At 63.9% G+C, this 227,143-nt stretch carries 209 protein-coding genes and 3 tRNA genes; 85 read left to right on the top strand and 127 right to left on the bottom strand.

All coding sequences use genetic code 11. From position 1 onward, the window contains the following. The coding region (locus G452_RS17640; protein WP_022660530.1) for an integrase core domain-containing protein at positions 1-289 on the top strand (289 nt) is incomplete at its 5' end. Positions 290-764: 475 nt separating this feature from the next. Here the strand turns inward: G452_RS17640 and G452_RS0101715 are convergent. The 20 genes from G452_RS0101715 to G452_RS0101810 all read right to left on the bottom strand — a co-directional run bounded on the left by G452_RS0101715 (position 765) and on the right by G452_RS0101810 (position 25,535). Next, positions 765-4,439: a hypothetical protein gene (locus G452_RS0101715; RefSeq protein ID WP_022660531.1), complete on the bottom strand. Its 3,675-nt coding sequence runs from the start codon at positions 4,437-4,439 to the stop codon at positions 765-767. 123 nt (positions 4,440-4,562) lie between these two features. Next, positions 4,563-4,985, bottom strand: coding sequence for a cupredoxin domain-containing protein (locus G452_RS0101720; RefSeq protein ID WP_022660532.1), 423 nt, complete (start codon positions 4,983-4,985; stop codon positions 4,563-4,565). A gap of 390 nt (positions 4,986-5,375) precedes the next feature. Continuing rightward, complete coding sequence (locus G452_RS0101725) at positions 5,376-5,675, bottom strand: type II toxin-antitoxin system RelE/ParE family toxin (protein ID WP_022660533.1); 300 nt, start codon at positions 5,673-5,675, stop codon at positions 5,376-5,378. Beyond that, positions 5,668-5,925 carry a type II toxin-antitoxin system ParD family antitoxin gene (locus tag G452_RS0101730; RefSeq protein WP_022660534.1) on the bottom strand — a complete coding sequence of 86 codons (258 nt, stop codon included), beginning with the start codon at positions 5,923-5,925 and terminating at the stop codon, positions 5,668-5,670. Before G452_RS0101730 ends, G452_RS0101725 begins: the two co-directional genes overlap by 8 nt. Before the next feature lie 229 nt (positions 5,926-6,154). Next, a tRNA-Thr gene (locus tag G452_RS0101735) sits at positions 6,155-6,230 on the bottom strand. Between the two features lie 127 nt (positions 6,231-6,357). Then, on the bottom strand, positions 6,358-9,111 hold the full coding sequence (locus tag G452_RS20345) for a hybrid sensor histidine kinase/response regulator (RefSeq protein ID WP_022660535.1): 2,754 nt from the start codon (positions 9,109-9,111) through the stop codon (positions 6,358-6,360). 3 nt (positions 9,112-9,114) lie between these two features. Beyond that, entirely contained in the window at positions 9,115-10,185 is a 1,071-nt protein-coding gene (locus tag G452_RS0101745; protein WP_022660536.1) for an ABC transporter substrate-binding protein, read from the bottom strand. A gap of 169 nt (positions 10,186-10,354) precedes the next feature. Continuing rightward, positions 10,355-12,355 carry a response regulator gene (locus G452_RS0101750; protein WP_022660537.1) on the bottom strand — a complete coding sequence of 667 codons (2,001 nt, stop codon included), beginning with the start codon at positions 12,353-12,355 and terminating at the stop codon, positions 10,355-10,357. 107 nt (positions 12,356-12,462) lie between these two features. Continuing rightward, on the bottom strand, positions 12,463-12,816 hold the full coding sequence (gene divK, locus G452_RS0101755; protein WP_022660538.1) for a DVU0259 family response regulator domain-containing protein: 354 nt from the start codon (positions 12,814-12,816) through the stop codon (positions 12,463-12,465). A gap of 49 nt (positions 12,817-12,865) precedes the next feature. Continuing rightward, the gene (locus G452_RS0101760; protein ID WP_022660539.1) at positions 12,866-13,276 is read right to left on the bottom strand and encodes a response regulator; all 411 of its coding nucleotides are present in this window, start codon (positions 13,274-13,276) and stop codon (positions 12,866-12,868) included. 15 nt (positions 13,277-13,291) lie between these two features. Next, complete coding sequence (locus tag G452_RS0101765; protein ID WP_022660540.1) at positions 13,292-14,221, bottom strand: universal stress protein; 930 nt, start codon at positions 14,219-14,221, stop codon at positions 13,292-13,294. 1 nt (position 14,222) lies between these two features. Next, entirely contained in the window at positions 14,223-14,759 is a 537-nt protein-coding gene (locus G452_RS0101770; RefSeq protein ID WP_022660541.1) for a hypothetical protein, read from the bottom strand. A 64-nt stretch (positions 14,760-14,823) separates the two neighbouring features. After that, positions 14,824-16,224: a sulfate respiration complex iron-sulfur protein HmcF gene (hmcF, locus tag G452_RS0101775; RefSeq protein ID WP_022660542.1), complete on the bottom strand. Its 1,401-nt coding sequence runs from the start codon at positions 16,222-16,224 to the stop codon at positions 14,824-14,826. Positions 16,225-16,246: 22 nt separating this feature from the next. Next, the gene (gene hmcE, locus G452_RS0101780) at positions 16,247-16,924 is read right to left on the bottom strand and encodes a sulfate respiration complex protein HmcE (protein WP_022660543.1); all 678 of its coding nucleotides are present in this window, start codon (positions 16,922-16,924) and stop codon (positions 16,247-16,249) included. A 27-nt stretch (positions 16,925-16,951) separates the two neighbouring features. Further along, the gene (gene hmcD, locus G452_RS0101785; protein ID WP_022660544.1) at positions 16,952-17,101 is read right to left on the bottom strand and encodes a sulfate respiration complex protein HmcD; all 150 of its coding nucleotides are present in this window, start codon (positions 17,099-17,101) and stop codon (positions 16,952-16,954) included. A gap of 10 nt (positions 17,102-17,111) precedes the next feature. Continuing rightward, entirely contained in the window at positions 17,112-18,275 is a 1,164-nt protein-coding gene (gene hmcC / locus G452_RS0101790) for a sulfate respiration complex protein HmcC (protein WP_022660545.1), read from the bottom strand. Further along, positions 18,275-19,354: a sulfate respiration complex iron-sulfur protein HmcB gene (hmcB, locus tag G452_RS0101795; protein WP_022660546.1), complete on the bottom strand. Its 1,080-nt coding sequence runs from the start codon at positions 19,352-19,354 to the stop codon at positions 18,275-18,277. Before hmcB ends, hmcC begins: the two co-directional genes overlap by 1 nt. A gap of 37 nt (positions 19,355-19,391) precedes the next feature. Further along, entirely contained in the window at positions 19,392-21,077 is a 1,686-nt protein-coding gene (gene hmcA, locus G452_RS0101800) for a sulfate respiration complex hexadecaheme cytochrome HmcA (protein WP_027188926.1), read from the bottom strand. A 1,000-nt stretch (positions 21,078-22,077) separates the two neighbouring features. Further along, positions 22,078-23,214 (bottom strand): hybrid sensor histidine kinase/response regulator, encoded by a 1,137-nt coding sequence (locus G452_RS0101805; RefSeq protein ID WP_040368090.1) that lies wholly within the window; start codon positions 23,212-23,214, stop codon positions 22,078-22,080. A 2-nt stretch (positions 23,215-23,216) separates the two neighbouring features. Continuing rightward, entirely contained in the window at positions 23,217-25,535 is a 2,319-nt protein-coding gene (locus tag G452_RS0101810) for a PAS domain S-box protein (protein WP_022660549.1), read from the bottom strand. A 221-nt stretch (positions 25,536-25,756) separates the two neighbouring features. Between G452_RS0101810 and G452_RS0101820 the strand changes: the two genes are divergently transcribed. After that, on the top strand, positions 25,757-26,200 hold the full coding sequence (locus G452_RS0101820) for an RrF2 family transcriptional regulator (protein ID WP_022660551.1): 444 nt from the start codon (positions 25,757-25,759) through the stop codon (positions 26,198-26,200). Positions 26,201-26,292: 92 nt separating this feature from the next. Here G452_RS0101820 and G452_RS0101825 read toward each other — a convergent pair whose 3' ends face one another. Further along, on the bottom strand, positions 26,293-26,634 hold the full coding sequence (locus G452_RS0101825) for a hypothetical protein (protein ID WP_022660552.1): 342 nt from the start codon (positions 26,632-26,634) through the stop codon (positions 26,293-26,295). Between the two features lie 92 nt (positions 26,635-26,726). Continuing rightward, positions 26,727-28,706, bottom strand: coding sequence for a hydantoinase/oxoprolinase family protein (locus tag G452_RS0101830; protein WP_022660553.1), 1,980 nt, complete (start codon positions 28,704-28,706; stop codon positions 26,727-26,729). Positions 28,707-28,774: 68 nt separating this feature from the next. Here G452_RS0101830 and G452_RS17650 point away from each other — a divergent pair, with 68 nt between their 5' ends. The 9 genes from G452_RS17650 (at position 28,775) to G452_RS17655 (ending at position 39,169) form a co-directional block, all read left to right on the top strand. After that, entirely contained in the window at positions 28,775-29,137 is a 363-nt protein-coding gene (locus tag G452_RS17650; RefSeq protein WP_022660554.1) for a gamma-glutamylcyclotransferase family protein, read from the top strand. Between the two features lie 93 nt (positions 29,138-29,230). Beyond that, entirely contained in the window at positions 29,231-30,520 is a 1,290-nt protein-coding gene (locus G452_RS0101840; RefSeq protein WP_022660555.1) for a hypothetical protein, read from the top strand. A gap of 118 nt (positions 30,521-30,638) precedes the next feature. Next, positions 30,639-31,634, top strand: a complete 996-nt coding sequence (locus tag G452_RS0101845; RefSeq protein ID WP_040368055.1) for a tetratricopeptide repeat protein — start codon at positions 30,639-30,641, stop codon at positions 31,632-31,634. Positions 31,635-31,845: 211 nt separating this feature from the next. After that, positions 31,846-33,969, top strand: coding sequence for an acetate--CoA ligase family protein (locus G452_RS0101850; protein ID WP_022660557.1), 2,124 nt, complete (start codon positions 31,846-31,848; stop codon positions 33,967-33,969). Between the two features lie 45 nt (positions 33,970-34,014). Further along, the gene (locus G452_RS0101855; RefSeq protein WP_022660558.1) at positions 34,015-35,079 is read left to right on the top strand and encodes a phosphotransacetylase family protein; all 1,065 of its coding nucleotides are present in this window, start codon (positions 34,015-34,017) and stop codon (positions 35,077-35,079) included. Between the two features lie 363 nt (positions 35,080-35,442). Then, a complete protein-coding gene (gene tmcD, locus G452_RS0101860) occupies positions 35,443-36,696 on the top strand; it encodes an electron transfer complex subunit TmcD (protein WP_022660559.1) in 1,254 nt (417 codons plus the stop codon). Positions 36,697-36,711: 15 nt separating this feature from the next. Beyond that, the gene (gene tmcC / locus G452_RS0101865; RefSeq protein ID WP_022660560.1) at positions 36,712-37,374 is read left to right on the top strand and encodes a TmcC family electron transfer complex membrane anchor subunit; all 663 of its coding nucleotides are present in this window, start codon (positions 36,712-36,714) and stop codon (positions 37,372-37,374) included. 34 nt (positions 37,375-37,408) lie between these two features. Further along, complete coding sequence (tmcB, locus tag G452_RS0101870; protein WP_407636014.1) at positions 37,409-38,737, top strand: electron transfer complex ferredoxin TmcB; 1,329 nt, start codon at positions 37,409-37,411, stop codon at positions 38,735-38,737. Between the two features lie 12 nt (positions 38,738-38,749). Beyond that, positions 38,750-39,169, top strand: a complete 420-nt coding sequence (locus G452_RS17655) for a cytochrome c3 family protein (RefSeq protein ID WP_022660562.1) — start codon at positions 38,750-38,752, stop codon at positions 39,167-39,169. Between the two features lie 175 nt (positions 39,170-39,344). Here G452_RS17655 and G452_RS0101880 read toward each other — a convergent pair whose 3' ends face one another. From G452_RS0101880 to G452_RS0101960, 17 genes are all read right to left on the bottom strand, one after another. Then, positions 39,345-39,584, bottom strand: a complete 240-nt coding sequence (locus G452_RS0101880) for a GlsB/YeaQ/YmgE family stress response membrane protein (RefSeq protein ID WP_022660563.1) — start codon at positions 39,582-39,584, stop codon at positions 39,345-39,347. A 45-nt stretch (positions 39,585-39,629) separates the two neighbouring features. Continuing rightward, positions 39,630-41,003 carry an ATP-dependent protease ATPase subunit HslU gene (gene hslU, locus G452_RS0101885; protein ID WP_022660564.1) on the bottom strand — a complete coding sequence of 458 codons (1,374 nt, stop codon included), beginning with the start codon at positions 41,001-41,003 and terminating at the stop codon, positions 39,630-39,632. Next, complete coding sequence (gene hslV / locus G452_RS0101890; RefSeq protein ID WP_022660565.1) at positions 41,000-41,545, bottom strand: ATP-dependent protease subunit HslV; 546 nt, start codon at positions 41,543-41,545, stop codon at positions 41,000-41,002. The genes hslU and hslV overlap by 4 nt, the downstream gene beginning before the upstream one ends. A gap of 69 nt (positions 41,546-41,614) precedes the next feature. After that, the gene (locus G452_RS0101895; RefSeq protein ID WP_027188930.1) at positions 41,615-42,157 is read right to left on the bottom strand and encodes a macro domain-containing protein; all 543 of its coding nucleotides are present in this window, start codon (positions 42,155-42,157) and stop codon (positions 41,615-41,617) included. Positions 42,158-42,220: 63 nt separating this feature from the next. Further along, the gene (locus tag G452_RS0101900) at positions 42,221-42,730 is read right to left on the bottom strand and encodes a hypothetical protein (protein WP_022660567.1); all 510 of its coding nucleotides are present in this window, start codon (positions 42,728-42,730) and stop codon (positions 42,221-42,223) included. Positions 42,731-42,875: 145 nt separating this feature from the next. Continuing rightward, the gene (locus G452_RS17660; RefSeq protein ID WP_022660568.1) at positions 42,876-43,586 is read right to left on the bottom strand and encodes an outer membrane protein; all 711 of its coding nucleotides are present in this window, start codon (positions 43,584-43,586) and stop codon (positions 42,876-42,878) included. A gap of 129 nt (positions 43,587-43,715) precedes the next feature. Next, a complete protein-coding gene (locus G452_RS0101910; protein WP_022660569.1) occupies positions 43,716-45,536 on the bottom strand; it encodes a chloride channel protein in 1,821 nt (606 codons plus the stop codon). Further along, on the bottom strand, positions 45,533-46,549 hold the full coding sequence (locus G452_RS17665; RefSeq protein ID WP_022660570.1) for a bifunctional riboflavin kinase/FAD synthetase: 1,017 nt from the start codon (positions 46,547-46,549) through the stop codon (positions 45,533-45,535). The genes G452_RS0101910 and G452_RS17665 overlap by 4 nt, the downstream gene beginning before the upstream one ends. 63 nt (positions 46,550-46,612) lie before the next feature. Then, positions 46,613-48,049: a M48 family metallopeptidase gene (locus G452_RS0101920; protein ID WP_162141263.1), complete on the bottom strand. Its 1,437-nt coding sequence runs from the start codon at positions 48,047-48,049 to the stop codon at positions 46,613-46,615. 206 nt (positions 48,050-48,255) lie between these two features. Further along, complete coding sequence (gene rho, locus G452_RS0101925) at positions 48,256-49,536, bottom strand: transcription termination factor Rho (RefSeq protein ID WP_022660572.1); 1,281 nt, start codon at positions 49,534-49,536, stop codon at positions 48,256-48,258. Between the two features lie 310 nt (positions 49,537-49,846). Then, positions 49,847-50,371 carry a CarD family transcriptional regulator gene (locus tag G452_RS0101930; RefSeq protein WP_022660573.1) on the bottom strand — a complete coding sequence of 175 codons (525 nt, stop codon included), beginning with the start codon at positions 50,369-50,371 and terminating at the stop codon, positions 49,847-49,849. Between the two features lie 147 nt (positions 50,372-50,518). After that, the gene (gene pth, locus G452_RS0101935) at positions 50,519-51,166 is read right to left on the bottom strand and encodes an aminoacyl-tRNA hydrolase (protein WP_022660574.1); all 648 of its coding nucleotides are present in this window, start codon (positions 51,164-51,166) and stop codon (positions 50,519-50,521) included. Positions 51,167-51,262: 96 nt separating this feature from the next. Continuing rightward, positions 51,263-51,868, bottom strand: coding sequence for a 50S ribosomal protein L25 (locus tag G452_RS0101940; RefSeq protein WP_022660575.1), 606 nt, complete (start codon positions 51,866-51,868; stop codon positions 51,263-51,265). Between the two features lie 52 nt (positions 51,869-51,920). After that, a complete protein-coding gene (locus G452_RS0101945; protein WP_027188935.1) occupies positions 51,921-52,859 on the bottom strand; it encodes a ribose-phosphate diphosphokinase in 939 nt (312 codons plus the stop codon). Positions 52,860-52,891: 32 nt separating this feature from the next. Beyond that, positions 52,892-52,967 (bottom strand) — tRNA-Gln (locus G452_RS0101950). A 3-nt stretch (positions 52,968-52,970) separates the two neighbouring features. Beyond that, on the bottom strand, positions 52,971-53,831 hold the full coding sequence (gene ispE / locus G452_RS0101955; RefSeq protein WP_022660577.1) for a 4-(cytidine 5'-diphospho)-2-C-methyl-D-erythritol kinase: 861 nt from the start codon (positions 53,829-53,831) through the stop codon (positions 52,971-52,973). Positions 53,832-53,894: 63 nt separating this feature from the next. Further along, the gene (locus G452_RS0101960) at positions 53,895-55,346 is read right to left on the bottom strand and encodes a DegQ family serine endoprotease (protein WP_022660578.1); all 1,452 of its coding nucleotides are present in this window, start codon (positions 55,344-55,346) and stop codon (positions 53,895-53,897) included. 230 nt (positions 55,347-55,576) lie between these two features. Here G452_RS0101960 and G452_RS0101965 point away from each other — a divergent pair. Then, positions 55,577-55,653, top strand: a tRNA-Arg gene (locus G452_RS0101965). Positions 55,654-55,856: 203 nt separating this feature from the next. Here G452_RS0101965 and tdh read toward each other — a convergent pair. Then, positions 55,857-56,921, bottom strand: coding sequence for an L-threonine 3-dehydrogenase (gene tdh, locus G452_RS0101970; RefSeq protein WP_022660579.1), 1,065 nt, complete (start codon positions 56,919-56,921; stop codon positions 55,857-55,859). 29 nt (positions 56,922-56,950) lie between these two features. Continuing rightward, positions 56,951-58,141, bottom strand: coding sequence for a glycine C-acetyltransferase (locus tag G452_RS0101975; protein WP_022660580.1), 1,191 nt, complete (start codon positions 58,139-58,141; stop codon positions 56,951-56,953). 177 nt (positions 58,142-58,318) lie between these two features. On the opposite strand from G452_RS0101975, the gene G452_RS0101980 reads away from it, so the two are divergent. Together G452_RS0101980 and G452_RS0101985 are read left to right on the top strand one after the other, a co-directional pair. Beyond that, entirely contained in the window at positions 58,319-58,789 is a 471-nt protein-coding gene (locus G452_RS0101980; RefSeq protein ID WP_022660581.1) for an Lrp/AsnC family transcriptional regulator, read from the top strand. A 170-nt stretch (positions 58,790-58,959) separates the two neighbouring features. Further along, positions 58,960-60,879, top strand: a complete 1,920-nt coding sequence (locus G452_RS0101985) for a molybdopterin-dependent oxidoreductase (RefSeq protein ID WP_022660582.1) — start codon at positions 58,960-58,962, stop codon at positions 60,877-60,879. A gap of 88 nt (positions 60,880-60,967) precedes the next feature. Here the strand turns inward: G452_RS0101985 and G452_RS0101990 are convergent, their stop codons facing one another. From G452_RS0101990 to G452_RS0102000, 3 genes are all read right to left on the bottom strand, one after another. Beyond that, positions 60,968-62,209, bottom strand: a complete 1,242-nt coding sequence (locus G452_RS0101990) for an EAL domain-containing protein (protein ID WP_022660583.1) — start codon at positions 62,207-62,209, stop codon at positions 60,968-60,970. 84 nt (positions 62,210-62,293) lie between these two features. Next, a complete protein-coding gene (locus G452_RS0101995; RefSeq protein ID WP_022660584.1) occupies positions 62,294-62,629 on the bottom strand; it encodes a P-II family nitrogen regulator in 336 nt (111 codons plus the stop codon). Between the two features lie 40 nt (positions 62,630-62,669). Beyond that, positions 62,670-64,034 (bottom strand): ammonium transporter, encoded by a 1,365-nt coding sequence (locus tag G452_RS0102000; protein WP_022660585.1) that lies wholly within the window; start codon positions 64,032-64,034, stop codon positions 62,670-62,672. 1,270 nt (positions 64,035-65,304) lie between these two features. Here G452_RS0102000 and G452_RS0102005 point away from each other — a divergent pair. From G452_RS0102005 to trpA, 12 genes are all read left to right on the top strand, one after another. Next, on the top strand, positions 65,305-66,102 hold the full coding sequence (locus G452_RS0102005; RefSeq protein ID WP_022660586.1) for a 2-amino-3,7-dideoxy-D-threo-hept-6-ulosonate synthase: 798 nt from the start codon (positions 65,305-65,307) through the stop codon (positions 66,100-66,102). Positions 66,103-66,120: 18 nt separating this feature from the next. Continuing rightward, entirely contained in the window at positions 66,121-67,104 is a 984-nt protein-coding gene (locus G452_RS0102010) for a 3-dehydroquinate synthase II family protein (RefSeq protein ID WP_022660587.1), read from the top strand. Positions 67,105-67,106: 2 nt separating this feature from the next. Then, the gene (pheA, locus tag G452_RS17670) at positions 67,107-68,255 is read left to right on the top strand and encodes a prephenate dehydratase (protein ID WP_022660588.1); all 1,149 of its coding nucleotides are present in this window, start codon (positions 67,107-67,109) and stop codon (positions 68,253-68,255) included. 13 nt (positions 68,256-68,268) lie between these two features. Next, the gene (locus G452_RS0102020; RefSeq protein WP_022660589.1) at positions 68,269-69,630 is read left to right on the top strand and encodes a 3-phosphoshikimate 1-carboxyvinyltransferase; all 1,362 of its coding nucleotides are present in this window, start codon (positions 68,269-68,271) and stop codon (positions 69,628-69,630) included. A gap of 7 nt (positions 69,631-69,637) precedes the next feature. Continuing rightward, a complete protein-coding gene (locus G452_RS0102025; protein WP_022660590.1) occupies positions 69,638-70,402 on the top strand; it encodes a prephenate dehydrogenase in 765 nt (254 codons plus the stop codon). A gap of 135 nt (positions 70,403-70,537) precedes the next feature. Beyond that, complete coding sequence (locus G452_RS0102030; protein WP_022660591.1) at positions 70,538-71,965, top strand: anthranilate synthase component I family protein; 1,428 nt, start codon at positions 70,538-70,540, stop codon at positions 71,963-71,965. Beyond that, positions 71,946-72,533, top strand: a complete 588-nt coding sequence (locus G452_RS0102035; protein ID WP_027188939.1) for an anthranilate synthase component II — start codon at positions 71,946-71,948, stop codon at positions 72,531-72,533. Before G452_RS0102030 ends, G452_RS0102035 begins: the two co-directional genes overlap by 20 nt. Next, a complete protein-coding gene (gene trpD / locus G452_RS0102040) occupies positions 72,530-73,528 on the top strand; it encodes an anthranilate phosphoribosyltransferase (protein ID WP_027188940.1) in 999 nt (332 codons plus the stop codon). The genes G452_RS0102035 and trpD overlap by 4 nt, the downstream gene beginning before the upstream one ends. Next, positions 73,522-74,292, top strand: a complete 771-nt coding sequence (locus G452_RS0102045) for an indole-3-glycerol phosphate synthase TrpC (protein ID WP_022660592.1) — start codon at positions 73,522-73,524, stop codon at positions 74,290-74,292. The genes trpD and G452_RS0102045 overlap by 7 nt, the downstream gene beginning before the upstream one ends. Beyond that, on the top strand, positions 74,289-74,948 hold the full coding sequence (locus G452_RS17675; protein WP_022660593.1) for a phosphoribosylanthranilate isomerase: 660 nt from the start codon (positions 74,289-74,291) through the stop codon (positions 74,946-74,948). The genes G452_RS0102045 and G452_RS17675 overlap by 4 nt, the downstream gene beginning before the upstream one ends. 9 nt (positions 74,949-74,957) lie before the next feature. Beyond that, positions 74,958-76,121, top strand: a complete 1,164-nt coding sequence (gene trpB, locus G452_RS0102055) for a tryptophan synthase subunit beta (protein ID WP_022660594.1) — start codon at positions 74,958-74,960, stop codon at positions 76,119-76,121. After that, positions 76,118-76,885 (top strand): tryptophan synthase subunit alpha, encoded by a 768-nt coding sequence (gene trpA / locus G452_RS0102060; RefSeq protein WP_022660595.1) that lies wholly within the window; start codon positions 76,118-76,120, stop codon positions 76,883-76,885. Before trpB ends, trpA begins: the two co-directional genes overlap by 4 nt. 64 nt (positions 76,886-76,949) lie before the next feature. On the opposite strand, the gene G452_RS0102065 is transcribed toward trpA, so the two are convergent. From G452_RS0102065 to G452_RS0102075, 3 genes are all read right to left on the bottom strand, one after another. Then, positions 76,950-77,357 carry a bacteriohemerythrin gene (locus G452_RS0102065; protein WP_022660596.1) on the bottom strand — a complete coding sequence of 136 codons (408 nt, stop codon included), beginning with the start codon at positions 77,355-77,357 and terminating at the stop codon, positions 76,950-76,952. Positions 77,358-77,385: 28 nt separating this feature from the next. Continuing rightward, positions 77,386-80,409: an HD domain-containing phosphohydrolase gene (locus tag G452_RS17680; protein ID WP_022660597.1), complete on the bottom strand. Its 3,024-nt coding sequence runs from the start codon at positions 80,407-80,409 to the stop codon at positions 77,386-77,388. A gap of 234 nt (positions 80,410-80,643) precedes the next feature. Then, entirely contained in the window at positions 80,644-81,462 is an 819-nt protein-coding gene (locus G452_RS0102075) for a prepilin peptidase (protein ID WP_022660598.1), read from the bottom strand. A gap of 111 nt (positions 81,463-81,573) precedes the next feature. Between G452_RS0102075 and G452_RS0102080 the strand changes: the two genes are divergently transcribed. After that, a complete protein-coding gene (locus tag G452_RS0102080; protein WP_022660599.1) occupies positions 81,574-82,869 on the top strand; it encodes a phenylacetate--CoA ligase family protein in 1,296 nt (431 codons plus the stop codon). A gap of 64 nt (positions 82,870-82,933) precedes the next feature. Here the strand turns inward: G452_RS0102080 and G452_RS0102085 are convergent, their stop codons facing one another. From G452_RS0102085 to G452_RS0102095, 3 genes are all read right to left on the bottom strand, one after another. Continuing rightward, positions 82,934-83,362: a universal stress protein gene (locus tag G452_RS0102085; RefSeq protein WP_022660600.1), complete on the bottom strand. Its 429-nt coding sequence runs from the start codon at positions 83,360-83,362 to the stop codon at positions 82,934-82,936. A gap of 93 nt (positions 83,363-83,455) precedes the next feature. Further along, entirely contained in the window at positions 83,456-85,114 is a 1,659-nt protein-coding gene (locus G452_RS17685) for an ATP-binding protein (protein ID WP_040368060.1), read from the bottom strand. Beyond that, positions 85,111-86,334 carry an HDOD domain-containing protein gene (locus G452_RS0102095; protein WP_027188944.1) on the bottom strand — a complete coding sequence of 408 codons (1,224 nt, stop codon included), beginning with the start codon at positions 86,332-86,334 and terminating at the stop codon, positions 85,111-85,113. The genes G452_RS17685 and G452_RS0102095 overlap by 4 nt, the downstream gene beginning before the upstream one ends. Positions 86,335-86,516: 182 nt before the next feature. On the opposite strand from G452_RS0102095, the gene G452_RS0102100 reads away from it, so the two are divergent. After that, positions 86,517-86,783, top strand: coding sequence for a hypothetical protein (locus G452_RS0102100; protein ID WP_022660602.1), 267 nt, complete (start codon positions 86,517-86,519; stop codon positions 86,781-86,783). A gap of 453 nt (positions 86,784-87,236) precedes the next feature. Continuing rightward, positions 87,237-87,809, top strand: a complete 573-nt coding sequence (locus tag G452_RS0102105) for a hypothetical protein (RefSeq protein ID WP_022660603.1) — start codon at positions 87,237-87,239, stop codon at positions 87,807-87,809. A 118-nt stretch (positions 87,810-87,927) separates the two neighbouring features. On the opposite strand, the gene G452_RS20350 is transcribed toward G452_RS0102105, so the two are convergent. The 9 genes from G452_RS20350 to panC form a co-directional block, all read right to left on the bottom strand. After that, on the bottom strand, positions 87,928-90,456 hold the full coding sequence (locus G452_RS20350) for a PAS domain S-box protein (protein ID WP_022660604.1): 2,529 nt from the start codon (positions 90,454-90,456) through the stop codon (positions 87,928-87,930). Between the two features lie 67 nt (positions 90,457-90,523). After that, positions 90,524-90,973: a hypothetical protein gene (locus tag G452_RS0102115; RefSeq protein WP_022660605.1), complete on the bottom strand. Its 450-nt coding sequence runs from the start codon at positions 90,971-90,973 to the stop codon at positions 90,524-90,526. A gap of 15 nt (positions 90,974-90,988) precedes the next feature. Next, entirely contained in the window at positions 90,989-91,201 is a 213-nt protein-coding gene (locus tag G452_RS0102120) for a hypothetical protein (protein ID WP_022660606.1), read from the bottom strand. A 160-nt stretch (positions 91,202-91,361) separates the two neighbouring features. Beyond that, positions 91,362-91,862, bottom strand: coding sequence for a MarR family winged helix-turn-helix transcriptional regulator (locus G452_RS0102125; protein WP_022660607.1), 501 nt, complete (start codon positions 91,860-91,862; stop codon positions 91,362-91,364). Then, positions 91,859-94,978: an efflux RND transporter permease subunit gene (locus tag G452_RS0102130; RefSeq protein ID WP_022660608.1), complete on the bottom strand. Its 3,120-nt coding sequence runs from the start codon at positions 94,976-94,978 to the stop codon at positions 91,859-91,861. Before G452_RS0102130 ends, G452_RS0102125 begins: the two co-directional genes overlap by 4 nt. Positions 94,979-94,982: 4 nt before the next feature. Further along, positions 94,983-96,185, bottom strand: coding sequence for an efflux RND transporter periplasmic adaptor subunit (locus G452_RS0102135; protein WP_022660609.1), 1,203 nt, complete (start codon positions 96,183-96,185; stop codon positions 94,983-94,985). Positions 96,186-96,515: 330 nt separating this feature from the next. Next, positions 96,516-97,691, bottom strand: a complete 1,176-nt coding sequence (gene metK / locus G452_RS0102140) for a methionine adenosyltransferase (protein WP_022660610.1) — start codon at positions 97,689-97,691, stop codon at positions 96,516-96,518. A 25-nt stretch (positions 97,692-97,716) separates the two neighbouring features. Further along, positions 97,717-98,088 (bottom strand): aspartate 1-decarboxylase, encoded by a 372-nt coding sequence (gene panD / locus G452_RS0102145; RefSeq protein ID WP_022660611.1) that lies wholly within the window; start codon positions 98,086-98,088, stop codon positions 97,717-97,719. Positions 98,089-98,093: 5 nt separating this feature from the next. Continuing rightward, entirely contained in the window at positions 98,094-98,942 is an 849-nt protein-coding gene (panC, locus tag G452_RS0102150; protein WP_022660612.1) for a pantoate--beta-alanine ligase, read from the bottom strand. A 101-nt stretch (positions 98,943-99,043) separates the two neighbouring features. Between panC and G452_RS0102155 the strand changes: the two genes are divergently transcribed. Continuing rightward, on the top strand, positions 99,044-101,458 hold the full coding sequence (locus G452_RS0102155) for a GGDEF domain-containing protein (RefSeq protein ID WP_022660613.1): 2,415 nt from the start codon (positions 99,044-99,046) through the stop codon (positions 101,456-101,458). 106 nt (positions 101,459-101,564) lie between these two features. Beyond that, on the top strand, positions 101,565-102,587 hold the full coding sequence (locus tag G452_RS21330) for a hypothetical protein (protein WP_155887501.1): 1,023 nt from the start codon (positions 101,565-101,567) through the stop codon (positions 102,585-102,587). Between the two features lie 70 nt (positions 102,588-102,657). Here the strand turns inward: G452_RS21330 and G452_RS0102170 are convergent, their stop codons facing one another. The 5 genes from G452_RS0102170 to G452_RS0102190 all read right to left on the bottom strand — a co-directional run bounded on the left by G452_RS0102170 (position 102,658) and on the right by G452_RS0102190 (position 106,985). Next, positions 102,658-103,098 carry a DUF2442 domain-containing protein gene (locus G452_RS0102170; RefSeq protein ID WP_022660616.1) on the bottom strand — a complete coding sequence of 147 codons (441 nt, stop codon included), beginning with the start codon at positions 103,096-103,098 and terminating at the stop codon, positions 102,658-102,660. A 4-nt stretch (positions 103,099-103,102) separates the two neighbouring features. Beyond that, positions 103,103-103,336, bottom strand: coding sequence for a DUF4160 domain-containing protein (locus G452_RS0102175; RefSeq protein ID WP_022660617.1), 234 nt, complete (start codon positions 103,334-103,336; stop codon positions 103,103-103,105). A 105-nt stretch (positions 103,337-103,441) separates the two neighbouring features. After that, positions 103,442-105,076 (bottom strand): phosphoglucomutase (alpha-D-glucose-1,6-bisphosphate-dependent), encoded by a 1,635-nt coding sequence (gene pgm / locus G452_RS0102180; RefSeq protein ID WP_040368110.1) that lies wholly within the window; start codon positions 105,074-105,076, stop codon positions 103,442-103,444. 42 nt (positions 105,077-105,118) lie between these two features. Beyond that, the gene (locus G452_RS0102185; RefSeq protein ID WP_022660619.1) at positions 105,119-105,628 is read right to left on the bottom strand and encodes a Crp/Fnr family transcriptional regulator; all 510 of its coding nucleotides are present in this window, start codon (positions 105,626-105,628) and stop codon (positions 105,119-105,121) included. Positions 105,629-105,710: 82 nt separating this feature from the next. Next, positions 105,711-106,985 (bottom strand): M48 family metallopeptidase, encoded by a 1,275-nt coding sequence (locus G452_RS0102190; RefSeq protein ID WP_022660620.1) that lies wholly within the window; start codon positions 106,983-106,985, stop codon positions 105,711-105,713. On the opposite strand from G452_RS0102190, the gene G452_RS0102195 reads away from it, so the two are divergent. Continuing rightward, positions 106,984-107,772, top strand: coding sequence for a Mut7-C ubiquitin/RNAse domain-containing protein (locus tag G452_RS0102195; protein ID WP_235619577.1), 789 nt, complete (start codon positions 106,984-106,986; stop codon positions 107,770-107,772). The two genes, G452_RS0102190 and G452_RS0102195, sit on opposite strands and share 2 nt — an antisense overlap. Positions 107,773-107,849: 77 nt before the next feature. Beyond that, entirely contained in the window at positions 107,850-108,737 is an 888-nt protein-coding gene (locus tag G452_RS0102200; RefSeq protein ID WP_022660622.1) for a tetratricopeptide repeat protein, read from the top strand. A 111-nt stretch (positions 108,738-108,848) separates the two neighbouring features. Here G452_RS0102200 and rsgA read toward each other — a convergent pair whose 3' ends face one another. Continuing rightward, a complete protein-coding gene (gene rsgA, locus G452_RS0102205; RefSeq protein WP_022660623.1) occupies positions 108,849-109,958 on the bottom strand; it encodes a ribosome small subunit-dependent GTPase A in 1,110 nt (369 codons plus the stop codon). 166 nt (positions 109,959-110,124) lie between these two features. Continuing rightward, the gene (locus G452_RS0102210; RefSeq protein WP_022660624.1) at positions 110,125-110,736 is read right to left on the bottom strand and encodes an NHL repeat-containing protein; all 612 of its coding nucleotides are present in this window, start codon (positions 110,734-110,736) and stop codon (positions 110,125-110,127) included. 102 nt (positions 110,737-110,838) lie between these two features. Here G452_RS0102210 and G452_RS0102215 point away from each other — a divergent pair, with 102 nt between their 5' ends. The 3 genes from G452_RS0102215 (at position 110,839) to G452_RS0102225 (ending at position 113,647) form a co-directional block, all read left to right on the top strand. Then, a complete protein-coding gene (locus G452_RS0102215; protein ID WP_022660625.1) occupies positions 110,839-111,744 on the top strand; it encodes a LysR substrate-binding domain-containing protein in 906 nt (301 codons plus the stop codon). 386 nt (positions 111,745-112,130) lie between these two features. After that, on the top strand, positions 112,131-112,877 hold the full coding sequence (locus tag G452_RS0102220; protein ID WP_022660626.1) for a basic amino acid ABC transporter substrate-binding protein: 747 nt from the start codon (positions 112,131-112,133) through the stop codon (positions 112,875-112,877). A gap of 98 nt (positions 112,878-112,975) precedes the next feature. After that, positions 112,976-113,647: an amino acid ABC transporter permease gene (locus G452_RS0102225; RefSeq protein ID WP_022660627.1), complete on the top strand. Its 672-nt coding sequence runs from the start codon at positions 112,976-112,978 to the stop codon at positions 113,645-113,647. An 87-nt stretch (positions 113,648-113,734) separates the two neighbouring features. On the opposite strand, the gene G452_RS0102230 is transcribed toward G452_RS0102225, so the two are convergent. The 5 genes from G452_RS0102230 to malQ form a co-directional block, all read right to left on the bottom strand. After that, on the bottom strand, positions 113,735-114,154 hold the full coding sequence (locus G452_RS0102230; RefSeq protein ID WP_022660628.1) for a PPC domain-containing DNA-binding protein: 420 nt from the start codon (positions 114,152-114,154) through the stop codon (positions 113,735-113,737). A 290-nt stretch (positions 114,155-114,444) separates the two neighbouring features. Next, a complete protein-coding gene (gene groL, locus G452_RS0102235; RefSeq protein ID WP_022660629.1) occupies positions 114,445-116,088 on the bottom strand; it encodes a chaperonin GroEL in 1,644 nt (547 codons plus the stop codon). 48 nt (positions 116,089-116,136) lie between these two features. Then, the gene (gene groES / locus G452_RS0102240) at positions 116,137-116,424 is read right to left on the bottom strand and encodes a co-chaperone GroES (protein WP_022660630.1); all 288 of its coding nucleotides are present in this window, start codon (positions 116,422-116,424) and stop codon (positions 116,137-116,139) included. A gap of 165 nt (positions 116,425-116,589) precedes the next feature. Beyond that, positions 116,590-117,303: a peptide arginase family protein gene (locus G452_RS0102245; RefSeq protein WP_022660631.1), complete on the bottom strand. Its 714-nt coding sequence runs from the start codon at positions 117,301-117,303 to the stop codon at positions 116,590-116,592. Positions 117,304-117,319: 16 nt separating this feature from the next. After that, positions 117,320-118,879 carry a 4-alpha-glucanotransferase gene (gene malQ, locus G452_RS0102250; protein WP_022660632.1) on the bottom strand — a complete coding sequence of 520 codons (1,560 nt, stop codon included), beginning with the start codon at positions 118,877-118,879 and terminating at the stop codon, positions 117,320-117,322. A 311-nt stretch (positions 118,880-119,190) separates the two neighbouring features. Here malQ and G452_RS0102255 point away from each other — a divergent pair, with 311 nt between their 5' ends. Then, positions 119,191-121,017 (top strand): lysophospholipid acyltransferase family protein, encoded by a 1,827-nt coding sequence (locus tag G452_RS0102255; protein WP_235619578.1) that lies wholly within the window; start codon positions 119,191-119,193, stop codon positions 121,015-121,017. A 58-nt stretch (positions 121,018-121,075) separates the two neighbouring features. Here G452_RS0102255 and G452_RS17695 read toward each other — a convergent pair whose 3' ends face one another. Then, positions 121,076-121,657 (bottom strand): GDSL-type esterase/lipase family protein, encoded by a 582-nt coding sequence (locus tag G452_RS17695; protein WP_022660634.1) that lies wholly within the window; start codon positions 121,655-121,657, stop codon positions 121,076-121,078. 248 nt (positions 121,658-121,905) lie between these two features. Between G452_RS17695 and G452_RS0102265 the strand changes: the two genes are divergently transcribed. Both G452_RS0102265 and G452_RS0102270 read left to right on the top strand, forming a co-directional pair. Continuing rightward, positions 121,906-123,972, top strand: a complete 2,067-nt coding sequence (locus tag G452_RS0102265; protein ID WP_022660635.1) for a methyl-accepting chemotaxis protein — start codon at positions 121,906-121,908, stop codon at positions 123,970-123,972. A 144-nt stretch (positions 123,973-124,116) separates the two neighbouring features. Then, positions 124,117-125,367 (top strand): EAL and HDOD domain-containing protein, encoded by a 1,251-nt coding sequence (locus G452_RS0102270; RefSeq protein WP_081650432.1) that lies wholly within the window; start codon positions 124,117-124,119, stop codon positions 125,365-125,367. A gap of 9 nt (positions 125,368-125,376) precedes the next feature. Here G452_RS0102270 and G452_RS0102275 read toward each other — a convergent pair whose 3' ends face one another. Beyond that, the gene (locus G452_RS0102275) at positions 125,377-125,823 is read right to left on the bottom strand and encodes a pyridoxamine 5'-phosphate oxidase family protein (RefSeq protein ID WP_022660637.1); all 447 of its coding nucleotides are present in this window, start codon (positions 125,821-125,823) and stop codon (positions 125,377-125,379) included. A 76-nt stretch (positions 125,824-125,899) separates the two neighbouring features. Between G452_RS0102275 and G452_RS0102280 the strand changes: the two genes are divergently transcribed. Both G452_RS0102280 and G452_RS17700 read left to right on the top strand, forming a co-directional pair. Further along, positions 125,900-126,649 carry a TIGR04283 family arsenosugar biosynthesis glycosyltransferase gene (locus tag G452_RS0102280; protein ID WP_022660638.1) on the top strand — a complete coding sequence of 250 codons (750 nt, stop codon included), beginning with the start codon at positions 125,900-125,902 and terminating at the stop codon, positions 126,647-126,649. Further along, on the top strand, positions 126,646-127,317 hold the full coding sequence (locus tag G452_RS17700; RefSeq protein WP_022660639.1) for a TIGR04282 family arsenosugar biosynthesis glycosyltransferase: 672 nt from the start codon (positions 126,646-126,648) through the stop codon (positions 127,315-127,317). Before G452_RS0102280 ends, G452_RS17700 begins: the two co-directional genes overlap by 4 nt. On the opposite strand, the gene G452_RS0102290 is transcribed toward G452_RS17700, so the two are convergent. The 7 genes from G452_RS0102290 to rpmH all read right to left on the bottom strand — a co-directional run bounded on the left by G452_RS0102290 (position 127,311) and on the right by rpmH (position 132,860). Then, positions 127,311-127,625: a hypothetical protein gene (locus G452_RS0102290; RefSeq protein WP_022660640.1), complete on the bottom strand. Its 315-nt coding sequence runs from the start codon at positions 127,623-127,625 to the stop codon at positions 127,311-127,313. The two genes, G452_RS17700 and G452_RS0102290, sit on opposite strands and share 7 nt — an antisense overlap. Before the next feature lie 11 nt (positions 127,626-127,636). After that, positions 127,637-129,046, bottom strand: a complete 1,410-nt coding sequence (mnmE, locus tag G452_RS0102295; RefSeq protein ID WP_051141979.1) for a tRNA uridine-5-carboxymethylaminomethyl(34) synthesis GTPase MnmE — start codon at positions 129,044-129,046, stop codon at positions 127,637-127,639. 146 nt (positions 129,047-129,192) lie between these two features. Next, positions 129,193-130,449, bottom strand: coding sequence for a protein jag (locus G452_RS0102300; protein ID WP_022660642.1), 1,257 nt, complete (start codon positions 130,447-130,449; stop codon positions 129,193-129,195). Positions 130,450-130,471: 22 nt separating this feature from the next. Continuing rightward, positions 130,472-132,100 (bottom strand): membrane protein insertase YidC, encoded by a 1,629-nt coding sequence (yidC, locus tag G452_RS0102305; protein ID WP_022660643.1) that lies wholly within the window; start codon positions 132,098-132,100, stop codon positions 130,472-130,474. A 3-nt stretch (positions 132,101-132,103) separates the two neighbouring features. After that, complete coding sequence (gene yidD / locus G452_RS20985; protein ID WP_081650433.1) at positions 132,104-132,346, bottom strand: membrane protein insertion efficiency factor YidD; 243 nt, start codon at positions 132,344-132,346, stop codon at positions 132,104-132,106. Further along, positions 132,346-132,738: a ribonuclease P protein component gene (gene rnpA / locus G452_RS20990; RefSeq protein WP_081650434.1), complete on the bottom strand. Its 393-nt coding sequence runs from the start codon at positions 132,736-132,738 to the stop codon at positions 132,346-132,348. The genes yidD and rnpA overlap by 1 nt, the downstream gene beginning before the upstream one ends. Then, positions 132,726-132,860 carry a 50S ribosomal protein L34 gene (rpmH, locus tag G452_RS20995; RefSeq protein ID WP_081650435.1) on the bottom strand — a complete coding sequence of 45 codons (135 nt, stop codon included), beginning with the start codon at positions 132,858-132,860 and terminating at the stop codon, positions 132,726-132,728. The genes rnpA and rpmH overlap by 13 nt, the downstream gene beginning before the upstream one ends. A gap of 235 nt (positions 132,861-133,095) precedes the next feature. On the opposite strand from rpmH, the gene G452_RS0102315 reads away from it, so the two are divergent. From G452_RS0102315 to G452_RS0102330, 4 genes are read left to right on the top strand one after another with little or no spacing between them, the layout of a single operon-like run. Then, the gene (locus G452_RS0102315) at positions 133,096-133,749 is read left to right on the top strand and encodes a lactate utilization protein (RefSeq protein WP_022660645.1); all 654 of its coding nucleotides are present in this window, start codon (positions 133,096-133,098) and stop codon (positions 133,747-133,749) included. Position 133,750: 1 nt separating this feature from the next. Beyond that, entirely contained in the window at positions 133,751-134,488 is a 738-nt protein-coding gene (locus G452_RS0102320) for a class I SAM-dependent methyltransferase (protein ID WP_022660646.1), read from the top strand. A 12-nt stretch (positions 134,489-134,500) separates the two neighbouring features. Next, complete coding sequence (locus G452_RS0102325) at positions 134,501-135,097, top strand: NAD(P)H-dependent oxidoreductase (RefSeq protein ID WP_022660647.1); 597 nt, start codon at positions 134,501-134,503, stop codon at positions 135,095-135,097. Between the two features lie 5 nt (positions 135,098-135,102). Next, complete coding sequence (locus G452_RS0102330) at positions 135,103-135,855, top strand: UPF0280 family protein (RefSeq protein ID WP_022660648.1); 753 nt, start codon at positions 135,103-135,105, stop codon at positions 135,853-135,855. A 15-nt stretch (positions 135,856-135,870) separates the two neighbouring features. Here the strand turns inward: G452_RS0102330 and G452_RS0102335 are convergent, their stop codons facing one another. Then, the gene (locus G452_RS0102335) at positions 135,871-137,190 is read right to left on the bottom strand and encodes an HD domain-containing phosphohydrolase (RefSeq protein WP_022660649.1); all 1,320 of its coding nucleotides are present in this window, start codon (positions 137,188-137,190) and stop codon (positions 135,871-135,873) included. A gap of 675 nt (positions 137,191-137,865) precedes the next feature. On the opposite strand from G452_RS0102335, the gene G452_RS0102345 reads away from it, so the two are divergent. From G452_RS0102345 to G452_RS0102360, 4 genes are all read left to right on the top strand, one after another. Then, positions 137,866-138,810 (top strand): hydrogenase small subunit, encoded by a 945-nt coding sequence (locus G452_RS0102345; RefSeq protein WP_022660650.1) that lies wholly within the window; start codon positions 137,866-137,868, stop codon positions 138,808-138,810. Between the two features lie 62 nt (positions 138,811-138,872). Continuing rightward, positions 138,873-140,579: a nickel-dependent hydrogenase large subunit gene (locus G452_RS0102350; protein ID WP_022660651.1), complete on the top strand. Its 1,707-nt coding sequence runs from the start codon at positions 138,873-138,875 to the stop codon at positions 140,577-140,579. A 228-nt stretch (positions 140,580-140,807) separates the two neighbouring features. After that, positions 140,808-141,341 (top strand): HyaD/HybD family hydrogenase maturation endopeptidase, encoded by a 534-nt coding sequence (locus G452_RS0102355; RefSeq protein ID WP_022660652.1) that lies wholly within the window; start codon positions 140,808-140,810, stop codon positions 141,339-141,341. Then, complete coding sequence (locus tag G452_RS0102360; protein WP_022660653.1) at positions 141,319-141,576, top strand: HypC/HybG/HupF family hydrogenase formation chaperone; 258 nt, start codon at positions 141,319-141,321, stop codon at positions 141,574-141,576. The genes G452_RS0102355 and G452_RS0102360 overlap by 23 nt, the downstream gene beginning before the upstream one ends. 187 nt (positions 141,577-141,763) lie before the next feature. Here the strand turns inward: G452_RS0102360 and G452_RS17705 are convergent, their stop codons facing one another. Beyond that, positions 141,764-142,249 (bottom strand): hypothetical protein, encoded by a 486-nt coding sequence (locus G452_RS17705; protein WP_022660654.1) that lies wholly within the window; start codon positions 142,247-142,249, stop codon positions 141,764-141,766. A gap of 210 nt (positions 142,250-142,459) precedes the next feature. Between G452_RS17705 and G452_RS0102370 the strand changes: the two genes are divergently transcribed. After that, positions 142,460-143,539 (top strand): ADP-ribosylglycohydrolase family protein, encoded by a 1,080-nt coding sequence (locus tag G452_RS0102370; protein WP_022660655.1) that lies wholly within the window; start codon positions 142,460-142,462, stop codon positions 143,537-143,539. Between the two features lie 31 nt (positions 143,540-143,570). On the opposite strand, the gene G452_RS0102375 is transcribed toward G452_RS0102370, so the two are convergent. The 3 genes from G452_RS0102375 to icd are packed head-to-tail and all read right to left on the bottom strand — an operon-like array spanning position 143,571 to position 146,209. Continuing rightward, positions 143,571-144,359 carry an ABC transporter permease gene (locus tag G452_RS0102375; RefSeq protein ID WP_022660656.1) on the bottom strand — a complete coding sequence of 263 codons (789 nt, stop codon included), beginning with the start codon at positions 144,357-144,359 and terminating at the stop codon, positions 143,571-143,573. Beyond that, positions 144,356-145,018 (bottom strand): ABC transporter ATP-binding protein, encoded by a 663-nt coding sequence (locus G452_RS17710; RefSeq protein ID WP_022660657.1) that lies wholly within the window; start codon positions 145,016-145,018, stop codon positions 144,356-144,358. The genes G452_RS0102375 and G452_RS17710 overlap by 4 nt, the downstream gene beginning before the upstream one ends. Before the next feature lie 39 nt (positions 145,019-145,057). Further along, positions 145,058-146,209 carry an NADP-dependent isocitrate dehydrogenase gene (gene icd, locus G452_RS0102385; RefSeq protein ID WP_022660658.1) on the bottom strand — a complete coding sequence of 384 codons (1,152 nt, stop codon included), beginning with the start codon at positions 146,207-146,209 and terminating at the stop codon, positions 145,058-145,060. Positions 146,210-147,017: 808 nt separating this feature from the next. Here icd and G452_RS0102390 point away from each other — a divergent pair. Then, complete coding sequence (locus G452_RS0102390) at positions 147,018-148,361, top strand: TrpB-like pyridoxal phosphate-dependent enzyme (protein WP_022660659.1); 1,344 nt, start codon at positions 147,018-147,020, stop codon at positions 148,359-148,361. 169 nt (positions 148,362-148,530) lie between these two features. Here G452_RS0102390 and nagZ read toward each other — a convergent pair whose 3' ends face one another. Next, complete coding sequence (gene nagZ, locus G452_RS0102395; RefSeq protein ID WP_022660660.1) at positions 148,531-149,670, bottom strand: beta-N-acetylhexosaminidase; 1,140 nt, start codon at positions 149,668-149,670, stop codon at positions 148,531-148,533. 275 nt (positions 149,671-149,945) lie between these two features. Between nagZ and G452_RS17715 the strand changes: the two genes are divergently transcribed. Continuing rightward, entirely contained in the window at positions 149,946-150,821 is an 876-nt protein-coding gene (locus G452_RS17715; protein WP_022660661.1) for a rhomboid family intramembrane serine protease, read from the top strand. Between the two features lie 23 nt (positions 150,822-150,844). Here G452_RS17715 and G452_RS17720 read toward each other — a convergent pair whose 3' ends face one another. Together G452_RS17720 and G452_RS0102410 are read right to left on the bottom strand one after the other, a co-directional pair. Beyond that, a complete protein-coding gene (locus tag G452_RS17720; RefSeq protein WP_162141264.1) occupies positions 150,845-153,577 on the bottom strand; it encodes a sensor domain-containing protein in 2,733 nt (910 codons plus the stop codon). Positions 153,578-153,725: 148 nt separating this feature from the next. After that, positions 153,726-154,130, bottom strand: a complete 405-nt coding sequence (locus tag G452_RS0102410) for a hypothetical protein (RefSeq protein WP_022660663.1) — start codon at positions 154,128-154,130, stop codon at positions 153,726-153,728. Between the two features lie 104 nt (positions 154,131-154,234). On the opposite strand from G452_RS0102410, the gene G452_RS17725 reads away from it, so the two are divergent. Beyond that, positions 154,235-154,600, top strand: coding sequence for a hypothetical protein (locus tag G452_RS17725; RefSeq protein ID WP_022660664.1), 366 nt, complete (start codon positions 154,235-154,237; stop codon positions 154,598-154,600). Positions 154,601-154,762: 162 nt separating this feature from the next. Here G452_RS17725 and G452_RS0102420 read toward each other — a convergent pair whose 3' ends face one another. Then, positions 154,763-155,386, bottom strand: a complete 624-nt coding sequence (locus G452_RS0102420; RefSeq protein WP_022660665.1) for a D-sedoheptulose 7-phosphate isomerase — start codon at positions 155,384-155,386, stop codon at positions 154,763-154,765. A 263-nt stretch (positions 155,387-155,649) separates the two neighbouring features. Here G452_RS0102420 and G452_RS0102425 point away from each other — a divergent pair, with 263 nt between their 5' ends. The 6 genes from G452_RS0102425 (at position 155,650) to purU (ending at position 161,730) form a co-directional block, all read left to right on the top strand. Then, positions 155,650-156,834 (top strand): ABC transporter substrate-binding protein, encoded by a 1,185-nt coding sequence (locus G452_RS0102425; RefSeq protein WP_022660666.1) that lies wholly within the window; start codon positions 155,650-155,652, stop codon positions 156,832-156,834. A gap of 110 nt (positions 156,835-156,944) precedes the next feature. Then, complete coding sequence (locus G452_RS0102430) at positions 156,945-157,853, top strand: branched-chain amino acid ABC transporter permease (protein ID WP_022660667.1); 909 nt, start codon at positions 156,945-156,947, stop codon at positions 157,851-157,853. A 28-nt stretch (positions 157,854-157,881) separates the two neighbouring features. Further along, complete coding sequence (locus G452_RS0102435) at positions 157,882-158,913, top strand: branched-chain amino acid ABC transporter permease (protein ID WP_022660668.1); 1,032 nt, start codon at positions 157,882-157,884, stop codon at positions 158,911-158,913. 18 nt (positions 158,914-158,931) lie between these two features. After that, a complete protein-coding gene (locus tag G452_RS0102440) occupies positions 158,932-159,699 on the top strand; it encodes an ABC transporter ATP-binding protein (protein ID WP_022660669.1) in 768 nt (255 codons plus the stop codon). Next, positions 159,696-160,433: an ABC transporter ATP-binding protein gene (locus tag G452_RS0102445; RefSeq protein ID WP_022660670.1), complete on the top strand. Its 738-nt coding sequence runs from the start codon at positions 159,696-159,698 to the stop codon at positions 160,431-160,433. Before G452_RS0102440 ends, G452_RS0102445 begins: the two co-directional genes overlap by 4 nt. Positions 160,434-160,860: 427 nt before the next feature. Further along, positions 160,861-161,730: a formyltetrahydrofolate deformylase gene (gene purU / locus G452_RS0102450; RefSeq protein WP_022660671.1), complete on the top strand. Its 870-nt coding sequence runs from the start codon at positions 160,861-160,863 to the stop codon at positions 161,728-161,730. A gap of 84 nt (positions 161,731-161,814) precedes the next feature. Here purU and G452_RS17730 read toward each other — a convergent pair whose 3' ends face one another. Then, the gene (locus tag G452_RS17730) at positions 161,815-163,584 is read right to left on the bottom strand and encodes a hypothetical protein (RefSeq protein WP_022660672.1); all 1,770 of its coding nucleotides are present in this window, start codon (positions 163,582-163,584) and stop codon (positions 161,815-161,817) included. Positions 163,585-163,730: 146 nt separating this feature from the next. Here G452_RS17730 and G452_RS0102460 point away from each other — a divergent pair, with 146 nt between their 5' ends. Continuing rightward, positions 163,731-164,039 carry a zinc-ribbon domain-containing protein gene (locus G452_RS0102460; protein ID WP_022660673.1) on the top strand — a complete coding sequence of 103 codons (309 nt, stop codon included), beginning with the start codon at positions 163,731-163,733 and terminating at the stop codon, positions 164,037-164,039. A 49-nt stretch (positions 164,040-164,088) separates the two neighbouring features. Here the strand turns inward: G452_RS0102460 and G452_RS0102465 are convergent, their stop codons facing one another. Beyond that, complete coding sequence (locus G452_RS0102465) at positions 164,089-164,604, bottom strand: hypothetical protein (protein ID WP_022660674.1); 516 nt, start codon at positions 164,602-164,604, stop codon at positions 164,089-164,091. Beyond that, on the bottom strand, positions 164,601-164,807 hold the full coding sequence (locus tag G452_RS0102470) for a DNA-binding protein (RefSeq protein WP_235619579.1): 207 nt from the start codon (positions 164,805-164,807) through the stop codon (positions 164,601-164,603). The genes G452_RS0102465 and G452_RS0102470 overlap by 4 nt, the downstream gene beginning before the upstream one ends. A 708-nt stretch (positions 164,808-165,515) precedes the next feature. On the opposite strand from G452_RS0102470, the gene G452_RS0102480 reads away from it, so the two are divergent. After that, the gene (locus tag G452_RS0102480; protein ID WP_027189005.1) at positions 165,516-166,193 is read left to right on the top strand and encodes an anaerobic ribonucleoside-triphosphate reductase activating protein; all 678 of its coding nucleotides are present in this window, start codon (positions 165,516-165,518) and stop codon (positions 166,191-166,193) included. Next, entirely contained in the window at positions 166,141-168,198 is a 2,058-nt protein-coding gene (locus G452_RS0102485; protein ID WP_022660678.1) for a ribonucleoside triphosphate reductase, read from the top strand. Before G452_RS0102480 ends, G452_RS0102485 begins: the two co-directional genes overlap by 53 nt. A gap of 102 nt (positions 168,199-168,300) precedes the next feature. Here the strand turns inward: G452_RS0102485 and G452_RS20355 are convergent, their stop codons facing one another. From G452_RS20355 to G452_RS17740, 3 genes are all read right to left on the bottom strand, one after another. Next, positions 168,301-169,962 (bottom strand): methyl-accepting chemotaxis protein, encoded by a 1,662-nt coding sequence (locus G452_RS20355; RefSeq protein WP_081650438.1) that lies wholly within the window; start codon positions 169,960-169,962, stop codon positions 168,301-168,303. Positions 169,963-169,971: 9 nt separating this feature from the next. After that, positions 169,972-170,457, bottom strand: coding sequence for a cytochrome c family protein (locus tag G452_RS0102495; protein ID WP_022660680.1), 486 nt, complete (start codon positions 170,455-170,457; stop codon positions 169,972-169,974). 104 nt (positions 170,458-170,561) lie between these two features. Further along, positions 170,562-171,512 carry a chemotaxis protein gene (locus tag G452_RS17740; RefSeq protein ID WP_022660681.1) on the bottom strand — a complete coding sequence of 317 codons (951 nt, stop codon included), beginning with the start codon at positions 171,510-171,512 and terminating at the stop codon, positions 170,562-170,564. Between the two features lie 274 nt (positions 171,513-171,786). Here G452_RS17740 and G452_RS0102505 point away from each other — a divergent pair, with 274 nt between their 5' ends. From G452_RS0102505 to G452_RS0102515, 3 genes are read left to right on the top strand one after another with little or no spacing between them, the layout of a single operon-like run. Then, positions 171,787-172,038, top strand: coding sequence for a DUF1844 domain-containing protein (locus G452_RS0102505; protein ID WP_327077699.1), 252 nt, complete (start codon positions 171,787-171,789; stop codon positions 172,036-172,038). Positions 172,039-172,050: 12 nt separating this feature from the next. Next, positions 172,051-173,106, top strand: a complete 1,056-nt coding sequence (gene argC / locus G452_RS0102510) for an N-acetyl-gamma-glutamyl-phosphate reductase (protein ID WP_022660683.1) — start codon at positions 172,051-172,053, stop codon at positions 173,104-173,106. A 7-nt stretch (positions 173,107-173,113) separates the two neighbouring features. Then, entirely contained in the window at positions 173,114-173,974 is an 861-nt protein-coding gene (locus tag G452_RS0102515) for a CheR family methyltransferase (protein ID WP_022660684.1), read from the top strand. A 90-nt stretch (positions 173,975-174,064) separates the two neighbouring features. On the opposite strand, the gene G452_RS0102520 is transcribed toward G452_RS0102515, so the two are convergent. Next, positions 174,065-175,576 (bottom strand): catalase, encoded by a 1,512-nt coding sequence (locus G452_RS0102520; RefSeq protein WP_022660685.1) that lies wholly within the window; start codon positions 175,574-175,576, stop codon positions 174,065-174,067. Between the two features lie 492 nt (positions 175,577-176,068). Between G452_RS0102520 and G452_RS0102525 the strand changes: the two genes are divergently transcribed. From G452_RS0102525 to G452_RS0102540, 4 genes are all read left to right on the top strand, one after another. After that, positions 176,069-176,428, top strand: coding sequence for an ArsR/SmtB family transcription factor (locus G452_RS0102525; protein WP_022660686.1), 360 nt, complete (start codon positions 176,069-176,071; stop codon positions 176,426-176,428). 118 nt (positions 176,429-176,546) lie between these two features. After that, positions 176,547-177,635, top strand: coding sequence for an ACR3 family arsenite efflux transporter (gene arsB, locus G452_RS0102530; RefSeq protein ID WP_022660687.1), 1,089 nt, complete (start codon positions 176,547-176,549; stop codon positions 177,633-177,635). Between the two features lie 8 nt (positions 177,636-177,643). Then, entirely contained in the window at positions 177,644-178,096 is a 453-nt protein-coding gene (locus tag G452_RS0102535) for an arsenate reductase ArsC (RefSeq protein ID WP_022660688.1), read from the top strand. 6 nt (positions 178,097-178,102) lie between these two features. Further along, the gene (locus G452_RS0102540; RefSeq protein WP_022660689.1) at positions 178,103-178,534 is read left to right on the top strand and encodes an arsenate reductase ArsC; all 432 of its coding nucleotides are present in this window, start codon (positions 178,103-178,105) and stop codon (positions 178,532-178,534) included. A gap of 250 nt (positions 178,535-178,784) precedes the next feature. Here the strand turns inward: G452_RS0102540 and polA are convergent, their stop codons facing one another. The 7 genes from polA to G452_RS0102580 all read right to left on the bottom strand — a co-directional run bounded on the left by polA (position 178,785) and on the right by G452_RS0102580 (position 189,803). After that, positions 178,785-181,481, bottom strand: coding sequence for a DNA polymerase I (polA, locus tag G452_RS0102545; protein ID WP_022660690.1), 2,697 nt, complete (start codon positions 181,479-181,481; stop codon positions 178,785-178,787). Positions 181,482-181,519: 38 nt separating this feature from the next. Then, positions 181,520-182,518 (bottom strand): DHH family phosphoesterase, encoded by a 999-nt coding sequence (locus tag G452_RS0102550; protein ID WP_022660691.1) that lies wholly within the window; start codon positions 182,516-182,518, stop codon positions 181,520-181,522. A 1-nt stretch (position 182,519) separates the two neighbouring features. Beyond that, a complete protein-coding gene (locus G452_RS0102555) occupies positions 182,520-183,029 on the bottom strand; it encodes a bifunctional adenosylcobinamide kinase/adenosylcobinamide-phosphate guanylyltransferase (protein ID WP_022660692.1) in 510 nt (169 codons plus the stop codon). Further along, the gene (gene cbiR, locus G452_RS17745; RefSeq protein WP_022660693.1) at positions 183,026-183,913 is read right to left on the bottom strand and encodes a cobamide remodeling phosphodiesterase CbiR; all 888 of its coding nucleotides are present in this window, start codon (positions 183,911-183,913) and stop codon (positions 183,026-183,028) included. Before cbiR ends, G452_RS0102555 begins: the two co-directional genes overlap by 4 nt. A 195-nt stretch (positions 183,914-184,108) precedes the next feature. Further along, complete coding sequence (locus tag G452_RS0102570) at positions 184,109-187,240, bottom strand: UvrD-helicase domain-containing protein (protein ID WP_022660695.1); 3,132 nt, start codon at positions 187,238-187,240, stop codon at positions 184,109-184,111. 153 nt (positions 187,241-187,393) lie between these two features. Continuing rightward, positions 187,394-189,565, bottom strand: coding sequence for a ferrous iron transport protein B (gene feoB, locus G452_RS0102575; RefSeq protein WP_027188959.1), 2,172 nt, complete (start codon positions 189,563-189,565; stop codon positions 187,394-187,396). Next, positions 189,558-189,803 (bottom strand): FeoA family protein, encoded by a 246-nt coding sequence (locus G452_RS0102580; RefSeq protein WP_022660697.1) that lies wholly within the window; start codon positions 189,801-189,803, stop codon positions 189,558-189,560. Before G452_RS0102580 ends, feoB begins: the two co-directional genes overlap by 8 nt. 318 nt (positions 189,804-190,121) lie before the next feature. On the opposite strand from G452_RS0102580, the gene G452_RS0102585 reads away from it, so the two are divergent. The 3 genes from G452_RS0102585 to G452_RS0102595 all read left to right on the top strand — a co-directional run bounded on the left by G452_RS0102585 (position 190,122) and on the right by G452_RS0102595 (position 191,567). Further along, positions 190,122-190,391, top strand: coding sequence for a FeoA family protein (locus tag G452_RS0102585; RefSeq protein ID WP_022660698.1), 270 nt, complete (start codon positions 190,122-190,124; stop codon positions 190,389-190,391). A gap of 174 nt (positions 190,392-190,565) precedes the next feature. Next, a complete protein-coding gene (locus G452_RS0102590) occupies positions 190,566-191,189 on the top strand; it encodes a hypothetical protein (protein ID WP_022660699.1) in 624 nt (207 codons plus the stop codon). Positions 191,190-191,270: 81 nt separating this feature from the next. Next, positions 191,271-191,567, top strand: coding sequence for a late competence development ComFB family protein (locus G452_RS0102595; protein WP_022660700.1), 297 nt, complete (start codon positions 191,271-191,273; stop codon positions 191,565-191,567). Between the two features lie 77 nt (positions 191,568-191,644). On the opposite strand, the gene G452_RS0102600 is transcribed toward G452_RS0102595, so the two are convergent. From G452_RS0102600 to G452_RS0102620, 5 genes are all read right to left on the bottom strand, one after another. Next, positions 191,645-192,817, bottom strand: coding sequence for a pyridoxal phosphate-dependent aminotransferase (locus G452_RS0102600; RefSeq protein WP_022660701.1), 1,173 nt, complete (start codon positions 192,815-192,817; stop codon positions 191,645-191,647). Positions 192,818-192,906: 89 nt separating this feature from the next. After that, the gene (locus G452_RS0102605) at positions 192,907-193,332 is read right to left on the bottom strand and encodes an FKBP-type peptidyl-prolyl cis-trans isomerase (protein WP_022660702.1); all 426 of its coding nucleotides are present in this window, start codon (positions 193,330-193,332) and stop codon (positions 192,907-192,909) included. Between the two features lie 105 nt (positions 193,333-193,437). Next, a complete protein-coding gene (gene trpS, locus G452_RS0102610; RefSeq protein WP_022660703.1) occupies positions 193,438-194,436 on the bottom strand; it encodes a tryptophan--tRNA ligase in 999 nt (332 codons plus the stop codon). A 24-nt stretch (positions 194,437-194,460) separates the two neighbouring features. Next, positions 194,461-195,132 (bottom strand): site-2 protease family protein, encoded by a 672-nt coding sequence (locus G452_RS0102615; RefSeq protein ID WP_022660704.1) that lies wholly within the window; start codon positions 195,130-195,132, stop codon positions 194,461-194,463. 57 nt (positions 195,133-195,189) lie between these two features. Next, complete coding sequence (locus tag G452_RS0102620; RefSeq protein ID WP_022660705.1) at positions 195,190-195,564, bottom strand: response regulator; 375 nt, start codon at positions 195,562-195,564, stop codon at positions 195,190-195,192. A 226-nt stretch (positions 195,565-195,790) separates the two neighbouring features. On the opposite strand from G452_RS0102620, the gene G452_RS0102625 reads away from it, so the two are divergent. Both G452_RS0102625 and G452_RS0102630 read left to right on the top strand, forming a co-directional pair. After that, a complete protein-coding gene (locus G452_RS0102625) occupies positions 195,791-195,988 on the top strand; it encodes a hypothetical protein (protein WP_022660706.1) in 198 nt (65 codons plus the stop codon). Between the two features lie 42 nt (positions 195,989-196,030). After that, entirely contained in the window at positions 196,031-196,942 is a 912-nt protein-coding gene (locus G452_RS0102630; RefSeq protein WP_022660707.1) for an ATP-binding protein, read from the top strand. Positions 196,943-196,996: 54 nt separating this feature from the next. Here the strand turns inward: G452_RS0102630 and G452_RS17750 are convergent, their stop codons facing one another. Further along, positions 196,997-197,569: a diheme cytochrome c gene (locus G452_RS17750; protein WP_022660708.1), complete on the bottom strand. Its 573-nt coding sequence runs from the start codon at positions 197,567-197,569 to the stop codon at positions 196,997-196,999. A gap of 276 nt (positions 197,570-197,845) precedes the next feature. On the opposite strand from G452_RS17750, the gene G452_RS0102640 reads away from it, so the two are divergent. Both G452_RS0102640 and G452_RS21340 read left to right on the top strand, forming a co-directional pair. Then, a complete protein-coding gene (locus tag G452_RS0102640) occupies positions 197,846-198,886 on the top strand; it encodes a glycosyltransferase (protein ID WP_022660709.1) in 1,041 nt (346 codons plus the stop codon). Between the two features lie 74 nt (positions 198,887-198,960). Beyond that, on the top strand, positions 198,961-200,010 hold the full coding sequence (locus tag G452_RS21340) for a hypothetical protein (RefSeq protein ID WP_155887509.1): 1,050 nt from the start codon (positions 198,961-198,963) through the stop codon (positions 200,008-200,010). Positions 200,011-200,033: 23 nt separating this feature from the next. Here the strand turns inward: G452_RS21340 and mltG are convergent, their stop codons facing one another. From mltG to G452_RS0102655, 3 genes are all read right to left on the bottom strand, one after another. Beyond that, positions 200,034-201,107: an endolytic transglycosylase MltG gene (gene mltG, locus G452_RS0102645; RefSeq protein WP_022660710.1), complete on the bottom strand. Its 1,074-nt coding sequence runs from the start codon at positions 201,105-201,107 to the stop codon at positions 200,034-200,036. After that, positions 201,083-201,496, bottom strand: a complete 414-nt coding sequence (gene ruvX, locus G452_RS0102650; RefSeq protein WP_022660711.1) for a Holliday junction resolvase RuvX — start codon at positions 201,494-201,496, stop codon at positions 201,083-201,085. Before ruvX ends, mltG begins: the two co-directional genes overlap by 25 nt. A gap of 75 nt (positions 201,497-201,571) precedes the next feature. Beyond that, positions 201,572-205,126, bottom strand: coding sequence for an FAD-binding and (Fe-S)-binding domain-containing protein (locus G452_RS0102655; RefSeq protein WP_022660712.1), 3,555 nt, complete (start codon positions 205,124-205,126; stop codon positions 201,572-201,574). Between the two features lie 234 nt (positions 205,127-205,360). On the opposite strand from G452_RS0102655, the gene G452_RS0102660 reads away from it, so the two are divergent. Further along, positions 205,361-206,497, top strand: coding sequence for a pyridoxal-phosphate-dependent aminotransferase family protein (locus tag G452_RS0102660; RefSeq protein WP_022660713.1), 1,137 nt, complete (start codon positions 205,361-205,363; stop codon positions 206,495-206,497). Between the two features lie 13 nt (positions 206,498-206,510). Beyond that, positions 206,511-207,695: an NAD(P)-dependent oxidoreductase gene (locus tag G452_RS0102665; protein WP_022660714.1), complete on the top strand. Its 1,185-nt coding sequence runs from the start codon at positions 206,511-206,513 to the stop codon at positions 207,693-207,695. Between the two features lie 77 nt (positions 207,696-207,772). On the opposite strand, the gene G452_RS0102670 is transcribed toward G452_RS0102665, so the two are convergent. The 7 genes from G452_RS0102670 to G452_RS0102700 form a co-directional block, all read right to left on the bottom strand. Continuing rightward, a complete protein-coding gene (locus G452_RS0102670) occupies positions 207,773-208,162 on the bottom strand; it encodes a hypothetical protein (protein ID WP_022660715.1) in 390 nt (129 codons plus the stop codon). A 66-nt stretch (positions 208,163-208,228) separates the two neighbouring features. Continuing rightward, positions 208,229-210,622 (bottom strand): carbamoyltransferase HypF, encoded by a 2,394-nt coding sequence (gene hypF / locus G452_RS0102675; RefSeq protein WP_027188963.1) that lies wholly within the window; start codon positions 210,620-210,622, stop codon positions 208,229-208,231. A 175-nt stretch (positions 210,623-210,797) separates the two neighbouring features. Next, positions 210,798-211,940: an ABC transporter permease gene (locus G452_RS0102680; RefSeq protein ID WP_022660717.1), complete on the bottom strand. Its 1,143-nt coding sequence runs from the start codon at positions 211,938-211,940 to the stop codon at positions 210,798-210,800. Between the two features lies 1 nt (position 211,941). Next, complete coding sequence (locus tag G452_RS0102685) at positions 211,942-212,877, bottom strand: ABC transporter ATP-binding protein (RefSeq protein ID WP_022660718.1); 936 nt, start codon at positions 212,875-212,877, stop codon at positions 211,942-211,944. Further along, positions 212,874-213,899: an HlyD family secretion protein gene (locus G452_RS17755; protein ID WP_235619580.1), complete on the bottom strand. Its 1,026-nt coding sequence runs from the start codon at positions 213,897-213,899 to the stop codon at positions 212,874-212,876. Before G452_RS17755 ends, G452_RS0102685 begins: the two co-directional genes overlap by 4 nt. Then, entirely contained in the window at positions 213,872-214,522 is a 651-nt protein-coding gene (locus G452_RS0102695) for a TetR/AcrR family transcriptional regulator (RefSeq protein WP_155887511.1), read from the bottom strand. Before G452_RS0102695 ends, G452_RS17755 begins: the two co-directional genes overlap by 28 nt. Before the next feature lie 273 nt (positions 214,523-214,795). Beyond that, positions 214,796-215,725, bottom strand: a complete 930-nt coding sequence (locus G452_RS0102700; protein ID WP_022660721.1) for a DUF362 domain-containing protein — start codon at positions 215,723-215,725, stop codon at positions 214,796-214,798. A 78-nt stretch (positions 215,726-215,803) separates the two neighbouring features. Here G452_RS0102700 and G452_RS0102705 point away from each other — a divergent pair, with 78 nt between their 5' ends. The 3 genes from G452_RS0102705 (at position 215,804) to G452_RS0102715 (ending at position 218,185) form a co-directional block, all read left to right on the top strand. After that, on the top strand, positions 215,804-217,270 hold the full coding sequence (locus tag G452_RS0102705; protein WP_022660722.1) for an ABC transporter ATP-binding protein: 1,467 nt from the start codon (positions 215,804-215,806) through the stop codon (positions 217,268-217,270). 137 nt (positions 217,271-217,407) lie between these two features. Further along, positions 217,408-217,950: a DUF2975 domain-containing protein gene (locus tag G452_RS17760; RefSeq protein ID WP_022660723.1), complete on the top strand. Its 543-nt coding sequence runs from the start codon at positions 217,408-217,410 to the stop codon at positions 217,948-217,950. Between the two features lie 13 nt (positions 217,951-217,963). Next, entirely contained in the window at positions 217,964-218,185 is a 222-nt protein-coding gene (locus G452_RS0102715) for a helix-turn-helix domain-containing protein (protein ID WP_022660724.1), read from the top strand. A gap of 150 nt (positions 218,186-218,335) precedes the next feature. Here G452_RS0102715 and G452_RS21895 read toward each other — a convergent pair whose 3' ends face one another. Beyond that, the gene (locus G452_RS21895; RefSeq protein WP_022660725.1) at positions 218,336-218,458 is read right to left on the bottom strand and encodes a hypothetical protein; all 123 of its coding nucleotides are present in this window, start codon (positions 218,456-218,458) and stop codon (positions 218,336-218,338) included. 11 nt (positions 218,459-218,469) lie between these two features. Beyond that, positions 218,470-219,696 carry an HD domain-containing phosphohydrolase gene (locus G452_RS0102725; protein ID WP_235619581.1) on the bottom strand — a complete coding sequence of 409 codons (1,227 nt, stop codon included), beginning with the start codon at positions 219,694-219,696 and terminating at the stop codon, positions 218,470-218,472. Between the two features lie 139 nt (positions 219,697-219,835). Here G452_RS0102725 and G452_RS17765 point away from each other — a divergent pair, with 139 nt between their 5' ends. The 3 genes from G452_RS17765 (at position 219,836) to G452_RS21800 (ending at position 221,106) form a co-directional block, all read left to right on the top strand. Next, positions 219,836-220,507 carry a phosphoribosylanthranilate isomerase gene (locus tag G452_RS17765; protein WP_051141968.1) on the top strand — a complete coding sequence of 224 codons (672 nt, stop codon included), beginning with the start codon at positions 219,836-219,838 and terminating at the stop codon, positions 220,505-220,507. A 30-nt stretch (positions 220,508-220,537) separates the two neighbouring features. After that, positions 220,538-220,756 carry a translation initiation factor IF-1 gene (gene infA, locus G452_RS0102735; RefSeq protein ID WP_022660728.1) on the top strand — a complete coding sequence of 73 codons (219 nt, stop codon included), beginning with the start codon at positions 220,538-220,540 and terminating at the stop codon, positions 220,754-220,756. Between the two features lie 140 nt (positions 220,757-220,896). Then, positions 220,897-221,106, top strand: coding sequence for a cold-shock protein (locus G452_RS21800; RefSeq protein ID WP_022660729.1), 210 nt, complete (start codon positions 220,897-220,899; stop codon positions 221,104-221,106). A 1-nt stretch (position 221,107) separates the two neighbouring features. Here the strand turns inward: G452_RS21800 and G452_RS17770 are convergent, their stop codons facing one another. Next, a complete protein-coding gene (locus G452_RS17770) occupies positions 221,108-221,428 on the bottom strand; it encodes a hypothetical protein (protein ID WP_022660730.1) in 321 nt (106 codons plus the stop codon). Then, complete coding sequence (lpxB, locus tag G452_RS0102750) at positions 221,421-222,599, bottom strand: lipid-A-disaccharide synthase (protein ID WP_022660731.1); 1,179 nt, start codon at positions 222,597-222,599, stop codon at positions 221,421-221,423. The genes G452_RS17770 and lpxB overlap by 8 nt, the downstream gene beginning before the upstream one ends. A 164-nt stretch (positions 222,600-222,763) precedes the next feature. On the opposite strand from lpxB, the gene G452_RS0102755 reads away from it, so the two are divergent. Continuing rightward, the gene (locus tag G452_RS0102755) at positions 222,764-223,693 is read left to right on the top strand and encodes a Gfo/Idh/MocA family protein (protein WP_022660732.1); all 930 of its coding nucleotides are present in this window, start codon (positions 222,764-222,766) and stop codon (positions 223,691-223,693) included. Between the two features lie 118 nt (positions 223,694-223,811). On the opposite strand, the gene G452_RS0102760 is transcribed toward G452_RS0102755, so the two are convergent. The 4 genes from G452_RS0102760 to G452_RS0102775 form a co-directional block, all read right to left on the bottom strand. Further along, positions 223,812-224,414 (bottom strand): BON domain-containing protein, encoded by a 603-nt coding sequence (locus tag G452_RS0102760; RefSeq protein WP_022660733.1) that lies wholly within the window; start codon positions 224,412-224,414, stop codon positions 223,812-223,814. A 98-nt stretch (positions 224,415-224,512) separates the two neighbouring features. Beyond that, entirely contained in the window at positions 224,513-226,198 is a 1,686-nt protein-coding gene (locus G452_RS17775; protein ID WP_022660734.1) for an ArnT family glycosyltransferase, read from the bottom strand. A gap of 3 nt (positions 226,199-226,201) precedes the next feature. Beyond that, positions 226,202-226,843, bottom strand: coding sequence for a phosphatase PAP2 family protein (locus G452_RS17780; RefSeq protein ID WP_022660735.1), 642 nt, complete (start codon positions 226,841-226,843; stop codon positions 226,202-226,204). Between the two features lie 61 nt (positions 226,844-226,904). Then, positions 226,905-227,132: a hypothetical protein gene (locus G452_RS0102775; RefSeq protein WP_235619582.1), complete on the bottom strand. Its 228-nt coding sequence runs from the start codon at positions 227,130-227,132 to the stop codon at positions 226,905-226,907. Positions 227,133-227,143: the final 11 nt, after the last annotated feature.

Here is a 227,143-nt window from a genome sequence, read left to right on the forward strand (position 1 = left end):
CACACGGAAGCTCCGGGAGGCCGGAGCACGCATCTCCATGGATGGCCGAGGCCGCTGGATGGACAACGTTATGATCGAGCGTCTCTGGCGCTCCTTGAAGTATGAATGCGTGTATCTGCGGGAGATCGAGACGGGCAGCGAGCTTCGCCGCACCCTGGCCTGGTGGATTGATTTCTACAACAACCGGCGTCCGCACAAGACCTTTGACGGCAGAAAGCCGATGGAGATATATCAGCAATTCAAGCCAGAGGGGGTACCTCCTCTGGCTTGCCCGAAAAAGGCGGCATAGCCCATGAATCTGTCCACCTTAGTTTTGCCGCTGACTGGTCCGAAGAAGTGAACCCACTTCTATGTTCCGTCTTCTCCAGGGGCAGGATGTGTTTCTGCCGGACACTGTGGTGAATGCCGCGTATTTCTCCGAGGATGTCCAAGATTATCACAAGAAGAAATCAAAAGCGAAGGCTTGTTGGCACGCTCGCCTGCGCTGACGCAGACCCTGAGCGCGCAAAGGAGCGGAGCTGCGGCGTGCCCTGTTGCCAGGAGAGAAGTGGTTCACTTCTTCGGATCAGCAGACGGCAAAACTAAGGTGGACAGTTTTACGGGCTACGCCCCTATTGGGGGCAAGTTAGAGGGGGTGCCCCTGTACATACAAGCAGTGAATGGACAACGCCTCCGACGAAGAGCTACGGCTTATTCATCGCATTGTTCATGATGTTACGGACTGACCTATCTATGCTGATTGGCTGCCCCCTCAGGATTAGAAGTTAGCCCTTATGTCTCTGCCCAATCTGGTTGAAGCTTACAAACATGCTCGCATCATGATTCGTTGAGCTGATGAACTGCATTGGGACAATTGTGTTTGTAACGACCAAAGGGGTTAGCTTCATATCGCTGGCTTTAATACCTACTTTTTCAGCAAGTTTATCCCTTTTTTTATTCAGCCACTCAAAGCGTTCAATGTGTTTGCCAAGTAGGTCTTTTCCTTCTCCTTCAGCAACCCCTTTAAACTTATTGAGTTGCTCAGATATTTCACTAAGCGTCTTGGCTTGCTGAAGCCTTTTGCATTCAATGATGAAGACTTCGTTAGAGCTACCATTCCACGCAATCACATCCACGTCACTTTTGTGAAACTCACCGTCCTCTTTTGTTGCCCCTAATTCGGTCATTAGGAGTCCCTGTCTAGTCTTAAAACCAATGTTCTTGTATGCCGACTCAACTTCTTTCTCAAACTTCATCCCCAATTCATGCGCAATATGTCCAATCCAAGATTTCATTGATTGAGTGTCAAAGTAAGAAGTGTCGAAAGAGCCGCATGAGGCGAAGTAGAATATATACTTCAAGCTTTCATCCAAATGGCCTGGTGAGATTATGAATTCACCATCTTTAGACTGGAGAACTGGGCGGGAAACGAAAGACCAACGCCTCTTGAACTTCCAAGGCCACCAATCGGCACCTTTAAATCCTAGAGCGTCCTGGTCCCAAGACGGTCTTTTAGGTAGGGTCAACTTGTCCAAAAACTTCTCAATGCTTGCTTGAGGGCATTCAGAGGGAGAGAGTATACTATGAACCTCCTCCCTGCTCAGTATAAGTATGGGTTGTTCATTCTCAAGCGCATACTCGTAAATAAGGTTCGCTAGTTCAAAGCCTTTGAAGATATCAACCCCGTATTCGCTAGTGACTCCTTCGGTGAATTTCTTATCAAAAAGATCGTCCGTCTTTTCCGCAGATTCAGCTATCTTAAATATGCGGTTGTAGTCCTCATCGGAATCAGCAAATTGAACATCAAAAAAGTCAGTAATGTATGGTGAGATTACCTTTTCAAAGAAAGTCCTGTCGAGATCCAGCCAGCCATTAGCTAGAGGGGTGATCCAGCTTTCCGCATATTCGCTTCGAACTGCATCACTGTGGGAAGCGAGAAGGTAAAGAGTCCAAATCAGAGCTATTAAATCGGAAAACTCAGCGACTCCAAAGGGGCTTTCGCCTTTCTCTGGTGAATTACAGTAAGCCATCTCAATAAGTATACGCGTTGCCAGCGAAGTCTCATCAAGCTTGCTTCGCTCTTTGGCTATGACACCTTTAACTTCGGCATAATCATGTAATGATTTGAGTGCAGGAACAGTTCGTTTCCAGATAGTTTTGTCGTGAGCTATAGCTTCAATATTTGAAAGGCAAAACTCAATGATATCCAAACGCGAGTGTTTCACAAGGATATCACTAATCAGGTTCCACAGGTGATCAACTTTCTGACTAAGGAATTTGTTCGCATGAGCTCTCTTAGTTATTTTCCCTTTGGCGAAATCTTCCGGAGTACACACTTTCGCATTTGCCCACGCTACGTCCCATTGGTGATTAGTGATGGGCTTAGATGGAATGTGCTGTGAGGCAATTAAGTCCCTATAGCTGTTAGCAGGGAAGACGTGGACAAAACGACTGTAGGGGCTGGAAAAGGCTCTCTCAATGATTGAGTCTATAGTTTCGGTGTCCAAGTGATCTTTGAAGGCTACTCCCAATATCTTATGTAAAAGAGTTTTCTCTGCGCTGTTGGTTTGGGAGTGGGATTCTTTGACGAAGACATCGTCAAAATAAACGTAGGTTATTTCAGATATCGTCTTGACAACCTCATCAAGTCCACACTCTGGCAGCGTATCAATATTGATTCCATCCCAACCATCGAACACAGGGAACTTAAGGATTAGGCTCAAATCGATAGGCTCAGGTAAGTGAAGATCAACATAGGGCAGAAGGATCATGAGCCAGTTACAAATCATCTCCCATAGTCTGTAGGCGAAATCGAATTGTATGTTGTCTCCTTCAAATGGCGCGACCTCTACCCATACCTGAACCTTGGAGCTTGAGGTGAGGGATAGGATGATTTTGCGTTTGACTAAGTCATAGCTCACACTATTTTGAGCAACATTGCTTTGGGAGAAGTAGGGATTCTGTTGGTGGTTTTTTAATCTCAAGTATTTATGAAAGCGAGAGTTATAATAGCATCTGTGCCGTATCTTGGTTTTCAATCCCTTTCTGAAATTAAGTAGGTAGTCAGATTGAATCGAGATCATTGAATTCTGCATCGTGTTGAATTGACCTAGTGGGGCATACAAACTATATTCGTGATCTCTCCAGAACGCATAAAGTAAGGCGTCAGTGTCGAGGTAAGAGAAGGTTACATTCCTCTTATGAAGCTCCTCTCTTTGTCGCGCAATTCCGAACAGGCTTGGAAGGAAGTCTATGGCGTCATGCATCATAAGCTCTAAGTCTCCAATATTAACATGCATGATATCCCAAAGATCAAACTTCTCGTCCCACCCAATAGCGAGTGATTCTCCAAGGCCACCAAAGAATATTATTGAAATTCCCTTCTTGAAATCAGGGAAGTTGCTTGTAAACTTCGCGCACTGTTCAATGTAGGCAATGAACTTTTGGCCAATTTCCTTGCCGTCAATTCCCTCATTGTAGTTTATGGAGGTAAAGACCTCATCGCTTGGGAAATACTGTATGAAGTGGTAGTAATCCCCTTCAGAATTTGCATAGAATCGATCATGGATATTGCCCAAAAGACCTAATTCTCTCTTCACAAAATCTAATTCGATTACATGCTCATTCAGGCAGGAGACAAGACTAGTGATAGACTTGAATTGAACCATTTTGAGATTGTGTGTGAAGACATGCAATTCGTCTTCAGCGGCAAACATCTTAATTACATATCTTCGAATTGAATGAAAAAGTACGGTTGGAAGGAATAGGACGAGCTTCCCTTTAGATGAGATAATGGGCTTTTCATTAATGACAGACTCCATGAACTCGCTGTCATAAATGTCTGAAAGTTCTTCTTTGGAAACGATAAAAGGACTCAACTCCTCAACGGTAATGCCAAGCTGAGTTAAGTCTTTTTTTGAAAAGGTAACATGTTTAGACCACTCCAGTATTTCCCGAGGAGTAGTGACAATATCCTTTTTGCAGTTGGATTCACCTGTCGTATACAGGTCTAGGTTTGCTCGTCTGATTGAAGCATCAAGAAGTGACAGTAGGGCATAGATGCTCTTTTTAGCACTATCGTATTTTTGGGGAGTGCTCCTGAAAATATCTATGATGTTTTGGACGTAGTAGGTAGCCGAGGTCAGGAGGCCGCTTAGAAAATAGAGATTACCTTCCTCAGTTATGAGATTATCAACGAAGACATCTTCCTGTGGGTCTTCTTGCCCCTTCCAAAAATAATCAAGGCGATTGTTTAGTAAGTCTGTCAGGCTTGCTATTTTATAGGGGCGTTTGCCCTTTGCAGCATATGCAGAGATGTAAGCTAGCAACTCAAGGCGGTAGCCGTTTTCCGTATGCTTAGGGTTTAAGAGCATTCCTCCTATCGCAGTCGCAATGCTATCGAATGAATACTTGCCGAGCCTCTGAGATACTTCCGTGGTGTTGTCTAACTCGCGGTTCATATCGTTTTCAGAGGGGGTTACGTGTGTGTTGTGAGGAGGCTAAAGGCACAGTCTTTCGGTTATTAGAGCGATTTGGTCTTGAGAGTCGTTTTAATGAGATGGACCGGAGGATGTGTGTTCTAGCTATACCGCTCCAACACGTCCTAATGCATCATAGATAAATGGGCGCATTCGGATGTAATCTGAAAATTTGTGTTCGTCAGAGTAATCATATTCATAACCATTGCCGTCATTGCGGGTTCTGATTATTTCTTGTGCCCAGTCGTTGGATTCTGAACCAATCACAAAGAATTCGATTCCATCATCATGGAAGGCATCAATGTGAATCTCGACAATGAAACCAGCTTTGGAAGGGGAGATTTCAGTCAAGGCGCTTTCAACTCCAAATAGATGTTCGCCAGCTTCGTTTTCGTCCCCTTCGTGTATGAAGCCAACAAAAACGTCGCCATTGTATGTGTGCCCATGACCTAATTCTACCGAAAAAACGGTTTCATCCTCCGTGGTATTCTCTTCAAAAAGTTGGTCTAAGCGCTCAAAAAGTGACATCTTGCCCCCTCCTTCTTGTTTTGGATACAATATTTGATGGTTTGTTTTGCGTCAAGGGGGGGGCTCCGAGAAGCGGAATGAAATGTTCTTTTTAGGGTTGGCTTTTCTAGTGAAAGAGAGCGGGCAAGCCTATGAAGAAAGGGGGGGAGATAGTCGAATATCCCGTTTCCACATACCACTTCCCGCATTTTGATGGACAAATTATGGACAGCTTCCAGAAAATGAAAAAGTGGCTTACGGCAAAAAATGCTGTAAGCCACTTAAATCATTCTGGAGCCAGGAATGAGACTTGAACTCACGCTCTTACTGGTTATATTTACAGGAAATCATGCTTTTCTCATGTTGGCCGGCGTTACCTGGCATGCCGTCGCGATTCGGCAAAGCTCAGGACTATTCGAGGTGACTGCGAACATCCATCCGGGCGTGCAACACGCCAATAATGTTGATGGCGTCTTCTTTCTTGTCGAGCGTGTAGAAGATGACATGCTTGCCGGATGGAAGGGAGCGGTAGCCCGTCGCGATTTCGGGGCGGTGGATGCCGAGCAGGGGATTCTCGGTCAGCCGTTCGAAAGCGGTTTTGATCTCGCGCAGGTAGGCGTCCGCCTGATCCTCGCTCCACTGGGCTGCCGTGTATTCCCAGATGCCGAGCAGATGCGCCTTGGCAGCCGCCGTGATGCGGACATCAGCCATTCCGGCGCTGCCTGGCCTCGGCGATGATGTCTTCCATGCTCTCCGCGACGAATTCGCCGCGATCGGCCTGTTCGGCCCCCAGGCGCAGTTCACACCGGAGCGCGTCCAGCTTCATCTGGCGGACCAGTTCCTCGTGCGTCTCCATGAACCGGAGCGCCTCCCGGACAACCTCGCTCGCGTTGTTGTAGAGGCCGCTTTCCACCTTTTCCCGGATGCTCTTTTCCAGGGTCGGAGTCAGGGATATGTGCATGCTTCCCTCCTTGCGTTGAGTGCAGAATACAAAGATTGACAATCCTTGTAAACAGATTGAACGACTCATGCTGGGGGGCGATATTTCGAGGGGTGAACCGGCCAGGACCGTTCTCAAGTTGCCTGAAACTGTCCGCAAAGTCTGCGTACAGTTTGCGTACAGTCGGTGTTTTCTGCCCAAACGAAGAATCCCCGCAATGCGATAACACACTGCGGGGACTTCTTTTTTCTGGAGCCAGGAATGAGACTCGAACTCACGACCTGCTGATTACGAATCAGCTGCTCTACCAACTGAGCTATCCTGGCGTTTGCGGAAGGTTCTTTTATAGGATGTCTGCGCCGTAGGTCAAGTGGGAATTGCCGCCGGGAGGATGGAAAGCGGGCGGCGGGCAGGGTGAGGGGCGAGGTGGGCGGCCATGTTTCGGCCTCCGCGCTAGCTGCCTTCGGCTTCGCGGAGCAGGGCGGCAGACTCCTCCTTCAGCTTGTCGAGCAGTTCCGCGCAGCGGGACTCCGCCCCGGCCAGGGCCGCCTGTTCCAGGGCCAGGGAGAGCTCGTGGCATTTCTCGGCCCCGATGCTCTTGGCGCTGCTTTTCATGGTGTGGGCGTGGCGTCGCAGGCTTTCCATGTCTCCGGTTTCCAGCGCCTCTTTCGCCAGCTTCAGGCGCACCACGGATTCTTCCAAGGCCGCAGCGAGAATCATGTCATAGGTCGCGTCGTCGATGCCCAGGCGCTGCATGGCTGCCATGCGGTCGATGAGCGGGATCGCGCCCACCGGGATCGACGGCTTCGCGGGTTCCGGGGAAGCGGTCGTCTTTGGGGAGGCGTTCGCCGGTTGAGCCTGTCCGTCCGGAGCGGATTCTTCGACCATGTCCTTGGCCTCCTCACGCTTGCGCAGGGGGGCGAAGCGTCGCAGGAGCACCGCCAGGTCGGCCATGCGTACCGGCTTGGTCAGGAAGTCGTCCATCCCTGCCCGGAAGCAGCGATGTTTGACCTCGTCCGTCGTGTGTGCTGTCAGGGCCACGATGGGTATCGTGGAGTCCACGCCGTTCAGCCCGGCGCGGATCTGCTTTGTGGCCTCCAACCCGTCCATTCCGGGCATCTCAACGTCCATGAGCACGAGGTCGAAGTCCCCGGATTTCAGCAGTTCCAGAGCCTGCGTCCCTTCGGTGGCCACCTGCCATTCATATCCGAGCTTGTTCAGGTGCAGGGTGACCACTTTGATGTTCACGGGGTTGTCTTCAACCACCAGCACCCTGATTCGCTGCGCTGCCGCGCTGTGCAGGGTGCGCATGTGCAGTTTTTCCGGCATGAGTGCCCGGCCGGGATCGCCCAGCTTGAAGCTGGCCGTGAAGAAGAATTCGCTGCCTCTGCCCGGCGCGCTGTCCAGCCAGATGCGCCCCTGCATGAGGTCCACGAGGCGGCTGCATATGGACAGCCCCAGTCCCGTGCCGCGCGGAATGAGATCGACGGGTGCTTCGCCATGCCGAAAGCTTTCAAAGATGGATTCCTGGAGATGCTCAGGAATGCCGGGGCCCGTGTCGCGGACGGAAAAGAGCACGAAAACCTGGGAATCCCCCTCTTCGCTCTGCTGCGGGCCGGGACTCGCCTGGAGGGACACTTCGCCTTTCTGCGTGAATTTGACCGCGTTGCCGCAGAGGTTGAAGAGCACCTGTCGCAGCCGGCCGGGGTCGCCGCGCAGAAAACGCGGCGTGTTCGGGTCGATGTGCAGTTGCAGAAGAAGTCCCTTGGCCTCGGTTTGCAGCCTCAAGGCGTTGATCACGGACCGGAGCACGGTGTGAAGGTCGAAGTCGCTGATGGACAGTTCCAGGCGATTGGACTCGGCCAGGGAGAAGTCGAGAATGTCGTTGAAGACGTTGAGCAGGTGTTCCGCGGAGTCGAGCACGGTTTCCAGGGCATCGCGCTGGCCAGGGGCGAGATCGCCCTGGAGCACGATTTCCGTCAGCCCATTGATGGCATTGAGCGGGGTGCGGATTTCATGGCTCATGTTGGCCAGGAAGTCGCTCTTGGCCTTGTTGGCGCGTTCGGCTTCGTTCTTTGCTGTTTCCAGCTCGGAGGTGCGCGAGCGGACCTGGTTTTCCAGGCCGAGCTGGTACTGGCGCAGTTTTGCGGAGGATTCCTGGAGCTTTTCCGCCGTGCGGTTCACGGAGGCGGCAAGCTGGGCGATCTCGTCGGAACCGCGCACTTCGATGCGTGCGGAAAAATCCCCCTGGCCGAGCTTCTGGAGCGCATCCGTGAACCGGGCGAGCCAGCGTTTGAGCACGCGGCTGAAAAGCAGGCTCAGCAGCAGCACGCTCAACAGGGACAGGGTTCCGGCCAGGAGGAGGCTGCGCTGCACGCCCGCCACTGCCGCGTACGCCTGGTCGCTGTTCTGAAGCAGCACCACGCGCCAGCCCGTGTGCACGTCGTTGGCCTGCTCTCCGTCCACGTCGGAAAAGGCGCCGACGAGCAAGGCCGGTCCATCTTCCGTGAGCAGGGTGCCGTTGCCCTGCTTCTGCAGTCGGTCGCGCAGTTCGCCTTGGGCCAGGGGATGCAGGAGCTGATTGGAATCGTTGGAAGCGACGACCACGCTGGACGAATCCACGATCATGGCCCAACCTTCGGGGCCGAGGTCCACGTCGTGGACAACGTCCCAGACGGGCGTCATGCTCAGGTGGCCGACCACGACGCCGATGATGCGGCCGGTGACCGGATTGACCAGCGGAGCCGACGCGGTCATGACCACGTCGAAGGGGTAGAGCATGGCGTGCGCGCCGTAGAAGCCGCTCTTGCCGAGCATGGCGTGCTTGAACCAGAGCGTCTCGGCCCAGCTGCCGCGGAAGGAGTTGCTGATGGAGGCGCGCACGCGTCCAGCCTTGTCGAGGACGGTGATATCCTTGAGTATGGGATGGAAGCGATTGGTCTTGAGCAGCTCCTGGCGCACGGATTCCCCGTCGACTTCCAGGGACGTCAGGACTGGACTGCGCGCGAGCAGATTCAGGCTGCGCACCCCTTCGTTGACCGTGCGCTGCACGTCCTTCCCGACCTGCGCGCTGAGCGCGAGCAGCGAACGGTTCGTGCTTTCCCGCATGGATTCTTCCAGGTGGAAGAAGGTGTGGCCGACCATGGTCAAAAGGGGCACGAGTCCCATGAGCAGCAGGAGCAGGCCGATTTTGAGGTGCAGGCGCATCGTCTACTTCGCCGTCCGCAGTTCCGCCCAGGCGGCGAGCCGTTCGCGCATGGATTCAGGGGAGATGGGCTCGACGTGTTCGCAGCGGTTCTGCACCTCGCGCGGCGGAAACACCTCGGGCGCATTGCGGATTTCTGCCGGGAGCAGGTCGATGGCCGGGAGATTGACCGGCTGATACCAGAGATATTCGGCGTTGCGGGCCATGACCGATGGGTCGTGCAGGTAATTGATGAAGCGCTGGGCAGCGTCCGGATGGGGGGCGTTCCGGGGAACCACGAGGCAGTCCACCCAAATGCTCGCGCCCTCCACAGGCACGAAATAGCGCAGCGCGGGATTGCTTTCCACGGCGGCCATGGCGTCGCCGTTGTACAGTTGCGCGGCCCAAAGCTCGCCGGAGGCCATTTTGGAGACTATGGTAACGGGATCGTAGTATCCGGCCAGCAGGGGCCGCTGGGCCAGCAGCCTGTCCCTCATCGCCTCGATCTGTTCCGGATCTTCGGTATTGATGCTGTACCCCAGGGACTTGAAGCCCGCGTTGATCACGTCCATGCTGTTGTCCAGCATGGCGATGCGCCCCTTGTACGCGGGGTTCCAGAGTACGTCCCAGCTGTTCGCGTCGTCGGGAACATGCTCCGAGTTCACGATGACCCCGCCTGTTCCGAGCATGTAGGGAGCCGCTACGATTTCGTCGCCGTGGGGCGCGAAGAAATAGGGGTGGGCCTTGGCGTTGGCCAGATTGGGAATCAGGACGGGATCGAGCTCCTGCAGCAGCTTGGCCTGTTGAAGCTCCAGCACGATGTTGTCGCTGACGACCACGAGGTCCACGCCGGAAAGGCCCGATTGCAGCGCGGCCAGGATGTCGTCCTCGTCCTTGTAGGTGTAGAGATTGATTTTGATGCCCGTTGTCTTTTCGAATTCCGTGATCAATTCCAGGAGGATGTAGTCTTCCCAGTTGTAGAAGTTCAGGGTCGCGGAATCGGGTGCGGGCGTGGCAGGGCGGTCCTGTTCCGAGCAGGACACGAGCAGGAACGCGGCGAGCAGGATTGAAAAGATCCTGCGAGTGTGAATGCGCATCTTCCCCCCCCGAAGATTGGTGCGGATTCCAACGGAACGAAATCGAAGCCTTACGGGCGTGCGTGATGGCAGGCCGCGCTCTGCAGGTTGTCGACAGTGTCCGCGCTTGTCATGGATAGCCGATCTCCGGACAAGCCGCAACGCGCAAGGGAGGGTAGGGGGCGTTCGGTCAGTCCGCGCAGGCTTGCCCGGACTCAGTTTCGCGGGTTTGCGACGTTTTTGCGGACTGGGCCAGCACCTTGGGCAGCCGGACCGTGAAGCGCGACCCCTTGCCCGGCTCGGATTCCACGACGATGGAGCCGCCGTGCTGTTCCACGATCTGGTTGGACATGAACAGCCCCAGCCCCGTGCCGCGGTCGCCCTTGGAGGAGAAGAACAGGGTGAAGAGCTTGTTGCGGGTTTCCTGGTCCATGCCCATGCCGTTGTCCTCGATGCCGAAGAGCACGTCGTCCCCGCGTTCCGAGAGATGGAAGCGGATGACGTGGTCCTTGGCGGAGCCGGCTTCGCCCTTGGCGCCGCTCTTGTCCATGAGGCAGGCGTCCACGGCGTTTTCCAGGAGGTTGACCAGCGCGGAGCTGACGATGCCGGGATCGACCTCGAACTCGCCCAGGTCCGGGGCGAAGTCTCGAATGAAGGAAATGCCGTTGTCCTGGGCCTTGGCCTCGGCGATGTCCGCGACCTGGTTCGCGAATTCCAGGGCGTCCACCCGTTCCCAGCGCAGGTCGCGCTTCTTGGCGTAGTAGAGGATGTCGAGGACCATGGCGCGGATGCGGCCGACCATCTGCCGGACCACCTTCCAGCCCGCCTGGACCTGCTTCTCGTTGCCCTTCTTGAATCCGGAGTCCACGCGGTAGATGCCGCCGTCCAGCGCTGTCAGCAGCCCCTTGACCCCGTGGGAAACGGTGCCGAGGAGCAGGCCGAGGTTGGTCAGGTGGTCCTGGAGCCGCCGGATCTGGGTGATGTCCGTGGACAGCTCCATGACCTGCTCGACCCTGCCTGCCGCGTCGAGGATAGGCGCGGTCTGGACGAGCACGTTGAAGCGTTCGCCCGCAAGGGTGGTGACGATTTCCTCGGACTCGTGGGTTTCGCCGTCCGCGAAGGTCTTGGCCACGGGGCAGTCGCGGCAGGGCTCGCTGCGTCCCTTGAACACGGCGTGGCAGAGTTCGCCGGGGTCGCCTCCGAAGTCCTGCAGGAAGCGGCGGTTGGCCTCCACGAGCTTGAAGTCGCGGTCCTGCACCGTGATGTAGCAGGGCACGGCGTCGAAGAGCTGGCGGTAGCGCTCGCGCGACTGGCGCAGCTCCTCCTGGAGTCGGTTGACCTCCTGCACGTCCACGGAAATTTCCAGCACCAGCTCCACGTCCGCGTCCTCGCCCACGCCCTTGATGGGCGCCGTGTGCACGATGACGGGGATGTCCGAGCCGTCGCGGCCCGTGAGGATTTCCCGGCTGCGCTGGCCCTTGCCCGTGCGGAAGGTCTTGCCCACAGGGCATTCCTCGTCGTCGGGCTTGCGGTCGCAGTAGGCGTCCCAGCTGTTCGCGCCCACGAAGTCGCCCAGGCGGTCGCGGTAGTGCTGGTTGATGGCGATGATCTCGAGGTAGGCGTTGTGCACGGACACGAAGCAGGGCAGCTCGTTGAAGATGGACTCGCCCGCGTCCACGTCCGTGGTCAGCTGGCCCATGGCCTCGGTGAGTCCTTCGAGCACCTGGCGGGTGGCCAGCCTGCGTTCGGCGTGGAGCAGCTTGGCGGACTTCTCGGCCACGAGCCGTTCCAGGTTCTCCGTGTGCTCGCGGAGCTGGCGGCGCATGGCGATGCGGTCTTCGGCGCGCTTGAGGGCCACTTCCAGGGCGTCGTGGTTGATGGGCTTGGTGATGAAGTCCGTGGCGTCGAGCTTGAGGCTGGCGATGGCCAGGTTCATGTCGCCGTGCCCGGTGATCATGATCACTTCCGTTTCCGGCTCGATGGCCTTGATGGCCTGGAGCAGCTCCAGCCCATCCATGCCCGGCATCTTGATGTCCGTGAGCACGATGGGCGCGCGCAAGGCCTGGAAGCGTTCCAGGGCTTCTTCCGCGTTCGAGGCGGTGTGGACCTCGTAGCCGATGTCCGTGAGCGAGATGCCCAGAACGCGGCGCAGGCCGTCCTCGTCGTCAACCAGAAGAAGCTTCTTGTCCATGCTGCTGATGTGCCCGATTTTGCGCGTAAGGTGAGACGGGGGTACCGTTCCTGAAAATGCAGAGGAACGGTACCCTCCTGAAAATATTGCCTGTTTTCTAGCCGCTCTTAGCCGATGGCGTCCTGCACGATCTTCAGCACCTGATCGGGATCAAAGGGCTTGTTCACGGTGGCCACGGCCTTGCGAATGGCCAGGTGGATGCCGGAAAGTCCGCTGATGACGATGACGGGGGTGTCCATGAGCTCGGGATCCTGGTTGAACTTGCGGTAGAACCGAGGCCCCCACTCGTCGGGCATCTCCAGGTCCAGGGTCACCAGGTCGGGCTTCTCGTCCTTCATGACCACCAGGGCCTCCACGCCGTCGCTGGCGGAACAGGTCTCGTAGCCGTTGTCCTCGAAAAGGGTGACAAGATAGTCCACGATGTTCTGATCGTCGTCGACGACCATGATCTTCTTGCTCATCGGAGCCTCCATGGGATGTTCGTGTATATGTCGTTCCGAATGTCTCCGGTCAGGACGTTCCCCTGCCGCCGATCAATTCGGCGGCGAGCCGGAGCAGACGGTTGGGATTCGGTGGTTTTTCTTCGTAGGCCGCCGGTTCCGGGAGGGTCAGCCCCCGTCCCGCGGCCACGGTTCTGAGGGAATGCAGGAAGGTTCTCGCCTCCACGGCCGACACGACGATCACGGGCGTCGCGTTCAGTTCGGGGTCGGACTGAAGCCCCTGGTACATGGTCACCCCGCCTTCGCCGGGCATCATCAGGTCCAGGGTGATCAGGTCGGGACGCTCCTTGCGCGCGGCCTCCAGGCCCTTGTCCCCGTTCGGGGCGCAGACGACTTCGTATCCGGCCGTCTTGAAGGCGGTGCTCAGGAACACGCGCAGGTGCAGTTCGTCATCGACGACGAGAACCTTCCCTCGGGTCATGCATTCTCCGGGCGGCTAGTCGGCCACCTTGTCCGGATGGTTGACGCTGGCCACGGGGCAGGGAGCGCGGAGGACCACTTCCTCCACGGTGCTGCCGAACTCGGCCTCGTCCGGATTGGAGTATTCGCGGGCGTGGTGGGCCATGACGATGAGGTCGGCCTGCTTGGCCCGCGCGTACTTCAGAATCTCGACATAGGGGGTGCCTTCCCAGATGGCCACTTCGTAGTTGTCGAAGCCGTCCATTTTGCTCAGGTACCTTTCCTTGATCTTCTGTTCGGCTTCCTTGACGCGCTGCTCGATCTCGCCCTGGGTCGGCGCCTTGCCGCCCGCGTAGGACGCGGAGAGATCGTAGGCGTGGAAGATGTAGAGCCTTGCTCCCACGGCCTCGGCGGACTTCATGGCGTACATGAAGGCGGAGTCGGAAGCCTTGGAGAAGTCCGTGGCCACCACGATGTTGGAGAAGAGCTTCCAGCAGGTGGTGCAGGGGCGCGAGATGATCGCCACGGGGCAGCGGGCGCGCTTGGCCACCTTGCGCAGGGTCTCGCCTGCCACGCCGCGGTAGCGGGTGGAGCTGACGTCCTCGGCGCGGGTGTTGGAGCCCATGATGATCAGATCGGCGTCCTCGGCGCGGGCCTGGCGCAGGATCTCGCGGTAGGGCACGCCCACGCCGGTCTCGATGCGCACGTTGACCTGGTCGGAAAGCTCCTCGTAGTAGGACTTGATCTCTTCCTTGACCAGGGCCACGTAGTTCTCGTCGTACATCTCCTCCAGCTCGCCGGTCTTCACGTCCGTGACCTGGGTGGAAAAGCCGCGGGTGGGCACGCCGAGCACGTGGAAGACCACGAGTTCGGCGTCGTATTTCATCGCCATGTCGAAGGCGACCTTGGCTGCGTTGTCGCAGGCGGGAGAGGCCGTCGTGGCGAAAAGGATCTTCTTGTAGTACATGCTACCTCCCAATTTTGCATTGCATGGGGGTTCCGTGGAAGCCCAGCTCCCAGGTGACGCCCTCGATGAACTCGAACAGGCTGTACACTGTCTCGAACTCGAAGCTGTCGACCTTGTCTCCGAGGACCACGTGCCGCAGCGGCCCCAGGCTCAGGGGCACGTCCAGCAGGTCTTCGAGCTGGATGAACCGGATTTCGGAGCGGCCTTCCGGGCCGACGCCCATGAGGGAGGTGTAGATCTCCATCCTGGGCTTGCCGGGAAAACCGATCATCTCCACGGTCCGGAACAGTTCCAGCCGGTCCGTACCCGGCGACGTGCAGCCGCTTGCGGCGGCTTTTACGGCCCGCTCGAGCAGGGTCGGAAAAAAGGCGTTCAGCTCCTGGAGCACGGGATAGCGCTCCGCCATGCGGAAGAAACTGCGCAGGGAGTAGCCGTCGGCCAGCGTCACCGCGGCGTTGAGGTGCCGCAGCGGGGTGGTTTCGACGGTCTTGCCGCCTTCGAGGAGCGCGCCGTCCGCGCGGAGTACGATGGCGTTCATTTTCCCTACCGATACAGTTCTCTTCGAAAAAAGGCCAGAGGTGTAGAACCCCTGGCCGGTCTTTCTACTCGTCCGCAGGCTTGAGATGGTCGGGAATGATGGCCATCTCGATGAGCAAGGGCTTCAGGAAGCTCCACTTGATGCCGATTTCGTACTCTTCCTCAAGGTCGCGGATGGCGTCCCAGCAGTTGTGGCAGGGGGCGATGACCAGCTCGGCGCCTGTGGCCAGGATCTGGTCGCGCTTGCACTTGAGCGCCACGTTGCGCTGCGGGCGATACTTGCCCACGCCGTTGAATCCGCCGCCGCCGCCGCAGCAGTAGTTGTGCTCGCGGTTGGGGGTCATCTCGACGAAGTAGCCGGGCTCCACCAGGTAGTCCATGATCTCGCGCACCTTGTCGGCCATGCCGTGGTTGCGGATGTAGTTGCAGGAATCCTGGTAGGTGGTCTTGACCTTGATGCGCTTGGCAGGGTCGATCTTGAGCTTGCCCGTGGTCAGGATCTCGTGGACCCATTCCGTGTAGTGGATGTAGGGCGCGGGCGGGTTTCCGTCCTTGCGTCCGGCCCAGTAGGGGCCTTCCACCACGGTGGCGCGGTGGGCGTGGCCGCACTCGGTGCCGATGACGCGCTTGGGACGCAGCCGCTCGATGGCGGCGTAGACCGTTTCCACCTGGAGCTTGCAGGCTTCCCAGTCGCCCGCGAACATGGACAGGCTGGTCTGCTCCCAGCCGGTGCTGGGCACGGTCCAGTTCTCGCCGGTGATGTGGAAGAGGATGGCCGCCTCGGCCAGGTCTTCCGGGTAGTGCTTGGGCTCGCGGGCGTTGCAGGTGTACATGATGTCCGCGTCTTCCTTGTCGACGGGGATCTCGATGCCCGGCCATTCGTCCTCGGTTTCCTCGGCCATCCACTCGCAGGTTTCGACCCAGTCTTCGCTGGTCACGTCCATCTGGGCGCGGTAGATGCGGTGCATGCCGGAGCCGATCTTCAGCTCCCACGGCACGAAGCCCTGGGAGTTGAGCAGGCCGCGCAGGTAGCCGAACATGACGCCCATGTCGATGCCGTAGGGGCAGAAGCTGCCGCAGCGGTTGCAGCAGGTGCACTTGGACCAGGCCGTGTCCATGCAGTAGCGCATGAACTCGTTGTCCACGGGGAGGTTCTTCTCGGCCCGGCGGACCATCTCGCCCAGGGTGGACTGGATCTTGTACGAGGGCACCTGCTTCGGGTCGCGCTTGTTCACGTTGTACAGGAAGCAGGAGTCCGCGCAGAGGCCGCAGTGGGCGCACATGTCCAGCCAGGTCCGGGTCCGGGACTTGAGCGTGTTCTTGAACGAGGCTTTGAGCTTATCCATGTCCACTTCGAGGGACTTCATTTCCTCGTAGTAGACCTTGCCGCCCTTGTCCGCCAGGAGAGCGTCGAGCTCCTCCTTGGTGTTGATGGGCTTTTTATTGCAGAGGGTACCTTCAGGCATGATTCATTGCTCCTCTACCGCCCTACCAGGCGAAGTTCTTCTTCTTGCCGCCACGCTTGATGCCGAAGTCCATGCCGAGCTGGGCCCGGGACAGGAAGAATCCGACGACGTGGTAGAGCTTGGTGAAGGGGATGGCCACCAGCATGATTTCGCCGCAGACGATGTGGGCCAGGAGCCAGAACTGGTAGTTCTCGGCCTGGTGCACGGCGAGGTAGCCGGTCACGAACGGCGCCACGGTGATCAGCAGCAGGACGTAGTCATACAGGGTGGTGATGATGCGCACCTCGGGCAGGGCGATGCGCCGGACGGCGATCAGCGCGGCGGCGGCGAGCATCAGCAGGGTCAGGAAGTCGGCCACGGGCATGGGCATGCTCGGCCACCAGCCGATGCCGAGCCCCTCGCGCAGCAGCACGACGTGCCCGGCCAGGAACAGGGGCACGGCCACCAGTCCCACGTGGAAGCAGAAGAACATGATCGTGAAGCCGGGCTTGGCGCGCCAGCCGTGGTTGCCGAAGGGCACCAGCCAGAACAGGATGGAGCGCAGGGCGCCCTTCATGCCGTAGGTCGGGTAGGCGGTGTAGGCCACCCGGTCGAGCTGCCAGCTCAACCCCTTGAAGTACCACACCACCCTGAAGATCAGGCCGCCCAGGCAGATCAGCACGGAGGCCCAGAGCAGTGGTCCGGTCAGCAGTTCATACATATCGAAACTCCTTGCAGGTCTGCCCGCTTATCTGACGTTCTTGTGGTTTTCCGGATCGCGGGCGACCAGGAAGCGCCACCAGCCGACGAAGCCCGCCAGGGCCAGTCCCATGAGGATGTAGACCGAGCCCTTGGTATGGGTCAGGAAGTCCTGAAGCGTGTAAAATGCGTGATCCATGGCGGCCCTCCTAGTGTTCGTCCTTGTATTCCGGATGCGTGTAGAAAATGGGCATCCGGGTGGTGATGAAGCGGAAGGTCAGGATCAGCAGCGTGACGATGAACGCGGAGATCCAGATTTCCTGCCAGCTGGGGAAGTACCGCTCGACGGCGGGAAGCTGCCAGTTGAAGGCGACCATGGAGACGTTGAAGCGGTTGACCACGATGCCGAGGACGGCCAGGAGCGCGGTCCACTTGCACAGGGCCAGGTTCCGCTCGCGCGCGCCGATGGCGTAGAGCAGGCAGGGCAGCGCCACGAAAACGCCCATTTCGACCATGAACCAGCTGCCCATGGGGGTCGCCAGGTACTTCCAGTTGTTGTCCGCGGCGATGCCGAAGACCTTGATGAAGAAGTAGCCGAGCAGCACCCAGGAGGCGGCGCGGGCAAAGCTGAACACGAAGTTGTCGTGCTCGGACAGGTAGTGGTCGTCCATCTTGTGGTGCAGCCAGCGGTGGGAGAGCGAACCCTCGAAGATGACCATGGACAGGCCGGCCACCGTGCTGGAGACGAAGAAGAACACCGGCAGGTAGCCCGAATACCACAGCGGATGCAGCTTGCTGGGGGCGATCAGGTAGAGCGCGCCGAGCGAGCTCTGGTGCATGGTGGAGAGCACCACGCCCATGATGGTCAGGGCGATGGTGGCGCTGTGCAGCAGGTTGCGCAGCTTCTTGAAGCCCAGCCACTCCAGGGCGGCCGGGGAAAACTCCAGGAAGAGCACCGAGAGGTACAGGAACACGCACAGGCCGATCTCGAAGAGGACCGAGGTCGGGCCGGACTGCACGAACAGCGGGAAGGGCAGACGCAGCGGACGGCCCACGTCGAAGTGCAGGGCGAAGACCACGAAGGCGTAGCCCAGGAACGCGGTCAGAATCGCGGGGCGCACCGCGCCGTGGTACTTCTTCAGGCCGAAGAGGTACACGGCCGAGGAGGTCACGTAGCCGCCGGCGGCCAGGGCCACGCCGCAGAGCAGGTCGAAGCCGATCCAGAGGCCCCAGGGGTTGTTGTCGTCAAGGTTGGTCACGGCGGCCAGACCTCCGGTGAAACGCATCACCGTCAGGTACAGGCCCACGGAACAGATCACGAAGGCGATCACGTTGAACGGCGTGATCAGGCTCTGTTTGGTTTCGGTGCTCATTAGGCCTCCCCGTCCTTGTCCTCGGCCTGCTCGGCCTCGGCGGCCTTCTTGGCCTCTTCAAGGGCTTTCTTCACTTCACGCTCCACGGTGGCCTCCTTGTCCTTGGCCGCCTTGTCCTGGGCCTGCTTCATGGCGGCCTGGTGCTTGGCCTCGGCCTCGGCGAGCGCGTTCTCGACGGCCTGCTTCTTGGCGGAGTCGGCGTCCTTGGCGTTGAGCTTGCTCATGCCGTAGACGCCCGTCAGCAGCACGGGCCAGAGGCCCACGACCATGGCCACGCCCGCCAGGGCGCCCTTGGTCATTTCCGGGGCGGGCTTGACGCCGAGATCGGTGCGCATGCCCAGTTCCTCGAAGGGAACGCCGGAGATGTACAGCCAGTTGGTGCCGCCCATTTCCGTCTCGCCGTAGATGGCGTCCACGTACTTGCCGGGGTTCTTGGCCATGCGCTCGCGGGCGATCTTGATCAGCTCGTCGCGCTTGCCGTAGACCAGGGCCTCCTTGGGACAGCCCTCGACGCAGCCGGGCACGGTGCGCTCGCCCGCGGCGATGTGCGGGTGGCACATGTGGCACTTGCGCACTTCCGGGGTGATGGGGTCGTCGTAGGTGTACGCCGGGATGTTGAACGGGCAGGCCATCATGCAATAGCGGCAGCCCACGCACACGCTGGCGTCGTAGGTCACGGAGCCGTCGGGGTTCTTCTTGAAGGCGCGCACGAAGCAGGCCGAGGCGCAGGCGGGTTCCTGGCAGTGGTTGCACTGGGTCTTCAGGAAGACCGGCAGGTTCGAGCCTTCGGGCTGGAACTTGTTGACCACGGTGAAGGTCTCGGCGTGGGGGCGGCGTTTTTCCTCGAGGACGGAGAGGTCGTCGAAGGGCGTATCGGGCTTGGCCAGGTTGTTGACCTTGTTGCAGGCGGCCTCGCACTGGCGGCAGCCGATGCAGCGGGTGGCGTCGAACAGCACGCCCTTGGCATCGGGGTAGCCGTCGAAATGCGCCGCCTCGGCGGGCGTGGCGGTGACGCCTGTCCCGACGGCCGCGCTCGCGACCGTGGCGCCCATGAGCCCGAGGAAGGTTCTGCGTTTCATACTCATGCTCCTCTATCGTTCTCCAGCCGAAGCGCGGCTAGTCGGTTTTCTTGTCGTGGCAGACAACGCAGGAGGTGGCGGACTGTTCCTGGCCGTTCTTCTCCAGGACCGTCATGCCCATGCTCTTGTGGCAGCCCATGCACTGGCCGTGGTAGGCGGCCTTGAGGCCGGGACGGTCGGGATTGACCGGGTCAAAGGGCTTGGCGTGGCAGCTCGCGCACTTGGGCGGAGTGGCCGAGAGCGGGCTGTTGTGGTGGCAGCCCTGGCAGACCAGCTTGTCGCCTTCGTGGAAGGCCTGGGCCAGTCCGTCCTTCTCCATGCCCTTGGTCAGAGCGAGCACGATCTTGCGGTGCGGGAACGCTGCTTCGGCGTACTGCTTGGAGATGCCGTCGATCTTCACCGTCTCGGGGATGTCTTCCACGGCCCAGGCGGTGCGGCCGGCCTTGTCGGTCTGGAGCATCATGGCGGCCACGGAAGCCTTGGCCTCGGGGGCCATCTTGCCGTCAGCGGGCAGGGTCGCGCCCTCGGGCAGCTTCTTGTGGCAGGAGGCGCAGGTGGAGTCGGCGGGACGAGCGCCCGTGTTCATCTGCGCGTGGCAGCCGGCGCACTGGGGCTTTTCCTGCTCCTGGCGGTGGCAGCCGATGCAGCTGCGCCCGGAGTCGGGCTGGTGCATGGCCTGGTCCAGGGTCACGAAATCGCCTTTCTTGTCGCCGGTCACGGTGTGGCAGGTGCCGCAGGCCGTGGTTTCCTTGTGGTGGCAGGCGCGGCAGGTGTCGTTGCGCTTCTCGTGGGCGAGGTGGTCGAAGGCCACCGGAGGCATGGCGGTCTTCAGCGCATCGGGCTGGGCGTCCTTGGCCGGGGTCGGGAAGAGCAGGGCGGTGTCGGGCTGCTTCATGGGCAGTCGCGGCAGTTCCCCGCCGACCTTCTGCAGGGCTTCGGCGTCGTGCTTGGCCGTTTCGGCCTGGCCCTCGGCGGAGTGGCAGCCGGCGCAGGTCAGGGGTCCGGTCTCCTTCTTGGCCTCGGCGAGCTCGCGGTGGCAGGACACACACGCGGCGTGGGCGGCTTCGGAAAGAGCCCTGACCTTGACGCCGTCCACTTCCGTGGGCTTGGCTTCATGGCAGGAGCGGCAGGTGGATTCCTTGCCCTTCTCGTACTTGGTTTCCTTGGCGGCGGCGTCGTAGACGTGGTGGCAGGCGCCGCAGTTCTGCTCGTCGCCCTTCACGGCGATGAGCTTGGAATCCCAGTGGCGGAAGTGCAGGACGTTGTCGAAACCGGCGGTCACGCGGGCGGCGGGCTCGGGCTTGGCGTCGTGGCAGCGGCGGCATTCGCCGTCCACGGGGCCGGTCTTCTCGCCCTTGGCGCGCAGATCCGCGTGGCAGGAAAAACAGTTGTCGTGGTAAGTGTTCTTGACGGTCTCGAAGTCGCTGTCCTCGAAGCGCATGTACTTCGTGGACATCTTGCCGTCCTTGACCTTGTGACAGGTGTCACAGCTCTTGCCGTTCTTGGCCAGAGCTTCGGTGTGCCGGTCGTGATAGAAGGTCACGGCCGGGAGTTCGAGCCCCCCCAGGGCTCCCAGTGCGTCGATCCTGACCATGTCCGTGCGCGCCTGTTCGGCGTCCGGGCCTGTCTGCTCGGTCGCTCCGGCCACCACGCAGACGCCGGTGAGCGCGACCAACAGGATCAGGAATCCAGCACAGTGCAGAAAAGTTTTCCGTTTCTCCATAGTCCCAGTCCCTCAGGTTGTTTCAACAAACAAACCCTCTGAGCTTTCTTAAAAGTAAGAAATATCAGATGGTTGATCGTGAAGTTCGGCCTTTCGGCCATGCTCCCGCCTTGCGCGGAAATAATTCCTCCGCGAGCGGTATAGAATTATTTCATACCAGTCAAGTAGGAAAGAGATTGCGAGGCCGGAAAACGGCCCAGGTTACGCTGTAAATACCCTGAATCCATCACGATTCAAAAGACAGCTCTTTGTGAAAGAGCGAACAAGCGCAGGTTCGTAACCTAATCGGTCGGAAATCTGCTGTCTTTTAGAATCATGGTGTCGGAGAATCGATTTCTCCAAAAACCGTTGATGGCCGCGAGAATTAAGACGAATTCGGATTGTCGGCTTTGCATGGCGAAATCTTGCCCTGAGGGACCGGGGAATGCGGTTCGGAATCGGCCGGAAGCAGAGGGGGAAATGGGGGGGGACAGAACTGGAATGATTCGGTTGAGGGCGTGCGCGGGGCGCGGCGGAATTTCTCGGCGCTCGCTCCAGGCGGAACCGCTGCGCTGGGTTCCGCAGGGACCGCCCGCCTGCGAAATCCCCTCCGCGCCTCCGCTGCGTCGGAGATCGGGCGAAGGGACGGGAAAAGGAGGGAAGAAGGCAGGGAGAACCATCAATGCGGCGATGCGGGGATGGAGTGTGACAGAACTGGAATGAGTCGGTTGAGGGCGTGCGCGGGGCGCGTCGGAATTTCTCGGCGCTCGCTCCAGGCGGAACCGCTGCGCTGGGTTCCGCAGGGACCGCCCGCCTGCGAAATCCCCTCCGGGCCTCCGCTGCGTCGGAGATCAAGCGAGGGGACGGGAAAAGGAGGGAAGAAGGCAGGGAGAACCAGCGATGCGACGTTGCGGGGATGGGGTGTGACGGAACAGGAATGAGTCGGCAGCTTCGTGGGGAAGGGACTGAGGGGATAAGGCCGGGAAGAGTTTTCGCTCTTGCCTTCGCTCCGGTTTGGGGTCTAGGCCGGGAGCGCGAGCCGGAAGCGCGCGCCCTTTCCCGGATTGTTTTCCAGGGCGACGTCGCCGCCGTGCTGCTCGGCGATCTTGCGCACGGTCATCAGCCCGATGCCGGTGCCCGAAGGCTTGGTGGTGCGAAACGCCGCGAACGCGTTCTGGACCGCGTCCGGGGAGAGGCCGCCGCAGGTGTCCTCGACCACGTACTCGATGCGCTCGTGGGCGTTGCCTGATGCGGGCAGGCGCTCGGTGCGCAGGGAGATTTCGCCGGAGCCTCGCGCCTCGCGGGCGTCCAGGGCGTTGGCCAGCAGGTTGAGCAAGGCCCGTTCCACGGCGTCGGGGTCGATGTTCGCGTGCTCCGGTCCGGCGGCGGGGGCGAAGCGCAGGGGCGAGCCGAGCGCCTCGGCGCGGTCGCGCAGCGCCTCGACGGCGGCGCGGGCTGGCTCGTCCGGGTCGCAGGCGCGGGGAGCCATGCGCGCGAAACGGGCATAGTTGAGCAGATCCAGGGAGAGGTTGCGGATTTTCTCCACATTGCCGCGCACCATGTCCCAGCCCTGGTGCAGATATTCGCGCTCGTCCAGCTCGATGCCCTTGCCGAGCACGAAGAGTCCGCCTTCCAGGCCGGAAGCCACGTTCTTGATGGCGTGGGAGAGGTCCGTCACGGTCTGGCCCACGGCGGCCATGCGCTCGGCGTCGAGCAGTTCGCGGGTTTTGCGTTCGACGAGCTCTTCCAGATGTTCGGTATGTTCGCGCAGCTCCGCGCGCAGGGCGATGCGCTCGAACGCGCGATCCAGGGCCACCTCCAGGGCGTCCTCGCTCACGGGCTTGGTCAGGAAGTCGGCGGCGAGACGGCGCAGGCTCTTGACGGCCAGGTCCATGTCGCCGTGTCCGGTGACCATGACGACCTCCACGTCCGGATCGCGCCGCTTCAGCTCCGCGAGCAGCTCCAGGCCGTCCATGCCGGGCATCTTGATGTCCGTGACGACCACGGGCGGCGCGTGCTCCTCGAAAAGCGCGAGAGCCTCCTCGGCGTCGGAGGCGGCGTACACGTCGTAGCCCTGGTCGCGCAGGGTCAGGCCGACCACGGTTCGGATGCCTGCCTCGTCGTCCACGAGCAGCACGCGGGGATCCCTTGGGCGCACGTTCACTCGTTCACCGTGCTTCCGGCTTGGCCGAGGTCGGGTTCCTGCGGGTCGGGCAGGGGAAAGCTGAGCAGGAAAACCGCGCCCCAGTCCTTGCGCGCGGCCACGCGGATGTCGCCGCCGCAATCCTTGAGAATGCCGTAGCTGATGGACAGGCCCAGGCCCGTGCCCTTGCCGACCTTCTTGGTGGTGAAGAACGGCTCGAAAATGCGTTCGGCAATGGCCTTGGGAATGCCCGGTCCGGTGTCGGCCACCTCGACCACGGCCCGGCCGCGCTCCGTGCGCGAGGAAAGCGCGATGCGCTTGGAACCCTTGACGCGCTCCAGCTTGTCCCACTTCTCCTCTATGGCGTCGCGGGCGTTGATGAGCAGGTTGATGAAGACCTGCTCCAACCGCCCGGAATCGCCCTGGATCAGGGGCAGGTTTTCGTCAAGATCCCAATCCACCTCGATTTCCCGCAGCTTGAGCTGCTGGGAGAAGATTTCAAAGGCCCGCCGGAGCACGCGGTTCACGTCCACGGGCTCCAGGGTCATTTCCGGCTTGCGGCCGAATTCGCGCATGTGGTTGATGATCTTGGCCGCACGGTCCACGTGGCTGTTGATCTCCTCGGCCATGGTGAAGAGGATGTCCTCGCGGATGGGTTCCTGCTTGCGGATCTTGTTCATGAAGAAGCTGGACGCGGTCTTGATCACGGACAGGGGCTGGTTCAGCTCGTGGGCCACGCCCGTGGCCATCTCGCCCAGCGTGGCCATCTTGCTGGCCTGGATGAGCTGCTGTTCGGTTTCCAGGCGCTTGGTGATGTCCGACGTGGTCACGAGGAGCACCCGGCGGCCGAGGTAGTCGGACGGCGAAACGCGGATGAAGACATAGAGCGGCAGGGCGTCCGGGTCGCCGACGCGCTGCCGCGCCTGGGGGATGACCTGGGCGGCGCGGATCTTCTCCGCGTACATCTCCCTGTCTTCTTCGAGGAAAAGGTCGGCGAAGGACATGGCCAGGGCCTTTTCCCTCGCAATGCCGTAGACGGCGTGCACGGCCTCGTTGCAGTCGAGGATTTCCAGGGTTTCCGGGTCGAGCACGAAGACCGGGTTGGGAATGGTGTTGAAAATGGCCCGATACTTCTCCTCGGAGCGTTCCAGCTGTTCGGCCAGTTCCTTGCGCGGGGTGATGTCGAGGCACATTTCCATGGCGGCCACGATTTCGCCGTCGTTGTCGCGGATGGGCGACGTGGTCACGATCCAGTGGCTGCGGGAGCCGTCGCGGCTGTAGCCGTTTTCCTCGCTGACGTGGGACTTCCCGTCGGCGAAGGTGCGGGCCACGGGGCAGTCCTCGCAGGGGGCGCTGAGTCCCTTGTAGGCTTCGAAGCAGTGCTGGCCTGGTTCTGGCGCGAACTTGTCAGCGAATTCTTGGTTGTAGCTGAGCAGGCGGAAGTCCCGGTCCTGCACGGTGATGATGCAGGGCACCAGCTCGAAGAGGTTCTGGTATTCCTCCTTCTGGCGCACCAGCTCGGCGTGCTTGGCCTGGATCTGGCGGCCCATGCGGTCGATGGAGGTGGCCAGCTCGCCGACCTCGTCGTCCTGGGACACGGTCAGGCGCGGCAGTTCCTGTCCCTTGGCGATGCGCCTGGTCAGTTCCATGAGCTTGGTCACGGGCTGCTTCACGAAGGCGCGCAGGAAGAAGTACATGGCCAGGAAGGTCAGGACGAAGATGGTCACGGCCAGAAGGAAGGAGCGCTGGGAAAAACCGGCGATCTTGCGGTCCGTGCTCTCCAGAGAGAAGGTCACGTCCAGCAGGCCGAGCACTTGCTTGTCTTCGGGGTGGAAGTGGCAGGGACCGGGCGAGCAGCCCGGTTCGTTGTAGACCGGGGTCATCACGGCCAGGGCGCGGTGGCCGCCCAGCTCCACGACCCGGCTGCGCGCGTGCACGTCCACGTCCACCAGGGGCGGGTCCGTGCGGTGGCAGACGGCGCAGCCCTCGTCGTCCACGGGGATGGTCCTGTCGATTTCGTCGGTGCGGCTGGAAAATTTGATTTCCCCGCGCTTGTTCAGCACGCGGATGTGCTCGATGTCCGTCTGGCGGGCCGTGTCGTTGATGATGTTCTGGATGTCGTCGCGGGCGTTGATCATCATGGCGTAGCGGCAGCCGAGCCGGATGGTGTCCGAGAGGCGGCTGGCGCTGTCGAGCACGTGCTCCATGCTGTCGTTGGTCTGGTAGCGGATGACCAGGAACGCGCCCACGGCCATGCTCAGGAGCAATACGAGCCCGGCGGTGAAGACCACTTTGGTGAAGAGGCTGTGGCGGAAGAATCTGAACAGTCTGCGCAAGGGAATCTACCTCCGGGCGCGTCGTCCCCGTGGGGTGCTGCCTGAGCGGATCATTCCCAAGAGTATCAGAGACGTGCCGAATGCAAAAGGTGTTTTCCACCGTGCAAGGAGGAAAAGATGATGGGATTGCTTCCAATCACGGGAGGTCTTTGGTATGGAAAGCCGGGGATTGTGAGGGATACGCGCATACGGCGGTCCACAATGTTGCGCACGGAGGAGTGATGAAGCTGACGACGAGAAGCCGCTACGGTACGCGCATGGTCTTGGACATCGCCCAGCACGCTGACGAAGGCCCGGTCCGCATCGGAGACATTGCCAAGCGTCAGAAGGTTTCGGTCAAGTATCTGGAAAAACTTATTCGGGAGCTGCGTGACGCCGGACTGGTCACCAGCCGCAGGGGGCCCAAGGGCGGCCACGTGCTCGGCAGAGCCGCGGAGGACATCTCCGTGGGCGAGGTGGTGCGCGTGCTCGAAGGCAATCGCCATCTGGTGTACTGCGTGCGCGGCAAGGAAAAGTGCGAACGCAGCGAGGACTGCCTGACCCGCAAGCTCTGGCGCATCGCCAGCGAGGCCATGTTCGAAAAGCTGGACTCCATCAGCTTCGCGGATCTCGTCAACGATCAGGCCAACTGCCTGGCCGGAAGGGGCATCGGCCAGAATTCCTGAAAAAGACCCCGACCGGGGCGAAAGAGAACGGCGCGGTCCCGCAACGCATGCGGAGCCGCGCCGTTTCGCGCGTATGGTCTTGCGGCTTGCGTTCAGCCTTCCAGGCGCTCCAGGAAGACCTGCAAGCTGCCGTGATTGGTGCGTACGGCCAACTCTTTGACTTCGCTCAGGTCGATGGGCAGCTCAAAGGTGATCCTGCGGATTCCTTCGCCGGAATAGCCGTCCAGCACGCTGGCTTTGCCGTCCAGCCCCGGATTGGTCACGGCCATTTCCACGTGGAGGTTGTTGCCGCTGCGGCGGTAGTTTCCCTTCCAGATTCCGCCGCCCGTGTCCATGCCGGAGATCGCGCCGTCGTTCAGGCGGACCGTGGCTGTCCGGCTGCCGAACTGGCCCTTGTAGGCAATCTGATACGTTCCTTGAAAGTTTGCCGCCATGCCGCCTCTCGGATGGTTTTCAGACTCATTTGCGGAAAGGTACGGCAGAAAGACCCCTGTCGCAACACCGGAAGAGTATTATTTCTGCAACTTCATGAAACGAACAGCAGCAGGTTGCCGCAGGCGTCCACCTCCGCCCGCGCCCAGGGCGGAACCGCGACGGTGGAGCTGTATTCCACGACCAGGGCCGGGCCGGCAAAGGCGTTGCCGGGCAGCAACTGGTCGCGGTCCAGGACCGGCGTCTCGTGCTCCCGCCCTTCGAACACGGCTTGGACGAATCCCTTGCGCGCGGCGGCGGCCACTTTTGGCGGGCCTTCCCGGCGCGGGGCGGGCGGGGCGACTGCGGCCGGACCCACGGCGCGCAGGCGCAGGGTCACGACCTGCACGGCCCGGCCCGTCATGCGGTGGCCGTAGGCGCGTTCGTGCAGCTCCGCGAACGTCTCCGCAGGGGCGCGATCCGGTTCCAGAGGCGTTGTCAGTTCGAAGGATTGTCCGGCGTAGCGCATGTCCAGGGCGCGTTCCAGGCGCACCTGCCCGGCCTGGAAGCCTTCCAGGGCCATCTCGTCCAGGGCGCGCGCCTCCAGCGGGGCAAAGGCGCGCTCCAGCGCGGCAGGAGCAAGGTCCGCGGCGTCGTGCATGACCGTGAGCGAATAGTCCTTGACCACGTCCGCCATGAGCATGCCCAGGGCCGAAAGCAGGCCGGGATTGTTCGGCACGAGCACGCGGGGCACGCCCAGCAGGCGCGCCAGGGACGAGCAGTGCAGCCCTCCGGCGCCGCCGAACGAAAGCAGGGTGAACTCGCCGGGGTCGAAGCCCCGCTCCACGGAGATGACCCGCAGGGCGCGCTCCATGTTCGAGTCCGCCACCTGGAGGATGCCTTCGGCCAGGGCTGTTGGCGCGAGTCCGGCCTCCCGGGCCATGCGTTCCACGGCCCGGCGCGTTCGCTCCGCATCCAGGCGCATGCGCCCGCCGAGAAAATGTTCGGCGGAAAGCCGTCCGAGAAAGAGATTCGCGTCCGTGACAGTGACGCGCCCGCCCTTGCCGTAGCAGACCGGGCCGGGATCGGCGCCCGCGGACTGCGGCCCCACCACAAGGGAGCCGCCCGCGTCCAGGGAGGCGATGGAGCCGCCCCCCGCGCCCACGGTGTGGATGTCGATCATGGGCGTGCGCACCGGGTAGCCGGAGAGCGTCGTGCCGGTCGCCAGGGGCAGGCCGTTGTCGAGCAGGGCCACGTCCGTGGAGGTGCCGCCCATGTCGAAGGTCATGAGCCGGTCGAACCCGGCGGCGCGGCCCACTGCCAGCGCCCCGACCACCCCGCCCGCCGGGCCGGAAAGCACCGTGCGCACGGGCTCCTCGGCGGCCGTGGCAGCGGAGATTGTCCCGCCGTTGGACTGCATGATCCGCAGCCCCGCAGGCACGGCGGCGCGAAGATTGGCGAGATAGCGGTTCATTCTGGGGGCGACGTAGGCGTTGATCGTGGTCGTGGCCGTGCGCTCGTATTCGCGGAACTCGGCCAGGACGCGGTGGGAAAGGGACAGGGTCGCGCCGGGGCAGGTCTCCCGCAGGATTTCGGCCATGCGAAGCTCATGGGCGGGGGCGAGAAAGGAAAAGAGCAGGCAGACGGCAACGGATTCGGCTCCGCTCTCGCGCACGGCTTCGGCAGCGCGGCGCGCGGCGTCGTCGTCAAAGGGTTCGACTTCTTCTCCCGTGGAGGCGACGCGGCCCGGAATCCCGAAACGAAGATGTTCCGGCACGATGCCGGGAGAGCGGCGGTAGTGCAGGTCGTAGAGGTCGGTGCGGTTCTGCCTGCCGATGAGCAGCACGTCCTCGAAGCCCGCATTGGTGACCAGGGCCGTGACCGCGCCCTTGCGCTCCAGCACGGCATTGGTGGCCACGGTGGAGCCGTGGACCACGTCCGCGTCTAGCCCGGCGTCCAGCGCGTCCAGCCCCGCAAGGATGGCCTCGGCCGGGTCGTGGGGCGTGGAAAGCAGCTTGTGCACCCGGATTTTTCCGTTTTCGAGCAGGATGAGGTCGGTGAAGGTGCCGCCCGTGTCCGCGCCGACAATGGCCACGCTTTTCTCCTTCCATGCTTTGGGATAAAACGGGGAGGGGCTCCGCAGCGATGGAGCCGGGAGATTCCATGTATCCGAAAACGGTGGTCTTCGTCTACGGCACGCTCAAGCGGGGGCTGCGCAACCATTGCTTTCTCGAAGGCGCGGCATATCTCGGAAGGGGCCGGACCTGCGGCCGTTTCGCCCTGCATCCGGGGCCGGGATATCCGTTCGCCTCGCGCACGCTGCGGCTCTATCCGATCCAGGGCGAGGTCTACGAAGTGGATTTTCCGATTCTGGAAAAGCTGGATCGCCTGGAGGAGCATCCGCGCGAATACCGTCGCGAGTTGCTGGCCGTGGAACTGGAACGGGGCGGAGTCGTCCAGGCCTGGACCTATCTGCATCCGGGACCGTTCCTCGGCACCCTGGACCGGGGCGAGTGGAACGGCTGAATCCCCGCAAGCCGGAATCGGCGGGACCATCCGCAGCGAAAACGAGAAAATCTCTCAAGATACCTAAAGATTTTCGATAGAAGAGCCGATATCATGGGCATGGCGCTACCCATCACCCAACTTGGCTCCCTTTCCGCCTCGGCGGCGGTTTCCGCGCGCCCGGGCGCGGCGGCGCGGCAGGCCGGAAATGCAGGCGCTGAGAGCAACCCGGTAAAGGATTTGCTCAACGGCGCCTCGAGTTCCAAGAAACCGACGCTGCACGTCCGGAACACGGAGCAGCCGACGCTGACCCGCATTCATGTTTCCCGCGTATTCACCCGCGCAGCGTTGCGCGAGGCCTTCGACAACGCCGTGGGCGAAGCCATGTCCGTGTTCTATGGGCTGGGCGACGACGGAAAAATGGAATCCCGGCTGCTCTCCGGCGACGATTCGGAACAGTTCTTCAGCATGGATTCACCGGAGCAGGTCAAGCTGATGGAGAAGGTTCAGTCCGCATTGGACGACGAGCGCTTCGACGACGCAAAAAAACTGCTGACCGGTTCCATCGACCTCTTCAACAAAGACAATGCCGAGCGCTTCAAGGGGCTTGCGGAACAGGCGGGCAAGGCGTTCGAGGCGAGCCTCAAGCACAGTCTCGGACATGTGCGCATGAATTTCGGCGGCGACTTCACGGCCATGATGACCCGAAGCGCCGAGGAAGGGGGCAAGCTGGTGGAAGAAGCCCTGCGCGGAGCGCTGCTCGGCGGGGGCGATGGACTCGGCGCGTTGACCCAGGCGACCGTGGAAGGCGTGGACGCGCTGCTCTCGGACGATCGCAGGGGCTCTTGTACGACCGAGGGGCGGGCCGCCCTGCTGCGGGCCGGCGCCACAAGCAAGGAACCCGATACCGCGCTTGCCGGAGCCGGGCAGGACACGAAGGACGACGAGCCGGAAGTGACGGGAAATCTTTTGGCTGACGTCGCTTCCCTCGTGAAGCACGGCACTCTTTGGGATTCGGATACCATGACGGCCCTCAAGGATTCCGCCGATGAGATGGCGGCCCATGCCGAGTCCATGCTCAAGGACGGCATCGGGGTGCACAGCCTGCGCATCGAGTTCGACATGTGGCTGGAGTCTCCGCAAAAAAAGGAAGACGGGAAGCAGGGCCTGGATTCGCTTCTGCCGGATGTCGCGGACATGGCCGCTGAAGAGGAATCTGCGGTGATCGCAGAGGCGCAGGAAGCCGATCCGAGCCTGGGCGCGCTGGCGGGCGCGCGGGTACTTTTCGTGACTGCGGAGGCGGACGCCTTCGGCAGCGAAGCCTACAACGCCGCTTCCTCAAGATACGGCAGCTTCGGCTCCGCCTCCGCCCTTTCCGGGCTGTTGCGCGACATGCGCATATGATCGCCTCCGCCGTCAGGCCTCCTGGTCTGGCGGTTCCCGGAGCGCCCCTCTGTCCGCTGCTTCGCCGTTCCCGCCGCTTCGGCTTGATTTCCTCGCAGTTCCGGGAGTATGAAGGGACATGCGCCTCCCTGCAAACTTCCTCGCAAGCATCGTCGTGTTGTTCGCCCTGCTGATCGCGCAGGGATGCGGCCCTTCTGCACGAATGGACGCTCTGCGTCCCGCCGCCGTGCCCTTGCCGGGCGTGCGCGCCCTGGCCGTGGCCGACTTCGTCGGTCCTTACGGCGAGGAAGCCAGGCGGTGTTTCCGGGAGCGGCTCGCGGAATCGCAGCGGTTTTCCCTCGCGCCGGGAACGGAAGGCTCTTCGCCGGGGGTGGCCGTGGTCCGTGCGGAGGTCTCCAGCGGCCTGCATGATCGGCGCGGCGAAGAGAACCAAAATTTCCACGACACGATTTCCCGCGTCGTCACCGAACGGGACGGACAGGGCAACGTGATCCGCACGTACACCGAAGAGGTTCCCGTGCGCCGCGTGCGGCGTTTCGTCTACGTGGACCGCTCGGCCCGCGTGGAAGCGCGGCTGCGCGTGGAGTCCGGAAGCAGGCTGCTGGCCGAGGAGAGCGAATCCGAGAGCCTGGAGCGCCGCTACGGCGGGGTGGATTGCGACGACAAGGATTCCGACCGCTACGACGACTGCCTGCCCCTGCGACAAATGCCCCGAGAGTGCGAGGTGCTGTCCGAGCTGGCCTGCTCCGTGGGAGCGGAACTGGCGCGGCGCATTCTGCCCGAAGCATACACCGTCCACGTCTCCCTGGACGAGGACGGGGGCGATCTGGTGCGCCGGGGCGCGGAACTGGCCGACGACGATTCCTGGGCCGCGGCAGCGGCGCTGTGGCGTCAGGCTCTGGCCGCGAACCCCGGCAACGCTCCGGCCCTGTACAATCTCGGAGTGGAGCAGGAGCGGCGCGGAGCAGCGGACAACCTTCGCCAGGCGCAATCATATTATAATAGAGCCTTTGACCTCGACCCCAAGCGTCTCTATGCCGAGGGCATGGAGCGCATCGCAGGGCGCATTCGGGACGCGGAAGAGCTGGCCCGTCGGCTGGAGGGCGTGCGGTGAGCCGCTGCCCGAAGAATGCGTGAAACCGCGCGCAGGCGCAGGTCCGCAGCGGGATGACGCCGTTGCCCACAACCAAGACGATATTTTGAACAGTGATGAACAATGATGATTAATAAGCTTGGCAGAAGGCGGAAAGAGCCGTTTGCCAAGTGCGTGCGCCCGGCCGAGGCCGGGGCGCGTTCCGCGCTCCGGCGCGGCGCAAGGAGGTAGCGTGGCCCAACAGAATGCGGACCGGAAGCCGGACCTGCACCCCTTTTTCCACCCCCAGACCGTGGCCGTGGTCGGCGCGTCCGCGTCGCCGGGCAAAGTCGGCCACACGGTCCTGACCAACATGATCGGCGCGGGGTTCAAGGGCAGGCTCATTCCCGTGAACCCCAAGGGCGGGGAGATCGAGGGACTGCCCGTGGCCGCGACCATCGCCGAGCTGCCCCGGGGGCTCGACCTGGCCGTGGTGGCCGTTCCGCGCCGGTTCGTGGTCGATTCGCTGCGGGAGCTGGGTGCCTTGGGCGCCCGCTCGGCCATCGTGATCACCGCCGGGTTCAAGGAGGTCGGCAAGGAGGGCTGGTATCTGGAACAGGAGATCCGCGAGGTCTGCGCCGAACACGGCATGGCCCTGCTCGGTCCGAACTGCCTGGGCATGATCAACGCTTCCGCCGGGGTCAACGCCTCGTTCGCCGCGGGCCAGCCGAATCCCGGCAGCATCGCGTTCTTTTCCCAGTCCGGCGCGCTCTGCGTGGCCATCCTGGACTGGGCCGTGGGCGCGAACATCGGGTTTTCCAAGTTCGTCAGTCTGGGCAACAAGGCCCTGCTGGACGAGGCGGACATGCTCGAATATCTCGCGCAGGACACGGAAACCAAGGTCATCCTCGGCTACATCGAGAACGTGGAGCACGGCGAGGCGTTTTTGCGCAGCGCCGAGGCGGTCTGTCGCCAAAAGCCCGTGCTGATGATCAAGTCCGGCACCACGGCGGCCGGAGCCAAGGCGGCCAGCTCCCACACCGGAGCCATCGCCGGGTCGGACCAGGCCTACGAGGCCGCCTTCAGGAAATGCGGCATCATCCGCGTGCAGGACGTGGAAACCCTTTTCAATCTCGCCCAGGCCTTTTCCGCGCAGCCCCTGCCGCATGGGCCGAACCTAGCCATCGTCACCAACGCGGGCGGTCCCGGCATCCTGGCCGCGGACGACTGCGCCCGCTTCGGCCTGAACATGGCCCGGCCCGAACAGCGCACCGTGGAGCGGCTTCAGGCCTTCCTGCCGCCCTATGCGGGCTTCTACAACCCCTTCGACATCATCGGCGACGCGGACGCCGCGCGGTTCCGCAAGGCCCTGGAGATCGTCATCGACGATCCCATGACCCATTCCCTGCTCGTGATTCTCACGCCCACGCCCCAGGCGGACGTGGAGGCCACGGCGCGGGCCGTGGTGGAGGTCGGCCGCAGGCGCACGGACAAGCCTGTGTTCTGCTGCTTCATGGGCATGAAGGGAGTGCATGCCGGGAAACGGATTCTGGACAGCGCGGGCGTGCCCTGCTTCGAGTTTCCGGAGCCTGCCGTGCAGAGCATCAAGGCCATGTACGATCATTTCCTGCGCAGCAGGCGGGGCCTTCCAGAACCTTTTTCCATGGAGCGGGACCGGGAGCGGGCCGCCAGGGTCGTGGCCGAGGCCAGGGCCAAGGGAACGCTGGAGATCGTGGAATTCCAGGCCCAGGAATTTCTGGCCGCCTACGGCCTGCCCACGCCGCCCACGAAGCTGGCCCGCAGCTCGGACGAGGCCGTGGCCGCCGCCGAGGCCATGGGCTGGCCCGTGGTGCTCAAGATCGCCTCGCCGGACATCTCCCACAAATCCGACGTGGGCGGGGTCGCGGTCAACGTGCGCAACGCCGAAGAGGTGCGCCGGACCTTCTGGGACATCACCTCCCGCGCGGCCAAGCTGCGCCCGGAAGCCTACGTGGTCGGCTGCCTCGTGCAGCGCATGGCCCCTCCCGGAGTCAAGGAGGTCATCGTGGGCTTCAAGCGCGACGAGCAGTTCGGCCCGCTGATCATGTTCGGCCTGGGCGGCATCTACGTGGAAGTGCTCAAGGACATCGCCTTCCGGCTGGCACCGCTTTCGGCGCGGGACGCCTTCGAGATCGTGCGCGAGATCAAGTCCTACATGCTGCTCAAGGGCGTGCGCGGAGAGCAGCCCGTGAACTTCGAGGCCCTGGAGAGGATCATTCTGACCATCTCCCAGGTGGCCGTGGATTTCCCGGAAATCCTGGAGGCCGAGTTCAACCCCGTGCTTGTGGATCACGACACGGCCATCGTGGCCGACGTGCGCATGACCTTGCATTCTTGAGGTCTTTGGGGAATAGTCGCAGCGCTTGAAGCAGGAGGAATCGCAATGGTCGGCATCTACATAGGCTCCACGGCCGGATATTCCGGAAAGAATCTCGTGGCCGTGGCCCTGGGCCTGCGGCTGCAGAAGGACGGCCTCAAGGTCGGCTACATGAAGCCCGTGGGCGCCGTGCCCCATCGCGAAGGCGACAAGGTCGGCGACGAGGACGCCTTCTTCATGCTCGACGTGCTCGGCCTGGACGCGGATCCCGCCCTGGTCACGCCCGTGCTCGTGACCCGCGACTTCAAGGTCAAGGCGTTCACCGAGGGGGTGGGCGACCTCATGGGCGAGATCAAGAGCGCCTACGAAAAGCTCTCCGAGGGCATGGACGTGATGATCGTGGCCGGGTCCGGAGCCTACATGGACTCCGGAGCCTACTGCGGCGTGGAGGGGGTGCGCGTGGCCCGCGAGCTGGGCCTGAAGACTCTGCTCATCGACCGCTTCTTCGGCGAACTGCGCTACGACTCGCTTTTGCGCTCGCGCAAGCGCCTGGGCGACGACCTTGCGGGCGTGGTCTTCAACGACGTTCCCGAAGGCTACCGCGCCGAGGTGGACGAGCTGATCGTTCCCTTCCTGGAACGGCAGGGCCTGGACGTGTTCGGCGTGATCCCCTCGGATCCGGTCATGGGCGCCATCAAGGTCTCGGACCTGGCGGCCCGCCTTTCCGGCAAGGTGGTTTCCGCCCACGGCCGCGCCGACCGCGTGGTGGAGAACTTCCTCATCGGCACCATGCAGGTCGAGAATTTCATGACCCACTTCCGGCGGCACAAGAATTCCGCCATCATCGTGGGCGGCGACCGCGCCGACGTGCAGCTCGTGGCCCTGGAAGGGGCCTGCCCCTGCCTGATCCTCACGGGAAACCTCTATCCCAACGACATCATCATGACCCGGTCCGAAGTGCTGGAAACGCCGATCATCATGGTCCGCGACGACACCTACACCGTGGCCAAGAAAATGGAAGCCATCCTTTCCAGCCACAAGCTGCGGGACACCATCAAGGTCACCCACGGAACGCAGCTCGTGGGCTCGTCCCTGGACTTCCCCCGGCTGCGCGCCAAGCTCGGCATCTAGCGCGAGCCTCTGCGTTCGTCCTGCATGAGGCGGTTCCCGGATCGGGGACCGCCTTTTTGCGTTTCGGGCCGCAAGCCCCGGCAGAAGATGCGGCTGCCAATGATCGGAATGTCGTTGAAATAATCAAGGAACCTCTTCAGTAGGAAAATCGGATTCTTGTGGTTTTATTTCCGACCTAAAGCGTAGGGATTAGTAAATTTCCTTTGAAAAACTGGTTCCCTCATCGCTTTTTTTCGTGTAAACGTCTTGGGAATTTTAGCACAAAAGTCTTCGGCGTGTCCGCGCCGGGGAATTGCGCTGAGCGTGATGGGACGGCGACGCCGTCCGCGTCGATCAACGGCACATCGTATCTGGAGGCATACCATGCAGGACAGAAGTGGTTGGGATTGGGATCCCGGGAAACGGGCCGTACTGGATACGGCCGTGTGTTCCGAAGGGGTCCGTTGGATGGAGGAGTTGCACGTCAGTCCTGACGGCGAAACCGCTGCGGCCATCTGCTGCACGGACGACGCCGAGTTCGGGATTTGCGTCAACGGCGACTTCGGCGAGGATCGGTACGAAAAGGCCATCTGCCCCAAGTTCTCCCCCGACGGACAGTATACGGTCATGGTTTCCCAGGACATGGAGTGGTATCTCTCCGTGGACGGCGAGCTCTGGCCCGAAGGGTACGGATTTCTTTGGAATACCCTGTTCCGTGACGGAAACGTCGCGGTCTCCGTACAGCAGGACATGCAGTACGGCATGTGCGTGAACGGCGAGCTCTGGGAAAACCTCTACGACAACGCCAACAACTTCGCCCTGGCGCCCGACGGCAAGACCTCGGCGGCCGCCGTGCAGGTCATTTCCCTGGGACAGGCGGAGGTCTTCAAGTTCCAATCCGGCATTTTCTCGCTGGCCGTGAACAGCGAACCCTGGGACGAGATCTTCGTCAACGTCTACACCCCGGTCTTCAGCGACGACAGCGCCAGCGTGGCCTGCCAGGTGCGCCGCAGCCTCTACGACTACACCATCGCAGTGGACGGCAAGGTCTGGAACAAGAATTACAATTGCGTTTGGGAACCGGTCTTCAAGCCCGGCACCAAGGACGTTTTCGCCCCGGTCCGCATCGCGGGCAAGTGGGGCATGGCCTGCAACGCCCAGCTCGCATGGCCGAACAAGTGGACCCAGCTCTGGCAGCCCCAGTTCTCCAAGGACGGCAAAAACCTCTACGCCATCGGCGCGAACGGCTTCGGCAAGTTCACCGTGGTCAAGAACAACGCCCCCTGGGCCGTGGACTTCCCGGTGATCACGGACCTCGTGCTCTGTCCCTGCGGCGAGGGCGCGGCGGCCATCGCCAAGAAGACGAACGGCCAGTACACCATGGTCGTCAACGGCAAGGCCTGGGAAGGCGATTACGACATGATCTTCCCGGCGGTCTTCAGCCCGGACGGCGAGAAGGTCGGCTGCGTGGCCGAGAAGAACGGCAAGTACAGCATCCTCGTCAACGGCAAGCCCTGCGGCGAGTCCTACGACCGGGCCTTCACGCCCGCGTTCAGCCCGGACTCGACCAAGGTGCTGGTCAAGGGTGTCTCCGGAACCGAGTACAGCCGCAGCGTCCTCGACGCCACCGGCTTTTAACCCAAGGGGGAAACCATGCACGATATCTACAATTTCGTCGTCGGCCCCCTGGCGTGGTTCGGCTGGGGCGTCTTCATCCTCGGCTCGATCTTCAAACTCGTCTACGCCTACAACAAATTCGTCACCAAGGACGGCACTTCCGCTCCCTACATGAGCTGGAAGTACGGCCTGCGCTCCATCGGAGCCTGGCTGGTGCCCTTTAACGCCCTGGGTTGGAGAAACAACCCCCTGGTCACGGTCGTCACCTTCGTGTTCCACATCTGCCTGATCCTGGTGCCCGTCTTCCTGAGCGCGCACGCGGTGCTCTGGCAGCAGTTCTTCGGAGTGGAGTTCTTCTGGACCCTGCCGGACAACGTGGCCGACTACATGACCCTGGCCGTCATCGCGGCCTGCGTGTTCTTCGCCGTGCGGCGCCTGGCCTATCCGCGGGTCAGGTTCGTGACCGAGGCCAAGGACTGGTGGGTGCTCCTGCTGGTGGTCAGCCCGTTCATCACGGGGTTCCTGGCCTACCATCAGGTCTTCCAGTACCAGATCATGATCGTGCTGCATGTGATCACCGGCCTGGCCTGGCTGGCGCTCATCCCGTTCTCCCGTCTTGCGCACATGCTCTTCATCCTCTTCTCCAGGGCCTACATCGGCTCCGAGTTCGGTGGCGTGCGCAAGGCCAAGGACTGGTAAACCGGGCCTAAGGAGGGTTATCCCAGTGAAAGAAATCAAGTTCGACAGAAAAATCGACGACGCGGGGTTGCGCGAGGGAATCGCCAAGCTGACCCCTGAGAAGATACAGGAAACGTTCCTGCAATTCATCGAGGGCGAGACCGGAGCCAAGCTCAAGGTCTACTCCGAAACCTGCGTGCGTTGCGGCATGTGTTCCGAGGCCTGCCACTACTTCATGTCCCACGACGGCGACCCCAGCTATTCGCCCGTGGGCAAGGTCACCCAGACCATGGGCGTCCTGCTGAAGAAAAAGGGCCTCGTCGATCCGGAGTTCATCTACAAATGCGCCCAGATCGCCTACACCGAGTGCAACCTTTGCCGTCGCTGCATCCATTATTGCCCGCTCGGCATCGACACCGGCTACATCATGTCCATGGTGCGCCGCTTCTGCCATAAGCTCGGCGTGACGCCCCTGTACATCCAGGACACCGCCCATTCCCACTCCGCGACCTTCAACCAGATGTGGGTCAAGGACGACGAATGGCCGGACGCCCTGCTCTGGCAGGAGGAGGAAGCCCGCGACGAGTTCCCGAATCTGCGCGTGCCCCTGGACGTGGAAGGCGCGGACTACATGTATTCGGTCATCGCGCCGGAACCCAAGTTCCGCACCCAGCTGATCTACCAGGCCGCGGCCATCCTGCATGAGTCCGGCGTGAACTGGACCATGCCGAGCCTGCCCGGCTGGGACAACTCGGACATGGCCATGTTCACCGGCGACTTCGAGATGATGGGCCGGCTCAAGCGCGCCCACTTCGAGTGCGCCCAGAAGCTCAAGGTCAAGAAGATCGTCATGGGCGAATGCGGCCACGCGTTCCGCTCGGTCTACGACATGGGCAACCGCTGGTGCGGCTGGGACAACTACCCGGTCGAGGTCGTGCACTCCATCGAGTTCTTCGCCTACCTGCTGCGCAGCGGCAAGATCAAGATGGCCACCAAGTTCGAAGGCCCCGTGACCATTCACGATCCCTGCAACGTGATTCGCGGTCGCGGTCTGATGGACGAGCTGCGCTACGTGACCAGCGAGATCGCCACCGAGGTCATCGAGATGACCCCCAACCGCGAGCACAACTACTGCTGCTGCGCGGGCGGCGGCGTGATCAACTGCGGGCCTCCGTTCAAGAACGTCCGCATCAAGGGCAACAAGATCAAGGCCGAACAGCTCAAGCGGATGAAGGATCAGGGCGTGAACACGATCATCTCGCCGTGCCACAACTGCCACGGCGGCCTGGAAGACATCATCCATGCCTACGATCTGCACATGGAACTCAAGTTCCTGGGCGACATCATCTACGCGCACATGGAAAAGACCAAGGCCGTGGAGTAAGGAGGAACAGCCATGAAAAAACTGTATATCAGCATCGCCCTCGCGGCCCTGGCCTCGTTGCTCTGCTTCCTGCCCGCGGTGGCCCAGGACGACGTGATGACCATCGGCGGCGAAGACTATGGGTTCGTCATGCCTGAGCGCGCCCCGGTGAGCTTCACCCATACCGCGCACATGGATCTGGAAATGGTCAACGGCGAGTGCCTGCCCTGCCACCACAGCGGTGTCGAGGACGGCAAGTTCGTCGAGGGCGATCCGGCCCCGTGCAAGGACTGCCATGCGGAAAAAGACGGCGAGGTCAACCTGGCCGCCGCCTACCACACGCAGTGCATCGGCTGCCACAATGAGGCCAAGAAAGGCCCCATCACCTGCGGCGAGTGCCATGTCCAGAAGGACTTCTTCGGCATCCCGCTGAGCGGCGGCGCGGAACAATAGCGCGAATCCGGAGCGGGGCGAGCCCCATCCCCCGCTCCGATCCAACCGCGAAAACGGTCAGAGGCCGCCTTTCCCGATGCGTTGCGGGAAGGGCGGCCTCTCCTTTTGCCGCGGAGGCGAAAAAAAGCCCGCACGCCGTGAGACGTGCGGGCTTCGTCATCAGGGAGTGATGAAGCTAGCGCTTGACCAGTCCGAGCAGGAAGAGCAGGACCACGGCGCCGACCGTGGCCGTGATCAGCGAGCCGATCAATCCGCTGCCGTGAAAGCCGAGCAGGCCGAACAAAAATCCGCCGACCACAGCGCCGATGACGCCGATGATCAGGTTGCCGACCAGTCCGAAGCCGCGTCCTTTCATGATCTGTCCGGCCAGGAAGCCGGCGAGCAGTCCGATGAGCAGATACCAGATGATTCCCACGGAGACCTCCTTTTTTGGCGCTCCCCGGAACCGGGGAACCCTATCCTAAAGGATGTACCTGGAAAGGTCGCGATCTTCAACCACGTCGGCCAGGCGGCAGCGCACGTATTCGCGGTCGACGACGACCTTGCTGCCGGACTTGTCCGGAGCCTCGAAGGAAAGCTCGGAAAGCAGCTTTTCCATGATCGTGTACAGCCTGCGCGCTCCGATGTTCTCGGTGTCCTCGTTGATTTTCTCGGCGATGGCGGCCATCTCTTCCAGAGCCTCGCGCGTGAAGTCCAGCGCGACCCCCTCGGTGCCGAGAAGGGCTTTGTACTGCACGGTCAGGGCGTTTCTGGGCTCGGTGAGGATGCGGTAGAACTCGTCCTTGCCCAGGGCCTGGAGTTCCTCCCGGAGCGGGAAGCGGCCCTGAAGTTCGGGAATCAGGTCCGAGGGCTTGGCGAAATGGAAAGCGCCGGCCGCGATGAAGAGGATGTGATCGGTCTTGACCATGCCGTATTTCGTGTTGACCACGCAGCCTTCGACCACGGGGAGCAGGTCGCGCTGCACGCCCTCGCGGGAGACGTCCACGCCGCCGCCGTGCTCCTGGCGCGAGGCGACCTTGTCCAGCTCATCCAGGAAGAGGATGCCAGTCTGCTCCACGCGTTCGCGCGCCTGCTCGATGACCTTGTCCATGTCGATGAGCTTGTCGGATTCCTCCTGGATGAGCACCTCGTAGGCGTCCTTGACCTTCATCTTGCGGCGTTTCTTCTTGTTCGGGAAGAGTCGGCCCAGGGCGTCCTGCATCTGCATGCCCATGTCCTCCATGCCGGGGATGGCCATGATGCTCACGCCGGGGTCGGCCTGGCTGGAGACTTCCAGTTCCACTTCCTTGTCGTCGAGCAGGCCGTCGCGCCACATCTTGCGGAATTTCTCGCGCGTGCCCTCGTCCTTGCCGGGCAGGGGCGCGGCATCCCCTTCAGCCGGGGACATGTAGAACCCGGCACCCGCGGTCTTGGGCCGCGAACCGGGCAGGAGCAGATCCAGGAGCCGGTCTTCGGCGGCCTTTTCGGCCTTGATGCGCACGCGCTCGATCTCCTCCTTGCGGACCATGGTCACGCCGATCTCCATGAGGTCGCGGATCATGGATTCCACGTCGCGGCCCACGTAGCCCACTTCGGTGAACTTGGTGGCCTCGACCTTGAAGAAGGGGCAGCCCGTCAGGTTGGCGAGGCGGCGGGCCACCTCGGTCTTGCCGACGCCGGTGGGGCCCATGAGGATGATGTTCTTGGGCGCGATTTCGTCGCGCAGTTCCGGCTCGATCTGCTGCCTGCGCCAGCGGTTGCGCATGGCGATGGCCACAATGCGCTTGGCCGCGTCCTGTCCGATGATGTATTTGTCCAGTTCCGAGACGATCTCGCGCGGGGTCAGGTTGCTCATGATGCTTTCTCTTGGGTCTGGATGATGATGTTGTCGTTGGTGAAGACGCAGATTTCCGAGGCGATGCGCATGGCCTTTTCCGCGATCTCGCGGGCCGGGAGCTGCGTTTCGCGGGCCAGGGCGCGGGCCGCGGCCAGGGCGTAGGGTCCGCCCGAACCGATGGCGGCGAGCCCGTCGTCCGGCTCGATCACGTCGCCCGTGCCGCTGATGATGAGGATGTTCTCGGCGTCGGCGGCCAGGAGCATGGCTTCCAGGCGGCGCAGATACTTGTCCGTGCGCCAGTCTTTGGCCAGCTCCACCGCGGCGCGCACAAGATTGCCGGAAAAGCTTTCCAATTTCTTCTCGAACCGCTCGAAGAGGGTGAAGGCGTCAGCGGTCGCTCCGGCAAACCCCACGGTGACGCGGTCCTTGTAGATGGTGCGGACCTTGCGTGCGCCGTGCTTCATGACGATGTTCTGGCCGAAGGTGACCTGGCCGTCTCCGGCCACGGCGGTGCCGTGCTCGTCCTTGACCGCCAGGATGGTCGTTCCTCTGATTTCCATGTGCTCTCCTTGGGGGCGGTGAGTCGTTCGTGTCAAATGGTCACGGAGCCATGAACGTCGGGTCAGGGCTCAAAACGTGGATTCGGCGGCGCGAAGCCAGACAGCCAGGGCCTTTTCGCCGCGCAGGACCATGCGCGCCTCGCGCACGAGGCCCTGGCCCAGGCCGGAGCGGAGCGCGCAGAGAGCCACGGGGGCGGCAAGCTCCACGGGATACCCGTAGGCGCCGCAGGACAGGGCGGGGAAGGCCAGAGATCGGATGCCGTTCTGGTCGGCGATGCGAAGACAGGCGAGATAGGCGCTGCGCAGCAGCTCGGCCTCATTCTCGTGGCCGCCGCGCCAGATGGGACCGACAGCGTGGATGACGTGCCCGAAGGGCAGGTCGAAGCCCGGCGTGAGCACGGCTTCGCCCGCCTGGAGTGGACCGTTCTCGCGGACATGCTCCAGCCCGGCCCGGAGCAGCCGCGGCCCGGCGGCGCGCTGGATGGCACCGTCCACACCGCCGCCGCCCGCGAGGCGGGAATTGGCCGCGTTGACGATGGCCTCGGCATCGACCTGCAAAAGGTCGTTGTTTTCGAGTTGGAGTGTGTTTCCGGAAAAAGTCCAGGTCCGCATGGGCATTGATCTAATGCCGAATCGCGGCTTGGCAAGGGGCCGGGCTTTGAGAAATACCCAGGCTCAGAAGGTGATGTTCACCCCGAAATGCGTGGTGATGCCGCCTTCGTCCTGGTTGTAGCCGTTGCCGAAGGGGGAGAGGCTGGGGGCGTCCTCGTCGCCGGGCAGGCCGTAGGAAAAGCCCATGTAGGCGTTCCACGGGCTGACCCTGGCGGGCTGTCCGGGCTTGGCGGCATCGAAGCTGAGGATCTTGAAACCAACGAACACATTGGCCACGCTGGAAGTCGCGCTCAGCAGGGAGGCAGGCATCTCGTTGTTGCCCTGTTCCGCAATGAGGGAAAACATTTGGCTTTGAACCGTGAAGTCGCCGAGAATCTCGGAAAGGCTGTCGCGCAGAAAGGAACTGCCTTCCTCGGTGGATTCCCCCTCAGCCGGACTTGGAGCATCCATGGAGTAGGCGTCCTGCGCGCCGCTTCCGCCGGCCATGTCCAGGTGCAGACCCTGGCCTGCCAGGGCAGGAAGGCAGAAGCCGAGCTGGGCGAGCAAGGCGATCAGGATCAAAAGGCGCTGCATGGCGTTGCTCCGTTGAGGTTCAGTATTTGAATTTCAATAATACGCCCGCAGAATGGGAAAGGCAAGAGGCCGAGAATCGCGGCGGAGAGGAACCAAAAGGGCTCCGCCGAAGCGGAGCCCTTTTGGGATTTATCCGGAATTCCGGCTAGAAGGTGAAGCGGACGCCGAGGATCGTGTCGAACGAACTCAGGTCGTCCATGCCCCAGGTGTACTTCCCTTCGCTGGAGTTCTCGCTGTAGTCGACATCGCCCAGGTGCACGTAGCGGGCGTTGAAGTCGAGCACGCAGTAATCGGTGATGTCGTAGGCGACTCCGGCACCGACCTGCCAGGCGAAGTTGGTTTCGGTGAAGCTGTTGTCTTCAGGAGCGTTGCGCCAGTTGCTGCTGAAGTCCAGGTCCGCGCTGATGAAGGCCATGCCCAGTCCGGCGCCGACATAGGGGGTCCAGGCCGACCCTGTGTCGAAGTCGTAGTAGGCGTTGAGCATCAGGGTCTGGATGTTGTCGATGGACCCGGATACCGTGGCGGTGCTGCCGCCGGAAGTGGCGTTCTGGGCGTCGAAGTCGTGGTCGCTGCCGTAATAGGTGTATTCCAGCTCCGTGCGCATATCCACGCCCATGCCGGACCAGTCGTAGCCCACGGCCACCGCGCCGAGCCAGCCGTCGTCGGAGTCCCAGTTGCCCGTGGTCGCGTTGTTGGCGGTGTTGGCCTGGGGGCCGGTGAGGTCGTTGCCGTCGCCGCCCGCAAAGGAATAGCCGCCCTTGATGGCGAAGGTGTAACCGCCGTTGTCGCCGGCAAAGGCGAGCCCCGCACAGAAGGTCAGTCCCACAACCAGAATCGAAACGATCAGTTTTTTCATTTTCCCTCCCTCTCGGAATGCACGACACAAAGTTGTACGAACCTTACCTGAAGAAAAAGAAAAAAACAACATTTGGAAGAAATATCGCGTATCAGGATTGATTCAAAAATCCAAGGAGGTTGCGAGTGACTACTCCCCCTCGTCGCTGCGGACTTCGCGAATGGCGTCGGCGTATGCCTTGAATACGGACTCGCGGTCGATGAGGCCGAGGATGGTGTTGGTGTCGTCCGGAGCGACCACGGGAATCTGGTCGTAGTCCGTGTCCACGAACTTGAGCAGGGCGGTGTAGAGGTCGTAGTCGGGCCGCAGGTAGGCGCGCTTGCCCGCGAGGTCGCGGACCACGAGCAGGTCGAAGAGGGTGCGCTCGAAGAGCACGCGCCGGGCGTTGGACAGCGAGAGCAGGCCGGTGAACTCGCCTGCCGTGTTGCGCACGGGAAAGACGAGCTGGTTGGTGTTGGCGATGATGTCCGTAAGCGCCTTGAGGGTCGTGCATTCCTCCAGCGTGACCACGAGTCGCGGCTTGTAGTGGGCCTCGACCTTGAGTTCCTCGAGGATGTTGATGGTCGCGTCCATGACGTGGGCCGGGGAATCGAACTTGTTGTCCACCTGGTTTTCGTAGAGCGAGAACTTGTGGCCGAGCACGATGCACAGGGCCGAGGCGAGCATCAGCGGGGCGAGCAGGCCGTAGCCCTGGGTCAGTTCCGTGACCATGATCAGCGGGCCGATGGGCGCGTTGGCCACGCCGGCGAAGAAGGCCGCCATGCCCACGAGCACGTACCCTCCGGGCTCCCGCGCGATCTGCGGGTAGTAGTGGTGGGCCGCCTGGCCCACGAGCCCGCCGGTCATGCCGCCGACGAACAGGGCCGGGGCGAACATGCCGCCGCTCATGCCGGAGCCGATGGTCACGGAGGTGGCGATGGTCTTGCCGATGAGGATGGCCAGCATCATGCCGATGGTCATCTGGCCCATGATAGCGCCTTCGAGCCAGCCGTACCCGCCGGAGAGGAGCTGCGGATAGTACATGCCCATCAGGCCCATGAGCAGGCCGCCCACGGTGGTGGCCCACATCAGGCCGACTTTTTCCTGGAGCTTGCGGAAGACGGAATACTTCACGAAATAAAAGGTCCGCACGTAGAGCCAGCCCGTGAGCGCGCAGGCCACGGCGAGAACGGCGTAGAAGATCAGTTCGCGGGCGTCGCGGAAACTGAAGTGCGGTATCCCGAAGATGGGCTCGGTGCCGTAGAAGAGCGTGAACAGGCTGTAGGCCACCACGGAGGAAAGCACCGCGGGCAGCACGGCTTCGGCTTCGAAGTCCTCGCGGTAGATGACCTCCACGGCGGTGAGCGCGCCGCCCAGCGGGGCGCGGAAGATGGCCCCCAGGCCTCCGGCCGCGCCGGCCAGCAGCAGAATGCGCCGCTCCTTGACCGTCAGCTTGAGACGCTGGGCCAGCCAGCAGCCGATGCCCGCGCAGATTTGCGAGATCGGTCCTTCCCGGCCCGCGCTGCCGCCCGACATGATCGTTCCCACGGAGGTCAGGCCCTTGATCATCCAGGCGCGGGGCTTGAGTATGCCGCCCTGGACGTGGAACGCCTTGATCATGGCGTCGGTGCCGTCCGTGCCGCTGTCCACGCTTTCCGGGATGTAGCGCGTGATCAGCCAGCCCGTGACCAGGGCCACGAGGGTGGTTGTCACGGGAATGACCCAGAGCCGGAGCGGACCGGCCTCGCCGTGGAAGATCTCCTCCCCGGCGGGAGCGGGCAGGGTCAGGCCCGCCAGCTTGTGCTGGATGACGAACTTGCCGAATTCCACCGCGCCGAAAAAGGCCACGGCCGCAAGGCCGGAGAAAACGCCGACGACCACGCCGAGCAGCAGCCAGCGCACCGAGCTGACATGACGATAGGTGCGCAGAAAATCACGCCAGGGCCGAAGCAGGGCAAAAAGCAAATTCACGCGTTGTTCTCCGCGGGATCTTCGGGCGCTTGGCCCCGGTTGTGCGCGCTGCCGGGGCAGGTGGCGGGAAGGGCGGGCTGGGCTTCGGGCGCGGAGAGAATCGCGCGGGCCAGATGTACGTCCTCGGCGATGCGGGCCTTGAGTTCGTCCAGGCCGGAGAATTTGCGCTCGTCGCGGAGGCGCTGCACGAAGTGCACGCGGATGCGGCGACCGTAGATGTCCCCTTTGAAATCGAGAATATGGGCTTCCACGGACACGGCGTCGTTGCCGAAGGTGGGATTGGTGCCGATGTTGGCCACGGCGGGCAGGAAATGGCCGTCCAGCTCCACCCAGATGGCGTAGACCCCGCGTTTGGGTACGAGCTCGTCCACGAGTTTCAGGTTGGCTGTGGGGAATCCCAGCAGCTTTCCGCCCCGGTCCATGCCGTGGACCACCTCTCCGGCGACCTGATAGAAGCGCGAGAGCAGGGGCCGCGCCTCCCAGACCTCGCCCGCCTGGACCAGGTCGCGGATGCGCGTGGAACTGACCACGGCCCCTTCGCAGGTCACGGGATCGAGCCGGAAGACGTCGAAGCCGTATTTCCTGCCCAGGGCGCTGAGCGTGGCGAAGTCGCCGCTGCGCCCCTTGCCCATGTGGTAGTCGTAGCCGATGACCAGCTCGCGCACGTTCAGGCCGTCCACGAGGTAGGTCTTGACGAACTCCTCGGGGCTGAGGGCGGCCAGTTCGCGGGTGAAGTGGATGACCAGGGTCGCGTTGGGGCCCTGGCTTTCGATGAGTTCGAGCTTCTGGTCCGTGAGGGTGATGAAGGGCGGGGTCTGCGCTCCGACGAGCACGCGCATGGGGTGCGGGTCGAACGTGACCACGACGCTGATCGCGCCTCGGGCTTTCGCCTTGGCGCAGGTCATGCCGATGAGCTTCTGGTGGCCGAGATGGACGCCGTCAAAGTTGCCGATGGTCACCACGGATTCGGCAACAGCGTCCCGGAGGTCATTAATGGATTTTGCGACGATCATCGCCCTGATTCCGTACCGGAAAGGTTGCAAAGGCGGATTGAGTACAACATTTCGGGATGGGCATCAACCCTTGGACCCGCTGCCCGTCTGATCCGGGCCGCGCCCGTGCATCAGGTCGTCGAGTTCCTTCAGTTCCGCCTTCTGGTCCGGCGTGCGCGCCTGGGAGGCGGCTTTGTCGTAGTGGAACCGGGCCTGCTTCTCGTCCCTGGCGTAGAACGCGGAGTACGCGAGATGCAGATGGGCGTGGAAGAGGTCGCCGGATTCGCCCAGCAGCCTGCCGAGGTGGTAATGCACTTCGGAATCCTTGGGCACCTGCTTGAGCACGCGTTCCATGCTGGAAATGGCCTGGGGATATTTCTTCTGCTCGCCGAGCAGGCGGGCGTTGTAGAACAGGGTCAGCGGGTCTTCCGGATTGCGGATCAGGGCCTGCTGGAGCAGGGTCGTGGCCTTCTCGAAATTGCCCTGCGAGAAGAAGAAGCCGCCTGCCTCCCGCAGAACCAGCGGGTCGCCGCCGCCGCAGGACAGGGCCTTGTCGAATGCCTGGGCCGCTTCGGCCTGCTTCTTGACCCGCGCCAGGACCATGCCCTCGGACATGTAGTCCAGGCAGCTGAATTCCGTGGGCTTCTTGCTGGAAAAATACGCCAGGCTGGAGGTCGAGTCGGAGAGATTGCCGCGCACGAGGGCCTGCACGCGCAGGAAACGGTCGTTGTCCGCACGCTGGGCCATGAGCTTGGCGGGCAGCTCCTTGACGCGGGTGTGCAGGTAGTCGATGCGCTCGCTGAGGGCGGGGTGCGTCGAGAGGTACGAGGGCAGGCTGCTGCTGGTGGCCGCGCCCCAGCGCTTGTCGAGCATGATCTTGAAGACTTCGGCCATGGCTGCGGGATTGTAGCCCGCATTCACGAGGTAGTTCATGCCCACGTGGTCGGCCTCGACCTCGTTGGCCTTGGTGTAGACGAGAAAGGCCGTGGCCGCGCCCGCCTGGGAGGTGACCATCAGGGCCTGGCCCAGTTCGCGGGAGTTGTCGCCCCCGCCCGAGCCGAGAAACGCGCCCGCGATGAGCCCGACGTAGGCACCGAGGCTGGCCAGCTCCATGTCCTCCATGCGCTTGGCGACATGCCGCTGCGATACGTGCGCCATTTCGTGGCAGAGCACGGCCGCAAGCTCGTCCTCGGTCTCGAGGTTGAGCAGAAGGCCCGTGAGCACGTACACGTAGCCGCCGGGCACGGCAAAGGCGTTCATGGAGCCGTTGCGGATCACGGTCGTGGTCACGCGGAAGGGCTGCGGCGGCATGGCCGCCACCACCCGCTCGACGACGCTCTTGACGTAGTCGTTGATCATGGGATCTTCGACCAGCGGCATCATCTTGGTGATTTTTTCGTGGAACTCGCGTCCCATCTCGGCTTCGTCCGAGATCGTGACCTCGGTAAAGAGCGCGAGGGCCGGAGTGGCCAGGGAGAGCCAGAGCAACAGGCCGGCGGTCGCCAGGGCGATGGATTTCACAGCGAAAGGCTCCGGGGTTTGGTTGAAGTCATTGATCAAGGTAGTTCTTCCGGCGGCGGGGGTCAATGCCGTCCGCGCCTGGCGTCGAACTCGGCGCGCAGCGTCGCGTCCCCTCTCTCCTTGATGCCAGGCGATCCGCATCGCGGCAGGCAAAAAAAAAGGGGGAACGCGCTGCGTCCCCCCGTGGTCTTTCTCGTGCGGGAAAGCTATTTGTTCATCATGTCCAGGAATTCGCGGTTGTTCTTGGTGCCCTTCATGCGATCCACGATGAACTCCATGGAGTCGATGGGGTTCATGGGCGCGAGGAGCTTGCGCAGAATCCAGACGCGGTTGAGCACGGCTTCGGGCAGAAGCAGCTCTTCCTTGCGGGTGCCGGAGCGGTTCAGGTCGATGGCCGGGAAGACGCGCTTTTCGGAAAGGTGGCGGTCCAGGTAGATGTCCAGGTTGCCGGTGCCCTTGAATTCTTCGAAGATGACTTCGTCCATGCGCGAGCCGGTGTCGATGAGCGCGGTGGCGATGATGGTCAGGCTGCCGCCTTCCTCGATGTTGCGTGCGGCGCCGAAGAAGCGCTTGGGCCGCTGCATGGCGTTGGCGTCCAGGCCGCCGGAGAGCACGCGGCCGGAAGAGGGGGTCACGGCGTTGTAGGCGCGGCCAAGACGGGTGATGGAGTCGAGCAGGATGACCACGTCGCGCTTGCGTTCAACGAGGCGCTTGGCCTTCTCGATGACCATTTCCGTGACCTGGACGTGGCGCTGCGGCGGTTCGTCGAAGGTGGAGCTGACCACCTCGGCATTGACCGTGCGTTCCATGTCCGTGACCTCTTCCGGGCGCTCGTCGATGAGCAGCACGATGAGGTAGACGTCCGGATTGTTGGCGTTGATCGAGTTGGCGATGGACTGGAGCATCATGGTTTTGCCCGTGCGGGGCGGGGCCACGATCAGGCCGCGCTGCCCCTTGCCGATGGGCGCGAGCAGGTCGATGATCCGGGAGGTGTAGTTGTCGCCTCCGTTTTCCATCTTCAGGATTTCGTTGGGATAAAGCGGGGTCAGGTTGTCGAAGAGAACGAGATTTTTGGAGTTTTCAGGCGGCTCCATGCCGATGTCGCTGACGCGAAGCAGGGCGAAGTAGCGCTCTCCCTCCTTGGGGGGCCGAATTTGTCCGGAGATGACGTCGCCCTTGCGCAGGCCGAATCGGCGGATCTGCGACGGGGAGATGTAGATGTCGTCCGGGCCCGGCATGTAGCTGTACATGGGGGAGCGCAGGAAGCCGAAGCCGTCCGGCAGAACCTCGAGAACCCCTTCGCCGAAGATCTGCCCGTTGCGCGCCGCGCATTGTTGCAGGATGCCGAAGATGAGCTCTTGCTTGCGCATGCCGGAGGGGTTTTCCACCTGAAAACTGATGGCTAGGTCCATCAGCTCCTGCATGCTCTTTTGCTTGAGGTCCGTGAGATTGATTTTTTCTGGTTGTGAGTTTTTGTCTCGGCCCATAACTTTGATGAGGTTAGAGGTTCGGGAGGCGTGGATTGTGCTTTGCGTGAGTCGTTCTTCTCGCGCCGGAGATCATGCTGAAATCGCGGGCACGAATATCTACAATCCCCTCGGAGGGGAGACATGCTGTGACGGAGTGCGCTTGCATGGAGCAATTATGGACGGTGTACGCTGCGGGCGCAGCGTTGTTCCGTTCGCTTTCCTGTACGTTGGCTGAGGGCTAGTTTATCGGTTGAACCCGGCAGGGTCGGGAACTTGATTGAAGCGTTTCCATCGGACTACCCGAAAGGAAGACTGTTGACAAGGCCCGCTAATTGGTTTTCTCGACATTTTCCGCGTCCACGAGCACATCGGCGAACATCTCCTCGATCTCCACGCGGACCTCTTCCTGGTCGCGGCTGAGGGCGAAGGCCAGCTCCATGGAAACGAGGCTCATGGCCTGCTCCAGGAGGCGTCTTTCGCCGAAGGAGAGTTCCTTGTCGTTGCCGATGAGGAAGAGTTCCTTGAGCACGTAGGCCACGTCTCCGAGATCGCCGGACTTGAGCTTCTCGGAATATTCCCTGTAGCGCCGGTTCCAGTTCTGCCCGGTGTACCCGGTGAAGTCGGAGCGGTCCTTGAGGGACTCGAAGATGCTTCGTCCGGTCTGGATGTCGCAGACCGAGCGCAGGCCAACGTTCTTGGCGTTGGTCACGGGAACCATGAGCGTGACGTTGTTGCTCAGGATGCGGACGATGTAGAACTCGGCGGTAGCGCCGCCGATTTCCTGGCTTTCGATCCGCTCCACCCTGCCCACGCCCTGGGAAGGGTAGACGACCAGTTCGTTGATATGGAACACGAGATTTCGACTCCTTGGAACCGTGCAGAAACGTGGCGACAGCTTTTATGATACGCTAAAATGGACGGGGAGTCCATGCCCGGCGGACCGTTGAATTCGCCGATACGGGAGCGGCGTCGGAGTCCGCGGACGAGGAGGGGAGGCCGTTCAGGCGTCCTCGCCCGGAGTCGGTTCTTGCGATGATCGCTCGGCCTGCTCGGGCAGCGGCAGGGAGTGCAGGTGCTGGACGGCGAAGCGCGCTCCCTTGCGGGCGTAGAGGTCAAGACCCTTGACGGCTGCCTCGGTCATGGCGGCGACGAGTTTCATGTCGCTTTCCGGGAAGTTCTCCAGCACCCAGTCGCGCACCTCCCAGGATGCGGCAGGCCGCCCGACTCCGAGGCGCATGCGCCAGAAGTTCGCCGCGCCCAGATGCTCGACGATGGATTCCAGGCCGCGATGTCCGTTGGTGCTGCCGCCCTGGCGGAACTTGATCCTGCCCAGGGGCAGGTCCAGCTCGTCGTGCAGCACCACCACCCGTTCCGGCGGCAGGGCGTGCTGTCCCGCGACCTTGCTCACGGCCTTGCCGCTGAGGTTCATGTAGGTCATGGGCTTGAGCAGCAGGTGGGGCGCGCCGGCCAGATGCAGGGACCAGAGGTGCAGGTCCGGGGTTTCCGCGAGCTTTTCCAGGCGCATGCTCTTGCGCTGCGCGCCGAGTTCCAGCAGCTTGTCTGCAACGAAAAAGCCGAAATTATGCCGTGTGGCGGCATATTCGGGACCGGGATTGCCCAGGCAGGCGATCAGGGCCTTATATTCCATGCCGGGTATCTCCGTTGCGTACGCGATGGGCAAGGCAAAAGGCCCCGGACGGTTCTTTCCGTCCGGGGCCGGCAAATCCGGGGGCGGAAAAGGCTGCTATTCAGCTTCCTCTTCGTCTTCTTCGTCCTCGCCGTCGGAGATGGGCACCACGCCCAGAACGGCGAAGTTCTCATCGAACACGGCGGAGACGCCTTCGGGCAGCTGAATCTCTTCGACATAGACGTGGTCGTTGACGTCCATCTCGGTGATGTCGATTTCAATGTGCTCGGGAATGTCGAGCGGCTTGCAGATGACCTCGATGTGGTCGCGGAACATCTCCAGCTTGCCGCCGAGCTTGAGGCCCTTGGCGGTGCCCACGGTGGTCACGTTGACGTTGACCTTGATGTCCTTGTCCAGGTCCACGCCGAAGAAGTCCACGTGGGTCAGCACGGGGCGGACGGGGTCGTGCTTGAGGCGCCAGATCAGGGCGGGCAGGGTTTCGGCCTTGCCGCCGCGGTCGATGATCAGGTGGAAGACCTGGGCGCCGCCGACCTTCTCGTAGACCTTGCGCAGGGGCACTTCGGCGACCTGAACCATGATGTTGGCGCCGTGCTGATCGTAGTACACGCCGGGGACGATGCCCTGCATGCGCAGACGGCGGTTCGGGCCTTTGCCCGTGGCGGTGCGCTCGTTGACGGTCAGCTTGAGAATGTCTTTAGCCATGAGTTTGCTCCTTGTTTGCCCTGGCCGCCACCCATTGACGGACGGGCGTGTGTTAGACGAAAAGCACGCTTACCGAGCTTTCCGTATGGATGTTGTTGATGGCCTTGGCCAGCAGGCTGGCCACGGAGAGAACTTCGATCTTGGAACAGGCCTTGGCCTCGGCGCGCAGCGGAATCGTGTCGGTGACGAGCACCTTGGTGAACACGGATTCCTCGATGCGCTGGATGGCCGGGCCGGAAAGCACGGGGTGCGTGGCGCAGGCCACGACCTGCTTGGCTCCGTGGTCCATGAGCACGTTGGCTCCGGCGCACATGGTTCCGGCGGTGTCGATCATGTCGTCGATGATGATGGCGACCTTGTCCTTGACGTCGCCGATGACGTGCATGGCCTGGGCCTGGTTGGGCTTGTCGCGGCGCTTGTCGATGATGGCCAGCCCCGCGCCGAGATGCTTGGCGAAGGCGCGGGCGCGTTCCACGCCGCCGGCGTCCGGGGAAATGATCACGGGCTCGTCGTCGATCTTCTTGAGATAGTCGAGGAGCACGGGCGCGGCGTAGAGGTTGTCCACCGGGCAGTTGAAGAAGCCCTGGATCTGCCCGGCGTGCAGGTCGATGGTCACGATGCGGTTCATGCCCGCCGTGGTGAGGAAGTCGGCCACGAGCTTCGCGCTGATGGGCGCGCGCGGCGCGACCTTGCGGTCCTGCCGGGCGTAGCCGTAGTAGGGCACCACCGCGGTGACGCGGTTGGCGCTGGCGCGCTTGAGCGCATCGAGGATGATGCACAGCTCCATGAGGTGAAAGTTCACCGGCGTGCAGGTCGGCTGGATGACGAAGACGTCGTCGCCGCGCACGTTGTCGCCGATTTCGATGCGGATCTCCCCGTCGCTGAACTGCTCGCGCAGCATCGGGCAGAGACGGGTTCCGAGATGTTCGCAAATGTCTTCGGCCAGCTTGCTGTTGGCCGAACCGGAAATGATCTTCAATTCACCCTGCATCGGGGACATGGCATCAACCCCTGGATAGGTTATGGCTGGGGTGGTAGGACTCGAACCCACGGATGACGGGACCAAAACCCGTTGCCTTACCAGCTTGGCTACACCCCAGGATCAGTACGTATGGATATAGAACGGAATACCTTCCGCTTCAAGGAGAGACGCCGAATCGTCAACAGTTCCCCGCTGGCGGTAGAGGGCGAAAATCCCGGCTCCGCTTCCGCTCATGGCCGCACCCGCAGCGCCTGCGGCCAGCAGACTTTCCTTGATCTGCCGAAGCTGCGGAAATGCACGGAAGACGATGTCTTCAAAGTCGTTGTGCAAGACCGGACCAGATTCGGAACCCGGACTTTTATTATCCAAATACGGGGTTGTCAAGGCTTGCGGGGCGGGGTTTCGCCGATCCCATTCCGCATAGGCCCAGGCCGTGTTCACGTGGACGGGCGGACAGGCCAGAAGCAGCGTGAATCCGGATAGATCCACGTCCGCGGGGGTGAGCCGCTCGCCGATGCCAGCGGCCCTGGCCGCGGGGGCGTCGATGAGGAAGAAGGGCACGTCCGCGCCGAGGGAGGCGCCCAGTTCGATCAGTGCCTCGCGGCCGAGCGCGCGGCTTCCCGCAAGGGAGTTCAGGTGGCGGAGCATGGCGCCCGCGTCGGAACTGCCGCCGCCCAGGCCCATGCCTTGGGGAATGCGCTTTTCCACGGCCACGTGCAGGCCGGGGCGGAAGCCCGTGGACTGGGCGTAGGCGTCCCAGGCCTTTCGGATGATGTTCTTCTCCGGAGCGAGGCCGGGGATGTCGCAGTCCAGAACCAGCCCGGCCTTCTCGTCCAGGGGGGAGACGGAGAGGATGTCGGCTGGGGCGTGCAGTTTCAGGAAAAGGGTGTCCAGCTCATGGAAGCCGTCGGCTCGGACGCCCTCGATGTGCAGGTTCAGATTGATCTTGGCCGGGGCCGTGAGCCGGGTCGGAAGGAGCATGTCGCTTTCGTTGGCTGCGGTTCATGAAAACGGGGGGCCTTGCGGCCCCCCGTGCTGGTCGGTCTATTCGCTCGCCACCGGGACGGTGACGAAGAAGTTGCGGGTTCCGCGCCGCACGAGCAGCAGGGCCGGACGGTTGCCGGAAGACTCCACGGCCTTGAGGAATTCGTCCACGCTGTTCACGGGGGTCTGGTTGACCTCGAGGATCACGTCGCCGCGGGAAAGGCCCTGGGTCGCCGCCGGGGAACCGGGCTGCACGTTGGTCACGAGCAGGCCGCGCGTCTTCTCCATGCCGAGCTGCTTGGCCTCGGCTTCCTGAAGGGGACGCAGGAACACGCCGAGCTTGGTTGCGGGCTCGACCTGGGATTCGGGCTGGCCGTTCTGGGCCTTGGCCATGTTGTCCGCGCGCTCTTCCAGGGTCACGGTCACGGTCTTGGACTCGCCCTTGCGCAGCAGGCCCACCTCGGTCTTGTCGCCGGGCAGCATGCCCGCGATGACGCGCGCGAGCGCATGCATGTCGGCCACGTCGTGCCCGTCCACGGAAACGATCACGTCGCCGGGCTTGATGCCGGCCTTGTCCGCGGGGTTGCCCGCGAAGACATCGGCCACGAGCACTCCCTTGGCCTCGTCGAGACCGAGCGCCTTGGCCATGTCGTCGTCCACGTCCTGCATCTGGATGCCGAGCCAGCCGCGGTGCACGGTTTCACCCTTCTTGAGCTGGGCGATGACCTTCTGGGCCATGTTGCTCGGAATGGCGAAGCCCAGGCCCTGGCCGGAGGGGATGATGGCGGAGTTGATGCCCACGACCCTGCCGCTGGTGTCCAGCAGCGGACCGCCGGAGTTGCCGGGGTTGATGCTGGCGTCGGTCTGCAGGAAGTTGTCGAAGGGGCCGGCGCCGATGACGCGGCCCGTGGCCGAGATGATGCCCGCGGTCACGGTGTTGCTCAGGCCGAAGGGGTTGCCGATGGCCAGGGCCCACTGGCCCACGCGGACCTTGTCCGAGTCGGCGAATTCAAGCGTGGGCAGATCCTTGGCCTCGATCTTGACCAGGGCGATGTCCGTTTCCGGGTCCGCGCCCACGACCTTGGCGTCGTATTCCTTGCCGCTTTGCAGCTTCACCGAGATGGTGTCCGCGCCTTCGACCACGTGGTTGTTGGTCACGATGAAGCCGTCGGTGCTGATGATGAAGCCGGAGCCGAGGGAGCTCTGCTCGCGCGGCTGCTGCCGGAAGGGGGCGGGCATGCGCGGGTCGTTGAAGAATTGCTCGAAGAACTCGTCCAGGGGGGTGCGCTGGCCCTGTGGGCCGAAGCGGAAGGCTTGTCCTCCCTGCACGGTTTTGGTGATGGAGACGTTGACCACCGCCTTTCCGGCCTTTTCGGCCAGGTTGGCGAAGTCGGGCAGGGCGGCCTGCGAGCCGGCCTCGGACAGGAAGGGGAAGCCTGCCTGGGCCTGCATCGGGACAGCCAATGCCAGGAAAAGGACGAGGATCGAAAATGACTTTTTGAATGAAAACATGGGATCTCCTTCGTTTCCGCGTACGTGGGGATGACGAAGCGTGGCGGGAACAAAGAGGAGTATAAAACGTTTCCGAGGGATGTAAATAGGAAGGGCCGGAAAAATCCCTTCCGCGCGGGGGGGGCGGCGGGCCGGGCAGCCGCGCGGGCGGCGGCTTGCGGGCCGATCGGCAGGATTTTCCTTGAACCTCGCGCGCGAATGACGTACGTTGCACGTCCCGCAATCGCGGAGCCCCCGTAGCTCAGATGGATAGAGCGACCGCCTCCTAAGCGGTAGGCCGTGCGTTCGAATCGCGCCGGGGGCACCATCCGGAAAGAAAGAGGCCTGCAAGGAAACTTGCAGGCCTCTCTTTTTTGTCCGGGGAGAATGGCGGATACGACAAGGGCCCGCACACCATGTGCGGGCCCGGTCCGTGTCCGGGCGTCGTTCACTCGCCCGCGTCAGGAGGAGTCGATGTTCGAAGTCCGTTGCGCGGTATTTCTCCCATCTTCCTGAACTATTTTGTAAATCTTATTCCAGGTTCTCCCAGTCCAGCACGACCTTGCCGCTCTGGCCGGAGCGCATGACCTCGAAGCCCTCGGCGAAGCGCGAGGCCGGGAAGCGGTGGGTGATGGCCTCGCTCACGTCGAGTCCGCTCTGGAGCATGGTGGCCATCTTGTACCAGGTCTCGAACATCTCGCGGCCGTAGATGCCCTTGAGCTTGAGGCCCTTGAAGACCACCTGGTTCCAGTCGATGGCCGTCTCCTCGGGCAGGATGCCGAGCAGGGCGACCTTGCCGCCGTAGTTCATGCCCGCGAGCATCTGGCGGAAAGCCGAAGGATTGCCGGACATTTCCAGGCCCACGTCGAAGCCCTCGACCATGCCCAGTTCGGCCATGACCTGCTTGAGGTTCTCGCGGGTGACGTTCACGGCGCGTGTCGCGCCCAGGCGCTGGGCCAGTCCGAGGCGGTAGTCGTTCACGTCGGTGATGACCACGTGGCGCGCGCCCGCGTAGCGGGCGATGGCCGCGGCCATCATGCCGATGGGGCCGGCTCCGGTGATGAGCACGTCCTCGCCCACGAGGTCGAAGGAGAGGGCCGTGTGCGTGGCGTTGCCCAGGGGGTCGAGAATCGCGCCGAGCTCGTCGGTGACGGCCGAAGGCAGCTTGAAGACGTTGGAGGCCGGAACGCTGACGTACTCGGCGAAGCAGCCGGGACGGTTCACGCCCACGCCCACGGTGTTGCGGCAGAGGTGGCGCTTGCCCGCGCGGCAGTTGCGGCAGTGTCCGCAGGTGACGTGGCCCTCGGCGGAAACGCGGTCGCCTTTGTTCAGTCCGCGCACCTCGCCGCCCACGCTCACGATTTCGCCGGAAAACTCGTGGCCCACGGCCATGGGCACGGGAATGGTCTGCTGCGCCCACTTGTCCCAGTTGAAGATGTGCACGTCCGTGCCGCAGATGGCGGTCTTGCGGACCTTGATGAGCACGTCGTTGTGCCCGCATTCGGGCACGGGAATCTCTTCCAGCCAGATGCCGGGCTCGGGCCGGCTCTTGACCAGGGCTTTCATGGTCGCGGGGAGGGAAATGTTCTCGCTCACGTTTGGTCTTCCTTGGGTTGCGCTGCGAATCAGCCGATGACGCCCATATCCCGGCCGACCTTGACGAAGGCGGCCACGGCCGTGCGGACCTGCTCCAGGCTGTGTCCGGCGCTCATCTGCGTGCGGATGCGGGCCTTGCCCTGCGGCACCACCGGGAAGCTGAAGCCGATGACGTAGACGCCTTCGTCCAGCAGCCGGGCGGCCATTTCCTGGGCCACGCGCGCGTCGCCGAGCATGACCGGAATGATCGGGTGCTCGCCGGGCACGAGATCGAACCCGGCTTCGGTCATGCCCGCGCGGAACGCGGCGCTGTTTTCGCGCAGCCGTTCGCGCAGGTCCGCCAGTCCCTCGATCATGTCCAGAGCCTCGATGGAGGCCGCCGCGATGGACGGGCAGAGCGTGTTGGAAAACAGATAGGGTCGGGAGCGCTGGCGCAGCCATTCGACGATTTCCCCGCGGCCCGAAGTGTAGCCGCCGGAAGCGCCGCCCAGGGCCTTGCCCAGGGTGCCGGTGAGGATGTCCACGCGGCCCATGACCCCGCAGTGCTCGTGGCTGCCCTTGCCGTTTTCGCCCAGAAAGCCCGTGGCGTGGGAATCGTCCACCATGGTCAGAGCGCCGTACTTCTCGGCCAGGTCGCAGATGCTTTTCAGGTCGGCCACGATGCCGTCCATGGAGAACACGCCGTCCGTGACGATGAGCTTGTGGCGGCAGTCCGAGGCGGCCTGGAGCTGGGCTTCCAGGTCGGCCATGTCGTTGTTGGCGTAGCGCAGACGCCGGGCCTTGCAGAGCCGGACGCCGTCGATGATGGAGGCGTGGTTGAGCGCGTCGGAGATGACCGCGTCCTCGGGGCCGAGCAGCGTCTCGAAGAGGCCGCCGTTGGCGTCGAAGCAGGAGCCGTAGAGGATGGTGTCCTCGGTGCCGAGGAATTCGGTGAGCCGCTCTTCCAGGCGCTTGTGCACGGCCTGGGTGCCGCAGATGAAGCGCACCGAGGCCATGCCGTAGCCGCAGTCGTCCAGGGCGGCCTTGGCCGCGCTCACGAGACGCGGATGGTTGGCCAGGCCGAGATAATTGTTGGCGCAAAAGTTGAGAACCCGCGTGCCGTCGGCAAGGGCGATGCTCGCCTGCTGGGGCGAATGGATGACCCTTTCGGCCTTGTAGTGGCCGGTTTCCCGCAATTCACGCGTCTGATCCGCCAACATGGCGAGCAAAGGATGCTGCATCGTAATTTCTCCTGGACAGGCATTGTGCTCGATCGAGAGGGAAACCGACATTATTTTTCTTGTCAAGAAAAAAAACTATGGATAAATTGCTCGTATCGCATCCAAGATGGGGCGGAAACAGACGCGGCGCGTTTGCGGGAGAATGATCTTCGGCGCGTACGCGTTCGAGGGAGCAAAATGGAAAAACCGCTGAACCTGGATCATATCGACAGGGCGATCATCGAGGAATTGCAGCGCGACGGCCGCGCCTCCTACAAGAGCATCGCCCGCAAGCTCGGCGTGTCGGACGGCACGGTCCGCCTGCGCACCGAGCGGATGATGGAATGCGGCTACCTGCGCATCTCCGCGTCGGTGAACCCGCTCTACTTCGAAAACACGCTCACCGCGGTCATCGGCATCAACCTGGAAAAGAAGGTGGACCGCGACATCATGGACCGCGTGTCCCGGTGCAGCGGCGTGCAGTCCGTGATTAACGTCACGGGCCGCTACGATCTCATGGTCGAGCTGTCCGTGTCCTCGCGCTCCAACCTCAAGCGCTTTCTCGTGGACGACCTTCAAGCCCTGGGCGGGGTGGTTTCCACCGAAACCTATCTCTACCTCGAAGCGATCAACAAGTGGGTGGAGCACAGGGAGCGGACCGGGGACTGATCCGGTTTCGGCCTTTCCGTCCGCTTCGTTCGGCTTGCGCCCCGTTTCGATCAAGGATTTCGACCGTCTTTGCTCCGGCGCGATCGCGTCGGAAGCGAACCGCTCTGCCCGGCCCGTTTCAGGGCGGCGACGGAGCTTTACGCAGGCCCGGCTCCGGGCTACACCAGACCATGCACTACACCAAGACCTGCTGTACACGGCACTGCGGCAACGGCTGCGCCCTGCTGGCGGCCTACGACGGCCAGCGCCTGCACGTCAAGGGCGACCCCGACCATCCGGCCACGCGCGGCCTGGTCTGCGGCAAGACCGCGCGCTTCGGCGAGCGCCTGCACGCGGCGGACAGGATCACCCGGCCCCTGCTGCGCGAGGGCGGGAACCTGCGGGAAATCTCCTGGGATGCGGCCCTGGATCTCGCCGCGCAGCGCATCCAGGCGTTGCGGGCCGTTCCCGAACGCATGCTGCACGTGTTCTACGTGGCTTCCTACGGCGTGCTCTTCCGCGCGTCCTCCTATCTTTTCGGGCGGCTCGGAGCGGCGGCCACTTCGGGGGATTATTGCCTGGATGCGGGCATCGAGGCTCAAATCCTGGATTTCGGGGTGCTCACCGAGCCGGAACTGGACGATCTGGCCTTGTCCCGGCGCATCGTCAACTGGGGGCGCAATCTCGATGCCGAGGGCATGTTCGCGGGGCGCTGCGTGCGGGAGGCCCGCAGGCGCGGCGCCTCCGTGCTGGCCGTCACCCCCGGCGACCCCGGCTACGAGTCCTTTGCCGACCGCATCGTGACCATCCGGCCGGGCATGGACCGCTTCCTGGCTCTGGCCGTGCTGCGCATCCTGGAACGGCGCGGCGCGCTTTCGCAGGACGCGCTCCGGGCCGTTTCCGGGTTCGGCTGCTTTCAGAAGGTGCTGCACGCCCATTCCCAGGAGGAGCTGCTCGCGGCCTGCGGCGTGGCCGCGGCGGACGCGCAAGCCCTGGCCGAGGCGTATGCCGACGGCCCCTGCGCGTCGATTCTGGGCCGGGGGGCGCAGCGCTATCGCTTCGGCGGGGAGAACGTGCGCTTCATAGACGCCCTGGCCCTGCTTTCCGGGAACATGGGCCTGCCCGGCGGCGGGACGTATTTCAGCTCCGGCGACCGGGGGCACATCGATTATTCCTGGTTCAAGCGGCCCGAAGCGCCGCCTCGCACGCTGCCCGTGCACGACCTGGGCCGGGCTCTGGAAAGGGCGGAAGCTCAGGGCGAACCCGTGGAGCTGGTCTGGATCGAGGGCACCAACGCCGTCAGCCAGGCGCCGGATAGCGCGCGGCTCGCCGGGGCGCTGCGAAAACCCTTTGTCGTGGCGGTGGAGGCGTTCATGAACGACACCGCGGAAATCGCGGACCTGATCCTGCCTCCCGCGCTGATGCTGGAATGGGAGGACGTGACGCGCTGCTCTTCCCATGGCTGGGTGCATCATTCCGCCAAGGTGCTCGAGCCGCCGGAGGGCTGCCTTTCCAATTTCGAAATATCCCGGCAGGTGGCCCGGCGTCTGACCCCGCCCCTGGAATTTCCGACTGCCGAGGAGGTCATGGAAGGCGCTCTGGACGCGCCCAACCTGAAGACCTCCTTGGCGGAGCTGCGCGAACGGACCTGGCTTCCCTCGCCGCCGAGGCCGACGCCCTTTGCGGGCCTGCGTTTCGGCCATGCGGACGGCAAGGCCCGGCTGCCCGAAACCCTGCATGACGAGCCCGCGCCTCCGACGGGATATCCCCTGCGGCTCCTGACCCTCGTGAACAAGGCGCACCTGCTGTCGCAGATACCGGAGTCCGTGCAGCGCGAGCGCCCCTGCCTGGTGCGCATATCCCCGGACAGCCCTTCCCTGTCCGGGCTGGACATGGATCGGCCCGTGCGGCTGGTCACGGAGCAGGGGAGCCTGCCCGTGCAGTTGGAGCTGCTGCCGGGCCTGCACCCGGAGGCGGTTCTGGCCGAGCGCGGCGGCTGGATGAAATGCGGACGGGGAATCAACGCGCTGATCGGGCCGCACGAAGCCGACCTCGCCGGGCAGTGCGCGTATTATGCGCAGTTCTGCCGCCTGGAGAATTCTCCGGGCTAGCGCCGCCATCCGCAAACGGGAAAACCGCCCCGCACATCTCGTCGTGTGCGGGGCGGTTTCGCGTTGGGAGGGTTGCGTGCCGGGCGGGCTATTCCCCGGCCAGGTCCACGCAAAGGATGCGCGCTTCGCCGGAGTCGTCCACGAAGACCGTGGAGATCGTGATGCAGCGGTTGCCGGAGGCCAGCGAGAGGTACGGCTCGGTGGTGAAGCGGCTCAGGCCGGAGCGCAGCGGCAGGAAGTATTCCTTGCAGGAGTGGTCCGTGCCGCGCACGGCCGGTTCGTAGAGCATGCGGCGGCTCTTTTGCAGCCGATCCGGGCGGCAGAGCGTGTCGGAAATCTGCGTTCCGTGCATGTCCAGGACGTAGAGGCATTCGATCTGCGGATCATCCTCCATGCAGGCGATCAGCCGCTGCTCCAGCGTGCGCTCCAGCGAGTCCGGCCCGGAACCCCTGGCCAGTTGCGCGCAGATGCGCTCCACCAGGGTGTGGAAGTGCGAGTGCCGGATTTTTTCCGCATTGTAGCGCTGGATGCTGCTGCGCTTGTGCAGGTCGGCCACCTGGGTCAGGGCCGACACCGCGTCGGGCCAGCCGCCCGTGTCCGGCGCGGGCCTGCCGAAATGATAGCCCTGAAAGACGTCCACCCCGCATTCCAGGAGGGTCAGCGCTTCCTCCACGCGCTCCACGCCCTCGCCGAGCACGAGGCAGCCCGTGCGCGAAGCCAGGCGCACGAAGCTCTTGACCACTTCCTGCTTGTGGAAGTGGCGGTCGATGCGGCTGATCAGGGAACGGTCCAGCTTGATCATGTCCGGCTGGAGCAGGGGGATGCGGTCGAGGTTGGAGTGTCCGGCCCCGAAGTCGTCCAGGGCGATGACGAAGCCGCGGCGCTTGTAGTCCAGCACGAATTCCATGAGCGCGAGAGCGCTTCCCGCCTGGGATTCGATGATCTCGATGGCCACGTTTTCCGGGGGAATGCCCGCCTCGCTGACCTGCCTGTCCAGCACGCGCGAATGCACGCTGGTGGAATCGATGACCGAGGCGTCCACGTTGATGGCGAGCACCAGGCCGGGATTGCGGTCGTAGAGGGGACGGAAGGCGGCCAGGGCTTCCTGGCGGCAGCGGCGGTCCAGCTCGAGCCGCAGGCCGGGGTTTTGCGCCGCCGCGAAAAGATCGCCGGGGGGGATGGGCTTGCCCGTGGCGGAATCCGTGGCCCGGCAAAGCGCCTCCACTCCGAAGACCGAACCCCGTCGCAGGGAGACCAGAGGCTGGAAGTGGATTTCGATGCCGTCGGAGTCGAGCACTCCGCGAACCAGCTCGGCGTCGAGGCAGAACATGGCGGCTCCTGGAGGGGCTGGGTGTGGAATGAAAAAGGCCGGGACGAAAAGTCCGTCCCGGCCTCTGGTTGCACTTTCTCTCCGCTAGGCCAGGATGTTTTCCTCGCCGGTGCGGATGCGCACGGCCTTGGCCACGTCCAGGACGAAGACCACGCCGTCGCCTTCCTTGCCGGTCTGCGCGGATTCGCGGATCACGGCCACGGCCACGTCGGCCTTGTCGCTGGGCAGGCCCAGCTCGATGCGGACTTTCTTGAGCAGATTCACTTCCATGACCACGCCGCGGTAGGTTTCGGTGAATCCCTTCTGACGACCGGACCCCAGGATGTTGGTCACGGAGATGGAGTAGAACCCCTCGGCGTAGAGCGCCTGCTTGACCAGGCTCAGCTGTTCGGGGCGGATATAGGCGATTACGAGCTTCATTATTGATGTCCTCCTTGTTGGCTTCGTTAGTCTGCGCCGTTTACTCGACCGTGAAGACCTGGAAGCCGTTGTAGGCCTCGGAGCCGTGCTCGGAGATATCCAGACCCTTGCGTTCTTCCTCGGGGCTGACGCGCACTCCGAAGATGGCCTTGACGATGGAGAAGGTCAGGTAGCCCATGCCGAAGGCCCAGACGAAGAAGGCGGCCACGCCCACGGCCTGCACGCCGAGCTGGGCCGCGCCGCCGCCGTAGAAGAGGCCGCCGTCCACGTTGAACAGACCGCAGGCCAGGGTGCCCCAGGCGCCGCAGACGCCGTGCACGGACACCGCGCCGACCGGGTCGTCGATCTTGAGAACCTTGTCGATGAAGTCGACGGACAGGACGACCAGCACGCCGGCGATCAGGCCGATGACGATGGACGCGGCCGGGGTTACCGTGGCGCAGGGCGCGGTGATGCCCACCAGGCCCGCCAGGGCGCCGTTCATGCTCATGGACATGTCGGGCTTGCCGTAGCGCAGCCAGGAGAAGATCAGGGCCGCAAGGGAGCCGCCGCAGCCGGCCAGGGAAGTGTTCATGGCGATCAGGCCGATGGAGCTGTCCGCGGTGGTGGTGGAGCCGGGGTTGAAGCCGAACCAGCCGAACCAGAGGATGAACACGCCGAGCGCGGCCAGGGGAATGTTGTGGCCGGGAATGGCGCGGGCCTTGCCGTCCTCGCTGTACTTGCCCAGACGGGGACCGACCACGATGGCGCCGGCCAGAGCGACCCAGCCGCCCACGGAGTGGACCACGGAGGAGCCGGCGAAGTCGCAGAAGGCCACGGAGAAGGTGGACTCAAGCCAGCCCGCGTCGCCGAAGAGGCTGCCCCAGGCCCAGTGGCCGGAGATGGGGTAGATCAGGCCGGTGACGATGCAGGAAACGATGATGTAGGAGCCGAACTTGGTGCGCTCGGCGATGCCGCCCGAAACGATGGTGGCCGAGGTGGCCGCGAACACGGACTGGAAGAACCAGAAGGTGTAGGCCCAGGGCAGGTCGGCCTCTTCCACGCCGCCGAGGGCGAAGTGCGAGAAGCCGACGTACTCGGAGCCCAGGCCGAACATCAGGCCGAAGCCGAAGAGATAGAAGATGATCTGCCCGGCGCCGAAGTCCAGGAAGTTCTTCATCATGATGTTGCCGGCGCTTTTGGCGCGGGTGAAGCCGCACTCGACGCACGCGAATCCGGCCTGCATGAACATGACCAGGATGGCCGCGATGAGCGTCCAAAGAATGTTGGCGTTGTCCTGAGTGAGCATTTCAGGGGCGGCGTCCTGCGCCATGGCGAGGGACGGGATCAGGGTCAGGGCCAGGGCGATGGCCCCTGTGGCGAGTCCGGACGGGACTCCCTTGCGCGACCGATACAGGTTAAACATGCGACGACTCCTCCTGTTGGGGGGTTGGCGTTGGTTACTGCACTCCTAAGGCAATCGCCGTGCCAACATTGATAATTGTCTGTATTTATTGAATTTGTTAGTATCTTGCCTGAAATACTTGTTTCAAAAATGTTAAAAAATGACAAAAATAGTCTCGCAAAAAATAAGAGAAAAACAAAATTGTAAATTCTAAAAGATATAAATCTGGCCTTGCTCGAGATATTGTTCGATTATGTAAATATCTTTTAATATTGAGCTGTTATCTTGGTATTTGCGTGTGGATTGCAATGGGCAACAGGAAGTGGATGCGTTACCGATCTCCGGATTCGAATCATTTCCGTAAAGAACCATTCGTTATGCCGCATCTTTTTTTGCCTCGAACATTTGTGGCGGCCAACGTGGAGAGCAGTTTGCATTTTGGTTTTTTGTTGATGGAGTTGGCTGATTTTGAGTATAATGTCTGTTTTATTGTTCGATTATATGCGCGATAGTGGTATGTAGTCATGATTTTGCGCGAATAAATGCGGTAAAATTGTCCGAATAGTCGCAAAATTGCTAGTCCAGAACTTTTGCGGCGAATCCGCCAAGCGAGCGCCCAGCCTTGCGGATGCGCGCGTTTGCGTGTTCCTCACGGGCCGGTTCCGCCCTTTGCGGCGGGAAAACCAGAACGCACGGGCCTGGTCCGGCGTCCGGCAAATATGGAACGGGATCGCTGTCCGCTTCGGTGCGGCGGCAAGTCGAGGCGTGGAGTGGCCAGGCTGTAGCGTGCGAAGCTGGAGATCTGGATCGGTGGTCGAGGTCGTTGGGCAGGTTTGTCGGGCATGATTGCCGGGCGTGGGCGTTGGGCGGGGGCGGCATGGAAGAGCGTCGGCGGTTCGTTTTTGCCGGGCTTGGTTCTCCAATGCGTCCGATCCTTTTCTGCCAAGCGGGGCGGACCATTCGGGGCGTGCCGGGGAGCAGGCGTGTGAACGCTCGTTTCGGCTCGAAGACCCTGTTCTTTGTGACTATTGTGTTCTTTCTAAAAAATGTGTTGACAGTATCGAGGCGTATGAAGTAGCTCCAAACCATGAACTCCCTCCGTGACCTCGGCGTCTTCGCCTCCTTTTATTTTTGGTATTGGTTTAGCCGCGTCTGCGGTCACGGGAGAGGTACAGCCTAACATACGGGTTTTGGGTAAATCTCTTCAAAGGGGCCGCAGGCGAAAGCCGGCGGCCCCTTTGTCTTGACGAGCCCCCGGTGCCTGCGGTCCGCAACCTAACGGAGTAGTGCCATGCACATCGGGAAAGCGATTCGACTTGAGCGGATTTTCAACCGCGACACGGGCAGGACCATCGTGGTGCCCATGGATCACGGCATGACCGTCGGACCCATCGAGGGCATCGAGGACATGCGCGAGGCCGTGAGCAGGATCGTGGAAGGCGGGGCCAACGCCGTGCTCGAACACAAGGGCAACGTCCGCTGCGGCCACCGGGCCAAGGGCCGCGACATCGGCCTGATCGTTCATCTTTCCGCCTCCACCTGCATGTCTCCCCGTCCCAACTACAAGGGCCTCGTGGCCTCTGTCGAAGACGCCATCTGCCTCGGCGCGGACGCGGTCAGCGTGCATCTCAACCTCGGCGACGACAACGAGACGGACATGCTGCGCGACGTGGGCCGGGTGGCCACGGAGTGCAACCGCTGGGGCATGCCCATGCTGGCCATGGTCTACGCGCGCGGCCCCAAGGTCGGCAACGAGTACGATCCAAAGGTCGTGGCCCATTGCGCCCGCGTGGGCACCGAGCTCGGCGCGGACGTGGTCAAGGTCAACTACACGGGCGACCCCGAAACCTTCTCCAAGGTCACGGACGCCTGCTGCGTGCCCGTGGTCATCGCGGGCGGACCCAAGATGAACAGCACGCGCGAATTTTTGCAGATGGTGCACGACTCCCTGACCGCAGGCGGCGCGGGCCTTTCCGTGGGGCGCAACGTCTTCCAGCACGCCGAGGTGGTCCGGCTGGTCCAGGCCCTGTCCAAGGTGGTCCACGAGGATCTGGATGTGGACGATGCCCTTGCCCTGGTCGAAAAATAGCTCCGCGAGTACAATGCAATGAAAAAGATCATCTTCAAGGCCATTCCCTTTGACAAGCATCTGCTGACGCTGGCGCTGGAATCCGGCGTGGACGCGGTCATGGTCGAGCCGGACCGCGTGGACGACGTGCTCGCGCTGGGCCGGGTCCAGGTCGTGACCGAAACCGAGATGCCGACCCAGGCCGTCAACGAAAAGGCGGACGAGGAAGAGGCCGTGCGGCGCATGTGCGCCGGGGAAAATATCGTTCTCGCCGAGGGCTGGGAGATCATCCCCCTGGAAAACATCCTGGCCCAGGTGGCGGACGTGGCCGTGGAAGCGGATTCGCTGAAGCGGGCCAGGCTGGCCGCGGGCGTGCTGGAACGCGGCGTGTCCTGCGTCGTGGTCCTGCCCCAGGCCGCCGCCGATCTCAAGGCCATCGTATCCGAACTCAAACTCTCGCAGGGCAAGATGCAGCTTTCCAAAGCCACGGTCACGGCCATCGAGCCAGCGGGCCTCGGCCACCGCGTCTGCGTGGACACCATTTCCATGCTGCGGCGCGGCCAGGGCATGCTCGTGGGCAATTCCTCGGCCTTCACCTTCCTGGTGCACGCCGAAACCGAATCCAACCCGTATGTGGCGGCCCGGCCTTTCCGGGTCAATGCGGGAGCCGTGCACGCCTATGCGCAGATGCCCGGCGACAAGACTGCGTATCTGGAAGAGCTGGCCGCGGGCCGCGACGTGCTCATCGTGGACGCGCAGGGCGACACCTCCCTGGCCACGGTGGGCCGGGTCAAGGTCGAGGTCCGGCCCATGCTGCTGATCAAGGCGCGGGTGGACGGTCCGGAGGGGCCGGTGGAAGGCCAGGTCTTTTTGCAGAACGCGGAGACCATCCGCGTGGTCCGCGCGGACGGCTCGCCCGTGAGCGTCGTCACGCTCAAGGAAGGCGACGAGATTCTCTGCCGCACGGACGCGGCGGGCCGCCATTTCGGCATGCGCATCAAAGAGGACATCAAGGAAGGCTAGCCATGACCAAAAGCAGGGAACAAGATGACATCAGCGGTTGGCGAGGCGGCCAGGGCAAAGCCGGCGACGCGGGCGGGCTCGGCGGGCTGCGCGAGCGCATCGACTCCATCGACGAGAGCATTCTCGAGCTGCTCAACCAGCGGGCCGAGATCAGCCTCGAGGTCGGCCGCTGCAAGGCGGGATCGGACGACCCGATCTTCAAGCCGAGCCGGGAGAAAGCCGTGATCACGAGGCTTCAGGTGCTCAACCCCGGCCCGCTGCCGGACCGCCACCTCTACAACATATACCGCGAGATCATGTCCTCGTCGCGCCGTCTCCAGCGTCCGGAGCGCGTGCTCTACCTCGGACCGGAGGGTACTTTTTCCTATTTCGCGGGCATCGAGTACATGGGCCACCTCGCGGAACTGAACCCCAAGCCGAACCTGGAAGAGATCTTCCGGGCCGTGGCCGAGGGGGAGGCCGAGATGGGCATCGTTCCGCTGGAGAACTCGCTCCAGGGCACCGTGGGCCAGACCGTGGACCTGTTCATGCGCTACCAGGTCTCCATCCAGTCCGAACTCTACTCGCGCATCAGCCATGCGCTGCTTTCCAAGTCGCGCACGCTTTCCGGCGTCGCCAACGTGTATTCGCACTCGAATCCGCTGGGGCAGTGCGGCGACTGGCTCCAGGCCAACCTTCCGGACGCGCCGCGCCTGCCCATGTCCAGCACGGCCGCGGCGGCCCGTCTCTGCCAGACGGACGAAAGCGCTGCCGTGGTGGGCCATGTCCGGCTGGCGGAAATGTTCGGGCTGAACATCCTGGCGCAGCACATCGAGGATCTGCCGGACAACTGGACCCGTTTCTTCATCATCGGCTCGCGGGCCTGCCAGGAGCAGCACCGGGACAAGACGTCGATTCTCTTCACCACGCCGGACAAGCCGGGCGCGCTGGCCAAGGCGCTGGAAATCTTCTCCCGCCGCAGCGTGAACCTGAGCAAGCTGGAATCGCGTCCGTTCCGGGGCGAGCGCTGGAAATACGTGTTCTTCGCGGACCTGGACTGCGACCTCACGGACCCGGCCTTCGACCCGCTGATCCGCGAGCTGCGCGATCATTGCCACACCTTGCGCCTGCTCGGTTCCTACCCTGCCGGGCCGCATCTGGAGGGCGTCTAGCATGGAGGGGAATATGGAAATCGTCACGGTTACGGCTCCGGCCTCCAAGTCCCTTTCGCACCGCGCGCTCATCGCGGCGGCGCTTTCCAGGGGCGAGAGCGTCGTGGAGCAGGCCCTGCAGAGCGTGGACATCGAGATAACGCGTCACTGCCTGGAGGCCGCCGGGGCCGTGATCGTGGGCAGCGGCCCGGAACTGCGCGTTTCTGGATTCAAGGAAGGGCCGCTCGGCGGCGGCCAGGGCCAGGACGCCAAGGGACGGGGAGAACCGATAGACATTTTCGTCAACGAATCCGGAACGTCCTGCCGCCTGCTCACGGCGGTGCTGGCCGCGGGCCAGGGCACCTTCAAGGTGCACGGCGCGGCGCGCATGCACGAGCGGCCCATCGGCGAGCTGGCCTCGGCGCTGGAAAAGCTGGGCACGCGCTTCCGGTGGCTGGACAAGCCGGGCTGCCCGCCCTGCGTCATCGAGGCGTCGGGCCTTTCCGGCGGCGAGGTGGAGATCAGCCTGGAGGAATCCAGCCAATACCTTTCCGGCCTGCTTCTGGCCGCGCCCCTGGCGCGGGGAACCGTGACCATCAGCCTGACCGGGAAGAAAGCCCTGTCCTGGCCCTACGTGGCCCTGACCCTGCGGGTCATGCAGGACCACCGCATCGATTTCGAGGTCCAGAGCCTGGACGACGGCGGCGAGTGGGTCGCCGTGCCCTGGCGGGCGCTGAAGAGCGCGGAGCCGGGACGCATCCGCTTCGTTGTCCGGCCCGGCGAGTACGATGTCGCGGACTACCGCGTGGAAGGCGACTGGAGCAACGGCTCCTACCTGCTGGCCGCCGGGGCGCTCGGCCCCGCGCCGGTGCGGGTGGAGGGGCTGCACGCGGACTCGCTCCAGGGCGACCGGGCCATCCTGGACATCCTCGGCCAGATGGGCGCGTCCATCAAGACGGACTTCACGGGCGTGACCGCCGGTCCTGCCCGGCTGCGGGGCGTTCGCGCGGACATGGGCCGCTGCCCGGACCTCGTGCCCACCGTGGCCGTGGCCGCCGCCTTCGCCCACGGCGAAACGGTCATCAGCGGGGTGCCGCACCTGCGCATCAAGGAATGCGACCGCTTGGCGGCCATGCGGACGCAATTGTCCCGCGCTGGCTGCGAGATCGAGGAAACCGAGGAAGGGCTGCGCATCCTGGGACGGGGGCCGGAAGGCCTGCGGGCCGGGCGGGTCGAGCTGAGCACCTTCGGCGACCATCGCATCGCCATGAGCCTTTCCCTGCTTGCGTTCGCGGGCGTGGATGTGGTCCTGGACGATCCGCAGTGCGTATCCAAGTCCTACCCGGGATTCTGGCAGGACTGGGCCATGGTCGCGCCGAAGGGCGGAAGGGAGTAGGGCGGCCATGCGCGAGAGGTCCATCGGCACCATCAACACCATCGGCATCATCGGCGCGCGGGGACGCATGGGCACGCTCTTTGCCGGGCGCGCCGTGGCGGCCGGGCGCGGCGTGGTCGGGCTGGACCAGCCTCTGGAGCCCGAAGGGCTGGCCCGCCTCGGCGAGTGCGGCCTGGTGCTGCTCTGCGTGCCCGTGCCCGCCCTGGGCGAGGTGCTGGAAGCGGTCGCGGCGCACATGAAGCCGGGCACGATCCTTTCCGACGTCTGCTCGGTCAAGACCCTGCCCATGCGCCGCATGCGCCGCGCCTGGAGCGGACCCGTGGTGGGCACGCATCCGCTCTTCGGCCCGGTCATCCCGGACGGCTTCGAGCCGCGCGTGGCCGTGACCCCTGCGCAGGGCGACGATCCCGCTCCCGTGCTGGAGCTGCTCGAGGACATGGGCTTCGTGCCGTTCCTGTCCACCGCCGAGGAGCACGACCGCGCCGTGGCCTACGTGCAGGGCCTGAACTTCATCGGCACCGTGGCCCACCTCGCGGCCATGCGCCAGGTGGAGGGCATCGAGAATTATCTCACGCCCTCGTTCCAGCGTCGGCTTGATTCCGCGCACAAGATGCTCGTGGAGGACGCGAATCTTTTTGAGACCATTTCCGAATCCAACCCGCAACTCCAGGAAACCGTGCGTCAGTTCACGGGGTTCCTGAACATCGCCGCGGGCGGCGATCTCGACCTGCTGGCCGAGCGCGCCCGATGGTGGTGGCGTAACGAGTCCTGATTTTCGCCGGGGGCTCGCCGCCCTTCGGCGGCCCCCTTCCCGAATTCATCCTGCGCCGCCTCGCCGGGCAGGGGGCACCTGCAAAGAAATGCGAGCGGCAAAGCGAGCGGCGGGAGTGCCCGCCGGGGAGGGATCATGTTGACCCTGACGTTGACGCAGTTCGGCAAATGGCTGCCGGCGGACGTTCAGACCCCCATCAGTCTGTATCTGGGACTGGTGGGCGATCGACCGGGAATCTTGCTGGAAAGCGCCGAGGTGGATGGCCGCCTGGGACGCTACAGCCTGATCGCCTGGGATTTCCGCTGCCTCTTCACCCAGAGGCAGGGCAGGCTGGCCGTGGAGGTGCTGGACCAGCGCCTCAAGCCCCTGGCCGATCTCGACGGGCAGCCCTGCGCCGAGGGACTGCGCCAGGTGCTCAAGCGGATCGAGGTGCGCCAGGACATCGAGGGCCTGCCCGACATCACCCGCGGGCTGATCGGCTACCTCGGCTACGGGGTGGGCGGAATGCTCGAACCCAAGCTGGAGGCCGCGCTGCCCCCGGACCAGGCCGATCTGGCCCTGGCCCTGCCGGGCAGGATGATGCTCTTCGACCACCTGCGCCACAAGTGCTGCTTCCTGAGCCTGGACCGGGACGACACGCCCGCGCCCGCGCCCGTGAAGTGGTTCCAGGAGCTGACCGCGCCCGAAGCGCTGGAACCCGTGGCCGCGCCGGGCCGCGAGGAATACATGGCCGCCGTTTCCAGGGCCAAGGAACTCATCCGCGACGGCGAGTGCATTCAGGTCGTGCTTTCCACGCGCTTTTCCGCGCCGCTTTCGGACGCGCCGTTCCGCATCTACCGCCGACTGCGGCAGGCCAACCCGTCGCCGTTCATGTTCTACATGAACCTGCCGGGCGTGACCCTGCTCGGCTCCTCGCCGGAGATGATGGTCCGCTGCGACAGGGGCCACCTGGAAGTGCGGCCCATCGCCGGAACCAGGCCGCGCGGCGCGGACGAGGCCGAGGACCAGCTCCTGGCCGAGGAACTGCTCGCCGATCCCAAGGAGCGGGCCGAGCATGTCATGCTCGTGGACCTGGGCCGCAACGACCTGGGCCGCATCGCCACCCCCGGCAGCGTGAACGTGCGCAAGTTCATGCAGGTGGAGCGCTTCTCCCACGTCATGCACCTGACGTCCTATGTGGACGCCAAGCTGCGCGACGGCCTGGACGCGCTGGACGTGCTCGCGGCCACCTTCCCGGCGGGCACGGTGTCGGGCGCGCCCAAGATCCGGGCCATGGAGATCATCGCCGAGCTGGAGCAGGTGGACGGCCGGGACCGGCCCCGCGGACCCTATGCGGGCTGCATCGGCTGGATCGGCCTTGGGTCCGGCCCCGTGAGCCTGGACACGGGCATCGCCATCCGTTCCATGTGGATCCGCGACAACGTCTGCCACTGGCAGGCCGGAGCGGGCATCGTCTACGACTCGGACCCGGAAAAGGAATGGCAGGAGTGCAACAACAAGGCCCGCGTGCTTCGTGAAGTGGTGCGCGGCAGGGAGGGCGGCGATGTTTTTGCTGATCGATAACTTCGATTCCTTCACCTTCAATCTGGTGCAGGCCTTCCAGCAGCTGGGGGCCGACCCCGTGGTGCTGCGCAATGACCGGGAGGAGCTTCTGGACCCGGACTTCGCGGCGAAATGCGGGCGCGTCTGTCTTTCGCCCGGCCCCAGCCACCCGGACAACGCCGGGTATTGCCTACGTTTTCTGGACAATCTGCCCAAGCGCACCCCGCTTCTCGGAGTCTGCCTGGGGCACCAGATCCTGGGCCGCTTCGCCGGAGCCGTGGTCAACCGCAACGAGCGGATCATGCACGGAAAGACCTCGCCCGTGGAGCACGAGGGCAAGGGCATCTTCGCCGGGCTGCCGCAGCCCTTCGAGGTCTGCCGCTACCACTCGCTGGTGGTGCGGCCCGAAGGAGCCGACCTGCTGAAGATCACGGCCCGCACCGCCGAGGGCGAGGTCATGGGGCTGGAATATGCGGACAGGCCCTGGCACGGAGTGCAGTTCCACCCGGAATCCATTCTCACGCCGGACGGGCCCATGCTGCTCGACAACTTTTTGAAGATTTCGAAATCACAGGGGGGAGAGAAATGAAGATCACGGTAGCGCAAGTGCTGGAACGCCTGCTTGAGGGCAAGGCGCTTTCGGACGACCAGGCGGATTTGATGTTCGATCGTCTGCTTTCGGGCGAACTGGGACAGGCGGCCGCGGGCGCGTTCCTCATGGGCCTGCGGGCCAAGGGCGAGGATTCCACGGATCTGGCCGCGGGCGTCCGCGCCGGGCTGGCCCACGCCCGGCAGATCCCCGGCCTTTCCGGCCCGCGCATCGACACCTGCGGCACGGGCGGCGACGGTCAGCACAGCTTCAACTGCTCCACGGCGGTGTCGCTCTTCCTGGCGGACATGGGCCACAAGGTGGTCAAGCACGGCAACCGCGCCGTGTCCTCGTCCTGCGGCAGCGCGGACGCGCTGGAAGCCCTGGGCGTGAGCCTGAACACCGAGCCGGAGGACGTGGCCGGGGCGCTGGAGAGCAGCAATTTCGTGTTCCTCTTCGCTCCCGCCTACCATCCCGCCTTCAAGCACATCGCCCCGGTACGCAAGGATCTGGGCATCCGCACGCTCTTCAACTTCATGGGTCCGCTGCTGAACCCGGCCCGGCCCACGCACCAGCTCCTGGGGGTGAGCGACCCGGACAAGCTCAACCTCATGGGCGAAACCCTGCTGCTCACGGGCGTGCAGCGCGCCCTGCTGATCCACGGGGCCGGAGGCTTCGACGAGCTGACCACCTTTGGCCCGGCGCGCGGCTACTTCATCGACAAGGGGCGCATGGACAAGACCGTGGTCGATCCGGATCGGCTCGGCTTTTCGCGCTTCTCGCCGGAGGCCGTGGAGGTGGACGGCAAGGACGAGGCCGTGGCCGTGCTGCGGGACATCCTCCAGGGCAAGGGACCGGAGGCCATGATGCAGATGGTGGCCCTGAACCTCGCGGCTTGCCTGCACATCCTCGGAGAAGGGGAGCTGGAGCAGTGCTCGGCCACGGCGCGCGAATACGTCAAGGGCGGCCTGCGGAACGGAGTCGTGTCATGCTGAACCGTTTTCGCGAGGCCAAGCAGGCGGAAATTGCCGCGCTGCGGGCGCTTTCGGAGCGCGGGGAAATGCCCCGCGCCTGGTACGGACACCGCCCGCCCTTTGCGGCGCGGCTGCGCAGCCGCGGTCCCGCGGCGCTCATCGCCGAGTTCAAGCGCGCCTCGCCCAGCATGGGCGACCTGAACCTGGAACTCGGACCGCGCGAGGCCGCGATGCTCTTCGCCGCCAACGGCGCGGCAGCCATGAGCGTGCTCACCGAGGAGACCCACTTCAAGGGCAGCCTGGACTATCTGGGCGCCTGCGCCGGGGAGGCCCTGCCGCTCCTGCGCAAGGACTTCCTCTTCGACACGCTTCAGGTGGCGGCCACCGCCGCCACCCCGGCCTCGGCCTACCTGCTCGTGGTGCGGATGTTCCCGGAGGGCGAGCAGCTGCGCGAGATGATCGAGACCGGGCGCGCCCTGGGGCTGGAAGCCGTGGTGGAGATATTCGACGAGCGCGACCTGGAGCTGGCCCGACAGGCCGGAGCCGAGATCATTCAGGTCAACGCCCGCGACCTGGACACCCTGGAGGTGGACCACGGCAACGTGCGCAGGCTCATCAGCCAGGGCAGGCCGAGCGAGCTTTGGATCGCGGCCAGCGGGGTTTCCACCCCGGAGCAGGTGCGCGAGGCCGCCGAGGGCGGCTACGACGCCGTGCTCGTGGGCACGGCCATCATGACCTCCGACGATCCGGGCGCGGTGGTCCGCTCCCTGGCGGAGGCAAGGTGAACGCCCTCCTGGTCAAGATCTGCGGCCTGACCAGCGTCCGCGACGCCGAGGCCTGCCGCGACGCGGGCGCGGACCTGCTCGGATTCATCTTCCACCCGGCCAGCCGCCGCAACGCGGCACCGGAGATGGTCCGGGCCGTGCACGCGGGCAAGGCCCGCAAGGTGGGCGTGTTCGTGGAGCAGGGGCCGGACGAGGTCGCGGCCCTGGCCGAGGCGGCGGGATTGGATTTCGTGCAGTTGCACGGCGGGCAGGACGAGGCGTTTTGCGCGGCGCTCGGCGCGGAGTTCGACCCCGGGCGCATCGTCAAGGTCTTCTGGCCGGAACGCTACGCCGCCGTCGCGGAGCTTCAGCCCGACCTGGACCGTTTCGCCGCGCATTGCAGCTATTACCTCTTCGACGCGGGCACGAGCGGCGGCGGGCACGGCAAGAGCTTCGACGCCGGGCTGCTCGCGGGCATCGCACCCGCGCGGCCCTGGCTGCTCGCGGGCGGTCTCGGACCGGACAACGTGGCCCAGGCGCTTCTGGCCGGGCCGCATGGCGTGGACATGAGTTCCGGCGTGGAATCCGCGCCCGGAACCAAGGATATGGAAAAAGTCCGCCGGGTCATCCGGCTGGTACGCAACGGCGCGCCGGGCCGACCGGCGGATGCGGAATAAGGAGCAACCATGAAAAAAGGGTATTTCGGCGACTTCGGCGGGCAATTCGTGCCCGAACTGCTGATGCCGCCGCTGCTGGAGCTGGAAGAGGCTCTGGAGAATATCGTCGCCACCGAGGAATTCCACGACGAGCTGACCGCGATCCTTCAGGATTACGTGGGCCGCCCGTCGCCCATCACCCTCTGCAAGAACCTCTCGACCCAGCTGGGCCTGGACCTCTGGCTCAAGCGGGAAGACCTCAACCATACGGGCGCCCACAAGGTCAACAACACCATCGGGCAAGCCCTGCTGACGAAGCGCATGGGCAAGACGACCCTGCTGGCCGAAACCGGCGCGGGCATGCACGGCGTGGCCACGGCCACGGCCGCCGCGCTCCTGGGACTGAAATGCGTGGTCTACATGGGCGCGGTGGACGTGGAGCGCCAGAACGTGAACGTGCGGCGCATGGAGCTGCTCGGCGCGGAAGTGGTGGCCGTGCAGTCCGGCACCCGGACCCTCAAGGACGCCATCAACGCGGCCATGCGTCGCTGGATCGCGGACCAGAAGGACACCCACTACTGCTTCGGCACGGCGGCCGGGGCGCACCCCTTCCCGCTGCTCGTGCGCAACTTCCAGGCCGTGATCTCGCGGGAGGCGCGCCAGCAGTTTCTGGACAAGAACGGCAAGCTGCCGGACGTGGTCGCGGCCTGCGTGGGCGGCGGTTCCAACGCCATCGGCATGTTCCACCACTTCGTGCCGGACGCTTCCGTGCGCATCGTGGGCGTGGAGGCCGCTGGCACGGGCGAGCCGGGCTGCTACAATTCCGCGCCGCTGAACCTGGGCACGGACGGCGTGCTGCACGGCATGGTCACCAAGTTGCTCCAGACCAAGGACGGCCAGATCATGCCGTCGCACTCCATCTCCGCCGGGCTGGACTATCCGGGCGTGGGACCGGAACACGCGCAGCACCACGCTTCGGGCCGCGTGCACTACGGCATGTGCAACGACGCCCAGGCGCTGAACGCCTTCCTGACCCTCTCGCGCACCGAGGGCATCATCCCGGCGCTGGAAAGCTCCCACGCCGTGGGCTGGGTCATGGAAAACGCCGAGGAACTCAAGGGGAAATCCGTGCTGGTCTGTCTTTCGGGCCGGGGCGACAAGGACATGGGCATCGTGGAGGACTATCTCAAATGAGCGCACCCGCAGACAAACTCACCCAGCGTATCGAAGAGGCCAAGGCCAAGGGCCGCCCGGCTCTTGTCCCGTTCCTGCCCGGCGGCTATCCCGAAAAGGAAACCTTCTGGCAGGAGCTGGTCGGCCTGGACACCAAGGGCGCGGCGATCATCGAGATCGGCATGCCTTTTTCCGACCCCGTGGCCGACGGCCCCGTGGTGGAGCGGGCCTCGCTGAAGGCCCTGGAAAACGGCGTGAACCTGGAATGGATTCTCACGGAACTCAAAAAACGCGACTTCCGCGCCGGCATCGTGCTCATGGGCTACCTCAACCCCGTGCTGCAATACGGGCTTGAGCGTTTCGCCAAGGACGCCGCGGCAGCGGGCGTGGGCGGGGTCATTCTCGCCGACCTGCCCCACGAGGAGTCCGACGCTGTCCGCGCCGCGCTCGACGCCGAAGGCATCGCCCTGATTCCGCTCGTGGGCCTGAACACCAGCGCCGAGCGCATGGCGCTCTACGCCAAGGACGCCAAGGGCTTCGCCTATTTCGTGTCCGTGCTCGGCACCACGGGCGCGCGCGAATCCCTGCCCGCCGAGGTCCGCGCCCAGTTGGAGCTGGCCCGGTCCATCTTCGACGTGCCCCTGGCGCTGGGCTTCGGGCTCAAGCACCCGGACCAGCTCAAGGAGCTTGCCGGACTGGTGGACGCGGCCGTGTTCGGCTCCGCGCTCATCGCGCACATCGACGACGGCGGCACCGTGGGCGAGTTCATGGACCGCTGGAGATAGGACGAAAAAAAACGGGGGCCGCAAGGCCCCCGTCTTCCGTTCGTCTCCCGCCCTGGAGAACAGGTCAGTCCAGTCCCTGGGTGCTCAGGAACTCCCCCAACTTCTTGTCCGTGTCGTTGATGTGCGTCACCAGCCAGTTGCTGAGGAAGTTGAGCACGTCCATGGACAGGGAAATCTTGCCCTGCCGATAGTCGCGTTCCACCTCGGCGGCCTTGGCGATGAAGTCGCGGTGTTCGGACTTGTGGGCGTCTCGATCCGGGTAGTTGCAGCGATCCATATACTGTTCCTCGGTGGCGAAATGCACTTCCGAGTATTCCCGCATGTCATTGACGATTTCGGTCAGCGCCTGCTTCGAGTGGTTCGCGGTCATGGCGTCGTAGAGCCGGTTGACCATGCCCACGAGACTCTTGTGCTGGGCGTCGATTTCCTCCACATGCACCGAGAGCGAATCGCTCCAGTCCAGCATTGCCATGTGTCTCCCCTTGTCTGTGGTTGACGGATCAGTCCTTTCGCCCCAGGTAGTCCTCGACCTGGATATCGTCGATCTGCTCCGGGGCCAGATGCTGTTCCGCATATTGCCGGAAGACGCCCTTCCTGAGGAATATTTCGAACAGATCGGCGTCGATGTGCTTGTCTTTGCACATGAAGCTCATGATGCGCAACGCCTCGGAGAGTCGCTTGGGCTGCTTGTAGGGACGGTCCGAAGCGGTCAGCGCCTCGAAGATGTCGGCGATGGCCAGGATGCGCGATTCGACGGAAAGGTTCTCCTTGCGCTTGTGCAAGGGGTAGCCGGTGCCGATGAGCGTTTCATGGTGTTCGGTGGCGATTTCCACGACGCGGCCCAGGTTTGCCGGGAAGGGAATCTTCTGCAGCATTTCCATGCCGCTGAGCGTGTGCTCGTTGATCTTGAAGCGCTCCTCCGCGGTCAGGGTGCCCCGCTGGATGCGCAGGTTGTAGAGTTCGCCTCGGTTGTATTCGTATTGCGGGGTTTCCACGGGATGTCCGGTGGCGTCCAGGATGTCCTTGTAATTCTTGTGCCGTGGGACGAGGTGTTCGGGCTGGTCGCTGAGCAGGCGCTCTGTGGCGGGCAGGGGCGGTTCTTCCTTGCCGCTCCGGGCGCGCTGCTCCTCGGAGGAGATGCCGAGGCGGTCGCTGAAGTGGCGTTGCCAGGTTCGCCCGGCAATGGCTTCGAGGCGTCTTTCGTGCTCTTCGGAAAGAAACTCCCCGCCGATGTTGCACTTGGCGACAAAGGCGAACTCCTCTTCCAGCTCCCGCAATGTTTCCTCCAGCCGCCGCAGCGAATCCACGGGTTCGCTGCCGCCATCCAGCAGCCTGCGCAGGTGCGCGATCTCGGCGTCCCGCCGCAAGACCTCGAAGCGCATGCGCACCTCATGGATGCGGTTGTAGATGGTCTCCAGCTTGGTGGCCTTGTCCACGACATATTCGGGCGTGGTGACCTTGCCGCAGTCGTGCAGCCAGGAGGCGATCCAGAGCTGGCGGCGATCCTCCTCGGAGTCCAGATGAAATGCGGCCAGCGGCCCGTCCTCGGTCTCGTTGGCGGCGTCTGCCAGCATCCCGGCCAGGACCGGCACCCGCGCGCAATGCCCCGCGGTGTAGGGAGACTTGGCGTCGATGGAGGTGGCGATGACCTGGATGAGGGCGTCGAAGATGTCCCGCAGGGAGTTGAGCAGGTTGCGGTTGTCCAGCGTCACGGCGGCCTGGGCCGTCAGGGAGCTGACGAAGTCGGCGACCTCGCCGCAGTCGTGCCCGGTGGCGAGACAGGTCGGATTGAAGAGCTGGACCACGCCGAGCACCTCATCCTGGCGCGTGACGATGGGGGCGGCGATCAGCGAGTGGATGGCATGGCCCGTGGGCTCCTCGGGCAGTCCGGTGGGAAAGAGCTTCAGGTCGGCCTCGCGGATCGTGATCATGTCCTTTGCGTTGTAGGCCTCGCAAGCGGAACGCAGTACGGAATTGGCGTTGAGAAAGGCCATGATGGCGGGCCGGACCATGACCCGGGGCGCGGGGTGGCCGGAAAGGCCGCCGAGCACGACGCTCTCGGAACCGAGGGAGAGCATCTCCACGCCGAGTTCGTCGTTCTCCATGAGGTAGAGCGCGCCTCCGTCCGCGCCGGTCAGATCCCTGGCGGTTTCGAAGATCAGCGTCACCAGCGTTGCAAGGTCTTTTTCCGCGGAGAGGGCCACCCCCTCCCGGACCAGCAGTTCCAGCCGCTCCTGGGTCTGGTGCAGCCTTTCGGTCCGGTCGCGTATGGTCTGCTTCATGGCTTCGCAGGCCTCGGCCAGCTGCCGCACTTCGCGCACGGGCGTTCGGAGCGGAGGAGAGGGCGAGAAATCGAAATTGGCGACGCGTTCCGCCTGGCGGACCAGGGCTTCCACGGAGCGGGAGGCGAGGCGCGAGACCAGCAGGAACGCGGGGGTGAGCAGCAGCAGGCAGGCTGCGGACGCCAGGGCGATGCGCCGGGTCATGCGGCTGATGTGCCCGGTGATGTCTTTGAGCGGCGCGGCCACGCCCACCACGAAGCGCAGGCCGTAACGGGCGTCGGTGGGGGTCAGGCTGACAAGGTGCGGCTCGCCCTCGACATCCAGATAGAATTGCCGGGGTTTCGAGATATCCTCGGAATCGAACCGCGCGGACACGGCCCGGATCACCGGATCGGCGACGTCGCCCGCCAAGGGAAGCTCTGCTTCGTCCCCGTAGGCTTCCTCGCGGCCCTGTCCCGGAAAGGCCACCAGGCGGTTCCGCTCGTCGAAAATCCAGATCCGCCCGTGCTCGGCCACGTGCTGCCGCGCAAGCAGCTCTCCGAGTTGCGCCAGGGCGACATCCACCCCGATCACGCCGCCGGGAAAGGCCTTGGCGCAGGTGATGCCCGGCAGACGGGAACTGCTGAAGACGTATGGCGTCGTGAACGCGCTGTTGCGGCTTTCCCTGGCTTTGGCGAACCAGGGCCGCGAGCGCGGGTCATAGGTGACGGCGTCGTCCGTGCGGGTGGAGAGTTCCGCCAGGCTGGAATCCAGAAAGCGCCATGCCTGGGAGCGCCCCGACCCCTCGCCGGGGGCGATGGTCCGATCGATGTAGGCGCAGTGCTCCGGCGCGGCGTATTTCTTGAGCAGGAAGGCGTTGCCCCGTATGGCGATGAGCTGGTGGAACGCGCCGTCCCCGTAGCCGATGTAGGCCGACATGAGTTGTTCGTTGGATTCGAGCAGCGCCTTCAGGGCCGGGGTGTCCCGGCGCATGGCTTCGTGGGTGGGCTCTTCCGCGAAGGCGGAGAAGGCAAGAGACGCCGTGTCGGTCAGGGTGGAGACGGAATCGAGGGCCAGGGCGGTGTCCAGGACCGTCTTGCCTGCTATTTCGGTGAAGAGCACCTGCGCGGACTTCAGCGATGTGGAGCGGCTTTCGACGATCATGATCGTCAGCAGGGCGGCGACCAGCAGGCCCGCCGAACCCAGGACGAGCCCGGCGAGCATGGACGATACGGACAATTTCGGGAGCTCGATCCGGCGCATGGGTTCCTCTCTGTTCAGCCAGCCTTCGCAGAATAATTGCGCAATAACAGTCCATATTATGTCATCATCAAGCAGTCTATCACCCCGACGCGGAGGGCGCTATAGGGAGGAGGGATTTTCTTGAAAAAGAAGTAATTATTATCGGAAGGTACGAGTGGATCCGCAAGCGGACTCCCGATCGGAGGCGAGCGGAAATGGACAAACAACGGGAGAAGGACGGTGCGCGTGCCGGGGTCAGCGCATGACCCGCAGCCACCAGAGCCAGATTTCCTGGCCCCAGAGCACGTGGATCATGCCCGCCAGGGAGAGGAACGGGCCGAAGGGAATGGGTGTTTTGCCGCCCTGGCCGGAGCGGAGCATGTAGATGACGCTGGCGAGCAGGGCGGTGATTCCGGCCAGCAGAAGCGTCAGGGGCAGTCCCTGCGGTCCCACGAGCGCGCCGAGCAGCAGCATCAGCTTGACGTCGCCCAGGCCCAGGCCCTCGGTTCCGCGCAGGAGCTTGTAGCCCACGCGCAGGAGCCAGAACCCGCCCCCGCCGATGGCCGCGCCCAAAAGCGCGGTCTTGCCGTTGGCCAGCCAAGCGTCCGGCCCGGAACCGGGGCCGAGCAGGAAGGCGGCCGACGCGAGCGCGAGCGCCGCGCCCGGCAGGGTGAGCACGTCCGGGAGCAGAAAGGATTCGAGGTCGATGAAGCTGGCGATGAGCAGCATGCCGCCGAGCACGAACAGGGCGGCGAAGGCCCAGCCCGGACCGTATTTCAGCGCCACGGCGAGCCCCCAGAGCCCGCAGAGCAGTTCCAGGGCGGGGTAGCGCCAGCCGATGGCTTCGCCGCAATGGCCGCAGCGGCCCCGCAGCAGCAGCCAGCTGACCAGGGGCACGTTTTCCCACCAGCGCAGGGTCGCCTCGCACTTGGGGCAGAACGAGCGCGCCGGACGCAAAAGCGATATCTCGTTCAGCCAGCGGTGCACGCAGGCCGTGCCGAAGCTGCCCATGATCAGGCCGAGCAGGAAGGCGAGGGGCGCGAACAGCGCCGGAGGAAGCAACTGGTGGTTCATGGACGAACGCTCCGTGACTTGAAGAAAAGCTCGATTTGCTGCATGAATAACCGCACCTTCGGCGTAGCCGATTTCGCCGGAGGCCACAAGCCGACCCTGAAGGAGAGAGCCATGGCAGGCAAATATCGTTTCATTCCGGAGATGAGCGAGGAACAGATCGCGGACGTTCAGCTGGAAGGGCTGAGGTGGACCGTGGCCCATGCCGCCCAGGGCAGCGAGTTCTACGCCGCGCGCCTGCGCGAGGCCGGGGTCGAGCCGGGCGGCATCGCCAGCCTGGATGATCTGCGCGGCCTGCCCTTCACCACGGCCGACGACCTCAAGGAAGGCTACCCTCTGCCGCTGCTTTCCGTGCCCGAGAGCGACGTGGTGCGCATCCACGGCTCCAGCGGAACCACGGGCAAGCGCAAGATTCTCTCCTATACGCAGGACGACATCGATACCTGGAAGGACATGTTCGCCCGCTGCTACGAGCTGGCCGGACTGACCACGCTGGACCGCGTGCAGATCTGCGTGGGCTACGGCCTCTGGACCGCGGGCGCGGGCTTTCAGCTCGGCTGCGAGCGCTTCGGAGCCATGGCCCTGCCCGTGGGGCCGGGCCTGCTCGACATCCAGCTCCAGATTCTCGAAGACCTCGGCAGCACGGTTCTGTGCTCCACGGCGTCCATGGCCCTGCTCATGGGCGAGGAGGTCCAGAAGCGCGGACTGGCCGGGAAGATCAAGCTGCGCAAGGCCATCTTCGGCGCGGAGGCGCACACTCCCAAGATGCGCAGGCAGTTCGAGGAATCCCTCGGCCTGGAGGACAGCTTCGACATTTCCGGCATGACCGAGCTCTACGGCCCCGGAGCGGGCCTGGAATGCAAGGCGCACAACGGCATCCACTACTGGGCCGACCTCTACATCGCGGAAATCCTCGATCCGGAGACGCTGTTGCCCGTGGCGCCCGGCGAAGTGGGCGAGCTTGTGGTCACCTCGCTGCGCAAGCAGGCTTCGCCCCTGATCCGCTACCGCACCCGCGACCTGACCCGGCTTTTGCCGGGGCGCTGCGAATGCGGCTGCGCCATGCCCCGGCACGACAAGATCATGGGCCGCTCCGACGACATGTTCATCTTCCGGGGCGTGAACATCTATCCCGGACAGATCGCCTCGGTCATCGAGCATTTTCCGGAACTGGCCTCGGAATACCAGATCGTGCTCAGTAGGCGCGAGGGGCTCGACTACATGCTCGTGCGCGTGGAGCGCCTGCCCGACATTCCCGGCGACAACGACGCCAACCTCGCCAAGGCCCTGTCCGACGAAATCCGCAGGCATATTCTCGTGCGCACGCAGGTCGAGGTGCAAAAGCCGGGCGCGCTGCCGCGCAGCTTCGCCAAGACCAAGCGGGTGCAGGACGACCGGAGCGAAGACTAGCGCAAGAAAAAGGCCGGCGCGCGCGGCGTCGGCCTGAAAGGGGCGGTGTTGCCCGCTTGCGGGGCTACTTGACCACGAGCACGGGGCAGGACACGGACTGCATGACCTTGTGGGTCACGCTGCCGATGAGCAGCCCTTCGAGGTCGCTGCGGCCCTTGGATCCCATGATCACGAGATCCACGCCCTGCTCCTTGGCGAACTTGGGCACGAGGTCGCTGGGCCGCCCGCCGAGAATCTGCGTTTCGTATTCCACTTCCATCTCGCGCAAGGGCGCGGTCTGGCGTTCGATGATTTCCACGCGCGACTTGATCAGCTCGTCCATGGCGCGACCGAGGGTGTCGTCGTCGAACTGGGGCACCTTGTAGATGCGGTAGCAGGAGAGCACCACCACCTCGGCTCCGAAGTTTCTGGCGACCCGGGCGGCCATTTCCGCGGCGCGGGTGGAATATTCGGAATCGTCCACGGGCAGGAGTATCTTCTTGACGTTGATCATGCGGGCTCCTTTGCTTGTTGTTGGCGCTTTGGCCCGGCTTCTTCAGCCTTCCAACAGATAGTTATTCATTCGAAGCGGTTCGGTCAATGCCAATCACCGTTTGGCGTCGGAAGCCGGTGCGTTTTCCGGCAGGCGGACGGTTACGGTGGTTCCTTCGGCCTCATCCGTGGTGAAGTCGATGTCGCCGCCCATGGTCCTGGTGATCAGCCGCGCGGAATAGGTTCCGAGCCCGCTGCCGCCGACCTTGCCCATGGTGGTGAACTTCTCGAAAAAATGTTTCCGGATGGTCTCGGGGACCACGCCGAGATTGTGCACGCTGATGGTGGTCCCGTCCGCGTCGTCGAGCCGCAGGGTCACGGTGCTCCCGTAGGGCGCGGCCTCCAGCGCGTTCTTCATGAGATTGGAGAGCATGGAGTAGACGAGCAGCTCCTCGCCCAGCAGGATGAAGGGGCGGTTGCCCAGGGGCTTGTCGTTGACGAGAATGCGCATTTCGACCTTTCGCGAGTGGATCAGGTCTTCCAGTTCCACGAGAATGGACCTGAACAGCGGCGTCAGGTTCATTTTCGTGGGCGTATAGTGGTATTTTCCCGTCTCCATCTTGAAGAGGTCGTGGGAGAGGTTGATCATCCGGAGCATGCGCAGCCCGGCTTCCTTGATCATCCTGAGCATCCCCCTGGCCTCGGCGTCCTCCACGTTCCAGCGGTCGAGAATGATGTCCGGCAGGGCGATGATGCCGTTGAGCGGAGTCTTGAGATCGTGCCGTGTGATCTGTTCCACGTCCTCGCGAAGCTTGGCCAGCTTCTTGTGTTCGGTGATGTCCACGAAGCTGTCGAGCAGGTAGCGGCGTCCGCCGAGCACGACGGGCACGGCCGAGCGCATCACGTGGATGGTCTGTCCGTCCGGGCCGCGCATGGTCCTGTCGCAGGAGCGGTTGCACTTCCTGCCGTCGAGGCAGGGACAGCAGTCCTGGGCGCCTTCGCAGAAGCGTTCGCTGCACGGACGGCCCACGACCTCCTCGCGGGTCAGGCCGATCATCTTCAGGGCGGTGGCGTTGATTTCCGCGATGTTCTTGCTCTCGGAGTCCACCAGGACGATGCCTGCGGGCACGGTCTGGATGATGGCGTTCATCTGGGCGTTGGCTTCCTGAAGCTCGCGGGTTCTGCGCTCGATGCGGCTTTCCAGGTGGCGGTTGATTTCGCCCAGGCGGTTGTGCAGTTCGCAGTTCTCCAGGGCGTGGGCCGCGGAAGAGAAGACCACCGAGAGCAGGGCCAGGGTCGTGTCCGGAATCTCGTCGGGATTGCGGCCCATCAGCCCCACGAACATGCCCCGGATGCGCGAGCGCGTCGCGAGCACGTGCATGAGGATCTGGTGCTTGCGGTTGGCGGAGAGAAAGAAGACGGGGCCGCTTTGCTTCAACGCCCAGGCGAACGAATGGTCGCGGATCAGGGCGTCGGTTTCGATTTCGAGAATCTTGCTGGATTCGGGGTGCTGGGTGTGCGCAAGGCTGAAATCGTTGGTTTCCTCGTCGCTCAGATAGACGCCCGAGTGACAGAAGTCGAGCATGTCCCCGATGCGGTGGGTCAGTTCGCGGATGACTCCTTCGGGCTCGGAGCAACTGCCCATGCCGATGTCGAAGGTGCCGAGGGAAGAGGCCAGTTCCAAGGCCCGCATGGCCGCGGTCTTTTCCCTGGTCAGGTTTTCGATGCGGCGTTCGAGCCGGAGAATCTGTTCTTCGGAATTCGTTTTCGTCATGGCAGAAAGAGGGTCAGAATGTCGTCGACTTGTCGCGCTCCGGCTCGGATCGAGGGGCCGAGGACGCTGACGGGAATGCCGAGACATTCCCATGCTCCGGTGCTGAGCGGGGGCACCCAGGAGCTGCCGTTGAAGCCGTATTCGAGGGCGATGGCGATGATGTCCGCCACATGCAGCAGGGACGCGCTGCGCCTTTCCGTGGAGAGGGCCGGGGAATGGTGTCCCGCGGCGGTCTCCTGAAGGGTTGGCGGCAGATCCCAGGACTGGAAAAGTTCGCGTGCGAGGTCGGTGTGGTCCCAGCCCAGGAGCTGCCGCTCCGCCATGTACATCGGGATGCAGTCCTGCAAGGAGATGCGCATGGCTTCCGCGACCACGCCGGGGATTTTGCTGAGCATGACCAGCCGCCCCGTGTCGTGCAGGATGCCCGCGACAAAGAGGCTTTCTCCGGCGAGTCCCTTGACGTGGGACGCGAGAACGCGGGCAAAGACTCCGCAGGCCAGGGAATGCGTCCAGACTTCGCGGGTGGAGAGCACGTCCGTGGAAATGCCCTTGAACGACTGCACGATGGTGATGCCCAGCGCGAGCTGCGACAGCTCCCGCGTGCCCACGAGGGCGACGGCCCGGTCCAGGCTGTCGATCTGCTGCGGAAAACCGTAGAACGGGCTGTTCACCAGCCGGAGCAGCTTCGCGCTCATGCCGGGATCCTTGCCGACCACGTTGGCGAGGTGTCCGGCGGTGCTCGCCGGGTCGTCGATGACTTCGAGAATGCGGAAAAATGTTTCCGGGAAGGAGACGAAGACGTTCGCGTCGAGAAGGAACTCGCGCAGGGAGGGCAGCGGCCTTTCCTGGGGGGGGATGAGCGGGCAGCGCCGCACCCGGTGCGGCTCGTGGCCTTCCAGCAGGGCTTGGGCCCGGAAGAGCACGCTCTGGCGCTGCAACTCGATGAGCGTTTCGTGCTGCGAGCCGCAGGGTTCGAAAAGGGCTTCGACGCGTATCCGGGCTTCGTGGAGGATCTCCGCCGGGAAGGCGTCCTCCGGCGCCGACGTTCCGTCGGGGTCGCCGAGGATCAGTGCCTCGGTGACGCCCCAGACGAGGAGCACGCGCAAGTGCCGCTTTTCGAGGATGGTGCTTGCCGCGAGCAGCAGGCGGCCGTCCGGTCCATGCACGTCTTCGGCCAGGATCATTCCCGGAGCGAGTTCGTCCGTGTTGACTGTCCTCATTCCGCCGAGCTACCCCCGTTGGTTTCTGCGAAGCGTAAAGAGACGACTGTTTACTGGATAGCACAGAGAGGGAACGACGTACAAGGTTTGCCGAAGAATAATCGCAGGGTTTTCTCGGCCTTGACGTTCATGGACTGCGGACCCTACACAACAGCTTTCCACACGCCAACAGGAGCGGATTCATGGGGGAGTCAAACCCGTTTTATTCGGACAGCCGCTGGAACAACATGTATGCGTATGCGGCGACGCTCCAGGATTTGATTCAGGCGGGCGGTGATCCCGTGGAGGAATCGATCATGACGCTGTCCCTGGTGCTCCAGCAGTTTCCGGAAAGTCCGCCGCTGGACGAGGAGAGCCACCACGTCAACTGCGTGAACGCGCTCCTGCGCAACGTGCTCGGCGCGTTGCGCAAATACAAGCTCGACGAGGCCCGCAAGGAGCGGAAATGACGCAGGACGAACGCATTCGCCGCGTGGAATGCTGGCGGGATTGTTGAAGCGGATTTCGGGAGCTCGGTTCGGGGCTCCGCGCAGCCGATCCCGCGACGGTGTTCGAGGTGGAGATCGCACCGGACCAGCTGGAAATAGTGGCCCGCGTGATTCGCCATGCAAAGGCGCGCCTCGTGCGTCAGACGGCGGCGGGCCAAGGACGGCTGCTGTTGACGGTGCTGCCTCGGCCCGGTTCCGCAGCCCGGCGCGGGCAGGACGAGCAAGGTTCGCCTGCTTGAGCGCGGCAGTCCCGGTTTCTTTGTCGTTTATTTTTTGCCCAACCTCCTCCTTTTCTTCGGCAACCGCGTGCAAATGCGGCGAAGCTGGGATATGCTTTTCCGCAAGGATTCTTCATGGCCCTGGTCGGGGCCGCAGGCACGGACGGATTCGCGGGGGCTTGACGGAGGGAGGACTATGAAACGAATGCCCGGAATGCTTCTGGCGGGCTTGATCTGCGCCGCCGTTGCGCTCGCCGTGGGTTCGGGCGAGGCCTTGGCCGACGACGGCAACACCATTCCCGGCGAGTTCGGGGGCGTGCGCATGGGCGCGTTCATGAGCGACCTTGGGGGAATGACCTTCGTGCGCACCGAGCACGTGCAGGACGAGGTCAGCGGCGACTACGACGTGATGTATTACACTTCCGCGACCGCACCCTCCATGTTCGGGAAGGTGCCGCTCGAACGCGTGGAGTTCGGTTTTTGCGATGACTATGTATGCGTCATCCGCGCGCAGGCGCGGGGCAGGGACGCTTATGACGAGCTGGTGCGCGAATATGCCCGGATATACGGCACCGAGGATCGTCGCGTCTATCTGTATGATTCGCTCTGGGATCGCTACTGCGACGAAGAGCGCACCAGGGACGGCGTCAGCACGCGCTGGATTCTCTGCGAGCATGAAACCGACAACTGCGCCGTCTTTTCCATCACCTACCATCGCGATGCGGATCTGGCCGTCCTGCTGCTGGGCGATCAATACGCCGAACCCTGAGCAGGTCGCGCCAGCTGTCCTTTGGCGGGACGAGCCGGGAACGGCCCTGCGGACGCGCTGCTCCGCGGGGCCTTTTTGCGCGCGCCCGCAGGAAGGCGCGTGGACTCGCGTCCGAGCGTCAGTCCGCAGGGTCCGGGGGCCATTCCTTTTGGGAGAGCGGCGGGGATTCCTCGCCCTGCGCTGGTTGCTGGCCGTTCGCGTTCCGACCGCCGTTGGCCGGAGGCTGGCCGGGCAGGGGGAATTCCACCAGCAGGCGCGTGCCTTTTCCCGGCAGGGATTGCAGATCGAATCGGCCGCCGAGCATGTCGGCGCGTTCGCGCATGCCGAGCAGCCCCATGCGCTTTTCGGAAAGCGCCTCCGTGGTCCGCAGCGCGGGGTCGAAGCCTTCGCCGTTGTCCTCGACGCGCAGGATCACGTTGGGATGGGAGGCCACCAGGCGCACCTTGACTTCGTCGGCTCGCGAGTGCTTGCGCACGTTGTTCAAGGCTTCTTGAAGAATTCTGAAGACATGGATGCCCGCATCCCCCTCGAGGCGGACATTGTCCATGCCCGCGGAGCTGAAGTCCACGCGCAGGCCGGTTGTCGCGCCGTAGCTGCGGCAGTAGTCCGCGAGGGTCTGCACGAGTCCGATCTGGTCGAGGCCGGAAGGGCGCAGGTCGTGGGCCATGTTGCGTACCGAGGCGATGGATTTGCCGAGGATGTCGGCGCAGCGCGTGGCCCGCTCCTGGGTACGCGGAGCCAGGCTGCCCTCGTCGTCGAAAAGCGTTTCAAAGGCGATCTTCAGGGCCGAGAGATCCTGGGCCACGTTGTCGTGCAGGTCGAGCGCCACGCGCCGTCGTTCGAATTCCTGGATCCGGATCAGCTCGCGGGAGAGAATCTTGCGATACTCCTCGGCGCGCTTGCGGTCCGTGATGTCGATCATGGACCCTTCGTAAAAGAGAACGTCGCCGCCGGTGCCCCGGACGGTCTTGGCGGTGCTTTCGACCCAGATGATGGTCCCGTCCACGCGGCGCATCTGGAACTCAAAGGGTTCGGGCTTGTCGGTCTGCTCGACGTTGCGCCGGAACAGCTCCCGGTCCAGGGGATTGACGTAGGCCTGGGACGCGAGATCGACCATTTCGCTGACGCATTGGGCAGGGGAGGTGAATCCGAACATGTTGGCCATGGTCTTGTTGGCCGAGAGCAGCTGGCCGCTCGGAGTGGAGCGGTAGAGTCCCACCGTGGCGTTTTCGAAGAGGGTCCGGTACTTGGATTCGGCCCTGGCCAGGAAGGTCTGCTTTTCCGTGAGCCGGTCGGTCATGTCGTTGACCGCTTCGGCGAGTTCCGAAAGTTCGTCGTTCTGGCTGAGGTGCACGCGCGCGTCCATGTCGCCTCTGGCGACACGGCGGATCACGTCGAGAATGCGGCGCACCGGGCTGAACAGGTTGCGCATGAAAAAGAACAGGGTCGTGGCGAAGCAGACGGGCAGGAGCAGGAGCGTCACCATCAGAATGCTGCGCGTTGTGTCCACGCGGGCCTGGTCCAGGGCCTGGCGCGTGCGGTGCACCGAGGAGAGCAGCTCGTCCTCGGCGGCGACGTATCCCAGCCGCCAGTTCGTTGCAGGCAGGCGCTGAAAGGCCAGCAGGTAGGGTTCGCCGTCCAGCACCAGGGGCGCGATGCCTTCGTCTTCGGAGAGCATCCTCTTGGCCACCTGTCGGACCTGGATCGAGCTGGAGTCATTGAGCTTGTGGCGCAGAAGTTCGCCGGGCATGAGCTGCGTGTCCCGACCCAATCCGAAAAGGGCGAGCCGACCGGCAGGAAAGGCGATGAGTTTGCCTTCCCCCGTGATCAGGAAGCTGAAGCCCGTGTCGCCGAGGCCCGCGAGCACTTTTCGGACCAGCCGCTGCACCGAGATGTCGATGCCCGTGGAGGCGAGAAAGCGCCCGTCCTTGCCGTAGGCGGGCATGCTCACCGTGACCACGAGCCCCTGCCCCATGGAGTCCTGGTAGATTTCGTTCCAGACCAGGCTCTTGGACGGATTGTGCTCGGGAGCCGCGCTGGTGAAGCAGATGTCGTCGCGAAAATCGTAGGTCTCGGGACGGGGCATGAAGTCCGCGTGGTGCACGTTCGGGAAATAGCGCGAATATCCGTCCGCCGTGATCGCCCAGGCGGCCACGGATCCGGCCGTGGAATCCTTGGCGTGGCGGAGGAGCGGGTCCACGTGCGAGAGGGCGTTGAATTCCTTGATGACCTTCGGGGTCACGGCGTCCGAATCCCAGTAGGTGCCGGAGGCGAGGCTGGAGTAGTCGTTGGTGAATACGCCGTTGACCGGATGTCGCTCTATCGTTTCCTTCTCGTTGAAATTCTTCGCACCGTAAAACTCTCTGTCGTCCAGGACGCGCCCCACGCCGGAGGCGATGAGCCGGGCCTCGCTTTCCGCCTGCTTGAAAACGGATTGGTAATGGCGGGCGCGCTCGGCGATGAGCGTGGTCAGGCCGTCGCGGGCCAGTGCGCGGATGTTCCGTTCGTTTTGCTCTGCGGAGAACTGACCGAGATCGTTGATTTGATCCAGGGAGACGAAGGCCACCAGTGCCGCCGTGGCCAGGATGGAGCCGAGAAGGACGAGGGAAAACCGGGTCCCAAGGCGCGAGAGCAGGGGTTTGAACACGTTCTGGCTACTCCGGGGACGAATATAGCGTTGATCTAACAGTGAAAACAAGTGCTGTCCAGGCGGCTTACGGCAGCGGGGAGTCCTGGACCAGTTCTTTTCTGAGTACCGCGTAGAATCCGGCGAGCACGGCTTCGGCGGCGTCGTGGCGAAGGGAGGTGGGGCGGCGCGCACCGGACCATTCCACGACCTTCCGTGCGGCTTTGTCTGCGGAACGTTTAGCCGTCTTGCCGTCGATCCTTTCGCGCGGCAGAAGCAGCACCTCGCGCCATTGCTCGGCGCTGATCTGCATGGTTTCCATTCCAAGGGACGCGGCTTCGTCCAGCCATATTTCCGCGAAAACGCCTCCCCCTTCCACGACCAGCAGTTCCGGCGAATATTCCCGCAGCAGCCCGGCTGCGGCGCGCCGCAGCCGGGAGGCGCGGCCGAGGTTGTGGGAGCGGCACCAGCGCAGCCGACCGTCCGGGCCGAACAAGGCCAGTCCGGTGCGCAGGCCCGCATCCACGGCGAGAATCAAGGTCGGCCTCTCGAACTAATCGTCGTCGGAGCCGCCGGAATCAGCAGGGGTGTCCGGTTCCGGATCCATGCTGTCCGGAATCCCGTCGCCGTCCCGGTCGCCGTCGGCGCCCTGGTGATAGGTGCTGTAGTAGGCGGAGTTGTAGCTCCTGCCGCGGCGCTTCTTGGACCGCATGGCCAGCCAGATCAGTCCGATGACGACCAGAAGACCTATGAATCCTTCGCTCATGTGCCTCTCTCCTTGACGTGGTTCGGTCCCGGTGACGATATCTCGGATATCGCTTTGAAAGTACACGATAAGGGAAAAGACTGCCAGCGTCCGGGGAATCGGGAGAATCCCCCGGAAGGAAAAGGCCGGGCTTTTCAGCCCGGCCTTGCATCATGATCCGTTATTCTTCCTTGCCGTTCAGCCCGTAGATGCGTGATCGCATCCGGAGAAGAATGCCATGGCACAGCGCGAGTTCCTTTTCCTCGAATCCTCCCAGCACTTCCTTTTCCACCTCGAAGCAGATTCGGGTAATGCTCTCCAGGAGTCTGTCGGCCTTGGGCAGCAGGCTGACGAGCTTGACGCGGCGGTCCTGGTCGGAAACCCGGCGGCGCACCCAGCCGTCCTTCTCAAGCTGATCCAGCGCCCGGACCAGTGTCGGTCCTTCCACGCCCATGCTCTCGGCGATTTCCTTCTGGGAAGCCTGGCCTCCGAAGAACTGCACGGACTTCAGGGCCATCCAGCGGCTGTTGCTCAGCCCCAGGGGGCGCAGGCGCTGGTCGAGCAGGGCGCGCCACTCGCGGGAGATTTCGTAGATGGTCAGGCCGAGGAGGTTCGAGCCCTCGCGCTTGCCCCATTCGATGCACTCCCGTCCGCAGCAGGCCGGCAGCTTTTCCGGGATCATTTGTCCTCGCCTCCGCCGCGCAGCCGTTCCGTGAGCCCGATGATCATCTTGAAGAAGGCCGGGATGAAGAAGGTGGCGATGAAGGTCGCTGCGAGCATGCCGCCGATGACGCCCGTGCCGATGGCGTGGCGCGAGGACGCGCCCGCGCCGGAGCTGATGGCCAGCGGGACCACGCCGAGCACGAACGCCAGGGAGGTCATGATGATCGGCCGGAAGCGGAGGTGGGCCGCTTGGGCCCCCGCCTCCACGATGGAGAGTCCCTGCTTGTGCAGCTGGACCGCGAATTCCACGATCAGGATGGCGTTCTTGGATGAGAGGCCGATGAGCGTGAGCAGGGCGATCTGGAGGTAGACGTCGTTGGAGAGCCCGCGCATCCATGTGGCCGTGATCGCTCCGAAGAGCGCAAAGGGCACGACCATGATGACCGCCAGCGGCAAGGTCCATTTTTCATACTGGGCCGCCAGGATCAGGAAGACCATGAGCAGGCCGAGCAGGAAGATGTAGGTGGAGCTGTCTCCCGCGGAGATCTCCTGGTAGGCCGAGCCGGTCCAGGCCAGGGCGTAGTCCTGGCCGAGCACCTCGTCGGCCACGTCCTGCATGACCGCGAGGGCCTGTCCGGAACTGTAGCCGTCTGCGGGGCTGCCCATGATCTTGGCCGCCGGGAAGACGTTGTAGCGCTGCACGCTGTAAGGGCCGGTGGTCTGCTGCACGCTGACCAGGGCGCTGAGCGGGATCATGTCGTCGTCGTCCGAGCGCACGTAGACGCTGTTCAGGTCGCTGACATTGTCGCGGTAGTTCGATTCCGACTGGAGGTTGACCTGGAACGTCCGCCCCATCAGGTTGAAGTCGTTGACATAGCTTGAACCGAAGGTGGCCTGCATGGTCGTGAAGACCCGGCTGACGGGCACGTTCATGGCCTTGCAGCGTTCACGGTCGAGGTCGATGCGAAGCTGGGGCCAGTTGGCCGAGTAGGTCGTGGAGATGCGTCCCAGTTCAGGCCGCTTGGAGGCCGCGGCGATGAATTTCTGGGTCGCGTCGGCCAGGTCGGCGGCGCTGCCCCCGGAACGGTTCTGGATGTAGCCCTCGAAGCCGCCCGTGTTGCTCATGCCGTTGATGGCGGGCATGCCGAAGCAGAGCACGTAGGCGTCGGTCACGGGGTAGCCCAGGCCGAAGACCTTCTTGACGAAGCTGAAGGAGCTGTGCTCCGCGCCGGGGCGTTCCTCCCAGGGCTTGAGCCGCACGAACATGGTCACGGTGCTGGACTTGTTCGTGCCGGAGAGCAGGTCCAGGCCGGCCAGGGAGATCAGGGTGTCCACCTCGGGCTGGGCCATGAGCTTTTTGGTCATGTCGTTCGCTACCGCTTCCGTCCGGCTCAGGGAGGAGCCGTCCGGGAGCATGGCGTAGGCGATGACGTAGCCCTTGTCCTCGTCGGGCACGAGTCCGCCGGGAACGTGCTGGAAAAGGCTCCAGGTGCAGCCGATGAGGGCGGCGAAGAGCAGCACGACCAGGAAGCCCCGCTTGAGCAGGAAGCGGACGCCCGCGGTGTAGCGGTTGGTGAGGCGGTCGAAGAAGACGTTGAACCACATCAGGGGCCGGGGCGGCGCGCCGTGCTTGTCGCGCAGCATCAGGGCGCAGAGCGCCGGGGTCAGGGTCAGGGCCACGATGCCGGAAATGACCACCGAGACCGTGATGGTCACGGCGAACTGCTTGTACATTTCTCCGGCCAGGCCGCCCATGAAGGCCACGGGCACGAACACGGCGCAGAGCACGAGCACGATGGCCACGATGGCCCCGGAGACCTCGTTCATGGCCTTGATCGTGGCTTCCTTGGGTGGAAGCTTGTCCACCCGCATGACGCGTTCCACGTTTTCGATGACCACGATGGCGTCGTCCACCACGATGCCGATGGCGAGCACGAGGCCGAACATGGTCAGGGTGTTGATGGAGAATCCGAGCATCTCCATGCCCGCGAAGGTGCCGATGATGGACACGGGCACGGCGAGCACGGGGATGACCGTGGCGCGCCAGTCCTGAAGGAAGAGGAAGATGATCAGGCAGACGAGCAGGAAGGCCTCGAACAGGGTCTGCCGGACCTCCTCGACGGAGATGCGCACGAAGGTGGTGGTGTCGTAGGGCACCGTATATTTGATGCTTTCGGGGAAACGCTGGGCCAGTTCGTCCATCTTGGCGTTGACGAGCTCGGCCGTGGCCAGGGAGTTCGCTCCCGGAGCCAGATAGATGCCCATGGCCACGGAGGGGTTTTCCTCGCGCTTGGAGGTCATGCCGTAGGACTTGGCTCCCAGTTCCACGCGGGCCACGTCCTTGAGGCGCAGGATGGTGCCGTCGGGATTGGCGCGCAGGATGATGTTGCTGAATTCCTCGGCGCTGGCGAGGCGGCCCTGGGTCGTGACCGTGTATTGCAGCTCCACGGGGGATGCCTGGGGCTGGGCGCCGATGGAGCCCGCCGCGAACTGGGCGTTCTGCTCCTGGATGGCGCTGGCCACGTCCGCCGGGGTCATGCCCAGCTGGGCCAGCTTGTCCGGCTGGAGCCAGACGCGCATGGAGTAGTCGCGCGAGCCGAAGACCGAGGCGTCGCCCACGCCGGGCAGGCGCTTGAGCTCGTCGATGATGTTCACGAGCGCGTAGTTGCTCATGTAGATCGTGTCGTAGCGGCCGCCCTCGGATTCCAGGTTGATGACCTCGAGCATGCTGGCCGACTTCTTGCGCACGGTGACGCCCTGGGCGCGCACCTCTTCGGGCAGGCTGCTCTCCGCGGCCTGGACGCGGTTGTTCACGTTGATGGTGTTCTGGTCGGGGTCCGTGCCCACCGCGAAGGTCACGGTCATGCTCATGGTGCCGCTGTCCGCGCTGGTGGAGTTGATGTAGAGCATGTTGTCCACGCCGTTGATCTGCTGCTCCAGGGGCGCGGCCACGGTGGAGGCGATGACCTCGGCGCTGGCGCCGGGGTAGTTGGCCGAGACTTCGACCTGGGGCGGCACGATCTCCGGGAACTCCGCTATGGGCAGGTTCCAGAGGGAAATGCCGCCCGCGAGGCAGATGACCAGCGAGATGACCGTGGCGAAAATGGGTCGGTTGACGAAGAAGCGCGAGAACATGCGACTACTCCCCGCCCTCGGGCTTGGCTTCGTCCTTCTTGCCCTCGGCGGGAGCGGCCTTGCCGCCGTCCGCGGGCTGGTCCGGGGCGACGTTCACGGGAGTGCCCGGACGGACCTTGATGACGCCCTCGCTGACGATGCGGTCGCCGGGCTTGAGTCCGGCCTCGACCACGAAGTCCTCGCCCACCTCGATGCCCAGGGTCAGGGGATGGGGCGTGGCCACGTTGTCCTTGTCGAGCACGTAGGCGATGGGGCCTTGCTGGGTGAAGAGCACGGCCCGCTGGGGAACGAGCAGGGCCTGGTTGAGCACCGCGCCCTTGACGAAGACGCGCACGTACTGGCCGGGCAGCACGATCATCTCCGGGTTGGGGAACTGGCCCCGCACGCGGATGGAACCGGTTTGCGGATCGACCTTGGTGTCGGAAAAGTTGATGAAGCCCTTGGGGGCATACATGCTGCCGTCCACGAGCCGCAGCTCCAGCGAGTAGCCCTCCTCCGGAAGGCTCATCTTGCCCTCGGCCAGCCAGCGGCGATTGCGCAGCGCCTCGGCTCCGGGCATGGAGAAGTTCACGTAGAAGGGATCAAGCTGGATGATGGTGGTCAGCACGCTGCTGTTGGCGATGACCAGGCTGCCCTCGCTCACGGCCTCCTTGCTGGTCACGCCCGCGATGGGCGCGCGGACTTCGTTGTATTTCAGGTCGATGCGTGCGTCGCGGACCTTGGCTTCGGATTCCTGGACATTGGCAAGGGCCGTCTCGTAGGCGGTCACGGCGTCGTCGCGCTCCTGCGCGCTGATGGCTCCGTCCTTGTAGAGCTTGACGATGCGGTCGCGCTCGCGCCGGGAGTTTTCCAGGGTGGCCCTGGCGCTGGCCAGGGTGCTCGCATACTGGGCGAGATTGGCGTCGGACTTTTCCGGGTCGATGGTGAAGAGCAGGTCGCCCTCGTCCACGAAAGAGCCTTCCATGTATTTGCGTTCGAGCAGAATGCCGCCCGTGCGCGCGGTCACGTCGATCTCCCGTGCGCCCGCGGTCTGCCCCATGTACTCGAAGGTCAGGGGCTGGTCCTTGGGCTCCAGGGTCATGGCCTTGACCATGGGCGGGGGCATCTGCGCCTGCTGCTGGCCGTCTCCGCAGCCGGAAAGGGCGAGGCCGAGGGCCAGGAGCGACAGGAGGCCTAGACAATAAGGGCGGAGGCTGGTGATCTTCACGTTTATTTCCCGATGAACTGAGCTGAGGGTTGTATGAAATAATTAGCGTGCTAATTAATAGAAGAGCAGGGACTAACGCCGCGACGAAGGAATGTCAAGAGATGTGAACGCGAAGAAAGCTTGAATGAACCTGCCGATACGAAAGGATATTTCCGGTTTGCCGAAGAGCTGTGACGCGAACGGATGAGGAAATATCACAAGGCGCGGAAACGGATGGCCGATGCGCAGGCCCCGCAGCTTGAACGGAGGAATATTGCCGGACGCAAAAAAAGGGCGGAAGCCGAAGCTTCCGCCCTGGATGGTCCGGGTCGGGCCGCAGCGCGGTCCGCTCTACAGCTTGCAGGCGGTCTTGAGATCGTCCGCGGCGTCGGTCTGCTCCCAGGTGAATTCGGGAAGCTCGCGACCGAAGTGGCCGTAGTTGGTGGTCTTCTGGAAGATGGGACGGCGCAGGTCGAGACGCTTCTGGATGAAGTAGGGGCGCAGGTCGAAGACTTCGCGCACGGCCTTGGTCAGGGTCTCGTCGTCGCACTCGCCGGTGCCGTGGGAGGTCACGACCACGGAGACGGGGTCGGCCACGCCGATGGCGTAGGCGATCTGCACTTCGCACTCGCGGGCCAGGCCGGAGGCGACCACGTTCTTGGCCACGTAGCGGGCCATGTACGCGCCGGAGCGGTCCACCTTGGAGGGATCCTTTCCGGAGAAGGCGCCGCCGCCGTGGGCTCCGGCTCCGCCGTAGGTGTCCTGGATGATCTTGCGTCCGGTCAGGCCGCAGTCGCCCACAGGGCCGCCGATGACGAACCGGCCCGTGGGGTTGACGTAGACCTTGAGGTCGTCGTCGAGCAGGTTTTGGGGCAGCGTGTGGAAGATGACTTCCTTCTTGATGGCTTCCACGAGGTCGGCGTAGGCGATGTGCTCGTCGTGCTGCGAGGAAACGACCACGTTGTCGATGCGCACGGGCTTGCCGTCCTTGTACTGCACGGCCACCTGGGTCTTGCCGTCCGGACGGAGGAAGTCGAGGATGCCCTGCTTGCGCACGTAGGTCAGGCGGCGGGAAAGCTGGTGGGCCAGAAAGATCGGGGTCGGCATCAGGGGTTCGGTTTCGCTGGTGGCGAAGCCGAACATCATGCCCTGGTCGCCCGCGCCCTGCTCTTCGGGCTTGGTGCGGTCCACGCCCTGGGCGATGTCCGGGGACTGCTTGTCGATGGAGGAGATCACCGCGCAGGTCTGCCAGTCGAAGCCCATGGTGTCCGAGGAGTTGTAGCCGATGTCCTTGATGGTGCCGCGCACGATTTCGGGCAGGTCGGCGTAGGCCGTGGTGGTGATTTCACCGGCGATGAAGGCCATGCCCGTGGTCACGAGCGTTTCGCAGGCCACGCGGGAGTTGGGGTCCTGGCCGATGAGCGCGTCGAGGACGGCGTCGGAAATCTGGTCGGCGACTTTGTCGGGGTGTCCTTCGGTCACGGATTCCGAAGTGAAGATGTATTTTCCTTTCGGCGAAAAAAACATGCGTGCTCCTCCTTCAAGGATATGGTCAATCGCAGGGGCGTTGTTCCAGAATCTTTTCGATTCCGTTCTTGTCGTCCACGAGCACGACCCGCGCCACGTGGTTCTCGATTTCATCCGGTGCGAGCCAAGCGTAGGCCGCGATGATGACCTTTTGTCCGGCTTCGCCCCGCAGCGCCGCAGCGCCGTTGAGGCAGATTTCTCCGGGGCCTCCGGGAATGGCGTACGTGGTGAGGCGTTCGCCGTTGCCGAGGTTGTAGACGTCTATCCGCTCGTACGGAAGAATCCCGGCGGCCTTGAGCAGCACGGGGTCCACGGAAAGGCTGCCGTGGTACTTCGGGTCAGAGCGGGTCACGGTCGCGCCGTGCAGCTTGGCGTTGAGAAAGCTCCTTCCGGGCATGTTCCTTACACCTCCAACAGAAAATTGTCTATCAGTCGTGCATTCTTCATCTGCACGGCGACAGCGGCCAGCGCTTTCTTCCGGACCTCCGACAGGGGAGCCAGGGTCACGGGGTCCACGATGGCGATGTAGTCCACTTCGCCCAGGGGCAGATGCGCGTCGAAGTGCTCGTGCAGCGCGGCTTGCAGCCGGGCCGCGGAACGCTCGCCGCCGGAGGCCAGCTCCTGGAGCATGAGCAGGCCCTGCCGGATCTGCGGGGCCTGGGCGCGTTCGGCCTCGTCCAGGCGGACGTTGCGCGAGCTGAGGGCCAGTCCGTCGGCCTCGCGCACGATGGGCTGCGCCTCGATGCGCACCGGGAAATCCAGGTCGCGGACCATGCGCCGGATGATGGCGAGCTGCTGCCAGTCCTTCTCGCCGAAAACGGCCACGTCCGGGCCAGCGAGATGGAACAGCTTGGCCACCACGGTGCAGACGCCGCGAAAGTGGCCGGGCCGCGAAGCGCCGCAAAGACCCTTGGCCAGGTCCGGAACCTCGATCCAGGTGCCGTGGTCCGGGGCGTACATGGCTCCGGGCGGCGGCGAGAACAGCACGTCCGCGCCCCGGCTTTCGGCCAGGGCCGCGTCGCGCTCCGGGTCGCGGGGGTAGCTGTCCAGGTCTTCGCCCGGCCCGAACTGGGTCGGATTGACGAAGAGGGAAACCACGAGCCTGTCGGCCAGGGGACGGGCGCGGTCCATGAGCGCCAGGTGTCCGGCGTGGAAATAGCCCATGGTGGGAACCAGGGCCACGCTCAGGCCCTGTGCGCGCCAAGCGCGGCAAACGGCCTGCAATTCTTTGGGGTCTTGAATGGTAATCATTGGGAATGCCTCCTGCGAGGGTCAAAGCGCTATTCCATTTTGCCCCGGTTGTCCAGCAGAGTGCTTGAGAAATGCGGGGTCCGGGGGTAAGGTGCCGAAATATGAGCGCGATACGCAACGATCCGATGCGGGGAACCCCCCGGCTGAGCGGCAGGGACTTGGTGGAGCTCGAACATGCGCTCAAGGACGCCCTGCGCGTCCATGTGCCGTTCGAATCCTACAGCCTCTTTTTCCCGGAGTCACTCCCCGAAGGGGTGGGCGGCCCGGTTCCTTCCTACCGCGCCTCGGCGCGCGAACTGCTCCTGCCGCTCGTGCTGCACAACGAGCTGCTCGGTTGGTTCGTGGCGCGCGGCGTGCGGCTGAGCGCGCCCAAGAGCGCGCCGCTCTACCTCGCGGCCCTGGCCCGCGCAGAGCTGGAGAAATTCGCGCTCTACAAGCGCAGCATCACGGACCCGCTCACGGGGCTCTACAACCGCGACCACTTCCTGGGCGTGCTCGAACGCGAGATAGAACTCGTGGACGGCGCGCTCATGGCCGGCGGCGCGGGCGAGATCGGCGGGGCCGGAGGCTTTTCCGGCGGTCTGGGGGTCATCTCCCTGGACCTGGACCGCTTCATGTGGATCAACGAACGCTACGGCTATACCGTTGGCGACGCCATCGCCGCCGAGGCGGGCCGCACCATGCTGCGCATCTGCCCGCGCCACGCCGTGGCCGCACGGCTGATCCACGATCGCTTCGCCGTGATCCTGCCGGACGCGCGGCCCCGCGCCTGCTTCCAGCTCGCGGAGCTGATTCGCTCCGGCATCTCGCGGCTGGTGCACAAGGACGCCGTCACCGGCGACGCCATTTCCGTCACGGCCAGCCTCGGCCACGTCTGCTACCCGCAGGGCATGAACGGCCAGCAACTGCTGCGCGACACGCCCGAACGGGCGCGCATCCTGCTGCGCAAGGCCAACAAGGCCGTTTCCACGGCCAAGCACCACGGACGCAACCGCGTGTTCGGCTTCGCCGACATCCTGCCCAAGGGCGGCAAGGTGCTCGAGGTGCTGCCCATGGGCCGGCTGACCGTGAGCCTGGGGCGCGACGTGGAGGCCCGCGTGGGCCAGCGTTTCCTGCTCCTGCCGCCCGGCCCGCCGCGCAGCGTGCTCGCCGAGGTCACGGAGGAGGAGCGCCTCTCCGGCTCCAGCCCCGTCACCCACAAGGGCGAAGCCGTGCTCATCGAGGTGCAGGAAGACATGGCCTTCGCCGAGGTGCTCCACCCGGCGGACCCGTCCGTGCCCATCGCAACGGGCGACCGGCTCGTGCTCGTGGCCGAGGAGGGTGCCGGATACGACCGCCAGCAAGCAGGAGACGACGTGCCGCACAAGGACGACGTGACCGGACTCTTCGCCCATAGGGATTTCATGGCCCGCTGGCCCGGACTGCGGCGCGGCCCGGAACGCTTCGCCCTCGGCCTGTTCAAGGTGCTCTCCGGCGCGGACGGCTACGCGCGCGGCTACGAAAACGCCATGCGCTCGCGCATGGGCACCCTGGCCGAACTGGTGGAGGCGCGCGCGCCCCAAGGCTCGGTGGGCGGCGAATTCGGCCTGGGCAGCGTGGTCTGGTTTCTGCCCGGCCTGGAACGCGGCGAGGCCGAAACGCTCCTGCGCGAGGTGGTGGCGGACGCGGAACGGCGCGGACTGGAACTGGCCGCCGGAGCGGGCGTCTACCCTTATATGTCCTTCACCCGCGCGGACATGCTCGAAAACGCGCGCAAGGCCCTGGATCACGCGCTGCTCCTGCCCCATCCGCGCGCAGCGGCCTTCGACTCGGTGTCGTTGAACATCTCGGCGGACAGGCTCTACATGCAGGGCGACCTCTTCGGCGCAGTGGAGGAGTTCAAGCTCTCGCTGCTCGCGGACGAGGCCAACGTGCTCGCGCGCAACTCGCTGGGCATCTGCTACGCGCAGCTCGGCAGGCACGAACAGGCGCGCGGCCAGTTCGAGGAGGCCCTGCGGCATGCGCCCGACGACCTCATGGCCCTCTACAACCTGGGCTGGATCAGCCAGCGCATGGGCGACGCGCAACGGGCCAAGACGAGTTTCGAACGCTGCCTGGAGCTGGACCCGGCGCACGTCTACAGCATGCTGCGGCTGGGCGCGCTGGCCGAACAGGCGGGCGACCCGGACAGGGCGGAGCAGTGGTACCTCAAGGCCGCGGGCCTGCCCGGCGGCGAGCCGCTGACCATGCGGCACCTGGCCCGGCTGGCCGTGGACCGGGGCGACAAGGAACGCGCCCGCGAATGCCTGCACCTGGCGCTGAACGCCAACCACAACGACCACTTCGCCATGTTCCTGCTGGCAAAGCTGTATCTGGATTCGGGCGAAGACCCGCAGATCGCGGAAGTGCTGGCGCGCCAGTGCTCGGCACTGGCCCCGGAAAGGGATGACTATTGGGATCTGCTCGTCCGCGCCCTGGAGATTCAGGGCAAGGAGGACGAGGCGAGGTCGGCGGAAGCGCGGAAAATGGCGGGGTGAGGGAGCAAATAAAGACATTGCTTTCGTGTATCTTTTTATCTATTGGGTGGGTGCTTGCTTTTGCGGTCTAATATGATTGCCTATTAGCTGTGGAGGATTGGGCGACATGGCTGCACCGAAAGTTCGCAACGAGAAGATCAAAGAGGCCCAAGAATTATTAGCGCAATTGGAAAGTGTTGATGCGAAGGGGCTAGCTCGCACCGAGGAGTTGACGAGAGAGATAAACTTCGAAGATGCCGTCCCTCATTTTGAGAAGATGCTTGATGTGGTAAAGCAACTGCACCAAAGGCAGATAAATCGGCTGCCGCTTCAGCATGTTGAGGGCATAATAAATTCTTGCAAATTGCTTTTAGCAAATATTGCTAAGGTGAAAGATTTTGATATAAATCAGAATACACCTGCAAACGTGTGTAAAGCAATAGTTCAAGATGTTAAAAATTCTTATGACGATTTTGTGGAGCCACTTGTTCTCCCCTTGGCGTTTACAGCGACTCAGGCAACTGACTATTCCAAAATAGAGAGAGAAGCTAAGGGGTATCGCGCTACAATAGAAGAAGAGTATCTCAAATTTAAGAAGCTGCTAGAACAGCAAAGAGAAGAGGCAGAGGCTGCGTTACAGGCGGTCAAGGAGCAAGCCGCTGAAGCAGGAGTCTCTTCTAATGCCCATATATTTAAGTCGGCTTCCGATTCTTATGCCGATCTTTCCAAATGCTGGATGTGGGCGACTATTGTTTCGTCAGTTATAACTTTAAGTGTTGCTGTCGGGTATGTTGTTATGAGTTTTTATGTCAACATTGACACAACTCCGAAAGTAATCCAGTACACAGTAAGCAAGGTTATATTGTTGTCGACATTGTCCTTCGGAGTATTTTGGTGTGCAAGAAATTACAAATCTTGTCTGCATAATAAGGTGCTAAATGAGCATAGAGCAAATGCTCTGATGACATTCCGTGCTTTTGTCGAGGGGAGCGGTGACCAGCAAGTTAAGGAAGCTATACTGTTACAGGCTTGCCAGGCAGCCTTTGTAAATCGTCCCACTGGGTATGAGTCCCAAGAGAAAGAAGCTCAAACGATTAACCCGGTCGTCGAAATTCTGGGTAAGGCTGCGATGAAGTCTGAACCCACTTAAAGCGAGGGGGTTGCTACTTAAGTCTCTCGTCGTCCCTACGTCCTGAGTCCCCTCTTTGCATCGGGAGCAGCTACCTCCCCAATTCCGCTTCCGCCCCCTTGCAGGCCAACCGGACATACTTCGGGATGATCCGCTCGCCCTTGTCGTAGTAAGCGACCATACGGCGGCTCAGTCCGAGGGTCTGGGCCGCGCTTGAGAGCGAAAGGCCGTGGCGCTTTCGCCAATCGCGGAACTCCTCGGCGCGCATGGCTTCACCCGCCTGTTCCAGCGCGAGCCGCCAAAGCGTGCTGACGGAAATGTCCATGTCGCCACCCCAGGTGATGTCCCAGCCCCATTCCCCTACCTTGGCCTGCCTAAACAATGCAGGCTCTTCGCGCAGCGGCCGGAATATCTTGTAGGTATGCAGGAACGCTGAGAGGTCCACTTCGTTAATGGAGCCGTCCCGCCATTCGATTCGAAGACGGAAGGGCTCCAGGGGGGCGATGCTCTTGATGCGCGGTTGTTGCTTCATGGCGCTATCCTCTCTCATTCAGGTCGGACCATTTTGCGAGCAGGTCATGTTGGTGCTCTCGCGCCCAATCCATGACGGCTCGGTAGTGTTGTGGAAGCCGCCCGCCCTCCAGAATTGAAAACGACCTAAGATCGACCTGGAAATGCCCGTCGGGTCCCAGGATATGAAAGTGCGGCGGGGCATGGTCGTCTCCGTAGATGCACAGCTTGAGGCCGTTGATCACGATGATGGTCGGCATGACTTCCCTTGGTTTAAGCTAGTGCACTGGTTGCACCATGTCAATGCTTGGCCAGCAAAAAGGGAGCCGAGCGGCTCCCATCAATAATGCGGTTTGTTGTCCCCTCTACGCCCCGGCGGCCTGGAACGCCGCGCCGACAATGGCCTTGGCCTCGTCCTGAATCCGGGCCAGGTGCTCCGTCCCCAGGAAGCTCTCCGCATATATTTTATAGATATCCTCCGTGCCTGAGGGCCGCGCCGCGAACCAGCCGTTCTTGGTCGTGACCTTGAGCCCGCCGATGGACGCACCGTTGCCGGGCGCGCTGGTCAGCCGCGCGAGGATGGGTTCGCCCGCCAGCTCGGACGCGGCGACCATCTCCGGGGTGAGCTGCTTGAAGGCGGCCTTTTGCGCCGGGGACGCGGGCGCGTCGATGCGGGCGTAAACGGGCTCGCCGAAGCGTTCGGTCAGTTCGGCGTAGCGTTCGCTCGGATTCTTGCCCGTGGCCGTGATCTCGCAGGCCAGCAAGTCCATGATGATCCCGTCCTTATCTGTGGTCCAGGCGGCGCCGTCCAGGCGCAGGAAGCTCGCGCCCGCGGATTCCTCCCCGCCGAAGCCCAGGGAGCCGTCCAGCAATCCCTCCACGAACCACTTGAAGCCCACGGGCACTTCGTACAGCTCGCGGCCTAGGTGCTCGGCCACGCGGTCGAGCATGGAGGAGGACACGAGCGTCTTGCCCAGGCGCGCGCCCTTGGCCCAGCCCGTGCGCGTGGTGAAGAGGTGTTCGCAGGCCACGGCCAGATAGTGGTTCGGGTTCATCAGCCCCTGGGGCGTGACGATGCCGTGGCGGTCGAAGTCCGGGTCGTTGCCGAAGGCCACGTCGAAGCGGTCCTTGAGGCCGATGAGCCCGGTCATGGCGTAGGGCGAGGAGCAGTCCATGCGGATCTTCAGGTCGTGGTCCAGGGGCATGAATCCAAAGGTGGGATCCAGGGTGCGGTTCACGACCTCGATGTCCAGGCCGTACAGCTCGGCGATGGGATCGAAATAGGCCAGGCCGGACCCGCCCAGGGGGTCGGCCCCGATCTTCAGTCCCGCGCCCCGGATGGCGTCCATGTCCACCACGCTCGCGAGGTCGCGCACGTAGGGCATGACGAAATCATAGGGCCGCACCAGCCCGGACTTGAGCGCGCGCTCGTAGCGCATGCGCTTGACCCCGGCGAGGCCGTTTTTCAGGAGTTCGTTGGCGCGCTGTTGGACCGGGCCGGTGATTTCCGGTCCGGCCGGGCCGCCCGAGGGCGGGTTGTACTTGATGCCGCCGTCCGTGGGCGGGTTGTGCGAGGGCGTGACCACGACGCCGTCCGCGGTGCCGCCGCTGCCGGCGCGGTTCCAGGTCAGGATGGCGTGGGAGATCACCGGGGTGGGGGTGTGGCCCTGGTTCTGCTGAATGAACAGGCCCACGCCGTTGGCCGCGAAGACCTCGATGGCGTTGCGCTGCGCGGGTTCGGAAAGGGCGTGGGTGTCCATGCCGAGGAAGAGCGGCCCGGTGATGCCCGCTGCGGCGCGGTGTTCGCAGATGGCCTGGGTCACGGCCAGGATGTGGGCCTCGTTGAAGCTCCCGGCCAGGGAGCGGCCGCGATGGCCGGAGGTGCCGAAGGCGACCTGCTGGGCCTGGTTTTCCGGGTCGGGCGCGATCTCATGATAGGCCCGGAGCATTTCGGTCAGGTCCGGAAGCAGTTCGGCCGGGGCCTTGTGGCCGGGGCGCATCTGGATATCGCTCACGCTGTCGCTCCTTGGAGTCGTTCGGGATTATTGTTCTTCGTCGTCGAGCAGGCCGTGCTCGGCGAGGCGGCGTTCCATGTCGGCGGCGCGCTTGCTGGTGTCGCGCAGGCGCACGGCCAGGATTTCCGCGAAGATGCGGTAGAACACGGCCTGGGCGATGAGCTTGTCCGCGCCCTGGAGTCGGTCCATGAACGCGCCGTCCACCGCGAGGCAGAGGCTGGGGCCGACGGCCCGGATGGTGGCCGAGCGCGGGCTGCCGTCGATGATGCCCATCTCGCCGAACACGTCGCCCAGGCGGCGGATGTGGCCGACCTCGGTGCCATTGCTCTCGATGGCGAGGTCGCCGCCGATGAGGAAGTAGATGTACTGGTCGTATTCCCCTTCCTGGATGAGCACTTCGCCGGGGTCGTATTTTCGCAGCCGGGAAAGCTTGATGATTTCCATCATCTGGCGGTCGCCGAGCGTATCGAAGACGCGCATGCGCCGCAATCGGGAGATGATCTCCTCGTTTTCATGGTCGAGCTGTTTTTCGATCAAGCCGTGCTCCTTTCACGTTGGCTGTCTGAATCCACGGCAGTATGGCCCAAACCCGGAAACGCGGCAAGAAAAACGGCGCGGTTCAGGGCTGGTCGGCGTTTTCGGCCAGTGCGTCCAGGGCCGCGAGCCGCTCCGGCAGGGGCGGGTGCGAATGGAAAAGAAAGACGCTCAGCGGGTGGGGCGTGAGATTGGCGAGGTTCTGGCGCACGAGTTTTTTCAGGGCCGAGGACAGTGCCAGGGGCGCGCCCGTGGCGCGGGCGGCGAAGCGGTCGGCCTGGTATTCGTGCCGACGGGAAAGGGCGTTGGTCAGCGCGCCGAGCAGCAGGGAAGCGGGAGCCAGGAGCAGGGAGAAGAGCGCCAGCCCGGCGTGGCCGCTGGCGGGCAGGCCCAGGTCCGCGAAGAGCGTGTTCCAGCCGAGCAGCAGCGAGAGCAGCCAGAGCAGCGCGCCGAGCCGGAGGATGCCGATGAGGATGCGCGTGCGGATGTGGCCCAGTTTCCAGTGGCCGACCTCGTGGGCCAGCACGCCGAGGATTTCGTCGCGGTTCATCTTTTCCAGCAGGGTGTCGAAGAGCGCTATGCGCTTGCGTCGCCCCAGGCCCGTGAAAAAGGCGTTGCCCTTGGCGCTGCGGCGCGAGCCGTCCATGACGAAAAGACCGGACAGGGCGAAGCCTTCCTTTTGGGCCAGGGCTTCTATGTCCGCTCGCAGGGCGTCGTCTTCCAGCGGGCTGAATTTGTTGAACAGCGGCAGAATCCAGGTCGGGGCAACATAGGCCAGCAGGAGCGAGACCGCGGCGGCGATGGCCCAGCAGCCGACCCACGCGCCAGGTCCGAAGACCCGCAGCAGCCAGAGGATCACGGCCAGGAGCGGTCCGCCGATGAGCGCGGCCAGGAGCCAGCCCTTGAGCCGGTCCAGTACGAAGGTGGCCGGGCTGGTGCGGTTGAAGCCGAATCTGTCCTCAAGCACGAAGGTGTGGTACAGGCTGAAGGGCAGACCGGCGAGGTCGTGGGCGAGGCCGAGCATGGCGAAAAAGACGAGGCCCGTGGCCGTTTCGGCCCAGGCTCCGGCCAGTCCGAGGCCCTGGGCCGCCTGCCGGGCCAGCTCGTCGGCCAGGGGAAAGCCGCCGAGGATCAGGAATCCCGCCACGAGCAGCGTGTCCCAGGTTTCGGCCAGCGCGCCGAACCGCAGCCGGGCGCGGGCGTAGCGCTGGGAGCGGGCGTATTCTTCCGGGTCGTAGATGTCTTCCAGGCCCTGGGGCGGCGCGGGCGAGAGGCGGCGCGCGTCGAGCAGGGAGGAAAGCGTGTTTGCGAACCAGGCGGCCAGGATGCAGCCGAGCAGGAGCAGGAGAGAAGCGTTCATGGCGACCCGTATGGAGTTTCGAGCGGTTTCGGAGGCTGTGCTGCGGTTCCGCGGCGACCTGCCGGAACTCCTGCGCAGGGCGCACTCCGATGGCGAAATACGGTATCCCGTGACCCGCAGGGCGTCAATCAAGGACGTGGCCGAGAGCCTGGGCGTTCCGCATACCGAAATCCACGGATTGCTGCTTCTGACGGCAGCGGGAGCGCCGCGCGAGGTGGGGTTCGGCCATGCGTTGCAGCCGGGAGAAGTCCTGGATATCTCAGGGCCGGGCGGCCCCGTGGATGCCATGCGGGACGGACTCCTGCGCCCGGCGCTGCCGCACGGGCTGCGTTTCGTTGTGGACGAAAACGCGGCCGGGCTGGTGCCGCTGCTGCGCGGGCTGGGCCTGGACACGGCGTATGATCGCTGCTGGACGGACGAGCGCATCGCGGAGATCGCCGAGGCCGAGGGGCGCGTGGTTCTCAGCCGCGACCGCGCCCTGCTCAAGCGTTCGTGCATCGCGCACGGCAGGCTGGTGCGCGCAAACCTTCCGGACGACCAGTTGCGCGAAGTGCTCGCGCTCTATCCGATTCCATCGGAGGCGGTCCGTTTTTCGCGCTGCCTGCGCTGCAACGAGCTGCTGCGGCCCGTGGAAAAGGCGGCGATCCTGCATCGCCTGGAGCCGAGAACGAAGCGGTATTATCATAGATTTCAGATGTGTCCTTCGTGCGAGCGGATCTACTGGCCGGGCTCGCACCAGGAGCGCATGCTGGAGCGGTATGCGCGATTGGGGTTGTCTTTTCCCTGAATGCCGCTTCCCGCCTTGATTAAGTGCCCGTGGTATATTATTTGAACAAAATACGTTCCCAGGAGGGCGCAGAACGCATGTCCGTGACGGCCAAGGAAATACGCGAAGACATCGCCCGCGCGCGGGCCGCCTGTCAGAAAGGCGACCTGTTGCGCTGTCTCGGCTGCCTGCGCGACGCAGTGGACGGGCTCGTGGGCAACAAGGTCTTCGGGCGCGAGAAGTTCGAGATCGAGGCGCTGATCGTGGAAGCCCTGCGCGACCTCAACGGCCTGCGCACCATGCAGCGCGTCATGCCGCGCGGCGTGCACTACGTGCGCGGCAAGGAGCGGGAGCTGCACGCGAAGCTCTCGCACCTGCACGCGAAGCTCAAGGAAGCCATCGACCGCGCCCGGCTGGAAAAGCTGCGCAAGCGCATGCTCGACCTGGACGAGAGCCTGCTCGCGGCCCAGGTGCACCTGAAGAAGAAAGAGGAAATGGAGGCGCGCAAGCTCTTCCGGCGCGCGGCGGACCAGTTCGCGGGTCAGCCCGGCCTGCTTTCGGACATAGGAACGCGCATGCTCATGGGCGGCCTCGTGCAGGAGGCCGTGGAATACCTGCGCAAGGGCCTGGAGGAAAACTCCCGCGACGAGCGCGCCCACAGTTCCCTGATCATGTGCTACGAGGTGCTCGGCCAGATGGACAAGGTCGAGGAAGCCATCAAGAACGCCATCCGCATGCTCGGCCCGCGCGAGGATCTCTACATTCGTCTGGGCAAGGTGGCGCTTTCGCGCCGCAACTGGTCCACGGTCCTGAACGTGGCCGAGGCCGTGCTCAAGAAAAATCCGCTGAACGTGGAGGCGCGCAAGCTCCGCAACCAGGTCCGCCCGAAAATTTACGGAAAGGGCGCGGCGTCCGGAGCCGCCGGGGCCGAAGCTCCGAAGCCCGCTCCGGCCAAGCCCAAGAAATCCATCAAGCTCGACATGTAGCGACCGCAGCGCAATAGACGAGCCCCCGCCCGGAGTGTCCGTGCGGGGGCTTTTTCCTTGGCGCGGGGATGGGAAGAGCCGGGCTCAGGCCCCCTCCGCGCCCCAGGGCGCTCAGCCTTTGGAATGAGTCTTCGTGAACCGCTTTTGCAGCCTGCTCAGTTTTTTTTCCCGTTGTTTCGCTTCCAGGTCCGGGGTGCTGGCCCGGGAACGCTCCAAGCGTTCGGCCTCGCGGCGCAGCTTGAGGAAGGAGCGGTAGCGTTCCGCGTCCAGGTCGCCGCGCTCCACGGCCTCCTTGACGCCGCAGCCGGGCTCGGCTTCGTGGCGGCAGTCCTGAAAGCGGCAGCGGACGGCGAAGCGTTCCACGTCCGCGAAGAGGTCTTCCACGCCGTCGCCGCCCGTGAGCCCGAAGGCGCGCAGGCCGGGCGTGTCGATGAGCAGCCCGCCGCCGGGCAGCAGGAACAGCTCGCGGTGGGTGGTGGCGTGCCGTCCGCGCGAGTCGGCTTCGCGCACCTCGATGGTGCGCTGGCGCTCGCAGCCGAGCAGCCGGTTTACGAGCGTGGATTTTCCCGCGCCGGAAGAGCCGAGCAGGACCGCCGTGACCCCCGGAGCAAGCAGCGCGCGCAGTTCGTCGAGCCCTTCCCCGGTATGCGAGCTGAGCGAGAGGACGTGCGCGCCGGGAACGGCAGCCATGACCCGCGCCAGCTCGCGGCGGCGGTCCGGCCGCAGATCGGCCTTGGTCAGGACGACCACGGGTTCGGCTCCTGCCTCTCGCGCCAGCGCCGCACCCCGTTCCAGGCGGCGCGGGTTGAAGTCGTGGTCCAGTCCGGCGGCGAGCAGCACGAGATCGGCATTGGCCGCCAGGGCCTGGCGCGCGTTTCCGTGGGAAGGGTCGAGCCGAGCGAGCAGGGTGCGCCGGGGCAGCACTGCCTCGATCCGCGCCGCGCCGCGCTGCGGCCCGGCTGTTTCGTTCGCGCCGGGTGCGCTGCCCGTGCGCGCGGCGACCCAGTCGCCCACCACGGGCAATTGGCCGGGGGCGAGGGCTTCATGCCGCAGCCTGCCCGCGAGCACGGCCTGCGACATGCCTTGCTCGTGCAGGAGAAGATAGCGCTCCCGCTCGGCGCGCGCCACGCGCGCGGGCAGCAGTCCGCAGCTGTTCAGGGAATCGAATGACGCAGAATAGAAAGACGACCAGCCAAGGTCGATGAGGTCGTGAAACGACATGGCGTAGCTCCATGGAAAAAGGCCGCACAAAAGCGTCCTCCGGGAATGTTCGCGGAGGCGGTGGCCAGGGGACGTCGGGGTCCGGGTATGGTGCTACGCAAGATCCAGCATGAAGGGCAGCAATTACGCCTTTTCGCCTGCGCGCGTCAAGCGGCGCGGGCGCGCGTCACCGCGCGGGAGGAGAGGGTTGCGGGCGTTCCACGCGGTGCAGGCTGCCGTCTCCGCAGGCGACCCAGATGCCCCCGTCGCGGTCCAGCGCCAGGGTTGCCGGACGGTCCAGGCCGCGCGCCAAGACCGTGCGCTTGCCGTTCTTGTGAATGCGCAGGATTTCGCCGGAACCGCGAAGCGCCACCAGCAGGCCGCCGTTCTGGTCCACGGCCAGGGCGGCGGGAGAGTCGAGTCCGTCCGCGATGAGAATGGTCTCGTTGTCCGGGGTGCGCAGGATTATCCGTCCCGCGCCCCGCGTTTCGCCCTGCTCCGCGACGTAGAGATTGCCGCGCCTGTCGAAGGCCAGGGCCGCAGGCCGCGCAAGGCCGCGCAGGCTCGTGCGTTCAGGAGCGGGAACGGCCTTTGGTCCCGCTCCCCCGGCAAGAGCGGCCGCCGATGCGCAAACAAGGGCCAGCACGGAGACAGAAAGAATGGCGGGCAGGCTGCGGAAGAAGCCGCGTCCCCGGCTTGGCCGCAGGGCGTTTCGCTTCTGCCGCGCGCCCTGTTCCGTATGGATCCCGCTGTTCATTCCCTTTTGCCCGCGCGCTGCTTGTTCGGAAAGACGGTTCATGCTTCCTCCGTGGTTGGGGTTTCTGGAGAAATGCTATGCCTGGGCTCCGTAAGAGGTCCAATATATCTTTACGCACGCATTGAGACGTAATAGATATCGATCATGGAGCTACGACAATTGCGCTATTTTCAGGCCGTGGCCGAGGAGCTGCACTTCGGGCGTGCCGCCGAGCGCGTGCATATCGCCCAGCCGCCGCTCTCGCAGCAGATCAAGCGGCTGGAGGAAGAGCTGGGCGTGCCCCTGCTTCGGCGCAGCAGCCGCAAGGTGGAGCTGACCCCGGAGGGAGCGCGTTTTCTGGACTCGGTGCGTGAAATACTCGAGCGGGTGGAAGGGGCGGCGCACGCGGTGCGGGCCATGGCGCGCGGCGAGGAGGGACGTCTGCGCGTGGGCTTCGTGGGGGCTGCCTCGGACACGCCGTTTCCGGATGCCGTTCGCGACTATCGAGAAAAATATCCGGCTGTTCACCTCGTGCTTCGCGACATGTGCACCCTGCGGCAGCTCGAAGAGCTGCGGCGCGGGGAGATCGACGTGGGGGTGATCCGGCTGTTCGGGCAAAACCTGCGCGGCTACCGCCACGAGACGCTGCTGCGGGAACAGTACGTGCTGGCCATGCCTCGGAACCATGTTCTGGCGAAGCTGAAACGCGTTCCCCTGGAGGCCCTGGACGGCATCCCGTTGGTGCTCTATCCCCGCTCCTCCCAGCCCGCGCTCTACGATACGATCATGACCCGCCTGCGCGAGCAGGGAGTGCGGCCCGTCATCGCCCAGACGGCGAGCACGAAGCAGACCATGAGCGCGCTGGTGGCCGCAGGCATGGGGGTCGCCTTTCTCCACGGCTCCGCCGGGAGGATGCCGCACTCCGGCGTGGAATATCGGCCCCTTGTCGGCGAGTTCCCGGATGTGGAGCTGGTCATGGCCTGGCGACCGGAAAACGACACCGTTCTGGTACAGCGTTTTCTCGAGGCGCTGCGCCGCCGGGTCCATTCCGAGACGGCACCTGGGCGCTGAGCCGATCCGCCGTGCAGGAAAGAGTAAAATATTTTTCAGTAAACCCCTGGCACAGAGTGAATAAAATTTTGTTTCAGACGGGCGATAGTGATGTTCTTCCCTGTTCTTATTGAATGGATTACAGCTTCCGTTGAACGAGCGGGGCTGCGCCGGGCAGAAGGCTGAACGGAGGCGCATCCTCCCCTGGAAGCGGCGGGTCTATTGTCACAAAGCTGTTTCAAAGGCTATGGAGAGCGATCGGTTTTCGCGCCGGATGCGTCGGTCCCGCCACGGGTGGCCTGGCCGCATTCCGAGGGGCGCGGACCGGACAGATTTTTCCGGGCACCCTCCGGGCGGGGGGCGCGCCGCTGGTACCTAACCGCAGTCATCGCTCACAGGAGGAAGTAATGAACAAGGTCGTCTCCATCGTCCTGGCCGCTTGTCTGGTGCTTTCCGCCGGACTGGCCTCGGCGTCCACCTGGGCCCAGATCAAGGAAAAAGGCGTAATCACCGTGGGCAACGCCCCGGACTATCCCCCCTTCGAGTCCATCGACGACAAGGGCGAGCGCGTCGGCTTCGACATCGATCTGGTCCGGGCCGTGGCCAAGCGCATGGGCCTCAAGGTCGAGTTCGTGACCCTGGGCTTCGAGGTCATCGTCACCGCCGTGCAGAGCGGCCAGGTGGACCTGGGCGTTTCCGGCATGAGCATCAACGACGAGCGCAAGCAGTTCGTCAACTTCACCGATCCGTATTTCACCGCCGGTCAGGTCGTGGTCACCACCCCTGAATCGGGCATCAAGACCCTGGCCGATCTCAAGGGCAAGCGCGTTTCCGCTCCCGTGGGCACCACGAGCTACGCCGCGGCCGAGAAGCTGGAAGGCATCGAGCTGACCGCGCCCGAAGACTACAACATGTCCTTCGCGCTGCTCAAGGGCGGCGGATGCGACGCGGCCGTGGCCGACATCCCCGTGGCCGAGGAATACGTCAAGCAGGGCGGCTTCACCATCGTGGGCGAGCCCCTGACCTTCGAGGAATTCGCCATGATCGCCAACAAGGACAACGCGGACTTCATCGTCGAGCTGAACAAGGCCCTGGCCGAGGTCAAGGCGTCCGGCGAGCACGAGGCGCTGATGAAGAAGTGGGGCCTGAAGTAGGCCCGAAGGCATGAACACGGGCCGGGACGCGTTCCCGGCCCGTTTTTGGATTCAACCCGCCCGCACCGGGCACGTCATTTCGGCACGCTGGAGGCAAGGTGGATTTTTCGCTCGTCTGGAAACACAACGCCCTGATGTTCAAGGGCATGCTCACGACCCTGGAATGCACGGGCGGGGCCATCAGCATGGGGCTTGTCCTGGGCATCGTCGCGGGCATCGCGATCATCTCGGAAAAGCGGCTGACCCGCTGGATCGCCGACGCCTACGTGCAGATCATCCGCGGCACGCCGCTCCTGCTGCAAATATTTTTCTTCTACCTCGGCGGCCCGCAGATCTACCGCGCCATCACCGGGGACTCCATCTCGCCGGACCCCTTGATCACGGGCATTCTGGCCCTGGGCGTGAACAGCGGGGCCTACACGGCCGAGATCATCCGCGCGGGCATCCAGTCCATCGGCAAGGGCCAGACCGAGGCCGCCATGTCTTCCGGCCTGACCCGCAACCAGACCATGATCTACATCATCCTGCCCCAGGCCCTGCGCCGCATGATTCCGCCGCTCTTCAACGAACTGATCGTGCTGCTCAAGGACTCCTCGCTGATCTCCACCATCGGCGTGGCCGACCTGATGTTCTCGGCCAAGCTGCTCGGCTCCAAGTATTACAACTACGTGCCCTTCCTGCTCGGCGCGGCCTGCGTCTACCTCGTGCTGACCATCAGCTTCTCCCGCGTGATGAAGTACCTGGAAAACCGCTGGCCCGTGCGGCTCTAGCGCTCAGAACCGCAGAGCGCCCAGCACGCCGAAGCCCCCGCCGGATGATTCCAGCGGGGGCTTTTTCATGGGCCTTGCGCGGCTTGGCTAGAACTTGATCAGGTTCAGGCCGATCTTCTCGTCGAAGTAGCGGTCGATGCCGCCTTCCACCGCGTCGATCCAGATTTCGGCGGTGGCGCTGACGTCCGCCTCATTGAGGTGGCCGCCGAAGCACTGGTGCTTCTCGTCCGCGAGGTTGGCGTGCAGGTGCAGGTAGGTCTTGCCGTCCATGGTGCTGACGTTGCCGAGCAGGGAAACGATCTCGAACGCGCCCTTGAGCTCGCTCTTGATGTAGACCTTGGTGTCCGTGCGGAACAGGCCGATGACGGCGCGGCCCACCGCGCCGATGCCGCTGACCATGCCGAGCTTCACGCCGTATTCTTCGCAGGCCCGCATGACCGAGGCGACCACCTCGTCGCCGGGATCGAGCCGGACCAGTATCCGGGTGCCGAATTGTTTGCTTTCCATAATCGCTCCTTGTGGTTGTCGCTTGCTTCCAGAGTATGGAATCTCGCGGGCCGTGCGTCAACCGTCCGCGTGCTGCGCTGCGCGGGCAGGAGGAAGAGGCCTCCGGCGGCTGGGGCCCGCGGCCCCAGACCCCTTTCTCCGCTCGCGCTGCGCGCGGCGGGGGGGGAGGGATGAGACAGGCTTGCAGGGAGTGCGTCAAGCGGCTCGCGCTGCGCGCGGCGGGGGCGCATAAAAAAAGCCCCCGCCGGAGCAGGGGGCCTTGGTAATCAAGCAAAGGGTGCCGGGTCGGCCTAGTACATGCCGCCCATTCCGCCCATTCCGCCCATGCCGCCGGGCATGGCCGGAGCAGCGGACTCGTCCTTGGGCTTCTCGGCGATGGCGCACTCGGTGGTCAGCAGCAGACCGGCCACGGAAGCGGCGTTCTGCAGGGCGATGCGGGTGACCTTCTTCGGGTCGATGACGCCCGCCTTGATCAGGTCTTCGTACTCGCCGGTGGCGGCGTTGAAGCCGAAGCCGTCCTTGCCGCCCTTGACCTTCTCCACGACCACGGAGCCTTCGAAGCCGGCGTTCGCGGAGATCTGGCGCAGGGGCTCTTCCACGGCGCGGGAGATGATTGCGACGCCGGCGGCCTCGTCGTCCTCGGCCAGCTTCAGGCCGTCCAGGATCTGGGAGGCACGGGCCAGGGGCACGCCGCCGCCGGGCACGATGCCCTCTTCGACGGCCGCGCGGGTGGCGTTCAGGGCGTCCTCGACGCGGGCCTTCTTCTCCTTCATCTCGGTCTCGGTGGCAGCGCCGACATTGATGACGGCCACGCCGCCCACGAGCTTGGCCAGGCGTTCCTGGAGCTTCTCGCGGTCGTAGTCGGAGGAGGTTTCCTTGATCTCGTTCTGGATCTGCTTCACGCGGGCCTTGATGTCCTCGGACTTTCCGGCGCCGCCCACGATGGTGGTGTTCTCCTTGTCGAGCACGACGCGCTTGGCGGTGCCGAGGTCGGCGACAGTGACGTTCTCAAGCTTGATGCCCAGGTCCTCGGTGACGAGCTGGCCGCCGGTGAGGGTCGCGATGTCCTGGAGCATGGCCTTGCGGCGCTCGCCGAAGCCGGGAGCCTTGACCGCGGCGATGTTCAGGGTGCCGCGCAGACGGTTGACGACCAGGGTGGCCAGGGCCTCGCCCTCGATGTCCTCGGCGATGATCAGCAGGGGCTTGCTCATCTTGGCGGTCTGCTCCAGGACGGGCAGCAGATCCTTCATGTTGGAGATTTTCTTCTCGTGCAGGAGGATGAACGGATCCTCGAACTCGCAGGACATCTTCTCCGGGTTGTTCACGAAGTAGGGGGAGAGGTAGCCGCGATCGAACTGCATGCCTTCGACGACATCCAGAGTGGTCTCCAGGCCCTTGGCCTCCTCGACCGTGATCACGCCTTCCTTGCCGACCTTGTTCATGGCCTCGGCGATGATGTTGCCGATGGTGGCGTCGTTGTTGGCGGAAATGGTGCCGACCTGGGCGATTTCCTTCTGGTCGCGGGTGGGCTTGGCCACGGCGTCCAGTTCCTTGACGATGGCTTCCACGGCCTTGTCGATGCCGCGCTTGATGGCCATGGGGTTGCGGCCGGCGGCCACGAGCTTGACGCCTTCCTTGAAGATGGCCTGGGCCAGGATGGTGGCGGTGGTGGTGCCGTCGCCCGCGATGTCGGAGGTCTTGGAGGCGACTTCCTTGACCATCTGGGCGCCCATGTTCTCGAACTTGTCCTCGAGCTCAATTTCCTTGGCGACGGTGACGCCGTCCTTGGTGATGATCGGGGAACCGAAGGATTTCTCGATGACCACGTTGCGGCCCTTGGGGCCGAGGGTCACTTTGACGGCGTTGGCGAGCTTGTCCACGCCCGCCTTCAGGCGTTCGCGGGCTTTGGCGTCGAAAAGAATGTCTTTGGCCATGATATGGATCTCCTTACGTGGTGAGTTTTGGGATTCGCGACGGGATGCTTACTCGACGATGGCGAGGATGTCTTCCTCGCGCATGACCAGATGCTCTTCGCCGTCCAGCTTGATTTCGGTGCCTGCATACTTGGCGAAGAGAACCACATCGCCGGCTTTCACGGTCATGGGCACGACCTTGCCGTCGTCGCCGGCCTTGCCGGGACCAGCGGCGACAACCTCGCCGCGCATGGGCTTTTCCTTGGCGGAATCGGGAATGATGATGCCTCCCGCAGTTCTCTCTTCCATCTCGAGGCGCTTCACCAGCACTCGGTCGCTCAAGGGCTTCAGCTTCATGCTATTACTCCTCCAACAGAATGTAATTAGTTTGTGATTCTTGGGCGCCGTCATCGCCGAAAACGTCGGCGGACCCTGTCGGGCCCGGCGCTGTCTGACAAGTAAACACGAAGCCCGGACTGTCAAGCGCGGTCGGGGCATTTTTTTTGGGAAGCAAACTCCCCGTCAAAATAAGCGAAAATCGAGTCCAAGCTCGGCGCAGAGCATCTCCGCGAGCTTCTCGGCGGGCGTCCAGCCGCCGCAGCACTCCGGGGAAAGGCTCACTGTCAGGCAGGCGAGCTGCCCGGCCTCGTGCGCGCGGACCACCGGGGCGGCCACGGCCCGGACGTATTCCTCGGAAAACAGGGGGCGCATTTCCGCGTCCGGCCCGCGGAAGAAGAAATAATCCACGTCCAGGTTGACCAGCCAGGGACCGCCCTGGGTCAGGTCCAGCAGGGGCAGCTGCCAGGGCTGCATCTCGAAGATTTCCACCGCGTCGGGGCGCAGCCCTTTTCCGTGCGTGGCAAAGGCCCAGTCGTGGACAAGCTCCGGCCGCGCGCCCATGAGCAGCCCGATGTAGTTGTCCCAGCGGAACAGGGGCGTGCTGGTCAGAAAGTCCGTTTCCAGGGCTTCGTCCAGATAGCCGTCGAGGCTGAAATCCAGGAGGCCGCGCCCGCCGAGATGCGCGAGGTCGCGCCGGGAGAGCACCGCATCGTAATGCTGGTCCACGTGCAGCAGGCCGTAGCTCCGGCCGGGGGCCATGTGCCGGGACCAGCACCAGAGCGCGGCCCGGTGGTTGTCCATGACGTAGGCGTTGCCGTCGTTCCAGAGGAAATTCATGTGCAGGGCCGCGGAATCGGCCCGGCCGGTGAAGGGGATCAGCCAGTGGGCATCGGTCATGGTCGCTCCGTGCGGGCTAGTCGTGCCGGGGCGAATATTCGCCCAGTTCCAGGTCTTCCCCGGTGCGGCCGTAGAAGATCGTTTCCTCGGCCAGCCTGTCGGCCAGGGCCGCCTCGTCCGAGGGGTGCAGCTCGCCGGGCAGCAGACGCCAGGACCAGTTGCCCTCGGCCAATCCGGGGACGTTCATGCGCGCTTCGGGGCCGAGGCCGAGCACGTCCTGCGCCGGGACGAGGGCCTGGGCCGCCGGGCTGGCCAGGGCCAGCCGGAGCAGGGCCGCGGGCGCGTCCGCCGCGCTCACGCGGGAGCCGACGAAGCGTTCCAGGCGTTTTTTGCCCTGGGCGTCCAGCTCCTGCTCGAACCAGCCCCGCGTCGTGTTGTTGTCGTGGGTTCCGGTATAGACCGCGCCCAGGGGCTCGTGGCGGAAGGGCGCGTTGGGCGTGCGGGCGGCTCCGGGGCTGAATCCGAACTGGAGCACGTGCATGCCGGGCAGGTCGAACTCGCGGCGAAGCTCTTCCACGTCCGGGGTGATGATGCCGAGGTTCTCGGCCAGGATGGGCAGCCGGGCCGGGTTTCCCGTACGCTTGCGCAGGGTCCGCAGCAGGGCGCTTCCCGGCGCGGGAACCCAGCGTCCGCGCACGGCGGTGCGCTCCTCGGCGGGGATTTCCCAGTAGGCGGCGAAGCCCCGGAAATGGTCGAGGCGGACCTGGTCGTGCAGTCCGAAATGGTGCAGCAGCCGGGCCGTCCACCAGGCGAAGTCCTGGGCCTGGTTCGCGTCCCAGTCGAAGACCGGGTTGCCCCAGCGCTGCCCGGTTTTGGAAAAGTAGTCCGGCGGCACGCCCGCCACGCAGGTGCGGCGGCCCTCGGCGTCGAGCTTGAAAAGGGCGCGGTTGCACCAGACGTCCGGGCTGTCGTGGGTCACGTAGATGGGCACGTCGCCCACGAGTTCGACGCCGTGCTCGGCCAGCCGGGCGCGCAGCCGCCCCCACTGCCGGAAGAAGCGGTGCTGGCAGAATTTGTGGAAGAGGATTTCGCGGGCCAGCTTTTCGCCGTATTCGCGCAGGGCCTCATCCCGGCGGTCGCGCAGGGGGGCGGGCCAGTCGTACCATGCGGCCTGGGCGTGGTGCTCCTTGCAGGCCAGGAACAGGGCCAGATCGTTGGCCCAGTGGCCGTTCGCCGCGAGAAAGCCGTTGAAGTCCGCGTCGTCCAGGAGGCCGTGCTCGGCGCGGGCAAAGGCGCGGCGCAGCAGGTCGTTCTTGGCGGCCCTGGCCAGGGCGTAGTTCACGCTCCGGCCGGGCGCGGCCGCTGCCTTGTCCAGTTCCGAGGCGTCGAGCAGGCCCTCCTCCCGCAGCAGTTCCGGGCTGATCAGCAGCGGCTCGCCGCCGAAGGCGGAAAAGCCGGCATAGGGCGAGTCGCCCACAAAGGAAGAGCTGGGCGCGAGCGGCAGGATCTGCCATTGGCGCTGCCCGGCCCGGGCCAGGAACGCGGCGAAACGCTCGGCCTCCGGGCCGAGGTCGCCCACGCCGAAGCGCGAGGGCAGCGAGGTCAGATGCAGAAGCAGGCCGCTGGTGCGTTTCATGGCTCGTCTCCGTTGCTGGTTGATCCTGGAGAGTATTGCCCGCTGCGGAGTCGGCTGTCCAGCGTTCCGGACCGGGCCGCGCGGGTTCGGCTTTTGTCCGTTGCCGCTGCGGCATGCGCAGACGCGGCCCTGCCGCGATCTTTGTCACGAGAATGACAACTTGGCCGCGCCGCGTGAAAGCGCAAGCACTTGCGGCTTTGCGGCGAACATGATTCCATCGTGTTGCGATTTACTGGCGGTTCGGCCTGTGCTAATGAACCGCACCCACGCTTTCGTTACAAGGAGCACACATGCAAGGAAGGGAGCGGCAATTGGAACACTCGAAAGATCTTTTCAGCAAGGATCTCTTCACGCTGGGCCAGCCTTCCGGAGACCCGTTGCGCAAGGCGTTTTTCGCATTGATGAAACGCCCCCTGGCTCGGCTGCTCTGTTTCAAGAAGATGAATAGCATCTATAGCGAGACTTGCGGCGGCATGAAGGACGGAGATGATTTCGTGGACGTGGTCCTGGACCGTCTCAACGTCCATGTGAACATCAACGAGGAATATCTCAGGAACATTCCCGCCAAGGGACCGGTCTTCGTGGTCGCGAACCATCCCTTCGGCATCATCGACGGCCTGATCCTGATCAAGGCCATGCGCACGGTGCGGCCCGACTCCCTGATCATGGCCAACAGCATGCTCGGCATGATCCCGGAAATGCTTCCCTATCTCATCGAGGTGGACCCCTTCGGAACCTCGGATTCCGTCAAGCGCAACATCAACGGGCTCAAGACCGCCATGCGCTGGCTCAAGCAGGGCCACATGATCGGAACCTTCCCGGCGGGCGAGGTGGCCTCGCTGCGGCTGCGCAAGCGCATGGTCCGCGACCCGCAGTGGAGCACCACGGTGGCCGGGATCATCCGCAAGACCGGAGCCCAGGTCGTGCCCATGTTCTTCAAGGGGCGGCACGGCCCGCTCTTCCAGGCCCTGGGCCTGGTCCATCCCCGGCTGCGCACGGTCATGCTGCCCCGCGTGAACCTCAAGCAGGTCAACCAGACCGTGGACGTGACCGTGGGCAAGCCCATCACCGCTGCCAAAATGGCTTCCTTTGCCAGCGACGAGGAGGCGATCAACTATCTGCGTTTCCGCACGCACGTCCTGCGCCGTTTCGACAAGAAAAAAGAAAAGGAACGTGCGGATCTGAGCGTCTCGACGCCCATTGCCCGGCCCTGGCCCCGCGAGGAATTGCTCCGCGAAATCGAATCCCTGCCCGAAGACCGCATTCTGGTCAGCTCCGGCCCGTTCGTGGTCTTCGAGAGCGGCGTGGCCCAGCGTCCTGGGCTGCTCCACGAGATCGGCCGCCTGCGCGAGGAGACGTTCCGCCCGGTGGGCGAGGGCACGGGCCGCGAGCTGGACACGGACCGCTTCGACATGACCTACCGCCACCTCGTGCTCTGGGACAGCGAAAACCAGCGTCTCGCCGGGGCCTACCGCTTCGGCAAGACCGACGAGCTGCTGGCCCGGCAGGGCATCAAGGGGCTGTATTCCTCGACGCTGTTCAAGCTGCGCCCGGAACTCTTCGAGCAGATGGGGCCGGCCATGGAAATGGGCCGCTCGTTCATCTGCTCGGAGTACCAGCGCAGCTACCAGCCGCTGCTGATGCTCTGGAAGGGCATCGCCGAGTATGTTTGCCGCAATCCGCGCTACAAGACGCTGTTCGGATGCGTGAGCGTGTCCAGCGACTACACCCAGGTTTCGCGCGAGCTGATGGTCCGCTTCCTGGAACGGCACTGCTCCGCGCCGGAGCTGGCGAACTATGCCGTTCCCAAGCGTCCGCCCAAGATCAAATACATGAAGCGGCTGGACATCTCCCTGCCGGAGACCGCCTTCAACGATATCGAGGACATCGGGGTCGTCGTGGGCGACATCGAAACGGACAAGTCCATCCCGGTGCTGCTCAAGCAATACCTCAAGCTTGGCGGCAAGATCCTGGCCTTCAACATCGACCCGGACTTCAACGACTGCATGGACGGGCTGATTCTCGTCGATTTGCGCAAGACCGAACCGCGCATGCTCAACCGCTTCATGGGAGCGGACAAGGCCGCGGCGTTTCTGGAATATCATAAGGTCACGGGCGAGCCGGACAAGGCCGCGTGAACCTCTGAATTGCGAATTTGAAGAAGATGGGGGCGCGTCCGGAAGGGCGCGCCCTTTTTTATATGCTCTCCGCCAGGAACAAGGCCCGCAGCGGTTCCCAGCCAAGCAGCTTTGCGGCCATCTTGTCGTATCCGATGACGTCGGGATGGGCGCCGTCCCCGCGCTTGAGCGCGGCCTTGTAGGTTCCGGAAGCGTCCAGGGCGGAGAAGAGATCGAAGGCGGGCACCTTCCGCTCCTTGGCAAGGGCGAGAAAGCCTGCGGCCAACTCCCGGATGTGTTCGTTGACCGACGGGTCGGCCACGGGAGGCGGCGTCAGCAGGAAGGTGGGCGCCAGTGCCGGAGCCGCGCTCAGAATCTCGCGGCAGGCGGCGAAACTGTCCTCCCGGGGGAGATTCTGGTTCGCGTCCGCCGTGCCGAAGCAAAAAACCAGGCCGGCGGGGCGCGCCTTGAGCCGGGCTCCGGCTTCGGCGCGCCAGCGCGTGCGGATTGCGGGGGCGGTGTCCGCACGGATGCCGAGGTTGTAGCAGGACACGCCCCTTCCGGCGCTCATGGAGGCGGCGCAGAGCCTGCCGGGCCAGCCCCGGCCGGTCGGGTCCGCGAATCCCAGGGTCAAGGAATCTCCGAAGCAGCAGATGATCATGTGTTTTTCTCCGTGGCGAATCCTAGACCGCTTCGGCTCTGCTGCCAAGGGGCTGAGGCTTGCGCTCGGAGCGTCGTCTCGGCGGGGAGTGAAATTCGTGTTATGTTTTTCTTCGTCTTTCCTTGTACTCATCTCCACAAGTGTGTATTAAATGAAACGTATCGTCAGGGATAGTCATCCCGGCCCCTGTAGCAGATTCAATTCCCGGCCGGGCGAGAAAGGGACATGCAAATGGAGGATGCACTCAGATGCTCAAAAATCTGAAACTGGGCGTCAAGCTCGGAGCTGGATTCGGCCTGCTGATGCTGATCGCTGCGACGTTGGGAGGCATTGCGACCTACAACATGCTCAGCGTTGGGGCGCAGTCGAAAGTTCTTGCGGAGGAGTATGTCCCGGAAGTCGATATCGCCAACAACATTGAGCGGCATTCCCTTCTGACCATGTTCGCCATGCGGGGCTATGCGCTGAGCATGGAACCGAAACTTTGGGAAGAGGCTCAGAGCGGATTGGAAGAGGTTCGCAATTATCTCGCCCAGGCCAAGGCCCACAGCGAAAAGTATAGGGATCTGGTCAAGCTGCGGGAGGGGGTGGAAATCGCCACGAGCAAGGTGGACCAGTATGACAAGCTGGCCCAGCGAACCAACGAGCTGATCGTGGTCATGGAGCAGGACCGAACGGCCATGGACGCCGCCGCGGCAGCCTACATGAAGAACTGTGCGAATTTTCTCGAGTCCCAGACCAACGCCATGATCGAGGAGGTCAACCAGGGACAGCCTGCACCCAAGCTGCTTGAGCGTCTGAACAAGGTTTCCTGGGTCAACGACATCATCGACCTCGGCAACGACACGCGGGTGCGCAACTTCAAGGCGCAGGCCATGCGTGATCCGGAGATGCTGGAAGCGGCCCTGGGCAACTTCGCGCGCATGGACGAGCTGTTCAACAAGCTCCGGACCGTCACTCGCCGGGAGGACAACCTCAAGCAAATCGAGGCCACCCGCGCCGCGGCCAACGACTATCGTCAGGCCATGGAATCTTTCCTGAAGAATCTCAAGGAACTCGCCGAGGTGGGCAAGGGCAGGGAAACCTCTTCCGCCGACGTGCTCAAGGCCGCCCAGGATACGGCGGCAGCGGGCATGGCCCTGACCAAGGAACGCGCCGCGGAGTCCGTGGCCGCGTTGAACACCGCGTCCACGGTCATGGTCATCGGCCTGGTCGTGGCATTGCTGCTCGGCGTGGTCGTGGCCGTGCTGCTGACGCGGATCATCACCAAGCCCGTACTTCTCGGCGTGACCTTCGCCGAGAATATGGCTCAGGGCGACTTCACCCAGAACCTGGACATCGACCAGAAGGACGAGGTCGGCGTGCTGGCCGGCTCGCTCAACGACATGGTCGCCAAGCTGCGCCAGGTGGTCCACGACGTGCAATCCGCCACCGAGAACGTGGCTTCCGGCAGCGAGGAGCTTTCCGCCTCGGCCCAGACCCTTTCCCAGGGCGCGACCGAGCAGGCCGCGAGCATCGAGGAAGTCTCTTCCTCCATGGAGGAGATGACCGCCAACATCAAGCAGAACGCCGACAACGCCCGCCAGACCGAGGCCATCGCCCAGCAGGCCGCGCGCGACGCCGCCGAGGGCGGGCAGGCCGTGAATCAGGCCGTGGACGCCATGAAGAACATCGCCGAAAAGATCTCCATCATCGAGGAGATCGCCCGGCAGACCAACCTGCTCGCGCTGAACGCCGCCATCGAGGCGGCCCGCGCAGGCGAGCACGGCAAGGGCTTCGCGGTCGTGGCAGCCGAGGTCCGCAAGCTGGCCGAACGCAGCGGCGCCGCCGCCGGGGAGATCAGCGAACTCTCCTCCAACACGGTTCAGGTCGCGGACAACGCCGGGCAGATGCTCGCCAAGCTCGTGCCGGACATCCAGAAGACGGCCGAGCTGGTCCAGGAAATCACGGCGGCCAGCAACGAACAGAACGCGGGCGTCGAGCAGATCAACCGGGCCATTCAGCAGCTGGATCAGGTCATTCAGTCCAATGCCTCGGCCGCCGAGGAAATGGCCTCCACTTCCGAGGAGCTCTCCAGCCAGTCCCAGATGCTCCAGCAGACCATGTCCTTCTTCCGTGTCGGCCAGTCCGAGTCGCGGAGGATGGTCGTGCGCAAGCAGAAGCCCAAGCAGCTGGAAGCCGGCGTCTCGAAGCGCGGTCTGGCCGCTGAAGCCAAGCGTCCCGCCAAGAAGGAGCAGGACAGCGGCGGCAAGGGCGGAGGCGTGGACCTGAGCCTCGGCGAAGACCACAACGACGAGGAATTCGAGCGCTTCTAGTTCGCGGTCATACGCAACGGTTTTGACAACACGTCGGCTTCTTTCGAGGCCGACGTGTTTTTTGTTGGAATCACGGTTGCTTCCCGCTGTGCTCTGGTGTAATGTTCATCAACGATCACCGATGTTTGACCGGGAGCCGAGCGAATGAGCGGAAGAGTGCACCCCCCCCAGTCCGATTGCGACGGCATGTTTTTGATCCGGCGTCCTGTCCTGGATCGAAACCATAACGTCTGGGGATACGAGATGGCTGCGGGAGGCGGTGTGGGCACCGTGGAGGATGCCGGAGATTGCGTGCTCGGAGAAGGCGTCGAGGTCGGTCTGGCCGGAGTGGGCGAGGCAGCGGCGATACTCGCGCCCTTTACCCGGAACATGCTTCTGGGCGGACGATACCTTGATCTTCCCGCTGGCCGCGCCTTCATCCAGCTCGGCCCCGAAGTGGACGAGGACGGGGATGCCCTCGCCGCGGTCCGGGAGGCCAAGGAAGCGGGATACGGCCTTGTTCTGGACAGCTACTTGCCGGACATGGGCAGGGAGGGCTTCGCCGTCCTGGCGGACATGCTCAAGATTCCCGTGTCCGGACGCACTCCCCGCGAGGTCATCGCCACCGCTTCCCGCCTGAAAAAACATCCGGCCAAGATGGTGGCCATGGGAGTGCAGGACTGGCAGACCTTCGAGGGAGTGCGGGCGCTCGGCTTCTCCTTCTACCAGGGCCCTTACTTCGGCCAGCCGCGCGTGGAGCCGGGCAGCAAGCTATCCGGAAACACCCTGAGCAAGCTGCGCACACTGGGGGAGCTTCTCCAGCCCGGCCGGGATCTCAAGGAATTCGCCCCCATCATCGCTTCCGATCCCATGCTCAGCTATCGACTGCTCCGGTTCATCAATTCGGCGGCCTTCTGCCTGGTGCAGCGCGTGGCCTCCGTGGAACAGGCGGTGAATCTTCTCGGCATGAGCGCCCTGCGCCAATGGGCCATGTTCATGGTCGTTTCCGACCTGGACGGCACGGGCAAGGGGGAAGAGCTGGCCTATCTCGCGCTCCAGCGCGGACGTTTTCTGGAACAGTGCTCGGACGATGTCGATGTCCGTCCGGTTTCTTCGCAGGCCATGTTCCTGGCGGGCCTGTTTTCCATGCTCGACGCCCTGCTCGGACTGCCCATGCGCGAAGCGCTGCGCGACCTGCCACTGGAGAAGCCTATCCTGGACGGCCTGTCGGGCAAGCCCGGCTGGGTGCGCCAGTGGCTCGACCTCGTGGCGGCGGTGGAGGGCGGAGACTGGCCTCGCGCGATCCAGATCTGCGACCAGCTCGGAGTCGTGCCCCGCATCGCCGCCGTGAAGTATCTCAAAGCCTCGGCCTGGGCCGGGGAGAGGTTTTCCTTCTCCCGCAAGGATGAGGGCTGACAGGCTCTGCTAGTCTTTGATCCGTGCCGTGACCTCGATCATCTCCAACGCGAAGACCGCCGTGATCTTGAGCATGTCCTCATTCATGGGCAGGCTTTCGCCCGCATAGCGCCGGACCACGATATCCAACGCTGCGGCGCGTTCCGATTCGTCCAGTAGAATTTTCGACACCGCCTCGCCCCGAACGCTCTTGAAGCGATAGCCCCACTTGCAGGCCTTGTCCGAGGTCTTGGGTTCCATGTCGGTCACAGCGGAAAAGCCCAGCCTGCCGTTCTTCAGGGCTGCGGCCTTGCGGCCATCGAGGCCGGAATGCACGAACAGGGTGCGGCCCGAGCGGGCGAAATTCACGGGCACGCAAAAGGGGCCGTCATCGTCGCACAAGGCGAGATGCAGCACGTCGGCGCGGTCCAGGATGTCGTTGATGACGGTTTCTTCTCGAGTGACGTTTTTGCGCATGATCTCTCCGTAGGATCGTGGTTGGGCTAGCTCCCTGCGCTTTTCATCCGCAGGCAAACGGATTACTACCCCAGACATGTCCCAAAGCAAAGCGCCGCAACTTTCCGTGATCGTTCCCGTCCTGCACGAGGAGGGGCGCATCGGATTTCTGGCCGGACACGTGGCGGAGCTTGCCCGGAGCGACGGCGTGGACGTGCAGCTCGTGATCGTGGACGGCGATTGTGCAGGTTCGACCCTGGCCGCGCTGCCGGATGCGGAGCGGGCCGGCGTCGTGGGCGTTTGCGCCGGGCCGGGGCGCGCCGCGCAGATGAACGCGGGCGCACGCGTTGCCACGGGGGAGGTGCTGCTTTTCCTGCACGCGGACACCCGGCTGCCTTGCGGAGCTTTTGCGCGCATTTTCCAGGTGCTGGGCAACGGGCTGGCCCAGGCCGGAGCATTCGATTTCCAGTTCGACGCTGCGGGTTTTCCCTACGCCATGCTGGCCTGGGCCGGGCGGCTGCGTTCGCGGCTGGAGCGGTGTCCGTATGGCGATCAGGCGCACTTTTTCCCGCGCGCCGTCTTTTTCGGCCTGGGAGGCTATCCGGACATTCCGCTCATGGAAGACGTGGAGCTGATGTGGCGGGTGCGCCGCAGACGACTGCCGCTGTGCGTCCTGCCGGACCGCGTGACCACCTCGGCCCGGCGGTACGCCGAGGAGGGGCCGATCAGGCGCGTTCTCCGCAATTTCTGCCTGCGAACGGCCCATGCCTTTGGCGCGGATCCGGCAAAGCTGGCGCGGCAATACCGGCCTCACGCCGGGGATGAAGATCGAAGGATGGTTCCGTGAAGCAATGTCTGCTGTTTTTTTTGAAGTATCCGGAAGCCGGACGGGTGAAGTCCCGGCTCGCGGCCGAGGTGGGCGAGGTTCCCGCCGCCGAGCTGGCCAAAGCCATGGCCGAGGATCTGCTCGATTCCCTGAAATGGCTGGAAGACGTGGACCTGATCGTCTGCTTCGATCCCAAGGAACGGGCCGGGGACATGGCCGAGTGGCTCGGACCGGAGCGGACGTATTGGCCTCAGCGCGGCCAGAACCTGGGCCTGCGCATGAAGAACGCCTTTTCAGCGGCGTTTCGCAAGGGGTATGACCGCGCCGTGCTCATGGGCGGCGACGTGCCCTGCGCGGACGACAACGCCGTGCGGCCCGTCTTCGAGCGCCTGGAAGGGGACGCGGCAGCCATCGGCCCCTCCGAGGACGGCGGATACTGGCTGATCGGCTTCAGCGAGCGCGGTTTCGCGCCCGAAGCCTTCACCGACGTGGATTGGGGCACGGACAAGGTCTTGGCGCAGACATTGAAATGGCTTGAATTTTCCCAGAAGCAAATCGTCCTTGCCCCGCTCATGCGCGACGTGGACACGCTGGGCGACCTGCGCGCCTTGGTGGAAGCCGGACGGCTGGGGCGGCATTCCCGCACCCTTGCCCAGGCGCGCAAGCTGCTCGCTGCGGCCGATCAGTAATCGAGCAGATTCAGATCCGGGAGATCCTTCTTGGGCGGCCGGCGGGTGAAGCGGAGCACGTCGTGCCCGATCTGCGTGGCGATTTCCACTTCCCAGACGCCCACGCTGCTGAAGGCGCTGCGCATTTCCAGCTGGATTCCCTGGCGGATCAGAAAGATGACTTCCCCGCTGCCCTTGCTCTTGGCGATGTCCAGGTGGCCCAGGATCGTGGGGGTCAGGTTGCAGACCACATGCCGCACGTCGATGGGAGCCTCGGCGGCCCCTTCTTCGCGGTTCGGCGCCGTCTTGTCGTCATTCGTCGTTTTCATGGTCGTGTCCGTTATTTTCCGATGCAGAAGTTGTCGAAGATGGAGTTGAGCACGTCCTGCGGCGCAATCTCTCCCGTAAGCCCGGCCAGGGCGGCGCAGGCCGTTTCCAGGCGCACGCCGAGGAGATCGTAGGGCAGGCCTTGTTCCGCGTCCTGGCGCATCCCGGCCAGTTCCGCGTCCGCCTCGCGCAGCAGGGCTGCCTGCCGGGCGTTGGGCACGGCCTCGTCCGGGTCCGGCTCCGCCGCTCCCGCCAGACAACGCGAGCGGATGCGGGCGGCCATTTCTTCCAGTCCCGCGCCGGTGCGCGCGGAAACCCGGAGCGTCTCAAGCCCTTTCTCCCGCAGCAGGGGCAAGGGATCCGAAGGGGCTGCGGGGCGATCCGCCTTGTTCAAGACGGCCAGGGTCCGCTCCGGGGCTAGGCGCGAAACAGTCTCCAGCTCGGAAGGATCGAGAGTCCGCGAGCCGTCCAGCACGAAAACCACCAAGTCCGCGCGCCCGGCAAGATCGCGGCTGATCTCCATGCCCGCGGCCTCGACCTCGTCCACGCCGGATTCGTCCCGCAGGCCCGCCGTGTCGATGATGCGGACGCGAAGGCCGTCCAGCAGCAAATGTTCTTCAATGTAATCGCGGGTGGTGCCGGGGCGGTCCGTGACGATGGCGCGTTCGCGACCCAGCAGGGCGTTGAGCAGGCTGGACTTTCCCGCGTTGACCCGTCCGGCGAGCACGACCATGACCCCCTCGCGCCAGGCCCGCGCCCGTTCCATGCCCGCGAGCAGGCCGCGCACGCCGCTGCGGACTCCGTCCAGCACGGCGAGCAGTTCGTCCGGAGGCAGGCATTCGACGTCCTCTTCCGGGAAGTCCACGGCCAGGCAGATCTGCGCGCGGAGTCCCTCGAGCTTTTGCCGCAGGCTTTCCACGCGGGCACCCAGCCCTCCGGCCAGCTTGGCCTGGGCCAGGTGCAGGGCGGCCTTGCCCGGAGCGGCGATGAGTTCGGCCACTGCCTCGGCCTGGGTCAGGTCCATGCGTCCGTTCAGAAACGCGCGCAGGGTGAACTCTCCCCGTCCGGCCATGCGGGCGCCCAGGGCCAGGATTTCGTCCAGCAGGGCCGCAGGCGCGGCGTCTCCCCCGTGGCAGTGGATCTCCAGGACGTCTTCTCCGGTGTAGGAGCGCGGGCCGGGCATGAATGCGGCCAGAACCTCGTCGAGCACGCGGGCGTCGCGCGCGACGGCCTTGCCGAAATGCAGGGTGCGCGGCGCGAAATCGCGGAAGGCGGGATCGCTCGAACGGAACAGGGCGCGGCCTATCTCAAGGGCTTTCGGCCCGCTGATCCGCAACACGGCCACACCGCCCGCGCCCGGCGGGGTGGCGATGGCGGCGATGGTTTCCCCGGTCGGGCGGGGAAGAGCTGGCTGTTCGATCATGGGCATGTTCGCGGCCTCTTGGATTGCGGCATGATAGCCGCGCGCAGGTGCAAAGAAAAGGGCGGAAGACGCAATCGCCTTCCGCCCGGAATGTTCACATGTTTGCCGTAGGTTTCGCCGGGAGTCGAAGTCCGCTCCCGCTTCGGCTAACGGCTGCGCTTCTTGGGCACGATGAGCACCCGCTTGAGCGGGCCTTCGCCCTTGGAGCGGGTCAGCACGCCCGGCATCTCCTGCACGGTCAGGTGCACCACGCGGCGGTGGTAGGAGCTGAGGGGCTTCGTGCTCTGGGTGCGGCGCGAGCTGATGGCCTTCTCGGCGAGTCGGCGCGCCTGCTGGCGCAGCTTGTCGTCCTGGCGTTCGCGGTAGTCGCCCGTGTCCAGCTGCACCCGGACCGAAGTCTCCATGCGGCGGGAAACGATGCGGTTCGCAAGGTATTGCAGCGCGGAAAGGGTCTGGCCCTCGCGTCCGATGATCAGGCCGGAATGCTCTTCGTCGTCGATGAGCACATGCACCCGGTCGGACTCGATGTTCAGGGTGAAGTTCGGTTCGGGGGTGAGGTTCTTGAGCAGGGCGTGGGCCGTTTCCGAAACCACTTCCCGGAGCTTGTCCTGGTCCAGTCCCTCCAGGGAAGGACCACGGGAAGGGCCGGTGTCTTCGGAGGCGACGTTGCCGTTCGGCTCGTCCATGTCGTCCATGTCGTCCACGCCGTCGAAGTCGTCCGCGTCGTCCGGCGGGAAGTCGGGCACTTCGTCCCGGTCCGCGGGAATCGGGGCCGGATTGGCCTCGTGCACGGGTCTGCGGGGCGGGCGCTTGGGCGATTCCTCGCCGGAGGCGTCCGGGGTCGCCGGGGAGGAGGCCTCCTTGGGGGCTTCCTGCCGGGGCTTCTCCTGCCGGGGGCGGCGCTGCCGCTTGCGTTCCTGGCTTTCCGAGCCGTTCTGTCCCGCTTCGGGCGGGCATTCCGGGTCGGCCGCTTCCTGCGGGGCCGCATCCTGAGACGCGCCGTCGCGTTGGGACTTGCCGCGCGACCTGCGTCCCCGGCGCGAGCGGGAGTTGCGCGATCCGGATTTCGGCTGTTCTTCGTCCGCTGCCTCGGCCTGGGCCTGGGGCGCTTCTTCCTGTTCCCTGGCCGGGGCAGCCTCGGCGCGGCTCTCCGCGGGTTCGCTTTCCGGACGGGAATGCTGTTTGGTTTCTTGGGCGGCTTCTTCCGCGAGCACGGATTTAACTCCGCGCCGGGGCCGTGCCTTGACCGATGCCTTGCGCACGCCCACGAGGCCGAAGATGCCCGTGGAACCGCCGCTGAGGATCTCGATCTCCAGCTTGGCGCGTGCGACCTCGTAGTAGTCGCATGCGGCCTGGATGGCTTCGTCCAGGTTCTTTCCCTGGAATTCCTTGAAATCGCTCATGTGCTTCCTCTTGGGTGACGTACTAGGCGGCAGCCTTCTTACGCTTGCTGCCGTGGGCGATCCACCACTGCTGTGCGATGGAGAGCACGTTGTTGCACAGCCAGTACACCACAAGACCCGCGGGGAAGTTCAGGAACAGGAAGGTGAACACCACGGGCATGATGTACATGAGTTTCTTCTGGGTGGGGTCGCCCGCCGTGGGCGTCATCAGCTGCTGGAGGAACATGGTCGCCCCCATGATCAGCGGCGTGATGTAGAACGGGTCCTTGGCCGAGAGGTCGGCCAGCCAGACCATGTTGGTGAAGGGCAGCGTGTCGATGAATCCGGCGTGGCGCAGTTCGATGGCTCCGAGAAGGGCCTTGTAGAGGCCGAAGAAGACCGGAATCTGCACGACCATGGGCAGGCAGCCGCCGGCCGGGTTGACCTTGTAGGTCTTGTAGAGCTGCATGGTCTCCTGGTTCAGGCGCTGCTTGTCGTCCTTGTACTTTTCGCGCAGCTTGGCGGCCATGGGCTGAATCTTCTTCATCTGCTCCATGGACTTGTAGCTGCGCTGGGACAGGGGCCAGAAGATCAGCTTGATGATCACCGTGAGGATGATCACGGCCACGCCCCAGTTGTTCACGTACTGGTGCAGCCAGACGAGGAAGATCAGCAACGGTTTGGCGATGACGTCGAACCAGCCGAAGTCCACGGTCTTGGCCAGCTCCGGGGAGGCCGCGGCCAGCAGGTCGCGTTCCTTGGGGCCGATGAAATAGGAGGTGCGCACGCTCTTGCTCTCGCCGGGGCGGATGGAGCCGAGGGACGCGCTCAGGTTGATGAAGAAGGTGTCGCCGGTCATGCCGCCTTCGAGGACGGTCTGTTCGGCGGGCTGCATGGCCAGGACGAAGTAGTTGTCGTCGATGGCTCCCCAGGCCGGGGCGGTCACGGGGGGCAGGCCGTCGTTGCGCAGATCCTTCTGGTCGCTTTCCTTGTCCAGTCCGTTGTTGACCATCCAGGAAATGTTGGCCTGGTTGTAGTTGGAGGACATGGCGGTCAGGGCGTCGGTGGCGGCCTGGCGGGTGATCTTGAGGTCGGAATCCGCAGCGCTGGTGCTGACGACGCGGACTTCTTCCTTGATCAGGTAGTTGTCCGCCTCGAAGGTCAGGATGCGCTCGATGTCGTAGCCTTCGACGCGCCCGTGAAAGATCAGGGTGTTGCTGCCTTCGGTCAGGGTCAGATCCTGCACCTCGGTGTCCCACTGGGCGTTTTCCCAGGTGCGCTGGCCGTTCACGAGCAGGCCCAGGGAGGCTCCGCCGCTGATCATGTTGATCTTGTCCGGCTGGGGCTGACCCTTGATGGGCACGGTCTGGAAGTATTTGTTCAGGGTCAGGGATTCAAGCAGTCCGCCCTGGGTGTCGAACTCGGCGGTGTAGAGAGGGGTCTGGACGGTGACGAGGCGGCCCTGCGTGGCTTCGATGGGGGCCACGTCCTTGGCCGAGGCCAGGGAGGGGGCGGGAGTCGCGGCGTTTCCTGCCTGCTGCCCGGCCTGCGGAGCGCCCTGTTCGATGGCCTGCGGAGCGGGTTGGGGGGTCGGTTGTGGGAAGAGGAGCTGCCAGCCGAAGAATACGGCGAAAGACAGAACCAAGGCCAGAATTATGCGTTTGGTCTCCATGAATCAACTCGCTTTGGTGGTTTGGCCCGATGCGGGCGGGGGCACGGGGTCGAAACCGCCGTCACAGAGGGGATGGCAACGCAAGAGACGAAGGAGCGCCAAATAGGAGCCCTTGAAAACGCCATGCAGGATTACCGCCTCACGCGCGTATTCGGAGCACGTGGGGCGGAACCTGCAACAGCCCGGAAAGAGGGGCGATATGAGTCGTTGATACATCCAGATCAACGCCAATGCGACAGAGCGCATTACGACCTCTCGGCAAGGGCTTGGACCTGCGGCGCCACCTTGGGCAAACGGCGCAGGGCTGGGGAGAGATCAACGGAGGCCATGGCGAGGTCAAGCTGCTCGGGGTCCAGGGTGCGCTTGGGCACCACCACGATGTCCGCTGGACAGTCGAGCTGATTTTGGTGCAGCCTGAAATACTCGCGCAAAACCCGTTTCACGCGGTTGCGCGCTACAGCGTTGCCCACCTTCCTGCCCACGGTCAGCCCTATGCGGATTCCGGAGCCGCTGTCCTCCCTGGGGAGGACGAAGAGGACGAAATGCTTGCTGAAGATCTTGGTGCCGTGATCGTAGCAGGCGCAGAACTGAGCACGCTTGAGCAGACGTCGCTCCCGCGGCCAGCCTAGACGCTTAATCTCTTGCGACCTTTGGCGCGGCGGCGGCGAAGCACGGCGCGGCCGTTCTTGGTGCGGGAACGGACGAGAAATCCGTGGGTTCTTTTCCGCTTGAGATTCCGGGGTTGATACGTTCTTTTCATGATATATCTCCTACAAATGTTGTCGTTGTTCGCACCAGCGTGGAACACAGCGCTATAGCCGCTCGTGATGGTCCCGTCAAGAGCGGCGTGGCTGCATCGGGCAGGAAAAAACCGGGCCTCCCCCCTGCGGAGAGTTAACCTTTCGACGGTTTCCTGCTACCAACAATTCCGATCATAGGCTTGGCGGCCCGGCATGGCAAGGCCGCCGAACCAGGAAAACCGCAACGGAGGCAACATGTCCGACCCGATCCGTTCCTACTGGGAATTGCGCCTCGCCGACACCCGCGAGGCATTGGAAGCGAATAATTTCGAGGCCTACGTCGTTGAGAACGCGGACGAGGCCCGCAAACTCGTGCTCGAAACCATTCATCCCGCGCTGAGGCCCGCGAGCGTGAGCTTCGGCGGCTCCGGCACCATCGCCGCCTGCGGGCTCCACGACGCCTATCTGAACATGGAAGGGGTGAACGTGCTGGACACCTGGAGCCAGAAGCTCACCTGGGATGAGAAATACGAATTGCGGCGGCAGGCGCTTCTCGTCGATCTTTTCCTCATGGGTACCAACGCCGTGACCGAGGACGGCTACCTGGTGAACCTGGACATGATCGGCAACCGCGTGGCCGCCCTGACCTTCGGGCCGCGCAACGTGGTGGTCGTGGCCGGGCGCAACAAGATCGTGCCCGACCTGGAAAGCGGCATGGCGCGCATCAAGAATTTCGCCGCCCCCGTGAACACCAAGCGCCTGAACATGAAGACCCCCTGCGTCAAGACCGGACGGTGCATGGACTGCAAGAGCCCGGAACGCATCTGCAACCTCTGGACGATCACGGAAAAGTCCTTCCCGGCGGCCCGCATCAAGGTCGTGCTGGTCAATGAGGAGCTGGGGTTCTGAGATGAGCGTGCGAAAACATTACGAGCAGCTTCTGGCCGAGCATTACGACTGGGTTTTCGGCGGATTCGAGGCCAATGCGGAGCGGGCGGCCGCGCTCCTGGGCCGGCTCGACCTGCTCCCGCGCCTTTCCGGACGGGCCATCGACCTGGGCAGCGGACCGGGGTATTTCTCCGCGCCGCTGGCCCAGGCCGGGTATTCGGTCCAGGCCGTGGACTGGGAGCCGACGCTCCTGGCCGCCCTGCGCGGCCGCTGCGACGGCTTGGGCGTCGAGGCCGTGCAGGAGGACATGCGCAACGCCGCGCGCGTCTGCTCCGGACCCGTGGAGCTGGCCGTGTGCACGGGCGACAGCCTCGCGCACCTGGACTCGCCCCGCGAGGCCGCGGTGGTGGTGGCCCAGTGCGCCGGACTGCTGGAACCCGGCGGGCACCTGCTCCTGGAGTTCCGGGATCAGGCCCGTGCCTTGACCGGAGCCGACCGCTTCCTGCTCCTGCGTTCGGACGCGGAGCGCATCTTCACCTGCGCGCTTGAATACGGCGACGAGCATGTGGAAGTGACGGACCTGCTGCATGAGCGGGACGGCGTGGGCTGGAAGCTGCGCAAAAGCGCCTACCGCAAGGCCCGGCTCACCGCCGGACAGGTCGAGGCTTCCTGCCGGGCCGCCGGGCTCGAGGTGGAGCTGCGCGTCAACGAGGCCGGAATGATCATCCTTCTGGCCCGCAAGCCCGAAGCGTCCGCTTAGGAGCATACAGTCATGAACATCCTGGTCATCCTCGGACATCCGCGCGCCGGCAGCCTGAACCACGCCCTGGCCGACGCCGCCTGCGAGGGCCTGCGTCAGGAGGGGCATGAGGTGGTCTTCCATGATCTCTGCGCCGAAAAATTCGACCCGGCGCTGCCCGGTCGCGAAATTCCGAAGGGCGTCGAGGCGGACGAGGTCGTGGAGGCCCATGTGCGCGAGCTGGAAAACGCGGACGGCATCGTGATCGTGCATCCGAACTGGTGGGGCATGCCCCCGGCGGTGCTCAAGGGCTGGATCGACCGCGTCTTCCGTCCCGGGCGGGCCTACGAATTCGCCGAGGGGGACAAAGGGGAGGGGGTGCCGCGCGGCTTGCTCAAGGCCCGCGCCGCCGTGGTCTTCAATACCTCCAACACGTTCGCCGAGCGCGAGATGACCGCCTTCGGCGATCCGCTGGAGCGCATCTGGAAGGATTGCATCTTCGGACTCTGCGGTGTGGAACAGGTCCACCGCAGGACGTTTTCCGTGGTCGTGGAGAGCAGCCTCGAACAGCGCAGGCGCTGGATCGAGGAGGTGCGCGAAACCGTGCAGCGCATCTTCGCCGAACGGTGACGCGCGTGGGCAGGCAGCGCGCTCCGCACCTCTCGGCAGACCGGGACTATCGCCGCAGCTTTCGCGCCCGCTCGGGCGAGCTGGCTTTTCAGGCCGCGGTGGAACAGTCCGATCTCTGGATCGTGGCCCGCAGCGACCTGACCTCGGCCGCGCTGCACGCCTTGCACGCCGTGCGGGGCGAACTGAAGGCCTACATGATCCTGCATCCGGAATTCGCGGAGAGCCTTGAGCCCGTGGCGGTTTCGGCGAACGCTTCGGACGTGGTGCGCGCCATGGCCGAGGCGGGCCGCGTGTGCGAAGTGGGGCCCATGGCCGCCGTTGCCGGGGCCGTGGCCGAGTTCGTGGCCGGGGCGCTGCTGCCGCTGAGCGCGGACGTGCTCGTGGAGAACGGCGGCGACATCTTCATGCACTCGACCAGGGAGCGCACCGTGGCGCTGCTGCCCGACCCCGGATCGGGCGCGCATCTCGGCCTGCGCATCCCCGCAGGGGCGTTTCCCGTTTCCGTCTGCTCCTCGTCGGCCAGCATCGGCCATTCCCTGAGCCTGGGGCGGGGCGAGCTGGTCACGGTGCTCGCGGACACGGGAGCCCTTGCCGACGCCGCAGCCACCGCGCTCTGCAACATGCTGCGCACGGCCAAGGATCTGGATCGCGTCCTGGCCTCGGCGCGGACCTGGACCGCTCACGGCCTGCGCGGGATATTCGCGCAGGGCGGGGGCCAGGTGGCGGCCTGGGGCGAAATCGAGCTGATCACGCTCTAGCCCGGTCTTCCCGGCTCAGCGGCTGTGGCCGTTCCCGGCGAGAATCGCCTCGAGGCTTCCGTTTCCGAGCAGTTCCAGGGCTGCCGCGCAGACTTCCTTGTCATAGAGAATCCCCGCTCCGTCCCGGATGTGTTCGGCCGCGATGTCCACCCCCAGGGCGGGCCGGTAGGGCCTGTGCGACGACATGGCCTCCACCACGTCGGCCACGGCCAGGATGCGTGCGCCCCGCGAGATCTTCTCGCCGGGCAGTCCGAGCGGATATCCGCTGCCGTCCATGCGCTCGTGGTGTTGCAGGATCATGTCCCCGACGGCGTGGGGAAAGGGGATGTTCTTGACGATTTCATGCCCGGCTTCGGGGTGGCGCTTGAGCATGGCCATTTCCTCCACGGTCAGCCTGGCGGGTTTGGCCAGCAGGGCCATGGGAATGCAGACCTTGCCGATGTCGTGGAGCAGGGCGGCGACCCGGATGGCGTCCACGAGATCGTAGGGCAGGCCCAGAGCGTCAGCGATGCGCACGCTGATGCAGGAGACGCGCTGCTGGTGGCCGGAGGTGTACAGGTCGCGTTTTTCATGCGCCGTGGAAAGGGATTTGACCGTCTCGTTGAGCAGGCTGGTCAGCTTTTCATGGCTGGCCCGGAGCTGCTCCTCGGTCTTGCGGCGGCTGGATATGTCCCGCGCCACGATGGAAACGCCCATGATCTCGTCGAAATGGCGCACCGGAGAAAACGTCGCCGAAACAGGAAAGAGGTTGCCGAGCGCGTTGCGATGGACCGATTCGTGCCGCGAAAGACCGCGGCCGATGGCGCACTCGCGCAGGATGGCGCAAAGCTCGTCGCGCACGCTTTCCGGGATGATCGTGGTCACCGGGCGACCTATGATTTCCTCCGTGCGGTATCCGTATATCTTTGCCGCGCCCGCATTCCAGGAGAGCACGGAGCCGTTGAGCGAGACGCCGATGATGGCGTCCTCGGACGAATCCACGATGGAGGCGAGCCTGCTGATCTCCTCGATGTGTCTTCGCCGCTCCGTGATGTCCGTGAAGGTCACCACGATGCCGTCGGCGCCGTCGTCGTTTCCGAGCCTGCCCATGCGCACCCGGAAGATGCGGGGGGAACCGTCCGCGAGGTCGATGCGCTTCTCGATGACCTGGTGCCCTTCGGGTACGCTGCGGAACTGTTCGATTTCAATGGCCATCTGTTCGAGAACGAGTCTTCCGCTTTCCTTGTCCGGAAAAAGCATCCTGCCGCATTGGTTCACGTCGCAGACCTTGCCGCCGGAATCCAGGAGAACGGTGGGGAGGGGGATTTGCTGGAAAATGTGGGCGTATTTCTTCACGGCCTTCTCCGCTTGTGGTTTGCTTGGCGTATGCCATGCTGCGGAGCGCGGTCGCCATGATTATCATCATGATTATCAGGGGTTCGCCGGGACTCCTTCAGGCTTCGGATAGCGGAATATCCCGACCGGACTTGTCTTTTCGCAGCGGCGAGTCCGGAAAAATCGGACTGCGCGGATCCGCGCGGAAGAAGCGAGATTTGGAAATCGTGCGACCCGCGCGGACGAATCCAGACAATCGCCCGTGCGACGGGGGAAGATTCCTCTCTGTTGAAGGGGATGCGCGGCGAGCCGAGAAGCATCGGAGCCGGCGCGGAGATGTCCGCCGAAAAGTCCGATTCGATGAGAATCGCTTTCATGTGATTATTTTCGCATAGGGTGCGCGCGGCTTCAGCTCTCCGTGTGAAGAATGAGGTAATATCGTGCTATCCCGCTGGTTTTTTTTCAAAGCCCTCTTGCATTTGTCTTGAAGAGGGGGTAGGAGTTACGTACAAATTTAATGAATACAAACGGATAGCACAAATTCTTTCTTAGATATGCAGACAATAACACGTAACCTGTGTTGGTGTTATTTTGAGAGGCTGGGGGGTTGATGTTTTCGCGGCGGCCCGTGGTTGCCGCAAAAACTAGGATAAGGACGTTCAACGTCATGCGATCCATTCAATTTGGAGGTGTTCTATGAAGTTTTCCGTCAGTCATGGTGGAGACAAAGTCGAGGAAAGGCTGGCGAAGGCCGGCGTGTCGCGCCGTGATTTCATGAAGCTCTGTGGCACGGTCGCCGCGGTCATGGGCATGGGCCCCGCCTTCGCGCCGAAGGTTGCCGAAGCTCTTACTTCCAAGCGCCGTCCTTCCGTGGTCTGGTTGCACAATGCTGAGTGCACCGGCTGTTCCGAGTCCATTCTCCGGGGCATGAACCCCCCCTTCGCCGAGCTGATCCTGGGCGTCATCTCCCTGGATTACCATGAAACCATCATGGCTGCCGCCGGTGAAATGGCCGAGAAGGCTCTGCACGAGGCCACCCACTCCGAGCACGGCTACGTCTGTGTCGTGGAAGGCGCCATCCCCACTGCCGAGGACGGCATCTACGGCAAGGTCGCCGGCCGCACCATGCTCGACTACAACACCGAGTACGTCAACAAAGCCGCCGCGGTCATCGCGTACGGAACCTGCGCCACCTACGGCGGCGTCCAGGCTGCCGCCCCGAACCCGACCAAGGCCGTGGGCGTCCGTGAAATCACCGACAAGCCGGTCATCAACATCTCCGGCTGCCCGCCGAACCCCTACAACCTGCTCGGCACCGTCGTTCACTTCCTGCAGAACGGCATCCCCGAACTGGACGGCGAAGGCCGCCCGGTCATGTTCTTCGGCGACAGCGTGCACGACAAGTGCCCCCGCCAGAAGTTCTACGACGAGGACAAGTTCGCCGAAAGCTTCGGCGACGAGGGCGCTCGCAAGGGTTACTGCCTGCTGCATGTCGGATGCAAGGGCCCCTACACCTACAACAACTGCCCGACCGTGAAGTTCAACCAGACCAACTGGCCTGTTGAAGCCGGTCACCCCTGCATCGGCTGCTCCGAGCCCAACTTCTGGGACGCCATGGCTCCCTTCTATGAGGAGGCCTAGCGGTCATCCGCAGGGCTTGTTGTTGTAAACCGAAGCTTTTCTGCACCCAAGGAGGATAAAATATGTCTGGTAAGAAGCCTGTTGCCGCCCCGGTCAAGGCTACGCCCAAAAGCTCGTACAACGGGCCGGTCGTGGTTGACCCGGTTACTCGTATCGAGGGTCACCTGCGTATCGAAGTGGAAGTCGAGAACGGCGTCGTCGCCGACGTGCGCTCCAGCTCGCAGCTCTTCCGCGGTCTTGAGATCATCCTGAAGGGTCGCGATCCCCGCGATGCTCAGCACTTCACCCAGCGTTCCTGCGGTGTCTGCACCTACACCCACGCCCTGGCCTCCACCCGTTGCGTGGACAACGCCGTCGGCGTGAAGATCCCCAAGAACGCCACCCTGATCCGCAACCTGGTTCTGGCCGCGCAGTTCATGCATGACCACATCGTGCATTTCTATCACCTGCACGCCCTGGACTGGGTCAACGTCGCCAACGTCCTCAATGCCGACCCGAAGAAGGCTGCCTCCCTGTCGAACAGCCTGAACGAGAACCGCAAGGAAAGCGCCGCCGACTTCGCGGCCGTCAAGGACACCGTCAAGGCGCTCATCGAGTCCGGCCAGCTGGGCCCGTTCACCAACGCCTACTTCCTGCGTGAAGGCGGCCACGACGCCTACTACCTGCCCGCCGAGGCCGACCTGATGGCTACCAAGCACTACCTGGACGCCCTCAAGCTCCAGGTCAAGGCTGCCCGCCTGATGGCCGTGTTCGGCGCCAAGAACCCGCACACCCAGTTCACCGTGGTCGGCGGCGTGACCTGCTACGAGGCCATGACCGAAGCTCGCCTGAAAGAGTTCACCGACCTCTACGCCGAGACCTCCGCGTTCGTGCGTAACTTCTACATCCCCGACCTGCTGGCCGTGGCCTCCTTCTACAAGGACTGGGCCGGCATCGGCAAGACCACCAACTTCAACGCCTGCGGCGAGTTCCCCGAGGACGAGTACGACCTCAACTCCCGCTTCCTGCCCCAGGGCACGATCCTGAACAACGACATCAGCAAGGTCTACGACTTCGATCCCACCCAGATCGAAGAGCACGTCAAGTACTCCTGGTACGAGTACGGCTCTCCGAAGCACCCGTACGCCGGCGAGACCAAGCCCAAGTACACCAAGCTGGGCGACAAGGAGCACTACTCCTGGATGAAGGCCCCGCGCCTCGACGGCAAGTCCACCGAGGTCGGTCCCCTGGCCCAGGTGCTGGTCGCCTTCGCGCGCGGCCACAAGCCCGTGGTCGACGCCGTCAACTACGTGCTGAAGTACCTCAACGTCGGTCCCGAGGCCCTGTTCTCCACCCTGGGCCGTACTGCCGCCCGCGGCATCGAGACCCTGGTCATCGCCAACCAGACCCAGGTCTGGCTGGATGAGTTCAAGGCCAACATCGCTTCCGGCGACAAGGAAATCTACACCGAGTGGGAAATGCCGGACGAGGCTCAGGGCGTCGGCTTTGTCAACGCTCCGCGCGGAACCCTGTCCCACTGGATCGACATCAAGAAGGGCAAGATCAGCAACTTCCAGCTGGTCGTCCCCTCCACCTGGAACCTTGGCCCGCGCGACGACAGCGGCGTCATGGGCCCGGTCGAGGAAGCTCTCATGGGTACCCCGATCTTCGACCCGATGCGTCCGGTCGAAATCCTGCGTACCGTCCACTCCTATGACCCCTGCATCGCCTGCGGCGTGCACGTCATCGATTCCAAGACCGGCCAGACCCGGAAGTTCCGGATCCTGTAAGCCTGTCCGCGATTCGAACGGAAATGATCGGGGGGCCTTTGGCCCCCCTTTCTTTTGGCGGTTTTCCTCCACTTTTCCTCGCCTTTTCCTCGCCTTTTCCTCTGCGCTGTCCGCGAGGCGCTCCCGCAGGGCTGCGCAGCCCTTGCTCGGGGCTTGAAAGTCGTTTCGGATCGTCCTCCGCAGGGCCGAAGCGCTTGTCCGCACATTGCTTTTGGCGTATAAGGCCGCATGGCTAATCAAAAACGCATCCTCGTGCTCGGCGTGGGCAATGTCCTCTACACGGACGAAGGCATCGGCGTGCGCCTGGCCGAACAGCTCCTGAGCGAATACGAGTTCTCCGACAACGTCACGGTCATGGACGGCGGCACCCTCGGCACCCGGCTGATGGGACCGATCATGGAAAGCGATTACCTGATCGTCTGCGACGCGGTCCTGGGCGACGGCCCTCCGGGCAGCATCTACCGCCTCACCGGGGATGATCTGCGACAGAGCCTGGCCTTCAAGAATTCCATGCACGACACCGACCTGGTGGACACGCTGATCTACTGCGAGCTGGCTGGAAACCGGCCCGAAGCCGTGATCATCGGCATGGAGCCCGAAGACTACCACACCATGGCCACCGATCTTTCCGCTGCGGCCGCAGCGAACATCCCGCAGATGGTCGAGCATGTGCTGGCCGAAATCACCGCCATAGGCGGAACGTACAAGCCGCGTGAACACGCTTCCGAGGAGATTGTCTATGTGCCTCGCAGTTCCTGCTGAAGTCGTTGAAATCGAGAACGGAGTCGCCACCTGCCGGGTGGGCGAGGGCAGCGCCACGGTCAAGGCGTCGCTGCTGGTCATGGACGAAGACGTGACCCTCGGCGACTACGTGATCATCCATGCCGGATTCGCCATTCGCAAGCTCGATCCCAAGGAAGCGGAAGAATCGCTCCAAATCCTGCGCGAGCTTGTCGAAGCCGCCAAGGAAGCCGGATTGAATCTCGATCAGTATTGATCGCTCCAGGCGTCGCATTTTCAAGGCCGCTCCTTCGGGGGCGGCTTTTTTGTTTTCCCCTTGCAGGGAGGTGCAGGTGTGAAGGCCGGTTGGGGGGAGGCCGCAGATTTGATTCAGGCGGGAAAGCGTCCGGAATCGTGTTGCGGTTTCGTTGGGGATTGTGCCGGTCTTTCCGGTTGGTCGGCCGTCAGCGGTTGCGGCTGGGCAGAAAGGCTTGGCGCAAAAAGTCGGGATTGAAAAAATGAAACGGGTTGTCCGCGACCTTGTCCGGCAGCAGATGGTACCAGCGGTATCCCAGCTGGCGGAAGAACCTCCGCGCCTGGGGCAGGTGTCCGGTCCGGCGGGCGGCGAGCAGCGCCGCGTCCCGCTGGCAGCGCGACGACGCCACCACGCGGAAGACGCGCTCATGGAACCCGTAGCGTTCCAGCATTCTGCGGATGCGGCGATAGTCGAGATGCCGGGCGATGGCGTCGAGCAGGGCGATGAAGCCGAGAGCCAGCCAGCCCAGGGTCGGAAAGGCGAAGAATGTCGCGGCGAGGTGATTTCCTTGCGCGTGTCGTCCGAGGGCGGCGTCGCCGAGCAGAAGCGCGGTCGCGCAGGAACATGCGGCCAGAAGCAGCGGCCACGGCGCGGCAAAAAGGAAGTTCATCGTCAGGTTGGATATTCGCTTCATGTTCCGGCGTCCCTGGTTGCGGTCGGCGTCGGCAATTCGTGCATATCGGATTGTGCGGCGCTTGTCATGGCCCGAAATCCGTCGAAATGCGCGGAACGGACGCAAAGGCCACAGACGGTTGAACCGGATGCTGTCCGCGTGATAGGCTGGAGCATGATTCGGTGCGCCGGAAATTCGCGCAGGGACCGAGACAAAAAAAGGGGGAACGACATGCCTCGCAAGGAAATGACCGATCGTGCTGCCGGAGCGCTCATGGGTGCCTGGATCGGCGACGCGCTCGGCCTGGGACCGCATTGGTATTATGATTTTGAGGAATTGCGCCGCGACTACGGCGATTGGATCGACGGCTACACCGACCCCAAGCCTGGACGCTACCACGACGGCATGCGCGCCGGACAGCTTTCGCAATCGGGCTGGATATTGCGAATGACCGTGCGGTCGCTGGTGGAGCGCGGGGACTATGATCAGGATGATTTCTGCCGCCGCCTGGAGGAGGAGCTTTTCCCCCTGCTGGACGGCATGCCCGTCAGCGGACCGGGCGGCTACACCAGCCAGTCCATCCGTGAAACCTGGCGCCGCCGCGTCCGGCAGGGACTGTCCTGGGACAAGACCGGCGGAAACGCCGACACCACCGAAGCCATCGAGCGCACCCTTGCCTTGGCGATCCGGTATGCGGCCAGACCAGGCAAGCTTGCGGAATCGATCAGCCGGAACACCGTCTTGACCCAGGCCGACGACGTCGTGGTCTCCCTGACCGTGGCCTATGGGGCCGTGCTCGGAATGCTCGTGCGGGGCGAACCGCTGGACGGAGCGCTCTCCATGAAGCTGATGGATCTGGTCAAGAAGGGCGAGCTGCCCTTCCACGCCGTGACCAGCGACAATCTCCAACCGCCCAAGCCGGGCGAGCCGGAGCCGTCCCGAGTCGGGCGCTTCGCCTCGCCGGACGCGCTGCTCTCCCCGTCCTACATGGCCAGTGCCGCCGCAGACCCGGACATCCGCATCGAGCCCGCCTGGAAAGTCTCCCTGGTCTACGGCATGCCCTGCGCCATCTACCACATGCTTCCGGCGGCGTACTATCTTGCGGCGCGCTTTGCGGACGACTTCGAATCCGCCGTGCTGCACGCCGTCAACGGCGGCGGACAGAACCAGGTCCGCGCCATTCTGACGGGCGCGCTCGTGGGGGCGCAGGTGGGGCTTTCCGGCATTCCCAGGCGTTTTGTGGACGGCTTGGAGAATGCTGGGGAGTTGTTGGAGCTGGCGCAGCGGCTTGCGGAGCAGGCTGCCGCCTGACGGGAGCCGCGAGCCGCGTCGGGATATCCGTCTATTGCGGAGGGAGCAGGAGCTGCTGGCCCTTGCCGAAACAACGGCGGCGCACCAGGAGCACGGTCAGGATGGAACCGATGGCCGTGGAGGCCACGAGCATGAGCATGACCACGATCTGGTAGCGGATGGCCAGGAGCGGGTCGGCTCCGGCGAGAATCTGCCCGGTCATCATGCCGGGAATGAACACCAGCCCCACGCCCATCATGGAGGTGATGGACGGAATCATCCCGGCCCGCACGGCCTCGCGGGTGATGTCCGCGCTGGCCTCGCGGTAGTCCGCGCCCAGGCTGAGCATCATCTCCACTTCGTTGCGCCGCGCGCGCAGGCTGGAGAAAAGCCGGTCCAGGGCCACGGCCACGGCCGTCATGGAATTGCCGACCACCATGCCGGAAAGGGGGATGAAGTAGACGGGATTCCACCAGGGCTTGGCCTGGATGACCACGCCCGTGACGAGCACCGATACGATGAAATAGCTGAAGAACATGGAGAAGCTCAGCGGAGCCAGGAAGGGGACCGATTTCTCCTTGACCCTTCCGCGCACGGTATGCACGGCCGTGGCGAGCATCAGGCAGAACACGCCGGCCGTGACCAGGGCGAGATTCACCTCGAAAACGATGCGCAGCACGTAGCCCATGAGAAAAAGCTGGGCAAAGGTGCGCAGCGTGCCCACGGTGAGGTCGCGCACGAGGCCGAGCTGGTAGACCAGGGAGAGGCCCTGGGCCAGCAGAATGAAGAGCAGGCCGACGCCGAGTTGCAGCGGGCCGATATCCACGGGATGGACGTTCATCGCGTCAGCCCCTTTTTGCCGACATGCAGGGCGGTGGCCCCGTCGATTTCATTGTGGTCCACGGCGTGGGTGACGAGAATGACGCCGACGCCCGCGCTGTGGAGTCGCTTTGCAGCGTCCATGACCACGGCGGCGCTCTGCTTGTCCAGGGCGCTCGTGGGTTCGTCGAAGAGCATGGCTTCCGGTTCGAGAAGCAGGGCGCGGATCAGGCAAAGGCGCTGCTTTTGCCCCACGGAAAGGGCGGAAGCGGACTGGTCCAGTTCCACTTCGTCGAGCAGGAATTCGAGCAGGCGCGCACGCAGGGCGTCGTCGCCGGGCCGCGCGAGGTCGCTGTTGGCTTTGAACCCGAAGGGCAGGAGCAGGTTGGCGCGCACGCTTCCTTCCACCACGGTCGGGGTCTGCTGGATGTAGCAGACGCGCCGCCGCAGCCGCACGGGATCCATGGCCGAAAGCGGTTCGCCCCGCAGCAGGATCGTGCCGGAATCCGGCTCCTCAAGGCGGCAGAGCAGGCGCAGCAAGGTGGATTTTCCCGCGCCGGACGGGCCTTCGAGCACGAGGAATTCGCCTTTGTCGATGCGTGCCGAGGCGTCGCGAAAGACCTTGGCCCGGCCCGGATAGCCGTAGGTCAGATCCTTGATTTCGAAGAGGGTATCGCTCATGCCTTCATGGAAAGGGCGGCCCGGAGGCCGCCCCGTATCTTAGAGATTGGCGAGCAGAATTTCGCCGAATTCCTTGCAGCCGACCGTTTCCGCGCCGGAGATCTGCATGGCCAAGTCCACTGTCACGCGTTTGGCCGCGATGGCCTTGTTCACGGCGCCGCGGATGGAGTCGGCGGCCTCGTGCCAGCCGATGTCCTCCAGGAGCATTGCTCCGCTGAGGATCAGGCTGCCGGGGTTGGCCTTGTCGCGGCCCGCGATGGTCGGGGCCGTGCCGTGCGTCGCTTCATACAGGGAAAGGGTGTCCGACTTGTTCACGCCGGGCGCGAGTCCGAGCCCGCCCACCTGGGCGGCCAGGGCGTCGGAGATGTAGTCGCCGTTGAGGTTCGTCGTGGCGATGATGTCGTAGTCCTGCGGAGCCTGGAGCACGGCCTGGAACATGGCGTCCGCGATGCGGTCCTTGATGACCACGGGCTTGGCTCCGGTTTCCAGTTCCGCCTCGGTCATGACCTCGTCCGCGAACTTTTCGCGGGCGACTTCGTAGCCCCAGTTCATGAACGCGCCTTCGGTGAATTTCATGATGTTGCCCTTGTGCACCAGCGTCACGGAGGAGCGCTTCTGGTCCAGGGCGTAGCGGATTGCCTTTTCCACCAGACGCTTGGAGGCGCGCTCGGTCATGGGCTTGATGCCGATTCCGGCGGCGGCGTCCACGTCGGCCTTGAGCTCGGAGCGCAGAAAATCGATGAGGCGCTTTGCTTCGGGCGTGCCGGAAGCGTATTCGATGCCCGCATAAACGTCTTCGGTGTTTTCGCGGAAGACGACCATGTCCACCTTTTCAGGGTGCTTGACCGGAGACTCGATGCCGTCGAAATAGCGGATCGGACGGATGCAGGCATAGAGGTCGAACGCCTGGCGCATGGTCACGTTCAGGCTGCGAAAGCCCTTGCCCACCGGGGTGCCGAGGGGGCCTTTCATGGCCAGTTCCGCTCCTGCGAGCACGTCCATGGTGGCCTGGGGCAGGTACTCGCCCACTTCCTTGAAGGCCTTCTGCCCCGCGAGGAGTTCCTCCCAGACCAGCTTGTTGCTTTTGCCGTAGGCTTTTTGAACAGCCCCGTCGATGACGGGCCTGGCGGCGCCCCAGACTTCGGGACCGATGCCGTCGCCCTCGATGAAATATACGGTTTTTTGAGCCAAGACGTCCTCCTGCTAAGTGGGATGCGGCGCGGCGGGCACGCCGTGGACCTTGTGTTTAACCGGGCGGAGGGCGGGTTGGCAAGGGAAAGCCGGACCCCGCGCCTTGCGGAGAGTCGATCGATTTGCCGCAGGCGGGCCGCCGGGCGAGCGCAGCGGCGAATAATCGTCGCCATGTCCGGCTCGACGCGGAAGAAACGGAAGCGATTCGACTTTGAGTCGTGCGGATGAACGGAGAAGGGCATTCAATCGAGCGTGGGAGGTTGTGCATCCATGCGCCGAGAAGATGATTCCGTGGTGGAAATCAGCTTGGAAATACGCCGTTCGCGGGTGCGGCGTCGCGCTGAATTGAAGGGAAATAGGTGACGGGGAAGCGGATTTCAGCGTGTTTCCACCCGCGAAATCGATTTGAAATGACCCTCGAAGCGGGCATTGTGCACAATCTATGGGCAGGCGATGTGGTTGATAATGTCCTGCTTCGGGCGTCCTGCGGCCTGGTCAGCGACGGACTCGACGCGCATGCTGCGAATCGACCGATTTCGCGGAATTTGTCTGCGGAACCCGTTTGCGGTCCGCGCTTGACAAGCATCACGGGCGCGGATAAAAAATCAGGCATGAAAAAGATCACCTGCAACTGTTTTTGGTGGTGCTGGCGGCATAGCAAGTGAGCCGTCGGCGAGGTGATGTATTGATTTGAATGCCGCGGGCTCAAAGGCCCGCGGTTTTTTCTTTCCCCCTTCGAGGGGGGTGGCGAAAAGGGCTGCGGGACCAGGGACCGCAGCCCTTTTCGTCAACCCCAAGGAGGAATGTCATGGAAGAGAGGATCATCCTGCCCGCAGCCGAAATGCCGGATAAATGGTACAACCCCTTGCCCGACCTGCCCACTCCGCTCGCTCCGCCGCTCGATCCGCAGACCCGGCAGCCCATTTCGCCGGAACAGCTCGGCGTGATCTTCCCGAACGCGCTCATCGAGCAGGAGATGAGCGCGGAATCCTGGATCGCCATTCCCCAGCCCGTCATGGACGTCTATCGCCTCTGGCGGCCCACGCCGCTGGTGCGGGCGCGCAATCTGGAAAAAGCCATCGGCGCGAAATGCAAGATATATTACAAGGACGAGTCCGTTTCCCCGGCGGGGTCGCACAAGCCGAACACCTCGGTTCCCCAGGCGTACTACAACAAGATGGAAGGCGTGCGGCGGCTCTCCACGGAGACGGGCGCGGGACAGTGGGGCACGGCCCTTTCCTTTGCTTGCAGCCAGTTCGGCATGGATTGCACCGTGTACATGGTCAAGGTCAGCTACGAGATGAAGCCGTATCGGCAGATCCTGATCCGCAACTACGGCGCGACCATTCACCCGTCGCCGTCCCCGGCCACGCGCACCGGCGCGGCCATGCTGGAAAAGGATCCGGGCTGCAAGGGCAGCCTCGGCCTGGCCATTTCCGAGGCGGTCGAGGACGCGGCCACGCATGACGACACCAAATACACCCTGGGCAGCGTGCTCAACCACGTGCTCATCCACCAGACCATCGTGGGCCTGGAAACGCAGAAGCAGCTCGCCGCCATCGGCGTCAAGCCGGACTACCTCGTGGGCTGCGTGGGCGGCGGATCCAACTTTGCCGGGCTGGTCCTGCCGTTCCTCAAGAACAAGCTCGCCGGTGAAAAGATCAAGTTCGTGGCCTCCGAACCCAAGGCCTGCCCCACGCTCACGCGCGGGCAGTATCGCTACGATTACGGCGACATGGCCCGCCTGACCCCGCTGATGAAGATGCACACTCTGGGGCATTCCTTCATGCCCGCGCCCATCCATGCGGGAGGGCTGCGCTATCACGGCGACGCGCCGATTCTTTGCAATCTCATGGAGGAGGGGCTCATCGACGCGCGCGCCTACTTCCAGACCGAATGCTTCGACGCGGCGCAGCTTTTCCTGCGCACGCAGGGCTTTTTGCCCGCGCCGGAAACCTCCCACGCCATCAAGGCGGCCATCGAGGTGGCCAAGGAGGCCGGTCCGGACGAAACCGTGGTCTTCCTCTATTCCGGCCACGGCATGCTGGATCTGGCATCCTACGACGCCTATCTGCAGGGCAAGCTGACCAATTTCGAGCTGCCGCAGGAGGATATCGACAGCGCGCTCAAGGACTGCCCCGATATTCCCTAGTGACAAAGGGATGATCGTCTTGACTTTGGGGCGGCCTGCGCGAGCGGGCCGCCTTTTTCAATGCGGCCGTTCAGCACGGCCGTTCAGCACGGGTGTTCAGGACGGGGGGGCAGGAGGGGAGCGGGTACAGACGTGCCGGATGGCCCGGCGGCGCGGGGCAGGAGCCGGTCTAGAGCATCCGCGTCTTGAGCCGGGCGATGCGCGCGAAGCTGCGTTGCAGCCTGTCCGGGGCGAGCCGCCCGGAAAGGGCGTTGCGGCAGAGTATGTCGAGCGCTTTGGGCGCGATGTCCGGATCGTAGCGCAGGTTGTTGCCGAAGAGCAGCAGGTCGCAGCCCGCGTCCAGGGCCATGAGCATGGCTTCTTCCAGGCCGTAGCGTCCGGCCACGGCTTCCATGTTCAGGTCGTCGCTGACCACCACGCCGTCGAAGCCGAGGTCGCGGCGCAGCATGCCGCCGATGACGCGCTGCGAGAGCGAGGCCGGGACGTCGTCCCATTCGCTGTTGAAGAGGTGCGCGGTCATGACCATGTCGGCCAGGTTTGCGCGGATGAGCTCGCGGAAGGGCTCGAGTTCCACGGGCGACCAGAGCCCGGTAACGTCCGGCAGGCCGAGATGGCTGTCCTCGCGCGCGGAGCCGTGGCCGGGGAAATGCTTGACGCAGGTGAGCACGCCCTGGGAGCGCAGGCCGCGCGCAAAGGCCGCCCCGTGCGCCGCGACCAGGGCCGGATCGGCGGAAAAGCTGCGGTCCACAGCGCCGATGGCCGGGCTGTGCGGGTTGCGGTTCACGTCGAGCACTGGAGCGAAGTCCACGTTCAGACCCATGCGCGCGAGCTGCGCGCCCACGTCGCGCCCGGCCGCCAGGGTGGCGGAGGTGTCGGCCCCGGCCAGGCCGAGGGCGGCGGCGGAGGGCGTTTCCAGAAATCCATAGCGCTGCTTGAGCCGCTGCACGCGTCCGCCTTCCTGGTCCACGGCCAGCAGGGGCGGCGTTGCCGAGAGCTTTCGCAGTTGCGCGGTCAGCCGGGCGAGCTGCTCCGGGCTTTGTATGTTGCGCCCGTATTGCTTGAGCACGGTGTCGTAATCGAACAGCACAAGTCCGGCCACGTTGAGTTCGGCGAGGTCCCGCGCCTGGGGCGACCCCTCCGGGGCATCCGTCCCCCGGAATCCCACCAGCAGCAATTGCCCCAGGGCGCGGCGCAGCCGTTCTTCCGGCGAGGCCGCGTTCACATGTTTGGGGAGACAGGCGCAGAGCGGCAGCGCGGCCGGGAGCGCGGCAAGCAGACGGAGCAGGGTGCGGCGGGTGATGTCGGGCATGGCAGGGATGTAGCACCGGCCGGGGACAAGGGGAAGGGCGCAAAGGTCGTAGAGCCGGTTTTCCTTTGCTCCTCGTAGGGCTTGCGCTACACTGCCTCCCCATGCCGACCTTTTTTCGACGTACGACAGCCATGCGCCGCCGCCCGCCGCTTTGGGCGGATCTGGAATGTCCGGCTCCGCAGGAGACCGCGCCAAGTCTTCCGGACGCGGTACGGGAAGGGGATGCCGCAGGAGCGGCGACGTCTCCTGAACGCTCCCCGGAGAGCAAGCCGGATGTGTGTCTCGATTCCGAGACGGCGCGGCTTTTCGCGCTGGTTCTGGAGGCTCGGAGGATTCCCTGCCGTTTGCGGCGGGCTGGGCTTGGCTGGACCGTGCAGGTCCGGCGCATGGACGCCGAGCGGGCCGCGCGCGAGGTGCGGCTCTGGCGCGATGAAAACCGTGAAAAGACCGCTCCCCCGCCGCCCCCGCCCTTGCCAGGCGCGACGGAGATCGTCCCGGCAGCGTTGTATGGCCTTGCCTTGGCGGCGTTCCACGCCTTTTCCATCCGGCCCCATCCGAGCCTGAATCTCTACCCGCTGCTGATGCTGGAGCAGGGCAGCGCCGATGCCGGGCCGATCCTCTCTGGAGAATGGTGGCGGCTGGCCACGTCCCTGACCTTGCACGCGGACGGGCCGCACATCCTGGGCAACGTCGTGGTGGGGACGCTCTTCGTCAGTCTGGCCTGCCGCCGTCTGGGCTGCGGACTGGCCATGCTCCTGGCCTTTCTCGGCGGAGTGCTCGGCAATCTCTGCAATACGCTGGCGCTGGGGCCGCCGCACGATTCCATCGGTTTTTCCACTGCGGTTTTCGCGGCTGCGGGGCTCTTGGCAGCCCAGGGCGTGCTCGAGGGGCGCGGGGGGCTGCTGCGCACGCTGGTTCCCGTGGGCGCTGGGCTCGGCCTGCTGGCCATGCTCGGTTCCGGCGGGGAAAACACGGACCTGGGAGCGCATCTTTTCGGCTTCGCGGCGGGGCTGGCTCTGGGGCTGCCTGCGGGGCTGGTCTTGCGACGCACGGGCAAGCCGCCCGCCTGGGGCGGGTTTCTCTGCTGGTGCGCAGCGGTCCTGATCCCGGCGCTGGCCTGGATCTGGGCGCTGGCAGCGGCGCCGTCATGAGGTGAAGGGAACGGGTCCGGCGTCTAATCGACGGGGAAAAGCTCTTCCTGATGCTGGATGAAGTGCTCGGCCTCCCCCGCGGAAACGGGGCGGGAGTAGAGATAGCCCTGGTAGTATTCGCAGCCGAGTTCCATGAGGGTGCGCTGGTGCTGGGGCCGCTCCACGCCTTCCGCGACCACTTCCAGGCCGAGGGTGTGGGCGAGGTTGATGATGGCCTTGACGATTTCCACGTTTTCCGGGCCGGTGTCCAGCGCCTGCACAAAGCTGAGATCGATCTTGAGATGGTCCAGGGGCAGCTTTTGCAGGTAGCTCATGGAGGAGTAGCCCGTGCCGAAATCGTCCACGGCCAGGGTGATGCCGAGTTCCTTGAGCATGCGCAGCGTGTTGGTGGCCTGGACCGCGTTCTGCATGATCGCCGTTTCCGTGATTTCCAGCTTGAGCCGGTCGGCGGGCATCTTGGTTTCATTGAGGATGCGCCGAATCTTGCCGATCAGGTCGGACTGGGCGAACTGTTTCCCGGAGATGTTCACGCTCAGGAAGATGTCCTGGGCCGCGGGCAGGGTCTTGCGCCAGCGGGCCATGGTCGCGCAGGCCTCGTGCAGCACCCAGAGGCCCAGGTCGGTGATCTGGCCCGTTTCCTCGGCCACGGCGATGAACTCCATGGGCGAGATGAGGCCGCGTTCCGGGTGCATCCAGCGGGCCAGGGCCTCGAAGGCGAAGACCCGCTTTTTCCCCTTGAGCTGCACTATGGGCTGGTAGTTCAGGAAGAATTGTCCCTCGGCCATGGCCGTGTCCATGTCGTTTTCCAGGGTCATCAACTGGACGGCGTGCTCGAGCAGCCGGTTGCTGAAGACCTTGAAGCGGTCCCGGCCCGTGGCCTTGGCGCGGTGCATGGCCAGGTTCGAATAGCGCAGGACGTCCTCGGCGTGCTGCGCATCGACAGGTCCGAGCACGATGCCGAGGCTGGCGGAAATCTGGATTTCGTGTCCCGCGAGGTTGTAGGGGCGGCGGAGCCTGCTCCGCATGCGCTTGACGACCTGAATGGCCATGCGCGGGGACTGGAGCTCTTCCAGCAGGACGATGAATTCGTCGCCGCCGAAACGGGAAACCGTGTCCAGCTCGCGCACGCTCTCCTCAAGGCGTCGAGAGACTTCGATGAGCACCACGTCGCCCACGTTGTGGCCGAGGCTGTCGTTGATGATCTTGAAGCGGTCGAGGTCCACGAAGATGAGCGCGAAGTTGTAGTTGCCCCGGCGGCGGGCGCGTTCCAGCGCCCTGGTCAGCCGGTCCATGCACAGGGTCCGGTTTGCCAGCCCGGTGAGCGGGTCGTGCATGGCCTGGTGCCGGAGCTGGTTCTCCATGCGCTTGCGTTCCGTGATGTCCGTGAAGAGCACGAAGCAGCCCTTCACCTCGCCGCTGGAATCGAACATGGTCGTGGCGCTGGCCAGGACGTTGACGTCGTCGCCTTCCTTGCGGTGGAAGGTGAACTCGCCCTGCTGATGGGGGGAGTTGACGCGCTGGGCCAGGAGATTGCGGAACAGGCGCGCGTCGCCGTGCTCCATGAAGTCCATGGGGGTGCGGCCCTCGATCTCGATGCGCGAGTAGCCGAGCATGTCGCGGAAGGCCTTGTTCGTTCCCCGGATGACGGCGTCCCGGTCGAGCATGAGGTAGCCCTCGGACGTGGTCTCGATGAGCGAGCGGTACATTTCCTCGCTTTTCCGCAGCTGGCTTTCGGCCTGCTTGCGCTGGGTCACGTCCGTGATGGCCCCGGCGATGCGCAGCGGTTCGCCGGATTCGTCCTTGAGGCTCGCGCCGCGCGCATGCACCCAGCGGTAGGAGCCGTGCTTGTGGCGCAGGCGGTATTCCAGGTTCATCTCATCCATGATCCCGGCCATGAGGCTCTGGTGCGCGTTGACCACGGCCTCCAGATCGTCGGGGTGGATGCGCTTCTTCCATTCCTCGACGTTGGCCGGGAATTCGCGTTCGGCAAAGCCGATGATTTCCTTCCAGCGCGGCGAGTAATAGACCTCGTCGGTGTAGAGATCCCAGTCCCAGATGCCGTCGTTGGCGCCGCGCACGGCCAGGGCGTAGCGTTCCTGGGCCTTTTCCCGTTCGAGGACTTCGGCCTCCAGGGCGGATTCTCGCGACTGGACCCGGCTGGCCATGCCCCGGAACTCGATCATGATCTCTTCAAGCTCGCGGTGGTGGGGCTGCTTGAAGTCGTCGGAAAAGCGTCCGTCCGCCAGCAGGTTCATGCCCTGCCGCAACTCCCGGAAGGGGCGGGCCAGGAAGACCCGCAGGAACAGGCCCGTGGCCAGGGCGAGCACCACGACCACGCCGCCGAACGCGGCTACCATGGTCACGGTGAAGACCCGCAGGCTGCGCTTGTAGGGAGCCAGGGTCAGGGTGATGCGCGCGGTGCCGATGCGCTGGTTCTCGAAGAGAATGGGGCGGACGCGCTCCACGCGGTCTGCGCCGTCCGGCGCCTTGATCAGCTCGAAGAGCACGCGGCCCCGATGGTCCTCGATGCGGACCGAGGCGACCTGCTCGTTCTGGGTGAAGACGCTGCCCGCCTGGCGGATGCCGTTTTCATCGAAGGTCCAGAGGGGCACGGCCAGTATGTCGGCCAGATTGGAGGCGTATTCGTCGGCCGTGGCGTCGATTTCGCGGCGCATGTCTTCGGAGCGGAAGTAGTATCCGGCTGCGAAAAGGACGAGCATGACCAGGGCGATCAGCAAAATGAGCGATATGGTCATGTCCTGGGACAACGACCGTCTTGCTTTTCGTTCCTCTTTCGCGGGAGGGGTGCTCGTTTCGCTTTTCATCATCCGTTGCGGCCTTGCGCGACATGGGGTGTACAGGGAACCTGCGGGTTATACATAATCATGGCACGCGGCACAACGGTCACGGTTCCTCGTTTTCGAGCATGCTCCTGAGCCAGACCCGGAAGGGTTCCTCGATTTGTCCGGAAAGACGGCAAAGCGAGGGGTCCGCCCGGGCGACGAAGCCTTCGACCCCGCTGCCCGGAACGCTTGCGCTCCAGAAGTCCTGAGGAACGGGGACGATCGTTTCGCGGGCTCGGCCGTCCGGGCCGCGATAGCGCACGCGCAGCCGCCAGGCCGGATCCCCGCTGCGCCGAGGGATTCTTTCCAGAACCCAGGCGGTCGTCCTGGCTTCGCCAAAGGCGCGGACGCGCTCCTCGCGCAGGAGTCCGTATGGTATCCTGGAGAGCAGCCAGAGAACGAGAATCGTCCCGGCCACGGCCAGAACGTCGCGCAGGAAGGGACGGGAGCGCTTTCCGCCGAGCATGCGGAAAGCTACACCGTTTCAGTGGCGCGAACAAGGGCGCAAAGCGCTTGTCAGCGGGGTGGGGCCTCGGATATCCTGCGACAATGCAGCAACGGGAAGATGATATGCGCATGGATATCGAGCGCGAAGCCAAATATCTTGAGGCGAGCATCCGCAGGCTCATCTCGGCGGTCCGGCGTCGCTACGCCCGGCCCGAAGAAACGGAGCAGGACTACGGATGGTGGGTTTTGGCCTGCGGAGAACCCTTCGGCGACGCGGCCCTTGCGGAGAGAGACGTGTTGCGCGATCGGCTGCGGGCCGAGGTGGAACAGGCGGGCATCATGCTGCCGGAACTGATCTGGGTCTGGGACGAGGATGATTGCGTGCAGTTGGTGATCACGACCCTGCCGACCCAGGACCGGGCCGAGCGCGTGGCCGAGCGGCTGCGGGCCAAGGGGCTGCGCATGCGCGTGGCGCGCGAACGGTTCTGACCTACATATACTAAAGCTCGCAAAAAAAAGCGCACGCAGAAGAATCTGCGTGCGCTTTTTTTTGATGCCGGGTCCGTGGCTGGTTTTTGCTAAAAAAGTAAATTCGGCCTTGCAATTTTTCCGCTTCAGAGATGCCGGGCCTGAAACTTTCTTTTTGGAAAGTCAGATCTCGTCTGCATGCAGGTACGGATTCAATTCCATGACCGATTCGAACAGGAAGTGGTCCACGAGGTGGCAGAGAATGTGCCCGGCCGCGATGTGGATCTCCTGTATTACCGGGGTGTCGGCGGTGGGGGCGGCGATGAGCGTGTCCGAGAGGGACGCCATTTCTCCGCCGCGTTCGCCGGTCATGCCCACGGTGGTCATGTTGCGGCGGCGGGCCTCGCGCAGGGCTGCGAGCACGTTGGGGCTGCCGCCCGAAGTGGAGATGCCCACCAGGATGTCGCCGGGATTGCCCAGGGCCTGGACCTGCTTTTCGAAGATCTGGTTGAAGCCGTAATCGTTGCCGATGGCCGTGATGATCGAGGTGTCCGTGGTCAGGGCAATGGCGGGCAGGGGCGGGCGTTCCAGCTTGAAACGGTTCACGAATTCAGCCGCGAGATGCTGGCTGTCCGCGGCGGAGCCGCCGTTGCCGCAGAAAAGAATCTTGCCGCCCTTGGCCAGGCAGACGGCGAAGGTTCGGGCGGTGTCCACCAGCAGTTCGGACTGCTCGGCGAAGAAGCGTTCCCGTGCGCGAAGACCGGCCTCCGCATGGCTGCGAACCTTTTCCAGTGCGCTCTTGCTCATGATATATCCTCGGTTTGAATGCCGGGTTGGTCGAATGACAGCACACATGCCGCAAAGGCCGACTCCTATCCCAAAGGCTGGCGGTGGGCAAGGGGCGAGACAGGGCGGCCTCCTTGCAGAACACATTGTCGTCAAAGGAGAACAAGCAGAATTGCAAAATTGTAAAGTTTGAAAATCGCTTCCTTTCGACACTGAATTGCGTTACATCGTTCCATCCGTGTCAACAGTTCAAACGAATGTGTTCACCAGAAGAGGAGGAGTTGATGAAACGGTTCCTTAAACGCGCCGCCTACGTGGCGGCCGCTGTGGTCCTGGCTGCGTTCATGCTGTCCGGCTGTGGCTCCGAAGATAGCAACGTCATCAAGATCGGCTTCAACATCCCGCTGACCGGCGACATCCCCAAGGTGGGCGAGGCTTCCAAGTTCGCGGCCGAGATGCTCAAGGAAGACGTGAATTCCCAGGGCGGCATCACTGTCGGCGGCAAGAAGTACACCCTCGAGTTCGTCTACGAGGACAACGAGTCCAAGGCCGAGTCCGCGGTCAACGCCGCGCTGAAGCTCATCGACCAGGACGGCGTCGTCGCCATCATCGGCCCCAACTCGTCCAAGCAGGCCGTGCCCGCCGGCGGCACCGCCAACGACAACGAGACCCCGATGATTTCCCCCTGGTCCACCAACCCGGACACCACCAAGGACCGTCCGTGGGTCTTCCGCGCCGCGTTCCTGGATCCGTTCCAGGGCCCGGTGGCCGTGAACTTCGCGGCCAAGACCTTCGGCGCCAAGACCGCCGCGGTCATCTTCGACATCTCCAACGACTATTCCAAGGGGCTGGCCGAGATCTTCAAGCAGGAATGGGAAAAGAAGATGGGCGACGGCACCGTCGTGGCCTTCGAGTCCCACGGCACCAAGGACCAGGACTTCTCCGCGCAGCTGACCACCATCATCGGCGCCGCTCCTGACTTCATCTTCGTGCCCGACAACTACAACCAGGTCGCGCTGATCGTGAAGCAGGCCCACGACCTCGGCTGGCAGGGCCCCTTCATGGGTTCCGACGCCTGGGGTTCCGCCGAACTGATGGAGCTTTGCGGCGACGACTGCAAGGGCCAGTACTTCTCGACCCACTACGCCGCTGCCGGCGCCAAGGGCGACACCAAGGTCTTCATCGACCGCTACAAGGAAAAGTACGGCTACACCCCTGACGACGTGGCCGCCCTGACCTGGGACGCCACCCGTCTCGTGCTCCAGGCCATCCAGGGCCTGAACGAGTGGCCCGCGGATCTGAAGGCCCAGCGCACCGCCATCAAGGACGGCCTGGGCAACATCGCCGAGTTCGCCGGCGTCACCGGCACCATGAAGTTCGACGAGCAGGGCGACCCGATCAAGTGCGCCGTGGTCGTCAGAATCTCCGACGAAGGCGCTTTCGAGTTCGCAGAGTCCGTCTGCCCGTAAGCTGATCATCCGATTATCGGAGCGGGGGCCCCCGGGCCCCCGCTCTCCTTGTGCACGAGCATCGTCCCGGCGGCCCGGTTTCGGAGTCGCCGGCTAAAGGAACGACATACGTGGAAGTCCTCATCCAGAACATCATCAACGCGCTGCAGTGGGGCAGCTTCTACGCCCTCATCGCCCTGGGCTACACCCTGGTGTACGGCGTGCTGCTGCTGATCAACTTCGCCCACGGCGACATCTTCATGGTCGGCGCCTACATCGCCTTCTTCGTCGTCATCACTCTGCTCGGAACCATGGGACTGGCACCGGGCGTGGCGCTGGCGCTGGCCGTGCCCCTGACCATGATCCTGACCGCCTGCGTGGGCGTGACCCTGGAGCGCATCGCCTACAGGCCTCTGCGGCGCAAGGGCGCGCACCGGCTCTATGTGGTCATCACCGCGCTCATGTGCGGCCTGATCCTGGAAAACGGCAACCTCGCCCTCCTCGGCGCGAGCCGCAAAAAATTTCCCGAACTGCTGGAAACCACGGTCTACCGCTTCGGCGACGTCTCCGTGACGAACATCAAGCTCATCGTCATCGTGGCCGCCATCCTGGTCTTCCTCTTCCTGCACTTCGTGGTCACGCGCACCAAGATCGGCATGGCCATGCGCGGCATCTCCTACGACAAGTTCGCCATCCCCCTCATGGGCATCCCGGTGGACACCATCATCGTGTTCACCTTCATCCTCGGTTCCGGCTTCGCGGGCCTTGCGGGTCTGCTGTTCGCCATGAGCTATCCCGTGCTCGAACCCTACATGGGCGCGCTGATCGGCTGGAAAGCCTTCATCGCGGCTGTCGTGGGCGGCATCGGCGATATCCGGGGAGCCTTTGTGGGCGGATTTCTGCTCGGCTTCATCGAGATCGGCGTGGTGGCGGTCTTCCCGTCCACGATGCGGGATCTCTTCGCCTTCACCATCCTGCTGATGATCCTCTGGGCCAAGCCCACGGGACTTTTCGGCCGGGCCAGGCACCAGAAGATCTGACGACCGCAACGCGAAGGGATACGACTCCATGGAAATCGGCAACAAGCTTCAAAGAAACGCTTTCACCCTTGCGGTGATTTCGGGCTGCGTCCTGCTCATCATGCTGGCGCAGTTCAAGATGATCAACCTCTACGTCCAGTCCGTCATGATGTTCATGGGCATCAACATCATGATCGCCACGAGCCTGAACCTGGTGAACGGAAACATGGGCGAATTCTCCTGCGGCCACGCCGCGTTCCTCTGCGTCGGGGCCTACGTCTCGTCGCTGACCACCGTGCTCCTGCTGGTGCCCAACGGCATCCTCGGCGACCCGCTGCTGCCGCCCCAGCTGTCCGTCCTGGTCTTCCCCATTTCCGTCCTGGTGGGCGGCGTGGTGGCGGCCCTGGCGGGCATCCTCGTGGCCCTGCCTTCGTTCAAGACACGCGGAGACTACCTGGCCATCATCACCATCGCCGTGAACTACATGGTCATCTCCGGCATCGAGAACCTGGACATCATCGGCGGGCCGCGCGGCTTCATGGGCATGAAGAAGGTGGTCAAGGCCATGTACGACGTGGCCGACATCCCCTGGATGATGATCTTCGTGGCCATCGGAACCATCTTCTGCGTGGTGATGATCCGCCGCTACATCTCCTCCACCTTCGGCAAGGGCGTCAACGCCATCTGCCAGGACGAGATCGCCGCCGAGATCATGAGCGTGAACACCAACAAGGTGAAGCTCGTGACCTTCATGCTCTCTTCCGGCCTCTGCGGCATGGCGGGCGGACTCTTCGCCCACGTGGTCGGCTACGTGAACCCCCAGTCCTTCAACATCCTCAAGTCCACCGAGGCCATGGTCATGGTCTACCTCGGCGGCATGGGCTCGCTCTCCGGCGCGGTGCTCTCCGCGGTATTCTTCACCTTCCTGCTGGAACTGCTTCGGCCGCTCCAGATCCTCAAATGGGTGATCATCCCGCTGACGCTGGTCCTGCTGATGCAGTTCCGGCCCGAAGGAATCATGGGCAACAAGGAACTCACCGACATCTTCCCGAAGCTGCGGAAGTATTGCCGGTTCAAGTAAACCCGTCTGGAGAGAGCAATGTCGCTTCTGAAAGTTGATCACATGACGCAGAACTTCGGCGGCCTTCAGGCGGTGTCGGACTTCAACATCGAACTGGAGGGCGGCGAGCTTGTCGCGCTCATCGGCCCCAACGGCGCAGGCAAGACCACCATCTTCAACCTCGTGTCCGGCTTCTACACCCCCACCAAGGGGACCATCACCTTCGACGGGGTGGACACGCGCGGCATGCGGCCCCATCAGGTCACGGCCCTGGGCGTGTCCCGCACCTTCCAGAACATCCGGCTCTGGAAGGACATGCACGTGCTCGACAACATCCGCGTGGCCCAGCATTACCGCATGGGCTATTCGGTTTTCGACGCCTTCGCGCGGACCCGGAAGTACATGGGCCAGGAAAAGGAGATCGACCGCATCTCCTGGGAACTGCTCGAAGCCATGGGGCTCAAGGATTACGCCTATGAAGTCCCGCCGAACCTGCCCTACGGCCTCCAGCGCCGGGTGGAGATCGCGCGGGCCATGTCCATCCAGCCCAAGCTGCTCCTGCTCGACGAGCCCGCCGCCGGACTGAACTCCCGCGACGTGGAAGGACTCATCGACCTGGTGCGCTGGATTCACGAGAACTACAAGATCACCATCTGGATGATCGAACACCAGATGAAGGTGGTCATGAGCCTGTGTTCCTGGATCAAGGTCATCGACTTCGGAGAAACCATCGCCGAAGGCAATCCCGAAGACATCCAGGCCAATCCCAAAGTCATCAAAGCCTACCTGGGAGACGACACGATTTGAAACCGCTGCTCGAAATCGAAAACCTCGTCGTCAAGTACGGCAACATCGAGGCCCTGCACGGCATCTCCTTCACCGTCGAGGAAGGGGAGATCGTCACGCTCATCGGGGCCAACGGTGCAGGCAAGTCCACCACGCTGATGGCCATCGCCCGGCTGCTGCCTCCGGAAGCGCCCAAGGTCATCCAGGGCGACATCCGCCACAAGGGCGTGAGCATTCTCGGCATGCCCGCCGACAAGGTCGTTTCCGACCTGCACATGGCGCTGGTTCCCGAAGGACGGCACATCTTCGGCAACCTCAGCGTGGAGGAAAACCTCAAGCTCGCCACCTACGCCCGCAAGCGCGATTCCTCCTCCGACATCCAGCGCGACTACGATCAGGTCTACAGCCTGTTCCCGCGTCTGGCCGAGCGCCGCAAGCAGCAGAGCGAGTCCCTTTCCGGCGGCGAGCAGCAGATGCTGGCCGTGGGCCGCGCCCTGATGTCCAAATGCTCGTTCATCATGCTCGACGAGCCCTCCATGGGCCTGGCTCCCGCACTGATGTACGATATGTTCCGCACGCTCAAGCAGCTCAACGAACAGGGCATGACCATCCTGCTCATCGAGCAGAACGCCAACCTCGCGCTCAAGTTCGCCCACCGGGGCTACGTGCTCGACACCGGCGAAATCGTCGCCCAAGGTTCCTCCGCGGAACTCATCAACGATCCCGAAGTGAAAAAGGCCTACCTGGGCGGCTAAGTCCCGGCGTTGGCTTTTTGAAGGCTTTTCCGGGGGGAACCCTTTCTTGCAGAAAGGGTTCCCCCCGGACCCCCCTCCCAAAGACCGTTCCCCGGCTGAACGCCTTCCGGCGTTCAGCGGATGTGTTCCCCCCTTCTGTGTGTTTTACGGTTCCTCGCAGGGCGAAAAATTCCCTTTGCGGTGCGGGCCGGATGCGCAGCATCGGCCCGCACCGCCGAAAGGGGTTCCAAGGGGCCGCGGGCCCCTTGGCCGCCGGAGGCCTGCCTTTTCCCATCTCTTTTCCCCAGTGCGCTCCGGGCTGGACTGCGGGCGCAGCTTGTGCTTGTATGTGCCCTCGCTTGGCCGCGCCGCGCTGCGCCGCGAGCCCGCACAATCTGAACCTCAACCGGCGGTTCCCGTTTTGGCCGCCGCGACCGGAAGTACGCCCATGCCCGCCATTGCCCGCAGCACGGCCCGGCTGCTCGCCACCTGCGACGACCAGCCCGGCATCGTGGCCCGCGCGTCCCGTTTCCTGTTCGACCGGGGCGCGAACATCATCCATTCGGACCAGCACTCCACGGACCCCGAAGGGGGCCGGTTCTTCTTGCGTCAGGAATTCTACATGCACGGCCTGGAGGGGATGCTCGACAGGATCGCCGAGGAGTTCGCCCGCGAGGTGGCCGACCCGTTCGGCATGGAGTGGAGCCTGCACCCCGCCTGGGTGCGCAAGAAGGCGGCGCTGCTCGTTTCCAAGCTGGACCACGGGCTGATGGACCTGCTCTGGCGCTCGCAGCGCGGGGAGCTGCCCATGGACGTGACCATGGTCATCTCCAACCATCCGGATCTCGCAGACGCGACGCGCACTTTCGGGGTGCCCTTTTTCCACGTGCCCGTGGACAAGGACGACAAGCTCACGGCCACCCGGCGCATGCTGGAGCTGCTCGACGGCAACGCGGATCTGGTCGTCCTCGCCCGCTACATGCAGATCATCCATCCGGAATTCGTGCGGGCCTACGCGAACCGGATCATCAACATCCACCATTCCTTCCTGCCCGCGTTCGTGGGGGCGGACCCCTACCGCCGGGCCGCGGAGCGGGGCGTCAAGCTCATCGGGGCCACGGCGCACTACGTCACCGAGGAACTGGACGAGGGACCGATCCTGGAGCAGGACGTGATCCGCGTATCGCATCGGCAGAACGTGGAGGATCTCAAGGTGCTGGGCCGGGATATCGAGCGTCAGGTACTGGCGCGGGCGGTGAAGTGGCATCTTGAGGACCGGGTTCTCGTGGACGGCAACAAGACCATCGTGTTCGTCTAAAGCGGCGGGATGCGACGCCCGGCACGGCCGGACGGCAAAGCCCTCTTCCGGATTCCGGAAGAGGGCTTTTTTGTTTTTCGCGGATCAGGATCCGGCTGCGGGCTCGTCGTCGTTTTCGGCCACGAGGCGCTCCGGCTCGCCGGAAGGCGGAGCAACGGGCCAGGCGGCTCCGGGCTCCAATTCGGGTTCCCGGCCTGCGGAAGGCGCATCGTCCGCTGGCGCTTCCCCGGAAGCGTCTGCGCGTTCGGCCCGTTTGTCCTGGCCCCGGTCTTCCGGGGAGGCGTCCTGCGTTCCCTGGCCTGTTTCGGCAGCCGCATCCTGGGCCTGCGGGTCGGTTTTCACAAGGCCGAGGCGGGTCAGCAGCTCGCGCAGGCGCAGGGCGAGGTTCGTCGTTCTCCGGGCCATCATGGCGAGGTCGATGGTCAGCAGGATTTCCACCTTGCAGGAATTGGCTTCCCAGAGCGCGGTGATCGCGGGCAGCAACTCCGGCTCGATCTGGAGCATTCTGCACACTCCGGCGAGTTCCTTGGCATTCCTGGGGCGGAAGAGCAGCATGTCGTCCCGGGAGACGTCCTTGCGCCAGAGCTTGCTCTTGCGGATGCGCGTCAGTCCTTTCTTGAACAAGGCATCCACATCCTCGACCGAAGCGCGGCGGGTGCGCGACTTGAGAACCTGAATCTTGTTGCCTTCGTCCTCGACCTGCCGACGCAGGCGATAGACGAAATGATCTTCGAGAAGGGATGAGACGACGCGCTGGAGGTTGTCCAGGCTGAAGTCCTTGCCGAGCAGCTGCATGATCGAGGTTTGCTCAAAAACGAAATCCGGCAGGGCGGCGGAAAATTCCTCGCGTGCTTGCGTGACGCCGATGAGCGCTCCCACGCCCGTGGCCACGACCTGCTCCATGAGGAAGCTGAATTTCAGCTTGTGCTGCGCCTCTTCTTCCGGATCGACTTCCTGAAGGTCTTTCCGCTGGAGCCGTTCTTGATAGATCTTGCGGAACTGCTGGCTGACGTCGTCCACGCAGGCGATGCGGGAAAGGCTTTCCAGGTCGGATTCGCCGAGCTGCTCGCGGGGAATGAAGGAGAGGCCGCGCGTGAGGCAGTTCGTCACCAGGCGGAGGGTGCGTCGGCCCTCGTAGCCCCTGCTGCGTTCCTCAAAGGCCTTCTGGATGCGCGTCTTCTCGATGCGCTTGTCCGAAGGGGTCAGCCGGGCCACGACGTCGTCCATGAAAAAGCGGACCACGAGCGTCTTGCCGTCCTTGCTCATGGCGAAGCGGTCGCCGTCGAGAATGGCGGTGTGGGCCTCGGCCACGGGTACCGCCACGAAGCGTTCCAGGAACGCGCGCCAGAAGGAGCGGTCCAGCTCGTGGCTCTTGAGCAGCTCGTTGTAGACGGGCAGGGCGCTTTCGCCATAGTTCCGCAGAACGAGCTCCTCGAAGTTGTCCGTAATCAGGCCGCTGGAAAAAATGATGCCCTGCATGCACTTGATGAGCAGGGTTTCGGTGTTCAGAAGATGCGTTCTGGTCTGGGTGATGATTTTTTCGTCACCCGTGGGCAAGGCCTTGGCCAAGCGGTTGAGCAGGACGAGAAAGTTGCCGGTAAGCTTATTGATGTAGTCGTGGGTCGGGTGATCCGAGCGCTGACAGAGCAGGCCGATTACGGAGCGCTGCTGCGACTCGAGCAGCGGAAATTCATTGAGATTGTTGCGGTTGATGCGGATGAAGGCGAGCAGAATCTCGCGCTCCAGCACTTCGCGCAGACTGGTGCGTTCGCGGCGCAGCCGTTCCAGGGCGTCCAGGTATGCGGTCAGGCGCTGTTCTTTGGTCAGCTGTATTTTCTCGTTGGCGTCGCTCATTCATCCTCCGGCCGGATTCGGTACAGGATTCCCATTATCCGTAGAAGAGCGGGAATGTCAAAGGAACAAGGACAAAGGCAAAGCGCGCTTGGCGCGCAGGGGCGCGGTCGGATTGACAGGGGGGCGTCGGCGGGGGAAGATGCGCCATGATCGTCTGCACGCGCTGCGGCGCGCCCAATGAGGATTCCGAGCCTCTCTGCGTTTCCTGCGGCCACAAATTGCAGTCCTTGCGACGGTTCGGCGCGCCGGAATGGCGCCCTGCGGAAACGTTGCGCCCGCTTCGGTCAGAGGAGCAGGGCCAGGGGTTCCGGGGATTGCTCCTGCGCTGCCTGGAGGTCTGGGTCGTGGCCGGGGCCACGTTGGGCCTTGCGGCTTGGGGCCTGGCCCATTCGCAGTGGTGGCCCGGACTGCTCGGCGCGGCCCTGGGCGGAATCTACGTCCTCTTGCGGCGCTGAAGAAAACGCCGCCCTGCGGTAAACGCGCGCAGGGGCGGCGTGTTCGGAATCAATTGCCCGGCGCGGTCTGGTTGGCCGTGGCGTTGGCCTCGCGGGCGATGCCGGTTTGAAGCTCGTCCTGGAGCAGGTCGGGGATGGGGCGGCTCCAGAAGTCGGCGTCCTTCTGCTGCTGGATGTCCGCCTTGCTCTTGGGCGCGCAGCAACGCACCGGCCCGCGCGGACACTCCGGAACATAATAGTCCAAATCCACGCATTCGGTGTCCGGATCCACGGTGACGCTCACGGTCCGCATCAGTGTGATCCAGGCATTGCCCTTGATGCGCACCTCGTTGCCGGAGACGTTGCAGATGAAGCGCTCTTCCTTCTTGGCATAGAAGACCGTGAAGGAGTAGTTGGGCGAGTCCTGGAAGCGGTCGATGAAGTCGATCTCGGACGGAGACTTGCAGAGCGTCCGGGCGATGACCTGTCGGCAGAGGCAGATGTCGCGGGCTTCGATGTCCGCGGCGTGCGCCTGGGGAGCGGCCAGGAGGCAGACGGCGAGTGCGCAGAAGAGCAGACGTTTCATTTGGGTGGGATGAGGAAGGCCTGAAAGCCTTCCGGGTCGTCGGTTTCACAGGCCAGGTCGCACCCCGAACAGACGAAGCATCCGTCCTTGAAGAACCATTTGGCCTTGCGCGGAGTCGCGCACTGGAAATATTCGAAGACCGTGGCATGCACGGTTCCGGTGAAACGCATGTAGCCGTTTTCCTTGAGTGCCTTTTCCTTCAAGTGGATCGCTCCTGAGGTCGGGCCGCAGCTGCGGCCCTTGGTTTCCGGCACCATGATTACCTGCTTTTGCGGAGTTTGCAAAGCCGGATGCGGGGCGGGCGGGTTTACGCACAGCAATCGACAATGCCCGTGACGGATTTTCAACAATGACTTTTTCCGCAGGGGCGGTTCGGCTGATAATCCGCGCCCTGCGGGCGCGCGAGGACGCGCGGGCCAATGGCGCGGCCTTCAAGGACAAAGTTCTGGTCAATTGCAACCTGCTTTGATATAAGAATTTTCCAGCGCGGTTCCGCGCGTCCTCTTCCCCTTGATCTCCCTGCCTTTTCTTCCGTTTCGTGTGCAAAAATACTTCTAAACTATTTCTAGAAAAGATGCTGTATTTTCGCCGATTAGTCCGTTTGGGTGCCTGTGGAAAAAAACTCTAGACAATTTTTAATCGTCCATAATTCGCAACAACAGCGCATATAGGCTAGAGTAGTCGAAAAAATCGGCTTGCCCCCCTGTACAGAAATCGCCGTTTGGGCTATTCAATCTGGCAGCGGCGTTCGTGCCGCCCAGTGCTTGATTTTCTGCCGAAACGACATGGATGAGGTTTCTTGAAGTGGGCCTGCCGGATTCCGGCCGACAGCGACCCGCCCGGCCTGCGCCGGAGCAATGGTTCGCCCTGTGCGGGGGCGGCGGAATTCGGAAATTGCGACACTCAGCGACATGAAAGAACCTTCCGGAGTCTGGAAATACGTGCGCGGCCTGGAGCGCTTCAGTCTGTGCGACTGGCCCGGCGTGCCCTGCTGCGTCGTCTTCCTCGGCACCTGCAATCTTCTGTGCCCCACCTGCCACAACTTTGAGCTGGCCTGGGACATGGAGCGCGTGCCCCTGCTGCCGCGCTGGGCGCTGCGCGCCTATCTGGACGAGCGCAAAAAGTGGCTGGGCGGCGTCACCGTCACCGGCGGCGAACCCACCCACGTGCCCCACGTGGGCGAGCTGCTCTGGGAGATCAAGCAGCGCGGCCTGCGCGTCAAGCTCGACACCAACGGCATGCGCCCGGACATGGTCCGCGAGCTGCTTTCCGAAGGGCTGGTGGACGTGTTCGCCGTGGACGTGAAGGGGCCGTATTCGAAATACCCTCAGCTGACGGGAAACGCCGTGGATCCGGACATCGCCCGGGCCAACATCGAGGCCGTGTTTTCCATGGCCTCCGCGCATCCCCAAGCCTTCTACTTCAGGACCACGCGAGTGCCCGTCCTGACCAACAACGACATGGACGAGGTCCGCGCGCTGCTGCCGCGCGGCTTCGAATTGAAAGTTCAAGAGTTCGTACCCCCCAGGAGGAAGCATGCCGTCTCAGATCATGAAGAGAGACGGGCGGTTGGAAACGTGGTCAACTGACCGCATCGCCCAGGCCATCTTCAAGGCGCTCAACGCCAGCGGGATCAAGGATCCCATTCTCGCAGGCCGCATGGCCCGCAAAGTCGAGGCAAAACTCGCGGACGTGGCCATTCCCGAACAGGAACACGTCCAGGACATGGTCGAACGCGTGCTCATGGAGTCCCGCCAGTACGAGGTGGCCCGGCGCTACGTGCTGTATCGCGAGAAGCGCCGCCAGCTGCGCGAGCAGAAGCAGGCCTACCTCGACATCAAGGAGACCATCGACGAGTACCTCGGCAAGTCCGACTGGCGCGTGAACGAGAACGCCAACATGACCCATTCCTTCCAGGGGCTCATGCTGCACCTCTCCGGCACGGTCCAGGCGCGCTACGCCCTTGAGAAGTACCCCGAGGAAGTCCGGCTGGCCCACGAGCACGGCTATTTCCACATTCACGACCTTTCGTTCGGTCTGGCCGGCTACTGTGCGGGCTGGAGCCTTCGCGACCTCCTGCTCGAAGGCTTCAACCTCGAGGGACGCTCCTCCGCCGGACCGGCCAAGCACTTCGACGCCATCCTCGGACAGATGGTCAACTTCCTCGGCACGCTCCAGAACGAGTGGGCCGGGGCCCAGGCCTTCAACAACGTGGACACCTACCTCGCGCCCTTCATCCGCGAGGACGGGCTGACCTACGAACAGGTGCGCCAGGCCATGCAGAAATTCGTGTTCAACCTGAACACGACTTCGCGCTGGGGCGGCCAGAGCCCGTTCACGAACCTGACCTTCGACCTCGTGCCGCCCAAGCACATCGCCAAGGAAGGGGTCATCATCGGCGGCGTCATGCGCGATTCGACCTACGGCGAGTACACGCAGGAAATGGAGTGGATCAACCGCGCCTTCCTGGAGGTCATGCTCGACGGCGACTACCACGGCCGGATCTTCTCCTTCCCGATCCCGACCTACAACATCACCGACGACTTTCCCTGGGATTCCGAGATCGGCGACCTGCTGCTCAAGCTCACCGCCAAGTACGGCGTGCCGTACTTCCAGAACTTCATCAACTCGGACCTCAGCCCGGAAGACGTGCGTTCCATGTGCTGCCGTCTGCAGATGGACATCCGCGAGCTGCGCAAGAAAACCGGCGGCCTTTTCGGCGCGGGCGACCTGACCGGCTCCATCGGCGTGGTCACCCTGAACCTGCCCAAGCTGGCCTACCTTTCCCAGGGCGAGGACGAGTTCCTGGATCTCGTCACCGAGTACGCCACGCTGGCCAAGGACAGCCTGGAGTTCAAGCGCAAGCTCATCGAGGACAATCTCAAGAACGGCATGTTCCCCTGGTCGCGCCGCTATCTCAAGAACGGATACAACGGCCACTTCTCGACCATCGGCCTGCTCGGCGGCAACGAGGCCTGCCTGAACCTGTTCGGCAAGGGCATCGAAACCGAATCCGGCGTGCGCTTCATGCGCCGCGTGCTCAACCACCTTCGCCAGGTCACTTCCGACTTCCAGGAAGAGACGGGCCACCTCTACAACCTGGAAGCCACTCCGGCCGAGGGAACGAGCTACCGCCTGGCCAAGATCGACAAGAAGCTCTACGCGGACATCATCACCCAGGGCAACGGCACGCCGTACTACACCAACTCCACGGCGCTGCCCGTGGGCATCTCCGAGGACGTGCTCTTCGCCCTGGAGCACCAGGACCAGCTCCAGCCGCTCTACACCGGCGGCTCGGTGTTCCACACCTTCCTGGGCGAGGCCGTGGCCGACACCGAGGCCCTGAAGAACTTCATCATCGCGGCCTTCACCAAGACCAAGCTGCCGTATCTCTCCATCACGCCGACCTTCTCGGTCTGCAAGGAGCACGGCTACATCCAGGGCGAGCACTTCGACTGCCCGACCTGCGGCCAGGAAGCGGAAGTCTATACCCGCATCGTGGGCTACTACCGTCCCGTGAATCGCTGGAACAAGGGCAAGCAGGCCGAGTATTCGGACCGCGTGACCTTCTCCAACTGCGCGTGCAGCAGCTAGAACACAGCCGCATCCGCAGCGAAAACAAGAAGAGGCCCCGACATGTCGGGGCCTCTTCTTGTTTCTGGTCCGGGAACGCGGGCAAGGCCGCGATGGCGAAGGTCAGCGGCGGGGGCTGCCGGGAGGCAGGGCAAAGCGGGCCTGCCCCGCGAGCGCGCCGTCGTCGTCGGGTGCATGGTTTTCCCCTGCGGAGAACTCCCGCAGGAGTCGGCCCAGCTTGTCCGCTTCCGCGCCCATGAGCTGGATGGCGGAATCGATCTCCTCGGCATGGGCCGTTGTGCCCTGAACCACGTCGCTGATCTGGCTGAGGGCGAGGTTGACTTCGCCGATGGCAGAAGCCTGGCTTTGGGACGCGGAGGCGATGTTCTGCACGATCGCCGCCGAGCCGGTGATGCTGCCCACGATTTCCTGGAAGGAGGCGGCCGTCTGTTTGGCGATTTCGTCGCCCTGGCGGACCTTGTGCAGCGAGTCGTCGATGAGCGCGGACGTCTCTCGCGCGGCCTTGGCGCTGCGCCCCGCAAGATTGCGGACCTCCTCCGCGACCACGGCGAAGCCCTTGCCGTGCTGTCCGGCACGGGCCGCTTCGACAGCCGCGTTCAGGGCCAGGAGGTTGGTCTGGAAGGCGATCTCGTCGATGACCTTGATGATTCGGGCGATGGATTCGCTCGATGCGGAGATGTCGCGCATGGCCGAGAGCATGTGGTCCATGTCCTTCTGGCCGCCTGCTGCGGCGCGTTGGGCATCGTTCGAGAGCGACTCGGCGCGGGCGGCGTTTCCCGCGTTTTCGCGGGTTTGTCCTCCGACCTCGTGCAGGGAGCTGGTGACTTCTTCCAGGGAGGCGGCCTGTTCCGTGGCTCCCTGGGCCAGGGATGTGCTGGAGGTGGATATTTCCTGCACCCCGGTGACGAGCACCGCGCTCGTGGCGTCGATTTCCTTGAGCAGAAGGTTGAGCTTGGCGTTTTCCTGCTTGATTTCAAGATCCTTCTGGCGCAGTTGGCACATCATGGCTTCCAGGTTGTCGGCGAGGGTCCGCAGTTCGTCGCTGCCGGAAACAGCGAAGTGGCGTGAATGATCGCCTTCGCGGATGTCCTGGCTGGCCTGGGTGATGGACGAGATGCGTCCCAGCACGGATCGGCGCAGGAAGAATATGATCGCGGCGAGCAGAACGCAAAGGCCCGCCACGGCGTAGAGGATATCCTTCACGAGCTGGTCGTCGATCCCCTGCATCTGCGCTTCCACATCCCTGAACACGACCATGCTGCCAAGCACGGGCCTTGAGGGGCCGTGGCAGTGGTGGCAGCCGGGATCGTTGGGAATGCCTGCGGCGCGGGCAAAAAAGCGGCGTCCCTCCAGGATGGTCGATACTTCCCCGGTTTTCCCGGATTCCAGGGTGCGCTTGACCAGGGCGGCCACTTCCGGTCCGACCTCGTCCTTTCCCAGGTCGCGGCGCAGGCTGTGCTCGCGGGTGGCGTAGGTCGTGTTGCCGTTGAAGTCGGTGATGTATATCCGGGTGTCCGGAAACATTTTGCCGAACTCGGCCACCTGGGCGCGGGTGCTTTCGTCGTCGCCCACGATCATGGGCTTGCGGATGGCCAGGCTGAGCAGTTCCGAGGTGCGGCCCAGGCTTTCGTCGAGCTGGGCGAGCATGGCTTGGCGCTGGGCCACGACCGTGACGCCCACGAGAACGGCGATGACGGTGGAAACGAGCAGGGAGAGCAGAAGAACGATCTTGGCGCTCAGGGAGGTGCGGATGTTCATCCTCATTGGGCGTCCTCAATGCGCGCCGGAAAACCGAAGCGGCTTGAATTTGAAATCCTGGATGCGGTCGCTGTTGTGGCAGCGCTGGCAGTCCTCGAGCGTGGGGGTGCGCTTGATGTCGGCCGGGTCGCCTGACTCGGCGTGCCGACCGCCGGGACCGTGGCAGGTTTCGCAGCCCACGTCGGCCAGCTGGGGCGTGGTTTCGTGGGAAACGAAGCCTCCGGGCCGGCCGTGCCCCGTGGTGTGGCAGTCGTAGCAGGATTCCAGCTCGGAAGGAGTGAGCTTGCGTTGCATGCGTTCCACGCTGTGCCAGGAGCGGGCCTTTTTCGAATTCTTGCTGTAGAACTCGTACTGCTCGTCGTGGCACTCGCCGCAGCGGGCCGAACCGACGTAATTCTGCTCCTGCTGCGCATGGGCCGCGACGGCGGCCAGGAGGAAGATGAGCGCGGCAGCGGCCACAGCGGCGCCGCGCCTTGTTTTCGTGCAAAAAAGGCTGGTCATTCGGTATCCGCTCCCATCAGAGGCTGAAGACAAAACAAGATCGATGCACACAACCGGCGATCGGCCGATTGTGTACACCGTTCACAAAACGAGGAGCGAATTCATTAAATGGCGAAGAGCAATTTGTCCAGCGTGCCTACGAGTTCAGCCATCTGCGGCTTGGTGATGAAGGCGTCCGCGCCCACTTCCTTGCATTTGATGCTCATTTGCTCGTTGATAAGGGAGCTGAAGATGATCACCGGCGTGGAGCCGTAGACCGGATCCTCCTTGAGACGGCGGCAGAGGGTCAGACCGTCGAGCTGGGGCATTTCGATGTCGGAAATGACCAGATTCACGAAGTCCGTGATGGGCTTGTCCTCGGCCTGGGCCTGCTTCTTGATCTTCATCAGATGTTCGGAGGCAAGCAACCCGTTTTCAAAGGGAGCCACCTGGGCGTAGCCGGCGCGCTCCAGGATCGTCAGGATGGTGTGCCTGATGAAGGAAGAGTCCTCGGCCAGGACGATACGCTTCGTTCTTCTGTCCTCGGGGGTGACGTCTTCCGGGAGGATGAGCTGTTTCTCGGAGTCGAGCTTGGTTTCCGGGAAGAAGCTGGCCACGAGGTATTCGAAATCGACGAGCAGGATGTCCTTGTCGTCCACATGCACGGATCCGGTGAAATGGGCGGAGAACTGGCTCATGTAGGCGTCGAGCTGGTCGATGCGGTCCCAGCCGATGCGGTGGATGCGGTTGACGCCGTCGGTGAGAAAGCTGCAAATCAGGTTGTTGAATTCCGTGACCAGGGCGATGGGGCGGTCCACGTCCACGCGGGTGTGCACGTGCATGGCCGCGTAGAGGTCCACGAAGGGGATGGTTCTTCCGCGCCAGAGCAGCACTCCCGGCATGGCCGGATCCGCGTCCGGCGTTCTGGTGAACTTTTCCGATTCGTAGGAGATGATCTGAAGCACTTTGGAGACGTTTACTCCGTAACTCTGCCCACCCAGGTAGAATTCCAGGATTTCGACTTCGTTGGTCCCGCTTTCCAGCAGAATTCTTTTTTCATCCCGTACTTGTGCCATGGCGTCCCTCGTATAAAAGTCTTCGCTATTTTTCCTTATAGCCGCCCGCTGGATTTATGGCAACGCCGCAGAGTCGATAAATTCGATCCGCGGCTGATTCGCTTGCCCTTTCCTGTCAGCGGAGCAAGCCGTTCCCGGACGTTTGGGAGTTTCTCCCGGGAAGGCTCGTTTCCGCGCTTGAACCTTGCAGGTATAATGCGCTACAGTCCCGCAAACATTGGCACTGGAGGGAATGGTGAGCGACGAAAAAAGCTGTAAGGATTTCCTTAAGGGAATGCCGTTGCCGGAGATCGATTTCAGGACCTTCCTGATGTCGCTTTCATCCTCGGCCCTGGTGGCTCTCGGCGAAACCGAGGATCCGTCCACGGGCCGAACCGAATTCATGCCGCATATCGCCAAGCATACCATCGACATCATCGCCATGCTGCAGCAGAAGTTTCAAAACGGGCTGGACGCCGACGAAAGCCGTCTGCTTTGCGAAATGCTTTACAACCTGCGCATGAAGTACGTGAACAAGGTCAAATAGCGGAGCAAGCCAATGAGCAAGCGGATTCCCGTCGGGCTGGTCGGAGTGACCGGCTACACAGGCATGGAGCTGGCGCGCATTCTCGCCTGGCACCCGTCCCTGGAGCTGGTCTGCGCCACCTCCCGGACCGAGTCGGGCAAACGCCTGGAAGAGTTGTATCCCTACCTGGCGGGAACAGGGCTCGGCGACCTGGAGATCAGCTCCCCCAGTCCGAAGGAGCTGGCCGCGCGCTGCCGCCTGGTCTTCCTGGCCGTTCCGCACAAGACCGCCATGGAGATCGCGGACGCGCTGCTCTGCGAGGGCGTCAAGGTGGTGGACCTTTCCGCGGACTTCCGCCTGAACGATAAATCCGTCTACGAGAAGTGGTACCAGACCGAACACAGCCGAGCGGATCGCCTGGACCAGGCCGTCTACGGACTGCCCGAACTCTACCGCGACGAAATTGCCGGAGCCGAACTGGTGGCGAATCCCGGCTGCTATCCCACCACGGCCATTCTGGGGCTCTATCCGGCCCTGGCCGAGGGACTGGTGGAAACCGGGGACATCGTCATCGACTCCAAATCCGGCACTTCGGGCGCGGGCCGCAAGGCCGCCGTGGGCACGCTGTTCTGCGAGGTCCACGATTCGTTCCGGGCCTATGGACTGGGCAAGCACCGGCATACCCCGGAGATCGAGCAGGAAATCTCCAAGCTCGCGGGGAAAAGCCTGACCGTTTCCTTCAATACCCACCTCCTGCCCATCGACCGGGGCATCCTGAGCACGATCTACACGCGATTGAAGCCCGGCGTGGAGCTCGACGCGGTGCGCGCTGCCTATGCGGCCCATTACGACGGCGAACCCTGGGTGCGCGTGCTGCCGGACGGCACATTGCCCGAAACGCGCTGGGTGCGGGGAACCAATTTCTGCGACATCGGCCTTGTGGTCGATCCGAGAACGAACCGACTGATCATCCTTTCCGCCATCGACAACCTCTGTCGCGGCGCCTCCGGGCAGGCCGTGGCCAACGCGAACCTCATGCTGGGATTGGAGCCGGACGACGGGCTGCGATTGACCCCGCTGATGCCGTAGGATCATCATGGAATTGACCCATCGGGACTTCGACGACCTGCGCGGCTACATCTACGAGTTGTGCGGGCTGCATATCCCGGACAACAAGGAATACCTGATCACCCAGCGGCTCAAGGGGCTGCTGCGGGCGGCGGAGGCCGAGTCCTGGCGGGAGCTTTACGAATTCCTGCGCCGCGATTGCTCGGCCCAGGTCCGGAACGAGGTCATCTCGGCCATCACCACCAACGAAACCAGCTTTTTTCGCGACCAGCATCCCTTTGATTCCTTCCGGGACCAACTCTTGCCGGAATTCTGCAAGAAGCTCGTGGCCCGGCGGCTTTCGGGCGACCGAACGCCCCTGCGCATCTGGTCGGCCGCGGCTGCCTCCGGCCAGGAAGCCTACACCCTGGCCATGATCATCATGGACCACCTGGAACGCAATCCCGGCAACGGATTGCGGCCTTGCGACTTCACCATCCTCGGTACGGACATTTCCGCGCGGGTGCTGGCCAAGGCCACGCAGGCGGAATATTCGGATTTCGAGCTTTCGCGCGGTCTGCCCGAGGCGTATCGCAAGTATTTCGAGCGTGCGGAATCCCGCTGGCGCGTGCGCGGAGATTTGCGTTCCATGGTCGAGTTCCGCCAGCTCAATCTCGTCACCGATTTTACGGACCTGAAGATATTCGACGTGATTTTCTGCCGCAACGTGCTCATATATTTCGATCAAGCAACCAAGAAGCAGATCCTGGAACGGTTCAGCAAGATCCTGCGGCCCGGCTGCCACCTGATTCTCGGCTCCACCGAAAGCGTTTACGGTCTTTCCGAGGCTTTTTGCCAGGAGCGCATCGGCAAAGCCATCCTCTACAGGTTGAAAGGGCCGGGCTGCTAGCCCGACCCCTCCTTTTCGCCGCTGGTCTAGCCCCTTTTCCCGCGGGGCTCCCTGCGGCGCTTTTTTCATGCCTGCTCCGCTTTCCCGGCCCTAGACCGAAGTCGCCTCCACAAGATCCTGTTGGGACATGCCCGCGAGCGTGCGGATGTCACTCAGGTCCAGGCCGAGTCCCTTGGCCACGCCACCGCCGTACTCCGGATCGACCTTGTGGAACAGGGCGCATTGCCTGCGCTGGATGCGCTTTTTGGCTCCGCCCAGGTGCGCGACGATGTTTCCGATGAGGTTCGCCCGGTCCTGATCGCTCATGACCTTGCGGAAGAGCGCGCCGGGCTGTTCGAAATCGTCGTTGGGGTGCTGGAATTCATAGCGGTCCGCATCGCCTTCCAGGGGGAGGCTGGGTTCGTTTCCGGCCGGGTCCGGGGCTGGTCCGCCGAAGGAGTTGGGCCAGTAGTTGGGACCGGAGCCGCCGCCGTCGTCCACCCGCATGAATCCGTCGCGTTGGTAGTTCAGCTCCGGGGCGTTCTTGGGCTGGTTCACCGGGATGAGCTGGTAGTTCGTGCCGAGGCGATGCAGGTGCGTGTCGTGATAGGAGAACAGCCGCGCCTGGAGCATCTTGTCCGGGGAGGAGGCGATGCCCGGCACGAAATTGCCGGGGCAGAAGGCAGCCTGTTCCACCTCGGCGAAGTAGTTCACCGGGTTGCGGTCGAGCACGAGCTTGCCCACGGTGATGGGCGGCACGTCCTTGTGCGGCCAGACCTTGGTGATGTCCAGGATGTCGTAGCGGTAATCCCTGGCCATCTCCGGGGTCATGATCTGCATTTCCAGGGTCCACGAGGGGAAATCCCCCTTGGCGATGGACTCGTGCAGGTCGCGGGTGGCGTGGTCCGGGTCGTCGGCGCGCATTTTGTCCGCTTCCTGCCGCGTGAAATTGCGGATCTTCTGGTCGGTTTTGAAGTGATACTGCACCCAGAAATAGTCGCCGTCCGCGTTGTACCATTTGAAGGTATGGCTGCTGTAGCCGTTCATGTGGCGATAGGTGGCGGGGGTGCCCCGGTCGGAGAAGAGCACCGTGACCTGGTGCAGGGATTCCGGAGTCAGCGAGAGGAAATCCCAGAACATGTCCGGATCCTTGCAGTTGGTGGCGGGATTGCGTTTCTGGGTATGGATGAAGTCCGGGAACTTGAGCGGGTCGCGGATGAAGAACACGGGCGTGTTGTTGCCCACGAGGTCGTAGTTGCCTTCCTCGGTGTAGAATTTCACTGCGAATCCGCGCGGATCGCGCTCCGCGTCCGCCGAGCCCTTTTCACCGCCCACCGTGGAGAAGCGGACGAACACGTCCGTCTTCTTCCCCACCTTGGAGAGAAACGCGGCCTTGGTGTACTTGGTCACATCCGCAGTGACCTGGAAATGACCGTAGGCTCCGGCGCCCTTGGCATGGACCACTCTTTCGGGAATGCGCTCCCGGTCGAAATGGGCCAGCTTCTCCATCAGGTGCATGTCCTGCATCAGCACCGGGCCGCGCGGCCCGGCGGTCACGCTGTTCTGATCGTTGCCCACGGGCGCGCCGAACGCCGTGGTCAGGGTTTTTTTCTTCTTGGTCATGCGCGAACTCCTTGGGTTGGGATGCGTGCTTTCGACCGACTGTCTCATGATCGGCCTCTGTGCGGGCGGAAGCGGAAATACGTCCGGCCCGGCAAAGATAATCAGGACCACCATAGCACATCCTCGTCAGCGAAGACAAAGTCCGACAGGATTCGAGCCGGGTTCAAGTGTTATGGAACTCCTGAATTATTGGTGAGTTATGATTTCTTCTCGGCGGGAGCGGACAGACGGTCGCGAAAAAATAATCCGGATATTGCGGACACAGATACGTCGTCGTGCAATAACGGGTACGCCGCCGCGCAGAAATGAACGTTCCAATTTGGTGACGATGGGCCTCTGGGCCGCTCAGCGTATTGACGGCATCTGTCGGTATATATATGCATGAATGGCAATATGACTATTTCCGCTTGCTGGAATATGAAGGGCGGGAGTCGTGTTTCGAAATCGACACTTCGGAGGGCTTGCCTTCGGGGTGGGAACGGGAAAAGGGTTATGAACGATTCTTGCGAACTGGATGAACTCATTCTGGTGATGAAGGCGCTGGCCGACCCCGGACGGGTGCTCATGCTCAAGCTCATGGAAGAGCGGGCGCTTTGCGTCTGCGAGCTTCGGCATTGTCTGGAACTGGCCCAGCCAACGGTCTCGCGGCATCTCAAGGTGCTGGAGCAGGCCGGACTGGTGGAACGGCGAAGAGACGGCCAGTGGGTAGAATATTCCCTGGCGGAGCAGGCTCCCGTCTTCGCCGCGACCATGCTTGCCGAACTGCGCGGCTGGCTGGCCGGGGATGTCCGCCTGGAGAGGATGCGCGAGATGCTCCAAGGCGTGGACAGGGCCACGGTCTGCGCAAGCTAGCGCGGAAGCGCGGGCACGAGCGGTCGATCATGGGAAAGAAGGGGAGCACGGTTCAAACCGCGATCCCCATGCGGCAGATCTCGAAATCCCGCCCGCAAGGGCGAATCGGAGGAGTGCGATGAAATCGGCGGCCAAGCGGCTTTCCTTTCTGGATCGTTACCTGACCCTGTGGATATTTCTGGCCATGGCCGTCGGGGTGCTCGGCGGCTGGCTTTATCCGGGCATCAAGGGCGTGGTCAACGCCTTCAGCGTGGGCACCACCAACGTGCCCATCGCCCTGGGGCTGATCCTGATGATGTATCCGCCCCTGGCCAAGGTCAAATACGAGCGCCTGCACCTCGTGTTCCGCGATGTGCGCGTGCTGGGGCTTTCCCTGGTGCAGAACTGGGTCATCGGCCCGATACTGATGTTCGGGCTGGCCGTGACGTTTCTTTCCGGCCAGCACGAATACATGGTCGGCCTGATCCTCATCGGTCTGGCCCGCTGCATCGCCATGGTCATCGTCTGGAACGACCTGGCCGAAGGCGACCGCGAATACTGCGCCGGCCTCGTGGCCTTCAATTCCATCTTTCAGGTGCTTTGTTTCTCCATCTATGCCTGGTTCTTCATCACGGTGCTGCCGCCCCTTCTGGGGCTTGAGGGGGCCGTGGTGGAAATCTCCATGGGACAGATCGCCGAGAGCGTATTCATATATCTGGGTATACCGTTCCTGGCGGGAATGTTCACTCGTTTCGCCGGGGTGCGGCTCAAGGGCGAGGAATGGTACGAAGAGAAGCTGTTGCCGATGATCTCGCCCCTGACCCTCGTGTTCCTGCTCTTCACCATCCTGGTCATGTTTTCCCTCAAGGGCGAATACATCGTCGAGCTGCCGTTCGACGTGGTGCGCATCGCCGTGCCGCTGTGCATCTATTTCCTGGTGATGTTCCTGGCCTCCTTCTTTCTCTCCCTCAAGGCCGGGGCCAATTACGAGCAGTCCGCGACCTTGAGCTTCACGGCCGCGTCCAACAACTTCGAGCTGGCCATCGCCGTGGCCATCGCCGTTTTCGGCATCGACTCCGGGGAGGCCTTTGCCGCAGTCATCGGTCCGCTGGTGGAGGTTCCGGTGCTCATCGCCCTGGTCAACGTGGCGCTCTGGATTCGGCGTCGCTTCTACCCGTATGAGGTCGCCGCGCCGTCCGGCGTCTGCCACGTCAGCTGCAAACCCTAGGAGGAGAGATGGACAAGACCCGCGTGCTCTTCATCTGCAACCACAATAGTGGCCGCAGCCAAATGGCCGAAGCGTTTCTCAAGGAATTTGGCGGAGAAGATTTTGAAGTGGAAAGCGCCGGACTGGAACCCACCAGCGTGAATCCTCTGGTGGTCGAGGTGATGCGTGAAATCGGCATTGACCTTTCCGGCAAGAGAACCCAGTCCGTGTTTGACCTCTACCGGATGGGGCGGCTCTACGATTACGTTATCACCGTTTGCGACGACGCGGACGAAGCCAAGTGCCCCATTTTCCCAGGTGTGGCCCAGCGTTGGCACTGGCCGTTTCCCGATCCGGCCGCTGCCGAGGGAACCCATGAGGAAAAACTAGAACATATCCGCGCCATTCGTGACCAGATCAAGGCCAGAATCGTGCGGCCGCACGATTTGCCATTTCGCGTGGACAGCCCGTTTCAGGAGTAAGATACCATGACCGAACCGATCCGGATTCTCTTTCTCTGCACCGGCAACTCCTGCCGGAGCCAGATGGCCGAAGGATTCGCCAAGGCGCTGAAGCCCGGCGTCATCGAAGCCTGGTCCGCCGGCGTGGAGACGCACGGCCTGAACCCGCGCGCCGTGGCCGTGATGGCCGAGGCGGGCGTGGACATTTCCGGCCACGCCTCCAAGCTCGTGGACGACCTGCCCGATCTGGAATTCGATTACGTGATCACCCTTTGCGGGCATGCCAGCGAGAACTGTCCGTTCTTCCCCGGCAAGGTCAAACGCCTGCACGTGGGGTTCGACGATCCTCCGGCACTGGCAAAGGACGCGGCCAGCGAGGACGAAGCCCTGGCCCACTATCGCCGCGTGCGCGACGAGATCCGTGATTGGATTCAAGGCATGCCGGAGAACCTGAAATAAAAGAGAATCGATTGATTAGGCTGCTCGGAGAAAGGGCGAAACTCTTTGCAGGATTCCCCCTTCCCCCGAAACCCTTCTCTCTTCAGAACCGTTTACCTGTCAGCGTCGCTTTGCGACGCTGACCAGATTCCGTTTCCGTAGATAAACGCTGCGCGGGCCGGATGCGAAGCATCGGCCCGCGCAGCCAAAAGGGGTTCCAAGGGGCCGCGGGCCCCTTGGCCGCCGGAGGCATGTTTTTTTCGTCCCCGCCCTAATGCGCCTCGGCCCAGTTCAGGCCGATCCCCATGTCCACCTTGAGCGGCACGCGCAGCTCGACCACGTTCTGCATGACCTCGGCAAGACGCTCGCCTGCCTTGCCGGCAGCGGCTTCGGGCGCTTCGAGCAGCAGTTCGTCGTGCACCTGGAGCAGCAATACGGCGTCCAGATCCTGGAGCGCCTGGTCCCTTGAGGCGGCGAGCATGGCCAGCTTGATCACGTCGGCGGCCGAGCCTTGGATCACGGTGTTCACTGCCTGGCGCTTGGCCTGGGATTCGACCTGCTGGTTCCGGGAATGGAGGCCGGGCAGAAGGCGTCGGCGACCGGCCAGTGTGGTGACGAAGCCGTGCGCGGCGGCGTCTTCCACGATGGTGTCGTAGAAGGCCTTGAGCGTGGAGAGGCGCTCGAAGTAGCGTTCGATGAAGCCTTTGGCGTCGTTCAGCGTGACCTTCAGCTCGCGGGCGAGGCGCTGGGGGCCCATGCCGTAGATGAGACCGAAGTTGATGGTCTTGGCCGAGCGGCGCTCCTCGCTGGTGACGGCTTGCGGCGAGTCTTTGTCGAAGAGCAGCGCGGCCGTGCGCGAGTGAATGTCCTCGTCGTGGGCGAACGCGTTGAGCAGGGCAGGGTCTTTGGAAAAATGCGCGAGCACGCGCAGCTCGATCTGCGAGTAGTCGGCGGCGGCCAGGAGCTTGCCGGGCGCGGCAGTGAAGCAGGCGCGCATGCGCTTGCCCTGGGGGCCGCGAATGGGGATGTTCTGAAGGTTCGGCCCGGAGCTGGAGAGGCGTCCGGTGGCCGTGGCGCTGAGGTTGAAGTGGGTGTGCAGCCGCCCGTTTTCGTCCACCAGCTTCGGCAGCGGTTCGAGGTAGGTGGAGCGGAGTTTTTCGAGCATGCGGAACTGGAGCAGGGCCTCCACGATGGGGTGGGTGTCCCTGATTTTCTCCAGAACCTGGTTGGCCGTGGAAGGCGCGCCGCCCGGGGTCTTGCCCGCGGGCTTGAGTCCGAGCTTGTCGAAGAGCACCCCCGCGACCTGCTGACTGGAGCGGATATTGAAATCCTCGTCCGCAAGCTTGTGGATTTCGCTGGTCAGGTTTTCGATTTCGCCTTGCACTTCATCGAGAAAATCGCCGAAGGCCTGCTGGTCGAGCCGAATGCCTGCCCGCTCCATGCCGGTCAGCACCGGGAGGAGGGGGAGTTCCATTTCCCGCATCAATTCGTCGAGGTTCGCGTTTTTCAGGCGCGGGGCCAGTCGTTCCATGCAGACCAGGGCGGCCTGAGCGTGGGCGTCCGGATGAAGGTTCGCCGGTTCGGGCGCGTCGGGCTGGTCCGGGTCGGGCTGGAAAATGCTCTGGTGCAGGCGCTCCCAGGAGTAATTGCGCTCTTCCGGATCGAGCAGATAGGCGGCGAGTCCGAGATCGAACCATTTTTCCAGGGGCAGCGCTTCCCAGGCGGGGGCGGCGCGCAGCAGGCTTTGCACGTCGGGCGTGGCCACGGTTGCGGCCTTGGCGAGGCTCTCGACGAGTTCGGGCAGAGGGCCGGTGTACTTCTGTTCCTCGCCGGGGCCGCCGGATTCCTGAACGGCGATGCGGATGCCCTTGTCGCGGACCACGAGCCCGATGGTCTTGCCCGCGCAGTCGGGCAGGTCGGCGGGAGCTTCCAGGAGGCCGGGCTCCAGGGGCGGGCCAGACGGCGCGGGGATCGGCGCAGCGCCGAAAAGGCTGGCCTGGGCTTGTGCTTCGGATTTGCCCGTCTGCCTGCCCTTGGGGGCCGCTGGTTTTCCTGACGCGGCAGCGGCTTCCGCGTCCTTGGGCAGCATGGAGAACAATTCATTCAGCAGGGAGCGGAATTCGTAGGTGCGCAGGAATTCGCCCAGGCCGGAGGCTTCCAGGGGCCGGACCTGGAGCTGGTCCAGGGCGGCGTCCTCGCAGCAGTCCGTGCGCATGCGCGTCAGCTCGCGGTAGAGGAAGGTGTTCTCCAGGTGTTCGGCGACCTTGGCCCGCAGCTTTTCAGGCAGGCGCTCCAGCCCGCCGTCGCGAAGTTCTTCCAGGTTGGCGGCCTCGGCCATGATCTTTTCGGCGGTCTTGGGGCCGACGCCGGGAATGCCGGGAATGTTGTCCGAGGTGTCGCCGGTGAGGGCCTGGAAATCGGGCCATTGGGCCGGGGTCAGGCCGGTTTCCTTGGTGAAGTCTTCCAGGGTGGTCAGCTTTTCGCTTTTTCCCGCCGGATCCCAGAGCACCACGCGCGTATCGATGCACTGCTTGAGGTCTTTGTCCGAGCCGACGATGACCACGGGGCGCTCGTGCTTGTGGCGCGCGGCCAGGGAGGCGATGCAGTCGTCGGCCTCCACTCCTTCGGAAACGATGAGATGCAGGCCCATGAGCTGGACCGCCTCGCGCAGCGGCTCGATCTGGGCGGCGAGGTCTTCGGGCATGCGCGGCCTTTGGGCCTTGTACTGGTCGAACATTTCATGCCGGAAGGTGGGGCCTTTGCCGTCCATGAAGAAGCCGAGATATTTTGGTTTTTCGTCGCGCAGAATCCGCAGAAGGATGCGCAGGACGATGAAGATGGCGTTGGTGGGGAAGCCGTCGGACCGTTTCAGGTCGGGGTAGGCGTAGAATCCCCGGTAGAGGAAGCTGGTTCCGTCAACGAGATAGAGGGGTTCTGCCGACTCGGTAAAGCGTTCTTTGATGCTCATGCCGCAAGGTAGCCCGAGCGCGGCGGGGAGGCAAGAGGCTAGAGCCGCTTGAACATCTTGCGCTTGCCCTGGCCCAGCTTCTTGAGCATGAACATTTCCGGGTCTTCGTTCTTGAGCGCTTCCAGGGGCACTTCGCCGCGCGCGGCGCCTTTGTGTCCGCCGGCGGAGCCGAGGTCGCCGAGCATCTGGGCCGCGAACTTGCCCATGTCGCGGCGGATTCCGTCGCCCCGGAAGATGCCCACGAGCTTGTCTTCGGCGATGCCGGAGATGACGACCCAGGACGCGCCGTGCACGCGGGTGAAGAAGTCCGCGACGATGACGAGGATGTCGGCGTTTTCGACCTTGCCCATGTGGGCGAAGAGACCGCCTGTGCCCACGCGCCGGAGGTTGTAGAAGGCGCGGGAGAAGAAGCGCAGCCAGTCGAGATGGAACTCGCTGCGGGAGATGCGGTTGATCAGCGAGGGATCGGAGAATTTCGAGAGATATTTGAAGGCGGCCACGTCCGCGTCGATGAATTCGCGTTCCCAGTCGCTGGTGTCGGTCTTGATGCCGTACATCAGGGCGCTGGCCAGGAGCTTGGCCGGGCGGATCTTCAGGTTGTAGAGATATTCGGTCAGCATGGTGCAGGTCGCGCCGTATTTGGGGCGCAGGTCCGTGTACGCGGCGTCCACGGGCTTGTCCTTGAAGACCGGGTGGTGGTCGATGACCAGGGTGAACTTGTAGTCGTCGAAAGCGGGGTGGTGGTGCGGCTGGGAATCGATGAGCGCGAATTTGTCGTACTGGGCTGCGAGATTGGGGATGATCTTGCGCGTTGGGATGCGCAGATATCGTATCATGGCCAGGTTGTCGGGACGCTTGATCTCGTTGATCTGGCCGATGGCCACGTCCTGAACCCGTCGGGTCATGATGCGCTTCAGCGCCATGGCCGATCCCAGGGCGTCCGGGTCGGCGTTGATGACGATGAGCCAGCGCTCGTCCTTGTTGAAAAGGGCCAGCATTTTTTCTAGCTGTTCGTCGAGTTGTCGAAATAAGGCCATGTTATCCCTTCTTCAGCGTCAGAGGCAGGCCCGCGCAGACCAGAAAAACCTGGTCCGCAAGGCGGGCGACGGCCTGATTGAGCCTGCCCAGCCGCCGGACAAAAAATCTGGCCTCTCTGCCTGCGGGCAGAGGGCCGAGGCCGATTTCGCACGAAACCAGGATCAGGTCCGGACCTTGCCAGACCCGCAGCACGTCCAGCAACCGCTCGACAGGCTGGTCTTCCGACTCGTCCGGGATACAGGAAAAGAGCCAGAAGTCAAGGCTGTCGATCAATACCGCTCCGTATCCCTTTGTAATGGTTCCCAGGATATCTGGCAAGTCGGGTCCGGATTCGAGCACGGGAAGCGCGGGCCCCCGGTCCTGCTTGTGGTCCAGGATCTGACGGCGGAAATCCAGGTCCATGGCCTTGCCCGTGGCCACGAAAAGGCACGGTTCCGGCGATTCTTCGAGCAGGTCGAGAGCGAAGGCGGATTTGCCCGACTTGTTGCCGCCGAGAACCAGCGAGATCATGCCTGCGTCCCGGCTCCGGGGGCGAGCGCCAGTAGCGTTTGCAGCGAGGAGCGGAAGCCTTCCACGTCGAAGACTTCGAGCACGACGGTGGCGCCGGGGCGCAGCGCGCTGAGCATGGATCCCAGCAGCAGGCGTCCCGTGTCGTCCAGTTCCGACAGGGGCAGGTGGCGTCCGGGCCGGGTCGGGTCCGGCGCGCTGAGGTGGAGCATGTCCACCCGCTCGCCCAGGCCCGGCAGAGCCAGCATCTGATATTGGCGGTAGAGCAGGATGTGGCCCAGGTCCACGCAGGCGCCGAAACCGCTTTCCAGCACTTCGGGCCAGATTTCCGTGAGATCGCAGCCCTGGACGTTTTCGAGCAGCACCTTGCGCGGTTCGATGCCTGCCGCGGCGAAACGCCCGGCGAGCATGCGCAGCGGAATTCCTTCCGGCGGGGGATGGAGCACGTAGCGCCGCGGACTCAGGCGATCCGCGCGGGCCAGCAGCCGCTCCAGCATGCGCCAGGCCTTTTCCAGGCCCTGTTCCCAGGGCAGGTCCAGGGGCAGATGGGCGTGAAAGGTCAGGGGCGCGGGGCGGGCTTCGGTTTCTTCCGCGTCCTTGCCCATGTCCACGCCCATGTCTTCGCCCGTGTCCTCATCTTCGGCCAACTCCTGCGGCAGGAGCCAGGGCGGCGTCAGTTCCTCCGCAGTGTAGGCGAGGCAGGGCTCGGTTTCCAGAAACATGAGCGCGACCTCGTCCACGGAGCCTTGCAGGTGCTCCGCGATCCATGCGCAGTTTTCCGACACAGTGCCGGGCAAAAGCCAGCTCGGAGCCGCGATTCGAAAGGGAAAGTTCTGCCGCTCCGCAGAGCAGGCGCTTTGATTTACGTGCGTATCGTTTTTGGGCATGGCGTATGCATTTTGTTTTGCAGGAGAGGGATCATCAGGAGGCACGAGATGACAAGCCTACGGGATCGAATGCAGCATGTCCTCAATCCCCTGCATCTGTTTTGCAGACTGCGCCGAGCGGGCATGGCCGAAGAACCGGCCCGGCTGCTCTGCGCCATCTGGGAAAGGGGCTTTTACCGATTTTTGCTTTCGCGGTCAGTCTAGCAGACTGATGCGCCGCTCCTTCTGCACCTTGCGTGCGGTCAGGGTCGAGCGGGTCATCAGCTCGGCCGGGATTTCCTTGAGGAATCGCGAGGGTTGAGGGTTGAGGGTCCGTCCGAAGAGCATCCGCCGTTCCGCATGGCTGAGGAAAAGCTCGCGCTTGGCGCGGGTCATGCCCACGTAGAGCAGCCGCTTTTCCTCTTCCACGTCGGCGGGCAGCCTCGCTCCGCCGGCGTTGCCCGTGAGCATGTCCGTGCCGGCGAAGGGCAGGATGCCCTCTTCCAGGCCCGGCAGAAACACGACGTCGAACTCCAGGCCCTTGGAGGCGTGCAGGGTCATGATCTGGACTTTTTCCGCAGTGCGCCGGACCAGCTCCAGGTCGCTCTGCAAATGCACCCAGTTGACCAGACCGGCCCAGCCGCCCCGGCGCTCGTAGGCTTGCTTCAGCTCGCGGAACGCCTTGCCCTTCCAGAAAAAATCGTCATATCCGCCCGATGCGCTTAGATACGCCCGGAGCGCTCCCGGACCTCCGGGCAGCAGGTGCGCGGGAAATTCGAGGCATTTGTCGCCTTCCGGCCCTTCGCCGCAGGCCAGGCCCAGGGTGCGGCCCGCGGCCCGCAGGATCGCGGCCACGCGCGGCTCGTTCCAGAAGGCTTCGGTTTCGGGCGTGGCGCAGGGCACCCCGTACCGCTTGAGCGCGCCTTCGATGATGGGGATCAAGCCGCGAAAGCGCACCAGCACGGCCAGGTCGCCTGGGGCGTATCGTCCCTGCCCGCCCGCGTCCGTGAGGCTGTGGCTGGTGGCGCCGATGAGCCGCTTGATGCGCTCGCTGATCCAGGCGGCCTCGCGGCGGCCGTCCGGCGCGCGGAAAATGTGCAGCCGGGCGTCGATGTCCTGTTGCGCCTCCAGGCGCGGCTCCTTGGGGAAGAGTCCCAGGGCGGCGTTCAGGATTTTTTGTCCGGAACGATAATTTTCGTGCAGGGGGATGCGCTCCAGCTTGGGCCAGACCGCGCGCAGCAGTTCCTCCGCGTTGCCCGCCGCCCCCCGGAAGCCGTAGATGGACTGGCAGGGGTCGCCGATGGCGAAGAAGCCTTCGCCTTTGTCCTTGGTCAGGGAGGTCACGAGCTTGATCTGCAACGGCGAGAGATCCTGGACCTCGTCCACGAGCACGTGGTGGTGGATGCGCTGGAACGCCTCGCCCTGGCTCTGTTCGAGCAGGAATTCGAGCAGGTCGGTGTAGTCCGCGAGGTTCCAGGATTCTTTTTGCTTGGTGTAGCGCTGCACGGCCTCGGCCAGGGCAGGCTCCTGTTCGGCCAGGGTTTCGCGGGCGAGGTTGTGGCGTTCCCAGGCGCGGTCCAGTTCGCGGCCCGTCAGTTCCGGGTTGACTTCGGCGAAGATGGTCTTGGCCGAATGTTCGTCGAGCACGACAGGCTCTTCGCCGTAGGCGTGGCGCCAGTATTCGAAGGCCAGGGAGTGCAGGGTTCCGGCCTGGGGCAGGGGCGCGTCCGCATCGAGTCCGAGGGTGGCCTGGAGCCGCTCGCGCAGTTCCACGGCGGCCCGCCGGGTGAAGGTCAGCACCAGGATGCGCCGGGGCGGTTCGCCCGCCTCCAGCAGTCGGGTGATGCGGCCCATGAGGGTCTGCGTCTTGCCCGTGCCCGGCCCGGCCACCACCAGCACGGGGCCGGGACCGGCGGAAATGGCGCGGCGCTGGTCGGAATTGTAGCGGATGCGCGCGGCGTCCGCGGCGACGCGCACGGCCATGGGCTGCGCGGGCGCGGGGTCGTCGTCCGTCGGGGCTTCGCTTTCCTTGGGCGCGGCCATCTGCTCGGGCTGGGGAGCGAGAAAGAGTCCGTTGCGGATGCGGTCGCGCTCCTGGGGGGTGAACAGGGAAATGACGCCGAACTCGCCGTCGAATCCGGGCTTGCGCATGACCTGCCCCTCGCGCATCCGGCCGATGCCTTCGGCCAGGACCGGGTCCAGGCGGCGGATGTCCTCCAGGGGGGCGCGACGCAGAACGGCCAGTTCCGACCCGAAAGCGCCCACGAGTTCCAGGTAGCGGGCGTGGACCTTCTTGGAACCCGCTCCCACGCCGAGGATCTCGCCGAGCACTTCCTTGAACGGGATCATGGATTCGAATCCGGGCTGGCCCTGGGGCCGCTGCGGTTCGGCGCGGTCCGCGAGGTCCGCGATGCGGGCGAGCACGCCCCGCGTGACGGGCTTGCCGCAGACCGGGCAAAGCCCGCCGCGCATGGCCGTTTCCTGCGGGTCCATGACCACGCCGCATTTGCGGTGGCCGTCCATGTGGTACTTGCCCTCTTCCGGGAAGAATTCGAGCGTGCCGAGAAATTTGTGGCCCAGGCTTTCGCCGCGCAGGGCGCGATAGATGCCTTCGTAGGAGGCCTCGCCCTGGAAGAGGTTGCACTCGCGGCCGAGCTTTTCGCCGGAATGCGCGTCCGAGTTGGAGATCATCCGGAAACGGTCCAGCGCGCTCCAGGTCCAGTTCATTTCCGGATCGGAGGAGAGGCCCGTTTCCATGGCGAAGATGTGCTGGGAAAGGTCGCCGAAGCATTCCTCCACGGAGTCGAAGCCGGAATTGGAGCCGAAGAGCGCGAACCAGGGGGTCCAGATGTGCGCCGGGACCAGGAAGGCCATGGGGTGCGTCTCCAGGACCATTTCCAGGAGGTTGCGCGAATCCAGGCCGAGGATGGGCCTGCCGTCCGAAGCCAGGTTGCCCACCTGGGCCAGGCGTTCGTTGAAGCGGCGCACGGAATCCAGGTCCGGCATGTAGACGAGGTTGTGGACCTTGCGGACCTTGCCGCCGCGCTTGTAGATGGAGCTGATTTCGGCCTGGAGCATGAAGCGGGTCACCCCGGCCGGATCGCCGTCCAGGGCGGGGACTTCCGCGCCGATGCCCGCCGGATCCTTGAGCACGTAGAGGCCGCGCCCGTCCTCGCGGAGCTGATCCTCCATCTCGGCGACCCATTCGGGGTGGGTGAAGTCGCCCGTGCCGAGCACGTCGATTCCCTTGACCCGCGCCCAGGCCGCGAGTCCCCGGAGGTTCAGGTTTTTGCTCGTGGCGCGGGAAAACCGGGAGTGGATGTGCAGATCGGCGGTAAAGCGGTCCATCCGGCCACGATATTCTCTCGCCACGGAGAATGCAAGCGGGACCGGGTCTTGAACCGGGTTTTGCGGCGTGTTTCAGGCGTATTCGCGCTGCATGAAAAAGGCGGCCTTTCCGACATGTTCGGAAAGGCCGCCGTCATGACGCGAGGAGCAGGATCAGCCCAGGCCGGACACGATCTGGTAGGAGACCGTTGCCAGGCCGAAGGCCAGAGCCGTGTTGAAGACCACGGCGAACCCGGCCCAGCCCCAGGACGCCTCCTTGGCCATGGCGACCACGGTGACGAAGCAGGGCGCATAGAGCAGGATGAAGATGATCAAGGATACCGCGGTGGCCGTGGAGAAGTCCGGGTCCGAGGCGAGCCGCTGGGAAAGCGGGGCCGCGTCTTCGGGGTCCACGTCGCCCAGGGAATAGGCCGTGCCCAGGGTGGTGACGATGACCTCCTTGGCGGCGATGCCGCCGATGAGGGCGATGTTCACGCGCCAGTCGAAGCCCGCTGCGCTGGTGACCTTTTCCAGGGCCATGCCCACGCGGCCCGCCACGGAGTTTTGCAGCGCTGCCTCGGCCTGGTTGTTGTCCACGGCGGTCAGGGAGGCTTCCAGGGCGGGCCGGGCGAGTTCGTCGGCCTGCTCCATCTGGGCCTCGATGGCGGCGCGCTGGGCGTCGAAGCGTTCCAGAGTTTCCGCCGGAAGCTGCGGGAAGGTCATGGCCGCCCAGAAGAGGATGGAGATGGCCAGAATGACCGTGCCCGCCTTCTTGATGTACTGCCAGGCGCGCTCCCAGGTGTGCAGCAGCACGCCGCGCAGGGTGGGCATCCGGTAGGGGGGCAGCTCCATGAGGAAGGGGGTCGGCTCTCCCTTGAGCAGGGTCATGCGCAGGCCCTTGGCCACGACCAGGGCCATGGCCCAGCCCACCAGGGTGATCCAGAACATGGCGTTGCCCGCGGACTGGGGGAAGAAGGCGGCCACGAGCAGGATGAACACGGGCACCTTGGCTCCGCAGACCATGAACGGCGCCGTGAGGATCGTTGCCAGCCGTTCCTTGGGGCTGCGCAGGGTGCGCGCGGCCATGACGCCGGGCACGGCGCAGCCGCCGGGGATGCCGCCGGAGATGATGAAGGGCATCACGGAGCAGCCGTGCAGGCCGAAGGCCTTGAACACGCGGTCCAGCATGTAGGCCATGCGCGCCATGTAGCCGAGGTCTTCGAGAAACGCGAGCATCAGGAACATGATCACGATCAGGGGCACGAAGCCGAGCACGCCGCCCACGCCGTCGATCATGCCGGAGACGATCAGGGACTTGAGCAGGCCGTCGGGCAGCAGGGCGCCCGCCGTGTCGCTGAGCCAGCCGAACATGCTTTCGACCCAGCCCATGGGGATGTCGCCCACGGTGAAGGTCACCTGGAACATGCCGTAGAGCACGAGCAGCATCAGGGCCGGGCCGAACAGGGCGCTGGTCACGACGCGGTCGATCTTGTCCGATATTTCGATGCGCGTGCGCGAGGTGCCCCGCCGGACCACGCCGCGCTTCATCAGCGAGGCGATGAAGCCGTAGCGGTAATCCGCGATCACGGCTTCCGGGTCGGTGTTCAGGGTCTTGCGGCAATGGTTTTCCACGCGCTCGGCTATGGCTTCCAGGCTGGCGGAAAGGTCGCCCGCCTTGCGGCCTTCCACGCGGATCTGCTCGTCGCCTTCGAGATATTTCAGGGCCAGCCAGCGCGCCGGGTAGCGGTCCGTGAGGAAGTGGGCGTTGTTGATCAGCTCCTCCATTTCCAGCAGGGCCTCGTCCATGTCCGCGCTGTAGGAGATGCGCAGGGGCTTCCACTCGTCCACGGAGTCGGCCACGGCCAGGGCCGCGCGGACCATGGCGTCGCGGCCTTCGCCCGTGCGGGCCACGGTTTCGATCACGGGGCAGCCGATCAGCTCGGAAAGCAGGGCCGAGTTGATCTGCATGTCCTTCTTGCGGACCTCGTCCATCATGTTCAGCCCCAGGACCAGGGGCGCGCCCATTTCCAGGAGCTGCACGGCCAGGTAGAGGCTGCGCTCCAGGGTGTTGGCGTCGAGCACGTCCACCACGGCGTCGGGCCGCTGGCCCAGCAGGAAGTCGCGGGCCGCGATTTCCTCCGCGGTGTAGGCCGTCAGGGAATATGTTCCGGGCAGGTCCACAACGCGGATGTTGCGCTCCGCGAGCTTGAAGAAGCCCTCCTTGCAGTCCACGGTCACGCCGGGATAGTTGCCCACGTGCTGCCGCGAGCCCGTGAGGGCGTTGAAGCTGGTGGTCTTGCCGGAGTTGGGGTTGCCCGTCAGGGCGATGGTCACGGGGCTAGTCATTGTCGAGCACCTCCACGCTGATGTGGTCGGCCTCGTTGTTGCGCAGGGTCAGGGTAAAGCCGTTCAGCCGCAGGGCCACGGGGTCGCGCAGGGGAGCCCTGCCCGTGACCGCGATCTCCGTGCCGGGAATCAGGCCCATCTCGCGGATGCGCCGCCCGAGGTCGCCCTGGGCGCGCACGCTGCGGATGACCGCCTTCTGGTCCACCTTGAGTTTTCGAAGTCCGATGTAGTCTGCCATAGTCTCCTCAAAGGGGCTTGATGTGTATCGTTCGCAGAGACTGAATATTGACATTGAAAATCATTGTCAACTAAAAAGAGGTGACGAGGTGTAAATAATTGCACAAGCCAAGCGTGGCAAGGGCCCGGCCCGGAGCTGAGACGGGGGAGGCAGGGACTTCCGCGAACGCGGGGCGAAGCGCGTCCCGCGCGCACGGGTTCGGGAAGCCTCGGGAAGGATATTGTTCGGGGCGCGAGAATGTCGCTTGACGCTCCGGGAGCAAGTAGGTATTGACTCTCGTTCTCAACAAGGTAGAATGCAAGCATGTCGGAAACAAATATGAAAAATCAGCCGCTTTGCCGGTTCCCGCAAGGTTCCCTGGTCCGCGTCGAGGATCTGGCCTCCTGTCGGGGAGCGCGTTCGCGGCTTTACGCCCTGGGGCTGACCCCCGGCACCGAGCTGGAAGTGATTTCCACTTCCGGGGGGCCTTGCCGTCTGCGGGTGCGCGGCTCGGATTTGATCATCGGGCACGGCCTCGCCAACAAGATCATCGTCTGCCCCGTGGACCCCTGCGCCTCGGAGTGCCGCATCGAGGACGATCCTTCCTGATTTTCCTTCCCTTTCGCCGAGCGGCTGGCTCTCCCTCTCTCCGGCGCGACTTGCGCCGCGTTCTTTGACGCGCTGCGCGGCCGCTTTTGAGCCGCTCTCTTTAGGCACGGGTCATGCACATATGTTTCAAGAGAAAAATATGCCTATGCTGAACCTTTTCCGGAGAGATGCCGCATGTGCGCCATGACCATCGACAACAACGCCAATTACAGCATCTATAACCTGGGCCTCGGCCTGGGGAATTCTTCGTCCACGTCGTCCACGTCCTCCTCGCGCTCGTCCCGCTACGGCGGGGGCGTGGAGAGCATGAGCACCCAGGAGCTGCGCGCGCAGATCGACAAGCTGCTTGAGGACGTGCCCGTGGGCAGCAGCGGCAAGCTCTCGTTTGCCGACGTCATGGACTACCGCGACAAGCTCCGAAACGAGTTCGAAGCCATCGCCAAGGAAGATCTGGAAGCCTTGGGAGTGGATACGGAAAGGGATTTCTCCCTCAGCTACAACGCCACCACGGGCAAGGTCACGGTGGACTCCAGCCATCCGGACAAGGCGATCATCGACAAGTATTTCGAGGACACGCCGGAGATGACGGAGGCCTTCGCCAAGATCGTGACGCTTTCCAAACTCACGGCCACGGCGGAAAACAAGCTTTCGCCCACGGAGTTCAAGCGCCAGATGCAGACGCAGGCCATGGCCTGGTGGGCCGAGGGCAACGGCAGCAGCGACTGGTTCAGCGGAGGCGGCATGATGCTCTCGCCTGCCGGGATGAGCATGCTCGCGGGAGTCAATATTCAGGTCTAGCCCGTGGACGAGCGGAAATTCTTGCCGCGGAAAGCTTGTCGGGCTATTCTGGAACGGAACCTCGAGCAGAAGGAGCGCCCCATGCCCGACATGGACCTGATCGTCCTTGGATACGACCTTTCCGGAATCCGCAACAGCAACGAGGCCCGCGTGGCCCGACTGCTGCCGGAAGCATTGAAGGATTTTCCGGACTATGCCCCGGACCAGCTGGATGTCGAGGACATCTACGGCCTGACCCTGAACCGCCTGGAACCCCGCTACCGCCAGCGCGGCACGATCCAGCTTTCCGGCCGCACGCCGGACGACGAGATCTTGTGGGAAATCGGCAACGCCATCCGCATCGTCCGCGAAAATCCCACGGACGGCCGCACAAGCTGAAACGCGCCTCGGAAAAATCACAGGGCCGGAATGCGATCTCCCGCATTCCGGCCCTGTGATTTTTGTGCGATGGCGGATCAGCGGTTCGCCAGATACCGCTCCAGACGGTCCATGCCCTCGGCGATGTTTTCCAGGCTGCTGGCGTAGGAGAACCGCAGATAGCCCTCTGCGCCGGGTCCGAAGTCGATGCCGGGGGTCACGCCCACGTGCGCCTTTTCCAGGATGTCGAAGGCCAGGGCCAGGGAATCCCCGGACACGTGCCTGAAATCCACCAGCACGTAGAACGCGCCCGTGGGCTCATGGGGAATGGACAGGCCCATGCCCCGCAGCCTGCCGAGCATGTAGCGCCGCCGCTCGTCGTAGATGCGCTTCATGCGTTCCACGTCCTCGGCCGCTTCCTGGAGCGCGGCCACCCCGCCCCATTGGGCGGGCGCGTTGGCCGAGATGAAGAAGTTCTGGCAGAGCTTCTGCATGGGCCGGATGAACGGCTTGGGCGCGATGAGGTAGCCGAGCCGCCAGCCCGTCATGGCGTAGAGCTTGGAAAATCCGTTGAAAACGAAACACTTGTCCGTGAATTCGAGGATGGAGTGCTCGCGGCCCTCGTAGACCAGGCCGTGATAGATCTCGTCCGAGACGATCCAGGGACCGTTGCCCCGGCCCAGGTCCGCTATGGCCTGCATGCGTTCCTTGGAGAGCAGGGTGCCCGTGGGGTTGGCGGGCGAGTTGATCAGGATCGCCTTGGGCTGTTCGCCGAGCCGTTCCCGGATGGCTTCGGGCCGGTACTGGAAGCCGTCCTCCTCGTAGACGCGGATGGGCAGCGGCTCGCCGCCGGGAAAGCGGATGAAGTTCGCATAGCAGGCGTAGCTGGGGTCGGAGATGACGACCTTGTCCCCGCGTTCCAGGAGCGTGGAAAAGAGCATGAACATGGCCGGCGAGGTGCCCTGGGTGACGATGATCTGGTCCGGATGGATCTCCACGTCGTACCTGTTCAGGTAGTCCTCGCAGATGGCCTCGCGCAGCTCGATGATGCCCAGGGAGTGCGTGTAGTGGGTCTGGTTTTCGTCCAGAGCGCGGCAGGCCGCCTCCTTGATGCATTCGGGCGTGTCGAAGTCCGGTTCGCCGATTTCCAGGTGGACCACGTGGTGGCCTTCGCGTTCCAGCCGCTGGGCGGCTTCCAGGATGTCCATGACCAGGAACGAGGTCATTTCGCGGCAGCGGGCGGATATTTCGGTGCAGGTGGTGTCGTTCATGTCCGGACCTTTTGGGGATTGCTTATGAAAACGCCCCGCCCGCCCGAATTCGTGGGGGGACGGGGCGAGCGTTTCCGAGGCTTCGCGCGCTAGCCGATTTCCACCAGGCTGAGCTCGAAGTTCAGGGTCTTGCCCGCCAGAGGCGGATTGCCGTCCAGGGTGACGATGTCCCCTTCCACGGCGACCACGGTCAGCTGGGCCGGACCGTGCTCGGTCTGGACCTCGAGGACCATGTCTTCTTCGGGATCCAGGTCCGGCGGCATCTGTTCGCGTTCCACGCGGAAGATCAGTTCCTCGTTGCGCTCGCCGTAGGCCTCTTCGGGCGGAATGGAGATGGAGCAGCTGTCGCCCGGTTCCATGCCTGCCACGGCCTTTTCAAAGCCTTCGATGACCATGCCCTCTCCGAGCACGAACTCAAGGGGCTCACGGCCTTCGGAGGAATCGAACTGGGAACCGTCCTCCAGGGTGCCGATGTAATGTACTTTGACCTTGTCGCCTTGCTTCGCCTTGGCCATGATGGCTCCTTCGTTTGGGCGGTTGATAAAGACCGAGCCTAACACGGCCTTCTGATGAAAAAAAGGGGGGACGACGGATAGTCGATCCCCCGTGATATCAGTAAACTAGAAATCGAAGTGCAGCAGTTCGCGGACCTTCGAGATGGTTTCGCGGGCAGCCTCGCGGGCCTTGGCGTTGCCGCTTTCGATGATGGCGCGCAGACGCTCCGGATCGTTTTCGATGGCGGCGCGGCGCTCGTGCAGGGGCGTGAGGAACGCTTCCATGGACTGCACGAGGCGCTTCTTGCAATCCACGCAGCCCCAGGAGGTGTCGCGGCAGCCCTTTTCGATCATGGCGCAGGTCTCCGCGTCGGTCATGAGCTTGTGGTAGGGGTACAGATTGCAGATTTCAGGGTCGCCGGGGTCGCTCTTGCGCTTGCGGTTTTCGTCCGTGAGCATGCCCATGACCTTGGGGGCCACGGTTTCCATGGACTCGCCCAGGCCGATGGAGTTGCCGTAGCTCTTGCTCATCTTGCGCCCGTCCAGGCCGGGCAGCTTGGCGTCCGGGGTGAGCAGATCCTTGGGCTCGGGCAGGTAGTCTCCGCCGGTGATGAAATTGAAGCGGCGGGCGATCTCGCGGCAGAGCTCCAGGTGGGGCAGCTGGTCCTGGCCCACGGGCACGGCTTCGGGCCGGTACATCAGGATGTCGGAACTCATCAGCACGGGATAGCCCAGGAATCCGTAAGTGTTCAGATCCTTCTGCACGAGCTGCTGCTTCTGTTCCTTATAGGTGGGGCAGCGCTCCAGCCAGCCGAGCGGGGTGATCATGGAGAGCAGCAGGTGCAGCTCGGCGATTTCCTTGACGGCGGACTGCTGGTAGATCACGCATTTGCTCTCGTCCAGACCCGCGGCGACCCAGTCCACCACGAGGCCGGGCACGAAGCCCTTGATCCGCGAGGAGTCGGCGTATTCGCTGGTCAGCGCGTGCCAGTCCGCCACGAAGAAGAAACAGTCGTAGTCTTCCTGGAGCTTGACCCAGTTGACCAGGACGCCGAAATAGTGGCCCAAGTGAAGCGGTCCGGTGGGGCGCATGCCCGAAACAATGCGTTTTCTTGTGTTGCTCATGATTCTTTGCGGGGTTGGGGGTGATCAGAACGCCGGCACTCCGAGGAGCCGTGCCCCGAATTCCACAGGCGGGAACAGGACGCTGCTGAGGATGGAGACGTCGAAGAGGTGGCTGGCCACCACGAGGCCGAGGATCAGGAAAACGCCGTAGCGCGAGAGCGACATGTATCGGGCGGCGAGGCCCGGCGGCAGGACTCCCGCCAGAATGTTGCTCCCGTCCAGCGGCGGGATGGGCATGAGGTTGAAGATGCCGAGGATCAGGTTCACGAGCACGCCCGTCTGGCAGATCAGCACCGTGGGGTAGAGGATGTTGTAGAGCAGGCTGTCCCGGCCTGGAATCTCGATGGAGCCGAAGAGGTGGTAGAGCGCGGCGAAGCCCAGGGCCAGCGCGAAGTTCGCCGCGGGACCGGCCACGGCCACGAGCAGCATGCCCTTGCGCGGGTTCTTGAAGTAGCGCGGGTTCACGGGCACGGGCTTGGCCCAGCCCACGTGGGCGATGAAAAAGATCAACGTGCCCAGCGGGTCGAGGTGCTTCAGCGGATTCAGCGTCAGCCGCCCCATGAGCTTGGCCGTGGGGTCGCCGAGGCGGTACGCCACCATGCCGTGCGCCACCTCGTGAAACGTCAGGGCCACGAGCAGGGGCAGGGCGATGATGCTGATCTGAAGAGCGTATTGTGTGAAGGATGATTCCAGCATATGCGCTTTGGCGCTAGCACGAACCACCTCCCGGAGCAAGGGAAAAGGGGACGGGGATCAAACCGCTCCGGCCTTCTCCAGAGCCGAATGGACCTTGCTCTTGAGGTCGCTGAGGTCCACGGACTTGACCACGTAGTAGTCGGCGGCGATGGACTTCAGGTCATGCTGGAAGCTGTCGTAGGCCGTGCTCAGGATCACCGGCAGGTTCGGCTCCTTGCTGCGGATGACCTGGAGCAGGTCGAGGCCGGAAAGATTCTGGCCGAGCTTGATGTCGAGGATCACGATCTCCGGCGCGGCGCGCTTCAGCAATTCCAGAATGTCTTCACTCCCGTCGGAAGTGATGACGGCATATCCTTCGGATTCCAGTTCTTCCTGGTAGAGCATCCGGATGTGCTTTTCATCGTCCACGACGAGAATTCTAGGCTTGGTCATGGAACCTCCGTGAGATTTACTCCCTTACCTGAAACCGTAGCGCATTCCCAGGTTCGGAGCAACATGATGAGAAACTATTTCCGCTCTTCCCGCGAAATCATAACTCGAAAGGAAGCCCCGGCTTGACAGGCTTCAGGCCGCATGCCACATCCCGCCCGGCCCTTCCGCCCGGTTCGCCGTATTGACACCCGCCGCCGAAGCCCTAGATTCCCAAAAAGGAGAGCCCATGATCACCGTCCACATCCAGCCGGAGAACGAAACCCTGGAGTTCGCGACCCTGAACACCGTGCTCCAGCTGCTCAATCGTCTGAAGCTGCGGGCAACGCACGCCCTGATCATCCGCGACGGCAAACTGCTTACCGCGGACCGCAAGCTGCACTACGGCGACGAGATCATCGTCAAGAAAGTGATTTCCGCGGGCTGAGGCCCTGTTTTCCCCATCCGCCCCTCCAGGAGACCCGAACCCATGAAATGCAAACGCTGCAAGGAACAGGCTGTCGTCGGCCTGCCGAGCCACAACGCCGCCTTCTGCGAGCCCTGTTTCCTGGGCTTCTTCCGAAAGCAGATCGAAACCGCCATTCGCCGCCAGAAGCTCTTCACCCACGAGGACCGCATCCTCGTGGCCCTTTCCGGCGGCAAGGATTCCCTCTCGCTCATGCTCGAACTGGGCGAACTGGGCTACGACGTCACCGGCCTGCACATCGACCTGGGCATCGGCGAATCCTCCCGCAAGGCCCGCGCCAAGGTCGAAGCCTTCTGCGAAAAGCACGGCTTTGCGCTGCGCGTGGCGGAAATGGAAAAGGAAGGGCTGCCCATGCCCCTGGTCAAGCAGCACATCAAGCGGCCCATCTGCTCGGTCTGCGGCAAGGTCAAGCGGCATTACTTCAACCGCATCGCCCGAGAGGGCGGCTTCACGGTCCTGGCCACGGGACACAACCTCGACGACGAAGTGGCCCGCCTCTTCGCCAACACCCTGCGCTGGGACGTTTCCTATCTTTCGGACCAAGGCCCCAAGCTGCCCGCCGAAGAGGGCTTCGCCAGCAAGGTCAAGCCTCTGTTCCGGCTCAGCGAATACGAAACCGCGCATTACGCCTTCCTCAAGGGCATCGAGATCCACTCGGATCCCTGCCCCTTCTCTTCCGGCGCCAGCTTTACCAGCCACAAGCTGCTCTGGTCCGAGCTGGAGCATCGCAGCCCCGGCCAAAAGTTCAATTTCTACGAGTCGTTTCTGCGGCAGGGCAGGCCGGCCTTTGCCCAGCTTGAAAAAGAGCAGGGCGCGGAGCTGCATTCCTGTCCGGATTGCGGTTCGCCCACCTCCACCGACCTCTGCGGGGTCTGCCGGGTGCGGGCCATGCTCGCCGAAAAGACGGGAGCGTAGGGAAAGCCCGTCCAGGGGAATCCAGCCCGGCACGCGCCCGGTGTCCAGCTGCTGCTATCTCGGCACGCGCGCATGGTCGTAATCGCCCTGCTCGGCGTCCATGTGGCAGGCCGGGCAGTTTTGCAGGCCGCCCACGGATTCCCTCCGGAGCACGGCGGGATCTATCTTGCGGTGCTTCTTTTGTATCATGGGCACCTGGGTGACGCGCAGAGGGGCCGCCCCTTTCAGGCAGTCCGTGATCTTCTCGCCGATTTCGGTCCCGGACGCGTCCGCGGCATTGGCCGTCAGATAGTCGCTGAGGGCGTCCAGCTCGTCCGGGGCGAGATCCAGCGAGGCGCCGAAATGGTCGGCGCAGCCGTCGAGCAGCGCCTGCCAGGAGCAGGCGGGCAGCAGGGCGGGCTGGTAGGCGAAATGGCACGCGCCGCAGGTTTCCCGATAGACCGGGTCGCTCGCGGGCGGCACGGAGTCCTCCCCATCGAACCAGCCCTGGCCGTTGCGGTGTCCGTGTTCTTCCCGCGATTCGGAGCCATGCCGTTCCCGTTCCCGTTCGTGGTCGTCGGGCCGGACCAGCGCAACCGAGCCGAGCAAAAGCGCGGCGACGGTGACCAGAATCATCAATTTTCGCATGGGCCGGCTCCTGATGTGCTGTTTGCGGGACAAGTACGGAGCAAATTAGTTGATCGAAAGGCAGGAGGCAAGACAAAACGTGACACGATTATCAAGTTCGTGCTGCTTTCGCGCGGCGAGAAGATGTCCGCGGTTCGACCGGCCCTCGCGCCCTCGGCCAGGGGCGGCGCATCGCCGCTGCGACTCCGTTTGCCGCTTTCCGTCATCTCCGGGCCGCCGCGATTCCCGAGCCGTGCGGTTGACGCCCTGTTCCCGGCCATATTAGGGGGAGCGATCATGCCGCTCCAAGGACAATACGCCCATGCGCCCACGGTTTCCGTGACGTTGCCCTGCTTCAATGCCGAGGCCACGCTGCCGGCCTGTCTCGACAGCCTCCTGGCCCAGACCTGGCGCGATTTCGAAATCGTGGCCGTGGACGACGGCTCCACGGATCGCACGGGCGAGGTGCTGCGGGAATACGCGCGGCGCGACGGGCGGGTGCGGCCTGTTTTCGCGGCGCACGGCGGGGTCGCCGCAGCCGCCAATCTGGCCTTGGAAAAGGCCGGGGGACGCTATGTGGCGCGCATGGACGCGGACGATCTGGCCCTGCCCGAACGGCTGGCTTCCCAGGTGGGCTGGCTGGAAACGCGGCCCAAGGTCGGGCTGGTGGGCAGCCGCGTGCGTTTCGGCGGGGACCGCAAGGCCGCGCGCGGCTATGCGCTCTATGTGGATTGGACCAATCGCCAGATGACCAGCGAGGCCATCGCCCTGAACCGGTTCGTGGAGTCGCCGTTCGCGTTTCCGTCCGTGATGTTCCGGCGCGAGCTGTACTTCGAGCACGGCGGATTCCGCAGCGGGGACTTTCCCGAAGACTACGAGTTTCTGCTGCGGCTGCTCGACCGGGGCGTGGTCATGGAGAAAGTCGATGCGGAGCTGCTGATCTGGAACGATCCGCCCACCCGGCTGACCCGCAACGATCCCCGCTACGATCCCAAGGCGTTCTACCGCGTCAAGGCGCGCTACCTGGGCCGCTGGCTGGCCGCGAACAATCGGCGGCACCCGGCGGTCGGGGTCATCGGCGCGGGCCGACCGTCGCGCAAGCGGTCGGAAATGCTGGTTGATCACAATATCGAGATTGTAGAATATTACGATTTGGATCCGAAGAAAATCGGGCAGGTCGTGAGCGGCAGGCCCGTGCTGGACAGGGAGCTGGTGCCGCCGCCGGGGCAAAGATTTTTGCTGTCCTACGTGGCCTCGCGGGGCGCGCGGGAGGACATCGCCGCGTTTCTGCGCTCGCGCGGCTACGTTGCCGGACGGGATTGGCTGGCCGTGGCGTGAATAAGTAATTATCTGATGGCCTATTGACCGAGGGGGGATTGTTACGTAATGGCTTCACAAGAGGGGTGGCCAGCATGTTTCAAATCAACAGCGGTTTCCGTTTAAACTGGTACGATTTTTTTGGCCTGCTTGCTCCCGGAATTTTGTTCTCAATCCTCGCTCTTATCTGCACGATCCAGATCAAGTACCGCATCGGGCTTATTGAAAGCTTTACAAAAGTGGGATTGGCCACAAGCGAGTTAGAAGCCCCAATGACTTTGGTCGTCATCTTTGTCGCAGTAATAGTTGCTTACATTATCGGCCATATAATTGCTTCTTTGGCAACGTTGTTTATTGAAAGGATATTCCTTGGGAAAATTCTGCAGCACCCTATCAACGTGATAGTATTTTATCAAAACCCGCAAAGGGACCTATCAAGTACATACTATCGAGCAGTGGTTGTCATTATCTATATGTGTCTATTTTGCTATTTAGTTGAGGTAAGAATTCCAGATAACAGCTTGTATATATTAGATATATTTTCGGGTGCTCCGCTATGCTGTTTTTTGGGATCGCTTTATTTTATTGTGATAATTTTAAAAATGTTCGGCGATCTGCTGCAGGGTAGATCAACGCGTAGATTGAAAAAGTACCATAAGAATGTGTATTTTATTTTGCAAATCTTGGGGGCACCTTTCTTCACGAGTGAAAAGATGGTCATCCAGTTTCTTGGTTTGGCGCAGGCTTTTCCTTATGATGTACAATCAGCGTTGCGAAATAAGTATAAAAAAGTATTTGGGAGAAGAATAAATGAAGCACTCTTGACTGAAGCATTTTGGTCAGTATATTGGCATATAACAAGTGTTAATTTATATGTTAGAACGAATATTGAAAAATTACAAAACTTATATTTACTCATGAGAAATATGAGTTTCGTTGCGCTTTGTTCGTCTGTGTTATTGGTTTTGCCTGAGAAATTTGGTGGGTGTTCTTCTGATTTTATGCGTAACCTGGCGGTATTTATGTTTTTATTGAGCTTTGTGTTCGTTATACAATTTTACTATTATTTTTGGCAATTTTCTATAACTGTATTTAGGACATTTATCTACCTTGATTGCGAGGGAGGCGTACAAACACAGCGGTAGACAGGAACTGAACAGTATCCGTCCTACTCTTCCCTCTTCTGCGACGTATAATCCTTCCGATTCCTTCCCCATTTCTGATACCGCCCCACGGCGTCATTGTGTTCACGCAGGGTCTTGGAGAAGTGATGCGTGCCGTCGCCCTTGGCCACGAAGAACACGTAGCCGTGGTCTTCGGGATGGGCGGCGGCGGCCAGGGCGGCGCGCCCGGGCGAGCAGATCGGCCCCGGAGGCAGGCCGTCGTGCTGGTAGGTGTTGTACGGATTGGACGCGTCGAGCAGGTCGCTCTGCCGCAGGTTGCCGTTGAACGAGGGGCCGAGCCCGTAGATGATGGTCGGGTCGGCCTGGAGGCGCATGGGCCGGTTCAGGCGGTTGACGTAGACCCCGGCGATGGCGGGGCGCTCGGACGGATCGCCGGTTTCCTTCTCCACGATGGAGGCAAGGATCACCAGTTTGTGGAGCTTTTCCGGGTCCGGCAGCTTTTCTCCCAGGGCGGCCTCGGCGTTCTTGAAGAATTCGCGGACCATCATTTCGGCCACGCTGTGCGCGGAATTCTCGCGCGCGCGGGTGAGCATGTAAGTTTCGGGAAAAAGATAGCCTTCGGCCGAGTCCGCCGGGATGTTGAACTGGGCGAGCAGTTTCGGGTCGTGCACCGCGGCGTCGAATTCCTCGTAGGTGCCGAGTCCGGCCTCCTGCACGAGGTCGGCCACCTGCCACCAGGTCAGCCCCTCGCGCACGGTGAAGCGGTGCAGGATGCCGGGCGTGGAAGTGATGGTGGTCAGGACGCGGTCGGGCAGCCAGCCCGTATTGAGCAGAAATTCCCCGGCCTTGACCTTTTCCGTGAGCTGCTTGTCCTGGGCGTAGGCCAGGAACTGCTTCACGTCGGAGATGAGGCGTTCTTCCTTGAGGCCGCGCGCGATGGTCAGGAAGTGCTGGCCCGGTTCGATGACGAAGCGCACGTCCCTGCCCGGATCCTCGGGCGGGATGTTCAGGAAGGTCCAGGTCCGGTAGAGGAACCACGATCCCACGGCCATCATGCCCAGACAGAGCACGATGCCCGCGTAGGCGACGTATCTCAGGGCCGGTTTGTCGCCAGCCACGCTTCCAGGATGATCACCGCCGCCTGGCTGTCCAGCCGGGTTTTCCGTTTCTTGCCGCACAGTCCGGCCTCCTTGAGCAGTCCCTCGGCTTCCGCCGAGGTCAGGCGTTCGTCCATGAATTCGATGGGCAGGGGGGTCCGTCTTCCAAGTCGTTCCGCAAAGTTGCGGGCCTGCCGGGTGGTTTCGGTGTCCGACCCGTCCAGGGCCAGGGGCAGGCCCACGACGATCCGTTCGATCCGGTCGGCTTCGATGAGCGCGAGCAGGTCGGCGAAGAGCCGGTCCTTGGTCGTGCGCTCCAGGGCCGGGCGCGGAAAGGCCATCATGCCGTACGGGTCCGTGACGGCGAGGCCCACGCGCTTGAGGCCGAAGTCGATGCCGAGTGTACGCATTTATTCTCCAGGACGAGTTTTTTCAGGGAAACCCGGCCCGTGTCAAGTCAGGCGAAGGAATCCGGCGGGTTCCGCTCAGTTCGCGCGGCCCACGGTCAGGCTGCGTCCCCTGGCCTCGCCCGAATCGAGCATGGCCTTGAGTTCGCGCTTCCATTTCGGCCCGCCCGCGAGCCTGGCCAGATATTCCACGGTGTGCAGCACGGGGTTGGCCCGGCCCATCTGGATCAGGGAGCGCTTGATGCCGCTCTTGCAGGAGGGGCAGCCCACGACCACGGGCCGTTCCCGCCCGAAGCCCTCCAGGTCCAGTTCCATCTGCTTTTGCTTGCGGTGGCGCACCCGGTTGTAGATTTCCGGGCTGGTCACCGCGCCCGTGCCGGACTCGCCGCAGCAGCCGGGCGAGAGGGAAACCTGGGCGTCGATGAGTCCGGCGAAGGCCGCGCGGTAGATTTCCGGAGCCTTGGCCTTGGGCTGGCCGACCCATTCCGCGTGGCAGGCCGCGTGGTAGAGCGGGGCGGTTTCCGGAGCCGCGAGGTCGAGGCCGCCCAGCTCGTGCAGATACTGCATGGCGTCCATGTGTTTCAGCGGTTCCACCAGCTCGCCGGAAAGGTCGTAGCTCTCCAGGGATTCGCGGCAGGTGCCGCAGGCAGTGAGCAGCACCGTGGCCTTGAGTCCGGAGCGGCCCGTGGTGATCAGGGTGTCGATGAGGGCCTGCCGGGTGCGGTGGCGGTTGGTCTTGTAGGCCTCGGCCGCTCCGGCCGAGAGCAGCGGGTAGCCGCAGCAGAGGTGCTGCTCCGGCAGGACCACGTTCACCCCGGACTTGAGCAGCAGATAGAGCGTGGCCTGGCCGATGGAACGGGAGAAGAGGCCGCCCCCGCAGCCGGGGAAGTAGATGACGGTGCGGTCCGCGGGCGCGTCCGCGCTCTTGAAGACGTTGCGCTCCGCGAGCCTCAGCTCCTGGGCGAGGTTGGTGAAGTCCAGCGCCGGGCCAGGCCCCTGGAACACGGGCGAGATCATGCGCCTGCGCCAGATTCCCGGAATCAGTCCGAGCCCCTTGTTGGCGATGGATTGGCCGAGGGAAAACGCCTTGGCCGCCATGGGCAGCCGGGCGGCGGGGTCTTTGGCGAGGTAGGAGAGCACCTTGCCCTTGAGGGCGTGGCCGCTCTTGCCCTTGTAGTCCAGAAAGGCCCGCACGCTGAGCGCGGCCCCGGCGGAGTCGATCTTCACCGGGCAGACCGAGGTGCATTTGCCGCAGGCCGTGCAGTGGTCCATGAGCGCGCGCAGGCGGTCGAGCAGCTCCGGCGCGGGTTCGCCGAGCTGAAGCTGCGAATAGTAGACGGCCTCGATGAGCGCGCCCAGGGAGATGTTCTTGTTGCGCGGGTGCGCTTCCAGGCCCTGCTGCGGGTAGTACATGGGGCAGACCTGCTTGCACTTGCCGCAGCGGGTGCAGGTCTGGACGTTTTTCAGCAGCTCGGTGAGGTGCTCGCGGTCCTTGAGCGCGGTGTCGTCCAGGTCGTGGATGAGCCTGTTGAAAGAGAAGGTATAGGGCTCTCCGGGCAGCTTGCGGCTGGTCAGCTTGCCGGGGTTGAGCACGCCCTTGGGATCGACCTCCGCCTTGTAGGCGCGCAGGGCGTCGATCTTGGACTGGGCCTGGAAGGCGATCTTGGTGATGCCGATGCCGTGCTCGCCGCTGACCTCGCCGCCGAGCTTGAGCACGTGCTCGAAGACCTCGCGCGCGGCGCGGTGGGCCTCGGCGAGCATGTCCGCGTCGTTGGAGTTCACGGGCAGGTTGACGTGGCAGTTGCCGTCGCCCGCGTGCATGTGGTTGGCGATGACCACGCGGGTGGCCAGCAGCCTCTCGAACACGGCCTTGAGTTCGCGGTCCTGCTTGGGATAGGCGTCGCGCAGGGCCTGGAAGAGATAGCGGATCTGGGCTTCCTGCTCCACGTCCGAAATGGTCGCGGCGGTGACGCGCCCGGCCAGGATGTCCTCCACGCGCGCCTTGGCCTCGACGATGCGCGGGTCCGCGTATTCCACGCCGGGCAGGGCCGTGGCCCTGGAGAGCGCGCGGCGATAGGCCAGGGCCAGATATTTGAGGTTCAGGTTTTCGAGGTAGTCCGCGAAGTCCGGAATGGCCTGAAGCGGAATGACCACGTCTTCGTTGACCTTGAAGCCGGAGGTGCGCTTGGCGATGGCCGAGAGCTTGTGGCGGTCCTCCCAGAACAGCTCCGCCTCGCGCTCGTCGCGGGCCGCGAAGATGTCCACGCCGTCGTAGGGCTGGGCCAGGGAGACGACCGTGTCCACGGCCTCGTCCAGGGCCTGCTGGTGGTCCGAGTCGAGCTGGAGCAGCAGCACGCTGATGGGGTCGCCTTCGTATTGCTGCGACTTTTTGACGTATTCGATGGCCTGGACGTATTTGGAGCCGAATTCCTCCAGGGCGGAAATCTTGACCAGGTCGCCCTGCTCGCGGATGCGGTTGCGCAGGGCCACCACGTCGTTGATGACCAGCATGGCGTTGCGCATGGAACGGCCGAAGAATTCGAGGCAGAGCGTGCGCGAGAACGCGGGCCGGGGATGGAGAACGAAGCAGGCTTCGGTGATGACGCCGTCCACGCCTTCCTTCTGCACGCCGGGCAGGCCGCCGAGGAACTTGTTGGAGACGTCCTTGCCCAGGCCGGGCTTGCGCAGTTCGTCGCCGCGCAGGCGCACGTTCCGGATCAGCTCTCCGGCCTCGTCGCGGATTTCGAATTCGGCGCCGTCGCCCTCGAAGATCTTGTGGCGCGGGTGGTCCTTGCGCGAAACCTGGATGATCTCGCCCTGGGGCGTGACCATGCGGTAGGAGAAAAGATTGTCGATGGTGGTGCCGTACTCGAAGGCAAAGGGGCCGCCCGCGTTTTCCGCGACGTTGCCGCCCAGGCTGGAGGCCATCTTCGAGGCCGGGTCCACGGTGAGCAGGAGATTTCTCTCCGCGGCCGCGCGAATGGCGTCCATGGTCAGCACGCCGGTCTGGGCACAGAGAATGCGGCTGTCCTCGTCCACCCGGACGATGCGGTTCATGCGGGTGAGCGAGAGCACGGCGGTGCGGCCGTGGATGGGCACGGCGCCGCCCGTGAGGCCGGTTCCGCCGCCGCGCGGGATGAGCGAAAAGCCCATTTCCCCGGCGAGCCGCACCACGCCCTGGACCTCGGCCTCGGATTCCGGGAAGAGCACGAGCATGGGCAGCTCCAGGCGCAGGTCCGTCGCGTCCGTGGCGGACTCCACCAGCAGGTGCGGGGAGGAGCCGATGGCGTTGGACGGCAGGACCGCCTTGAGGCGTTCCATGACCTGCTCCCGGAAGCGGCGGTCCGCCTCGTAGCGGTCCCAGAATTCGCGGATGGCTTCGGTGAGGATCTTGGGATATTCGCCGGAAAGCATGGGCCGGGACATGTCCAGCCTGCGGGAGACGCTCTTCTTGACCAGGGCGGGGTCCACGAAGGGATTGTAGCGCACGAGGAAAAGCTCGGCAGCGAGGCTGGCTGCGAGCTTGCGCACGGCGTCGGGCCAGTGGGCCACCTGCTCCAGGTCGGTCACTCCGAGAATCTTGGTCAGCAGATCCTCGTCGGGTATGGAAATATGCGGGCCTGTTTCGGGCATCTTGAAGAATCCTCCTGGGCGGGAATCAGCCGGGCGGCGGGAAAGGGGGAATATAGGTACGGCCGGCCCGCTTGGCAAGGCCTGCGAACCCGCGCCGGGCCGAGGCCCGCAGGGGCGTTGACGAATCCGAAGGAAATTCTGCCTGAAACTGTTTTCTGGACACCGAACCCCGCAGGGGATAAGAGAAATGTTCTTTACGCGATCCGCAATCCAAGAACCATAGGCGAGGACTCCATGAACACGAACGATTTCGCGAAACTGAAACTGTTCATCACCGGCCCGACCTATTTGCGGGAAGAGGTCCGGCAGGCGGGAATGCTGCCCGAATTCGGGCACCGCGACTCTGAAAACGACAAGCGTTTCAAGCCGATAATGGGCTGGCTGCGCGAGCTCACCGATGCGGGCGACGAATATACGCCCGTGCTCTTCCTCGGTTCCGGCTCCACGGCCATGGAATCCTCGATCCGCTCCCTGGTGGCGGACGGCGAAACCGTGCTCAACGTCTCCGTGGGCGCCTTCGGCGATCTTTACCACACCATGGCCGTGGCCAACGGCAAGTGCGCGGTGCAGCTCAAGTTCGACTACGGCCAGGCCATCGACCTGGACGTGCTGGAGCGGACCATCATGGAGCACAAGCCCGCCGTGGTCACCTTCACCCACAACGAAACCTCCACGGGCGTGACAAGCGACATCCAGGCCGTGTGCGAGCTGGTGCGCCAGTATGACGCCCTGCCCCTGGTGGACGGCGTGTCCATCTTCGGCGGCGCGCCCATCGGCCTCAAGGGTTCCGGCGCGGCCATGTACAGCACGGCCACCCAGAAGAGCCTGGGGCTGCCCGCGGGCTTCGGCATCGGCTTCATCCATGCCGACGCCGAGGAAAAGGCGGCCCGCGTGTCCGACAAGGGGCACGGCACCGACATCCTCAAGCAGCTCGGCCGGGCTCGCAAGTTCCAGACCCTGAGCACCCCGAACACCACCCTGGCCAACCAGATGTTCGTGCAGCTCAAGTACATCTTCGAGGAAGAGGGCGTGGAGAACCGCTTCGCCCGCCACGCGGCCATGCGCGCGATGGTCGCGGACTGGGTTGCCGGGCTGCCCGGCTTCGAGCTTTTCGCCCAGGAGGGCCACCGCTCCCCGACCCTGACCACGGTGCTCGTGCCGGAAGGCGTGAGCGTGAAGCAGCTCAAGGCCGCCAAGGAAAGCATGCGCGCCAAGGGCTACCTCTACGACCCCGGCTACGGCAAGCTGAACACCCTCCTGGAAGAGGCGGGACGCAGGCCTGTCTTCCGCGTGGGGCACATGGGCGACATCACCCCGGCCATGCTCGAAGAGTATCTGGCCGATCTCGGACAGGTACTTCAGAATCTCTAATCGGGAGGCCGGAATGCGTATTCTTGCGAACGACGGGCTGGTGGAACAGGCTGCTGACTATCTCCGCAAGGAGGGGTTCAGCGTGGAGACCGAGAAGCGGGACACCGAGGATCTGCTCGGCGAGATCGGCGGCTACGACGCCCTGCTCGTGCGCAGCGCCACCAAGGTCACGCGCGAAGTCCTGGAAGCCGGAACCCGCAACGGCGGCAAGCTCAAGATCGTGGGCCGCGGCGGCGTGGGCACGGACAATATCGACCTGGAAGCGGCCAAGGAACTGGGCGTCATCGTCAAGTTCGCGCCCAACGGCAACACCAACGCCACTGCCGAGCACGCCCTGGGCCTGATGTTCGCCATTGCCCGGCGCGTGCCCCTGGCGCACGAGACGCTCAAGAACGGCGTCTGGCACAAGAAGCGTTTCGTGGGGGTGGAGCTTCAGGGCAAGACCCTCGGCGTCATCGGCTGCGGGCGCATCGGCCAGTCGCTGGCGGGCAAGGCGCGCGGCATCGGCATGAAGGTCATCGGCTACGACGTCTACCACGCCATCGATACCAAGTGCGAGTACGTGGACAGCATGGACGACCTGCTGCGCCAGTCCGACTTCATCAGCCTGCACACGGGCGGCAAGGACGCCATCATCACCGCCCGCGAACTGGCCCTGATGAAGCCCACGGCCTATCTGGTCAACGCCTCGCGCGGCAACAACGTGGACATCGACGCGCTGCACCACGCGCTTTCCACCGGGATCATCGCGGGCGCGGCCCTGGACTGCTACCCGAGCGAGCCCAAGCGCGAGGGCGAGCCTTTCCAGACCAAGCTGCACGAGCTGGACAACGTGGTCTTCTCGGCCCACCTGGGCGCGAGCACCAAGAACGCGGGCATCCGCACGGGCATGGAGATCGCCGAGGTGGTCACGCGCTACCTGCGGCGCGGCGATTTCGGAAATTCCGTGAACGTGGGCGAAACCGTGGAGCAGGAAGGCCAGGCCATCTACACCATTTTCATCACCCACGAGGACAAGCCGGGCATGTTCGGCAAGTTCGGCACCGCCCTGGGCGAGATGGGCGTGAACATCCGCGAGAACAACTCCCGCAAGCTCGCGGAAAGCGTGCAGACCGTCTACATCGTGCACACCAAGCCGGACAAGGCCGTGGTGGAGCGCATCGCCGCCATCGACGGCGTCATCCGCGTGGCTGTCTAGCCCCGCCATTCTCCGCAACAACAAAAAACGCCCGGTCAGCAATGGCCGGGCGTTTTCGCTTCCATCCTGTTCGGGCGTCAGCCCAGTTCGTCCAGAATGGCGGCCAGCGCCTTTTCCACGCCCGTGGCCTGCTCGAAGGCCTGTTCGTAGAGCTCGGCGATGAGATCCTTCTGCCGGGCCAGGGGGGAGACGCCGGAAATCACGGCCTTGTCGATCATGTCCTTGCCGTCCGCCGAGCAGATGATCAGATGGTAGGTGGCCTGGGGTTCGGGAAGTCCCTGCGCGCCTTCCGGCAGGGGCGGGGCTTCCTGGCAGCGCAGCTTGATGACGTATCCGGCCAGGGACGCGCGCACGTCGCAGCGGTCCGGCCCGGAGGTCCAGGAAAGCTTGCCGGAGAGGGTGTTTCGATGGAGCTTGCGGATCATGTCCGCCATCATCATGCTGCGGCGTTCGAGTTTGCTGGACAAGGGCGGCCTCCCGGTTGTGATGGAGTGCGGTGTATGTGGTTTCACGTACTGCAACCGGATGAATTGTCAAGCCTTGGAGAGCAGCAGACGCCGCCGTCCCCAGGCGGCCTGGCCGAGCGAGATGCAGGCGTCGCCCGGCGGCACGAGGCGGTGCACGAGCGGGGTCAGGCCGCGGGCGCGCAGGGCGGCGGGCAGCTCCGCGGCCAGGGTCAGGTTCTGCATCACCCCGCCGGAGAGGGCCGCGTGTTCCACGCCGAGGGCGGCGGCGAAGTGCGCGGCCATATCCGCCAGCCCGGTCACGAGTCCCCGGTGGAAGCGGCGGGCGATGGTTCCCGGCGCGACGCCCGCGTCCAGGTCGGCCTTGCAGGCCGCGAACAGGGCGAGCGTGTCCAGCAGGGCGGGCGCGCCTTCTTCCGGCGCGGGCCGAAGCGGGCAGGGGTAGTCCCCCTGCGCGTCCATGTCCTGGCTTGCCTCCAGCACGATGGCGGCCTGTCCCTCGTAGCTGATCACGTGCATCAGGCCGAGCAGGGCGGCCACCGCGTCGAAGAGCCGCCCGCAGCTGGACGTGGCCGGGCAGTTCAGGCCGCGCTCGAGCATCTGGGGCAGGAAGCGGCAGGCTTGCTCGTGCTCCTTCGCCCAGGACCAGCGCTCGGGGTCGGGCGCGCGCTCGCCCAGCTGCCAGAGCATGGCCTGGGCGATGCGCCAGGGCTCGCGCACGGCCGCCTCGCCTCCGGGCAGGGCGCAGGTGGAAAAATGGGCCAGACGTCTGTGTTCCAGCGTGGCGGAATCCACGAACAGGCATTCGCCGCCCCAGATGGTTCCGTCCTCGCCGTACCCGGTGCCGTCCAGGGCCAGGCCGATGGCGGGGCCTTCGTGGCGGTGCTCGGCCAGCACGGCGTGGATGTGGGCGTAGTGGTGCTGGAGCGGGAGCACGGGCAGGGGCTCGCCCCCGCGTGCGAGGCCGATGGACGCGGCCAGTTCCCCGGCAACCTGGCTGGTCATGTAGTCCGGGTGCAGGTCGCGCACGATCAGATCCGGCTCGACCTGGAGCACGTCCCGCAGGTGCGCCTGGATTTCCTTGTAGAAGCCGAGGGTGGCGAGGTTTTCCATGTCCCCGATGTGCTGCGAGGGGAAGGCCTGGTCGCCCTTGGTCAGGCAGAGCGTGGCCTTGAGTTCCGGCCCGGTGCCGAGCACGCAGGGCGCTTTCCGGCCTTGGGGCGCGGGCGGCAGAAACACGGGCGCCGGGGTGTAGCCGCGGGCGCGGCGCATGAAGAGGGCGTCCATTCCGGTGGCGGGGCCGCCGTTCTCCGGCGCGGGGCGGACCACGGAGTCGTCCGTGCGGATGAGGATGTCCCGGTTGTGCAGCAGGAAGACGTCGGCCATGCCGGAAAGGCGGGACAGGGCCTCGCGGTTGCCCAGGCAGATGGGCTCGGAGCTGAGGTTGCCGGAGGTCATGACCAGGGCGGGCAGGCGGCCCTGCTCCGCGAAAAGTTCGAGCAGCACGTGGTGCAGCGGCGTGTAGGGCAGCATCAGGCCGACGAACGGCGTGTCCGGGGAAATGTCCTCGGCCAGGGGGCTGCCGTCCCGGCGGCGCAGCAGCGTGATGGGGCGCTCGCGGCACTGGAGCAGTTCGGCCCCGGCCCGGTCCGTTTCCGCGATGATCCGGGCCGTTTCCAGGTTCGGGACCATCACGGCCAGGGGCTTGTGCGGCCGGTTCTTGCGTGCGCGCAGCTCGGCCACGGCGGCGTCCGAGGTCGCGTCGCAGGCGAGGTGGAAGCCCCCCAGTCCCTTGATCGCGGCCAGCTTCCCCTGGGCCAGCAGGGCCGCGAGTCTTTCCAGGGCCGCAGGGCCTTCGGCAAGCGGCTTGCCGCCTGCGTCCGCGAGCCAGACCTGCGGGCCGCAGACCGGGCAGGCATTGGGCTGGGCGTGAAAGCGCCGGTCCAGGGGATTTTCGTATTCCGCGCCGCATTCCGGGCACATGGGAAAGCAGCCCATGGAAGTCACGGGCCGGTCGTAGGGAATGGAGCGGGTGATGGTCCAGCGCGGGCCGCAATTGGTGCAGTTGGTGAAGGGGTAGCGGAAGCGGCGGTCCGCAGGGTCGCGCATTTCCGCGAGGCAGTCCTCGCAGGTGGCGATGTCCGGGCTGATGAGCACGTTGTGCCCCTTGCCCGCGCTGCTTTTCTTGATTTCAAAGGCGGCTTCGTCCGCAGCCGGGGGCATCTCGTCCACCCGCAGGTCCACGATGCGCGCGAGCGGCGGCAGGGTGTGCACGAGGTCGTCGCCGAAACCGTCCGCCTGGGGGGCAGGGCCCTGCACCTCGATGACCACGCCCTCGGAGGTGTTGCGGACCGATCCGGTCAGGGCGTGCTTCAGGGCGGTGCGGTAGACGAAAGGCCGGAAGCCCACGCCCTGGACCTGGCCGTTGACCACATAGCGGCGGCGGATGGTTTGGTTCGGCATGGGCAAGGTCATAGCCGCGCGGGCGCAAAAAGGGAAGTCCCTCTGGCGGATTGGCGGCTTCCCGGATCAGATGGCCGCCCTATCCGGCGCTCTATCCGGCGCCCCAGCCAGCGGCATCATCCGGCGCCCCAGCCGACGTCGCATTCTGCGATTCGTCCGGCAAGTGACCCGGCGATCAATCCAGCGTCTGGCGATACCGCTTCAGGCCCACGATGACGATCACGGTCCAGAAAAGCAGGATGGGCCAGGCATGGGGCATGGACTCGCCGATGCCGTTGCCCTTGAGCAGGATGCCCCGCGCGAGCCGGAGGTAGTGCGTCAGGGGCAGGACCGAGCCTACGTACTGCGCCCATTCGGGCATGCCCCGGAACGGGAACATGAACCCGGAGAGCAGCAGCGAGGGGAGGAAGAAGAAGATGGACATCTGCACGGCCTGGAGCTGGTTCCGGGCGATGGTGGAGATGGTCACGCCCACGCTGAGGTTCGCGCCGATGAAGATCAGTGTCAGCAGGAGCAGGAGCGCCAGGGAGCCGTGCATGGGCACGCCGAAGAGCACCTTTGCCGCCGTGAGGATCAGGAGCACCTGGATGTAGCCGACCATGACGTAGGGCAGGATCTTGCCGAGGGTCACTTCCAGCGGGCGCACCGGAGTGGTCAGCAGGTTTTCCATGGTGCCGCGCTCGCGTTCGCGGGTGATGGCCAGGGAGGTGATCATGGTCAGGGTCATGGTCAGGATCACGCCCATGAGGCCCGGCACGATGTTGTACTGGCTTTCGGCCTCCGGGTTGTATTCCGCGTGGGTGAGGATTTCCACCGGGGACGGACCCGCCGCGAGCGTGGCCAGGGGGCCGCGCAGGAGCGGGGCCAGGGCGTGGTCCACGATGGCGGGGAGATTCTTCAGCGCGCCGCCCGTGGCCACGGGGTCCGTGGCGTCCGCTTCCACGAACAGGGCGGGCCGGTCGCCGCGCACGAGGTCGCGTCCGAAGTTCTCCGGGATGGTCACGGCGAACTGCACCTCGCCCAGGTCCAGGAGCCTGAGGATTTCGGCGCGGGAGTCCGGCAGCACGCGCACCTCGAAATAGTCGCTGTTGCGCATGGCCGCCACGATGGAGCGGGCATAGGGCGAGTTGTCCGCCGAGAGCACGGCCGTGGGCAGGTGGCGCGGGTCCGAGTTGATGGCGTAGCCGAAGAGCACCAGCTGCATCAGGGGGATGCCGATCATCATGGCGAAGGTCAGGCGGTCGCGGCGCATCTGCACGAACTCCTTGCGGACCACGGCCTTGAAGCGGGACCAGGAAAAACGCTTGAAAGCGGCCATTTCAATTCACCTCGGCATTGCGCATCAGATCGATGAAGACCATTTCCAGGCTGGTTTCGGCGCGGCTCCAGCGAAACCCGTCGGCATACTTCCGGGAAAGCTCCTCCAGGCGGGCGTCGTCGCGGCCGCAGACGTTCAGCGTCACGCCCACGGGCACGACCTGGTTCACGCCGGGCTCCTCGCCCAGCTCGCGCGAAAGTTCGAACACGGCTTCGGAATCGCCCGCTTCGGCCCGCACCGCCCAGGTGATCAGGCCGGAATCGCGGACGAGCTCCTCGGTGGAGCCTTGCGCCAGGAGGTTGCCGTAGGCGATGTAGGCCAGCCGGTGGCAGCGTTCGGCCTCGTCCATGTAGTGCGTGGAGATCAGCGCGGTCAGTCCTTGGCCCGCGAGATTGTGGACCTCGTCCCAGAAATCGCGGCGCGCGCCGGGGTCCACGCCCGCGGTGGGCTCGTCCAGGAGCAGCAGCAGCGGACGGTGCTGGGTGCAGGCCCCCAGGGCGAGGCGCTGCTTCCAGCCGCCGGAAAGCGAACCCGCGAGGTTTTCCGTATAGCGCTCCAGGCCCATGCGCTCGATGGTGTGGTCCACCTCGGCGCGCACGTTCTCCAGTCCGTAGACGCGGGCCATGAATTCGAGGTTTTCGCGCACGGTCAGGTCTTCATACAGGCTGAAGCGCTGGGCCATGTAGCCCACCTGCGGCTTGATCTCGGCGGCCTGGGTGCGGATGTCGAGGCCGAGGCAGGAGCCTTCGCCCGCGTCGGGCCGCAGCAGTCCGCAAAGCATGCGGATGAAGGTGGTCTTTCCCGAACCGTTGGGGCCGAGAAAGCCGAAGATTTCCCCTTTGCGGACCTGCATGTCCAGGCCGTTGACCACGGTGCGCTTGCCGAAGATCTTGGTCAGGCCGTGCACGTCGATGACCACTTCGCGGGCGTTCGTCATTGCGCGGCCTTTGCGGTTCCGGTCTGTCCGGCGGCCAGGGCCACGTCCACGGGCTGCCCCGGCCGAAGCTCGGTTTCGTGTCCCGGCGCGGGGCGGGCCTCCACCCGGAAGACCAGCTTGGCGCGGTTCTGGCTCGAATAGATCACCGGAGGGGTGTATTCCGCTTCCGGCGAGACGTAGCTGATGGTCACGGCAACGGGCGCGGGAGCGCCGTCAAAGCCGATTTCGGCCTTCATGCCGGGTCGGAGCGTCCCGGCGAGGGTTTCGGGAACGAAAAAAATGACCTTGATGTTTTCGGGCGGCAAGAGCGAAACCACGGGACGCCCCGCCGCGACCCATTCGCCCCGGTCGTAGTAGGTGTCGAAGACGAGCCCGGAAACTGGCGCGCTCTGGGTCTTCTGGTCCAGGTTCCAGCGGGCCTGCTCCAACTTGGCGCGGGCCGCGTCCAGCTCGGCCTGGGCCGCGGCCACCTCGTCGCTGCGGCCGCCCAGCCGGGCCGTGTTCAGTTCGGCCTGGATGCGGTTGCTGGCCTGCCGCGCCGTTTCATACTCGGTCCGGGCGAGGTCCAGTTCCTGGGCGGAGATGGTCCGCTCCTCAAAGAGCCGCTTCTTGCGTTCGTAGTCCTTGCGGGCGTAGCTCAGGCTGGAGTCCGCCTCGCGGAGCTGCGCCTGGATGGCGGCCAGTTCCGAGGGGCGCTGTCCCTTGGTCTTGTCGGCCAGGGAATTTTCCGCCCGCAGGACGTTCTGTTCGGCCTCGTCCACGGCGGCGCGCTCGTAGGCGTCCTCCAGCCGGAAGAGCGGTTCGCCCGCGCGGACCTCGCCGCCCCGGCGCACGTCCAGGGATTCCAGCCTGCCCGCCAGGGGCGAGGCCACGTCCACGTAATCCCCTTCCACATAGCCCTGGAGCGTGGCGGCGTCGTCACACCCCGCCAGAAGCGCGGCGAGCAGCAGGGCGAGGGCCATGCCAGCGGAAAAGGATCCGGCTCTGCGCCGGGTCAGGCGATGGATTGAACGCTTTCGCACGGGGATTCCTCCACGGGGATGTCGCGCGGGGCGAGCATTTCACGGAATATGTTCCAGTTCCTTCCCACCTGGGCTTCCAGGTCGAATTCGCCCCGGCGGAGAAAGAACATGTGCGCGGGCAGCAGGATTTGTCCGAGAAAGAGCACGGCCAGATCCTTGGGGTCCACGTCGTCCCGGATGCGTCCGGCGCGCTGTCCCTGGGCCATGATCCCGGCGATGCCCGCGATCATGGCATCCTGCCCCTTGATGAGCATTTCGCGGAAGGGGCTTCCCTGGCCTGCGATGTCCTCCGAGAAGATGATGCGCGGCACGGCCCCGTTGCTTTGGATCAGGGCCAGGTGCCGTTTCCAGAACCGCTCCAGCCCCAGCAGGGCGTCGGGTTCCGTGGAAGACGCCTCCAGGTTGGAGAGCAGCATGGTCCGCAGCAGGCCGAAGGCGGCGCGAAGGATGTCGCTCCTGCTCTTGAAGTGCCGATACAGCGCCGAGGGAACCAGGCCCACGGCCTCGGCCACGGCCGTGACCGTCACGGCGCGCAGCCCGTTTTCGGCCAGTTTCAGCGCGGCCCGCGCGATCTGCTCCTGACGGCTGTCGGTGTCCATGCGTTGATTTGCGGTGTCCTGCACGTTCTTTGCTCCTTGTGAATGTGAATTCACTTTCACAAACGCGAGATGGATTGTCAAGCGTTCTGGCCGGGAAAATATCGGATTGCCGGTGCAGCTACGGAAAGGGCAGGAAGGCGCGGGAGGCTGGGAAGCGCCGGAAATGCCGGAAAAGCGGGAAGGCGCAGGAGGGGAGGAAGGCGCGGAAAGAGCGGAAAGAGTGGGAAGCGCGGACGGCTGGGAAGGCTTGTGGAAGGCTGGGAAGCGCGGGAAATGCGGGAGGGAAGGAAGGCGCGGTCAGCCGCGCAGGCCGAGGCGGTGCAGCAGGCTGCGCAGCCTGCCTTTTGCCACTCGGAGCGGGTGGAATGTTTCCGGGTCGAGCGTCCGGGGAATCTCGAAACCCGAAGCGTCGAAGGCGGCGGGGGATTCGAGGGGATAGGCGAGCCGTTTCGGGTCGGCTCCGGCCCGGCCCCGTCTTCGCGCCTCGGCCCAGAGGGGCACCTTTTCCGGGGAGAGCCCAAGCAGGCCGTAGACCGCCGTATCCAGGGCAATGGGATCGGCGCAGGCGGCGAGAAGCCCCAGTTCGAAGGCCACGCCCTTGACCGGGCCGGAGCGGTGCATGGGCCGGATGGCGTCCAGCAGCGTGAACGTGGGCGGCAGGGCCTCGGCAACGTCCAGGATCAATGCCGGGAATCGGTTGCCCTGGTCGCCGTGCCGGGCATGGGCCACGGCCTTTCGCCAGCCCGTGACGCAGCCGAAGAGGTTCTTGACCGCGCAGGTCAGGCGCATCTGGCAGTGGGCCTTGAGTCTCGGCAGGTTCACGATCATTTCGGCGTCGCGGGCCGTGCGCGAGAGGCCGATTTCCGCTCCGAAGGAAAGCCGCAGCGGCTCTGGGCGGCCCAAGCTCCGGACGCGCAGCCCCAAGGGGCGCAGCGCCTGCGCGAGTCCGCTGGCGCGGGCCACCTGGCCCGCCGTGCCGAAGGCAGGGGAGTCGGCCACCGTGACGGTCGCGCCCAGGTCCAGCAGGTGCTGGCAGACCGCGCGGACCACCAGGGGGTGGGTGCAGGAGAGTCCCGCATTGCCGCGCGAAACGAGGTTCGGCTTGACCAGCACGCGCTGGCCCCGCTGCGGCGCGCAGCCGATCTCGTCCAGCAGCAGCCGGACCGCCGGTTCGAGCAGGGTGGATTCGTATTCCAGGATGCGGGCCAGGGCCACGGGAATGCGCATGAACCACTCCTGCCCGGATTCGCTGGCGAAGGCAAGCGGGGTTGCGCTTCGCGATGCAAAGGAGCAAAATATTCAATCATGAACACGGAAAATCCATTGATCCGACTGCGGCGCGCCTCGGTGCGTCGGGGAGGAAAGACCATACTCGGCTGCGTCGATTTCGCGTTGCGCCGCGGCGAGCATGTCGCCGTGCTCGGCGGCAACGGTGCGGGCAAGTCCACGCTGCTTTCCCTGTGCCGGGGCGACCTGCCGCCCACGGAAGGGGAGCGCGTCTATGATTTCGGCGCCGGACCGCAGGTGTCGCCCATCGGCCTGCGCGAACGCATGGGCCTCGTTTCCGCGGCCCTGCACGACAAATACGCCTGCTCCGACTGGCGCATCAGCGTGGAGGAGGCCGTTGCCTCGGCGTTCCAGGATTCCTGGCTCTGCTACAATCCGCCCCTGGAAAAGGAACGCGCCGAGGCCAGAGCCATGCTCGACGACCTCGGCATCGCCGACCTGGCCGACCAGCCTGTTTCCGGGCTTTCCACGGGACAACTCCGGGCTGTGCTTCTGGCCCGCGCCCTGGTCACGAGGCCGGAGGTGCTCTTTCTGGACGAGTGCCTGGACGGCCTGGACGCGGCTGCCCGCAAGCTGATCATGCAGCTCATGAACCGTGCGGCCGGGCGGTGCACCCTGGTTTGCGCCGTGCACCACCAGGCCGACATCCCGGCGTCGGTGCGCCGCGCCCTGCTCCTGCGCGAGGGGAGCGTCGTGGCTTCGGGAGCCCTGGAAGAGGTTGCGGCGCATCGGCGCGACCATGAGGACGGGGAGTGCCTCGCCGAGCTGCCGGCTCCGCCCGACCTGGACGTGCCCTACATCTTTCGGCTGGAGAACGTCTCCGTGGTTTTCGCGGGGCGCAAGGCCCTGGACGGACTGGACTGGACCGTGCGCCCCGGCGAGAACTGGGCCGTGCTCGGCGGCAACGGCGCGGGCAAGTCCACGCTGCTTCGGGTGCTCCTCGGCCTGGAGGACGTGTATCCGGGCGGACGCCTGGGCTGGTTCGGAGTGGACGAACTGCCGGACCTGACCGAGGTGCGCCGCAGGGTCGGCTATGCCTCGCCCCTGCTCCAGGGAAGCTACTCCTACGATCTGCCCGTCCGGGAAACGGTCTGGTCGGGCTATTTCGGCAGCGTCGGGCTCTACGAGCAGCCGGACGAGGAACAAAAGGCGCGGGCCGAGCTGTACCTGCGCTTCTTCGGCCTGGACCGTCTGGCGGACCGGCGCATCCGCAGTCTATCCTACGGCCAGCTGCGCCGCGTTCTTCTGGCCCGCGCCGCCGTGTCCGGCCCTGCGCTGCTGCTGCTCGACGAGCCTCTTTCCGGCCTGGACCGCCGCGCCCGGCCCAAGGTGCTCGGGCTGCTGGAACGCCTTGCCGCGACAGGAACCCATTTCGTCTATGTGACCCACCATGTCGAGGAGCTTTTCCCGGCCATCGATCACGTCCTGCATCTGGAACAGGGGCGGGCCGTGTATTGCGGGCTGCGCGAGAATCTTCGTTCTTGATTGTTGTTTTGCATTCAAAAATTATTGACTTTCGATAACTACGGGCGTAGCTCTGCCCTTGACGAAGGCATGCGTTCCTTGGTGCGCGATGCGAACGACGCGTTGCGCCGCATGCCGAAGACAAAGCGAGGTATGCGATGGACAGGATCAAACGGGTCAGCGTCTGGTTCAAATGGCTGTTCATGGCGGCCCTTGTGGGGCTGCCCCTGCTGAATGCGCTGCTGTGGACCCTGGTGGACAGGGCCGATCTGGCGGGAGCGGTGAGCGTCGGCGGGGTCAATCTCGCCGGGATTCCCATGAGCGATCCCCTGACCTGGGACGCGCGGCTTCTGGCCCTGGGGGCGAGTCTGTTGCCCCTGGGCGCGAACATGGTCGCGCTGTTCAACCTGGTCCGGCTTTTCGGGCTGTATGCGGCCGGCGAGATCTTCTCGGTCCGCAACGTGCGCTGCATCCGCTTCCTCGGCTACGCGCTCATTGCGCGCCAGGCCGTGGACCCGCTTTTCCAGGCCCTGCTCAGCGCGGCGCTGACGCTGCACAATCCCGAAGGCCAGCGCGTGATCAGCGTGGGACTGAGCGATACCAACGTCACGGAACTGGTCATCGGCTTCGTCATTCTTCTGGTGTCCTGGGTCATGGACGAGGGCCGCAGGCTCAAGGACGAGGAAGCGCTCGTCATCTGAATCGGGGGGAAGCATGTCCATCGTCGTGAATCTGGACGTGATGCTCGCGCGCCGCAAGCTCAGCTCCAAGGAACTGGCCGAGGCCGTGGGCATCACCGTCCAGAACATCTCCATCCTCAAGACGGGAAAGGCCAAGGCCATCCGATTCGGCACGCTGGACGCCATCTGCCGTTTCCTTGAATGCCAGCCCGGCGATATTCTTGAATATCGGCCTGAGGTGGAACCGCTGAATTGATCATGATCTCGGAAGAAATTGCCTTGTTGTTCACTGTTGATCATTATTGATCAATCGACTCGGAATGACCGGAAGCCCGCGTCTTCCGACGGCGCACGGGCGCACGGGGGCACGGGCATCCCGCATCCGGGTGCGGGGGGGCGATGAAGGTCAGTCGCGCACGGCGGGATCCTGCGTGGCGAAAAGCGAGTCCGCCGAGGCGGCCGCCGGCAAGGCGCAAAACACGACAAGCCAGAGCAGGACGGGCAATGGCGTGAGAGGGGCGGCGGACATCAGGATTCCCGTTATTTGCGTTCCTGGTACTTGCTCTTGATGGCCTGGATGGTGTCGTAGATCTCGAAAAACGTGTCCACGACCTGCGGGTCGAAGTGGCGGCCCCGCTCTTCGCGGACGAGCGCCAGGATGCGCTCTTCGGGCCAGGCATTCTTGTAGGAGCGCACGGAGCCGAGCGCGTCGTACACGTCGGCCAGGGCGCAGATGCGGGCGGGCAGGGGAATGTCCTCCCCGGCGAGATTCTGGATGCAGAGCCGTTCAACGCGCGCGAGGTCGTCGTTCAGCACGCCCGGATAGCCGTTTCCGTCCCAGCGTTCGTGGTGGTGCAGGGCGATGTCCAGGCAGAGGGAGTCCAGTTCCGAAGTCGTGTTCACGAACAGCGCGCCGCCGAAGACCGTGTGCCACTGGATCGTGGCGAATTCCTCCTTGTCCAGCCGACCGGGCTTCTTCAGGATGGCGTCCGGGATGCCGACCTTGCCCACGTCGTGGAGCATGGCCGCCAGGCGGATGAGGTCTTTTGTGCGGCGAATCTCGTGCTCTTCCAGTCCCAGCTTCTGGGCGATCTTGTGGTACAGCTCCGCCGTGTAGGAGCCGACGCGCATGACGTGGGCGCCCGTTTCCGACGGATCGCGCATTTCGGCCATCTTCATCATGCGCAGGATCAATTCGCGGGTCATGATGCCGCGTTCGATGGCCACGGAAGCGTGGTTGGCGAAGAACGGGGCATACTTGAGGTCGTCCTCGTTGAAGGGGCGGACCACGCCTTCCTCGTCGCGCGCGTTGATCAGCTGGAGAACGCCCACGGCGGCTCCGCGCAGGGTCTTCAGGGGAATGGTCAGGATCGAGCGGGTGGCGTATCCGCTTTCCTCGTCAAAGGAGCGGTTGAAGCTGTATGGAAGATTCTTGTCCAGTTCGTAGGCGTCGTCGATGACCAGGGTCTTGCCCGTGAGCGCGGCGTAGCCCACGATGGACTTGTCGTTGATGGGGACGGTGAAGTCGGTGTAGACGTGCTTATTGACGCCGTTGTTGCCGAACAACGTATCGTTGTGCACGTAGCTGAAGCGCAGTTGCCCGTCCTGGATGAGGAATATGGAGCCGGCGTCCGCCCGCGTCAGGTGCCGGGCCTCGAACAGCACGCGGTCGAGGATCGTGTCCACGTCCTTGAGATGATTGAGTTCCTCAATCACCGACATGATGTTCTTCACGATGTCCATGGGACGTTTGCACACGTTGTCCACGGGGCCCTCCGGCGAAATGCGCATTTCAGATCATGTTCATACACTTCCGCAAAGGAAAAATCCAGGCATGGAGAATTGTATATCTTTCGTAACACCATGCGTTCAGGCGGCCGGGGTTCGGACCCTCGACGAGGCCCGCATGCTCGCGTTGGCCGGGTTCACGCATCTCGGCTTTCCCCTCGGCCCCGGCGTGGTCGAGGAGGATGTGGACGCGGGCGAGGCCCTGCGGATCGTCCGCTCCCTGGCGGCGGCCCCGGACACGGCAGACGTCTGCTGCGTGCTCATCACCTATCTGCGCAAAGCCGAGGACGTGCTGGAGCTGCTGCGCCGCTCCGGAATGCGCGCGGTCCAGCTGCATGCGCCCGTGGACCCCGCATCCGTCGCGGAGCTGCGCCGCGCCGATCCCTCGCTGCTCATTTTCAAGAGCATCGTCATGGGCCGGACAGAGGACGCGGACCCGCTGACCCTGGCCCGTGCGCACGCCCCGTTTGTCGACGCCTTTCTCACCGACACCTATGACCCCGCCACGGGAAACAGCGGGGCCACGGGCCGGACGCACGACTGGAGCCTGAGCCGGGCCTTGGTCCGGGCGGGCCTGCGCCCCGTGATTCTCGCTGGAGGGCTGACCCCTGGGAACGTGGCCGAGGCCGTGCAGAGGGTGCGGCCCGCAGGGGTGGACGCGCACACCGGGCTGGAGGACGCGAACGGTGCGAAAGATCCGGAAAAGGCCCGTTGCTTCGTCCGCAACGCTCTCCGGGTGTTGCCTAACGTTCCGGAAAAGGGTAAGCAGTTTCCACCTTTTTGCCGGTAGAGAGCAATGCGACGTAAGCGAGGGTGATGTATGGCGAAAGAAGAAGCCATCGAGGTGGAGGGCATCATTCAGGAGGCCCTTCCGAACGCCATGTTCCGAGTTGAGCTGGAAAACGGCCACAACATCCTGGGCCACATTTCCGGCAAGATGAGAAAGCACTACATCCGCATCCTGCCCGGAGACAAGGTCAAGGTGGAACTCTCCCCCTACGACCTGACGCGCGGCCGCATCACCTACCGCATGCGCTGAACAACCATCCTTCCATGTCGGCGTTGCAGCCGGATGCCTGCCCGCGCGTTGCGCGGCGCGTCTTTTTGCGCGCTCATGGCGTTGCGCGGGGCAGCGAACCAGGGTATCCTGGCGTCCGCATTTCAAAATGGGAGGACGGCGTGGCCAGACACAAGGGCACGGTGACGTGGTTCAACGACATCAAAGGGTTCGGCTTCATCCGCACGGAAAACGGACAGGACGTGTTCGTGAACTACCAGGAGATCGAGCGCGACGGCTTCCAGACCCTGAACGTGGGCGAGAACGTCAGCTTCGAGATCGAAGGCGAGGAGCACGCGCCCAAGGCGCTGCGGGTCGTGCCCGAGAAATGAATCAGAGTCCGCGCATCTCCGCGGTGCCGATGGCGCTGAAGGGGCGCCGCTCCGCCTTCCAGCCGCCCCGACGCAGCCGGTAGCGGACCATTTCCTGGCCGAGGTGGTCCAGGAAATCCACTTCTCCCCAGCCGTCCTCGTCCATGAGCTGCACCAGCTCGTCCAGAAATCCCTCCACGTCGATGTACTTGCCCTCGTGGTCCAGATGCAGCTTGCCGTCCGCGTAGCGCACCTGCGGGTAGGGGATCGAATCCTTGATCTTTTCGTAGTTCTCCGGGGAAATCCCGGTGATGTCGCCGTAGCTGCGCACGTCGTCACGCATGGGGAGTCTCCATGGTCTTGCGGGTCAGGTCGCGGAGGATGATATCGGCGGCGCGCCGGGGCGCGCCCGGTTCGCCGACCATGCCCCGCAGGGCGGCCAGGTCCGCGAGCACGGCGTCCCGCCGGGGGCCGTCCATCAGTTCCACTGCGGCGCGGGCCAATCCTTCGGGTTCGGCGCGTTCCTGGATCAGTTCCGGGAACACCTCGCGGTTCAGGATCAGGTTGGGCAATCCCGCGAACTCCACGTTCACGAGCCAGTTGGTCAATTTGAATTCGAAGGCCGAAAGCTTGTAGGAGAGCAGCGCGGGCGTGCCGATGAGCGCGGCCTCCAGGGTCACGGTACCGGAAGCCGCCAGCAGAACGCGGCTCTTGCGCATGGCCTGGTAGCGCTGGTCCGGGGCGACGATCTCGCAGGGCAGGTCCGCTGGCCAGAGCGAGCGCAGCAGGGCTTCGTCCACGCCGGGAGCGCGCACCAGCCGGACCCGCTCCACGGGCCGCTCCGCGCGGATGCGCCGCACGGCCTGGCCGAAGAGCGGCAGCAGGCCGCGGATTTCGCGCAGGCGGCTGCCGGGCAGCACGCCCACGCTGCCCGCCTCCGGGGCCATTGCGTCCAGCTCGGAAAGGGGCAGCTGGTCCATGAGCGGGTGGCCCACGTAATCGGCCTCCATGCCCCGCTCCTTGTAGAAGTCCTGCTCAAAGGGCAGGATGCAGAGCATCTTGCGCACGTGCTTCTTGAGGAACTTGACGCGGCCGGAACGCCAGGCCCAGATCTGCGGGCTGATGTAGTAGTAGACCGGAATGCCCAGGCCGTGCGCGATCTTGGCCACGCGGAAATGAAATTCCGGACAGTCGAGGAGCACCACGGCGCGGGGCCGCAGCCGCTTCAGGTCGGCCTTGATGCGCCGGAGCAGGGAGAGGATGCCGGGCAGCCCCTTGAGAATGCCGCCCAGGCCCACCAGGGAGACGAGTTCCATGCCGTGGCGCACTTCGCAGCCCGCTTCGGCCAGGACGGGACCGCCCATGCCCGTGAGCTTGAGGCCGGGAGCCTCGGCCAGCAGGGCGCGCGCCAGCAGCCCGGCGTGCATGTCGCCGGAGGGTTCGCCCGCGCTGATCCAGACCAGGCCGCTTTCCGCGGCGAAATCCCCTTGCGGGGAATGATGTTCGGCATTCATGCCGGGCAAACTAGCCGGAAACCCGTTTTCGGGCAAGACGCCGGACCCCCCGTCCCGGAGGAGGGCAACGGCGCGCCGGAGCAGCGCGGCCCTTGCCAAGGCCGCTGCGAGCGGGTACGTTCCGGCGCATCAATTTCTGACCGCTAACCGCACAGGAACATGCCATGTTGAAAGTCGGCGTAATCGGACTGGGTTGGATGGGCCGCATCCATCTGCGCAACTATACGGAAATGCCGGACGTGGAAGTGCTCGGCGTGGTCGATCCCGACCCGGAAGCCCGCAAGGCCGCTTCGGAGAATTTCGGCGTGGCCGCGTTCGCCGACCTCGCCGACCTGCTCGCCCTGAAGCCGGACGCGGTGAGCGTCTGCGTGCCCACGGTGCTGCATCACGACGTGGCCCTCAAGGTCATCGCCGCGGGCAGCAGCCTGCTCGTGGAAAAGCCCCTGGCCGCCACGGCCCAGGAAGGCCGCGAGGTGGTCGAGGCGGCGCGCGCCGCCGGGCTGACCCTCATGGTCGGGCACGTGGAGCGCTACAACCCGGCTGTTCAGCGGATCAAGGAGCTGCTCTCCGAGGAGGGCACCGAGACCATCTCCATCACCATCGAGCGCGTGGGACCGTATCCGCCGCGCATCCAGGACGTGGGCGTGATCAAGGATCTGGCCTCCCACGACATCGACCTGCTGCGGTTCCTCACGGGCTCGGAGTTCAAGAGCGTCTACGCCGTGACCTCCACGAGCCTGGGCAAGCACGAGGACACGGCCCTGATCACCGCCCAGATGGAAAACGGCGTGCTGGCCAACATTTCCACCAACTGGGTCACGCCGTACAAGTCCCGCAAGATCCAGGCCGCGTGCAAGAACAAGTACGTCGAGGCCAACCTGATCACCCAGGAGGTCAAGGAGTATTCGAGCTTCTCCTCCTACGACAAGAGCTATTCCGTGCGCGAATGGCCCCTGATCTACCGGGAGCCCGTCAAGGAAGAGCTGCGCGATTTCCTCGGAGCCGTGCGCGCCCACGAGCCCGCGCCCATTCGCGGCGAGGACGGCCTGGCCGTGCTGGAGACCTTCGACCGCATTTTCGAGTGCGCCTGCTGAGGCGTCCCTAGGCGTTGTCCGCGTCGCCCGCGTCGCGGGCTGCGTCGGCAGCGGCAAAACAAACGCCCCCGCCCGGATTCGTCCAGGCGGGGGCGTTTTGCGTCCGGCGTTCGGCCTTTCAGCTTCGTACGGCGAGGTAGGAGCGGATCTCCCGCAGGCCTTCGACCTTGCGCAGCAGCGATTCCAGGTGGTGCTTCTGCGCCGGGCTGTCCACCCGGCCCATGACCACGGCGCTGCGCTCCAGCACGCGCACCCGGACCAGGGCGGAGCCGATGACCTTGTCCTCGTCCAGTTGCAGGAGAATGCGCCGGGCCAGTTCGCGGTCCGCTTCCGGGTCGCGCTGCGCTCCGGGGGCCGGACGGAAGAAGGAACAGGTCAGCCGGCGCACGCCGGGAACCTGGCGCGCAGTCAGACGGGCGCGCTCCGCTTCTTCCAGGTTCGGAAACACGCCCACCAGGAAGAGATGTCCGTCCATGGCGATGGGCGCGATGCTGGTGTAGCGGACGCGCTTCTGGTCCAGGCGCAGGCGGACGGCCTGCTCGATGTGCCGGTCTTCGGCGGAGACGCCGACGAAATCCACGCGCGAGCGGGGCATGACCACGTCGCGGTAGTCGTAGGCGGTCTTGGCGACCCCGGCGGCCTGGATCACGGGCATGGCCGCCGTGCCGCATCCGGAAAGCAGGAGCGAGCCGAAGATCAGGGCGATGAGAGCATGGCGCATAGAGTCTCCCTCGTGAGGACGGGCCAAAGATGCCAGGCCCATCCGTTCGGCAGGAGACAATGCAAAAAGCGAGACGAACAGGTAAAAAGTACGTTATTTCAAGGCTGTTGCTCTGCGAAAGGGGCAATATCTGCCGCAGGCCCTTGAATCGCCAGGACATAGGGCTGGTCCGCGATGAATTGCTCGTGGACAACGTGCAGGCTCGCGGGGCGGTCGGTCCAGCGCTCCCAGTGCTTCTTCTTCATGACCAGGGCGACCTTGGGATGTTCCGTGAGCAGCTTCTCCACCTCTTCGAGATGCTTGGGGATCTCAATGATGTTTTCGCCCGCGTAGTAGGTGAAGATGCCGGAGTAGATGTCGTAGGCCACGGGCGTGTAGCCTTTCTTGATGAAGAAGCCGAGCCGTTCGCCCTGTTCCTTGGGGCTCATGACGCTGTCCAGGGAGGGAACCGTGGCCCGCGCGGCCACCTGGATCCAGAGCGTCACGCCGAGGAGCAGGCAGAGCAGCAGGGTCCGCGCGCTCATGCGGCGCACGAGCAGCAGCGCCCCCGCCGTGGCCAGCAGGGTCAGGGCCGTGGGCGCGAGGCCGGTGATCTCGGCGGGGAAGGGGATCAGGGCGTCGCCGAAGAACAGCGCGACGCCGAGAAGCGTGAAGAAGACGGCGAAGGCCGCGGCCAGCCGATTGCGGCGCGCTGCGTTCCAGCCGAGCAGGCTGTGCGCGGTCAGCGCGGCCATGGGCGCGAACAGGGGCAGGACGTAGATGACCACCTTGCCGCTCAGGCAGGAGAGCAGCGCAAAGGCGGAAAGAGCGCTGATCCAGAGCCAGGTGCGGCCGCGCACGAGGGTGGAGTCGGCCTTGCGCTCGGCGCGGACTTCGCGCCAGAAGGAGCGCCGCAGCAGCAGGGCCACGGGCGCGGCCGCGAGGGTCAGGGTCCAGGGCAGCCACGTTGCCGGAAGCACGATGAAATAGTAGAGCGGGCCTTCCTTGTGGTGGAAGGTGTTGGTGGCGCGCTGGAAGATCTGCTGCACGAAGACCGTGCGCACGAAGTCGCCGCCTTCCACGAGATAGGCCGCGAGCACCCAGGCCGAGGACACGGCCGCGAAGCAGCCCAGCCCGGCCAGGGTGCGCAGGCTCAGGAAGCGGCGCATCTCGCCCCGCCAGCCCAGATAGACGAGCACCGTCAGCAGCGGAAAGAGCACCCCCAGAGGCCCCTTGACCAGCACGGCCAGCCCGCAGAGGCTGAATCCGCCCAGAATCCAGCGCACGTCCCGGCGCGAATCCGGGTCGGCGTAGCCGCGAAAGAGGCAGGCCTCGGCGGCCACGGTCAGGGCGGCGAACATCAGGTCCATGCGCGAGTAGTGCAGGATGGCCGCGAAGAACAGGCAGGAGGCGCAGATCAGGGCCGTGGCCAGGGAGGCGTCGCGCTTCAGCCGCACGGCGCGGGCCAGCGCATAGGCCGCGAAGAGAAAGCCCAGGCCCGAAAGGGCCGCGCCCAGGAAAAAGACCGAGGGCGGATCCAGCGGGGTGATCTTGTCCAGCAGGGCCAGGAACCAGAAATAGACCGGAGGCTTGTCCGGGTAGGGCATGCCGTTGAGCGAGAGCACCACCCAGGTTCCGGCGCGGTGCATGTTTTCGTAGGCGTTGGCGTAGCGGACTTCGTCCGAGAACCAGAGCGCGCGGGAATTGAGCAGGAAGGCGCTCTGGAGGAAGACGGCGGCGCTCATGGTCAGCCAGGGGTGCGCGCTGAGGCGGTCCCAGATTCGATCCCAGAGGGTATGGGGCATGGTCTATTCCTTGTGGGAGAAGAGATGTACGGCCAGACCGGCCACGCCGCCCAAGGCCCAGCCGAAGAAGACGTCCGAGGGATGATGCCAGCCGAGGTAGACGCGGGAAAAGCCCAGCAGGGCCAGGAGCAGACCCAGGGCCAGGGAGGGAAGCGTCCTGCCGAGGCGCAGCCCCAGGGCCGTGCAGGTGGTGGCGGCCTCGGTGGTGTGGCCCGACGGCAGGGAGTGGTAGGACGGGCGGTTGGTCATGGTCTGAAAGAAGGGATCCTCGCCGGGACGGGGACGGCCGATGATGCTCTTGATGCCGCGCACGGCCAGGAGGGAAACGGCCAACTGCACGGCGATCCAGACCAGGACGAAGCGCTTCAGGCCGGGGCGTTTCTCTTTCCAGGCCTTGATCAGCAGAAAGAGGAACACGCCGTAAAAGGCCGGATTGACGGCGTCCGTGAAGAATTGGAACACGGCCGCGAAATCCGGGTGGGCCTGCCGGTGCGTCCGGAAGAAGGCGAAGACCGCGTGTTCGTCGAAGCCGAAGCGGATTCCCAGCAGGAGCAGCACGAGCAGAAGCGGCCCGGAAACGAGCAGCCAGGACGGCGGGAAGCCGGACCCTGCGGGGCCGGAGGCGAACAGGCGGGGAAAACGCATGCAGGCGTTATAGGAGGAAAGGCCCGGCCTTGCAACCGTGGCCCGGCGCGCGCCCGGCGGTCTAGCCTTCGTCTTCCAGCTTCTTCAGGTCTTCGGGCGTGGGCAGGCGGGGCAGGTAGCGCAGCAGGACTTCGTCGGACGCGCCGAGGCCGTGGAGCAGCTTGAGCATCTTCATGCCCTCGGGTTTCCAGTATTTGAAGGCGTTGTCCGGACAGGCGAAGGGGATGACCAGGTCGCCGTTGTCGTCGAGGTAGGGCTTGTCGTTGGGCATGGCGATTTCTAGCCGCAAACCATCTCCAA

It is taken from the genome of Paucidesulfovibrio longus DSM 6739 (genome assembly GCF_000420485.1).
GTDB classification, from domain to species: Bacteria; Desulfobacterota; Desulfovibrionia; order Desulfovibrionales; family Desulfovibrionaceae; genus Paucidesulfovibrio; species Paucidesulfovibrio longus.

Bases quoted from the DNA above. Each gene is read 5' to 3' on its own strand.
- G452_RS0102270 (WP_081650432.1), top strand. From the start codon at position 124,117: ATGAGCGGAAGAGTGCACCCCCCCCAGTCCGATTGCGACGGCATGTTT.
- lpxB (WP_022660731.1), bottom strand. From the start codon at position 222,599: ATGAATGCCGAACATCATTCCCCGCAAGGGGATTTCGCCGCGGAAAGC.
- G452_RS0102355 (WP_022660652.1), top strand. From the start codon at position 140,808: ATGGCTAATCAAAAACGCATCCTCGTGCTCGGCGTGGGCAATGTCCTC.
- G452_RS0102265 (WP_022660635.1), top strand. From the start codon at position 121,906: ATGCTCAAAAATCTGAAACTGGGCGTCAAGCTCGGAGCTGGATTCGGC.
- G452_RS17710 (WP_022660657.1), bottom strand. From the start codon at position 145,018: ATGAGCGATACCCTCTTCGAAATCAAGGATCTGACCTACGGCTATCCG.
- G452_RS0101960 (WP_022660578.1), bottom strand. From the start codon at position 55,346: ATGTTTTCATTCAAAAAGTCATTTTCGATCCTCGTCCTTTTCCTGGCA.
- G452_RS0102320 (WP_022660646.1), top strand. From the start codon at position 133,751: ATGAGCGTGCGAAAACATTACGAGCAGCTTCTGGCCGAGCATTACGAC.
- G452_RS17680 (WP_022660597.1), bottom strand. From the start codon at position 80,409: ATGCGCCGGATCGAGCTCCCGAAATTGTCCGTATCGTCCATGCTCGCC.
- G452_RS0102280 (WP_022660638.1), top strand. From the start codon at position 125,900: ATGTCCCAAAGCAAAGCGCCGCAACTTTCCGTGATCGTTCCCGTCCTG.
- G452_RS17730 (WP_022660672.1), bottom strand. From the start codon at position 163,584: ATGAGCGACGCCAACGAGAAAATACAGCTGACCAAAGAACAGCGCCTG.
- G452_RS0101845 (WP_040368055.1), top strand. From the start codon at position 30,639: ATGCGCCTCCCTGCAAACTTCCTCGCAAGCATCGTCGTGTTGTTCGCC.
- G452_RS0102585 (WP_022660698.1), top strand. From the start codon at position 190,122: ATGAAAAATCAGCCGCTTTGCCGGTTCCCGCAAGGTTCCCTGGTCCGC.
- G452_RS0102550 (WP_022660691.1), bottom strand. From the start codon at position 182,518: ATGGCCTTATTTCGACAACTCGACGAACAGCTAGAAAAAATGCTGGCC.
- G452_RS0102495 (WP_022660680.1), bottom strand. From the start codon at position 170,457: ATGACCAGCCTTTTTTGCACGAAAACAAGGCGCGGCGCCGCTGTGGCC.
- G452_RS0102245 (WP_022660631.1), bottom strand. From the start codon at position 117,303: ATGACCGATGCCCACTGGCTGATCCCCTTCACCGGCCGGGCCGATTCC.
- G452_RS0101715 (WP_022660531.1), bottom strand. From the start codon at position 4,439: ATGAACCGCGAGTTAGACAACACCACGGAAGTATCTCAGAGGCTCGGC.
- cbiR (WP_022660693.1), bottom strand. From the start codon at position 183,913: ATGCCCAAAAACGATACGCACGTAAATCAAAGCGCCTGCTCTGCGGAG.
- malQ (WP_022660632.1), bottom strand. From the start codon at position 118,879: ATGAAACGCACCAGCGGCCTGCTTCTGCATCTGACCTCGCTGCCCTCG.
- G452_RS0101825 (WP_022660552.1), bottom strand. From the start codon at position 26,634: ATGGCGGCAAACTTTCAAGGAACGTATCAGATTGCCTACAAGGGCCAG.
- G452_RS0102190 (WP_022660620.1), bottom strand. From the start codon at position 106,985: ATGAACGCTTCTCTCCTGCTCCTGCTCGGCTGCATCCTGGCCGCCTGG.
- G452_RS0101820 (WP_022660551.1), top strand. From the start codon at position 25,757: ATGAAGCTGACGACGAGAAGCCGCTACGGTACGCGCATGGTCTTGGAC.
- G452_RS0102210 (WP_022660624.1), bottom strand. From the start codon at position 110,736: ATGAACCGTCTTTCCGAACAAGCAGCGCGCGGGCAAAAGGGAATGAAC.
- pgm (WP_040368110.1), bottom strand. From the start codon at position 105,076: ATGCGCCCCGGCCACAAGGCCCCGGCCGAACTGCTTCCGGACCTGACC.
- G452_RS21330 (WP_155887501.1), top strand. From the start codon at position 101,565: ATGGCTGCACCGAAAGTTCGCAACGAGAAGATCAAAGAGGCCCAAGAA.
- G452_RS0102175 (WP_022660617.1), bottom strand. From the start codon at position 103,336: ATGCCGACCATCATCGTGATCAACGGCCTCAAGCTGTGCATCTACGGA.
- G452_RS21340 (WP_155887509.1), top strand. From the start codon at position 198,961: ATGTTTCAAATCAACAGCGGTTTCCGTTTAAACTGGTACGATTTTTTT.
- G452_RS0101750 (WP_022660537.1), bottom strand. From the start codon at position 12,355: ATGGACAAGAAGCTTCTTCTGGTTGACGACGAGGACGGCCTGCGCCGC.
- G452_RS0102085 (WP_022660600.1), bottom strand. From the start codon at position 83,362: ATGATCAACGTCAAGAAGATACTCCTGCCCGTGGACGATTCCGAATAT.
- G452_RS0102275 (WP_022660637.1), bottom strand. From the start codon at position 125,823: ATGCGCAAAAACGTCACTCGAGAAGAAACCGTCATCAACGACATCCTG.
- G452_RS17760 (WP_022660723.1), top strand. From the start codon at position 217,408: ATGGACAGGATCAAACGGGTCAGCGTCTGGTTCAAATGGCTGTTCATG.
- G452_RS17720 (WP_162141264.1), bottom strand. From the start codon at position 153,577: ATGACCATATCGCTCATTTTGCTGATCGCCCTGGTCATGCTCGTCCTT.
- G452_RS17780 (WP_022660735.1), bottom strand. From the start codon at position 226,843: ATGCGTTTTCCCCGCCTGTTCGCCTCCGGCCCCGCAGGGTCCGGCTTC.
- G452_RS0101725 (WP_022660533.1), bottom strand. From the start codon at position 5,675: ATGGCTGATGTCCGCATCACGGCGGCTGCCAAGGCGCATCTGCTCGGC.
- G452_RS0102620 (WP_022660705.1), bottom strand. From the start codon at position 195,564: ATGACCAAGCCTAGAATTCTCGTCGTGGACGATGAAAAGCACATCCGG.
- ruvX (WP_022660711.1), bottom strand. From the start codon at position 201,496: ATGCGTACACTCGGCATCGACTTCGGCCTCAAGCGCGTGGGCCTCGCC.
- G452_RS0102505 (WP_327077699.1), top strand. From the start codon at position 171,787: ATGCCGTTGCCGGAGATCGATTTCAGGACCTTCCTGATGTCGCTTTCA.
- G452_RS0102155 (WP_022660613.1), top strand. From the start codon at position 99,044: ATGAGCGCGATACGCAACGATCCGATGCGGGGAACCCCCCGGCTGAGC.
- G452_RS0102420 (WP_022660665.1), bottom strand. From the start codon at position 155,386: ATGAGCAAGAGCGCACTGGAAAAGGTTCGCAGCCATGCGGAGGCCGGT.
- G452_RS0102540 (WP_022660689.1), top strand. From the start codon at position 178,103: ATGACCGAACCGATCCGGATTCTCTTTCTCTGCACCGGCAACTCCTGC.
- hslV (WP_022660565.1), bottom strand. From the start codon at position 41,545: ATGGAAATCAGAGGAACGACCATCCTGGCGGTCAAGGACGAGCACGGC.
- G452_RS17705 (WP_022660654.1), bottom strand. From the start codon at position 142,249: ATGAAGCGAATATCCAACCTGACGATGAACTTCCTTTTTGCCGCGCCG.
- hslU (WP_022660564.1), bottom strand. From the start codon at position 41,003: ATGAGCAACCTGACCCCGCGCGAGATCGTCTCGGAACTGGACAAATAC.
- G452_RS0102715 (WP_022660724.1), top strand. From the start codon at position 217,964: ATGTCCATCGTCGTGAATCTGGACGTGATGCTCGCGCGCCGCAAGCTC.
- G452_RS0102345 (WP_022660650.1), top strand. From the start codon at position 137,866: ATGAAGTTTTCCGTCAGTCATGGTGGAGACAAAGTCGAGGAAAGGCTG.
- G452_RS0102200 (WP_022660622.1), top strand. From the start codon at position 107,850: ATGTCCGTGACGGCCAAGGAAATACGCGAAGACATCGCCCGCGCGCGG.
- G452_RS0102705 (WP_022660722.1), top strand. From the start codon at position 215,804: ATGAACACGGAAAATCCATTGATCCGACTGCGGCGCGCCTCGGTGCGT.
- G452_RS17650 (WP_022660554.1), top strand. From the start codon at position 28,775: ATGTATCCGAAAACGGTGGTCTTCGTCTACGGCACGCTCAAGCGGGGG.
- G452_RS17695 (WP_022660634.1), bottom strand. From the start codon at position 121,657: ATGATCATCTGCTGCTTCGGAGATTCCTTGACCCTGGGATTCGCGGAC.
- G452_RS0101765 (WP_022660540.1), bottom strand. From the start codon at position 14,221: ATGTACTACAAGAAGATCCTTTTCGCCACGACGGCCTCTCCCGCCTGC.
- G452_RS0102370 (WP_022660655.1), top strand. From the start codon at position 142,460: ATGCCTCGCAAGGAAATGACCGATCGTGCTGCCGGAGCGCTCATGGGT.
- arsB (WP_022660687.1), top strand. From the start codon at position 176,547: ATGAAATCGGCGGCCAAGCGGCTTTCCTTTCTGGATCGTTACCTGACC.
- G452_RS0102700 (WP_022660721.1), bottom strand. From the start codon at position 215,725: ATGCGCATTCCCGTGGCCCTGGCCCGCATCCTGGAATACGAATCCACC.
- G452_RS0102520 (WP_022660685.1), bottom strand. From the start codon at position 175,576: ATGACCAAGAAGAAAAAAACCCTGACCACGGCGTTCGGCGCGCCCGTG.
- hmcC (WP_022660545.1), bottom strand. From the start codon at position 18,275: ATGAGCACCGAAACCAAACAGAGCCTGATCACGCCGTTCAACGTGATC.
- trpB (WP_022660594.1), top strand. From the start codon at position 74,958: ATGAAAAAAGGGTATTTCGGCGACTTCGGCGGGCAATTCGTGCCCGAA.
- G452_RS0102485 (WP_022660678.1), top strand. From the start codon at position 166,141: ATGCCGTCTCAGATCATGAAGAGAGACGGGCGGTTGGAAACGTGGTCA.
- G452_RS0102480 (WP_027189005.1), top strand. From the start codon at position 165,516: ATGAAAGAACCTTCCGGAGTCTGGAAATACGTGCGCGGCCTGGAGCGC.
- G452_RS0102350 (WP_022660651.1), top strand. From the start codon at position 138,873: ATGTCTGGTAAGAAGCCTGTTGCCGCCCCGGTCAAGGCTACGCCCAAA.
- G452_RS20345 (WP_022660535.1), bottom strand. From the start codon at position 9,111: ATGCGCCTGCACCTCAAAATCGGCCTGCTCCTGCTGCTCATGGGACTC.
- G452_RS0102655 (WP_022660712.1), bottom strand. From the start codon at position 205,126: ATGCCCGAAACAGGCCCGCATATTTCCATACCCGACGAGGATCTGCTG.
- G452_RS0101730 (WP_022660534.1), bottom strand. From the start codon at position 5,925: ATGCACATATCCCTGACTCCGACCCTGGAAAAGAGCATCCGGGAAAAG.
- G452_RS17725 (WP_022660664.1), top strand. From the start codon at position 154,235: ATGCGCATGGATATCGAGCGCGAAGCCAAATATCTTGAGGCGAGCATC.
- G452_RS0101975 (WP_022660580.1), bottom strand. From the start codon at position 58,141: ATGCAGCATCCTTTGCTCGCCATGTTGGCGGATCAGACGCGTGAATTG.
- G452_RS17660 (WP_022660568.1), bottom strand. From the start codon at position 43,586: ATGAAAAAACTGATCGTTTCGATTCTGGTTGTGGGACTGACCTTCTGT.
- argC (WP_022660683.1), top strand. From the start codon at position 172,051: ATGAGCAAGCGGATTCCCGTCGGGCTGGTCGGAGTGACCGGCTACACA.
- divK (WP_022660538.1), bottom strand. From the start codon at position 12,816: ATGAGCAAGAAGATCATGGTCGTCGACGACGATCAGAACATCGTGGAC.
- rpmH (WP_081650435.1), bottom strand. From the start codon at position 132,860: ATGAAAAGAACGTATCAACCCCGGAATCTCAAGCGGAAAAGAACCCAC.
- G452_RS0101990 (WP_022660583.1), bottom strand. From the start codon at position 62,209: ATGTTCTGCCTCGACGCCGAGCTGGTTCGCGGAGTGCTCGACTCCGAC.
- purU (WP_022660671.1), top strand. From the start codon at position 160,861: ATGCCCGCCATTGCCCGCAGCACGGCCCGGCTGCTCGCCACCTGCGAC.
- G452_RS0102625 (WP_022660706.1), top strand. From the start codon at position 195,791: ATGATCACCGTCCACATCCAGCCGGAGAACGAAACCCTGGAGTTCGCG.
- hmcE (WP_022660543.1), bottom strand. From the start codon at position 16,924: ATGTATGAACTGCTGACCGGACCACTGCTCTGGGCCTCCGTGCTGATC.
- G452_RS0102630 (WP_022660707.1), top strand. From the start codon at position 196,031: ATGAAATGCAAACGCTGCAAGGAACAGGCTGTCGTCGGCCTGCCGAGC.
- G452_RS0102120 (WP_022660606.1), bottom strand. From the start codon at position 91,201: ATGAGCGAAGGATTCATAGGTCTTCTGGTCGTCATCGGACTGATCTGG.
- G452_RS0102685 (WP_022660718.1), bottom strand. From the start codon at position 212,877: ATGACGAACGCCCGCGAAGTGGTCATCGACGTGCACGGCCTGACCAAG.
- G452_RS0101720 (WP_022660532.1), bottom strand. From the start codon at position 4,985: ATGTCACTTTTTGAGCGCTTAGACCAACTTTTTGAAGAGAATACCACG.
- G452_RS0102125 (WP_022660607.1), bottom strand. From the start codon at position 91,862: ATGATCCCGGAAAAGCTGCCGGCCTGCTGCGGACGGGAGTGCATCGAA.
- G452_RS0102065 (WP_022660596.1), bottom strand. From the start codon at position 77,357: ATGGCAATGCTGGACTGGAGCGATTCGCTCTCGGTGCATGTGGAGGAA.
- G452_RS17685 (WP_040368060.1), bottom strand. From the start codon at position 85,114: ATGACGAAAACGAATTCCGAAGAACAGATTCTCCGGCTCGAACGCCGC.
- G452_RS0102290 (WP_022660640.1), bottom strand. From the start codon at position 127,625: ATGAAAACGACGAATGACGACAAGACGGCGCCGAACCGCGAAGAAGGG.
- G452_RS0102030 (WP_022660591.1), top strand. From the start codon at position 70,538: ATGTTGACCCTGACGTTGACGCAGTTCGGCAAATGGCTGCCGGCGGAC.
- G452_RS0102390 (WP_022660659.1), top strand. From the start codon at position 147,018: ATGGAAGAGAGGATCATCCTGCCCGCAGCCGAAATGCCGGATAAATGG.
- panD (WP_022660611.1), bottom strand. From the start codon at position 98,088: ATGCCCGGAAGGAGCTTTCTCAACGCCAAGCTGCACGGCGCGACCGTG.
- G452_RS0102095 (WP_027188944.1), bottom strand. From the start codon at position 86,334: ATGAGGACAGTCAACACGGACGAACTCGCTCCGGGAATGATCCTGGCC.
- pheA (WP_022660588.1), top strand. From the start codon at position 67,107: ATGACCAAAAGCAGGGAACAAGATGACATCAGCGGTTGGCGAGGCGGC.
- G452_RS0101940 (WP_022660575.1), bottom strand. From the start codon at position 51,868: ATGGCTAAAGACATTCTCAAGCTGACCGTCAACGAGCGCACCGCCACG.
- pth (WP_022660574.1), bottom strand. From the start codon at position 51,166: ATGGAATATAAGGCCCTGATCGCCTGCCTGGGCAATCCCGGTCCCGAA.
- G452_RS0101855 (WP_022660558.1), top strand. From the start codon at position 34,015: ATGGTCGGCATCTACATAGGCTCCACGGCCGGATATTCCGGAAAGAAT.
- G452_RS17750 (WP_022660708.1), bottom strand. From the start codon at position 197,569: ATGCGAAAATTGATGATTCTGGTCACCGTCGCCGCGCTTTTGCTCGGC.
- G452_RS0102515 (WP_022660684.1), top strand. From the start codon at position 173,114: ATGGAATTGACCCATCGGGACTTCGACGACCTGCGCGGCTACATCTAC.
- G452_RS0102410 (WP_022660663.1), bottom strand. From the start codon at position 154,130: ATGCTCGGCGGAAAGCGCTCCCGTCCCTTCCTGCGCGACGTTCTGGCC.
- G452_RS17770 (WP_022660730.1), bottom strand. From the start codon at position 221,428: ATGCGTGACGACGTGCGCAGCTACGGCGACATCACCGGGATTTCCCCG.
- G452_RS0102435 (WP_022660668.1), top strand. From the start codon at position 157,882: ATGGAAATCGGCAACAAGCTTCAAAGAAACGCTTTCACCCTTGCGGTG.
- G452_RS0102170 (WP_022660616.1), bottom strand. From the start codon at position 103,098: ATGAAGCAACAACCGCGCATCAAGAGCATCGCCCCCCTGGAGCCCTTC.
- G452_RS0102220 (WP_022660626.1), top strand. From the start codon at position 112,131: ATGAACAAGGTCGTCTCCATCGTCCTGGCCGCTTGTCTGGTGCTTTCC.
- hmcF (WP_022660542.1), bottom strand. From the start codon at position 16,224: ATGCCTGAAGGTACCCTCTGCAATAAAAAGCCCATCAACACCAAGGAG.
- trpS (WP_022660703.1), bottom strand. From the start codon at position 194,436: ATGAGCAACACAAGAAAACGCATTGTTTCGGGCATGCGCCCCACCGGA.
- nagZ (WP_022660660.1), bottom strand. From the start codon at position 149,670: ATGCCCGACATCACCCGCCGCACCCTGCTCCGTCTGCTTGCCGCGCTC.
- G452_RS0102105 (WP_022660603.1), top strand. From the start codon at position 87,237: ATGAAACGAATGCCCGGAATGCTTCTGGCGGGCTTGATCTGCGCCGCC.
- G452_RS0102000 (WP_022660585.1), bottom strand. From the start codon at position 64,034: ATGTTTAACCTGTATCGGTCGCGCAAGGGAGTCCCGTCCGGACTCGCC.
- yidD (WP_081650433.1), bottom strand. From the start codon at position 132,346: ATGCGCTCTGTCGCATTGGCGTTGATCTGGATGTATCAACGACTCATA.
- tmcC (WP_022660560.1), top strand. From the start codon at position 36,712: ATGCACGATATCTACAATTTCGTCGTCGGCCCCCTGGCGTGGTTCGGC.
- G452_RS0101840 (WP_022660555.1), top strand. From the start codon at position 29,231: ATGGGCATGGCGCTACCCATCACCCAACTTGGCTCCCTTTCCGCCTCG.
- G452_RS0102755 (WP_022660732.1), top strand. From the start codon at position 222,764: ATGTTGAAAGTCGGCGTAATCGGACTGGGTTGGATGGGCCGCATCCAT.
- G452_RS0102300 (WP_022660642.1), bottom strand. From the start codon at position 130,449: ATGAGCGATTTCAAGGAATTCCAGGGAAAGAACCTGGACGAAGCCATC.
- G452_RS0102535 (WP_022660688.1), top strand. From the start codon at position 177,644: ATGGACAAGACCCGCGTGCTCTTCATCTGCAACCACAATAGTGGCCGC.
- hmcB (WP_022660546.1), bottom strand. From the start codon at position 19,354: ATGAAACGCAGAACCTTCCTCGGGCTCATGGGCGCCACGGTCGCGAGC.
- G452_RS0102230 (WP_022660628.1), bottom strand. From the start codon at position 114,154: ATGGAAAGCAAACAATTCGGCACCCGGATACTGGTCCGGCTCGATCCC.
- infA (WP_022660728.1), top strand. From the start codon at position 220,538: ATGGCGAAAGAAGAAGCCATCGAGGTGGAGGGCATCATTCAGGAGGCC.
- groES (WP_022660630.1), bottom strand. From the start codon at position 116,424: ATGAAGCTGAAGCCCTTGAGCGACCGAGTGCTGGTGAAGCGCCTCGAG.
- G452_RS0102590 (WP_022660699.1), top strand. From the start codon at position 190,566: ATGTGCGCCATGACCATCGACAACAACGCCAATTACAGCATCTATAAC.
- G452_RS21895 (WP_022660725.1), bottom strand. From the start codon at position 218,458: ATGTCCGCCGCCCCTCTCACGCCATTGCCCGTCCTGCTCTGGCTTGTC.
- G452_RS20355 (WP_081650438.1), bottom strand. From the start codon at position 169,962: ATGAGGATGAACATCCGCACCTCCCTGAGCGCCAAGATCGTTCTTCTG.
- G452_RS0102360 (WP_022660653.1), top strand. From the start codon at position 141,319: ATGTGCCTCGCAGTTCCTGCTGAAGTCGTTGAAATCGAGAACGGAGTC.
- G452_RS0102020 (WP_022660589.1), top strand. From the start codon at position 68,269: ATGGAAATCGTCACGGTTACGGCTCCGGCCTCCAAGTCCCTTTCGCAC.
- G452_RS0102660 (WP_022660713.1), top strand. From the start codon at position 205,361: ATGAACACGAACGATTTCGCGAAACTGAAACTGTTCATCACCGGCCCG.
- G452_RS0102605 (WP_022660702.1), bottom strand. From the start codon at position 193,332: ATGGCCAAGGCGAAGCAAGGCGACAAGGTCAAAGTACATTACATCGGC.
- G452_RS17775 (WP_022660734.1), bottom strand. From the start codon at position 226,198: ATGCCCCATACCCTCTGGGATCGAATCTGGGACCGCCTCAGCGCGCAC.
- ispE (WP_022660577.1), bottom strand. From the start codon at position 53,831: ATGCTCCTTCCGACCCGGCTCACGGCCCCGGCCAAGATCAATCTGAAC.
- mnmE (WP_051141979.1), bottom strand. From the start codon at position 129,046: ATGATCGAACAGCCAGCTCTTCCCCGCCCGACCGGGGAAACCATCGCC.
- G452_RS0102195 (WP_235619577.1), top strand. From the start codon at position 106,984: ATGGCGACCCGTATGGAGTTTCGAGCGGTTTCGGAGGCTGTGCTGCGG.
- G452_RS0101995 (WP_022660584.1), bottom strand. From the start codon at position 62,629: ATGAAGCTCGTAATCGCCTATATCCGCCCCGAACAGCTGAGCCTGGTC.
- G452_RS0101895 (WP_027188930.1), bottom strand. From the start codon at position 42,157: ATGCGGACCTGGACTTTTTCCGGAAACACACTCCAACTCGAAAACAAC.
- feoB (WP_027188959.1), bottom strand. From the start codon at position 189,565: ATGACTAGCCCCGTGACCATCGCCCTGACGGGCAACCCCAACTCCGGC.
- G452_RS0102425 (WP_022660666.1), top strand. From the start codon at position 155,650: ATGAAACGGTTCCTTAAACGCGCCGCCTACGTGGCGGCCGCTGTGGTC.
- hmcA (WP_027188926.1), bottom strand. From the start codon at position 21,077: ATGGAGAAACGGAAAACTTTTCTGCACTGTGCTGGATTCCTGATCCTG.
- G452_RS17655 (WP_022660562.1), top strand. From the start codon at position 38,750: ATGAAAAAACTGTATATCAGCATCGCCCTCGCGGCCCTGGCCTCGTTG.
- trpD (WP_027188940.1), top strand. From the start codon at position 72,530: ATGAAGATCACGGTAGCGCAAGTGCTGGAACGCCTGCTTGAGGGCAAG.
- hmcD (WP_022660544.1), bottom strand. From the start codon at position 17,101: ATGGATCACGCATTTTACACGCTTCAGGACTTCCTGACCCATACCAAG.
- G452_RS0102080 (WP_022660599.1), top strand. From the start codon at position 81,574: ATGGCAGGCAAATATCGTTTCATTCCGGAGATGAGCGAGGAACAGATC.
- G452_RS17665 (WP_022660570.1), bottom strand. From the start codon at position 46,549: ATGATCGTCGCAAAATCCATTAATGACCTCCGGGACGCTGTTGCCGAA.
- G452_RS0102570 (WP_022660695.1), bottom strand. From the start codon at position 187,240: ATGGACCGCTTTACCGCCGATCTGCACATCCACTCCCGGTTTTCCCGC.
- rho (WP_022660572.1), bottom strand. From the start codon at position 49,536: ATGGGCCGAGACAAAAACTCACAACCAGAAAAAATCAATCTCACGGAC.
- G452_RS0102215 (WP_022660625.1), top strand. From the start codon at position 110,839: ATGGAGCTACGACAATTGCGCTATTTTCAGGCCGTGGCCGAGGAGCTG.
- G452_RS0102075 (WP_022660598.1), bottom strand. From the start codon at position 81,462: ATGAACCACCAGTTGCTTCCTCCGGCGCTGTTCGCGCCCCTCGCCTTC.
- G452_RS0102130 (WP_022660608.1), bottom strand. From the start codon at position 94,978: ATGTTCTCGCGCTTCTTCGTCAACCGACCCATTTTCGCCACGGTCATC.
- G452_RS0101770 (WP_022660541.1), bottom strand. From the start codon at position 14,759: ATGAACGCCATCGTACTCCGCGCGGACGGCGCGCTCCTCGAAGGCGGC.
- G452_RS0102010 (WP_022660587.1), top strand. From the start codon at position 66,121: ATGAAAAAGATCATCTTCAAGGCCATTCCCTTTGACAAGCATCTGCTG.
- G452_RS0102615 (WP_022660704.1), bottom strand. From the start codon at position 195,132: ATGCTGGAATCATCCTTCACACAATACGCTCTTCAGATCAGCATCATC.
- G452_RS0101985 (WP_022660582.1), top strand. From the start codon at position 58,960: ATGCACTACACCAAGACCTGCTGTACACGGCACTGCGGCAACGGCTGC.
- G452_RS0102640 (WP_022660709.1), top strand. From the start codon at position 197,846: ATGCCGCTCCAAGGACAATACGCCCATGCGCCCACGGTTTCCGTGACG.
- G452_RS0101945 (WP_027188935.1), bottom strand. From the start codon at position 52,859: ATGCAGGGTGAATTGAAGATCATTTCCGGTTCGGCCAACAGCAAGCTG.
- G452_RS0102465 (WP_022660674.1), bottom strand. From the start codon at position 164,604: ATGAAACGTCTGCTCTTCTGCGCACTCGCCGTCTGCCTCCTGGCCGCT.
- G452_RS0101900 (WP_022660567.1), bottom strand. From the start codon at position 42,730: ATGCAGCGCCTTTTGATCCTGATCGCCTTGCTCGCCCAGCTCGGCTTC.
- groL (WP_022660629.1), bottom strand. From the start codon at position 116,088: ATGGCCAAAGACATTCTTTTCGACGCCAAAGCCCGCGAACGCCTGAAG.
- yidC (WP_022660643.1), bottom strand. From the start codon at position 132,100: ATGGAGACCAAACGCATAATTCTGGCCTTGGTTCTGTCTTTCGCCGTA.
- G452_RS0102005 (WP_022660586.1), top strand. From the start codon at position 65,305: ATGCACATCGGGAAAGCGATTCGACTTGAGCGGATTTTCAACCGCGAC.
- G452_RS0102525 (WP_022660686.1), top strand. From the start codon at position 176,069: ATGAACGATTCTTGCGAACTGGATGAACTCATTCTGGTGATGAAGGCG.
- metK (WP_022660610.1), bottom strand. From the start codon at position 97,691: ATGTTTTTTTCGCCGAAAGGAAAATACATCTTCACTTCGGAATCCGTG.
- G452_RS0102600 (WP_022660701.1), bottom strand. From the start codon at position 192,817: ATGAACGACACCACCTGCACCGAAATATCCGCCCGCTGCCGCGAAATG.
- G452_RS0102595 (WP_022660700.1), top strand. From the start codon at position 191,271: ATGCCCGACATGGACCTGATCGTCCTTGGATACGACCTTTCCGGAATC.
- G452_RS0102325 (WP_022660647.1), top strand. From the start codon at position 134,501: ATGAACATCCTGGTCATCCTCGGACATCCGCGCGCCGGCAGCCTGAAC.
- G452_RS0101745 (WP_022660536.1), bottom strand. From the start codon at position 10,185: ATGCGCATTCACACTCGCAGGATCTTTTCAATCCTGCTCGCCGCGTTC.
- tmcD (WP_022660559.1), top strand. From the start codon at position 35,443: ATGCAGGACAGAAGTGGTTGGGATTGGGATCCCGGGAAACGGGCCGTA.
- G452_RS0102460 (WP_022660673.1), top strand. From the start codon at position 163,731: ATGATCGTCTGCACGCGCTGCGGCGCGCCCAATGAGGATTCCGAGCCT.
- G452_RS0102555 (WP_022660692.1), bottom strand. From the start codon at position 183,029: ATGATCTCGCTGGTTCTCGGCGGCAACAAGTCGGGCAAATCCGCCTTC.
- G452_RS0101760 (WP_022660539.1), bottom strand. From the start codon at position 13,276: ATGACCCGAGGGAAGGTTCTCGTCGTCGATGACGAACTGCACCTGCGC.
- trpA (WP_022660595.1), top strand. From the start codon at position 76,118: ATGAGCGCACCCGCAGACAAACTCACCCAGCGTATCGAAGAGGCCAAG.
- rsgA (WP_022660623.1), bottom strand. From the start codon at position 109,958: ATGTCGTTTCACGACCTCATCGACCTTGGCTGGTCGTCTTTCTATTCT.
- G452_RS0102025 (WP_022660590.1), top strand. From the start codon at position 69,638: ATGCGCGAGAGGTCCATCGGCACCATCAACACCATCGGCATCATCGGC.
- panC (WP_022660612.1), bottom strand. From the start codon at position 98,942: ATGATTACCATTCAAGACCCCAAAGAATTGCAGGCCGTTTGCCGCGCT.
- G452_RS0102680 (WP_022660717.1), bottom strand. From the start codon at position 211,940: ATGGCCGCTTTCAAGCGTTTTTCCTGGTCCCGCTTCAAGGCCGTGGTC.
- G452_RS0102035 (WP_027188939.1), top strand. From the start codon at position 71,946: ATGTTTTTGCTGATCGATAACTTCGATTCCTTCACCTTCAATCTGGTG.
- G452_RS0102315 (WP_022660645.1), top strand. From the start codon at position 133,096: ATGTCCGACCCGATCCGTTCCTACTGGGAATTGCGCCTCGCCGACACC.
- G452_RS0102045 (WP_022660592.1), top strand. From the start codon at position 73,522: ATGCTGAACCGTTTTCGCGAGGCCAAGCAGGCGGAAATTGCCGCGCTG.
- hypF (WP_027188963.1), bottom strand. From the start codon at position 210,622: ATGCCGAACCAAACCATCCGCCGCCGCTATGTGGTCAACGGCCAGGTC.
- G452_RS17765 (WP_051141968.1), top strand. From the start codon at position 219,836: ATGCTCGCGTTGGCCGGGTTCACGCATCTCGGCTTTCCCCTCGGCCCC.
- G452_RS0102580 (WP_022660697.1), bottom strand. From the start codon at position 189,803: ATGGCAGACTACATCGGACTTCGAAAACTCAAGGTGGACCAGAAGGCG.
- G452_RS0102760 (WP_022660733.1), bottom strand. From the start codon at position 224,414: ATGCGCCATGCTCTCATCGCCCTGATCTTCGGCTCGCTCCTGCTTTCC.
- G452_RS17740 (WP_022660681.1), bottom strand. From the start codon at position 171,512: ATGGCACAAGTACGGGATGAAAAAAGAATTCTGCTGGAAAGCGGGACC.
- G452_RS0102440 (WP_022660669.1), top strand. From the start codon at position 158,932: ATGTCGCTTCTGAAAGTTGATCACATGACGCAGAACTTCGGCGGCCTT.
- G452_RS0102100 (WP_022660602.1), top strand. From the start codon at position 86,517: ATGGGGGAGTCAAACCCGTTTTATTCGGACAGCCGCTGGAACAACATG.
- polA (WP_022660690.1), bottom strand. From the start codon at position 181,481: ATGAGCATCAAAGAACGCTTTACCGAGTCGGCAGAACCCCTCTATCTC.
- G452_RS0101980 (WP_022660581.1), top strand. From the start codon at position 58,319: ATGGAAAAACCGCTGAACCTGGATCATATCGACAGGGCGATCATCGAG.
- G452_RS0102375 (WP_022660656.1), bottom strand. From the start codon at position 144,359: ATGAACGTCCATCCCGTGGATATCGGCCCGCTGCAACTCGGCGTCGGC.
- G452_RS0102665 (WP_022660714.1), top strand. From the start codon at position 206,511: ATGCGTATTCTTGCGAACGACGGGCTGGTGGAACAGGCTGCTGACTAT.